233 protein-coding genes and 1 other annotated feature (1 of these 234 cut by a window edge) are annotated in these 230,686 nt (G+C 36.9%); of the genes, 224 read left to right on the plus strand and 9 right to left on the minus strand.

Features of this window, described 5'->3' with window-relative positions; genetic code table 11:
- Positions 1-51 precede the first annotated feature (51 nt).
- The 7 genes from JOC83_RS02625 (at position 52) to JOC83_RS02655 (ending at position 6,345) form a co-directional block, all read left to right on the plus strand.
- Positions 52-510 (plus strand): YpbF family protein, encoded by a 459-nt coding sequence (locus tag JOC83_RS02625; protein WP_205183337.1) that lies wholly within the window; start codon positions 52-54, stop codon positions 508-510.
- A gap of 83 nt (positions 511-593) precedes the next feature.
- Entirely contained in the window at positions 594-989 is a 396-nt protein-coding gene (locus JOC83_RS02630; protein ID WP_205184881.1) for a hypothetical protein, read from the plus strand.
- Positions 990-997: 8 nt separating this feature from the next.
- On the plus strand, positions 998-1,768 hold the full coding sequence (locus JOC83_RS02635; protein WP_239583270.1) for a metallophosphoesterase: 771 nt from the start codon (positions 998-1,000) through the stop codon (positions 1,766-1,768).
- A 100-nt stretch (positions 1,769-1,868) separates the two neighbouring features.
- The gene (locus JOC83_RS02640) at positions 1,869-2,786 is read left to right on the plus strand and encodes a MerR family transcriptional regulator (protein ID WP_205183339.1); all 918 of its coding nucleotides are present in this window, start codon (positions 1,869-1,871) and stop codon (positions 2,784-2,786) included.
- A gap of 125 nt (positions 2,787-2,911) precedes the next feature.
- Complete coding sequence (locus JOC83_RS02645) at positions 2,912-3,517, plus strand: genetic competence negative regulator (RefSeq protein ID WP_205183341.1); 606 nt, start codon at positions 2,912-2,914, stop codon at positions 3,515-3,517.
- A 320-nt stretch (positions 3,518-3,837) separates the two neighbouring features.
- A complete protein-coding gene (locus JOC83_RS02650; protein ID WP_205183344.1) occupies positions 3,838-5,118 on the plus strand; it encodes a Glu/Leu/Phe/Val family dehydrogenase in 1,281 nt (426 codons plus the stop codon).
- Positions 5,119-5,373: 255 nt separating this feature from the next.
- A complete protein-coding gene (locus JOC83_RS02655; protein ID WP_205184774.1) occupies positions 5,374-6,345 on the plus strand; it encodes a YpdA family putative bacillithiol disulfide reductase in 972 nt (323 codons plus the stop codon).
- 100 nt (positions 6,346-6,445) lie between these two features.
- Here JOC83_RS02655 and JOC83_RS02660 read toward each other — a convergent pair whose 3' ends face one another.
- Positions 6,446-7,414 (minus strand): asparaginase, encoded by a 969-nt coding sequence (locus JOC83_RS02660; RefSeq protein ID WP_205183347.1) that lies wholly within the window; start codon positions 7,412-7,414, stop codon positions 6,446-6,448.
- A 153-nt stretch (positions 7,415-7,567) separates the two neighbouring features.
- Between JOC83_RS02660 and prsW the strand changes: the two genes are divergently transcribed.
- The 8 genes from prsW (at position 7,568) to fni (ending at position 15,084) form a co-directional block, all read left to right on the plus strand.
- Entirely contained in the window at positions 7,568-8,218 is a 651-nt protein-coding gene (gene prsW / locus JOC83_RS02665; RefSeq protein WP_205183349.1) for a glutamic-type intramembrane protease PrsW, read from the plus strand.
- Positions 8,219-8,394: 176 nt separating this feature from the next.
- Positions 8,395-9,399 carry a spore cortex-lytic enzyme gene (sleB, locus tag JOC83_RS02670; RefSeq protein ID WP_239583271.1) on the plus strand — a complete coding sequence of 335 codons (1,005 nt, stop codon included), beginning with the start codon at positions 8,395-8,397 and terminating at the stop codon, positions 9,397-9,399.
- Between the two features lie 16 nt (positions 9,400-9,415).
- Positions 9,416-10,765 (plus strand): germination protein YpeB, encoded by a 1,350-nt coding sequence (gene ypeB / locus JOC83_RS02675; protein ID WP_205183352.1) that lies wholly within the window; start codon positions 9,416-9,418, stop codon positions 10,763-10,765.
- A gap of 205 nt (positions 10,766-10,970) precedes the next feature.
- A complete protein-coding gene (locus tag JOC83_RS02680) occupies positions 10,971-11,147 on the plus strand; it encodes a YpfB family protein (protein WP_205183356.1) in 177 nt (58 codons plus the stop codon).
- 242 nt (positions 11,148-11,389) lie between these two features.
- A complete protein-coding gene (gene cmk / locus JOC83_RS02685) occupies positions 11,390-12,061 on the plus strand; it encodes a (d)CMP kinase (RefSeq protein WP_205183359.1) in 672 nt (223 codons plus the stop codon).
- A 4-nt stretch (positions 12,062-12,065) separates the two neighbouring features.
- The gene (locus tag JOC83_RS02690; protein ID WP_205183362.1) at positions 12,066-12,647 is read left to right on the plus strand and encodes a lysophospholipid acyltransferase family protein; all 582 of its coding nucleotides are present in this window, start codon (positions 12,066-12,068) and stop codon (positions 12,645-12,647) included.
- 238 nt (positions 12,648-12,885) lie between these two features.
- A complete protein-coding gene (gene rpsA / locus JOC83_RS02695; RefSeq protein WP_205183364.1) occupies positions 12,886-14,022 on the plus strand; it encodes a 30S ribosomal protein S1 in 1,137 nt (378 codons plus the stop codon).
- Between the two features lie 12 nt (positions 14,023-14,034).
- Positions 14,035-15,084: a type 2 isopentenyl-diphosphate Delta-isomerase gene (gene fni, locus JOC83_RS02700; RefSeq protein WP_205183367.1), complete on the plus strand. Its 1,050-nt coding sequence runs from the start codon at positions 14,035-14,037 to the stop codon at positions 15,082-15,084.
- A gap of 78 nt (positions 15,085-15,162) precedes the next feature.
- On the opposite strand, the gene JOC83_RS02705 is transcribed toward fni, so the two are convergent.
- Entirely contained in the window at positions 15,163-15,294 is a 132-nt protein-coding gene (locus tag JOC83_RS02705; RefSeq protein ID WP_205183370.1) for a YpzI family protein, read from the minus strand.
- 122 nt (positions 15,295-15,416) lie between these two features.
- Between JOC83_RS02705 and JOC83_RS02710 the strand changes: the two genes are divergently transcribed.
- The 38 genes from JOC83_RS02710 to JOC83_RS02895 all read left to right on the plus strand — a co-directional run bounded on the left by JOC83_RS02710 (position 15,417) and on the right by JOC83_RS02895 (position 48,886).
- The gene (locus JOC83_RS02710; protein WP_205183372.1) at positions 15,417-16,025 is read left to right on the plus strand and encodes a YphA family membrane protein; all 609 of its coding nucleotides are present in this window, start codon (positions 15,417-15,419) and stop codon (positions 16,023-16,025) included.
- Positions 16,026-16,458: 433 nt separating this feature from the next.
- On the plus strand, positions 16,459-17,769 hold the full coding sequence (gene der, locus JOC83_RS02715; protein WP_205183374.1) for a ribosome biogenesis GTPase Der: 1,311 nt from the start codon (positions 16,459-16,461) through the stop codon (positions 17,767-17,769).
- Between the two features lie 18 nt (positions 17,770-17,787).
- A complete protein-coding gene (locus JOC83_RS02720) occupies positions 17,788-18,828 on the plus strand; it encodes an NAD(P)H-dependent glycerol-3-phosphate dehydrogenase (protein ID WP_205183376.1) in 1,041 nt (346 codons plus the stop codon).
- Between the two features lie 249 nt (positions 18,829-19,077).
- Complete coding sequence (locus tag JOC83_RS02725; protein ID WP_205183378.1) at positions 19,078-19,281, plus strand: DUF2768 domain-containing protein; 204 nt, start codon at positions 19,078-19,080, stop codon at positions 19,279-19,281.
- Positions 19,282-19,314: 33 nt separating this feature from the next.
- Positions 19,315-20,040: a hypothetical protein gene (locus JOC83_RS02730; RefSeq protein WP_205183380.1), complete on the plus strand. Its 726-nt coding sequence runs from the start codon at positions 19,315-19,317 to the stop codon at positions 20,038-20,040.
- Between the two features lie 239 nt (positions 20,041-20,279).
- Positions 20,280-21,758, plus strand: a complete 1,479-nt coding sequence (gene spoIVA, locus JOC83_RS02735) for a stage IV sporulation protein A (protein WP_205183383.1) — start codon at positions 20,280-20,282, stop codon at positions 21,756-21,758.
- A 339-nt stretch (positions 21,759-22,097) separates the two neighbouring features.
- Positions 22,098-22,370: an HU family DNA-binding protein gene (locus JOC83_RS02740; protein ID WP_205183386.1), complete on the plus strand. Its 273-nt coding sequence runs from the start codon at positions 22,098-22,100 to the stop codon at positions 22,368-22,370.
- Positions 22,371-22,507: 137 nt separating this feature from the next.
- Positions 22,508-23,074 (plus strand): GTP cyclohydrolase I FolE, encoded by a 567-nt coding sequence (gene folE / locus JOC83_RS02745; protein WP_205183388.1) that lies wholly within the window; start codon positions 22,508-22,510, stop codon positions 23,072-23,074.
- A 27-nt stretch (positions 23,075-23,101) separates the two neighbouring features.
- Complete coding sequence (gene mtrB / locus JOC83_RS02750; RefSeq protein ID WP_110112976.1) at positions 23,102-23,332, plus strand: trp RNA-binding attenuation protein MtrB; 231 nt, start codon at positions 23,102-23,104, stop codon at positions 23,330-23,332.
- Between the two features lie 261 nt (positions 23,333-23,593).
- Positions 23,594-24,373: a heptaprenyl diphosphate synthase component 1 gene (locus JOC83_RS02755; protein ID WP_239583272.1), complete on the plus strand. Its 780-nt coding sequence runs from the start codon at positions 23,594-23,596 to the stop codon at positions 24,371-24,373.
- A gap of 5 nt (positions 24,374-24,378) precedes the next feature.
- The gene (menG, locus tag JOC83_RS02760; protein WP_205183394.1) at positions 24,379-25,083 is read left to right on the plus strand and encodes a demethylmenaquinone methyltransferase; all 705 of its coding nucleotides are present in this window, start codon (positions 24,379-24,381) and stop codon (positions 25,081-25,083) included.
- A 108-nt stretch (positions 25,084-25,191) separates the two neighbouring features.
- The gene (gene hepT, locus JOC83_RS02765) at positions 25,192-26,157 is read left to right on the plus strand and encodes a heptaprenyl diphosphate synthase component II (RefSeq protein WP_205183397.1); all 966 of its coding nucleotides are present in this window, start codon (positions 25,192-25,194) and stop codon (positions 26,155-26,157) included.
- Between the two features lie 103 nt (positions 26,158-26,260).
- Positions 26,261-26,707, plus strand: a complete 447-nt coding sequence (ndk, locus tag JOC83_RS02770) for a nucleoside-diphosphate kinase (protein WP_205183400.1) — start codon at positions 26,261-26,263, stop codon at positions 26,705-26,707.
- 393 nt (positions 26,708-27,100) lie between these two features.
- Positions 27,101-27,874: a CheR family methyltransferase gene (locus JOC83_RS02775; RefSeq protein ID WP_205183403.1), complete on the plus strand. Its 774-nt coding sequence runs from the start codon at positions 27,101-27,103 to the stop codon at positions 27,872-27,874.
- Between the two features lie 171 nt (positions 27,875-28,045).
- Positions 28,046-29,218, plus strand: a complete 1,173-nt coding sequence (gene aroC / locus JOC83_RS02780; protein WP_205183418.1) for a chorismate synthase — start codon at positions 28,046-28,048, stop codon at positions 29,216-29,218.
- Positions 29,218-30,291, plus strand: coding sequence for a 3-dehydroquinate synthase (gene aroB / locus JOC83_RS02785; RefSeq protein WP_205183420.1), 1,074 nt, complete (start codon positions 29,218-29,220; stop codon positions 30,289-30,291). Before aroC ends, aroB begins: the two co-directional genes overlap by 1 nt.
- Positions 30,292-30,303: 12 nt before the next feature.
- On the plus strand, positions 30,304-30,675 hold the full coding sequence (gene aroH, locus JOC83_RS02790) for a chorismate mutase (RefSeq protein WP_205183422.1): 372 nt from the start codon (positions 30,304-30,306) through the stop codon (positions 30,673-30,675).
- Between the two features lie 292 nt (positions 30,676-30,967).
- Positions 30,968-32,485 carry an anthranilate synthase component I gene (gene trpE, locus JOC83_RS02795; protein WP_205183424.1) on the plus strand — a complete coding sequence of 506 codons (1,518 nt, stop codon included), beginning with the start codon at positions 30,968-30,970 and terminating at the stop codon, positions 32,483-32,485.
- Complete coding sequence (gene trpD / locus JOC83_RS02800; protein WP_205183426.1) at positions 32,478-33,500, plus strand: anthranilate phosphoribosyltransferase; 1,023 nt, start codon at positions 32,478-32,480, stop codon at positions 33,498-33,500. The genes trpE and trpD overlap by 8 nt, the downstream gene beginning before the upstream one ends.
- Positions 33,493-34,260, plus strand: coding sequence for an indole-3-glycerol phosphate synthase TrpC (gene trpC / locus JOC83_RS02805; protein WP_205183428.1), 768 nt, complete (start codon positions 33,493-33,495; stop codon positions 34,258-34,260). Before trpD ends, trpC begins: the two co-directional genes overlap by 8 nt.
- Positions 34,250-34,894 (plus strand): phosphoribosylanthranilate isomerase, encoded by a 645-nt coding sequence (locus JOC83_RS02810; RefSeq protein WP_205183430.1) that lies wholly within the window; start codon positions 34,250-34,252, stop codon positions 34,892-34,894. The genes trpC and JOC83_RS02810 overlap by 11 nt, the downstream gene beginning before the upstream one ends.
- Entirely contained in the window at positions 34,875-36,110 is a 1,236-nt protein-coding gene (gene trpB / locus JOC83_RS02815; protein ID WP_205183433.1) for a tryptophan synthase subunit beta, read from the plus strand. The genes JOC83_RS02810 and trpB overlap by 20 nt, the downstream gene beginning before the upstream one ends.
- The gene (trpA, locus tag JOC83_RS02820) at positions 36,073-36,891 is read left to right on the plus strand and encodes a tryptophan synthase subunit alpha (protein WP_205183436.1); all 819 of its coding nucleotides are present in this window, start codon (positions 36,073-36,075) and stop codon (positions 36,889-36,891) included. The genes trpB and trpA overlap by 38 nt, the downstream gene beginning before the upstream one ends.
- A gap of 4 nt (positions 36,892-36,895) precedes the next feature.
- Complete coding sequence (gene hisC / locus JOC83_RS02825) at positions 36,896-37,999, plus strand: histidinol-phosphate transaminase (RefSeq protein ID WP_205183438.1); 1,104 nt, start codon at positions 36,896-36,898, stop codon at positions 37,997-37,999.
- Between the two features lie 169 nt (positions 38,000-38,168).
- Positions 38,169-39,287 (plus strand): prephenate dehydrogenase, encoded by a 1,119-nt coding sequence (locus JOC83_RS02830; protein ID WP_338038870.1) that lies wholly within the window; start codon positions 38,169-38,171, stop codon positions 39,285-39,287.
- Between the two features lie 64 nt (positions 39,288-39,351).
- Positions 39,352-40,641, plus strand: coding sequence for a 3-phosphoshikimate 1-carboxyvinyltransferase (aroA, locus tag JOC83_RS02835; protein ID WP_205183442.1), 1,290 nt, complete (start codon positions 39,352-39,354; stop codon positions 40,639-40,641).
- Positions 40,642-40,875: 234 nt separating this feature from the next.
- Positions 40,876-42,132 (plus strand): tetratricopeptide repeat protein, encoded by a 1,257-nt coding sequence (locus tag JOC83_RS02840; RefSeq protein ID WP_205183444.1) that lies wholly within the window; start codon positions 40,876-40,878, stop codon positions 42,130-42,132.
- 92 nt (positions 42,133-42,224) lie between these two features.
- The gene (locus JOC83_RS02845) at positions 42,225-42,764 is read left to right on the plus strand and encodes a ReoY family proteolytic degradation factor (RefSeq protein WP_205183447.1); all 540 of its coding nucleotides are present in this window, start codon (positions 42,225-42,227) and stop codon (positions 42,762-42,764) included.
- 182 nt (positions 42,765-42,946) lie between these two features.
- Positions 42,947-43,411, plus strand: a complete 465-nt coding sequence (locus JOC83_RS02850; protein WP_205183450.1) for a DUF2487 family protein — start codon at positions 42,947-42,949, stop codon at positions 43,409-43,411.
- A 274-nt stretch (positions 43,412-43,685) separates the two neighbouring features.
- A complete protein-coding gene (locus JOC83_RS02855) occupies positions 43,686-44,195 on the plus strand; it encodes a Rieske (2Fe-2S) protein (RefSeq protein WP_205183452.1) in 510 nt (169 codons plus the stop codon).
- Positions 44,196-44,198: 3 nt separating this feature from the next.
- The gene (gene qcrB, locus JOC83_RS02860; protein WP_205183454.1) at positions 44,199-44,873 is read left to right on the plus strand and encodes a menaquinol-cytochrome c reductase cytochrome b subunit; all 675 of its coding nucleotides are present in this window, start codon (positions 44,199-44,201) and stop codon (positions 44,871-44,873) included.
- A 60-nt stretch (positions 44,874-44,933) separates the two neighbouring features.
- On the plus strand, positions 44,934-45,701 hold the full coding sequence (locus tag JOC83_RS02865) for a menaquinol-cytochrome c reductase cytochrome b/c subunit (protein ID WP_205183456.1): 768 nt from the start codon (positions 44,934-44,936) through the stop codon (positions 45,699-45,701).
- Positions 45,702-45,819: 118 nt separating this feature from the next.
- Positions 45,820-46,404 (plus strand): lipoprotein heptaprenylglyceryl N-acetyltransferase LhaT, encoded by a 585-nt coding sequence (lhaT, locus tag JOC83_RS02870; RefSeq protein WP_239583273.1) that lies wholly within the window; start codon positions 45,820-45,822, stop codon positions 46,402-46,404.
- 76 nt (positions 46,405-46,480) lie between these two features.
- Positions 46,481-46,897: a YlbD family protein gene (gene ylbD, locus JOC83_RS02875; protein WP_205183460.1), complete on the plus strand. Its 417-nt coding sequence runs from the start codon at positions 46,481-46,483 to the stop codon at positions 46,895-46,897.
- A 10-nt stretch (positions 46,898-46,907) separates the two neighbouring features.
- Complete coding sequence (locus tag JOC83_RS02880) at positions 46,908-47,144, plus strand: YlbE-like family protein (RefSeq protein WP_205183462.1); 237 nt, start codon at positions 46,908-46,910, stop codon at positions 47,142-47,144.
- Positions 47,145-47,267: 123 nt separating this feature from the next.
- Positions 47,268-47,684, plus strand: a complete 417-nt coding sequence (locus JOC83_RS02885; RefSeq protein WP_205183465.1) for a hypothetical protein — start codon at positions 47,268-47,270, stop codon at positions 47,682-47,684.
- Positions 47,685-47,748: 64 nt separating this feature from the next.
- The gene (locus JOC83_RS02890; RefSeq protein WP_205183467.1) at positions 47,749-48,195 is read left to right on the plus strand and encodes a YlbF/YmcA family competence regulator; all 447 of its coding nucleotides are present in this window, start codon (positions 47,749-47,751) and stop codon (positions 48,193-48,195) included.
- A 415-nt stretch (positions 48,196-48,610) separates the two neighbouring features.
- Positions 48,611-48,886, plus strand: coding sequence for a YlbG family protein (locus JOC83_RS02895; RefSeq protein ID WP_205183470.1), 276 nt, complete (start codon positions 48,611-48,613; stop codon positions 48,884-48,886).
- Positions 48,887-48,916: 30 nt separating this feature from the next.
- Here the strand turns inward: JOC83_RS02895 and JOC83_RS02900 are convergent, their stop codons facing one another.
- Positions 48,917-49,306, minus strand: coding sequence for a DUF7147 family protein (locus JOC83_RS02900; RefSeq protein WP_205183473.1), 390 nt, complete (start codon positions 49,304-49,306; stop codon positions 48,917-48,919).
- A gap of 391 nt (positions 49,307-49,697) precedes the next feature.
- Between JOC83_RS02900 and rsmD the strand changes: the two genes are divergently transcribed.
- Both rsmD and coaD read left to right on the plus strand, forming a co-directional pair.
- Positions 49,698-50,261: a 16S rRNA (guanine(966)-N(2))-methyltransferase RsmD gene (gene rsmD / locus JOC83_RS02905; RefSeq protein ID WP_205183476.1), complete on the plus strand. Its 564-nt coding sequence runs from the start codon at positions 49,698-49,700 to the stop codon at positions 50,259-50,261.
- A gap of 66 nt (positions 50,262-50,327) precedes the next feature.
- Positions 50,328-50,816, plus strand: coding sequence for a pantetheine-phosphate adenylyltransferase (coaD, locus tag JOC83_RS02910; RefSeq protein ID WP_205183479.1), 489 nt, complete (start codon positions 50,328-50,330; stop codon positions 50,814-50,816).
- A 174-nt stretch (positions 50,817-50,990) separates the two neighbouring features.
- On the opposite strand, the gene ylbJ is transcribed toward coaD, so the two are convergent.
- On the minus strand, positions 50,991-52,211 hold the full coding sequence (gene ylbJ, locus JOC83_RS02915) for a sporulation integral membrane protein YlbJ (protein WP_205183481.1): 1,221 nt from the start codon (positions 52,209-52,211) through the stop codon (positions 50,991-50,993).
- 182 nt (positions 52,212-52,393) lie between these two features.
- On the opposite strand from ylbJ, the gene JOC83_RS02920 reads away from it, so the two are divergent.
- Entirely contained in the window at positions 52,394-53,188 is a 795-nt protein-coding gene (locus JOC83_RS02920) for a patatin-like phospholipase family protein (RefSeq protein ID WP_205183483.1), read from the plus strand.
- Positions 53,178-54,197 (plus strand): SepM family pheromone-processing serine protease, encoded by a 1,020-nt coding sequence (locus JOC83_RS02925; RefSeq protein ID WP_275580391.1) that lies wholly within the window; start codon positions 53,178-53,180, stop codon positions 54,195-54,197. Before JOC83_RS02920 ends, JOC83_RS02925 begins: the two co-directional genes overlap by 11 nt.
- A 119-nt stretch (positions 54,198-54,316) precedes the next feature.
- Here JOC83_RS02925 and JOC83_RS02930 read toward each other — a convergent pair whose 3' ends face one another.
- A complete protein-coding gene (locus tag JOC83_RS02930; protein WP_205183488.1) occupies positions 54,317-55,537 on the minus strand; it encodes a nucleotidyltransferase in 1,221 nt (406 codons plus the stop codon).
- Positions 55,538-55,698: 161 nt separating this feature from the next.
- Here JOC83_RS02930 and JOC83_RS02935 point away from each other — a divergent pair, with 161 nt between their 5' ends.
- The 4 genes from JOC83_RS02935 (at position 55,699) to JOC83_RS02950 (ending at position 58,109) form a co-directional block, all read left to right on the plus strand.
- Positions 55,699-56,217, plus strand: a complete 519-nt coding sequence (locus JOC83_RS02935) for a YceD family protein (protein ID WP_205183490.1) — start codon at positions 55,699-55,701, stop codon at positions 56,215-56,217.
- A gap of 68 nt (positions 56,218-56,285) precedes the next feature.
- The gene (gene rpmF, locus JOC83_RS02940) at positions 56,286-56,459 is read left to right on the plus strand and encodes a 50S ribosomal protein L32 (protein WP_110112938.1); all 174 of its coding nucleotides are present in this window, start codon (positions 56,286-56,288) and stop codon (positions 56,457-56,459) included.
- Positions 56,460-56,573: 114 nt separating this feature from the next.
- Entirely contained in the window at positions 56,574-57,341 is a 768-nt protein-coding gene (locus JOC83_RS02945) for an enoyl-CoA hydratase/isomerase family protein (RefSeq protein ID WP_205183492.1), read from the plus strand.
- Between the two features lie 165 nt (positions 57,342-57,506).
- Positions 57,507-58,109, plus strand: coding sequence for an RsfA family transcriptional regulator (locus JOC83_RS02950; protein WP_205183495.1), 603 nt, complete (start codon positions 57,507-57,509; stop codon positions 58,107-58,109).
- A gap of 206 nt (positions 58,110-58,315) precedes the next feature.
- Here the strand turns inward: JOC83_RS02950 and JOC83_RS02955 are convergent, their stop codons facing one another.
- Entirely contained in the window at positions 58,316-58,801 is a 486-nt protein-coding gene (locus JOC83_RS02955) for an N-acetyltransferase (protein ID WP_205183498.1), read from the minus strand.
- A 183-nt stretch (positions 58,802-58,984) separates the two neighbouring features.
- Between JOC83_RS02955 and JOC83_RS02960 the strand changes: the two genes are divergently transcribed.
- The 23 genes from JOC83_RS02960 to sigE all read left to right on the plus strand — a co-directional run bounded on the left by JOC83_RS02960 (position 58,985) and on the right by sigE (position 85,567).
- Positions 58,985-60,325: an acetyl-CoA carboxylase biotin carboxylase subunit gene (locus JOC83_RS02960; RefSeq protein ID WP_205183501.1), complete on the plus strand. Its 1,341-nt coding sequence runs from the start codon at positions 58,985-58,987 to the stop codon at positions 60,323-60,325.
- Between the two features lie 19 nt (positions 60,326-60,344).
- On the plus strand, positions 60,345-60,557 hold the full coding sequence (locus JOC83_RS02965) for a biotin/lipoyl-containing protein (protein ID WP_205183503.1): 213 nt from the start codon (positions 60,345-60,347) through the stop codon (positions 60,555-60,557).
- A gap of 21 nt (positions 60,558-60,578) precedes the next feature.
- Positions 60,579-62,120 carry an acyl-CoA carboxylase subunit beta gene (locus JOC83_RS02970; RefSeq protein ID WP_205183506.1) on the plus strand — a complete coding sequence of 514 codons (1,542 nt, stop codon included), beginning with the start codon at positions 60,579-60,581 and terminating at the stop codon, positions 62,118-62,120.
- 106 nt (positions 62,121-62,226) lie between these two features.
- Positions 62,227-63,126: a 2-dehydropantoate 2-reductase gene (locus JOC83_RS02975; RefSeq protein ID WP_205183509.1), complete on the plus strand. Its 900-nt coding sequence runs from the start codon at positions 62,227-62,229 to the stop codon at positions 63,124-63,126.
- Positions 63,127-63,132: 6 nt separating this feature from the next.
- Positions 63,133-63,519 carry a DUF3397 domain-containing protein gene (locus JOC83_RS02980; RefSeq protein WP_239583275.1) on the plus strand — a complete coding sequence of 129 codons (387 nt, stop codon included), beginning with the start codon at positions 63,133-63,135 and terminating at the stop codon, positions 63,517-63,519.
- 91 nt (positions 63,520-63,610) lie between these two features.
- Positions 63,611-65,236 carry a bacillithiol biosynthesis cysteine-adding enzyme BshC gene (gene bshC / locus JOC83_RS02985; RefSeq protein WP_205183511.1) on the plus strand — a complete coding sequence of 542 codons (1,626 nt, stop codon included), beginning with the start codon at positions 63,611-63,613 and terminating at the stop codon, positions 65,234-65,236.
- A 414-nt stretch (positions 65,237-65,650) separates the two neighbouring features.
- Positions 65,651-66,583 carry a 16S rRNA (cytosine(1402)-N(4))-methyltransferase RsmH gene (gene rsmH / locus JOC83_RS02990; protein WP_205183513.1) on the plus strand — a complete coding sequence of 311 codons (933 nt, stop codon included), beginning with the start codon at positions 65,651-65,653 and terminating at the stop codon, positions 66,581-66,583.
- A 63-nt stretch (positions 66,584-66,646) separates the two neighbouring features.
- Positions 66,647-67,012, plus strand: a complete 366-nt coding sequence (ftsL, locus tag JOC83_RS02995; protein ID WP_205183515.1) for a cell division protein FtsL — start codon at positions 66,647-66,649, stop codon at positions 67,010-67,012.
- On the plus strand, positions 67,012-69,255 hold the full coding sequence (locus tag JOC83_RS03000; RefSeq protein WP_205183517.1) for a penicillin-binding protein: 2,244 nt from the start codon (positions 67,012-67,014) through the stop codon (positions 69,253-69,255). Before ftsL ends, JOC83_RS03000 begins: the two co-directional genes overlap by 1 nt.
- Before the next feature lie 69 nt (positions 69,256-69,324).
- Positions 69,325-71,244, plus strand: a complete 1,920-nt coding sequence (locus JOC83_RS03005) for a stage V sporulation protein D (RefSeq protein ID WP_205183520.1) — start codon at positions 69,325-69,327, stop codon at positions 71,242-71,244.
- 326 nt (positions 71,245-71,570) lie between these two features.
- Positions 71,571-73,037 (plus strand): UDP-N-acetylmuramoyl-L-alanyl-D-glutamate--2,6-diaminopimelate ligase, encoded by a 1,467-nt coding sequence (locus JOC83_RS03010; RefSeq protein ID WP_205183522.1) that lies wholly within the window; start codon positions 71,571-71,573, stop codon positions 73,035-73,037.
- Between the two features lie 61 nt (positions 73,038-73,098).
- Entirely contained in the window at positions 73,099-74,073 is a 975-nt protein-coding gene (gene mraY / locus JOC83_RS03015) for a phospho-N-acetylmuramoyl-pentapeptide-transferase (protein WP_205183524.1), read from the plus strand.
- Positions 74,074-75,423: a UDP-N-acetylmuramoyl-L-alanine--D-glutamate ligase gene (murD, locus tag JOC83_RS03020; RefSeq protein ID WP_205183527.1), complete on the plus strand. Its 1,350-nt coding sequence runs from the start codon at positions 74,074-74,076 to the stop codon at positions 75,421-75,423.
- A gap of 75 nt (positions 75,424-75,498) precedes the next feature.
- Entirely contained in the window at positions 75,499-76,599 is a 1,101-nt protein-coding gene (gene spoVE, locus JOC83_RS03025) for a stage V sporulation protein E (protein WP_205183529.1), read from the plus strand.
- Between the two features lie 690 nt (positions 76,600-77,289).
- Positions 77,290-78,192, plus strand: coding sequence for a UDP-N-acetylmuramate dehydrogenase (murB, locus tag JOC83_RS03030; RefSeq protein ID WP_205183532.1), 903 nt, complete (start codon positions 77,290-77,292; stop codon positions 78,190-78,192).
- 167 nt (positions 78,193-78,359) lie between these two features.
- A complete protein-coding gene (locus JOC83_RS03035; RefSeq protein WP_205183535.1) occupies positions 78,360-79,142 on the plus strand; it encodes a cell division protein FtsQ/DivIB in 783 nt (260 codons plus the stop codon).
- A complete protein-coding gene (locus JOC83_RS03040; protein WP_205183537.1) occupies positions 79,117-79,827 on the plus strand; it encodes a DUF881 domain-containing protein in 711 nt (236 codons plus the stop codon). The genes JOC83_RS03035 and JOC83_RS03040 overlap by 26 nt, the downstream gene beginning before the upstream one ends.
- 75 nt (positions 79,828-79,902) lie before the next feature.
- Positions 79,903-80,604 (plus strand): DUF881 domain-containing protein, encoded by a 702-nt coding sequence (locus JOC83_RS03045; protein WP_239583276.1) that lies wholly within the window; start codon positions 79,903-79,905, stop codon positions 80,602-80,604.
- Between the two features lie 16 nt (positions 80,605-80,620).
- Positions 80,621-80,983: a small basic family protein gene (locus JOC83_RS03050; RefSeq protein WP_205183539.1), complete on the plus strand. Its 363-nt coding sequence runs from the start codon at positions 80,621-80,623 to the stop codon at positions 80,981-80,983.
- Positions 80,984-81,101: 118 nt separating this feature from the next.
- Complete coding sequence (ftsA, locus tag JOC83_RS03055; RefSeq protein ID WP_205183541.1) at positions 81,102-82,397, plus strand: cell division protein FtsA; 1,296 nt, start codon at positions 81,102-81,104, stop codon at positions 82,395-82,397.
- Between the two features lie 42 nt (positions 82,398-82,439).
- Positions 82,440-83,582, plus strand: coding sequence for a cell division protein FtsZ (gene ftsZ, locus JOC83_RS03060; RefSeq protein ID WP_205183543.1), 1,143 nt, complete (start codon positions 82,440-82,442; stop codon positions 83,580-83,582).
- Positions 83,583-83,828: 246 nt separating this feature from the next.
- Positions 83,829-84,767 (plus strand): sigma-E processing peptidase SpoIIGA, encoded by a 939-nt coding sequence (gene spoIIGA, locus JOC83_RS03065; RefSeq protein WP_239583277.1) that lies wholly within the window; start codon positions 83,829-83,831, stop codon positions 84,765-84,767.
- Between the two features lie 80 nt (positions 84,768-84,847).
- Complete coding sequence (gene sigE / locus JOC83_RS03070) at positions 84,848-85,567, plus strand: RNA polymerase sporulation sigma factor SigE (RefSeq protein ID WP_205183545.1); 720 nt, start codon at positions 84,848-84,850, stop codon at positions 85,565-85,567.
- Positions 85,568-85,605: 38 nt separating this feature from the next.
- Here sigE and sigG read toward each other — a convergent pair whose 3' ends face one another.
- On the minus strand, positions 85,606-86,475 hold the full coding sequence (gene sigG, locus JOC83_RS03075) for an RNA polymerase sporulation sigma factor SigG (protein ID WP_239583278.1): 870 nt from the start codon (positions 86,473-86,475) through the stop codon (positions 85,606-85,608).
- A gap of 219 nt (positions 86,476-86,694) precedes the next feature.
- Between sigG and JOC83_RS03080 the strand changes: the two genes are divergently transcribed.
- From JOC83_RS03080 to pyrE, 21 genes are all read left to right on the plus strand, one after another.
- Positions 86,695-86,949 (plus strand): YlmC/YmxH family sporulation protein, encoded by a 255-nt coding sequence (locus JOC83_RS03080; RefSeq protein ID WP_205183547.1) that lies wholly within the window; start codon positions 86,695-86,697, stop codon positions 86,947-86,949.
- Positions 86,950-87,030: 81 nt separating this feature from the next.
- Positions 87,031-87,864, plus strand: coding sequence for a peptidoglycan editing factor PgeF (gene pgeF, locus JOC83_RS03085; protein WP_205183550.1), 834 nt, complete (start codon positions 87,031-87,033; stop codon positions 87,862-87,864).
- A 4-nt stretch (positions 87,865-87,868) separates the two neighbouring features.
- Complete coding sequence (locus tag JOC83_RS03090) at positions 87,869-88,552, plus strand: YggS family pyridoxal phosphate-dependent enzyme (protein WP_205184790.1); 684 nt, start codon at positions 87,869-87,871, stop codon at positions 88,550-88,552.
- A 14-nt stretch (positions 88,553-88,566) separates the two neighbouring features.
- Positions 88,567-89,019 carry a cell division protein SepF gene (locus JOC83_RS03095; protein WP_205183553.1) on the plus strand — a complete coding sequence of 151 codons (453 nt, stop codon included), beginning with the start codon at positions 88,567-88,569 and terminating at the stop codon, positions 89,017-89,019.
- Positions 89,020-89,025: 6 nt separating this feature from the next.
- On the plus strand, positions 89,026-89,295 hold the full coding sequence (locus JOC83_RS03100; RefSeq protein WP_205183556.1) for a YggT family protein: 270 nt from the start codon (positions 89,026-89,028) through the stop codon (positions 89,293-89,295).
- Between the two features lie 82 nt (positions 89,296-89,377).
- Positions 89,378-90,151, plus strand: coding sequence for a YlmH family RNA-binding protein (locus JOC83_RS03105; RefSeq protein WP_205183559.1), 774 nt, complete (start codon positions 89,378-89,380; stop codon positions 90,149-90,151).
- Positions 90,152-90,232: 81 nt separating this feature from the next.
- Complete coding sequence (locus JOC83_RS03110) at positions 90,233-90,727, plus strand: DivIVA domain-containing protein (RefSeq protein ID WP_205183562.1); 495 nt, start codon at positions 90,233-90,235, stop codon at positions 90,725-90,727.
- A 68-nt stretch (positions 90,728-90,795) separates the two neighbouring features.
- Positions 90,796-91,039, plus strand: a binding site (T-box leader).
- A gap of 87 nt (positions 91,040-91,126) precedes the next feature.
- Positions 91,127-93,895, plus strand: a complete 2,769-nt coding sequence (ileS, locus tag JOC83_RS03115) for an isoleucine--tRNA ligase (protein ID WP_205183565.1) — start codon at positions 91,127-91,129, stop codon at positions 93,893-93,895.
- 205 nt (positions 93,896-94,100) lie between these two features.
- Positions 94,101-94,391 (plus strand): conjugal transfer protein TraR, encoded by a 291-nt coding sequence (locus JOC83_RS03120; RefSeq protein ID WP_205183568.1) that lies wholly within the window; start codon positions 94,101-94,103, stop codon positions 94,389-94,391.
- 86 nt (positions 94,392-94,477) lie between these two features.
- A complete protein-coding gene (gene lspA / locus JOC83_RS03125) occupies positions 94,478-94,942 on the plus strand; it encodes a signal peptidase II (protein WP_205183571.1) in 465 nt (154 codons plus the stop codon).
- Positions 94,942-95,856, plus strand: a complete 915-nt coding sequence (locus JOC83_RS03130; protein ID WP_205183574.1) for an RluA family pseudouridine synthase — start codon at positions 94,942-94,944, stop codon at positions 95,854-95,856. The genes lspA and JOC83_RS03130 overlap by 1 nt, the downstream gene beginning before the upstream one ends.
- A 208-nt stretch (positions 95,857-96,064) precedes the next feature.
- Positions 96,065-96,607, plus strand: a complete 543-nt coding sequence (gene pyrR, locus JOC83_RS03135) for a bifunctional pyr operon transcriptional regulator/uracil phosphoribosyltransferase PyrR (protein ID WP_205183577.1) — start codon at positions 96,065-96,067, stop codon at positions 96,605-96,607.
- Positions 96,608-96,769: 162 nt separating this feature from the next.
- Positions 96,770-98,083 carry a solute carrier family 23 protein gene (locus JOC83_RS03140; protein WP_205183580.1) on the plus strand — a complete coding sequence of 438 codons (1,314 nt, stop codon included), beginning with the start codon at positions 96,770-96,772 and terminating at the stop codon, positions 98,081-98,083.
- A 130-nt stretch (positions 98,084-98,213) separates the two neighbouring features.
- On the plus strand, positions 98,214-99,152 hold the full coding sequence (locus JOC83_RS03145) for an aspartate carbamoyltransferase catalytic subunit (protein WP_205183583.1): 939 nt from the start codon (positions 98,214-98,216) through the stop codon (positions 99,150-99,152).
- Positions 99,115-100,398, plus strand: a complete 1,284-nt coding sequence (locus JOC83_RS03150; RefSeq protein ID WP_205183586.1) for a dihydroorotase — start codon at positions 99,115-99,117, stop codon at positions 100,396-100,398. Before JOC83_RS03145 ends, JOC83_RS03150 begins: the two co-directional genes overlap by 38 nt.
- A complete protein-coding gene (locus JOC83_RS03155) occupies positions 100,395-101,480 on the plus strand; it encodes a carbamoyl phosphate synthase small subunit (RefSeq protein ID WP_205183606.1) in 1,086 nt (361 codons plus the stop codon). Before JOC83_RS03150 ends, JOC83_RS03155 begins: the two co-directional genes overlap by 4 nt.
- Positions 101,480-104,692 (plus strand): carbamoyl-phosphate synthase large subunit, encoded by a 3,213-nt coding sequence (gene carB, locus JOC83_RS03160; protein ID WP_205183615.1) that lies wholly within the window; start codon positions 101,480-101,482, stop codon positions 104,690-104,692. Before JOC83_RS03155 ends, carB begins: the two co-directional genes overlap by 1 nt.
- Complete coding sequence (locus JOC83_RS03165; RefSeq protein ID WP_205183617.1) at positions 104,689-105,462, plus strand: dihydroorotate dehydrogenase electron transfer subunit; 774 nt, start codon at positions 104,689-104,691, stop codon at positions 105,460-105,462. The genes carB and JOC83_RS03165 overlap by 4 nt, the downstream gene beginning before the upstream one ends.
- Positions 105,459-106,400, plus strand: coding sequence for a dihydroorotate dehydrogenase (locus tag JOC83_RS03170; protein WP_205183628.1), 942 nt, complete (start codon positions 105,459-105,461; stop codon positions 106,398-106,400). Before JOC83_RS03165 ends, JOC83_RS03170 begins: the two co-directional genes overlap by 4 nt.
- A complete protein-coding gene (gene pyrF, locus JOC83_RS03175) occupies positions 106,372-107,094 on the plus strand; it encodes an orotidine-5'-phosphate decarboxylase (protein ID WP_205183631.1) in 723 nt (240 codons plus the stop codon). The genes JOC83_RS03170 and pyrF overlap by 29 nt, the downstream gene beginning before the upstream one ends.
- 2 nt (positions 107,095-107,096) lie before the next feature.
- Positions 107,097-107,735 carry an orotate phosphoribosyltransferase gene (gene pyrE / locus JOC83_RS03180; protein WP_205184793.1) on the plus strand — a complete coding sequence of 213 codons (639 nt, stop codon included), beginning with the start codon at positions 107,097-107,099 and terminating at the stop codon, positions 107,733-107,735.
- A 110-nt stretch (positions 107,736-107,845) separates the two neighbouring features.
- On the opposite strand, the gene JOC83_RS03185 is transcribed toward pyrE, so the two are convergent.
- On the minus strand, positions 107,846-109,555 hold the full coding sequence (locus JOC83_RS03185; RefSeq protein ID WP_205183633.1) for an Rqc2 family fibronectin-binding protein: 1,710 nt from the start codon (positions 109,553-109,555) through the stop codon (positions 107,846-107,848).
- A 162-nt stretch (positions 109,556-109,717) separates the two neighbouring features.
- Here JOC83_RS03185 and JOC83_RS03190 point away from each other — a divergent pair, with 162 nt between their 5' ends.
- From JOC83_RS03190 to spoVM, 17 genes are all read left to right on the plus strand, one after another.
- Entirely contained in the window at positions 109,718-112,396 is a 2,679-nt protein-coding gene (locus JOC83_RS03190; RefSeq protein WP_205183635.1) for a calcium-translocating P-type ATPase, SERCA-type, read from the plus strand.
- A 270-nt stretch (positions 112,397-112,666) separates the two neighbouring features.
- Positions 112,667-113,542: a YicC/YloC family endoribonuclease gene (locus JOC83_RS03195; RefSeq protein WP_205183637.1), complete on the plus strand. Its 876-nt coding sequence runs from the start codon at positions 112,667-112,669 to the stop codon at positions 113,540-113,542.
- A gap of 68 nt (positions 113,543-113,610) precedes the next feature.
- Positions 113,611-113,871: a DUF370 domain-containing protein gene (locus JOC83_RS03200; RefSeq protein WP_205183639.1), complete on the plus strand. Its 261-nt coding sequence runs from the start codon at positions 113,611-113,613 to the stop codon at positions 113,869-113,871.
- 12 nt (positions 113,872-113,883) lie between these two features.
- On the plus strand, positions 113,884-114,498 hold the full coding sequence (gene gmk, locus JOC83_RS03205) for a guanylate kinase (protein WP_205183641.1): 615 nt from the start codon (positions 113,884-113,886) through the stop codon (positions 114,496-114,498).
- Positions 114,499-114,500: 2 nt separating this feature from the next.
- Positions 114,501-114,731, plus strand: coding sequence for a DNA-directed RNA polymerase subunit omega (gene rpoZ, locus JOC83_RS03210; protein ID WP_205183644.1), 231 nt, complete (start codon positions 114,501-114,503; stop codon positions 114,729-114,731).
- Between the two features lie 171 nt (positions 114,732-114,902).
- Positions 114,903-116,117: a bifunctional phosphopantothenoylcysteine decarboxylase/phosphopantothenate--cysteine ligase CoaBC gene (gene coaBC / locus JOC83_RS03215; RefSeq protein ID WP_205183647.1), complete on the plus strand. Its 1,215-nt coding sequence runs from the start codon at positions 114,903-114,905 to the stop codon at positions 116,115-116,117.
- On the plus strand, positions 116,114-118,528 hold the full coding sequence (gene priA, locus JOC83_RS03220) for a primosomal protein N' (RefSeq protein WP_205183650.1): 2,415 nt from the start codon (positions 116,114-116,116) through the stop codon (positions 118,526-118,528). The genes coaBC and priA overlap by 4 nt, the downstream gene beginning before the upstream one ends.
- A 61-nt stretch (positions 118,529-118,589) precedes the next feature.
- Entirely contained in the window at positions 118,590-119,069 is a 480-nt protein-coding gene (gene def / locus JOC83_RS03225) for a peptide deformylase (RefSeq protein WP_205183652.1), read from the plus strand.
- Positions 119,070-120,026, plus strand: coding sequence for a methionyl-tRNA formyltransferase (fmt, locus tag JOC83_RS03230; protein ID WP_205183655.1), 957 nt, complete (start codon positions 119,070-119,072; stop codon positions 120,024-120,026).
- On the plus strand, positions 120,013-121,356 hold the full coding sequence (gene rsmB, locus JOC83_RS03235; protein WP_205183658.1) for a 16S rRNA (cytosine(967)-C(5))-methyltransferase RsmB: 1,344 nt from the start codon (positions 120,013-120,015) through the stop codon (positions 121,354-121,356). The genes fmt and rsmB overlap by 14 nt, the downstream gene beginning before the upstream one ends.
- Before the next feature lie 2 nt (positions 121,357-121,358).
- A complete protein-coding gene (rlmN, locus tag JOC83_RS03240; RefSeq protein WP_205183661.1) occupies positions 121,359-122,450 on the plus strand; it encodes a dual-specificity RNA methyltransferase RlmN in 1,092 nt (363 codons plus the stop codon).
- Between the two features lie 4 nt (positions 122,451-122,454).
- A complete protein-coding gene (locus tag JOC83_RS03245; protein ID WP_205183664.1) occupies positions 122,455-123,198 on the plus strand; it encodes a Stp1/IreP family PP2C-type Ser/Thr phosphatase in 744 nt (247 codons plus the stop codon).
- A 5-nt stretch (positions 123,199-123,203) separates the two neighbouring features.
- A complete protein-coding gene (pknB, locus tag JOC83_RS03250; protein ID WP_205184796.1) occupies positions 123,204-125,174 on the plus strand; it encodes a Stk1 family PASTA domain-containing Ser/Thr kinase in 1,971 nt (656 codons plus the stop codon).
- A 17-nt stretch (positions 125,175-125,191) separates the two neighbouring features.
- Entirely contained in the window at positions 125,192-126,073 is an 882-nt protein-coding gene (rsgA, locus tag JOC83_RS03255) for a ribosome small subunit-dependent GTPase A (RefSeq protein ID WP_205183667.1), read from the plus strand.
- A 2-nt stretch (positions 126,074-126,075) separates the two neighbouring features.
- A complete protein-coding gene (rpe, locus tag JOC83_RS03260) occupies positions 126,076-126,729 on the plus strand; it encodes a ribulose-phosphate 3-epimerase (protein WP_205183670.1) in 654 nt (217 codons plus the stop codon).
- Between the two features lie 185 nt (positions 126,730-126,914).
- Entirely contained in the window at positions 126,915-127,550 is a 636-nt protein-coding gene (locus JOC83_RS03265) for a thiamine diphosphokinase (RefSeq protein WP_205183673.1), read from the plus strand.
- A 142-nt stretch (positions 127,551-127,692) separates the two neighbouring features.
- Positions 127,693-127,773, plus strand: a complete 81-nt coding sequence (spoVM, locus tag JOC83_RS03270) for a stage V sporulation protein SpoVM (protein ID WP_034328571.1) — start codon at positions 127,693-127,695, stop codon at positions 127,771-127,773.
- Between the two features lie 253 nt (positions 127,774-128,026).
- On the opposite strand, the gene rpmB is transcribed toward spoVM, so the two are convergent.
- On the minus strand, positions 128,027-128,215 hold the full coding sequence (gene rpmB, locus JOC83_RS03275; RefSeq protein ID WP_205183676.1) for a 50S ribosomal protein L28: 189 nt from the start codon (positions 128,213-128,215) through the stop codon (positions 128,027-128,029).
- A gap of 251 nt (positions 128,216-128,466) precedes the next feature.
- Here rpmB and JOC83_RS03280 point away from each other — a divergent pair, with 251 nt between their 5' ends.
- From JOC83_RS03280 to JOC83_RS03785, 102 genes are all read left to right on the plus strand, one after another.
- Positions 128,467-128,829 (plus strand): Asp23/Gls24 family envelope stress response protein, encoded by a 363-nt coding sequence (locus JOC83_RS03280; RefSeq protein ID WP_205183680.1) that lies wholly within the window; start codon positions 128,467-128,469, stop codon positions 128,827-128,829.
- A 15-nt stretch (positions 128,830-128,844) separates the two neighbouring features.
- On the plus strand, positions 128,845-130,521 hold the full coding sequence (locus JOC83_RS03285) for a DAK2 domain-containing protein (RefSeq protein ID WP_205183683.1): 1,677 nt from the start codon (positions 128,845-128,847) through the stop codon (positions 130,519-130,521).
- 282 nt (positions 130,522-130,803) lie between these two features.
- A complete protein-coding gene (locus tag JOC83_RS03290; RefSeq protein WP_205183687.1) occupies positions 130,804-131,835 on the plus strand; it encodes a PTS sugar transporter subunit IIC in 1,032 nt (343 codons plus the stop codon).
- Between the two features lie 281 nt (positions 131,836-132,116).
- Positions 132,117-132,779, plus strand: a complete 663-nt coding sequence (gene sdaAB, locus JOC83_RS03295; RefSeq protein WP_205183690.1) for an L-serine ammonia-lyase, iron-sulfur-dependent subunit beta — start codon at positions 132,117-132,119, stop codon at positions 132,777-132,779.
- Positions 132,780-132,805: 26 nt separating this feature from the next.
- Positions 132,806-133,687, plus strand: coding sequence for an L-serine ammonia-lyase, iron-sulfur-dependent, subunit alpha (gene sdaAA / locus JOC83_RS03300; protein ID WP_205183693.1), 882 nt, complete (start codon positions 132,806-132,808; stop codon positions 133,685-133,687).
- Positions 133,688-135,736: an ATP-dependent DNA helicase RecG gene (gene recG / locus JOC83_RS03305; RefSeq protein ID WP_205183696.1), complete on the plus strand. Its 2,049-nt coding sequence runs from the start codon at positions 133,688-133,690 to the stop codon at positions 135,734-135,736.
- Between the two features lie 158 nt (positions 135,737-135,894).
- Complete coding sequence (gene fapR / locus JOC83_RS03310; protein ID WP_205183701.1) at positions 135,895-136,452, plus strand: transcription factor FapR; 558 nt, start codon at positions 135,895-135,897, stop codon at positions 136,450-136,452.
- Between the two features lie 85 nt (positions 136,453-136,537).
- Complete coding sequence (gene plsX, locus JOC83_RS03315) at positions 136,538-137,536, plus strand: phosphate acyltransferase PlsX (protein ID WP_205183704.1); 999 nt, start codon at positions 136,538-136,540, stop codon at positions 137,534-137,536.
- A gap of 43 nt (positions 137,537-137,579) precedes the next feature.
- On the plus strand, positions 137,580-138,518 hold the full coding sequence (fabD, locus tag JOC83_RS03320; RefSeq protein WP_205183708.1) for an ACP S-malonyltransferase: 939 nt from the start codon (positions 137,580-137,582) through the stop codon (positions 138,516-138,518).
- A gap of 4 nt (positions 138,519-138,522) precedes the next feature.
- Complete coding sequence (gene fabG, locus JOC83_RS03325; protein ID WP_205183711.1) at positions 138,523-139,266, plus strand: 3-oxoacyl-[acyl-carrier-protein] reductase; 744 nt, start codon at positions 138,523-138,525, stop codon at positions 139,264-139,266.
- Positions 139,267-139,334: 68 nt separating this feature from the next.
- Entirely contained in the window at positions 139,335-139,568 is a 234-nt protein-coding gene (acpP, locus tag JOC83_RS03330) for an acyl carrier protein (protein ID WP_205183714.1), read from the plus strand.
- A gap of 193 nt (positions 139,569-139,761) precedes the next feature.
- The gene (gene rnc, locus JOC83_RS03335) at positions 139,762-140,505 is read left to right on the plus strand and encodes a ribonuclease III (protein WP_205183717.1); all 744 of its coding nucleotides are present in this window, start codon (positions 139,762-139,764) and stop codon (positions 140,503-140,505) included.
- 99 nt (positions 140,506-140,604) lie between these two features.
- A complete protein-coding gene (gene smc, locus JOC83_RS03340) occupies positions 140,605-144,165 on the plus strand; it encodes a chromosome segregation protein SMC (protein ID WP_205183720.1) in 3,561 nt (1,186 codons plus the stop codon).
- Between the two features lie 28 nt (positions 144,166-144,193).
- Positions 144,194-145,183: a signal recognition particle-docking protein FtsY gene (ftsY, locus tag JOC83_RS03345; protein ID WP_205183722.1), complete on the plus strand. Its 990-nt coding sequence runs from the start codon at positions 144,194-144,196 to the stop codon at positions 145,181-145,183.
- Between the two features lie 250 nt (positions 145,184-145,433).
- Positions 145,434-145,766: a putative DNA-binding protein gene (locus JOC83_RS03350; RefSeq protein ID WP_205183724.1), complete on the plus strand. Its 333-nt coding sequence runs from the start codon at positions 145,434-145,436 to the stop codon at positions 145,764-145,766.
- A gap of 12 nt (positions 145,767-145,778) precedes the next feature.
- Positions 145,779-147,122 carry a signal recognition particle protein gene (gene ffh / locus JOC83_RS03355; RefSeq protein ID WP_205183726.1) on the plus strand — a complete coding sequence of 448 codons (1,344 nt, stop codon included), beginning with the start codon at positions 145,779-145,781 and terminating at the stop codon, positions 147,120-147,122.
- 100 nt (positions 147,123-147,222) lie between these two features.
- Positions 147,223-147,495 (plus strand): 30S ribosomal protein S16, encoded by a 273-nt coding sequence (rpsP, locus tag JOC83_RS03360; RefSeq protein ID WP_110112858.1) that lies wholly within the window; start codon positions 147,223-147,225, stop codon positions 147,493-147,495.
- An 11-nt stretch (positions 147,496-147,506) separates the two neighbouring features.
- The gene (locus tag JOC83_RS03365) at positions 147,507-147,737 is read left to right on the plus strand and encodes a KH domain-containing protein (RefSeq protein ID WP_205183728.1); all 231 of its coding nucleotides are present in this window, start codon (positions 147,507-147,509) and stop codon (positions 147,735-147,737) included.
- A gap of 68 nt (positions 147,738-147,805) precedes the next feature.
- Positions 147,806-148,189 (plus strand): YlqD family protein, encoded by a 384-nt coding sequence (locus tag JOC83_RS03370; RefSeq protein WP_205183730.1) that lies wholly within the window; start codon positions 147,806-147,808, stop codon positions 148,187-148,189.
- A 14-nt stretch (positions 148,190-148,203) separates the two neighbouring features.
- Positions 148,204-148,722 carry a ribosome maturation factor RimM gene (rimM, locus tag JOC83_RS03375; protein WP_205183732.1) on the plus strand — a complete coding sequence of 173 codons (519 nt, stop codon included), beginning with the start codon at positions 148,204-148,206 and terminating at the stop codon, positions 148,720-148,722.
- The gene (gene trmD, locus JOC83_RS03380; RefSeq protein WP_205183734.1) at positions 148,722-149,456 is read left to right on the plus strand and encodes a tRNA (guanosine(37)-N1)-methyltransferase TrmD; all 735 of its coding nucleotides are present in this window, start codon (positions 148,722-148,724) and stop codon (positions 149,454-149,456) included. The genes rimM and trmD overlap by 1 nt, the downstream gene beginning before the upstream one ends.
- A 182-nt stretch (positions 149,457-149,638) precedes the next feature.
- Positions 149,639-149,983 (plus strand): 50S ribosomal protein L19, encoded by a 345-nt coding sequence (gene rplS / locus JOC83_RS03385; RefSeq protein WP_205183737.1) that lies wholly within the window; start codon positions 149,639-149,641, stop codon positions 149,981-149,983.
- 124 nt (positions 149,984-150,107) lie between these two features.
- A complete protein-coding gene (gene lepB, locus JOC83_RS03390) occupies positions 150,108-150,662 on the plus strand; it encodes a signal peptidase I (RefSeq protein WP_205183740.1) in 555 nt (184 codons plus the stop codon).
- Positions 150,663-150,690: 28 nt separating this feature from the next.
- Positions 150,691-151,563, plus strand: coding sequence for a ribosome biogenesis GTPase YlqF (gene ylqF, locus JOC83_RS03395; protein ID WP_205183744.1), 873 nt, complete (start codon positions 150,691-150,693; stop codon positions 151,561-151,563).
- 174 nt (positions 151,564-151,737) lie between these two features.
- The gene (locus tag JOC83_RS03400) at positions 151,738-152,511 is read left to right on the plus strand and encodes a ribonuclease HII (RefSeq protein ID WP_205183747.1); all 774 of its coding nucleotides are present in this window, start codon (positions 151,738-151,740) and stop codon (positions 152,509-152,511) included.
- A gap of 14 nt (positions 152,512-152,525) precedes the next feature.
- On the plus strand, positions 152,526-154,202 hold the full coding sequence (locus JOC83_RS03405) for a hypothetical protein (RefSeq protein WP_205183750.1): 1,677 nt from the start codon (positions 152,526-152,528) through the stop codon (positions 154,200-154,202).
- Complete coding sequence (locus tag JOC83_RS03410; RefSeq protein ID WP_205183753.1) at positions 154,199-154,471, plus strand: EscU/YscU/HrcU family type III secretion system export apparatus switch protein; 273 nt, start codon at positions 154,199-154,201, stop codon at positions 154,469-154,471. The genes JOC83_RS03405 and JOC83_RS03410 overlap by 4 nt, the downstream gene beginning before the upstream one ends.
- 23 nt (positions 154,472-154,494) lie before the next feature.
- Complete coding sequence (locus JOC83_RS03415; RefSeq protein WP_205183756.1) at positions 154,495-155,199, plus strand: DUF554 domain-containing protein; 705 nt, start codon at positions 154,495-154,497, stop codon at positions 155,197-155,199.
- A gap of 166 nt (positions 155,200-155,365) precedes the next feature.
- Complete coding sequence (gene sucC / locus JOC83_RS03420) at positions 155,366-156,526, plus strand: ADP-forming succinate--CoA ligase subunit beta (RefSeq protein ID WP_205183759.1); 1,161 nt, start codon at positions 155,366-155,368, stop codon at positions 156,524-156,526.
- 18 nt (positions 156,527-156,544) lie between these two features.
- Entirely contained in the window at positions 156,545-157,447 is a 903-nt protein-coding gene (gene sucD, locus JOC83_RS03425; protein ID WP_205183762.1) for a succinate--CoA ligase subunit alpha, read from the plus strand.
- A gap of 155 nt (positions 157,448-157,602) precedes the next feature.
- Complete coding sequence (gene dprA, locus JOC83_RS03430) at positions 157,603-158,475, plus strand: DNA-processing protein DprA (protein ID WP_205183773.1); 873 nt, start codon at positions 157,603-157,605, stop codon at positions 158,473-158,475.
- Positions 158,476-158,593: 118 nt separating this feature from the next.
- Positions 158,594-160,669, plus strand: coding sequence for a type I DNA topoisomerase (gene topA, locus JOC83_RS03435; RefSeq protein WP_205183776.1), 2,076 nt, complete (start codon positions 158,594-158,596; stop codon positions 160,667-160,669).
- 78 nt (positions 160,670-160,747) lie between these two features.
- The gene (gene trmFO / locus JOC83_RS03440; RefSeq protein WP_205183778.1) at positions 160,748-162,052 is read left to right on the plus strand and encodes an FADH(2)-oxidizing methylenetetrahydrofolate--tRNA-(uracil(54)-C(5))-methyltransferase TrmFO; all 1,305 of its coding nucleotides are present in this window, start codon (positions 160,748-160,750) and stop codon (positions 162,050-162,052) included.
- An 83-nt stretch (positions 162,053-162,135) separates the two neighbouring features.
- On the plus strand, positions 162,136-163,020 hold the full coding sequence (xerC, locus tag JOC83_RS03445) for a tyrosine recombinase XerC (RefSeq protein WP_205184799.1): 885 nt from the start codon (positions 162,136-162,138) through the stop codon (positions 163,018-163,020).
- 15 nt (positions 163,021-163,035) lie between these two features.
- Positions 163,036-163,578, plus strand: a complete 543-nt coding sequence (hslV, locus tag JOC83_RS03450; protein WP_205183781.1) for an ATP-dependent protease subunit HslV — start codon at positions 163,036-163,038, stop codon at positions 163,576-163,578.
- Positions 163,579-163,593: 15 nt separating this feature from the next.
- A complete protein-coding gene (gene hslU, locus JOC83_RS03455; protein WP_205183784.1) occupies positions 163,594-164,994 on the plus strand; it encodes an HslU--HslV peptidase ATPase subunit in 1,401 nt (466 codons plus the stop codon).
- A 27-nt stretch (positions 164,995-165,021) separates the two neighbouring features.
- Entirely contained in the window at positions 165,022-165,801 is a 780-nt protein-coding gene (codY, locus tag JOC83_RS03460; RefSeq protein WP_205183787.1) for a GTP-sensing pleiotropic transcriptional regulator CodY, read from the plus strand.
- Between the two features lie 481 nt (positions 165,802-166,282).
- Positions 166,283-166,678 (plus strand): flagellar basal body rod protein FlgB, encoded by a 396-nt coding sequence (flgB, locus tag JOC83_RS03465; protein WP_205183790.1) that lies wholly within the window; start codon positions 166,283-166,285, stop codon positions 166,676-166,678.
- Between the two features lie 2 nt (positions 166,679-166,680).
- Positions 166,681-167,124, plus strand: coding sequence for a flagellar basal body rod protein FlgC (gene flgC, locus JOC83_RS03470; protein WP_205183793.1), 444 nt, complete (start codon positions 166,681-166,683; stop codon positions 167,122-167,124).
- 35 nt (positions 167,125-167,159) lie between these two features.
- A complete protein-coding gene (gene fliE / locus JOC83_RS03475; RefSeq protein WP_239583356.1) occupies positions 167,160-167,438 on the plus strand; it encodes a flagellar hook-basal body complex protein FliE in 279 nt (92 codons plus the stop codon).
- Positions 167,439-167,511: 73 nt separating this feature from the next.
- On the plus strand, positions 167,512-169,107 hold the full coding sequence (gene fliF / locus JOC83_RS03480) for a flagellar basal-body MS-ring/collar protein FliF (RefSeq protein ID WP_205183797.1): 1,596 nt from the start codon (positions 167,512-167,514) through the stop codon (positions 169,105-169,107).
- Positions 169,108-169,120: 13 nt separating this feature from the next.
- Entirely contained in the window at positions 169,121-170,140 is a 1,020-nt protein-coding gene (gene fliG, locus JOC83_RS03485) for a flagellar motor switch protein FliG (RefSeq protein WP_205183800.1), read from the plus strand.
- Positions 170,133-170,921 (plus strand): flagellar assembly protein FliH, encoded by a 789-nt coding sequence (gene fliH / locus JOC83_RS03490; protein ID WP_205183802.1) that lies wholly within the window; start codon positions 170,133-170,135, stop codon positions 170,919-170,921. The genes fliG and fliH overlap by 8 nt, the downstream gene beginning before the upstream one ends.
- Entirely contained in the window at positions 170,899-172,224 is a 1,326-nt protein-coding gene (fliI, locus tag JOC83_RS03495; protein WP_205183804.1) for a flagellar protein export ATPase FliI, read from the plus strand. The genes fliH and fliI overlap by 23 nt, the downstream gene beginning before the upstream one ends.
- Positions 172,225-172,226: 2 nt before the next feature.
- Positions 172,227-172,670 carry a flagellar export protein FliJ gene (fliJ, locus tag JOC83_RS03500; RefSeq protein WP_205183806.1) on the plus strand — a complete coding sequence of 148 codons (444 nt, stop codon included), beginning with the start codon at positions 172,227-172,229 and terminating at the stop codon, positions 172,668-172,670.
- Between the two features lie 7 nt (positions 172,671-172,677).
- Positions 172,678-173,277 carry a MotE family protein gene (locus JOC83_RS03505; protein WP_205183808.1) on the plus strand — a complete coding sequence of 200 codons (600 nt, stop codon included), beginning with the start codon at positions 172,678-172,680 and terminating at the stop codon, positions 173,275-173,277.
- 14 nt (positions 173,278-173,291) lie between these two features.
- Positions 173,292-174,497: a flagellar hook-length control protein FliK gene (locus tag JOC83_RS20250; RefSeq protein ID WP_205183810.1), complete on the plus strand. Its 1,206-nt coding sequence runs from the start codon at positions 173,292-173,294 to the stop codon at positions 174,495-174,497.
- A gap of 10 nt (positions 174,498-174,507) precedes the next feature.
- Positions 174,508-175,146, plus strand: a complete 639-nt coding sequence (flgD, locus tag JOC83_RS03515; protein WP_205183814.1) for a flagellar hook assembly protein FlgD — start codon at positions 174,508-174,510, stop codon at positions 175,144-175,146.
- 28 nt (positions 175,147-175,174) lie between these two features.
- The gene (flgG, locus tag JOC83_RS03520; RefSeq protein ID WP_205183818.1) at positions 175,175-176,032 is read left to right on the plus strand and encodes a flagellar basal body rod protein FlgG; all 858 of its coding nucleotides are present in this window, start codon (positions 175,175-175,177) and stop codon (positions 176,030-176,032) included.
- 58 nt (positions 176,033-176,090) lie between these two features.
- Entirely contained in the window at positions 176,091-176,300 is a 210-nt protein-coding gene (locus JOC83_RS03525) for a flagellar FlbD family protein (RefSeq protein ID WP_205183820.1), read from the plus strand.
- 4 nt (positions 176,301-176,304) lie between these two features.
- Positions 176,305-176,733, plus strand: a complete 429-nt coding sequence (gene fliL, locus JOC83_RS03530) for a flagellar basal body-associated protein FliL (protein WP_205183823.1) — start codon at positions 176,305-176,307, stop codon at positions 176,731-176,733.
- A 32-nt stretch (positions 176,734-176,765) separates the two neighbouring features.
- Complete coding sequence (gene fliM / locus JOC83_RS03535) at positions 176,766-177,767, plus strand: flagellar motor switch protein FliM (RefSeq protein ID WP_205183825.1); 1,002 nt, start codon at positions 176,766-176,768, stop codon at positions 177,765-177,767.
- Positions 177,757-178,953, plus strand: coding sequence for a flagellar motor switch phosphatase FliY (fliY, locus tag JOC83_RS03540; RefSeq protein ID WP_239583282.1), 1,197 nt, complete (start codon positions 177,757-177,759; stop codon positions 178,951-178,953). The genes fliM and fliY overlap by 11 nt, the downstream gene beginning before the upstream one ends.
- A gap of 23 nt (positions 178,954-178,976) precedes the next feature.
- A complete protein-coding gene (locus tag JOC83_RS03545; RefSeq protein WP_205183829.1) occupies positions 178,977-179,339 on the plus strand; it encodes a response regulator in 363 nt (120 codons plus the stop codon).
- Between the two features lie 38 nt (positions 179,340-179,377).
- Positions 179,378-180,022 (plus strand): flagellar biosynthetic protein FliO, encoded by a 645-nt coding sequence (locus JOC83_RS03550; RefSeq protein WP_205183831.1) that lies wholly within the window; start codon positions 179,378-179,380, stop codon positions 180,020-180,022.
- On the plus strand, positions 180,015-180,680 hold the full coding sequence (fliP, locus tag JOC83_RS03555; protein WP_205183834.1) for a flagellar type III secretion system pore protein FliP: 666 nt from the start codon (positions 180,015-180,017) through the stop codon (positions 180,678-180,680). Before JOC83_RS03550 ends, fliP begins: the two co-directional genes overlap by 8 nt.
- Before the next feature lie 13 nt (positions 180,681-180,693).
- On the plus strand, positions 180,694-180,963 hold the full coding sequence (gene fliQ / locus JOC83_RS03560) for a flagellar biosynthesis protein FliQ (RefSeq protein ID WP_205183836.1): 270 nt from the start codon (positions 180,694-180,696) through the stop codon (positions 180,961-180,963).
- A gap of 3 nt (positions 180,964-180,966) precedes the next feature.
- Entirely contained in the window at positions 180,967-181,743 is a 777-nt protein-coding gene (fliR, locus tag JOC83_RS03565) for a flagellar biosynthetic protein FliR (RefSeq protein ID WP_205183838.1), read from the plus strand.
- 2 nt (positions 181,744-181,745) lie between these two features.
- Complete coding sequence (gene flhB, locus JOC83_RS03570; protein ID WP_205183840.1) at positions 181,746-182,828, plus strand: flagellar biosynthesis protein FlhB; 1,083 nt, start codon at positions 181,746-181,748, stop codon at positions 182,826-182,828.
- 39 nt (positions 182,829-182,867) lie between these two features.
- A complete protein-coding gene (flhA, locus tag JOC83_RS03575; protein WP_205183843.1) occupies positions 182,868-184,907 on the plus strand; it encodes a flagellar biosynthesis protein FlhA in 2,040 nt (679 codons plus the stop codon).
- Entirely contained in the window at positions 184,907-186,022 is a 1,116-nt protein-coding gene (gene flhF, locus JOC83_RS03580; RefSeq protein WP_205183847.1) for a flagellar biosynthesis GTPase FlhF, read from the plus strand. The genes flhA and flhF overlap by 1 nt, the downstream gene beginning before the upstream one ends.
- Position 186,023: 1 nt before the next feature.
- The gene (locus JOC83_RS03585) at positions 186,024-186,890 is read left to right on the plus strand and encodes a MinD/ParA family protein (protein ID WP_205183850.1); all 867 of its coding nucleotides are present in this window, start codon (positions 186,024-186,026) and stop codon (positions 186,888-186,890) included.
- A 7-nt stretch (positions 186,891-186,897) separates the two neighbouring features.
- Positions 186,898-187,998: a protein-glutamate methylesterase/protein-glutamine glutaminase gene (locus JOC83_RS03590; RefSeq protein WP_205183852.1), complete on the plus strand. Its 1,101-nt coding sequence runs from the start codon at positions 186,898-186,900 to the stop codon at positions 187,996-187,998.
- A 17-nt stretch (positions 187,999-188,015) separates the two neighbouring features.
- Positions 188,016-190,034: a chemotaxis protein CheA gene (locus JOC83_RS03595; protein ID WP_205183855.1), complete on the plus strand. Its 2,019-nt coding sequence runs from the start codon at positions 188,016-188,018 to the stop codon at positions 190,032-190,034.
- A 42-nt stretch (positions 190,035-190,076) separates the two neighbouring features.
- Positions 190,077-190,520 carry a chemotaxis protein CheW gene (locus tag JOC83_RS03600; RefSeq protein WP_205183857.1) on the plus strand — a complete coding sequence of 148 codons (444 nt, stop codon included), beginning with the start codon at positions 190,077-190,079 and terminating at the stop codon, positions 190,518-190,520.
- Positions 190,517-191,161 carry a chemotaxis protein CheC gene (locus JOC83_RS03605; protein ID WP_338038862.1) on the plus strand — a complete coding sequence of 215 codons (645 nt, stop codon included), beginning with the start codon at positions 190,517-190,519 and terminating at the stop codon, positions 191,159-191,161. The genes JOC83_RS03600 and JOC83_RS03605 overlap by 4 nt, the downstream gene beginning before the upstream one ends.
- The gene (locus tag JOC83_RS03610; RefSeq protein ID WP_205183859.1) at positions 191,151-191,648 is read left to right on the plus strand and encodes a chemotaxis protein CheD; all 498 of its coding nucleotides are present in this window, start codon (positions 191,151-191,153) and stop codon (positions 191,646-191,648) included. The genes JOC83_RS03605 and JOC83_RS03610 overlap by 11 nt, the downstream gene beginning before the upstream one ends.
- Positions 191,649-191,772: 124 nt before the next feature.
- Positions 191,773-192,534, plus strand: a complete 762-nt coding sequence (locus tag JOC83_RS03615; RefSeq protein WP_205183861.1) for a FliA/WhiG family RNA polymerase sigma factor — start codon at positions 191,773-191,775, stop codon at positions 192,532-192,534.
- Positions 192,535-192,556: 22 nt separating this feature from the next.
- Positions 192,557-193,087, plus strand: coding sequence for a hypothetical protein (locus tag JOC83_RS03620; RefSeq protein WP_205183863.1), 531 nt, complete (start codon positions 192,557-192,559; stop codon positions 193,085-193,087).
- Positions 193,088-193,241: 154 nt separating this feature from the next.
- Positions 193,242-193,958, plus strand: coding sequence for a 30S ribosomal protein S2 (gene rpsB, locus JOC83_RS03625; protein ID WP_110112807.1), 717 nt, complete (start codon positions 193,242-193,244; stop codon positions 193,956-193,958).
- Between the two features lie 100 nt (positions 193,959-194,058).
- Positions 194,059-194,940: a translation elongation factor Ts gene (gene tsf / locus JOC83_RS03630; RefSeq protein WP_205183865.1), complete on the plus strand. Its 882-nt coding sequence runs from the start codon at positions 194,059-194,061 to the stop codon at positions 194,938-194,940.
- An 80-nt stretch (positions 194,941-195,020) separates the two neighbouring features.
- Positions 195,021-195,743 carry a UMP kinase gene (gene pyrH, locus JOC83_RS03635; protein WP_205183867.1) on the plus strand — a complete coding sequence of 241 codons (723 nt, stop codon included), beginning with the start codon at positions 195,021-195,023 and terminating at the stop codon, positions 195,741-195,743.
- A gap of 2 nt (positions 195,744-195,745) precedes the next feature.
- Positions 195,746-196,303 carry a ribosome recycling factor gene (gene frr / locus JOC83_RS03640; protein ID WP_205183869.1) on the plus strand — a complete coding sequence of 186 codons (558 nt, stop codon included), beginning with the start codon at positions 195,746-195,748 and terminating at the stop codon, positions 196,301-196,303.
- Between the two features lie 134 nt (positions 196,304-196,437).
- On the plus strand, positions 196,438-197,220 hold the full coding sequence (locus JOC83_RS03645) for an isoprenyl transferase (RefSeq protein WP_205183872.1): 783 nt from the start codon (positions 196,438-196,440) through the stop codon (positions 197,218-197,220).
- Positions 197,221-197,238: 18 nt separating this feature from the next.
- Positions 197,239-198,027 carry a phosphatidate cytidylyltransferase gene (locus tag JOC83_RS03650; RefSeq protein ID WP_205183874.1) on the plus strand — a complete coding sequence of 263 codons (789 nt, stop codon included), beginning with the start codon at positions 197,239-197,241 and terminating at the stop codon, positions 198,025-198,027.
- 37 nt (positions 198,028-198,064) lie between these two features.
- Positions 198,065-199,219, plus strand: a complete 1,155-nt coding sequence (dxr, locus tag JOC83_RS03655; RefSeq protein ID WP_205183876.1) for a 1-deoxy-D-xylulose-5-phosphate reductoisomerase — start codon at positions 198,065-198,067, stop codon at positions 199,217-199,219.
- Between the two features lie 6 nt (positions 199,220-199,225).
- Positions 199,226-200,485, plus strand: coding sequence for an RIP metalloprotease RseP (gene rseP / locus JOC83_RS03660; protein ID WP_205183878.1), 1,260 nt, complete (start codon positions 199,226-199,228; stop codon positions 200,483-200,485).
- Positions 200,486-200,651: 166 nt separating this feature from the next.
- A complete protein-coding gene (locus JOC83_RS03665; RefSeq protein ID WP_205183880.1) occupies positions 200,652-202,355 on the plus strand; it encodes a proline--tRNA ligase in 1,704 nt (567 codons plus the stop codon).
- A gap of 136 nt (positions 202,356-202,491) precedes the next feature.
- Positions 202,492-206,802, plus strand: a complete 4,311-nt coding sequence (locus JOC83_RS03670) for a PolC-type DNA polymerase III (protein WP_205183882.1) — start codon at positions 202,492-202,494, stop codon at positions 206,800-206,802.
- Between the two features lie 357 nt (positions 206,803-207,159).
- Positions 207,160-207,627: a ribosome maturation factor RimP gene (rimP, locus tag JOC83_RS03675; protein WP_205183884.1), complete on the plus strand. Its 468-nt coding sequence runs from the start codon at positions 207,160-207,162 to the stop codon at positions 207,625-207,627.
- A gap of 36 nt (positions 207,628-207,663) precedes the next feature.
- Positions 207,664-208,779: a transcription termination factor NusA gene (gene nusA, locus JOC83_RS03680; RefSeq protein ID WP_205183886.1), complete on the plus strand. Its 1,116-nt coding sequence runs from the start codon at positions 207,664-207,666 to the stop codon at positions 208,777-208,779.
- A 13-nt stretch (positions 208,780-208,792) separates the two neighbouring features.
- Positions 208,793-209,074 carry an RNase P modulator RnpM gene (rnpM, locus tag JOC83_RS03685; protein WP_205183889.1) on the plus strand — a complete coding sequence of 94 codons (282 nt, stop codon included), beginning with the start codon at positions 208,793-208,795 and terminating at the stop codon, positions 209,072-209,074.
- Positions 209,074-209,376: a YlxQ family RNA-binding protein gene (locus JOC83_RS03690; RefSeq protein WP_205183892.1), complete on the plus strand. Its 303-nt coding sequence runs from the start codon at positions 209,074-209,076 to the stop codon at positions 209,374-209,376. Before rnpM ends, JOC83_RS03690 begins: the two co-directional genes overlap by 1 nt.
- Positions 209,377-209,395: 19 nt before the next feature.
- Positions 209,396-211,534, plus strand: coding sequence for a translation initiation factor IF-2 (gene infB / locus JOC83_RS03695; RefSeq protein WP_205183895.1), 2,139 nt, complete (start codon positions 209,396-209,398; stop codon positions 211,532-211,534).
- On the plus strand, positions 211,531-211,809 hold the full coding sequence (locus tag JOC83_RS03700; RefSeq protein ID WP_205183898.1) for a DUF503 domain-containing protein: 279 nt from the start codon (positions 211,531-211,533) through the stop codon (positions 211,807-211,809). Before infB ends, JOC83_RS03700 begins: the two co-directional genes overlap by 4 nt.
- A gap of 18 nt (positions 211,810-211,827) precedes the next feature.
- Complete coding sequence (gene rbfA / locus JOC83_RS03705) at positions 211,828-212,181, plus strand: 30S ribosome-binding factor RbfA (RefSeq protein WP_205183901.1); 354 nt, start codon at positions 211,828-211,830, stop codon at positions 212,179-212,181.
- Positions 212,182-212,327: 146 nt separating this feature from the next.
- The gene (truB, locus tag JOC83_RS03710; protein WP_205183904.1) at positions 212,328-213,239 is read left to right on the plus strand and encodes a tRNA pseudouridine(55) synthase TruB; all 912 of its coding nucleotides are present in this window, start codon (positions 212,328-212,330) and stop codon (positions 213,237-213,239) included.
- Between the two features lie 33 nt (positions 213,240-213,272).
- Positions 213,273-214,241: a bifunctional riboflavin kinase/FAD synthetase gene (gene ribF, locus JOC83_RS03715; RefSeq protein ID WP_205183907.1), complete on the plus strand. Its 969-nt coding sequence runs from the start codon at positions 213,273-213,275 to the stop codon at positions 214,239-214,241.
- A 306-nt stretch (positions 214,242-214,547) separates the two neighbouring features.
- Entirely contained in the window at positions 214,548-214,817 is a 270-nt protein-coding gene (gene rpsO / locus JOC83_RS03720) for a 30S ribosomal protein S15 (RefSeq protein WP_205183919.1), read from the plus strand.
- Positions 214,818-214,986: 169 nt separating this feature from the next.
- The gene (gene pnp / locus JOC83_RS03725) at positions 214,987-217,113 is read left to right on the plus strand and encodes a polyribonucleotide nucleotidyltransferase (protein WP_205183921.1); all 2,127 of its coding nucleotides are present in this window, start codon (positions 214,987-214,989) and stop codon (positions 217,111-217,113) included.
- A 144-nt stretch (positions 217,114-217,257) separates the two neighbouring features.
- Positions 217,258-218,217, plus strand: a complete 960-nt coding sequence (locus JOC83_RS03730) for a polysaccharide deacetylase family protein (RefSeq protein WP_205183923.1) — start codon at positions 217,258-217,260, stop codon at positions 218,215-218,217.
- Positions 218,218-218,319: 102 nt separating this feature from the next.
- On the plus strand, positions 218,320-219,558 hold the full coding sequence (locus tag JOC83_RS03735; protein WP_205183926.1) for a M16 family metallopeptidase: 1,239 nt from the start codon (positions 218,320-218,322) through the stop codon (positions 219,556-219,558).
- 129 nt (positions 219,559-219,687) lie between these two features.
- Positions 219,688-219,954 carry a YlmC/YmxH family sporulation protein gene (locus JOC83_RS03740; protein WP_205183929.1) on the plus strand — a complete coding sequence of 89 codons (267 nt, stop codon included), beginning with the start codon at positions 219,688-219,690 and terminating at the stop codon, positions 219,952-219,954.
- Positions 219,955-220,231: 277 nt separating this feature from the next.
- Positions 220,232-221,131: a dipicolinic acid synthetase subunit A gene (gene dpaA, locus JOC83_RS03745; RefSeq protein ID WP_205183931.1), complete on the plus strand. Its 900-nt coding sequence runs from the start codon at positions 220,232-220,234 to the stop codon at positions 221,129-221,131.
- Entirely contained in the window at positions 221,131-221,733 is a 603-nt protein-coding gene (locus JOC83_RS03750; RefSeq protein ID WP_205183933.1) for a dipicolinate synthase subunit B, read from the plus strand. Before dpaA ends, JOC83_RS03750 begins: the two co-directional genes overlap by 1 nt.
- Positions 221,734-221,965: 232 nt before the next feature.
- Positions 221,966-223,009: an aspartate-semialdehyde dehydrogenase gene (gene asd / locus JOC83_RS03755; RefSeq protein WP_205183936.1), complete on the plus strand. Its 1,044-nt coding sequence runs from the start codon at positions 221,966-221,968 to the stop codon at positions 223,007-223,009.
- A 40-nt stretch (positions 223,010-223,049) separates the two neighbouring features.
- Positions 223,050-224,279 carry an aspartate kinase gene (dapG, locus tag JOC83_RS03760; RefSeq protein ID WP_205183938.1) on the plus strand — a complete coding sequence of 410 codons (1,230 nt, stop codon included), beginning with the start codon at positions 223,050-223,052 and terminating at the stop codon, positions 224,277-224,279.
- A 30-nt stretch (positions 224,280-224,309) separates the two neighbouring features.
- Positions 224,310-225,182, plus strand: a complete 873-nt coding sequence (gene dapA, locus JOC83_RS03765) for a 4-hydroxy-tetrahydrodipicolinate synthase (RefSeq protein WP_205183940.1) — start codon at positions 224,310-224,312, stop codon at positions 225,180-225,182.
- Between the two features lie 252 nt (positions 225,183-225,434).
- Positions 225,435-227,102, plus strand: coding sequence for a ribonuclease J (locus JOC83_RS03770; RefSeq protein WP_378912581.1), 1,668 nt, complete (start codon positions 225,435-225,437; stop codon positions 227,100-227,102).
- Positions 227,103-227,255: 153 nt separating this feature from the next.
- Entirely contained in the window at positions 227,256-228,014 is a 759-nt protein-coding gene (locus tag JOC83_RS03775) for a ClpP family protease (protein ID WP_205183944.1), read from the plus strand.
- Between the two features lie 14 nt (positions 228,015-228,028).
- Positions 228,029-228,220, plus strand: coding sequence for a YlzJ-like family protein (locus JOC83_RS03780; protein ID WP_275580405.1), 192 nt, complete (start codon positions 228,029-228,031; stop codon positions 228,218-228,220).
- Between the two features lie 195 nt (positions 228,221-228,415).
- Positions 228,416-230,686, plus strand: partial view of a DNA translocase FtsK gene (locus JOC83_RS03785; protein ID WP_205183949.1) — the 5' portion only. 93 nt of this gene lie beyond the right edge of the window; 2,271 of the gene's 2,364 nt are visible here — the first part of the coding sequence; the start codon lies at positions 228,416-228,418; its stop codon lies beyond the right edge, outside the window.

Raw genomic sequence — 230,686 nt, forward strand, 5'->3', positions numbered from 1 at the left:
AAACAGTAAGACAACCTCATATTGTGTAATAAACGGTGAGGGGGTGTCAAAGTGGAGATAAAGGTTCAAATGTTACATCATTCAACTGATGAACCAACTAAATATATGCTTCAAACCGTAATTGATAGGAAGAGAAAATTTGAGCGGTTAAAAGAAAAAGAAAAAAAGCTAACATTAGCTTTCATCGCTGCATTACTATTGGTCGGTCTTTATTTATTTTTCTCATTTTCTAAAATATCAATATTTAGCTTCAGTGCTGCTATTAGCTTTTTAGTAGGAGAAACCTATCATCTGTTTTTCATTTTAGCAGTGATGTCTTCGTATCTCTATCTTTTACAAATTCATAAGAAGAGTGAAAAGGCGGAAAAAGAGTTTCATGATTTAAGGTGTGAAATTATCCAAAAAAGTAAAGAGTTGTGGCCTACGAATGAAAAGTGGGAATCTCGACAACATGTGTTTCAATTAATGAAAAGAGAATATGACATTAACTTGTATCATGAAAATAAGTAAGTAGAAAGGCATGATGCAAAGTTGAAACTTCTAACATAAACCCCCCTCCTTTTACATAAAACAAAAAAGGAGGGGGGTTTTGTATGATGAAAAAGCTTATGTTTCTTCTAGTAGCGCTGCTATGTAATTATTTTGTTATTCGTTGGGTCCCAATAAAACCTTCGTTTCGTCTCACTGATCTTTTCCTTCAAATGCTCATGAACCCATTTAAATATTTTATTATGATGATTACTTTTTGCATTTCCTTCTTATGCTATTCTGTGTTAATTCGTATTGTCATTGAGCAAGTCTATTCAATGTTCAAACACCTTTCGTGGGTGTGGAGTGAAGTGTTGTTGTCTATATGTACAATTGCTAGCTTATTGTTTTTACTGAATGTGGGATTTTGGCAAACGCTCTTCATATTATGTTTCGCTATTATTTATGGTATGATTTCTATAGATTTACGAAAGCAAGCTGTGACGAATACGCAGCTTTAGGAGGAAGTATGGTATTATTCATTTCTTGTATAAGCTTATTACTAGTCCTTTTAGTCGTCTATATGAGTATAGAAGCAAAAAGAACTATTGTTATCGACCATCAAGTCACTTTTGCAAATTTTCCAGAAACTTTTGGCTCGCTTCGTGTTTTTTTTATTTCTGATATTCATCAGCGCACGATCACGGATCGTTTATTACATAAAGTGAAAGAACCTGTTGATTTTGTCGTAATTGGGGGAGACTTAACAGAAAAAGGAGTACCGTTATCAAGAGTTCTTCATAATATTAAGCAACTAAAAAAGTTAGGACCTGTGTACTTTGTTTGGGGGAATAATGATTATGAAGTCGATTATCATGAGTTAGATGCCCTACTGTTAAGTGAAAATGTCGTTATCCTTGATAACACAGCTGTGAAGCTTGAATCAGACCAAGGAGAGCATATTCATCTTCTTGGAGTAGATGATACATCAAAAAAGAGGGCAGATCTTTCTCTTGCATTGCAAGACTGTGACGAGGATGGGTTTAAAATGTTAATTAGTCACAATCCATCAATCATTCACAAGGTAAAAGAAGAGGATCAAATTGATTTTATTTTAAGTGGACATACACACGGAGGACAAATTCGTTTCTTTGGGCTGGGACCTTACGAGTTGGGAGGCTTTAAAGAAATGAAAGGAACAAAACTGTTTGTAAGCAACGGATACGGAACGACAGCTTTACCACTTCGTCTTGGAGCGCGTGCAGAAACCCATTATCTTGTCATTAGTCGTACAAAATAACCTTCCGCTTACAAAAAACATATACAAAATTTACATAGCAAATATCTTGAACTATAATGCAAGTATCTTATACAGTTCACGAAGTAGTTGGAGGTTATGTATGGCTGCTCAAGAAGGAAAATATAACATTAAAGCCATTTCAAATATGGTTGATATTCAACCAGGTACACTTAGAGCGTGGGAACGGCGTTATCAGATTTTGAACCCTGTTCGCAATGATTCAGGACATCGTTTATATACAGAAGAAGATTTTAAAAAGTTAAAATGGTTAACAGAGAAAGTGAATAGTGGTTTTACAATTAGTCAAGCAGTTTCGTTATTAGAAACAGAAAGCACTTCTGTTAGTCATGAAGATGATGATAAACAAGCGGACTCACCTCAGCGTATAAAAGAAGAGCTACTGCAGGCTTTATTATCGTTTGAAGAAAGCAAAGCACAAGATTTAATTAGTCATGCTTTCAGTTTATATTCAGTTGAAAAAGTAGTGATGGATGTTCTAGGATCCTGCCTTGTTAAGATTGGAGATATGTGGGAAAAGGGGAGCATTACCAGTGCACATGAGCATTATGCGTCTCAACTCTTAAAAGCAAGAATTAGTATGATTTTTTATTCGCTACCTTCAAATGGATTACTACCTAAAACCATTGCTGTATGTGGACCAGGTGAAACGCATGAAGTAGGACTATTAATCTTTACGTTCTTTTTAAGAAGAAAAGGATTTGAAGTGATTTATTTAGGGAGTAGCATTGAAGAAAAAGATCTTCCTTTAATTGTAAAGGAAGTCAATCCAACGTTTCTTTTCATGTCATGCACCATGGCTGATAATGCTGTGAGAACTTTAGAAATAGCTTCTGATATGAAAGAGCAGTTTCCAGATATGAAAGTTGGGTTAGGTGGTTACGCATTTGATATGTTAGATAAAGAGAGACGGGAAAAAGCAAAACCGTTTGTGTTAGGACATACAAAAGATTCATGGAACCAATGGTTAAATGAAAAATTAGCGGAGTTAGAGGGCTAACAGGCTTGTCTTTATGTAAAGAAAGATGTAAACTCATGATTATAGCGCGAACCGTTTTCCAAAAATTACATATGCTACATTAAGTATAATCATGTAGATGTGAGCGCGAGCGGGGAGGGGCATACATGAGGCTTGAGCGATTAAATTATGGCAAAATTAAAGTGTTTTTAACGTATGATGATTTATCAGAAAGAGGATTAACAAAAGAAGATTTATGGCGAGACTCTTTCAAGGTTCAACAGCTCTTTAGGGAAATGATTGAACAAGCATGTGATGAATTAGGGTTTCAACCGACGAGTTCTCTTTCTGTAGAAGTGTTCTCGCTACAAGCCCAGGGAATGGTCATCATTGTAACGACTAAAGATACAGAACACATTGAAGAAGAAGAAGAAGAAGATGATTATGTAGACGAATATATCGAGATGCAGGTCACATTGGATGAAAGTACAGATGTGTTTTTTGAATTTTGTACATTTGAAGATGTTATCCAGCTTGCTAATCGCCTTACTCCTGTTTATCAAGTGGGAGGAACATTATATTCATATGAAAACCGCTTTTACTTACTAATTGAGCATGATCAATTAGTAGGGGGGCAAATGTCTGATTTGGTTGCGCTGCTTGCGGAGTATGGTCATCCTTCTACAATTACCAAGTATCGAGTTCATGAATATGGAAAGCTTCTTGTTGAACAAGAGGCGATCATTTATATTGCTAATACATTTAAACCGTAAAGATTGACAAAAAGATCATTTATTTGACAAGAGGCAATACTCCTCCAAATAAATGGTCTTTTATTTAAAGGAAATAGTAAAACCCATCATTTTTTTCGTCATTTTAGGTGGAAAATGGAGAAGATAAGATGTATGATGAAGAGGATAAGATTCATTATTTTAGCATTGTTTTTATATGTTTGAAAGCGTTTTCTATCAAGTGTATAAAAAAATATGAAAAGTTAATTTTTTTCTTTGCATAATTTATGGAAACGTGTATACTATGTCATGAAAGTAGCACCAATGAATTGATAATTTGATTCACTTTAGGAGGTTCACAGATGGTAGCCGACAAGACAAAGGAACAAGTAAACAAGCAAGAAGAGAAGCATGATGTACTAAAATCAACACAAACTGTGATACATAAAGCTTTAGAGAAGCTAGGCTATCCTGAGGAAGTATTTGAATTGTTAAAAGAACCAATTCGCATGATGACAGTCAAAATTCCTGTTCGTATGGATGATGGCTCTGTAAAAATATTTACTGGTTATCGTGCTCAACATAATGATGCAGTTGGTCCAACAAAGGGTGGTATTCGTTTCCATCCCAACGTTACCGAAAAAGAAGTTAAAGCGCTTTCAATTTGGATGAGTTTAAAGTGTGGTATCGTTGATTTACCCTATGGTGGAGGGAAAGGTGGAATTGTTTGTGATCCACGAAACATGTCTTTTGGAGAACTAGAGCGTTTAAGCCGTGGCTATGTACGTGCAATTAGTCAAATTGTTGGTCCAACGAAAGATATTCCTGCACCAGATGTATTTACAAACTCTCAAATCATGGCGTGGATGATGGATGAATATAGCCGTATTGATGAGTTTAATTCGCCTGGCTTCATTACAGGAAAGCCTCTTGTTTTAGGTGGATCACATGGTCGTGAAACAGCGACTGCAAAAGGTGTAACAATTTGTATTCGAGAAGCAGCAAAAAGACGAGGAATCGAGTTAAAAGGTGCTCGTGTTGTTGTTCAAGGATTTGGAAATGCGGGAAGCTTCTTAGCAAAGTTTATGCATGATGCTGGTGCAAAAATTATTGGTATTTCAGACGCGTATGGAGCTCTTCATGATCCAAATGGATTGGACGTTGATTATTTATTAGATCGTCGCGATAGCTTTGGTACAGTTACAAAGTTGTTTAATAATACAATCAGCAATAAAGAGCTATTAGAACTTGATTGTGACATATTAGTACCAGCAGCAATTGAGAATCAGATTACAGAGGAGAATGCGCATAACATTCGTGCGAGCATTGTTGTAGAAGCCGCTAATGGCCCAACAACATTAGAAGCAACGCAAATTTTAACTGAGCGTGGTATCCTACTTGTTCCAGACGTATTAGCAAGCGCTGGTGGTGTAACGGTATCTTACTTTGAATGGGTACAAAATAATCAAGGTTATTATTGGACGGAAGAAGAAGTAGAAGAGAAATTAGAATTAGTAATGGTTAAATCATTTAATAATATTTATGAAACTTCAACGGTACGTAAGGTAGATATGCGTCTAGCTGCTTATATGGTTGGAGTTCGTAAAATGGCAGAGGCATCTAGATTTAGAGGCTGGATTTAAAAACAGAACAATTGCAAGCAAATAAAAAATCTCCTATCATTAGATAGGAGATTTTTTATTTGACAAAAGCCTAGAAGTTTTATCGTTAAGAAAACGATTTTATTCTAAGGCAATGAGAATGAAACAAAAAGGGCTTAATGCATAATAGAAGCAAAAGACCTCTTTATGGTAATGTAAACGCAAATTTTGAACAGTTGGTACAAGAACTAATTAAGAGATTAAACCGTGTCATTGATAGATGAAGGAGTGAACGAAGTGAAAAGTGAAGAAGTCATCATAGTAGGTGGAGGCCCTTGTGGTCTTTCTGCCGCTATTGAATTACAAAAGGTGGGCATTACTCCCCTTGTTATCGAAAAAGGTAATATTGTAAATGCAATTTATCATTATCCTACTCATCAAACGTTTTTCAGCTCTAGCGAGAAGTTAGAAATTGGAGACGTCCCTTTTATTACAGAGAATCGTAAGCCTGTTCGAAATCAAGCCCTTGCTTATTATCGAGAAGTGGTAAAGCGAAAACAAGTGCGTGTAAATGCATTCGAACGAGTCAATGCTGTTAAAAAGCAAGCCGATGAATCCTTTATTGTTGAAACATCGAAAGAAACGTATCAAGCAAACTATGTCATTATCGCAACTGGTTATTACGATAACCCTAATTATATGGGAGTTGCAGGAGAGGACTTACCGAAAGTTTATCATTACTTTAAGGAAGCTCATCCTTATTTTGATAAAGATGTGGTAGTGATTGGTGGAAAGAATTCAAGTGTAGATGCAGCTCTAGAGTTAGTAAAATCAGACGCTCGAGTGACGGTTTTATATAGAGGATTAGAATATTCAAAAAGTGTAAAGCCTTGGATTCTTCCTGAATTTGATGCATTGGTTCGCAATGAAGTAATCAATATGAAATTTGGAGCTGAATTGAAAGAGATTACAGAAGATGCAGTTACCTATATGCAAGGTGAAAAGGAGTATACCATTCCAAATGACTTTGTATTTGCGATGACAGGTTATCATCCAGATCACTCTTTTTTAACAAAGATGGGCGTAGACATCGATTCAATTACAGGGCGACCATTTTATAATGAACAGACAATGGAAACAAACATGCAAGGGATTTTTATTGCAGGTGTAATTGCAGCTGGAAATAATGCAAATGAAATTTTTATTGAAAACGGGCGATTTCATGGTGGACAAATTGCAGCATATCTTAAAAAGAAGATGACTATGTAAGATATCTCAAATGGAGTAGTGCTTGCTCCATTTGAGATCCTTTGTTTCTAGAGGATTGTTGTTCTTTAAAGAGTGATAATAGCAAATGAACGAGTTGTTTCTATTTTAAAAACATGGTTTGTAATGTGGAGCGATCTGATGTCTGTTCTAAGGCGGTTAACAGCTTGATTCTAGCTTTTTGGCCGCTTAATCCATTTGAAAAGATTAGACCTAAATCTTTAAGTTGTTTGCCCCCGCCTTCATATCCATACACATCTTGCGCAATCCCATTAAAACATCTAGAGACGAGTACAATTGGAATGTGCTTGTCTAACAAACCACGAATACCTTCAAGTGTGCGAGGAGGTAAATTACCTTGTCCTAATGCTTCAATTACTAAGCCGTCAACATTCATATCACATATTGCATTGAATATTTGTTCATCCATTCCAGCATAAGCTTTTAATAAGAGCACTTGCTTATTTACTTTATGTACTGTATAAAGGTCTCGTGCAGTAGGCATATGGTGAAATAAGACATGCTGCTTTGTTACAATACCGATTGGTCCATACTGTGGGCTTTGGAATGTTGCTACATTGCTCGTGTGAGTTTTTGTTACGTTTTTTGCAGTATGAATTTCATCATTCATCACCACAAGAACTCCTTTTCCTTTTGCTTCATCGCTAATTGCCACCCGTAAAGAAGAAATAAAATTATGTGGCCCATCTGATCCAATTTCATTACTAGACCGCATTGCTCCAGTCAAGACAATTGGAATATCAGCGTGCACTGTCAAATCTAAAAAATAGGCCGTTTCTTCTAACGTGTCTGTTCCATGAGTAATAACGACAGCATCAATTTGTTGTTTCGCTTTTTCTTCTATTTTTTTTGACAATAGAAGCATTTCATTTGGCGTAATGTGAGGGGAAGGTAAATGAAACGCTTCTTCTACAATCACATTGGCTAAAGCCGTAATCGAAGGTGTGGTATACACTAGAGGGTTTTGTGAATCGGGTGCAACAGCCCCTGTTTGTTTATCTTCTTTCATTGAAATAGTACCGCCAGTATGGATAATGTAAACGGTTTTCATTTCTTTACATCTCCTTTTCACTTATGAAATTGTTCAAATCTTACATGCTCATCAACTTTATGAAATGAAATCCAATGGATCTCTAGGAAATAATTTTCTTTCTTACAATAACATGTTAACATTAAAAAAAATAGAGGAAATGAGGCGCTTTGTATGTTAGGGATTATCTCCGCCGGTATTGCGCCAGGATTAGCACTGTTAAGCTTTTTTTATCTAAAGGATGAATACGAGAGCGAACCTGTTTCTGTGGTGTTTAAAACGTTTATTTTGGGAGCTGTACTCGTACTTCCAATCATGTTTATCCAATATGTATTAGAAGAAGAGCAAGTGTTACAAGGGTTATTTATAAAAGCCTTTTTTACAGTTGGCTTGTTAGAAGAGTTTTTTAAGTGGTTTATCTTATACTTCACCATTTATCAGCATGTGGAATTTGATGAGCATTACGATGGTATTGTATATGGAGCAGCTGTATCACTTGGATTTGCAAGCGTCGAAAATGTTCTATTTTTATTTGCTAATGGTTTAGAAACGGCTATAGGAAGAGCCATGCTTCCCGTTTCAAGTCATGGCTTGTTCGGTGTTATTATGGGGTATTATTTAGGGAGAGCAAAGTTCTCGCAAGGAAAGGAATGTGTACAATGGATTTTGTACTCTTTGTTTGTTCCTATTTCTTTGCATGGCCTATATGATTTTATCTTGATTTCTATTGATCAATGGATTGTTTTAATTATTCCTTTTATGATTGGTTTATGGTGGTTCGGATTACGGAAAGTAAAAAAAGCAAAACAGTTTTCATTGCATTAAGCTCAGTTGATGACTCTTTTAGGGACTTCGGCGGAGCTTTTTTGTTTTGAATGGTGCTCATATTAACGAAGAGACGAGAGATATTTTGTACAAATTCTTCCGATGTTGTATAAAAAAGCATCCATTACAAAAAATACTCCTATCATAACTTTGGTGTGATGTAGGAGGGTTATTTGATGTTATTGTTTCGACATAGTCTAAAAGCGTTATTGATAGGATGTGCGTTAACGTTAGTGATAGGTTTTACAATTCCTAAACAAGCTTCAGCATTCTCTAATCAAGTTATTCAACATGGAGCTGTAGGAAATGACGTAATTGAGTTACAATCACGTTTACAATACCTTGGTTTTTATAACGGTCAAATTGACGGCGTGTTTGGATGGAGCACTTATTGGGCCTTGCGTAATTTTCAATACGAGTTTGGGATGAAGATTGATGGATTGGCAGGTCACGAGACAAAGAACAAATTAGCAAAGGCTACAAAGTATCATGAGCAATTTGTAAAAAAACAAATGAATACGGGAAAAAAGTTTACTCACTATGGTGGTGTACCACTAGATCAACAGAAGACAGATACTCCTAGGCGTGGTGGTGGTCAACAGGGAGGGCAAGGCAGTAAACAGCAACAGAAGGGCTCTTCCGAACAAGGCGGTGGTCAGCAAGGAGAGACAGGTGGTAAACAGAAAGGTTCTGCCCAGCAAGGTGGCGCTCAGCAAGGAGCAACGGGTGGTAATCAACCGAGTCAAGCTCAACAACCACCTTCAAACGAAGAAGAAAATGAATCTGCTTCTCAAGAGGTTAAGGCTGCAAACGTTCCGAATGGTTTCTCTCAAAATGATATTCAGCTTATGGCAAATGCGGTTCATGGAGAAGCACGTGGAGAGCCTTATATTGGGCAAGTAGCTGTAGCGGCAGTCATTTTAAACCGAGTGAATAGTCCAACATTCCCGAATACGGTAGCAGGTGTTATTTTTGAACCGAGAGCGTTTACAGCAGTAGCGGATGGACAAATATGGCTAGAGCCAAATGAAACATCTAAAAAGGCTGTTTTAGATGCGATAAATGGCTGGGATCCAACAGGAAATGCGCAATACTATTTTAACCCGAACACAGCAACAAGCGCATGGATTTGGTCAAGACCACAAATTAAACAAATCGGAAAGCATATATTCTGTGAATAAAGAGAGGTGAATAATAATGATTAGAAGTATCTTAATTGCAATTTTAGCAATTGGTGTTGTTGGAGTTGGATATTGGGGTTATACAGAGCATCAGGAAAAAGATGCTGTATTAATTCAAGCTGAAAATAGCTATCAGCGTGCCTTTCATGACTTAACATATGAGCTAGACTTATTAAATGATAAAATTGGATCGACACTAGCCATGAATTCTCGCGATCAGCTTTCGCCTGCTTTGGCGGAAGTATGGCGAGTTACATCAGAAGCACATAGTAATTTAGGACAGTTACCTTTAGCGTTATTACCATTTAACAAAACAGAAGAGTTTTTATCCAATATCGGTGATTTTAGCTACAAAGTGGCCATTCGAGATTTAAGTGCTTCTCCGTTAACAGATGAGGAGTATGGTACACTTCAATCTTTATATAAAACATCTTCTGATATTCAAAATGAAATGCGTAAAGTTCAGCATCTTGTTATTGAAAATAATTTACGTTGGATGGATGTAGAACTAGCTTTAGCAACAAAGGATAAACAAGCAGATAACACCATTGTTGATGGATTAAAGACAGTTGAAAAAAGCATGGATTCTTATGAAGAAAGTAGTTTTGGTCCAAGTTTTATTACAAATCAAAATAAACACCGAGAATTTTCACAACTAAAAGGAAGAGAAATTAATGAGAGCGTTGCTAAAGAAGTAGCTCGATCATTTCTAGCTCTTGAAGGAAATGAAAAGATAAATGTTGTAGAAAGTGGAAAGGGAGCAGATCATAGCTTTTACAGCTTAACAATTACTGATCCCCAAACAAAGCAAGAAACATATATGGATATTACGAAAAAAGGTGGGTATCCAATTTGGGTACTTCAAAATACTGAAGTAAAAGAGCAAAAAATTAGTTTAAATGAAGCAATGGAAAAGGCACATACATTCTTAAAAGAACATGATTTTGAAAGTGTAGTGATGTCTGAGAGTGCACAATATGAAAATACAGGAGTGTTTACATTCGTAGAAGAAACAGAAGCAGGTGTGAGAATTTACCCTAACGCTGTTAGAATGAAGGTTTCGTTGCAGGATGGGAAAATTGTTGGGTTTTCTGCAAAAGATTTTCTTTTATCACATCGATTGCAAGACATACCTAAACCGACTATTTCTCAGGATGAAGCAAGAAGTAAAATCAACAGAAATGTAAAAATTATGGAAGAGCGATTGGCGGTTATTAGAAATGATGTGAATGAAGAGGTACTTTGCTACGAGTTTCTAGGAACAATCAATGATGATACGTACCGCATATTTATCAATGCAAAAGATGGATATGAAGAGCAAGTAGACAAACTTCAAAATGCAGAGCCGCTTTATAATCAAGTTTAAGAAACATAAAGCTGTATCAATGGAGGATACTTCCATTGATACAGCTTATCGCATTTTTGCTACCTTAAATCTTGTAAAGTCAATAGACAAAAACTAAGCTTTATGTTTGTTCTTATGTGGGAAGTGATTATCAGAAGTAGAATACCTATCATTATGTATAGAGGTTCCTACTCATATCCATAATGATAAAAAGGATGTGAAGGGTATGCGGAGGATTGAACGTATTTTAGTTAAATTAGTCATTATTCAATTTGCTTTTCTAATCATTGCACAAGCTATTCTGTTAACGAGTAATCATAGTACATATTTTTCAAAAGTCATTCAGTATGAAGGAGTAGCTAAAAATAATTTTAATAAAATTATTGAAACATTCGACCAGTAAACAGTCGTATGATAAAATAATAGATGATAACTTACGGATGAACAGTGGAGTGCAGGGGGAATACCTGCTCTTTTTTTCGTCATTTGTCTTTATAAAGACTGACTTTAGTAGTGATTTTTGAACGAACATCCGAACTGTTAACCTTTTCTTATTCAACTTTTATCGTTAAATGAAAAGCATTTGCGAAAAGGATATGAATAATAGAAGTTGCTTTTATTTTTGTGTGAATTTAAGGAGGAAGTATGGAAAAACGTATTTCAATTGCAATTGATGGTCCAGCAGCTGCCGGTAAGAGTACAGTTGCTAAAATTATTGCCGAGAAATTATCATATATTTATGTAGACACAGGCGCTATGTATCGCGCAATTACTTATAAAGCACAACAGCATGACCTTGATTTACAAAATGAAGAAGCTCTTTTACAGTTGTTACAACACACAACAATTGATTTACAGCCTGCTGAAGAAGGTCAAGTTGTGTTGTTAGATAAAAATGATGTAACAACTGAGGTGCGATCATCAGAAGTGACAAATTCGGTGTCCATTGTTGCAAAGCATCGTGCGATAAGGGAGGAAATGGTTTCTCGTCAACAACAACTAGCACAAAGTGGTGGTGTTGTGATGGATGGTCGAGATATCGGAACGCATGTACTGCCGAATGCAGAGGTGAAAATCTTTTTATTAGCTTCCGTTGATGAGCGTGCAAAGAGAAGGCATGAAGAAAATAGTTCAAAAGGCTTTCCGTCTAATCTTCAACAGCTAAAAGATGAAATTGCTAAACGTGATAAATTAGACTCAGAGCGTGAAGTAGCACCATTAAAAAAAGCAGTAGATGCTATTGAAATTGATACAACGTCACTAACAATTTATGATGTCGTAGATCGTATACTTGCAATTGTAAACGAAAGGATATGAGAAAATGAGCTTGTACACATTTGCAAGGTCAGTGGTAAAAGGAGTTCTGAAGCCTGTTTATCGAATTGAAGCTATTGGAACGGAGAATATCCCAAAAGAAGGTGGAGTTATCCTTTGCTCTAATCATATTGATAATCTAGATCCACCTGCAGTTGGAATTACGTGCCCTAGACCTATTTCTTTTATGGCGAAGGAAGAGTTGTTTCATGCGCCCATCTTAAAAAATATTCTTCCCGGCTTACAAGCTTTTCCTGTTAAAAGGGGAATGGGCGACAGAGAAGCTTTAAGAAGAGGCATCGCTCTTTTAAAGCAGGGAAATGTACTTGGACTATTTCCAGAGGGAACGAGAAGTAAAGATGGTAAGCTTGGGAAAGGCTTAGCGGGTGTGGGCTTCTTTGCTTTGCGTTCAGAGGCTGCTGTTATTCCATGTGCCATTATTGGACCGTACAAAATGTTTCAGAAGGTCAAAGTTGTCTATGGCTTACCAATGAATATGGAAGATTTTCGTGAGCGTAGAGCATCGGCTGATGAGGTAACCGAAGCCATCATGCGTGAAATTGCAGAATTGCTTGAAAAATATCAATAATTCACCCCTTTTTACTTGACAAAAGATTCTATTTATTAGAAGTTAGTAAAAAGAAGGTTTTTTCTACACGTAGTTATATACACTACTGATTGGTAAAGGAAGCTAATTTTTCGAGAAGTATATCTCAGAAAGCGGAAGAATATTCTTACGTGTATACTATGGTTTTTACTTCTTATGTAAGATTGGCTCCTTTCATGTTAATACATACTGTAGGTTAGTAACTAAGGAGGATGAGACGATGGTAGAAGATATGAATCAAGTAGAATTTAACGTACTAGAAGTAGGCAAACGAGTAACGGGTATTGTGACAAAAGTTGAAGAGAAACAAGTTCTTGTGGAAGTGCAAGGTAGTAAGCTAGATGGAATTATTCCAATTAGTGAATTATCTAGCTTGCATATTGAAAAAGCAACTGATGCGATTGAAGAGGGATCAGAAGTAGAAGCACAAGTCATTAAGATAGAAGATGAATTACTTGTTTTATCAAAACGTGCTGTAGATGCTGAGAAAGCATGGGAAGACCTTGAACAAAAGCTTGAAACTGGAGAAATCTTTGAAGCAGAAGTGAAAGAGATTGTTAAAGGTGGATTAGTCGTTGATATTGGTGTAAGAGGATTCATTCCCGCTTCTCTTGTTGAAACATACTTTGTAGAAAACTTTGAAGAATATAAAGGAAAAACATTAACAGTAAAAGTAAAAGAGTTAGATAAAGAAAAAAATCGGGTGATTTTATCTCACCGTGATGTCATAGAAGAGCAGTTACTAAATGAAAAGGAAACAGCTATTAACTCTCTTGAAGCTGGGCAAGTATTAGAAGGAAAAGTACAAAGGTTAACTGACTTTGGTGCATTTGTTGATGTTGGTGGTGTAGATGGTTTAGTTCATATTTCTCAGCTAGCACATACGCGCGTTGAAAAGCCATCAGATGTAGTAGCAGAAGGTCAACAAGTCAAAGTGAAAGTATTATCAGTTGACAAAGAAAATGGTCGTGTATCATTATCGATTAAAGATACATTAGATGGTCCATGGACAAACATCTCATCAGAGTTTCAAAGAGGAGATGTATTAGATGGAACAGTAAAACGCCTTGTATCATTCGGTGCATTCGTTGAAGTTGCTCCGGGTGTGGAAGGGTTAGTTCATATTTCGCATATCGCTAACAAGCATATTTCTACACCTCATGAGGTATTAAAAGAGGGAGAAAAGGTCAAAGTAAAAGTATTAGATGTAAATGAAAGTGAAAAAAGAATGTCTTTAAGTATTCGAGATCTCGAAGAAAAACAAGAAGAAGATTACAGCAATTATGAGCCAATTGAAGAAGTAAAAGGATTTCAGTTAGGTGACATGATTGGAGATCAATTAAAAAAATTAAAATAATGGTGATGCTTTATGAGTAGAGCGCAACGTAAGATTGACCATATTCATCATGCGTTGAAAACTGGTCAACATCGTTTGCACGGATTAGATGATATTTCTTTCGTTCATAATAGCTTACCTAATCTAAGTGTTGATAAAGTTAATTTGAATACGACCATTGGCGAACTTTCTTTAAGTTCGCCAATTTTTATCAATGCGATGACTGGTGGCGGCGGAGAAGAAACAGAGAAAATTAATAGGTGTCTTGCTCAAGTAGCACAAGAAAGTGGAGTGGCAATGGCGGTTGGATCACAAATGGCAGCCATTAAAGACCGTGTTGAAAAACAAACCTATTCAGTAGTTCGACAAGAGAACCCTCATGGGGTTGTATTTGCAAACTTAGGAAGTGAAGCCACTGTCGAACAAGCAAAAGAAGCGGTAGATATGCTAGAAGCAAATGGACTGCAAATTCACTTAAATGTTATTCAAGAGCTTGTTATGCCTGAAGGAGACCGTGATTTTACAGGTGCACTACATCGAATTGAAAAAATTGCTAAAAATCTTTCAGTTCCTGTTATTGTAAAAGAGGTTGGATTCGGAATGAGCTATGAGGTAACGAAAAAATTGAAAGAAGTAGGCGTCACCATCATAGATGTTGGTGGTTATGGCGGTACAAATTTCTCAAGAATTGAGAATGAAAGAAGAACAAAACATTTTTCGTTTTTTAATGAATGGGGAATGCCTACTGCTGTCTCTATTGCTGAAGCTTGTCAATTCCAAAGAGGGACGTCTGTTATTGCTTCGGGTGGAGTTCAAACGACAATGGATATTGCCAAAAGTATTGCATTAGGTGCTTCAGCTGTGGGAATGGCAGGGAGATTTTTATCGATCTTACTAAATGATGGTGTCGACGAAGTTATTAAAGAGATCAATGATGTACATGAGGAGCTAAGGTTTATCATGACAGCGTTAGGAGCACCTTCCATTTCTTCATTACAACAAGTGCCTATTGTAATCAGTGGTTCAACTCATCATTGGTTAACAGAAAGAGGCGTTTCAACATCTAATTACGCACAAAGATAGCGATAAAGGTTGTTCTTTAAAAAGGTGAAGAGCTGTGTCGGAAGAAACGTGTTGTGTTTCTTTTGACACAGCTCTTTCTTATCTATTAATATCTCGCGCTTCTTCGGGACTTTGAAGATTCGTAGCCCCTGGATAGTGTAGTCCTTGGTCGCGATCAGCTTCTACGCGTTTTTCTTGCTTTAATTTTTTCTCTTGGCGGTCTTTACCCATTTGTTGTTCCTCCTTCTTAGAATAATCTCTTATATATTCACCAATATGCTTTCATTTATACGATTTATCAAGATTAAGTTTAGTTGAAATGATACATAATGGATATAAAAGGAGGTCAAAGGGTGGAAGGAATTTATTTTTATTGGTTTGCTTGGATGGGTTGGATCTTCACAACTTTTCTAATGAAAAAAACAAAGCAACGACTTTTGTACACAGCTATTATTCTATGCAGTATTATGTTATCTGTCATCAATGTACAGCTACTTGATATGGAAGTAAATAGTGCGTTTTTGTTTTTACTTATTATTAGTTATATGAGTTTTTCTATTGTAAAGGCGAAAAAGCAAGTATATTATTTTATTGCTTCATTTATTGGAGCCCTTGCTTATGCAAGCTTTTGTCTATTTGAATTGTATGATCCGGTATGGATTTTGATTGATAAGCGCGTAATGGTTAGTGCTCTTATTCTTTACGTTATCTTTATGTTAGTAAAGACATATAGAATGAGGATAATTTGTTCTGTTATTTCTATTTGTCAAGGTGATTTGTTTTTTTCCTTCGTACTTAGGACGCTGTCTTTTCCTTATGAAATTGGCGCTCCATCGCTATTAGATATTGTAGCAGTGACAGTACTGTGTATCAGTGTGTGGGAAGGAGTTTTAAAGGCAACGGCTTATTTCGATGTATATTTATTAAAATGGAATAAACAAAAGCAAACGACTTATAAGTAAAAAGAAAAGGGAATGTTAATTAAAAGCTTAATATCCTTAAGTTTTAATGACCGTTCGGTTAGTGAAGAAAGATTATATTGTTGTTTACAATGTTTTTTGATAAAATTATTAGATTGAAAAGACAATCTCTATTATTAGAAAGTGGAGGTTGTTAATAGGTTCTATCTTCTTCATTAACAAACAGTCGAATTACTGTGTTAAAAGAAACAACAAATGCTTTTTTGCCACAGTCTGCAACATCCCTTGTCGCCGAAATCCATTCACATTAATGGATAGAATGGGCAAGGGATGTTGCATGAAGCCATTCTTTTTCTCATGTTAATGATGAATGGGATAGCCTTTTAATGAATTGATAAAGCAACCCTTATATGTAACATGCTATGTTTTCGTTCAGAACATTTACATATTGATATAAAAGAAAAGGAGTAATTATATGCCAAAACCAATTATTGCAATCGTTGGTAGACCAAATGTTGGAAAGTCAACGATTTTTAACCGTATTGTAGGAGAAAGAGTGTCCATTGTAGAAGATATTCCTGGAGTAACGCGTGATCGTATTTATAGCTCAGGTGAGTGGTTAAATACAGATTTTAATATTATTGATACGGGTGGAATTGATATCGGTGATGAGCCGTTTATTGAACAAATTAAACATCAAGCAGAAATTGCGATTGATGAAGCAGATGTTATTATCTTCCTAACAAATGGTCGAGATGGTATCACAGGTGCTGATGAAGAAGTAGCAAAAATCCTATATAAATCTAAAAAGCCAGTTGTTTTAGCTGTTAACAAAATTGATAATCCAGATATGAGAGAGCTTGTATACGACTTTTATGCCCTTGGATTTGGCGAACCGTTTCCAATCTCAGGCACGCATGGACTTGGATTAGGGGATTTACTAGATGAAGCAGCAAAATATTTCCCGAAAGAAGGGGAAGAGCAATATTCCGACGAGACAATTAAGTTTTCACTAATTGGTCGTCCGAATGTAGGGAAATCCTCACTTGTAAATGCTTTATTAGGAGAAGAGCGTGTTATTGTAAGTAACATTGCAGGAACAACACGTGATGCGATTGATACAAAATTTACAAAAGAAGACAAAGAGTACGTTGTTATTGATACTGCAGGGATGAGAAAAAAAGGGAAAGTATACGAAAGTACAGAAAAGTATAGTGTACTTCGTGCGTTAAAGGCTATTGAGCGCTCTGATGTCGTCTTAGTTGTTCTGAATGCTGAGGAAGGTATCATCGAACAAGATAAACGTATTGCAGGATATGCTCATGAAGCAGGTAAAGCGGTGGTAATCGTTGTTAACAAATGGGATACAGTAGAAAAAGATGAGAAAACGATGAAACAATTTGAACAGAAAATTCGAGATCATTTCTTGTTCTTAGATTATGCACCAATTGTTTTCTTGTCAGCGAAAACGAAAAAACGCACACACACACTTCTTCCAATGATTAATCTAGCTAGTGAAAATCACTCGTTACGTGCAGAAACAAGTGTAATCAACGACGTTATTATGGATGCTGTAGCAATGAATCCAACACCAACTCACAATGGAAATCGCTTAAAGATTTACTACACGACGCAAGTAGCTGTGAAGCCGCCGACATTTGTTGTATTTGTAAACGATCCAGAGCTTATGCACTTTTCATATGAACGTTTCTTAGAGAATAAGCTTCGCGAAGCGTTTGGTTTTGAAGGCACACCAATTAGGATTATCGCTAGAGCACGAAAATAATAGTAGGATGTGATATAGGTGGAGAAGATTGCGGTATTAGGAGCAGGAAGTTGGGGCACAGCTTTAGCTTTTGTGCTTGCTGATAATGGACATGATGTACGCATATGGGGACATCGTGAGCAAATTATTCGTGAGATTAATGAAAGTTATACAAATGAAAAATATTTGCCAAATGTTCAACTACCTCAAACCTTAACAGGATTTACATCTTTAGCTGAAGCTATTTGTGAAGTTCAAACGATTGTCTTAGCCGTTCCTACAAAAGCAATGCGTGAAGTAATGGCGCAGCTAAAAGAAGTGGCAACTGAGCCATTAACCATTGTTCATGTAAGTAAAGGAATTGAACCTGATACACTGATGCGAATTTCTGAAATGATTGAGCAAGAAATGCCGACTGAGCTTTTAGCAGATGTCGTTGTCTTATCAGGCCCAAGTCATGCTGAAGAGGTGAGTCGTAGACAACCGACTACTGTGACCGTCTCTTCTCATAACATGAGAGCGGCTGAAAAAATTCAAGATTTGTTTATTAATCAACAATATTTTCGTGTGTATACAAATCCAGATATTATCGGTGTTGAAATCGGAGGAGCGTTAAAAAATATTATTGCTCTTGCTGCTGGTATTACAGATGGACTTGAATATGGAGATAATGCGAAAGCAGCTTTAATTACAAGAGGATTAGCTGAAATTGCTCGCTTAGGGAGTGTGTTAGGAGCAAATCCACTTACCTTCTTAGGTTTAACAGGCATCGGAGATTTGGTTGTAACGTGTACAAGTGTTCATTCTAGAAACTGGAGAGCTGGTAATTTGTTAGGGAAGGGCTATAACCTAGACGAAGTATTAGCGAATATGGGGATGGTTGTTGAGGGTGTAAGAACAACAAAAGCAGCCTATCAACTTGCTCAAAAATATAACGTAAAGATGCCAATTACAGCTGCATTATATGATGTGTTATTTAATAATGTAAAAGCAAAAGACGCTGTAGATTCATTAATGGCTCGCACAAAAACACATGAAATGGAAGACCTTGCTAACATTTTGGGAGAGCGAATGAGTTAGTTGGTATTAATGACAAAAGTACAAAATAAATGACGAAAAAACAGCGGTAAGAAATTAAATAATTGATGATGCCTAAACGTCTGTTTATGCATAAGATACAATGTAAAAACTATGAGTAGACTATTTGGGTGTAGGATGTTTAGTTAATGCTGAAGCGAGGAGGCCCCCTTCGTTTCAGCTTTTTTATTTTTCAAACTATATGTTTAATTCGTGTGATATAATGGTTGTCGGAAAAGGAGTTGATGAATCATGTCCCCAGCTTTAATGAAAATGTGGATTTCACTCGGTTCAATGGGATTTATGTTTATTTCAGTTTTTTCGATTTATCTTAGTCGTTATGTCATTAAAAATCGAATAGTAAAAACGATACTAGCTATTATTGCGTATGCTTTAATGGTTGTAGCTGGCATTATTATTTTCTTTGTTGTGTTTAGTGGCCCAACACCTGAATAGATAAACTTTATACATAAGGTAGGAAGGTACAATATGAAAAGGCTTACATTTTTAGTGCTAATCGTTTGTTTTACTTTGGTGTTATCGGGATGTTTGTATCCAGAGGATAAGTTACAAAAAAATCAAATTCCATATAAGGATCAAATTGCAGCCGTTCAAACAGTTGTAGATCAATATCAACAAGATAGTGGCGGTCTACTTCCAATTAAGGATAGAGATATGAGCACGCCTATTTATCAAAAATACCCGATTGACTTTAATAAATTAATACCACGTTATATGCAAGAAGCACCAGGGATATCTTTTGAAAGTGGAGGGGTATTCTCATATGTTTTAACAGATGTAGAAGAGAATCCGACGGTAAAACTAATTGATTTAAGAACAGCAGAAAAGATTAGAGAGGTAAAGGTTCATATCAATATATATCGTCAAAAGAACAAGGGATATGCCCCGTTTAAAGACGTCATAGCAAAAGGTGTATTTTCAATTGATTACGATAAATTAAACTTTAAAGAGCCTGCTTACGTAGTAAGTCCATTCTCTGGAAATAATTTACCGCTAGTTATGAATCATGAAGGAGAAGTGTTTATTGATTATTCAGCGGATTTATACAATGCACTCTCGACAGAGAAACATACATTTAAACAAGGTGATGATATCCGAGACATATTACTCGACACGTCTGACTTTGTACCGGCATATTCATTGGCTTATACAATTGATGAAAAAACGAAAGAACCAATATTTTTAGAAAAATAAGTCATGAACCCTTTCTCTTTGAATAAAATTCAATGAGAAAGGGTTTTTTCTTTCTTCTTCACACCTTACTATAACTTAGGATGATTATAATTGTGAAGTTAGTCAACACGGGAAAAAAATCATAAATTTTTGTAGAAGAAGTCATATTTTAATAGGACAACATCATAGATATGTATTGTCCTAATTTATTCTCGCAATGGATATCATATCCCATGAACTCATAGATCGGAGGGGATCTTTTGGAAAAGGTAGATATTTTCAAAGATATCGCTGAGCGAACAGGTGGCGATATTTATTTAGGAGTGGTTGGTGCAGTACGTACGGGTAAGTCTACTTTCATCAAAAAATTTATGGAGTTAGTAGTTTTACCAAATATTCAAAATGAATCGGAGCGTGCTCGAACACAGGATGAATTACCGCAGAGTGCTGCTGGTAAAACAATTATGACAACTGAGCCAAAGTTCGTTCCAAATCAAGCCGTCAATATTCAAGTGGATGACGGGCTTGAAGTTAATATAAGATTAGTTGATTGTGTTGGATACACGGTGCCAGGTGCCAAAGGATATGAGGATGAAAACGGACCTCGAATGATTAATACACCATGGTATGAAGAGCCAATTCCTTTTCACGAAGCGGCTGAAATTGGTACTCGCAAAGTCATTCAAGAGCATTCTACGATTGGCGTTGTGATTACGACAGATGGATCTATTGGTGAAATTCCACGTCATGACTATATTGAAGCTGAAGAGCGAGTAATTAATGAATTAAAAGAGGTTGGAAAACCGTTTATTATGATTATCAATACGGTTCAGCCATATCACCCAGATACAGATAAATTAAGAGCTCAGTTGACAGAAAAATATGACATTCCGGTGTTGGCAATGAGTGTTGAAAGCATGCGTGAAACAGATGTCATGAATGTTTTACGTGAAGCGCTATTTGAATTCCCGGTGTTAGAGGTTAATGTGAATTTACCGAGCTGGGTTATGGTGTTAAAGGATAAACACTGGCTAAGAGAAAGCTACCAAGAAGCAGTAAAGGAGATTGTAAAAGATATCAAACGTTTAAGAGACGTTGACAGAGTAGTAGATCAGTTTAGTGAATTTGAATTCATTGAACAAGCAAGATTAGCTGGTATTGAGATGGGGCAAGGGATAGCTGAAATTGATTTATATGCTCCGGATGACTTATATGATCAGATTTTGAAAGAAGTTGTAGGTGTAGAAATAAGAGGGCGAGATCACTTATTAGAACTAATGCAGGACTTTGTACATGCGAAAGTGGAATATGATCAAGTATCTGATGCGCTAAGAATGGTAAAGCAAACTGGATATGGAATTGCAGCACCATCGCTTGCCGACATGAGTTTAGATGAGCCAGAGATTATTCGACAAGGCGCTCGTTTTGGTGTCAGATTAAAAGCGGTTGCTCCTTCTATTCATATGATCAAGGTGGATGTAGAGTCAGAATTTGCGCCAATTATCGGCACTGAAAAGCAGAGTGAAGAGCTTGTGCGTTATTTAATGCAAGATTTTGAAGACGATCCACTGTCAATCTGGAATTCTGATATCTTTGGGCGTTCACTTAGTTCAATTGTAAGGGAAGGAATACAAGCAAAACTATCTCTAATGCCAGAGAATGCACGCTACAAGTTAAAAGAGACACTAGAGCGCATTATTAACGAAGGGTCTGGCGGCTTAATTGCAATTATTTTATAAGGGAAGGCTCCTTTAAAGGGGCCTCTTTTGTATTTGTCATAAAACAGACGAAAATCCCTTGAATTTTCTAAATTGATGTAGCTATTTAACTTGCTATGGAGTTGCTCATATGTTAATCTTTTATCAGAAATTGATTGCTAGTTATAGTTTTTCGTATAGAGTATGCTTAAAAGCATTGAATTATAAAGGTTTATCGTTTATTATTAGCATGTTAATACATAATCAATATGTATAAGAATGTATCATTTTGTAAAGAAATGATACATAAAGGTTTGCTAGATTCTATCAGATAGGTTTCTAGTTATTCATATGATTCGATTTTGGGAGGAGGTGAATGGCATGAACAAGACAGAATTAATTAACGCTGTTGCAGAAGCAAGTGAGCTTTCAAAGAAAGACGCTACAAAAGCAGTTGATGCTGTTTTTGAGTCAATTTTAGAAACGCTAAAAACTGGCGATAAAGTACAATTAATCGGTTTTGGTAACTTTGAGGTACGTGAGCGTGCTGCTCGTAAAGGTCGCAACCCACAAACAGGTGACGAAATCGAAATTCCAGCGAGCAAAGTTCCTGCATTCAAACCAGGTAAAGCTCTTAAAGATGCTGTGAAATAATATCTACATAAACAAGGCTGATTTCAAGCCGTTCATAAAGAGCTTAGAAAGGTCGCACATAAAGCGGCCTTTCTTTTTTGCCTTTACATAGCCCTTATGCTAGAATTTTCTTAAACTTATACTTGGAGGATGTCAAAATGTCATCTGTCAATAAACCGCAAATTGAGCAAGCAATTAGACTGCTTTTAGAAGCTATTGGTGAAGACCCAAATCGTGAGGGTTTACTCGATACACCAAAGCGAGTAGCAAAAATGTATGAAGAAGTTTTTTCAGGCTTAAATGAAGATCCAAAAGAGCACTTCAAAACGGTTTTTGGGGAAGATCATGAAGAGCTTGTACTTGTAAAAGATATTCCTTTTTATTCAATGTGTGAACATCACCTTGTTCCTTTCTATGGAAGGGCTCATGTAGCTTACATACCAAAAGGTGGTAAAGTAACAGGGCTTAGTAAGTTAGCCCGTGCTGTAGAAGCAGTCGCTAAGCGTCCGCAGCTACAAGAACGAATTACGTCTACAGTAGCAGACTCTATTGTAGAATCACTAGACCCTCATGGCGTGATGGTTGTAGTAGAAGCAGAGCATATGTGTATGACAATGCGCGGAGTGAAAAAGCCGGGTGCGATGACGATTACATCAGCTGTAAGAGGTATTTTGCAAAGTGATGCGGCTGCAAGAGCAGAAGTTTTATCTCTTATGAAAGCGTAATAAGATGATTACAGGAGGAGAATTGTTATGAAAGCAAATGGAAGCACAGAATATATTGTAATTAAAGCAATTGAAGATGGAGTGAATGTTATTGGTTTAACAAGAGGAGCCGATACACGCTTTCATCACTCAGAAAAGCTAGATAAAGGTGAAGTATTGATCGCTCAATTCACAGAGCATACATCGGCTGTTAAAGTTCGTGGTAAAGCTCTTATCCAAACATCACATGGAGAAATCGAATCAGAACCAAAAAAATAAGCAGGAATTTCCTGCTTCTATTTATATAGTCAATCTTTCAAGAAATTTCTACTGTAGATGGTTCTAATTCCTAACGTGATGACGTAGAAATGATGTGATTGATTCGTGTTTCAAAGAACAAGCATGTATAACAAGTGGAAACAACCGGTAAGAATAGAGAAAAAACGTTTTTTTAGGGTCTACTTATGATATAATTGACACTGTCTATTTAAATGTCAAGAAGTAAGAAGAAATATAGCGTGTGAAAGGGAGACAAGGGTGATGATTGTGCAAAACATCTATGACACAGTTGCAAACATGAAGGAGCAGCTGCAAGTTGAATTAAATCATCCATATGTAAAACAATTCATTCATCATCCAATAATCGATGAAAATAAGTTGTTGTGCATATGTTCATTTCTAAATGGTATATCAATTGAAGAGCGTGAAATGCCTCAATATACCTTGCCAATCATGCTTGTTCAAATTGCACTTGATACCCACGACCTCGTCTCTATTCAACCAGTTGGAAATAATGAGTCTATCCTTAAAGAAAGACAGCTAACGGTTTTAGCTGGTGATTATTATAGTGGGCTTTATTATTATTATTTCTCTAAAAGTGGACAGCTTGAATTAATTAAAGAGGTTGCTTCTGCTATTAAAGATATCAATGTTTCAAAGATAAAATTATATCAAAGTCATACAACAGACGTTGATGATATGATGTTGAATTTTCGTACGGTTGAAACAGCACTCGTGCAGTGCTTGTGCAATTACTTCAAACAAGAAGAATGGAAAGAGCTTTTACAACAGGTTCTATTTATTAGCAGCCTTTTAAACGAACTTAGGCGTCATGAAGAAGGAAAACCTTCATTTCTTATAGAAGCTTTGCAAAACAAAGGGAATGTACATGACATCGTTATGTCTCAAGTGAAAGAATCTACAATTGTTATTGAACGTTATTTGCAAAGTCAGCTTGTCTTAAATGATCAGTTGACGGACTATCTTTATAAACTTTTAAACAAACATAAACATTGTAAAAATGTTGTAGGAGAAGGATAAAAGTTATGCAACAATCAAAAGAACAACGTGTCCATAATGTCTTTGAAAAGATTTATAAAAATTACGATCAAATGAACTCAGTCATTAGTTTTCAGCGCCATAAGGCTTGGAGAAAAGATACAATGAAACGAATGAATGTTCAAAAGGGCGCAAAGGCACTTGATGTTTGCTGTGGTACGGCTGATTGGACGTTAAGCCTAGCAGAAGCAGTCGGTGAAACAGGCGAAGTGGTTGGTTTAGATTTTAGTCAAAATATGCTTCAAATCGGTCAGGAAAAAGTAAAAGAATCTCCTTTTTCAAATGTTCAACTTGTTCATGGGAATGCAATGGAGCTTCCTTTTGAAGATAATACGTTTGATTACGTAACGATTGGATTTGGATTACGCAATGTTCCTGACTATTTAAAAGCTTTACAAGAAATGTTTCGTGTTGTCAAACCAGGTGGAAAAGTTGTATGTCTTGAAACATCTCAGCCAACATTAATTGGTTACCGCCAACTTTATTACATGTACTTTCAATATGTCATGCCGTTACTTGGAAAGATGGTTGCTAAAAGCTATAAGGAATATTCTTGGCTGCAAGAATCAGCGCGTGATTTTCCAGGAAGAAACGAATTAGCCGATATGTTTAGACAAGCAGGCTTTGTTGATGTGGAAGTGAAGTCTTACACGGGTGGCGTAGCAGCTATGCATTTAGGGTGTAAGCGTTAAATAGGTAAATTTTATTTGTGTTATGAAAGGCTATCCTACTGATGTGAGGCCTTTCATCTTTTTATGCTTATCTAGGTACGAAGTAATTTAAAATGCAAGGTGAATCCTATGAAATTAAAAATGATGTACGCTTTTTTAAATACGGATATTGCTTTAATTGAAAAAGAATTAGAGCAATCAGTACAGACAAATGAACCACTAATTACGGAAGCATCTCTTCATTTATTGCAAGCGGGGGGAAAACGCATTCGCCCAGTTTTTGTGTTATTAGCAGGGAAATTTGGAGAGTACAATATTGAACGTGTTAAATACGTAGCGGTCGCTCTTGAACTTATTCATATGGCGTCTCTTGTTCATGATGATGTCATTGATGATGCTGATAAACGAAGAGGAAAACCAACAATAAAAGCAAAATGGGATAATCGCATTGCAATGTATACAGGCGATTATATTTTTGCTCGCTCCTTAGAGATGATGGCCAACATAAAAAACGTAGAAGCTCATCAAATCTTGTCAAATACAATGGTTCAGTTATCTTTAGGAGAAATTGAGCAAATAAAAGATAAATATAATTTAGATCAAAATTTACGTACGTACTTGCGACGAATTCGCAGAAAAACTGCGTTGCTAATAGCAGTAAGCTGTCAACTAGGTGCTATTGCCACAGATGCGTCAAAATCAGTACATAAAGAATTGTATCGATTTGGTTATTATGTAGGAATGGCTTTTCAAATTACCGATGATATTTTAGATTTTACATCATCAGCCGAGCAACTGGGAAAGCCAGTAGGAAGTGACTTATTACAAGGAAACATCACATTACCTGTTTTATTTGCAATGGAAAATCCAGCGTTTCGTGACAAAGTTGAATTGTTGTTTACTGCTGAACATAAAGAAGCACTAATAGAAGACATTATTACGTACATAAAATCATCAGGTGCAATTGAACGCTCTCTTAACGTTAGTGATCAATACTTACAAAAGGCAATAGATGTATTAGACCATTTGCCGGATAATAAAGCAAAAAAGGCGTTGTATCAGATTGCAAAATTTGTCGGAAAGCGTAAATTTTGAATAAATTCCATCCTTGAAGTTGTAAAAATATGAAAAGAATGGTACTATTTCTTTGGGCGTGATTGCGCTTTCAATATACATACTTCAGGGGTGGAGATTTAAAATGGAAAAAACATTTATTATGGTTAAACCAGATGGGGTACAACGAAACATTATCGGAGACATCGTGTCACGCTTTGAAAGAAAGGGCTTTCAATTAGCTGGGGCGAAACTTATGAATATTTCAACTGAGTTAGCAGAGAATCATTACGGTGAGCACAAAGAGAAGCCATTTTTTGGTGATTTAGTAGAATTTATTACATCAGGTCCTGTTTTTGCAATGGTATGGCAAGGTGAAAATGTAATTGCATCATCAAGACAAATGATGGGAAAAACAAATCCAAAAGAAGCATTACCAGGGACAATCCGTGGAGATTATGGCTTAATCGTTGATAAAAATGTCATTCATGGATCAGATTCTCCAGAGAGTGCTGAACGTGAAATTGGCTTATTCTTTAAAGAAGAAGAGCTAGTATCTTATGATAAAACAATGAATACTTGGGTTTATTAATTACGGTTATTCTTCTCAGTAGATTGTATGAAACGGAGAATCGATGCTCCGTTTTATATAATCTTGCAAATGCCCTACCTCTTACATCTAGTTAAAACAGGTGAATAGAGTGTAGGGCTATTTTGTGAAACAGATACGCAACTACTCATCACTAAATAGACAGCTCTTTTTCTATCGAAGCTTAATCAATTCAATCATATTCCTTCTTAACTTAAGAGACCGCTTCGCAAGCGGTTATCTAACCCTCCTTCATGTCTACCTCAAGAATGTAGAAAAGGTAATATAGCAGTCTTTCTGTTATGCGCTATTTTCTAGATAAATTTATCTAAACTTTTTTTGTTTTTTTCCGATATACTTATAAGTAAATAGCTCGAAAGTAAGGGGATACATGGTATGTCACAAGATTATAATCAGTTTGTCTTAAATGTGAAACGATTAACAGGGATTGATTTATCTTTCTATAAAGAAGCGCAAATGAAAAGGCGTTTAACATCTCTATACGAAAAAAAAGGATTTGATGATTTTCATTCTTTTTTTAAGCAATTAGAAAAAAATCCAGAGATGTTAGCAGAATTTTTAGATCGTATGACTATTAATGTATCTGAATTCTATCGAAATGCAAAAAGATGGGAAGTATTAGAAAAGAGAATTCTGCCTGATTTAACTCATAACAAGAAGCGTTTGAAAGTTTGGAGTGCAGCCTGTTCTACAGGTGAAGAGCCCTATACATTAGCGATGATATTGTCTTCTTTCTATCCCCTTTCTCAAATTGAAATTCTAGCAACCGATCTCGATGAAAACGTCATTGAAAAAGCAAAGATAGGTTTGTATGTAGAGCGAGCTCTTCAAGAAGTTCCTGCATCTATTAAAGAAAAATATTTTACAAAGCAAGGAATGTTTTATAAAGTAAATGATCAAATCCAGAAGACGGTTACCTTTAAAAAACATAATTTATTAGCTAATCCATTTGAACAAAACTTTGATTTGATTGTTTGTCGAAATGTTTTAATTTATTTTACAGAAGAAGCAAAAAATCTACTTTATCAAAAATTTAGCGATTCTCTTCAACCAGGAGGGGTATTCTTCGTAGGAAGCACTGAGCAAATTTTTAACCCTCAATTATATGGATTTGAAAATGCAGATACATTTTTTTATCGAAAGAAATAGGTGAAGATAGAGGTACAGGGCCATCTTAAAAAGGAAGTGAAAGAAATCTTCCTTTTTGAGGTGGCCTTCAAGTTTTTATACACGATGTTTTTGTCATATGATATAGTCATATTTAAATTCGAAAATACTTAACTAATAGTTTCTATTAGTCATAATGAGAAGGGGGATTATATGAGGTATTTAACGGCGGGTGAATCACATGGCCCACAATTGACGACGATTTTAGAGGGAATTCCTGCAGGCTTATCTTTAACAGCAGATGTTATTAATAATGAGCTTAGCAGAAGGCAGAAAGGATATGGACGTGGGCGTCGTATGCAAATTGAGACTGATCAAGTACATATTTCAGCAGGTGTTCGACATGGTTACACATTAGGTTCCCCAATTGCGTTAACGGTAGAGAACAAAGATTGGACGCATTGGACAAAAGTTATGGGAATTGAACCGATTTCAGAAGATGAGCAAGATGAAGTGAAGCGTAGAATCTCTAGACCAAGGCCTGGTCATGCTGATTTAAATGGAGCTATTAAATATGGACATCGTGACATGAGAAACGTTCTAGAACGATCCTCTGCTCGTGAAACAACTGTACGTGTTGCAGCAGGCGCAGTTGCTAAACAACTTTTAGCTCAACTTGGGATAAAAGTAGCTGGTCATGTGCTTGAGATTGGTGGTGTTAAGGCGAAAAATCTACAATACAACACGCTAGATGAATTAATAAGTGTGACAGAAGAGTCAGCTGTTCGCTGTTTTGATACGTCTGTAGAAAAACAGATGATGGAAGCGATTGATCAAGCTAAAGAAGCTGGTGATTCAATAGGTGGGCTTGTTGAAGTGATTATTGAAGGCGTACCATCAGGAATAGGGAGTTACGTTCATTATGATCGTAAATTAGATGCTAAAATTGCATCAGCGATGGTAAGTATTAATGCCTTTAAAGGTGTAGAGTTTGGAATTGGATTTGATGCTGCCCATTTACCAGGTAGTCAAGTACATGATGAAATTCTATGGGACAAAGAGAAAGGCTATACTCGAAAAACAAATCATTTAGGTGGATTTGAAGGTGGAATGACAACTGGAATGCCTATAGTTGTTCGTGGTGTGATGAAGCCTATTCCTACGCTTTACAAGCCGTTAAAAAGTGTAGATATTGAAACGAAGGAAGTTTTTGAAGCGAGCATTGAGCGCTCAGATAGTTGTGCTGTACCTGCGGCAAGTGTAGTAGCAGAGGCTGTTGTAGCGTGGGAACTGGCATCTGCGATTGTTGAGCAATTTGGGCAAGATCGGATGGATTTAATTGCAGAAAATATAGAAAAAATGCGTGTATATGCGAGGGACTTCTAATGAAACAATATCAAATTGAAACAGCATCTAAAGTGTATCCGTTATATGTAGGTGAAAACATCTTACCTAAGCTGCCAGAAGTGATAAAAGAGGTAAAGCCTAATGTATCTAGTGTATTAATTATAACAGATGAGGCAGTTGACGGTTGTTATGGAAAGAGTATCTTGTCGCTATTGAAGTCATTTTTCCAAGTAGATAAATATGTTGTACCAAGTGGTGAGCAAGCAAAGTCTTTCCAGCATTATTACGATTGCCAAACGTATGCACTCAGCAAGCAATTAGATCGAAACGCCTTAATTCTTGCAGTCGGAGGTGGCGTTGTTGGTGATTTAGCTGGGTTTGTTGCCGCAACATATATGCGAGGTATTTCATTTATTCAAGTACCAACCACCTTATTAGCGCACGATAGTGCTGTTGGTGGAAAAGTAGCTATTAACCATGAGTCAGGTAAAAACATGATTGGGGCTTTTCACCAACCCGAAGCTGTATTCTATGATATTACCTTACTAACCACTTTGCCAAAAAGAGAATGGCGATCTGGATTTGCTGAAGTAATCAAACATGCGTTTATTCATGATGAACAGTTCTATCAGTGGCTTCAAGATAATATATATTCGTTGAATGACTTAAAAGGTGAAAAGCTCATTTATGCAATCAATAAAGGAATTGCAGTAAAAGCTGCCATCGTCAGAGATGATGAGAAAGAATCGGGTGTAAGAGCTCATCTGAACTTTGGACACACGCTTGGTCACGCAATTGAAGCGGAATCTGGATATGGCCATATTAGTCATGGTGAGGGAGTGGCCATTGGTATGTTGTTTGCTATGAGAGTGAGTAATGCGTTAGGACATTCAAACTTCGATATAACCACTTTTGAATCGTGGCTTCAGCGGTTTGGATATGAAACAAAGGTTCCCTCAAACTTAGATTCTAATCGTCTGCTTGCTAAGATGAAAGCAGACAAAAAGGCAAAAGCAAGTGCTGTATACATGGTTCTATTAAAAGCAATTGGACAACCTTTTGTAGAAAAGGTTGAAGACGAATTAATTCTCTCGCTATTAGATAATCGATAAAGGGGGAAAGGTATGTCCGTTCGTGGTATAAGGGGTGCGACTACTGTAGAAAAGAATATGGCAGATAACATTATAAAAGAAACAAAGAGATTAATGGATAAAATCATCTCACAAAATAACCTGCACCCAAATCAGGTAGCGCAGATTCTTGTTTCGCTTACAGATGATTTAAATGCTGACTTTCCTGCAAAAGCCATTCGAACGATGGATGGATGGTCATTTGTACCAGTGATGTGTATGAAAGAGATTGCTGTTCCACATGCATTGCCAAAGTGTATTCGAATTATGGTAACGGCTAATACAGATATACCACAGGAGCACATTCAACACGTATATTTGAACAAAGCAATGGTGCTTCGGCCAGATTTAGAAGAAAGAAAATAGGAAAAGATTTACCATCTTTTTGTTGACAAATAAGAAGGAAACATAATAGAATAGCAACTAATAGTTAGTATTGAGCAAAGAGTTATAATAGTTGAGATTAGTTAGGGTAGACGAGAATGAGAGAGTTGAGCAGAGGTTTCATAGCGTTTTGAGTAGAAAGCGTTATGTTTATTTAGTATACCATCGTTTACCCAAAGGCATAGTAGGTGTCTTTGGGTTTTTATTTTTCTATCTGTTTTTATAACCTCACCTTTTCTCATTCTCCATTTACTGAAATGGAGGATTAGATATCATGCAAGAAATGTATACCTCGTTTTTAAAAGATTCTACAAATTTTTTAACCATTCCCATTATCAAAAAGTTGTTTGTAGACACTGTTACACCAGTGGATTTATTTCAAACTGTAAAAGATGAAGCTGTTTATTTATTAGAAAGCAATGATGAATCATCACCTTGGTCTAACTATTCCTTTATCGGAATCAATCCATTTTTATACTTAAAGGAGGAGCAGGGAAGTTACATTGTAAAAAATAAACAAAAAGAGCCAATCGGTTCATTTTCTTCGTTTAAAGAAGCGTTTAATCATGTTCAGCACTCTTTAAAAGTAAAAGTGCCAGATAGTGATGTCCCTTTTAAAGGTGGAGCAGTAGGCTTTATGAGTTATGATGCTGTCACACAAATTGAAAAAGTTCAGCCGCATGCTCAAAATGATTTACACATGGCAACATTTGATTTCATGTATTGTGAAACGATGTTAGCGTATCATCATTCAAAAAAAGAGCTTAGTATCATACATTATGTCTGTTTAGATGGTAATGAGACAGAAGTGGAAAAGAAAACGAAATATGAAGCAGCTCGAGTGAAAATTAATCAGCTTGTTGAAAAGATTGCTGAAAGTAAACAATCAAAAATACCATTGATGTTTTCAAGTGAACAGCGTGAAGTATCGTTTGAGAATGTCATCTCGACTTATGAGAAAGCTGATTTTATGAATGATGTAGAAAAAATTAAAGAATACATCAAGAGCGGTGATGTATTTCAAGCTGTGTTGTCACAAAGGTTTCAACTTCCAACAGAAGTAGCGGGATTTGATATTTATCGTGTGTTACGAATGATTAACCCATCGCCTTATTTATTTTATGTAAAAGTAGATGGAGTTGAATTAATTGGAAGCTCTCCTGAAAAATTAATTCAAATTGAAAATGGACATCTAGAAATTCATCCAATTGCAGGAACAAGACGCAGAGGAAAAAATGATGAAGAGGATCAACATTTATATGAAGATCTCATCAATGATGAAAAAGAACGAGCAGAACATTATATGCTTGTTGACTTAGCCCGAAACGATATTGGAAGAGTTGCTCAGTATGGAACGGTTCAAACGCCAGTTTTAATGCAGCAAGTAAAGTTTTCACATGTTATGCATCTAATTTCAAAAGTAACAGGAAGATTAAATCCGAGTGTTCACCCAATCGATGCACTGCTTTCAGCATTTCCTGCTGGCACCGTGTCAGGAGCACCAAAAGTAAGAGCGATGCAAATCTTAAATGAGATTGAGCCTGTAGCGAGAAATGTCTATGCTGGAACGATTGCCTACTTAGGATTTGATGGAAATATTGATTCTTGTATTGCTATTCGAACGATTGTTTTAAAAGATAAGCAAGCTTACGTACAAGCAGGTGCAGGAGTTGTGGCAGATTCAAAGCCAGAGCTTGAATGGAAAGAGACACGAAATAAAGCGAGTGCTCTTATTAAAACTATTCAACTTGCACAACAAATTCATGAGAAAAAGGAGAATGTTTATGTTTAAAAACCTTCTTATGAAATGCTTGAACGGTCAAACGTTAACAGAGCATGAAGCGGAGCTAGTCATGGATGAGATGATGCAAGGGAATGTTCCTTCAGCACAAATTGCCAGCTTTTTGACGGTGTTAACATATCGTGGTGAAACCGTTGATGAAATTACCGGACTTGTAAGAGGGATGAGAAAACATATGAATGTTATTGATTTACCTCATTCCGATATTGTGGATACATGTGGTACAGGAGGAGACGGTGCTTCTACTTTTAATATCTCAACTGCAAGTGCAATTGCGGCTTCATCGGTAGGAGTTAAGATTGCAAAGCATGGAAATCGAGCGGTTTCTTCTAAAAGTGGGAGTGCAGATGTATTAGAACATTTAGGCATTAACATTCAAGCGAATGATAAGGAAGCAACAAAAGCTATTAGTGAAGTTGGAATGTCGTTCTTGTTTGCACCTATGTATCATCCAGCGATGAAGCATGCAGCAGTGCCTCGTAAAGAACTTGGGTTTCGAACCGTTTTTAATGCACTAGGTCCTTTGGCAAATCCAACAAACTGCAAGAAGCAAGTCATCGGTGTTTATTCAATTGACTTAGCCGAGAAGTTGGCAGAGGCATTAAAGAGATTGAGTTCTCATCATGTTTTGTTTGTAGCAGGTCGCGATGGCTTAGATGAAATTAGTATAGCTACAGAGACAGATATTGTAGAGCTGAAAGATGGAGAAATTTACAAGTATACAATTAAACCTGAAGACTTTGGGTTAAATAGAGGAGAATTGAATGAACTTGTTGTATCAGATGCAAAAGAGAGTGCAGCATTAATTGAATCCATTTTTCAAAATGAAGGAAATGAAAGTGCAAGAAATGCTGTGATTTTAAATGCTGCTGCCGCTATTTATGTGGCACAAAAAACAGACACATTATTACAAGGTGTAGAATTAGCTAAGCAAATTATGCAGGAAAAAACAGCGTATCAACAACTACAACGTTTAAAGTCTCGAGAGGTGGTTCAACATGCTTAAACAAATTCTTCAAACGAAGCAAGAAGAGATTAGTCAGCTAGTAGTTCCAGAACAACAAATAACTGAACATTATTCACTCTATGAAGCTTTATCAAAACCAAATCGAACACTTGGTTTAATCGCTGAGGTGAAGCGAGCGTCACCTTCAAAAGGGATGATTAAGGAGAATTTCAACCATTTGGAAATTGCTCAATCTTATGAACAGGGGGGAGCAGATGCGTTGTCTGTTCTGACAGATGAACAGTATTTCAAAGGTCATCGAAATTTCCTTATTGATATTAAGAAGCAAATTCAGTTACCTGTTCTACGAAAAGATTTTATTATTGATCCTATTCAAGTAACAGAAAGTGCAAGGATAGGGGCTGACGCCATTTTGTTAATTGGAGAAGCAATGGAGCCATCTAAATTGTATGAGCTGTATAAGCAAGCATATGAAGAAGGGCTAGAGTGTTTGGTGGAAGTGCATGCTAAAGAAACACTAGAGTCCATTTTAAACGTATTCACTCCAGCTATTATCGGTGTTAATAATCGCGATTTACACACGTTTACAACAAGCATTGAACAAACGAAAGAGATTGCTCAATTTGTTCCGAAAGATAGTTTGTTAGTTAGTGAGAGTGGAATTGGAAGTTATGAGGATATTCACTATGTAAAGCAATCGGGTGCACATGGCGTGTTAGTAGGAGAGTCGTTAATGCGTCAAGACAGTCAGAAAGCAGCCATTCAAAAGCTATTTGGAGAATCTGCTCATGCTCGTTAAGTATTGTGGAATTAAAAATGAAGAAGAATTTAATATGGTGTTACAAAGTCAAGCTCATTATATAGGATTTATCTTTTTCAAGGGAAGTAAACGATATGTGTCTCCTGCATCTGTAATGAGCTGGCTAGAGACGCACTCTTTCATTGATAAACAGTTAGTAGGAGTATTTGTAAACGAAGAAATAAGAACTATACATGAAATTGCGAAGCAAGCGTCACTAGACGTTATTCAGTGTCACGGGCAAGAAACAGTCGAGCAACTGCAACTGTTAAAAGATTTAGGGTATGAGGTATGGAAAGCTCTTCCTCATCAACAAGATACATTAGAAAAAATGAAAAAATATCGAGATGTTGTAGATGGCTATGTAATTGATAGTAAGGTAAAAGATCAATTTGGTGGAACCGGGATAACATTTGATTGGACCGATGTTCCAGCTTATACAAAACAAGCAGTTTACGATAAAAAGAAATGTTTAATTGCTGGAGGAATTACAAGTCATAACGTAACAGAACTGTTAACGCATCATCCGATAGGCCTTGATTTATCAAGCGGTATTGAAACAGACGGACTAAAAGATTCAGAAAAAATAACAGTCATCGAAAGGAATGTTTTTTATGACATACAGCAAGCCTGATCAGTTTGGTAGATTTGGAGAATTTGGTGGAAAATATGTTCCAGAAACATTAATGAATCCACTTGAAGAAGTAGAAAAAGCATTAGCGGATGCAATGAATGATCCAGCTTTTAAAGAAGAATACATGACATTATTAAAAGAATATTCAGGTAGACCAACGGCACTTACTTATGCAGAGAATGTGACGAATCGATTCGGAGGGGCAAAGATTTACCTAAAGCGTGAAGATTTAAATCACACTGGAGCTCATAAGATTAATAATGCGATAGGGCAAGCGCTTCTTGCAAAACGAATGGGTAAAACAAAACTGATTGCCGAGACGGGTGCTGGACAGCATGGAGTAGCTACAGCAACGGTTGCGGCGAAGTTTGGCATGGAATGTAAAGTATTTATGGGTGAGGAAGATATTGAAAGACAAGCACTGAATGTCTTTCGTATGAAATTACTAGGAGCAGAGGTCATTCCTGCAACTTCTGGAACAAAAACATTAAAAGATGCAACAAATGAAGCCATTCGTTACTGGGTTCAACACTGTGAAGACCACTTCTATCTAATTGGTTCAGCAATTGGTCCTCATCCATATCCGAAAATGGTTCGAGATTTCCAAAAAATTATCGGTGAAGAAGCAAAGCAGCAATTTTTAAAAGTAGAGAGTAAGCTCCCAACCTCTGTTGTAGCATGTGTAGGTGGAGGAAGTAACGCTATCGGGATGTTTTATGACTTTATTAAAGAAGACAACGTTCAGCTAGTAGGGGTGGAAGCTGGAGGAAAAGGCCTAGAGACGAACTTGCACGCTGCAAAGATGGCAAAGGGGACAAAAGGTGTCATCCACGGAACGTTAACGTATTTAATGCAAGATGAAAATGGACAAATTACAGAGCCATATTCCATTTCTGCAGGTCTTGATTATCCTGGTATTGGCCCTGAACATTCCCATTTAGCAACAATTGGTCGAGTAACATATAAAAGTGTCACAGATTATGAAGCAATTGATGCGTTGCAAATCCTGGCTCAAGAAGAGGGAATTATACCTGCAATTGAATCGGCTCATGCACTAGCAGAAGCTTATAAGATGGCAGCTAGAATGACAAAAGAGGAAACAATCTTAGTGTGTTTGTCAGGTCGAGGAGACAAAGACGTTCAATCACTGATTACTTTATTAGAGGGGGAAAATGACAATGAGCAATACGTTTCAGAAACGCTTACCACATCATGATAAATTATTTATTCCGTTTATCACGGCGGGAGATCCATCAGCAGATGCCACAGTTGAACTAGCATTATCATTGCAAAAATCAGGAGCTTCTGTGCTAGAATTAGGAGTACCTTATTCCGATCCGCTTGCTGACGGACCTATTATTCAAGAAGCATCAAAACGTGCGTTAGATGGTGGTATGTCCATTCGTAAAGCTATGAGTCTTGTGCCGGAAATGAGAAAAAAAGGATTAAAAATTCCTGTTATTCTCTTTACCTATTTTAATCCTGTGTTACAATTAGGTTTAGAATCCTTTTTCGCTTTAGTGAGTGAAAATGAATTGGATGGTGTACTTATTCCTGATTTACCTTATGAAGAAAGTGAACAAATTCGAACGTTAGCATCAACGCATGGTGTTGCTTATATCTCAATGGTTGCTCCTACTTCTAAAGAGCGTATACGCAAAATTGCGAAAGATGCCACCGGTTTTCTGTATTGTGTGTCATCGTTAGGAGTAACAGGGGTGAGAACAACGTTACCGACAGATATTAATGAATTTCTAGAGGAAGTGAAAGCACACACAAGCATTCCTGTGGCAGTTGGATTTGGTATTTCCACGAAAGAACAAGTCAATTTGTTGAAAGATTATACGGATGGAATTGTTATTGGAAGCGCAATTGTGAATAAGGTAGGTTCGTTGCAGGACTTGTTACTTAATGAGCAAACAAGAGACCAAGCAATAAGAGAGTTCGAGGAATATGTTACATCCATTGTTTTACCGATACAAAAATGTGAGGTGTAGCAACATGAAAGTAAAGGAACAGCTATTAAAGTTGAGTCCATACAAACCAGGAAAGCCAATTGAAGAAGTAAAGCGAGAATATAAGTTAGAGTCTGTTATTAAATTAGCATCAAATGAAAATCCATACGGTTGCTCGCCGCTGGCAAAGCAGGCCATTGCAGCAGAATTAGATAACCTTGCACTTTATCCAGATGGTTATTCGGCTCAATTACGCGAGGAGTTGGCTAATCATGTTGGGGTAGAAAAGGATCAACTCATTTTTGGAAATGGATCTGATGAGATTGTTCAAATTATTTGTCGTGCACTGCTATCTTCTGATACAAATACAGTCATGGCTACACCAACCTTCCCACAATACCGTCATAATGCGGTAATTGAAGGTGCGGAAATTCGTGAAGTACCTCTTATAAATGGAAATCATGATCTAACAGAAATGTTGAATGTAATAGATAACAAAACAACTGTTGTATGGGTTTGTAGTCCAAATAATCCAACAGGAACGTACGTAGAAAAAGAAGAGCTCTTAACATTCTTACGTGCTGTACCCAAACATGTATTGATTGTATTAGATGAAGCTTATTATGAATATGTAACGGCAGAGGATTTTCCAGAAACGGTCCCACTTTTAAAAGAGTTTGAGAACTTAATCATTTTACGAACGTTTTCAAAGGCATATGGACTTGCAGCGTTACGTATCGGCTACGGTATTGCTTCGGAGGCTCTTTTACAGAAGATTGAGCCAGCTCGTGAGCCGTTTAATACAAGTCGATTAGCTCAAGTGGCTGCCCTAGCTTCTTTACAAGATGAAGCATTCATTAAGGAGTGTAAAGAGCAAAATCAAGAAGGCTTAAAGCAATATTATACGTTTTGTTCAGAAAACGATTTGCATTGTTACCCATCAGAAGCAAACTTTGTTCTTATTGACTTTAAACGTCAAGGTGATGAAGTGTTTCAGTATTTGTTAGAAAGAGGAATTATTGTTCGTTCAGGAAATGCGTTAGGATTTCCAACTTCTGTGCGCATCACAGTTGGCTCTAAAGAGCAAAACGAACAAATTATTCAGCATCTACAACAATATGTAAATGAGGTAAAAACAAACTCATTATAATGACGTAACAAAAGAGGTTGATCCAGTAAAAAAGAGTGTGTGTATCTAATAACGTGTGATTTGTTATGACGATAGACAACCTCTTATACGGACAACCTCTTCCTATATACTAAACAATGCAACTTGATGTAAGTAATTAATGAGTTGACAGAAGCTGCATAGTAAGAAAATAGAGGTGGATCTCGTGGAGAAACGTGTATTGATTATTGGTCTTGGATTAATTGGTGGGTCACTGGCTTTAAATATTAAAAATACATATACAGAGGCAACGCTTGTTGGTTACGATATTAATAACCAACAGCTTCAATTAGCTAATACGCTAACAGTCATTGATGAAATAGCTCCTTCTTTACAGGAGGGTGCAGAGCAAGCCGACTTTATTTTTATTGCTGTACCTGTTGCACAAGCAGAGCAAATTATTGAACAGCTAGCGACATACTCTTTAAAGTCAGATGTCATCATTACAGATGTTGGTAGTACGAAAGAGCAAATTATCAAAAAAGCAGAACTTTTAACGAATAAAGGATGGCAGTTTATCGGTGGTCATCCGATGGCAGGCTCTCATAAAAGTGGTGTCACAGCAGCGCGGGGACATCTATTTGAGAATGCGATGTATGTGTTAACACCGACAGAAACGGTTACAGATGAAGCGTTAAAACAATTAAAACTTTTGTTAGAAGGAACAAAAGCTAACCTTATTGTCTTATCACCTAAAGAGCATGATAAATTAGTTGGTGTTATTAGTCATTTTCCTCACATTATTGCAGCAAGCCTTGTACATCAGGCAGAGCATTATCAAGAAGAAAATGAACTAGTAAAGCAACTAGCTGCAGGTGGCTTCCGTGATATCACTCGAATTGCCTCAAGTAGTCCTACAATGTGGCGAGACATTTTGCTTCATAATCACGATTCTTTATTACATATGTTTGAGCATTGGTTTAAAGAGATGGAGCATGTTCGAGAAATGATAAAGCAGAAAGATGCAAGTAAGATTTATGATTATTTTGTAAAAGCGAAGCAATTCCGCGATCAACTTCCTGTTCGAGCAAAAGGAGCGATTCCTTCTTTTTACGACTTGTATGTAGATGTTCCTGACTACCCTGGTATCATATCCGAAGTAACAGGATATTTAGCTGAAGAAGAAATTAGCATTACAAACATCCGTATCTTAGAAACACGTGAAGATATTTATGGTGTCTTGCGATTAAGCCTTCAAACAGAAGAAGATCGAAAAAAAGCAAAGGATTGTTTAGAAAACCATTCATATGCAACATTTATTGCCGATTAATTCTTGTTTTGTAGTTTCTTTTCTAAAAGGTAGATGATAGAAAAGCAAGGAAGGAGAATAAAACTTGAGTCAGAAAGAGTTATATACACGTATTAGCAGTTTAAACGGAGAAGTATGTGTGCCAGGTGATAAGTCGATTTCTCATCGAGCAGTGATGTTTGGCTCGATTGCACAAGGTAAAACGAAAGTTCATCATTTTTTACCTGGAGAAGATTGTTTGAGCACTATTTCTTGCTTTAAACAAATGGGAGTCTCAATTAAACGTCAGGATGATTATGTAGAAATCGAAGGTAATGGATTTAGTGGTTTAATAGAACCTACTGAAGTTCTTGATGTGGGGAATTCTGGCACGACAACACGATTGATGCTTGGTATTTTGGCTGGTGTTCCATTTCATACGTCATTAATTGGAGATGAATCGATTGCGAAAAGGCCAATGGGAAGAGTAACGGTACCCCTTCAATCAATGGGTGCAAAAATTGATGGAAGAGAGTCTGGGCAGTTTACACCGTTGTCAATTAGAGGGGGTGCTTTACGTTCTATTCGTTACGAATCCCCTGTGGCTAGTGCACAAGTGAAGTCATCCATTTTATTAGCAGGCCTAAATGCTGAAGGAACAACGAGCGTCACAGAGCCTCATAAGTCAAGAGATCATACAGAGAGAATGTTAGGAGCATTTGGTGTACAAGTACACGTTGAAGATAAGACCGTTTCAATTGCAGGTGGCCAATCTTTAAAAGGAACAGAGATTTATGTACCAGGTGACATTTCCTCAGCAGCCTTTTTCTTAGTCGCAGGTGCAATTGTTCCAGATAGTTGTATTACGTTACGCAATGTAGGATTAAACCCTACACGTACAGGTATTATTGATGTGCTTCGTCAAATGAATGCAACCGTTGAAATTAAAAATGAGCGAGTGGTAAATGGTGAGCCAGTGGGTGATCTCATTGTGCAAACATCAGATTTAAAAGGAATTGAAATAGGAGGAGACCTAATTCCCCGATTAATTGATGAGATTCCTATTATTGCTTTGCTCGCTACACAAGCCAATGGAAAGACAGTTATTAAAGATGCAGAAGAATTAAAGGTAAAAGAAACGAATCGAATTGATACTGTAGCATCCGAACTAAAAAAGCTTGGAGCAAACATTATTACAACGGACGACGGAATGATTATTGAAGGAAAAGTAACACTTACCGGTGCAACAGTTGATAGTCACGGTGATCATCGAATTGGGATGATGTTAGCAATTGCTGCTTGTATTGCAACAAGTCGTACGCTTCTTGAAAGAGCGGATGCAATTAACGTGTCGTATCCTACATTTTTCACTGATTTAGAAAGTCTGTTAAACTAAAAAATGACTCGTTACAGCAAATCTCAACAAGGAGCATATGCTGTAACGAGTCTATTCTTTTAGATGTAACGTTGTGTAAACCGTTTTGTTGAACTCAAGCAAAATCTCCTTTATGATAGGTGTATCTTATCTTTAACGATATGTATAAATGAAATAATGATGAACGTATAGGATAACGAGAGTATACAGACGTATAAAATAGGTTTGAATGGATATAAAGGAGAACATGCTAAGATGAAAGAATTGGAACAAGCGATACGCCATGTTGAAAACGATGAAGTAGAAAAAGGACTTGCGCTGTTAAAACAAGCACTTCAAAAAGCTTCTCATGACGAAAAGTTTTTAATTGCCGAGCAACTTTTCACATGGGGTTTATTAGAAGATGCGATGGACATTATTGATGAATTATTGTTTCTTTATCCCGATGAAGGGCAGCTTTATATGTTAAAAGCAGAAATTCTTATTGATCTCGAGCGAGAAGAAGAAGCCATTGAAATGTTAGATGAAGTTAATCAAAATGACCCAATTTATGTACAGTCGCTATTACTTATTGCTGATTTATATCAAATGCAAGGGTTAAGCGAAGTAAGTGAAAGTAAATTATTAGAGGCGAAGAAGCTGTTGCCTGATGAATTAGTCATTGACTTTGGGTTAGCTGAGTTTTATAACAGCCAAGGGACATTTCATAAAGCAATTCCTTACTATGAGTTATTATTAAAAAAAGAAAAAGACATGAACGGTATTGACTTAAGACAACGCTTAGCTGAGTGCTTGAGTGGCGTAGGGAAATTTGAAGAAGCATTACCCTATTTTGATCAAGCATTAAAAGATAAATTAGAAATTAATACATTGTTTGAATATGCAATCGCAGCTTATCAAGCAAGTCATTATCAAACGGCGATTGATACGTTCAAACAGCTAAAAGAACTTGACCCTCAATATCATTCTTTATATTTATATTTAGCAAAAGCGTATGAACATGAAGAGATGCTTGCTGAAGCGTATGAAGCGATAAAAGAAGGGATTGCTCAAGATGAATTTCAAAAAGAGCTTTATTTCTACAAAGGGAAACTAGCATTAAAACAAGGGAACGAGGAAGAAGCAGAAGAAGGATTTAAAGAAGCTATTGCTCTAGATCCAGGGTATGTAGAAGCTATTTTGACGCTTTCAAAATTGTATATGAGTCAAGAGCGCTATGAAGATGTAATCGAAAATATTACACTAGCAACACAATACAATGAGTATGACCCTCATTTTGAATGGGATTTGGCAAAAGCTTATCAAGAGACAGAGCAGTATAAAGAGGCATTAAAACACTATGAGACAGCATATACTGTTTTTAAAGAAGAATATGCATTTTTGGAAGAGTACGGTTATTTCTTATTAGAGGAGGGAGAGCGACAAAAAGCAAAAGAAATCTTTACAAAGTTGCTAAGTCTAGATCCAACCTCAATTGAAATACAAGACATATTATTTCAATTAGAGGAATAATAATCGTTCAAAGGATTTTTGAAAGTCAATGTTGAATATGTATGTCAAAAGGGTGCTTGAAAAAAGTTTAATCACAGAGGAGGGAAGAGAGTATGGCGACCCCTGTTTCTGTCAACGAGAAAAAAGAGTTTGTCCGCTGGTTTTTAACGAATTATCAATTAAAAAGACGTGAATGTGTTTGGATTTTAAATTATTTAATGAGTCATGATCAATTAATGAAAAAAGTCCATTTTGTTGAGCAAGCTCAATTTTGTCCAAGAGGCATGGTTATGTCGACTCATTGTGTTGAGGAACCGCCTTTCCGTTTTTATAAAGAAAACATTATGACGACGGATGCAGAAAAATCTTTTCATGATATTCGTTTAAATCGAGATGAAGATATCTATATTCAGCTTAATTTCCGATCGTCATATTCATCGCCTCAATATGTTGTTGTGCTAGAAGAAAATCCACATATGCCTAAAAATATGCACACGAATGAAAAAGACAGATTAGTAGCAGAACGAATTCTAGAGGAATCTGTTCAATCTTTTCAGCGTTCAAAATTATTGAGTCTTATTGATGAAGCTTTAGATAATCACAATGAAGAAGAATTTAAAAGATTAACGGATTATTTGAATAATTTAACATGATTTTATTCAAAAAAGAAGTGTCAGGTTCTACTTTGTACAGCACTTAGCGTAAAGTTAAGTGCTGTACAATGTGAATCTGACACTTTGTATTTTTATAATATATAGGTAGAGCGTTTTCTTTTTTGTATAATGAAGTAGAAGGTCAAAAGAAAGCAAGTAAAAACGAGATGAGGGATAAAGCAGTGAAATGGTTAACAAGAGATGTTGACATGTACTTACAAGCAAAAGATTATGTAGACTCCATACTAATACCGATTATGCCGCTTGACTTTGGTAGTGTAATTAAAACGACGGCATCAATGGGAGAATACATGACGCTACTTACATCGGAAATAGAGCGACAATTTAAAGGTCGGTTGTTTTTAACTCCTCCATTTACATATCTGAAAGAAGAAGACATAGAAAATCAAAAGAATCGCTTGTTATGTTGGAAAAATAATTTGGAGCAAAATGGATTCAAGCATATCTTTATTCTTTCAACTGATAGTGTCTGGAAGCAGTATGATTCAGAATTGGGAGAAACATTTCTTTGGCTTCCTTCGTTACCACTAGAAAATCTAGATGATCAATATAAAATGAAAGTCATTCAAGATCAAGTTCAACAGATGATGACTTTATTTTTGGAAGAATGGAAAAAAGGGAAATAAATTTTTAAAATAGAATATTTTGTAAGAGGATGAAGGTCGATAAAAATTGATTTTCATCTTTTTTTTGGTTTTTTGTAAGCGTAACCATCATTGTAGTAATGGTAGTTTGCGAAAACAAGAAAAAAATAGAAATTGACACATGATTGCCATGTTTAGAAGTCATCCTCATATTGACCTTGGATAAATATTGATATATCATGAGTATGTCCTAGTTTTATATATTTGTTCATATACTGTCCGGATGGACTGAACTTTTGATAGAGGGGGGAAAAACATGAGCGAGAAAAAACATCGGGTATCAAGAAGACAATTTTTGAACTATACCCTAACAGGTGTCGGTGGATTTATGGCAGCTGGTATGTTAATGCCAATGGTACGTTTTGCAGTTGATCCAGTATTACGTAAAGGTGTGGATCAAGAAATGGTAGCGGTTGCTCAAGTGGATGAAATCACTGAAGAACCAACACGCGTTAACTTTAAGATTCAACAGGTAGATGCTTGGTATGAATCTGAAGAACCAAAGACAGCATGGGTATACAAAAATGAAAAGGGTGACATTGTGGCTTTATCACCAGTTTGTAAGCACTTAGGCTGTACTGTAAACTGGGCTGGAGACAAAAACAATCCTACTAGATTCTATTGTCCTTGTCATGATGGTCTTTATGAAAAAGATGGAACAAACGTGCCAGGTACACCACCAATGGCACCATTAGATGGCTACGTACAAGAAGTTAAAGATGGTACTTTGTATTTAGGAAAAGCAAAACCACGAGGAGGGGCGTAATAAATGTTAAATAAAATCTATGACTGGGTTGATGAACGTCTAGATATTACGCCTTTGTGGCGCGATATTGCTGATCATGAAGTACCAGAACATGTTAACCCAGCTCATCACTTTTCAGCATTTGTTTATTGTTTTGGTGGATTAACATTCTTTGTAACAGTTATTCAAATTTTATCAGGTATGTTTTTAACAATGTATTATGTTCCAGATATTAAAAATGCTTGGGAATCTGTGTACTATTTACAAAATGAAGTTGCTTTTGGACAAATTGTTCGCGGTATGCATCACTGGGGAGCTAGTTTAGTAATCGTTATGATGTTTTTACATACGCTTCGAGTATTCTTCCAAGGAGCATACAAAAAGCCACGTGAATTAAACTGGGTTGTTGGTGTTCTTATTTTCTTCGTTATGTTAGGTTTAGGTTTCACAGGTTATTTATTACCGTGGGATATGAAAGCGCTATTTGCGACAAAAGTAGGCTTACAGATTGCAGAATCTACACCAATTATTGGTCAGCAAGTAAAAACTCTATTAGCGGGTCACCCTGAAATTGTTGGTGCTCAAACGTTAACTCGTTTCTTTGCGATTCATGTATTCTTCTTGCCTGGTGCGTTACTTGGATTAATGGGCGCTCACTTCTTAATGATTCGTAAACAAGGTATTTCAGGTCCACTATAAGATTCTTTATCTACTAACATTTGATCTTAAAACCTTATAAACAAAGGAGGGGGAAATAGCATGCATCGTGGTAAAGGTATGAAGTTCGTGGGTGATTCTCGTGTTCCGGCTGAAAGAAAGCCAAATATCCCAAAGGACTATTCTGAATTTCCCGGTAAAACGGAAGCTTTTTGGCCAAACTTCTTATTAAAAGAATGGATGGTAGGGGCTGTATTTTTAATTGGGTATCTTTGTTTAACAGTAGCGCATCCGTCTCCGTTAGAGCGTGTTGCGGATCCAACTGACACAGGGTATCTTCCGTTACCAGACTGGTACTTCTTATTCTTATATCAATTACTAAAGTATACGTACGCATCTGGCCCTTACAATGTCATTGGAGCATTTATCATTCCAGGCATTGCGTTCGGAGCTCTATTATTAGCTCCATTCATTGATAACGGTCCTGAGCGTCGTCCTTCAAAGCGCCCTTTTGCAACAGGCTTTATGCTACTAGCGATTGCAGCAACTTTCTATTTAACATGGGAATCGGTTGTTGCAGTGGATTGGGAAGCAAAAGAAGCACAAGGTGAAATTCGTGACGAAGTAGAAATTGATACAGAAGCTGAAGGATACAAAATTCTTGAAGCTCAAACATGTTTAACTTGTCATGGTGATAATTTACAAGGTGGCCCAGCTGCTCCTGCTTTAACAGGACTGGAACTGTCACCAGAAGAAATCGCTGACATCGCTAAAAATGGACAAGGAAGCATGCCAGCAGGTGTATTTAAAGGAACAGATGAAGAGTTAAAAACTCTATCTGAGTACATTGCTAATATTGGCAAAGAATAATAAGAAAGCTGACTATTAAGTCAGCTTTTTTTGTACGACTACGCCTTGATGTTTGATAAAAAATTTGTCTGACTACTAACGAAATGATACATACTAATAATGATTAATCAAAAGGAGAATGATAGTGAACTGGCTTTTATATGTATTAAAAGATAGAAGGTTTTTATGGTTATTGCTTATAGTTAACGTTTTAGGAACAATATATGGTTATATTTGGTACGGAAACCAGCTAGCTCAAACTCCTGGGAAATTTTTATTGTTTGTTCCCGACAGTCCAACAGCTAGTTTATTTTTCGTAATTGTTCTAATTGGCTTTTTATTAAAGCGTAATTTTTCTTTATTTGAAGCATTAGCGACTGTGACACTGTTTAAATATGGTGTTTGGGCTGTTGTCATGAATCTATTAGTATATAAAGTAACTGGCGTAATGGACCCTGTTATGCTTATGTTAGTTGCGTCGCATGCTGCCATGGCTATACAAGGAATTCTCTATGCTCCTTTTTACACGATTAAAATGTGGCACCTTGTGGTCGCAGCTATTTGGACGTTACATAACGATATCATTGATTATGTGTTTTTTATGATGCCTCGCTATCGAGCATTAGATGAGTTCATACCGCAGATAGGATATTTCACGTTTTGGCTTAGCATTCTTTCCATTGCGATTACATACTTCTTTTGTAAATGGAGACAGAAGAAATAAAATTTTAAAATTGGGCGAACATATCTGGGTTGTTCACTCTACAATATAGTAGGCTAATGTGTATGAGGTGAGTGAAATGACTGAAACAAAACGTGATCTTCATCCATCTGTTGAGGAATTTAAAGAGTTTGTGAAACAGCGTCCAAAATTAATAGAAGAAGTACGCGCTCAAAAAAAGACGTGGAAAGAGTTATATGAAGACTGGTATTTATTTGGCGCGAATGATGAGATGTGGGCCCCTTATCAAACAGAACAAGTCGAGACTGCTGAAGCGGAAGCAACAGAGGCTGATGGAGAAAAGAAAGACTTTTTAGCAACCGTGTTAACCTCTTTAAAAAACATTGATTTAAATCAAATGCAGGATCATATTACAAACGTAAATTCAGCCATTACGAATATTCAGCAAGTATTGCAACAGTTTCAATCTAGTAAACCAAGTGGTGGTGGCGGTTCCTCAGGACCAAGTCATCCTTTTGGCTTTCGGAAAGATTAAGGGATAATATATGCGTAAAGATGTATATGAATATATTATCTCAAAGCCAAAGTTAAATGATTTTATAAGACAACAGCCTACTTGGTACCGCAAATTAACACGTGACCCAAATGAATTGGAGAAATTTGAGTTAGCATCTTTGCAGTATTATAAACAAACGATTCCTGATCGAGTAGAGCAGTTTTCAAACTCCATCCAAATGGCAAATATGATGCTCCATATGTTTCAAGCCATGAAAAATCAATAGTGATGTATAACATCCCTTGTCGCTGACATCCGCTTTATGGATAGATAAGGGATGTTATTTGTTTATAAGAAGAGTAAAAAAATTTTTGGTGCAAACACTACATAAAAAAGGAGTGATAGTGTTTTGCGAATCATGATGTTCTTTGTGGCGCTCTTTTTATTAGTTAGCTGTCAAAATGATAAGCCGAAGCCTGAGACTAAAGTAGTTGTGGCACCATCGGAGCAATCATTACTGACAGAGCCTGTTAGCGCACAAGTAGAAAGGTCAATGACTATTCACCAGCATGTTAAAGGAAGAAATGTCTATATTGAATGTGTAGTAAGTCATTTTTCTTTTACAAATCGATTTCAAGAACAGACAGAAGGAAAAGGTTTTATAAAAGTATCATTAGATAATAAGCCGATTGCACAAGTATCACAGGCAGCTTTCACCTTAAAAGACCTTCCTTTAGGACGACACACAGTAAAGCTAGAAGTGATGAAAAGTGAAGGAGTTAGTTACGGCTTAACAAAAGAATTTGTGGTTCATATTCGACCTTAACAAACTTTATATTTCTCAATTGCAAATAAAACATGATAAGATAGAGAGGGAGGTGTAGCCTTACATGCTCACAACATTAAGAACTGTCGAGCTTATCGATGAAGCAGAGCAGCTTTCAGCATTCATTACACAGTCTGAAGTAGCGAAGCATTATCGACAAAGTTATTATAGATTAAAACAAGATCAAAAGGCACAGGCACTCATACAGGAGTTTGTAAAAATGAAAGAACAGTATGAGGATGTGCAGCGCTTCGGTAAGTATCATCCTGACTATTCAACTATCACCAAAAAAATTAGAGTGTTAAAGCGTGAAGTTGATTTACATGAAAACATTGCAGCGTTTAAGCAAGCGGAGAAAGAGGTACAAAAATTGCTTGATGAGATTAGCGTCATTCTTGGTCAGGCTGTCTCAGAGTATATTAAAGTACCTACAGGAAATCCGTTCTTTGATACAATGTCAAGCTGTAGTGGGGGTTGTGGTTCGGGAGGAAGCTGTGGGTGTAGCGCATAATTAGCGCCGTAACCGAACACAGTCTTCACAAAGATTACCGCAACAAAACATCTTGTGTTGTGGCACAAAAAAGCGGTGTCGATAGACAAATAGGCTTTGTTCTTGACGCACAAAAGATGTAGTCCACGTTACTTTTGTAGAAGTGGTAGCTAAAATAGATGAAGCATAGATGGCTTCATCTATTTTTTTGTGAGTAGAATGCATAGAGGTAATATAGAGAAAAGGGACGTTCGTTACAAGTTTTTTTTCGACTTTTTCGATAGACTTATAAGTGTACAGTTGATGAAGAAAATTCATCCAAATATCATCAAGGTTCAATGTTATCACCTACCGCTAAGTTGTGTTTGCTATTGCAAGGTTATAATTTTCTGTGCTAGACTGTTATAAAATGTACATAATAAGAGGGGAACCATTTATGTTTGTTGAACGTCAAGGGATTGTGGTGTATATTCATTCCATTAAGCAGGCAAAAGCGTTAAGAAGGTTTGGGAATGTTCAATATGTATCAAAAGAGTTGAAGTATGTTGTATTATACTGCAACATGGATCAAATAGATGTGACGATGGAAAAAATTAAGTCCTTATCGTTTGTGAAAAGAGTTGTTCCTTCCTATAAACCATTCTTAAAAACAGAGTTTGAAAATTCTAAGCCTGACAAAGCGAAAGAGTATGATTATAAAATAGGAATATAAGTAAAAAGGTGGAAAATATCCACCTTTTTTTTATTGCATTGGAGGGATGTAACGATTCATTCGTAAAATCCCTATTAAATGTTGATAAAACAATTCATTTTCTGGAAAAGTTGTAGATGGTTTAACATCAAGTGTAATGATTTCTTTGTTTAGTGACTGTGCAACGTTTTTAAATAACTGGATACGTTTACTATCTTTCCCTTCTAAAAGGGTAATTCCTTCTCTACAAATGTATAAAGGTTGAAAATCTCCTTCAAGAGTTGGATGGAGGATAACGACAAAGGAAGCGACGGCTTTTTCATTTTTAATTGTTTGAAGCATAACTAAATGAGAAAGTCGATGAGCGTTATTTTGGGCAATTTCGAAAAGCTCGTAAATGTCGGAGTATCCTTCTCCTAACTCAATAAAGCGTTGGATCATATAAAAGCCTCCTGCAGTATGTATTCAATCCTACTGTATCATTGAATATTAGAAGAGTAAACATAAAAAAACCCTGCAATCTTTCGATGCAGGGCCCTTCCACCTTTGATTTTATTCAATCTTCATTAAATAAAATCAAATTAAGAAGGCAAAGGGAGAGGAGAAACCGGAGGAAGAACTTATGGGGAAACGTAAGTCTTCTCCGCGGTTGGCAACAACATCTATTCGATGATGTTGTTACTATCCATTATGTCCTTTGCAAATGTTTCTATACATAGGATTAAAAAAAAGATTGCTGTACACGATAAATAATGAAAATTTATAGTCTTAGTAAATTGTTTTATGTTAGGATAATGAAGAACTAGTAGTAAAAGGTAAGGTAGTGATAGTGATGAGAGTAGTATCAGGTAGCGTAAAAGGGAGAATGCTTAAAGCGGTTCCAGGTGTTACAACGCGCCCCACAACGGATAAAGTAAAAGAAGCTATTTTTAATATGATAGGACCTTATTTTGATGAAGGTCTAGCATTAGATTTATTTGCAGGTAGCGGAGGATTAGGTATTGAGGCACTAAGCAGAGGGATGCAAAAAGCCATTTTTGTAGATAGAGATGGAAAAGCAATTCAAACGATTAAGAGTAATTTAGAGTCGTGTGGATTCGAAAATCAAGCTGAAGTATATCGTAATGATGCAGATCGAGCATTAAAAGCCATTATCAAGCGTGATATGCAGTTAGATTTAATTTTATTAGATCCACCATATAAAGCACAAAAACTGAAAGCGCTTATCGAACTGATTAGTGAGCACCATCTTTTGTCTAAAACAGGAGTAATTGTTGCAGAACATTCACACGACGTTGTTTTACCTGAGCAAATTGGCTTGTTTGAAAAAGTAAAAGGGGAAACATACGGAATTATTGCAGTGTGCATTTATAAGTATAAGGATGACTCTTTGTAAGAGGACAGTAAGGTGTTTTATACATAAAAAGAAAAGTTGATATTTAGTGAGTAGAGGGGGATAAAGATGGGAAGTATTGCAGTTTGTCCAGGAAGCTTTGATCCAGTTACAAAAGGTCACCTAGACATTATTAAAAGGGGAGCAAATGTATTTGATACTGTTTATGTGGTAGTACTAAACAATTCATCCAAAAATCCACTATTTACGGTAGAAGAAAGAGTAGAGTTACTACAAAAAGTGACCAGTTCACTGCCAAATATTGTTGTGGAATCTCATAGTGGCTTATTGATGGAATATGCTAAACAAAAAAAGGCTAGTACCATCTTGCGTGGGTTACGTGCAGTTTCAGACTTCGAATATGAAATGCAAATTACATCGGTTAACCGAGTGATTGAAAAAGATATTGAAACGCTGTTTATGATGACGAACAATCAATACTCATTTTTAAGCTCTAGCATTGTGAAGGAAGTAGCAAAATATGGTGGAGATGTTTCTGAGCTTGTTCCACCTCTTGTGAAGGAAGCACTTGCTCAAAAATTTCAGCAACATACATAAAACAGTTAGTGAATGTCCTTAAGTTAAAAAGTGAATGGTGCTTATATTTTATGTAAGCGCGGCTGTCAAAATCCTAAAGTCAATATTAGTATTGTGTTTAAATGACGGTTCAGTTTACGTGAGGGTATCTTAAAAGGAATGGTTTGCCCTTTTGAGATACCCTCATATTTTTTATCAAAGAGCATGCCATCTTGAATGACGAATATAGATGTAAATACATATAGAAACGATGGTTACAATAGGACCATAACGGAAACAGAAGAAGAGATAGTCATTTACCCATTCATAAGAAGTGTATGAAGAGAAGACAGGTGCTACTTCGCTGTTATAATGAGATGTCTTTAAATAATGGCTCAACGGATTCCATATTAACAATGCGATAATAACAGAAAAGAATCCATGGAGTATTCGAGCAATAAAAAATGGGTAGAAGCGAATATCTGTTTCAGCTAGTATGCTAGCCACTTGAGCTTGTACGGAAAAGCCACTAAAAGCAAGAATAAAACTAACAATTAACACTTGATGAAGTAATGAGGCCTCATTCGTTTGGCTTGTTAACTGACTGCCAAGCGTAATCTCAAAAAGTCCTGAAATAAACGGCAAACTTAATTCCTTCGTTACTTGTACAAGAGCGAACAAATAAGACACAAAATGACTAAAAATTAAGCTTATATTCATTAAATAAAGCAGCTTGTTTAAGACGGAAAATAAAATAATAAAGCCACCAATCATTAATAGCGTTTGAATCGAAGAGGTAACAGCATCACCTAACAACTTTCCAATGGGTCTGTTATCTTTTAGTCGTGTATGATGCATTTCTTGAAAGGCATATCGTAAAGATGCTTTCTGTACGGTTTGTTCTTCAGTTGATTCTGAAGAAGCTGAGCCGTGAAATCTCATCACTAAACCAACACAAATGTTTCCTAAGTAATGAGCAAGTGCTAAAATGATACCAATTTGAGGCATGTTAAAAAAACCAACAGCAATTGCACCAAAAATAAAAATAGGGTTTGAGGAGTTGGTAAAAGAAACAAGACGCTCTGCCTCGATTCGTTTTAAGTGCTTTTTGACTCTTAAGTCAGCTGTTAACTTAGCTCCAGCGGGAAAACCAGAAGCCATTCCCATAGCAAGTACAAAAGCACCTGAACCTGGAACTCGGAATAATGGTCTCATTAATGGCTCTAATAATACGCCGATAAAACGAACAATCCCAAAACCAATTAACATTTCTGAAATGATAAAGAATGGTAATAAAGAGGGAAATACCACGGTCCACCACATGCTTAGTCCACGGGTGGATGCTTCAAGTGCCTCTTTAGGGTAAATCATTAAAGTAAGGGCTAAAGCAGTTGCAGCTAATGCTAATATAAACGTCTTGACAACCGACTTACTCAAATTCTCATCTCCTTATGCGAGTATTTCACCTTATGTATAAATGCGTAGCGATTTGAAAAATGATAAAATTACTAAAGAATCCATCATAAATGAGGTTGTACATACCCTATATATCAATATACGAGTCTAGGTTATTGGTTTAGACCATTTAATTGAGTTTCTTAACAGAGGAGGCTAGTCAATTGACGGATCCTAGAGTAGGGATAGCACTTGGTTCAGGAGGAGCACGGGGATTTGCCCATTTAGGTGTGATGAAAGTATTACAAGAAGAGAACATTCCAATTGACTATATTGCAGGCAGTAGCATGGGAGCACTTGTTGCTGCTTTCTATGCAACAGGACTTGAATTGGAGCTTTTGTATAAAATTGCGCATGCATTTAAGCGTAAATATTATTTAGATTTTACGGTTCCAAAAATGGGCTTTATCGTAGGGAATCGGATTAAGGAGCTTGTTCGTACATTTACACGAGGAAAAAATATTGAAGAATTAGATATTCCAATTGCCATTGTAACAACAGATTTGAAAACAGGTGAAAAAATTGTTTTTAAATCTGGACCTGTAGCCGAAGCGGTAAGAGCGAGTATTTCAATTCCTGGCATTTTTGTCCCTGAGCAATGGAATGGGAGGTTACTAGTAGACGGAGGAGTGGTAGATCGTATCCCAGTCTCCGTTGTAAAAGATATGGGTGCTGACATTGTTGTTGGAGTCGATGTATCACGTGTAAAAGTTGATGCTGAAGTGGGATCCATTTTCGATGTTATTCTACAGAGCTTAGATATTTTACAAGATGAGCTTGTGAAAAACCGTGAAATCGCATCAGATGTCATGATTAGACCGCATGTTGAAATGTTTAGTTCAAGAGCATTCACCAATATAAAAGAAATGATTTCAATAGGGGAAGAAGAAGCTTACAAACAAGTGCCTAAAATTAAAGAGGCGATTGAGAAGTGGAAGGAGAACAATGATGAAGTCTAAATCATATATACTTGTATTTTTATGTGGCGTGCTGCTAGCAGGAGGGGTAACATTTTTTCCGCTTCCATATTACATTACAAAACCGGGGATGGCTCAAGAGCTAGCCCCTATCGTTCAAGTAGACGGTGGATATAAAGAAGAGGGCTCGTTCATGCTAACGACCGTTCGAATGGGAAAAGCTACTCCTCTTTCTTATGTGTTAGCGCAGGTTCAAGACTTTCAACATATTTATCCAGAAAAAGAGATTTTGCAAGAGGGAGAGACGGATAAAGAGTATACATACAGACAGCTACATATGATGGAAACATCAAAAGAATCAGCTATTTCTGTAGCATACAAAAAGGCGGGGAAAAAAATATCTTTTGTGAACCATGGAGTGTACGTCATGGGTGTAGTGAAAAATATGCCTGCTGAAAATAAACTAGAAGTAGGGGATCGAATTGTCAAAGTGGATGATTATGAAATAAAAGAAGATCAAGATCTCATTTCTTACGTTTCAAAGAAAAAAGAAGGAGATTCTGTGACGATTACATTTGATAGAGAAGGCAAAAAACAAATAGAGACACTCGGTGTTGAAGCTTTTCCTGGACAAGAGAAGAGAGTAGGTCTAGGTATTTCATTAATCACGGATCGGGAATTAATGGTGAAACCTGATATTCAAATGGAGACCGATAAAATTGGAGGTCCTTCGGCTGGGTTAATGTTTTCGTTAGAAATTTATAACCAGCTTGTTAAACAAGATATGACAGGTGGGTATGAAATTGCAGGAACAGGAACATTAGATGATCAGGGGAAAGTAGGTAGAATTGGTGGCATTCAACAAAAAGTAGTAGCGGCAGATCAGTCAGGTGCAGACATATTTTTCGCTCCAAATGAAGAAGGAGATGAAAATTCTAATTACAACGAGGCAGTGAAAGCTGGTAAGGAAATTAAAACAAAAATGAAGATTGTACCTGTTGATACGTTTGATGACGCTGTCAGTTATTTAGAAACATTAACTAAAAAATAAAAGTGGACCGTCAATGAAAATTCAGCCATATGAAGAATTTTCATTGACGGTCTTCTTTCTATAAAAACAAATACAGTCAATCTTTCAACGTTTATAACAAAACCTCTAAATGAGAATTATTAAGAATATAAGATAGGTGGTGTGTTATATTCTTTTAACATTAGTTCTGTTCGATGAGGTTCTTGTAAAATCATGCTATAGCTATTTGTTGCTTTTATATCAAGAGCAATTGAAGGAATATTGCTCTTTGAAACGGTAGAAACGATAGGAATATCAACTTTCTTTTTTACATTTTTTAAATAAGTGCGTCCTAGTTGAGACATTCCTAATACTCGAATGTAAGGTGCAACACTATCATGCGTAAATGCCATTTGTTCTTTTGTGGTATGTGTGAGAATATGAGTACAAATACGCTGTAGACGTGACCATGTATAACGCTTTGTTTTTACTTTTTCAATAAAACTATAAAAAGAAGGCGCTTCTTTTATGTAATCCAAAAGTCTGTATTCAATGCCTTCTTCTACCTCGTACACCTCTTGTAGTTGATTGGGAGTCATTGTTAATAACTTATATTTGAGAAAAGAAAAATAGTTTTCCCAATCATGAAAACAACCATATGTTTGAACGTATTCTTGTAGAAGAGACAAAGTAAAGTGTGGAACGTGGTTTGCGATGTCTGTGATACATTTAGAGCCAGAAAATAAGGCTTTTCGAATACTTGTAGCGCTAGCAATGGATGTGTCTGAAAGTTCAGTATCGTGATACTGAGATTGAATTCGAGTAATCGTATGTGGTTTAATAGATGCATGCAAGTTGTTTATTGCTTTTACATAACTAAGCCCAAGAATATTATTTGGCTGAGATAAATTAAGGGATACTTCTTTTTCTTGCAAAATGGTTTGTAGGGCTAGAGAAGAAGCTTTAGGATAACTAAATCCTTGTTGCATCGCTTTTTTAATAAGAAGTGACAATTCTGATTTATGCTGTTGTGAAAAAGATGCAGTTTGAATAAATTCATCAATATGACCATTTTCACTACCAAAGCACAGAGCTTCGACATGTAGCGCTTGTAAAATGGATACAGCCCCTTTTGCAAATGTATCAGCTTGCTGAGTAGAAAAAGCATAGGGTAACTCGATAACGAGATCTGCGCCCCCTTTTAAGGCCATAGCTGTTCGAGTCCATTTCGATATAAGAGCTGGTTCGCCTCTTTGTAGAAAATGACCACTCATGACAGCAACAATGCAGTCAGAATGGGTTTGTTTTTTTGCTTCATTCATGTGATAATAGTGACCATTATGAAATGGGTTATATTCAACAATAATACCTGCAGCTTGCATAATAACTCCTTTTATAGCGAACTTGTATTTTGTACATTGTTTTAAAACTTTATGAGATGGATAAATGAGTAATAATAAGTCCATTATAGTGTAAAGAAAAAATATTGACAAATAATCTTGTGAAAGCTATAATTACTTTTGTTGCCTTGAGGTGATAGACAATGAAATGGACAGTACATCAGTTGTATCAGTTACAGCATAAAGGATTAAAGTTAGATGAACAAATAAGCGGCGAAGAATTTAAGGATGTAGATCCGCAAATTCGCAAGATGTCACCTGTGCATGTGCAAGGTAGAGCTGATATTAGTTCCTCTAAAGTAACGTTTCATTTAAAAGTTAGTGGTGAGATGACATTACCATGTTCTCGAACACTAGTTGATGTTCGTTATCCGTTTAATGTAGAAGTAACTGAAACATTTCTGTTAAAAGCAACGACTGATTATGAAGAAAATGAAGATGTACAATTTGTAGAAGGCGAAATAATTGACTTAATGCCAATTATTAAAGAATTAATCCTTCTCGAAATTCCTCTACAAGTGTTCGCTGATGAAGGCGATCAACAAGAGGGTGCACCGCAATCAGGTAAAGATTGGGAAGTTGTATCAGAAGAAGATCAACAGAACAAAATTGATCCACGATTAGCGGGGCTTCAAGAGTTCTTTAAAAACAAAGAAAAATAAACATTGCGAAGATCCGGCGTTATCCGGCCTTCATATGATTATTAATACCTTTTAAGGAGGTGGGAATAATGGCTGTACCTTTTAGAAGAACATCTAAAACTAGAAAAAGATTGCGTCGTACGCACTTCAAATTACAAGTTCCTGGTATGGTAGAATGCCCAAATTGTGGTGACATGAAGCTATCACACCGCGTATGTAAGTCTTGCGGAACTTATAAAGGAAAAGAAGTAGTAAGCAAATAATGACCATAACAAAAAGCCTTCCAAATGGAAGGCTTTTTGTTATGGTCATTATTCGTCACGTGTAGAAGGATTTCTTTCTGATTTGCAGAAAAAAGTATATAAGGAGGGGTTCTGATGAAAAAGACATTGTTCGATGTTTCAGAAAGTGGAATTGCGACATTTACTATTGACAGACCGAATAGAAGAAATGCTATTGATTATGATGTGATGGATAGGTTAAAAGAAGCAATACAAGTTTGTAAAGATAACTCACTAATAAAGGCGCTCATTATTACAGGAAGCGGTGACAAAGCTTTTTGTAGTGGTGGAGACCTTGATGTATTTCATTCAATTAAAACAGAACAAGAAGCAGCGATTATGCTTATGAAAATGGGGAGAATTTTGTATGAACTATTAACGTTAGAAAAGCCAACTGTTGCTGTAATGAATGGAGTTGCGGTAGGAGGAGGTTGTGAGATTGCTGCAGCTTGTGATATTCGCATTGGAAGTGAACATAGTCGGATGGGGTTTATTCAAGGCAATCTAGGAATTACAACTGGATGGGGCGGAGGCTCTATTTTGTTTGAAAAACTTCCTTATAACCAAGCACTGTCAATGTTGCAAACCGCCAAGTTATATTCAGCGCAAGAAGCGAAGGAGTTAGGCTTTCTTCAATACATAGCGTTACATGAAGAACGGATGGAAAAGGCATATGAAGTGTTAGAAGAAGCTGTACAGAAGCCTTTACAAGTTCTTTCTTCTTATAAACAAATAGTTAAAAGAAAATGGGAACAAAGTAATCTTTGGGACCGCATAAACGTGGAGATATTAACATGTGCAAAATTATGGGATTCAGAGCCACATCATCAAGCGGTGGAAAAATTTATGACAAAAAGTAAATGAATCTACTTAGCCATTGCAAAATGTCTAAGAGAAAACATTCACTTTTAATTTGTGCAAGTAGCATTTCTCGTAACGGGTTTAGCTCTCAAAACGTCAGTCAAGAATAGTCTATCTTTTCTAGTAGTTGCATACTATGTAACAAAACATGTTAGGAGGGATAGCTAGATGACTTCTCGACAAGACGCATGGACTCAGGATGAAGATTTGTTATTAGCCGAAATTGTGTTACGACATATACGCGAAGGTGGTACACAGCTTGCAGCATTTGAAGAAGTAGGACAAAAGCTATCAAGAACATCAGCTGCTTGTGGGTTCAGGTGGAATTCATATGTGCGAAAAAAATATAAAACAGGAATTGAACTAGCAAAGAAGCAACGAAAAGCTCTAAAGTCAACCATACTCATGAAAGAGCAGCATGAGCAAAAAGAGATGGTTCGTTACGATAAATCAGAGAAGGATTTAAGTATAGCAGAGGTAATACGTTTTCTTGAAAGAATTGAAAAAGGACAGCAAGATTCTGTGCAACTTGTGCAAGAGAACGAAGGGTTGCAAAGGAAATTAGAACATTTGCAAGAACAAGTGATGCAATTAGAGAAAGAAAAAAGAATGCTACAAAACAATCTATTGATTGTAGAAGATGATTATAAATCATTGATAGAAATTATGGAACGTGCTAGAAAAATGGTGGTATTAAAAGAGGATGATAAAAGTAAAAAGGTTAAATTTCAAATGGATAAAAACGGTAACTTAGAGAGATTAGAGAAATAAAGAAGGGCCGTCACGAAAACTCAGCTTTACCAAGAGTTTTCATGACGGCCCTTTTGCAAAAAGGAGAATCTCTTTTTAAACGTTTAGGAGAGCTCCTTTTAATTCTACGAGAATCGTCGTTGCTTTTTTAAACTGACTGAGCTTATGAGTCAAGAAATTCATTCTTCTTGTAATCCCCTTATGGACACAACTCGCTAGCTTAATTGTTAGTCCTCTTCAGTTTGTTTTTGTTCTTTTACTCCTTCAGGAAGCCATATAAGTGGATTTTCACCTAAATCACGGTCCATGTCATATGTAACCGGTGAGAAGCCCATGCGTGCCCAAAACTCACTAGATTTTACCCGAGGACTGGTTTTAATAGGTAAGTTAAAGGATTTAGCAAATTCCACTAATGTAGCACCCAATCCTTTTCGTTGATAGTTACTTAACACTTCTAATTTCCATACTTCGAGATAATCTTGCTGTGGCTCAAAATATTGATCAAATCGTTTGTTTCTTTTATATAAGCTCATTCTTGCAGCTAAGCTATCCCCGAAGTAAATCCCGTAAAAAGGCGAATTGATTTCATTTTCTGAGATTTTAGCATTCAAATCTTCTAGCATCGATAGCTCTTGGATACCATACTCTTTAAACTTTTTAAATTCATCTAATGTTTTGTAATTAATTTGTAAACGTTTCACTTCGTATGTCATAAAACATCCCCCTTGTGTTCTTTTCAGACAATCTGATGATGCTTATAAAGTCATTATATAATAAAAATAAAAAAAATTCTGCATATAAATCAGAAAGCGTTTGCAAAAAAAGAAAGGATTTTAGAAAAAAATGTAGAAATATAAATTTTGTAAGCGGATTTTCTGCAGAAAGGGGATGGAATGGTGAAAAAGATTTTAATTGTTAATCGTGGGGAAATTGCAGCCCGTATTATGAAGACTTGTCAGTCAATGGGAATTGAAACAGTGGTGATTTATTCCGATGCCGACGCACAATTACCTTATGTAGGTAAGGCAACGAAAGCTTATCGTGTTGGGGAGTCTCCTGTTCAAAAATCGTATTTAAATGTAGATGAAATTATCAAAATTGCAAAAGAAGAAAAGGTCGATGGGATTCATCCAGGATATGGATTCCTATCAGAGAATACAGCTTTTGCAAATAAGATTGAAAGTGAAGGAATCACTTTTATTGGACCTTCATCTGATGTAATTGCCATGATGGGAGATAAAGTAGCTGCAAGAGAAGCAATGAAACAAGCGAATGTTCCAGTTGTACCAGGAAGTGAGCATACATTATCGACTGTAGAAGAAGCAGTTGAATTTGCTCGTTCAATTGGCTACCCAGTCATGCTAAAGGCAAGTGGCGGTGGCGGTGGAATAGGAATGGTTCGTTGTAATAATGATGAGGAATTACAGAAAGCGTATATGTCAACAAAAGCAAGAGCCAAAGCGTATTTTGGTAATGATGAATTGTTTGTTGAAAAGTTGATTACCAATGCTAGACATATTGAAGTTCAAGTGTTTGGTGATAAGAAAGGAAACGTTGTTCATCTTTTTGAGCGAGATTGCTCTGTTCAGCGACGTAACCAAAAAGTAATTGAGGAAACACCATCACCATTCCTATCAGAAGACGTAACTGCACAAATTTGTGAGACTGCTGTACAAGCAGCGAAATCAGTTGGTTATTATAATGCAGGAACCGTTGAGTTTATCGTAGATGAAAAAGAAAATTTTTATTTTCTTGAAATGAATACACGTCTTCAAGTAGAGCATCCAATTACAGAGCAAGTAACAGGTATTGACTTAGTGAAGTGGCAAATTCTTGTCGCTAGAAATGAAGCGTTACCACTTAAACAAGAAGAAATTCTGCGTAAAAATCATTCAATGGAGTTTAGATTGTATGCAGAGGATCCTGTGACGTTTCTTCCAGCACCTGGGGCCATTACAGCCTTTGACTTACCAGAAGGTGACGGTGTTAGGGTAGATAGTGGATATGGAAATCAAAATACCGTTACCCCATTTTATGATCCAATGATTGCAAAAGTCATTATCACTGCCTCAACTCGTTTAGAAGTTATTGAAAAAGCAGGACATTATTTTAATACGGCGAGTGTAGAGGGTTTAAAAACAAATATTCCTTTATTCAAAGAGATTTTAAGAGACGAGAGATTCATCGCTGGTCAATACGATACATCGTTTTTATCAACTTCATTAGTAAAGCGCTAAAATAGGGAGGAAGTTTATCATGAAAGAAATTACAGCAAATATGGCAGGAATGGTTTTGAATGTATTAGTAGCAGAAGGTAGTGAAGTAGCTCCAGGAGAAGTTGTATTACTTTTAGAATCAATGAAGATGGAGATTCCTGTAGAAAGTCCGTCTGCTGGTAAAGTAGTAGCATTGAATGTAAATGTTGGTGATTTCGTGAACGAAGGCGATGTTTTAGTAACTGTAGAATAATCAGGCGAAGGGGATGGCATGATGATACATACGAAAAACTTGCAAGAACGATATGAAGCAAAGCGCCAGGAAATCGAAGCAGGTGGACATGAAAAATATCACCAAAAACTAAAAGAGCAAAATAAATTGTTTGTTCGAGATCGCTTAGCTTTATTATTTGATAATGGCCAGTACGTAGAAGATGGAATGTTTGCAAACAACATGGCAGGGGATTTACCGGCTGATGGAGTTGTAACAGCTATTGGAGAAGTAAACGGGGAAACGGTTTGTGTAATGGCGAATGACTCTACAATTAAAGCAGGCTCTTGGGGAGCAAGAACAGTTGAAAAGATTATTCGTATTCAAGAAACAGCTGAAAAGTTAAAAGTTCCTTTGCTTTATTTAGTCGATTCTGCTGGCGCACGTATTACGGATCAGTTAGATATGTTCCCAAATCGAAGAGGAGCAGGGAAGATTTTCTATAATCAAGTCAAGTTCTCTGGGATGATTCCGCAAATTTGTTTATTATTTGGTCCTTCAGCAGCAGGCGGAGCGTATATCCCGGCTTTTTGTGATATTGTCATTATGGTAGAGGGAAATGCATCGATGTATTTAGGTTCACCGCGTATGGCTGAAAAAGTCATTGGTGAAAAAGTGACTCTTGAAGAAATGGGCGGCGCAAGAATGCATTGTACAGTAAGTGGTTGTGGTGATGTACTTGCAGCTTCTGAGGAAGAAGCCATTGCTCATGCTCGAAGTTACTTAAAATATTTCCCTAAAAATTTTCAAGAACGAACAAAAGAATGTGAACCAGTGGCTCCAAAACAAGGTAGACCATTAGTAGATATTATTCCTGAAAATCAAAACGTCCCATTTGATATGTATGAAGCAATTGATTCTCTCATTGATGAGGGAAGCTTCTTTGAAATCAAAAAATTGTTTGCACCAGAACTAGTAACAGGGTTAGCGAGAATAGATGGAAAAGTAGTGGGGATTATTGCTAACCAACCTAAAGTCAAGGGTGGCGTATTATTTGTTGACTCTGCGGATAAAGGAGCGAAGTTTATTCAGCTTTGTGATGCTTTCCATATTCCGTTATTGTTCTTAGCTGACGTACCAGGGTTTATGATTGGGACAAAAGTTGAGAGAGCTGGGATTATTCGCCACGGTGCGAAGTTGATTGCTGCAATGAGCTCAGCTACTGTACCGAAAATTTCCGTTGTAGTAAGAAAAGCATATGGAGCAGGATTATATGCAATGTCAGGTCCAGCATTCGAGCCAGATTGTTGTATAGCTTTACCGACTGCTCAAATTGCAGTAATGGGTCCTGAAGCTGCAGTGAATGCGGTCTATTCAAACAAGATTAATCAAATCGAAGATCCAAAAGAACGCATTGCATATGTACAGCAAAAACAGCAAGAATATAAAGAGCATATCGATATTTACAAACTTGCATCAGAAATGATTATTGATGATATTGTACCTGCGAATGATTTACGAGATGAATTGATTAAACGTTTTGCTTACTATTCATCAAAAGAAATGCCATTTGGTGTTCGCAAGCACCCTGTTTATCCAGTATAATGAAAGCCCGGTGACGATTGTCATCGGGCTTTTTCTTCAATGAAAATGAAGGAATAGGAAAATAGTAAAGAGAAATAAAAATGAAAGCAGTAAAAGAGGGATTAAGATGAAGCAAATCGCAATTATTGGTGGAGGAGCCGTTGGTTTATTATATAGTGCATACTTAGGCAAGCATTTTAATGTGACATTATACACTAGAACAGCTGAACAAGCTGAACAAATTAAAGAAAAAGGGATTACTTTAATTAAAGGTGAATATAAACAACAGGTAGCTATATATGCACAGAAACTTGAAAAAAAGATAAAAGCTGTCGATATTATTATTGTTGCTGTTAAACAATATCATCTATCGCACATTTTACCTTACCTTAAAGAAGTGCCTCAACATACACCTATTCTATTCATTCAAAATGGAATGAAACATCTTTCAATCATTGAATCACTAATAAATGAGACCCTATTATTAGGCGTAGTCGAACATGGTGCTCTGAAAGTGGACGCAAGCACGGTCGAGCATACAGGTGTTGGGTTAACTCGTATAGGATTATATAAAGGTAGCTTTTCGCAGGCTGAGTTCGTTTTACATATGGATGAAAATTCATCTTTCTTGTTTAAGAAAGAGTTAGATTGGAAGGAGATTTTAGTCAGGAAATTAGTCATTAATGCCATTATTAATCCACTTACAGCTATTTATAGAGTGAAAAATGGTGAATTAACGACCAATCCTGCTTTTCTCAACAATATGAATCAACTTTTTAGTGAGATTAGCGCTGTTTTACACTTGAATGAAGAGAAAGTTTATTGGGAAGCTGTTGTGGATGTTTGTAATAAAACAGCCAACAATTACTCCTCAATGTTAAAAGATGTGCTAAACGGAAAGAGCACTGAAATTGATGCCATATTAGGGTACATTTTAGAAGAAGCAACAAGAAGACAAGTGAATGTACCTCTTACTTATTTTTTGTATCATTCTATAAAAGGATTAGAAAATAAAGAAAGAGAGTGAAAAAGGATGATGGGGAATATAATAGCTAGTATCTTTGCTACATTTGTAACGGTACCTCTTCTAGCATTTCTTTTTAGTTACATGGTTTTACGAAAAGTAACGAAAAATAAAAAGAAATCGTTTCATGTGGCTACGTATATAATGACATTCTTTTTAATTTTATCTGCTCATTACTTGCTAAATGTGATAGCTGGTGCATCTTATGGCTGGGTAATTGCACTTATTTTATTAGCAATGGGGATGCTTACAACGTTTCTTCATTGGAAGGTAAAAAAAGACATTCACCTTCCAAAAGTATTAAAAGGATTTTGGCGTGCAAACTTATTATTGTTTTCTTTCGTGTACATGGGGCTGATGATTTGTGGAATTGTTTTAAGGATTTCCTCGTTATAAGTCTCGTTACTAGACGAACATATACACAATGTGCATAATAAGTTTATGTGTGTATGTTTTAGGAATTAGAGTGAAGAAAGGAAGTTCTTTCATGGAGATTACAGATGTCTCGTTTACATCGACTAATCAATTAACAAATGACTACATAAATGGATTAGACAAATCACTGGCTTTTTTTCACTACAATATACATGAAAAAAGTGTATATCAGAAAAGGGCTCAGTATTTAAAAGCTCAGTCATATCCACGTGAAGAATTGATAGAGTATTTAGGTGAATTTAATAAGAAGCATGAAGCGTCAAGTGAAACGCTAGCGAATATTGAAAGGCTACAAGATCCCAATAGTGTAGTAGTTATTGGGGGACAACAAGCAGGATTGTTAACAGGCCCTCTCTATACAATTCATAAGATTATCTCGATCGTTTTGTTTGCTCGTCAACAGGAGCAAGCTTTAGGGATTCCGGTGTTACCAGTGTTTTGGATTGCTGGGGAGGATCATGACTTTGCTGAAATAAATCATGTCTATGCAGTGGAAAAAGGAAAAGTACACAAGAAGGCAGTAAAAAATAAACAGTTAACAAGAGAAATGGTTTCAACCATGCAAATTGATCATACGGTCTGTGAAAAGTGGATAGAAGATATTTTTCAATCTTTTAATGAAACAGAGCATTCTAATTCAGTCAGAAATTTAGTGATGAATACTTTAGCGGATGCCGACACATATGTTGATTTTTTTGCGAGGTTGACGACGAAACTCTTTACTCATACAGGTTTAATTTTAATGGATGCTGCTTCACCTGAAGTTCGAAGAATTGAGTCTTCTTTTTTTGTGAACTTGATTGAACAAAATGCTAAGCTTTCAGCAGCTGTTGTTAGTCAGCAAGAAGTAATTAAAAAGTCCTATAACCCACTCATCGAGGTAACTGAACAAACCGCCCATCTATTTTATTCCCAAGATGGAGAACGCGTATTACTCGAACGTGACGTTAAAACGAATACATTTACTAGTAAGCAAGGGGACACAATCTTAACGCAAGAAGAACTTTTATCCATTGCCCGAAATCATCCTGAACGTTTAAGCAACAATGTTGTAACGAGGCCAATTATGCAGGAATATTTATTTCCAACTCTTTCATTTATCGCGGGTCCAGGAGAGATTGCTTATTGGGCTGAATTAAAATCTGCATTTGAACTCTTTAACTTTAAAATGCCACCTGTTGTACCACGTTTATCTTATGTGTTAGTTGAACGTACAATTGAAAGTTATATGAGAGAGTTGAACGTGTCGATAGAAGAAGCAGTAAATGGTGAAGTTGGATTGAAAAAAGAGGAATGGTTAACAAACGAGGTTCGTAATCCTTATGAAGAATATTTTAACCAAGCAAAAGAAGAATTTGAACAAGTTCATCAAAAACTTAGAAAAAACGTTCTACAAGAAGATCCATATTTTGAAGAATTATTACTGAAAAATCGAGGGATTATTCAAAAGCAATTTGAAATCGCTCAAAAAATTGTCGAATCAAAACAGTTAGTAAAAAATGAAGCTATTCTTAAAAAATATAATGCAATTGAATTAGCTATAAGGCCTGCGGAGGCTCCGCAAGAACGAATTTGGAATATATGCTACTACCTTAATCAATTTGGAGTGCAGTTTGTGTCAGATTTATTAAGGGCGGAAGTCGAATTTAATCATAAATTAAAGGTGGTTTCCCTTTAATAAAGTCCTGCGTAAAAGCAGGATTTTATTTTTATAACGAGAATAAAGAAAAAAGAAAGTTATTCTATGAAGATAATAAATTTTCGTAGAAAGGAAAACATGAATAAAGAAGGTAACATGTTTTTTCTTATCTCAAGTTATTTGCAGACAAAGGTGAAGAATCGAATAAATAGGGACAGTAACGAGAGATTCTTTATGTTTTATTTCTTTCTAAAAGAGGGAGTTAATAAAAAGACAATTTTTTTCAAAAGAAAGACAAAATTCTACTCAATCTTTTGTAGAAATAGCTGAAAATATGTTGAATTTTGATATATAATAGAAAAAGCGCATGTTACATTATAAACACTCATTAAATGAGCATGCGTGTAAAAAGAATGTTACATGAGTAGCTAATGAAAAGAAGTAGGTGTCAGCATGTTTAATCACACAACGGTTTTGTTGGAGGAAGCAGCAGGCGGCTTAAATATTAAGCCGAATGGTACGTATGTGGATTGTACCTTAGGTGGAGCAGGACATAGTGAATATATTGTTAAACAACTAGGTGAAGGCGGTAAGTTAATTGCCTTTGACCAAGATGATATAGCTATTGAAAATGCGAAGCAAAAGTTGCAGCCTTATATGGATAAAGTATTAATTATTAAGAGTAACTTTCGCTATTTAAAAGAAAAACTTGAAGAATATGGAGTTTCATCAGTTGATGGTGTGTTATTTGATTTAGGAGTATCATCACCTCAATTAGATACCCCAGAACGAGGATTTAGTTATCATCATGACGCACCATTAGATATGCGAATGGATCAGGATTCACCTGTTTCTGCTTATCACGTTGTAAATGAATGGCCATATGAAAAGCTAGTGAAAATCTTTTTCCAGTATGGTGAAGAGAAATTCTCAAAGCAAATTGCAAGAAAAATTGAGGCATATCGTGAACAAAAAGCAATTGAAACGACACTCGAGCTTGTTGACATTATTAAAGACGCCATTCCAGCACCAGCTAGAAGAACAGGTGGACATCCAGCCAAACGAGTTTTTCAAGCAATTAGGATTGCTGTAAATGATGAGCTACAAGTATTTGAAGATGCGATTGAACAAGCAATCGATGTAGTAAATCCAGGTGGTCGTGTTAGTGTAATTACTTTCCATTCACTTGAAGATCGAATTTGCAAAGTGACATTTAAAAAAGCAAGTACAACACCGCCTTTACCACCAGGTTTACCGATTATACCTGATGAGTTTAAGCCGAAGTTAAAATTGATCACACGAAAACCTATTTTACCAACAGAGCATGAGCTAGTCGAAAATAAACGTGCACGTTCAGCAAAGTTACGAATCGCAGAAAAGCTATAGGTTACATACGAGTCTTAACAGAGCCCACAAAAAGATAGTTAAAGAAAAGAGGAGGGGAATGTATTGGAGAATGTCGCTTATCAGGTTAAAGAAAATCAACATCAACATCAGCATCAAGAGCAGAAGCAATCAAAGCGAATTCTAAAGAAGCAAAGACGACGTATTTCGATTGGTGAAAAATTTATCTATGTAGGTTTCTTTGCAATGTTATTGTTTGGTGCGGTTCAAATTGTATCGAATCAAGCAGCATTATATGGTGTGAATGCAAATATTCAAGAGTTAGAAGGTCAGATTGATCAACAAGAGCGTGTAAACAATGAGCTAAAGCTAGAAGTGGTAGAACTAAGCACGTATGAGCGTATTTGGACAGAGGCAAAAAAGCTTGGGTTGGATTTGAATGAGAACAACGTAAAGGTTGTTAAAGACTAATGAATTCAGTTCAAAAAAATAAAAATATTACAAGAGGAGCAGCAATATTAATTTTAATATTTGCCTTGCTCTTTTTTATATTAGCAAGCCGTTTTTTCTACATCCAAGCTACAGGTAAAGCAGAAGGAGAAGCTTTAGCACAAATCGCTCAAAAAAAATATACAAGACAAAGCACAATTGAAGGTCATCGAGGAACGATTTATGATCGTCGAGGGGAACCTATTGCACACGATACCGGAGCGTACACAGTTGTTGCAATCTTAGATGAAAATCAAACAAAAAATCCAAAAGATCCTAAGCACGTAACTGATTCTAAAAAAACGGCTAAGCAGCTTGCTCCATTATTAAAAATGGAAGAGGATCAATTAGAAAATTTACTAGAAAAGGATTCTTTTCAAGTGGAGTTAGGTCCTGGTGGAAGAGATATCAATCACGAATTAAAACGTAAAATTGAGAAGCTAGAGCTCCCGGGGATTACCTTTATACGTGATGCAAAACGTCTTTATCCAAATGGTGTGTTTGCATCTCATATCTTAGGGTATGCTCAAAAAGATGATACCGGAAAAATCGTTGGGAAAATGGGGATTGAACAAGTATTTAACAAGCAACTAACTGAAACTGATGGCTATATGAAATATCAAAGTGCTCGAAATGGAATTAAGCTTCCTGATCCCAAAGAATCGATTGTTCCTCCTGAAAATGGTGATAATGTTTATTTAACAATCGATGAAAAAATTCAGACGTTTATTGAAGAAGCCTTAAGTCGAGCTGAAAAAGAATATGATCCTGAACAAATGATGGCTGTAGTTGTGAATGCCAAAACGGGTGAAATTCTTGGAATGTCGAGTCGACCAAGCTTTAATCCCAATATTCGAGATATTACAAGTTATGGAAACCCTATCGTAGAAGGACGATACGAACTAGGTTCTACAATGAAGATTTTTACACTTGCAGCTGCTATTGAAGAAGGAGCTTATAATGGCAATGAGCTATATAAATCAGGTTCTTATAAAATTCCAGAAGATCCAAGACCGATTCGAGATCATAACGGTGGAGCTGGTTGGGGAACTATTACATTTGACGAAGGCTTTCGTCGTTCGTCAAACGTAGCCATTGCTATGCTTGTGAATGAAAGACTTGGAACGGAAGCGTATCTTCAGTATTTAGAGAGATTTGGATTTACGAAAAAGACGGAAATTGATCTTCCAAATGAAGCGTCAAGTCGTATCGTTTCTAAATATACACGCGACCGTATTGCAACAGCTTTCGGTCAAGCTTCCGCATTTTCACCTATTCAGCAAATCCAAGCTGCAACAGCCATTGCAAATGAAGGTAAAATGATGAAGCCTTATGTTATTCAAAAAGTAGTAGATGGAACAACGGGAGAAGTAAAGAGAGAAGCAGAGCCAAAGATGGTTGGTGAGCCAATTTCTAAAGAAACGTCTCAAAAAGTGTTAGATATATTAGAGTCAGTGGTCACGGCAGATGATGGTACAGGTAAGCCATACAACATTGAAGGGTATTCAGTAGCAGGTAAAACGGGTACTGCCCAAATTACAGATAAGAATGGACGGTATCAAAGCGGTCATGGAAAGAACTTATTCTCTTTCCTAGGGTTTGGACCTGCAGATGACCCTTCGTTAATTGTTTATGTAGCCGTTAAAAAGCCGAAGCTTCCAGTACAAGAAACAGGATCAGCTCCAACATCAATGGTATTCAATTCTGTTATGAAGAATAGCTTGCAATACTTAAAAATTGAGCCGGAAGAACAAAAAGAGGAAACGAATAAGTCGCCTAAAAAAGTGAATCAAGGGGCTAAAATAAATTCCTATGAAGATGAATCGATAACTGAAGCTGCTTCTATATTAAAGAAACAGGGATTTGAACCTGTTATTATAGGAAAAGGATCGAAAGTAGTTGATCAATCACCTCAAGCAGATGAATTTATTTTAAAAGGTGAAAAAGTACTTTTAAAATCAGAAGGAAAGCTTAATGTTCCAGATTTAAATGGATGGTCATACCGCGATGTTATTCGTCTTAGCGAGTTCTTAGACTTACAGCCAAGTGCAGTTGGTAATGGGTTTGTTATGGAACAAAACATTCCACCTAATGGAACAATTAAAAAAGGCGACTATTTAATCGTAAAGCTACAATCGCCAGAAGAGGTCTTAAAAAAGCAAAAGGAAGAGAGTAATAAGAAAGAAGAAGACAAAGTAGATGATGAGAAACAGCCCTTAGATTAGAAACGCAGTTCTAGTACCCATTGTACAAGCATATATTGAAACGAGCCTATTTAGAGGAGGTTCTACTATATGCGTGTATCAGGGGTTACAGTACGAAAAAGGCTTGTAGCTGTTTTGTTAGTAGGTATATGTATTTTCTTTGTCATTGATGTAAGGCTTGGTTATGTTCAATTTGTGTTAGGTGACATATTAACGGAGCGAGCAAAAGGCTTATGGAGTCGTAATATCCCATTTGAGCCGGAACGTGGAAAGATTCTAGATCAAAATGGTGTGCCCTTAGCTACAAATAAAAGTGCACCAACAGTTCTTGTTATGCCACGGCAAATCGAGGACCCTGCTCAAACAGCTGAGAAACTTGCAGCCGCTTTAAATATGTCGAAAGAAAAAGCATACAAGCAAATTACTAAAAAAGCATCGAGCGTTTACTTACAACCAGAAGGACGGAAAATTTCGCATGAAAAAGCTAATGAGATTCGAGCGTTAGATTTAAAAGGTGTCTACATTGCAGAAGATTCAATACGTCACTATCCTTTTGGAAGTTATTTATCTCATGTTTTAGGTTTTGCGGGGATTGATAACCAAGGGCTAACAGGCTTAGAGCTTTATTATGATAAAGAACTAAGTGGTGAAAAAGGATATGTAAAGTTATATTCAGATGCAAAGGGCAAAAGAATGCCTGATATTGCAGATGATTATACGTCACCTGTTGATGGACTAGATCTAAAATTAACCATTGATTCTCGTGTTCAAACCATTATTGAACGAGAATTAGATATTGCTCAATCAACGTATAATCCAGATGGAATCATCGCGATTGCTATGAATCCTAAAAATGGTGAAATTTTAGGAATGTCGAGTCGACCAACCTTTGACCCTGCTAACTTTCGCAATGTCCCTTCTGAGACGTACAATCGCAACTTGCCAATTTGGAGTGCGTATGAGCCTGGATCTACATTTAAAATCATTACATTAGCAGCCTCATTAGAAGAAAAAAAGGTTGATTTATTACGTGATCAATTTTATGATGATGGAGCGGCTGAAGTTGGTGGAGCTAGACTTCGCTGTTGGAAAAAGGGAGGACATGGACAACAGACCTTTTTAGAAGTTGTTCAAAACTCTTGTAACCCTGGTTTTGTTGAGTTAGGTGACCGCTTAGGAAAAGAAACATTGTTTAAATATATTCGTGATTTTGGATTTGGTAATAAAACAGGTATTGATCTTCAAGGAGAAGGAAGAGGTATTTTATTTCCACTTGAGCGAGTAGGTCCTGTTGAGCAAGCTACAACCGCATTTGGACAAGGGGTCTCAGTGACGCCGATTCAACAAGTTGCAGCAGTGTCAGCAGCTGTAAATGGTGGAATATTGTATCAACCATATATCGCCAAAGAATGGATTGATCCTGCTACTGGTAAAGTTGTTAGCCAAAATAAACCAGTTGCAAAGAGAAGGGTTATTTCTGAAGAAACATCAAAACAAGTCCGCTTTGCACTTGAAAGTGTTGTTGCAAAAGGAACGGGACGGCCAGCATTTGTAGAAGGTTACCGTTTAGGTGGAAAGACTGGTACAGCTCAAAAAGCACAAGATGGTAAGTATTTAGAGAACAATCACATTGTGTCATTTATTGGCTTTGCACCGGCAGATGATCCTCAGCTTGTTATTTACTTAGCTGTGGATAACCCAAAAGGGACGATACAGTTTGGTGGAGTAGTTGCTGCACCAATTGTTGGTAAAATGATGGAAGATAGTCTTCGTACAATGGGAGTAAAGCCGCGAAAAGATCAAATTGAAAAAGAGTTGATGTGGCCAGATACACCTCTTATAGAGGTACCAGACTTTGTTGGATTATCGTCCAAAGAATTAAAACAGCAGTTACTGTCTTTGAAGGTGGACGTGACTGGAGATGGTGACAAAGTCATAAAGCAATCTCCAGAACCTGGTACGAAAGTCAAAGAAGGTGCAACTGTTAGGATTTATATGGGAGAATCATGAGTAGATAAGAATAAGCCTTGGGGGAAATTCCCCCGTGGCTTCTTTTTCTGTAATGTAAGTACGTTAAATGAACCAAGTAGATATTAGACCAGCTTACATGGTAAGGTTAGTTTTGTAACACGGTTAGGTAAAGACAGGGAAATATAACATCTAAGTTGAATAGAACAAAGATGGGAAAAATGCCACTGTTCATTTATAGTGCGTTAGTTAGTATTAATAGGTACATTTTGATTTATGTTATGTTTATAACTAGCGCAATCTGAAAAAGGTTGCTTTGCAAGAAATAAAAGTAGTTGAATTTAATTAGAAGAGAGGAACTGGTCATAATGGATTTACATACGCTGTTATCGCATTTGCACGGCTTTAAGAATATTCCATCGGAAAATGTAGAGATTACCTCTATTGAAATGGACTCAAGAGAGGTAAAAGAGGGCTCTTTATTTATTTGTGTCAAAGGTTACACGGTTGATGGTCATGATTATGCTCATATGGCTGTTGAAAAGGGAGCTCGGGCAATTATTGCGGAGAAACCTCTAAATGTAAATGTGCCTGTTGTTATCGTTAAAGATACAAAGCGCGCGATGGCGGTGCTAGCTGATAGCTTTTATAAACAGCCTACGCAAAAGCTACATTTAATTGGTGTTACCGGAACAAATGGTAAAACAACAACGACGCATTTAATGGAGCATATTTTTAAAGCAAATAAGAAAAAAACGGGATTAATTGGAACAATTGAGATTCGAATTGGTGATGATGCATATGATGTAAAGAACACAACACCAGAATCTGTAACTTTGCAACAAACGTTTCATCAAATGGTAGAAGAACAAGTAGATGTAGCCATGATGGAAGTTTCATCTCATGCTCTTGATTTAGGTAGGGTTCACGGATGTGACTTTGATGTTGCTGTGTTTACCAATTTAACACAAGATCATCTAGATTATCATAAAACGATGGATGATTATCGCCGAGCAAAAGGGCTATTGTTTGCACAATTAGGTAATGCTTATAATCATAGTAAGCCTAAATTTGCAATCTTAAATGTTGATGACGAAGCAACAAGTGAGTACATACGAAGTACAGCTGCGACAGTTATTACATATGGAATTGATAAAGAGTGTGATATTCGAGCAACAAATATTCAAATGACAAGCGCGGGCACCACCTTTACTTTAGTAACGCCTACTGAGACTGCTGAAGTAAAAATGAAGCTAATTGGAAAATTTAGTGTGTATAATGTGTTAGCTGCAACGGCTGCTTGTCTTGTGTCTGGAGTGTCTCTATCCCTTATTGTAGAACAGCTTGCAAATATTGAAGGTGTGTCAGGAAGATTTGAAGTGGTAGATGAAGGTCAACCTTTTACGGTTGTTGTAGATTATGCACATACACCAGATAGTTTAGAGAATGTACTAAGAACGGTTAAACAATTCGCAAAAGGTAGTATATATGCTATTGTAGGTTGTGGAGGAGATCGTGATCGTACAAAGCGCCCTCTTATGGCTAATATTGCAGCTGAAAATAGTACAGAAGCAGTTTTAACATCTGATAACCCAAGAAGTGAGGACCCGCAACAGATCTTAGAAGACATGATCAAGGGGATTTCAACCTCTAATTATGTAACAATCATCGATCGCAAAGAAGCTATTCAATATGCTATTAATAAAGCAGAACGAGATGATGTCATTATCATTGCTGGAAAAGGACATGAGACGTATCAAATTATTGGTAGTGAAGTGTTTGATTTTGATGATCGTGAAGTGGCCCGCCAATTAATTAGGGAGAAAAAGTCATAATGACAGCAGATATCGGTAAACATGAGCAGAATCAATTGATGCAGCAAGAGGAGGAAAAGTTGTGCTTGAGCAAGTAATTTTATTTACCATCGCGCTAGGATTTCTAATTTCGGTTATCCTCTCGCCTATTTTTATTCCTTTTTTAAGGAGATTAAAATTTGGGCAAAGCATACGCGATGAAGGACCAAAATCACATCAGAAAAAATCAGGAACGCCAACTATGGGAGGCGTGATGATTTTACTTTCAATTATTGTTACTACCTTAATCATGACCAATCAATATTTAGAACCAACAGTTGAGACGTATTTGTTATTACTTGTAACGGTTGGTTTTGGATTATTAGGATTTTTAGATGATTTTATTAAGGTCGTATTAAAGAGGAATCTTGGTTTAACTTCCAAGCAAAAGTTTTTAGGCCAAGTTATTATTGCTATTATCTTTTATTTTATTTCACGTCAAGCAGAATTATCGACTGTTGTGACAATTCCGATGGTTAATTATTCAATCGATTTAGGTTGGTTTTATGTGATCTTTTTAATTATTTGGTTAGTTGGGTTCTCTAATGCTGTTAACTTAACGGATGGATTAGATGGGCTAGTTTCAGGAACAAGTGCTATTGCATTTGGAGCGTTTGCCGTTTTAGCGTGGAATGCATCTCAATTTGAGGTAGCCATTTTCTCAGTAGCGGTAGTAGGTTCTGTTCTTGGATTTTTAGTGTTTAACTCACATCCAGCAAAAGTATTTATGGGGGACACAGGTTCACTAGCACTAGGCGGAGCAATTGCAACAGTTGCTATTCTAATGAAACTAGAATTTTTGCTGATCATTATTGGTGGTGTATTCGTCATTGAGACACTATCTGTCATTATTCAGGTGGCGTCGTTTAAAACAACAGGAAAACGAGTATTTAAAATGAGTCCTCTTCACCATCATTATGAACTAAGTGGTTGGTCAGAATGGCGAGTGGTTGTAACATTTTGGGCAGTAGGTTTACTGTTTGCGATGCTTGGAATATATGTCGAGGTGTGGATTTAATTGAAAACAATTGATACTTATTCAAATAAACGTGTATTAATTTTAGGATTAGCTAAAAGTGGAACAGCAGCTGCAAAGCTTGTTCACGAATTAGGAGCAATCGTTACCGTAAACGATCAAAAACCTTATGAAGAAAATGAAGCAGCACAGCAATTAGAGAAATTAGGGATTCAAGTCGTTTGTGGTCATCATCCATTAGAACTTTTAAATAATACGGATGTCATTGTGAAGAACCCTGGTATTCCTTATACGAATCCACTTCTTCAAGAAGCAATGAAAAGAAATATCCCAATTATTACAGAGGTAGAACTTGCGTTTGAAATAAGTGAAGCTCCCTTTATTGGGATTACAGGAAGCAATGGCAAAACGACGACAACAACGTTGATTTATCAAATGCTAGAGCATGGAAACAAGAGTCCGCTCATTGCTGGAAATATTGGAACGGTTGCTTGTGAAGTGGCACAGCAAGCGACAACAGAAAATGTCATTGTAACGGAATTATCATCTTTTCAGTTAATGGGAATTAATACGTTTCAGCCTCGTATTTCGTTGTTGTTAAATATTTTTGATGCACACCTTGATTATCATGGAACAAAAGAAGAGTACATTGAAGCGAAAGCTGCCATCTTTAAAAATCAAACATCCAATGATTATGCAGTCGTTAATGCAGATGATGATAGTGTGATAAATGCATCAAAAGGTAGTAAAGCAACAATTGTTCCATTTTCAACAACTAAGCAGCTTGAGACAGGTGCTTATTTGAAAAATGATATGGTTTATTTTAATGATGAGGCGATTATTACATTAGATGAAATCGTTTTACCAGGTAAGCATAACCTTGAGAATATTTTAGCAGCCGTTGCAGTTGTCAAGCTATATGGATGCGATAATGAAGCGATTTGCAAAGTATTAACGACGTTTGCAGGTGTAAAACATCGTGTCCAATATGTGTCAACAGTGAAAGGTCGAAAATTCTATAACGATTCAAAAGCAACAAATATGTTAGCGACTAAAGTGGCTCTTTCTGCATTTAGTCAGCCGACCATTTGGCTAGCTGGCGGGTTAGACCGAGGCAATGAGTTTGACGAGCTAAAAGAGTCTCTTAAAAATGTTAAAGCTGTTTTTACATTTGGAGAAACAGCAAAGAAAATAGAGAGAGTAGCGAAGGAAGTCGGAATACAACTTGTAAAATGTGTCGATAATGTTGAACAAGCAGTAAATGATGCATACAACTGTTCAGATGAAGGTGATGTTGTTCTATTATCACCAGCTTGCGCAAGCTGGGATCAATTTAAAACTTTTGAAGAACGTGGTGACATCTTTATCGAAAGTGTGCATAAACTGAAATAAGGGCTTGTCTCTCAACTCTTACTAGAATGACGTAAGCATAACGCGCCCTAATATATAGCTTAGAGGTGTATAGCATTGTCGACGAAGAGGTCTACTCCTGATTTCTTTCTTATTATCGTTACACTTTCGTTGCTCACAATAGGGTTGATTATGGTATATAGTGCAAGTGCAGTGTGGGCAACGTATAAATTTGATGACTCTTTCTTTTTTGCAAAAAGGCAAATGTTATTTGCGGGTCTAGGTGTTGTAGCCATGTTTATTATTATGAACATTGATTATTGGACATGGCGAACGTGGGCGAAAGTTATTATTATCGTGTGCTTTGTCATGTTAATCATGGTATTAATACCAGGCGTTGGGCTTGTTCGAAACGGCTCTCAGAGTTGGATTGGAGTAGGTGCGTTTTCCATTCAGCCATCAGAATTTATGAAGTTTGCAATGATTGCATTTTTAGCTAAATTTCTATCTGAGAATCAGAAAAAAATTACTTCCTTTAAAAAGGGACTAATGCCTTCGCTAGGAATTGTGTTTTTAGCCTTTGGAATTATTATGCTACAGCCAGATTTAGGAACAGGAACGGTACTAGTAGGGACATGTGTCGTGATGATCTTTGTAGCTGGCGCAAAAATCAGCCACTTCGTTGGCCTAGGTCTAATTGGTGTTGCAGGATTTGTAGGACTAGTATTATCTGCTCCATATCGCATTAAACGAATTACTTCTTTTCTTGACCCATGGGAAGATCCGTTAGGAAGTGGGTTTCAGATTATTCAATCCCTTTATGCAATTGGACCTGGAGGTTTGTTAGGTTTAGGGTTAGGACAAAGTCGTCAGAAGTTCTTTTACTTACCAGAGCCTCAAACAGATTTTATTTTTGCTATTCTTGCAGAAGAACTTGGGTTTATAGGTGGCTCTCTTATTCTTCTTTTGTTTAGTTTGCTATTATGGAGAGGAATACGTATAGCTTTAGGTGCACCAGACCTATATGGTAGTTTTTTAGCACTAGGCATTATCTCAATGGTTGCAATTCAAGTCATGATTAATATCGGTGTAGTAACCGGTCTTATGCCGGTAACAGGTATTACTCTACCATTTTTAAGTTATGGAGGATCTTCATTAACTCTTATGCTAGCAGCTGTAGGTGTGCTATTGAATGTCAGTCGCTATTCGAGGTATTAGTAAGCTCTTCTATATAACACAAATGTTTGTAACGAAAATCCCCTGCCTAGTTATTCAGTTATGTTGCTGAATAAAAGAGGTAGGGGATTTTGGTTGCTCTTAAAATCAACGTTCCTTTAGTTCCTCACGTAATGAGCTTTTTGTCTTAAAATGTTTTTAAATTGTAATCTCTTCATAATCAAATCTCTATTTATCTATGGTATGATGTGTAAAGTGAGCTGTTTTGTCAAAAATCACATAGGTTTCATACAGTTTATTTTTATAAGAAGTGATAAATAGGTTTTATTCTTAATAAAAAAGTGGTATGAATGAAAGGGCAGCAATTAAGCATGCTCCATTTGCGATGCTCTTTATATAATTAATACATTGTTTAATGTAGGAATGAGACAGAAAATTAGCGATATGTTCGAAGGGTGTAGAGAACACTTTCTAACGAGGAACAGGTAAAGTCTTCAACAAGCCTACATAAAAGAGCGTAGCTTTTAAATTGTATATCTCACTTATTAGAGGAAATGATAGTGTAACTAGCAGAATGTTCATTTGTAATCGTATTATCATGGAAAATGAACATTGAAATAATCTGTTTAGCAGGGATTACGTACATTCTATAGGTGAATATCATATAATAGGTAAAATAAACATTTGAACATGACATCACGAATGAACAAACAAGGTTTTTAGGAGGTCCTTATGGAAGTGTTAGAAAAAGAATTATTACAAATGAATATTGGAAAAGTTCTGAAACATGAACCACTTTCAAATCATACAACAATCAAAATAGGTGGTCCCGCTGACTTACTTATCGAACCAGATACAATTGAACATTTGCAACAGGCAATGAGTGTAATTAAAAAGCATGGTGTGAAATGGCGCGCAATCGGTCGTGGTTCTAACTTGCTCGTTTCTGATGCAGGAATTAGAGGAGTCGTTGTGAAACTTGGAAATGGCTTAGATCATTTAGAAGTTGAAAATGAGGCTGTTCGAGTAGGTGGAGGGTATTCTCTTATCAAATTAACCACAATTCTAACAAAACAAGGGTTATCTGGATTAGAATTTGCAGGAGGAATCCCAGGATCAGTAGGAGGGGCTGTTTATATGAATGCAGGTGCTCATGGTGCTGATATGTCTCATATTGTAAGAAAAGCTCATATTCTATTTGAAGATGGGACAATGGAATGGCTCACGAAAGAGGAGCTTGATTTCTCGTATCGTCATTCGATTTTACAAACAGAGCGACCAGGGGTTTGTATTGAAGCTATTTTAGATTTAAAGCAAGGAAAACGTGAGGAAATTGTAGCCGTATTACAGAAGAATAAAGACTACCGTAGAGAAACTCAACCTTGGAATTACCCATGTGCAGGAAGTATATTCCGCAACCCACTCCCACAGTATGCAGGACAATTAATTCAAGAAGCAGGTCTCAAAGGATATTCAATTGGTGGAGCGAAGATTAGTGAGCAGCATGCTAACTTTATTGTAAATGCAGGAGGCGCAACTGCTTCAGATGTTCTACAACTTATTGAATATGTAAAGAAAACCATTAAAGAACAGTTCGGTGTAGACATGCATACCGAAATTGAAATCATTGATTAAATCGTTGTCACGCTTTTAGTGAATGAGTTGTGAAATAAATGGAAAAACATAGAGAAGAAGCTCTTTGTTATGTGCTATAATGTGAATAATCTCATTATAGACAGTAGAGGATAAATACGTTGAACATTTAGCTGTTTATCTTCTCAAACTGATAAGGGTGAAACGAAATGGAAAAAGGAAAATTAATAGTTCTAGAAGACCGTGTTCCTAAGTTGAAAGAACAAAGAAAAAGCAAAGCAAACAAAAGACTTGTATTTTATCTTTCACTGTTCTTCATCCTTATTTTGCTAATTGTATACTCTCAATCATCTCTCAGTAGTATATCTAAGATTGCTGTTGCTGGTAATAAATATGTAAATGATAAAGAGATTGTGTCTATGAGTGAGCTATCTACTAAAACAAGCTATTGGAAAGTAGATAAAAAAGAAGTAGAAGAAATGCTTGAACGTCATCCAGAAATTAAGAAAGTATCAATTGATAAAGCGTTTCCTAATAAAGTAACAATTAATGTAACGGAATATAAGAGAGTTGCCTATGTTGTTGAAAAAGGCAAGTATTTCCCGATAAATGAAGCAGGAAAGGTTCTTGATGCTGTAAAAGGAGAGCCGATATCGTCTGATGCACCATTACTTATAAATTGGAAAGATGCCGAAGCTATCCAAGAGCTCGTTCAAGAACTTTCTAAAGTTCCAAAAAGTATTACAAATGCTATCTCTGAAATGTATCATACACCAACAGATTTTGAACCAATGCATATTAGGCTCTTTATGAATGATGGGAGAGAGGTCAGTGCAAAAATTAGTAATTTCTCGGATAAGATAGTTCTCTATCCATCAGTTGTAAAAGAGCTATCCCCCGACCAAAGAGGAGTTATTGATTTAGAAGAAAGACCTACTTTTATTCCATATGAAAAAGAAAAGGGTGATGAAAAAAGTGAAGGTGAGGGGTAAGTACGTTTTTTTATCTCTAGTGTTCTTAGTCCTTGGCTTCATGCTTTCATATTCTTATCAATTTGCAAAAGTGGAAAATGAGCAAAGATTGAAGGAGCAACAGTGGACGCGAGAATATCAATATAAACAAATGCTTATTGATCAAGAGCAAGCGAACATTAAACTCCAAAAAGAATTAGCAACTAAGCAGGCAAATGTTCGAAAAGTGGAAGAAAAGCTCGCAAAGCAAGAGCAAGTGCTTTTTAACCTAGTAGAAGATGTAGAAAAGCTTAGGATGTATACAGGTAAAATTAAGGTGAAAGGGAAAGGGATAGAAGTAACCTTGTCCGATTCCTCTTATATTCCAACAGAAGAAAATGTGAATAATTATATCGTACATGAAAACCATGTATTTAATGTAGTAAACGAACTACTCATTGCAGGAGCTTCTGCTGTATCTATTAATGGGCAACGCCTTACAAAAGAATCATACGTTGCTTGCAATGGTCCTGTTATTACAATAGACGGTAACCAATTCCCTGCTCCATTTGTCATCAGTGCAATTGGAGATCCGGATGTACTGTACCCTGCATTGAACATTGCTGGGGGAGTTAAAGATCAACTAGTTGAAGACCATGTAGTTGTTAAAATATCCAAGCAGGATGCAATAGAAATGTCCCCTGTTATAGGTTCTGAAGCAAGATAAGCAACATGTTGCGTTAAAAAGATGGAATGTGGTTTGTTGCCAACCTTTATCTAGGGAAAAGAGGAGAGTTTAAACTTGAACAGCAAGCAAAAGTTTCAATTCACTATCATTACATTCGTTATTGGTTTGATGATTGCTGTTCAGTTTCAAACGACAAAACAACCTATTGTTCGCGATACACGAGATGCTTGGGAACTTCGAGAAGATTTGAAAAAAGAACAAGAATTACAAGCGAAAATTTTAAGAGAAATCCGAACATATGATGAACAATTAAAAAGTTATGAAGCTGAGCAGAACAATCAGCAAGTTCTAAAAGATGCTTTAAACGATTTAAAGAAAGAAGCAGGTCTTACAGAAGTAACTGGTCGTGGACTCGTTTTAAAAGTAGAGCCTCTTTTTGATGAGTCGCTAATCGGAGAGAAATTAGAGGCAGTTTCTCCAGACTTATTGAAAAGACTTGTTAATGAATTAAATTCATATGATGCAAATGAAATCTCTATTGCCAATCAACGCGTAATTGCTACCACGGTTATCCGGGATATCAATGGTCGAACAAAAATTAATGATTATTGGTTGACAAGATTTCCATTTGAAATTAAAGTAATCGCCAAGGATGTTGATCGACTGTACAATCGAATGCAAGTATCAAATGCAATGGATGATTTTGCTGCTGATAATTTAAGGTTGATCATTTCAGAACCATTACCAGAAGTGACGATACCAGCATACGATCAAGTAGTCCGAGTGAAAAATATGTCGCCTGTTGGACAAGAGTAGGAAGGAGAAGCAGAAAATGTGGCTACCTTTTTTAGGCTTAATCGTAGGTGTTGTACTTGGACTACTTTCTGAAATTCGTATACCAGATGAATATGTCAATTATTTGTCAATTGCAGTTTTAGCAGCATTAGATACACTTTTTGGTGGAATCCGAGCTCATTTGCAAAATATATATGATGAAAAAGTATTTGTATCTGGCTTCTTTTTCAATATTATTCTTGCAGCAAGTTTAGCTTTTCTCGGTGTACATATTGGTGTAGACTTATACCTAGCAGCTGTTTTTGCATTTGGGGTACGGTTGTTTCAAAATATAGCTGTTATTCGTAGAATTCTTTTAGCGAAATGGACAAGTACAAGAGAAAAAGTCGAAAAAAATTGATTTTCCAAAAGGGAAATAGATATACATGTGGAATATTTCCATATAATAAAAATTTTATAATTGTTGTTCTTCTATTAAGAAGTTGATATGTTTAGGAGGCCAAAGGAGGTGCCAAAGAATGAACAGCAATGAAGTATTTGTTAGTCTAGACATCGGTACATCCAGTGTGAAGGTAATCATCGGAGAGATGGGGAACGATTCACTGAATATCATTGGTGTAGGGAATGTTAAATCAAAAGGGTTAAAAAAAGGCTCAATCGTTGATATAGATGAAACTGTTCAATCAATTAGGAAAGCAGTAGAACAGGCAGAGCGCATGGTAGGAATCTCTATAAAAAGAGTAGTCGTGGGAGTAAGTGGCAACCATGTACAATTACAAAATTGTCATGGCGTTGTAGCCGTATCAAGTGAAAATCGTGAAATTACAAATGAAGATGTACAGCGAGTCATTGATGCAGCACAAGTAATGTCCATTCCACCAGACCGTGAAATTATTGATGTTATTCCAACACAATTTATTGTTGATGGGCTAGCAGATATAAACGATCCAAGAGGGATGATAGGTGTACGTTTAGAAATGGAAGGTACACTTATTACAGGTTCGAGAACGATCTTACATAACTTACTTCGATGTGTAGAAAGAGCTGGGCTAGAGATTAGCGATATTTGTTTACAACCTCTTGCCGCGGGATCGATTGCACTATCGAGAGATGAAAAGAATTTAGGCGTAGCTTTAGTTGATATTGGTGGAGGCTCAACGACAATTTCAGTATTTAGTCAAGGTAACTTGCAAACTGCGACTGTCGTTCCCTTAGGTGGGGAGCACATTACAAAAGATATATCGATTGGGTTACGAACATCTACTGAAGATGCGGAGAGTATTAAAATTAAGCATGGACATGCTTTTTATGACTATGCATCTGAAGAGGAAGTGTTCAGTGTACCAATTATCGGTAGTGATCAACACCAACAGTTTAATCAACTAGAAATCTCTGAAATTGTTGAAGCGAGATTAGAAGAAATTCTAGAACTGATTTCTCATGAGCTACAACGATTAGGGTATACTGATTTACCTGGAGGTTATGTACTAACAGGTGGAGTTGTTGCTATGCCTGGTGTGGCTGAATTAGCTCAAGAAATCTTACATCATAATGTGCGAATTGCGGTTCCAGATTACATTGGTGTACGTGAACCACATTATACAACAGGTGTTGGCTTGATTAAGTTTGCATATAAGAATGCAAAGATTCAAGGTCGTAACATTGGAGCGCCTGTTGTGGAAGATGTAGCTATTGAGAAAGAAGTAGTAAATCATACGCAAACACAGCAACCACAGCAAAAACCAAAGCAAAAACCGAAAAAGAAAAATGACCAAACCATCATGAAGAAGTTTTTTGGATACTTCTTTGATTAGTGTTTCGATACTAGCAATTTCGATGAATTAGGAGGAACTATCATGTTGGAGTTTGATACAAGTGTAGATCAATTAGCAACGATAAAAGTAATTGGTGTAGGAGGCGGCGGTAATAACGCGGTAAATCGCATGATTGAACACGGTGTTCAAGGTGTTGAATTTATTGCAGTTAATACAGATGCTCAAGCTTTAAATCTATCAAAAGCAGAAACAAAGATGCAAATTGGTGCAAAGCTAACAAGAGGTTTAGGAGCGGGTGCTAATCCTGAAGTTGGTAAAAAAGCAGCTGAAGAAAGTAAAGAGCAGATTCAAGAAGCATTAAAAGGCGCAGACATGGTGTTTGTTACGGCTGGTATGGGAGGCGGTACAGGTACTGGTGCAGCACCTGTTATCGCTCAAATTGCTCGTGAATTAGGTGCTTTAACAGTTGGTGTTGTTACTCGTCCATTTACATTTGAAGGACGTAAGCGTGCAACACAAGCAGCTGGTGGTATTGCTTCAATGAAAGAAGCAGTAGATACGTTAATTGTGATTCCAAACGATCGTCTACTTGAGATTGTGGACAAAAATACACCAATGTTAGAAGCGTTCCGTGAAGCTGATAATGTGTTACGTCAAGGTGTTCAAGGTATTTCAGATTTAATTGCTGTTCCTGGTTTAATTAACCTAGACTTTGCAGACGTAAAAACAATTATGTCAAACAAAGGATCAGCATTAATGGGAATAGGGATTGCAACTGGCGAAAATCGTGCAGCAGAAGCTGCTAAAAAAGCAATTTCGAGTCCGTTACTAGAAACATCTATTGATGGTGCACAAGGTGTTCTTATGAACATTACTGGTGGTACAAATTTAAGTTTATACGAAGTGCAAGAAGCTGCTGATATCGTAGCATCAGCATCGGATCAAGAAGTAAACATGATTTTTGGATCAGTTATCAATGAAAACTTAAAAGATGAAATCGTTGTGACAGTGATTGCAACTGGTTTTAGTGAGCAAGATTTATCGCAAGTTAAATCAATGGGACGCCCATCTGCTCATAATAAAGCACAGCCTCAACAACCAAAGCGCGAAGTAAAGCGCGAAGAACAGCCTGTACAGCAAGATTTTAGTCGTACATCACAACAGCAACCTGAAGAAACGTTAGATATCCCTACGTTCTTGCGTAATCGCAATCGTAGACGATAAGATAAAAGAGAATGATTAAAAAGCGCTATGCCGAATCTTTTGGCATAGCGCTTTTTAGTAGTTTTATAGAACGTCTCTTTTAAATTTTATGTATTCCACTTATTTATTTCCACTGATTAAATAGCCTTAATTTGACAAAAATCGGATTGTTTCTTCAAAACTTCTTTTTGTTTATCAGCATGAACTGACAGACATCTTCATAGGATGTACTATATACTAACTTTTAACAGGAAAAATTAAGGAGGAATGGAGAGTATAACTTTGCCCGTTTACCTTGATGTTATATGGCTACTGAATTTTGGTTTAGATGCAATTTTACTTATGCTATGCGGAACGATTTTGAAGCGGTCGTTCAAGTGGTGGCGATTAGGTTTAGGTGCTTTTATTGGTTCGTTAATTGTGTTGTTAATGTTTACTCCTTTTTCATCTATCATGTTGCATCCCTTTGTGAAAATTCTGTTCTCTATCTTAATGGTTCTTACCACATTTGGCTACAAGCGCTTACGTTTCTTTTTAGAAAATGCTTTAACTTTTTATTTTGCTACGTTCGTTGTAGGCGGTGGATTAATGGGAATGCACTTCTTATTTGAAGATCAGTTCCTGTCATTTGAGGGCGTTGTTACAAGTACGACAGCAAGTTTCGGTGATCCAGTTAGTTGGCTCTTTGTTGTTATAGGTTTTCCAATTCTTGCTTACTTTTCAAAGTACCGTATTGATGACTTACGTATGAAAAATATTACATTTGACCAACTCGTGAAAGTAGAAATTACTTTAAACAAAGAAGTGATTTCATTAATCGGTTTAATCGACAGTGGCAATCAATTGGTAGACCCCCTAACAAAAACCCCAGTGATGATTATGACAGCGGATTCTGTTAAAGATATTTTACCAGCATCAATATTAGAAATGAGCAAAAATGTTCAATCGTTTTCTCATAATCAAGAAATTGATAATGAATGGTATTCGAAGATTCGTTTTGTACCTTATCGGAGTGTAGGACACGCTAACCAACTATTATTAGCCATTAAGCCTGATAAGGTAAAAGTTGAACGCCAAACTGACAGTATTCACATTCAAAAGGTCCTCATTGGAATTAGCCACACTCAGCTATCAGCAGAAAATCAGTATCAATGTATTGTTCATCCGAAGGTAATGGTGACAGGTGAGGTATACTCAGCTTCATAAAAGTAAGAAGGTTGAAACTTAGAGTATAGGTGTGTATGCACTTTTACTCATAACAGTATATTTTAGAAGGAGGAGTATATATGTCTACATATCGAATTCGATTGCAACTGCTTTGGTATAAAATTTTAATGAAGCTCGGCTTCAAATCTGATGAAGTGTATTACATTGGTGGCAGCGAAGCACTGCCTCCTCCTTTAACGAAAGAAGAAGAAGAAGTTTTATTAAAAAAACTTCCAACTGGTGATGAAGCTGCTCGGTCCTTATTAATTGAACGTAATCTTCGGCTTGTTGTGTATATTGCAAGAAAGTTCGAGAATACAGGGATTAATATTGAAGACTTAATAAGCATCGGGACAATTGGTTTGATTAAAGCTGTTAATACATTTAATCCAGAAAAGAAAATAAAGCTTGCTACGTACGCGTCTCGGTGTATCGAAAATGAAATCTTAATGTATTTGCGCCGCAATAATAAGATACGCTCTGAAGTATCATTTGATGAACCATTAAATATTGATTGGGATGGAAATGAATTACTATTATCGGATGTACTTGGAACAGAAGAAGATATTATAACAAAAGACTTAGAAGCAAATGTTGATCGGAAATTGTTACTCAAGGCATTACATCAATTGAATGATCGAGAAAAGCAAATCATGGAACTTAGATTTGGTTTAAGTGGTGGAGAAGAAAAAACGCAAAAAGATGTAGCGGACATGCTAGGTATTTCACAGTCTTATATCTCTAGGTTAGAAAAAAGAATCATTAAAAGGTTAAGAAAAGAATTTAATAAAATGGTTTAATAAATAAAACATGGGATTGTAATCCCATGTTTTATTTATTAGCTTTGAATATTTTTATTCATTTGTTTAATAGCTGCTTTTTCAAGACGTGATACTTGGGCTTGTGAAATCCCAATTTCTTCAGCCACTTCCATTTGTGTTTTACCTTGAAAAAACCTTTTGCGTAAAATGAGCTTTTCCCGCTCATTTAATCTCCGCATACCTTCTTTTAACGCCAATTCTTCAACCCATTGTGAATCCCTATTACGTTCATCACTAAGTTGATCCATTACATAAATTGGATCGCCACCATCATTGTAAATGGGTTCAAATAGAGACACTGGGTCTTGGATGGCGTCAAGTGCAAAAACAATTTCTTCATGTGGAACGTCTAACACTTTTGAAATTTCTTCGGCTGATGGTTCTTTTGACGTTTCACTCATTAATCGTTCTCTTACTTGCAAGGCTTTATAAGCAATATCACGCAAGGAACGTGATACGCGGATGGGATTATTATCCCGTAAGTATCTTCTAATTTCACCAATAATCATTGGTACGGCATACGTAGAGAATTTTACATTTTGACTCAAATCGAAATTATCGATTGACTTCATAAGGCCAATGCAACCTACTTGAAATAAGTCATCTACAAACTCTCCGCGATTGTTAAAACGTTGAATCACACTTAAAACTAAGCGTAGATTTCCATTTACAAGCTTCTCTCTAGCTGATACATCTCCAGCTTGCATTTGCGTAAAAAGCTTACGCATTTCATCATTTTTTAATACAGGAAGTTTTGAAGTATCTACTCCACAAATCTCTACTTTGTTTCTTGTCAATTCTTTCCCTCCTAACAGGAGATGATGTTCAGAGTTCAGTATCTCCTTCGGAGGAAAAAATATGCATATGTAAAAAAGACGGGAAACCATATCATTTCCATTTTCGCGTTAAAACGTTTGTTAATAACAGGCGAAACCTTACAGAATGAGGGGAGTTTGTCTTGCGTTTTAAGACTCTTTTCTTTTTTAAAAGCTCTAAAAAAAATAGTTAAGGTGGCAGTTCTAAAAAATTGTCTTGATAATCTCTTCATGAATAACGAAGGTGATAAATATACATAAAGTAGAGGGGAAAAGATGGAGGGACAGCAAATGATTAAGATCTCAGATTTTCAAACGAAAGATGTAGTAAATGTAGCAGATGGAAAGAAGCTTGGTAATATAGGCGATATTGACATCAATTTAAATACAGGAAAAATTGAAGCAGTCATTATTAATAGCTCAAGAATGCTTGGGTTCTTTGGAAAAGATGAAGATGTTGTCATTCCTTGGCAAAACATCGTAAAGATTGGGGCGGATGTGATATTAGTTCGTTATAAGGAAACGTATGAATATGAACAGAAATAATACAATTTTGTCAACAGGTTTTGTGTAAGTGTGGTACAATATTTGCAGAACAACTGATAGAACAAGGATGTGCATACGTACATGAATCCTGATATTTTTCAACTAAATGAACATGAATCAACAATGACACTCCAAAAGTGGACGGAAGAAAGTAAAGATTTGATTGTAGGTTTTACTACAAAAAATGGAGGAGTGAGCCATCATCCTTTTGCATCACTAAATTTAGGTCTCCATGTGAATGACGAAAAAGAAAAGGTCATTCAAAATAGGCAAATCGTGTCGGATAATTTGAACATGTCTCTTTCTCAATGGATTTGTGCCGAACAAGTTCATGAGAATAAGATTGTAAAAGTAACGACCCGAGATGTGGAAAAGGGAGTATACGAATACAAAGATGGTGTTCAAGCAACAGATGGCATTTATACAAACGAACCTAATCTGCTATTATCCTTATGCTTTGCAGATTGTGTCCCTCTTTATTTCTTTGTACCTAACCAATCATTAATTGGATTAGCGCATGCAGGCTGGAAGGGAACGGTAAAGGATATTGCAGGGAATATGATTCGCAAGTGGGTACATGAAGAAAACGTGCTTGCTAAAGAAATTTTTGTAGCGATTGGTCCCTCTATTGGAGATTGCTGTTATGTTGTAGATGATCGAGTCATAGAAGAAGTTCGCCACGTTCTTGGGTACGAAGATAGTGCAGTTTCGTATCAAATTGTGAGCGAGGGACAATATGCGTTAGACTTAAAAGAAGTAAATAAACTTTTAATTCAAAAAGCAGGTGTCCCAACAGAAAACATCATCACTTCTTCTTACTGTACAAGCTGTCATGAAGAATTATTCTTCTCACATCGAAGAGATAAAGGTCAAACAGGTCGTATGTTAAGTTATATTGGCTTTAGGGAGGATTGAGTACATAGTGGCAACAGTATTACACAATTTAAAGCATATTCAGCATGAAATGAATGAAGCATGTAACCTAGTAGAGCGCAATCCTGATGAAGTCCGTATTATTGCTGTTACGAAATATGTTTCTACTACTAGGGCTCAAGAAGCAGTAGATGCAGGAATTATACACCTGGGTGAAAACCGTGATGAGGGAATAGTTGAGAAACAATCTGCAATTAATGGAGAAGTAGCGTGGCATTTTATTGGAACGCTTCAGTCTAGAAAAGTTAAAAACATTATTGAAAAGGTTGATTACATTCATTCATTAGACCGACTTTCTTTAGCGAAAGAAATTGATAAGCGTGCAACAAAAAAAGTAAAATGTTTCATTCAAGTGAATGTATCGAAAGAGGACTCTAAGCATGGAATGAGTGAAGAAGAGGTTATTCCATTTGTTGAAAGTCTTCAATCATTTACAAATATCGAGGTGGTAGGACTCATGACTATGGCCCCGCATGTTGATGATGAGCATACATTACGTCAGTGTTTTAAGACGTTACGTAACTTAAAACAGCGTGTACAAGCTTTGTCTCTACCAAATTGCCCGTGCTCGGAACTATCAATGGGAATGTCAAATGATTATAGAATTGCAATTGAAGAAGGTGCAACATTTGTTCGTTTAGGAACCATTCTTGTAGGAAATGAAGAGTAAGGAGGTGGCGATTTATGACATTCAAAAATCGTTTCAGAAGCTTTTTTGCTTTAGATGACGAGCAAGAATACGTAGAGGAACAAGAAGAAGCTATTGAAGAAGAGGAAGTGTCTACTGTAAAACAGTCAAAACAACCACAGACGAAGCAACAAAATATCATTAGTTTACAAAGTGTTCAGAAATCAACAAAGATGGTTGTATATGAACCAAGAGAATATGCAGAAGCGCAAGAGATTACAGATCATCTAAAAAACCGCAAAGCTGTTGTTGTCAATTTGCAAAGCATTTCTCGAGATCAAGGAGTTCGAATTGTTGATTTCTTAAGTGGAACTGTTTATGCACTAGGCGGAGATATTCAAAAAATTGGTGTGGATATCTTTTTATGCACACCAGATAATGTGGATGTAACAGGTAAAATATCAAGTATGATGACTGATGAAGAATCAATAAATATAAAGAGGTGGTAATTGTTCATGACATTTGTGTTGTTTTTACTTTTGAGGCTTATTGAAATTTATTCATGGGCGCTCATTATCTATATTTTATTATCATGGGTACCAAATTTGCGGGAATCAAAATTTGGTGTTATGTTAGGGAAGATATGTGAGCCTTATTTGGAGCAATTTAGAAAAATTATTCCACCACTTGGAATGATTGATATTTCACCAATTGTGGCAATCTTTGTTTTACGATTTGCTCAGACAGGCCTTGTTTCTTTATTCCGAATGTTAGGTCTTGTGTAAGAGGGTGTTTCAAAAGGGGGAAATCGCCTCTGTTGGGACAGCCCCTTTTTACATATTTATTTATAAGTAATGGAGAATGATTATGTCAATTTATCAACATTTCCGCCCAGAAGAACATACATTTATCGATCACGTTCTTGAGTGGAAAGAGGAGGTAACACATCAATATAGTCCTAAGCTGACTGATTTTTTAGATCCACGTGAACAGCAAATTGCTTCTGCAATTATTGGGACAGATCATGATGTGAAAATTGCATTTTATGGTGGCTTACCCTCTTCTGAACGAAAAAGAGCGCTTATTTTTCCAGACTATTATGTACATGAGGAAAAAGACTTTCAAATTGCGCTATTTGAGGTTGACTATCCTAAGAAGTTCGTCACCATTGAGCATCCTCAAATATTAGGTTCACTTATGTCTCTTGGCTTGATTCGTTCGAAATTTGGCGATATTATTGTCGAAAATGAACAAGTTCAAATCATTGTAGCGAGTGAGACAGCTTCGTATGTTCAAGCTAACTTGCAATCCATTGGAAAAGCAAAAGTACAGCTTAAGAGCATTATGAAAGAGCAGCTCATTGAAGTGCATGAAGAAATGATAGAACAAGCATATACTGTGTCATCAATGCGTTTGGATGTTATTTTGTCTAATGTGTATAATGTTTCACGTCAGAAAATACAAGCGATGATCGAACATAATTTAGTGAAGGTGAATTGGAAAACCATTGAGCAACCTTCTTTTGAATGTAAAGTAGATGATATGCTCTCACTAAGAGGACATGGAAGAAGTAAGATTGTATCGATTGATGGTAAAACAAAAAAAGATAAATGGCGAATTGTTGTAGGGAAACAAAAATAATTTTGTTTTTAGAAGGATTTTATAAAAAAATGTCGAATCTATCATTACTATTGAGATTGAGACAACGTGGAGGTGGCTATTATGCCTTTAACCCCTTTAGATATTCATAATAAGGAATTTAATCGCGGGTTCCGAGGATATGACGAAGATGAAGTAAATGAATTTTTAGATCAAGTTATTAAAGATTATGAGCTAGTCATTCGTGAAAAGAAAGAACTTGAAACAAGAGTACATGAACTAACAGAACGATTAAGTCACTTTGCTAATATTGAAGATACGTTAAATAAGTCTATCTTAATCGCTCAAGAAGCTGCAGAAGAAGTGAAGCGCAATGCAGGTAAAGAAGCGAAACTTATTGTAAAAGAAGCAGAAAAAAATGCTGATCGTATCATTAATGAATCGCTATCAAAATCACGTAAAATTGCCATTGATATTGAAGAACTTAAGAAGCAGTCAAAAGTATTCCGTACGCGCTTTAGAATGCTAGTTGAAGCACAACTTGAAATGCTCAATGCTGATGATTGGGATCATCTAATGGAATATGAAATGAAGTTAGAGGAGCAAAAAGTAGAGTAGTTTTGACATCGTCTTGACTTCTTTGTAACGATTAGCATATAATTTGATAACAGATTATATTTTATACGTTAATTACGAGGAAAGGGACAGTAGTTTCTTTGATTTTTTATCTAAGCGAATCGAGGACGGTGAGAGCTCGATATAAAAAAAGAAGCGAAAATCACCCTGGAGTACCGTGTCGAATTAATAGTAGACATTGGCGATTTATTCACGTTACGAATATGCAAGAGGACTTTTCCTTTCCTCTCCTATTTATAGAGAGCATAAAAAGTCTACAAGGGTGGTACCGCGGGAGACCTTCTCGTCCCTTTTTGGGATGAGAAGGTCTTTTTTTATTGCCTTGAAACAGCTTTTCCTTGTAAAAAATCTTTCGTTTAACGTTTTATGGAGGTTGAAGAAATGGAGTATAAAGATACGTTATTAATGCCAAAAACAGAGTTTCCGATGCGTGGAAACCTTCCAAATCGTGAGCCACAAATGCAACAAAAGTGGGCAGATATGAATATTTATGAAAAAGTACAAGAGCATACAAAGGATCGTCCTTTATTTGTTTTACATGATGGCCCACCTTATGCAAATGGCGATATTCATATGGGGCATGCACTTAACAAAGTGTTAAAAGACTTTATTGTTCGTTATAAATCAATGACGGGATACTGTGCACCATATGTTCCAGGATGGGATACACATGGATTACCGATTGAAACAGCGTTAACAAAAAATAAAAAAGTAAACCGTAAAGAAATGAGTGTAGCAGAGTTCCGTAAACTTTGTGAGCAGTATGCATGGGAACAAATTGAAAATCAACGTGAGCAATTTAAGCGACTAGGTGTTCGTGGTGATTGGGAAAACCCATACGTGACTTTAAAGCCAGAATACGAAGCTCAGCAAATTAAAGTATTTGGTGAAATGGCAAAGCAAGGATACATCTATAAAGGATTAAAGCCAGTATATTGGTCTCCTTCAAGTGAGTCTGCTTTAGCAGAAGCTGAAATTGAATATTATGATAAGCGTTCAGCTTCTATTTACGTAGCGTTCCCAGTGAAAGATGGAAAAGGTGTATTAAATCAAGATGAAAAAATTATTATCTGGACAACAACTCCTTGGACCATCCCTGCGAACTTAGGGATTGCTGTACATGCAGATTTACAGTATAGCGTAGTAGCAGCGAACGGCGAAAAGTTTGTTGTAGCTTCTGAGCTTGTTGAGACAGTTGCTAAAGCAATTGAATGGGATGAGTATGAAGTTATTCGTACACATAAAGGTTCAGAACTAGAACATGTGATGGCACAACATCCAATCTATGGCCGTGATTCACTTGTTATGTTAGGAGACCACGTAACAACAGATGCTGGAACTGGTTGTGTACACACGGCTCCAGGTCATGGTGAAGACGATTTTATCATTGGTCAAAAATATGGTTTAGATGTTTTATGTCCTGTTGATGCAAAAGGTTATATGACAGAAGAAGCAGAAGGGTTTGCTGGCTTGTTCTATGATGAAGCCAATAAGCCAATTACTGAAAAGCTCCAGGAAAATGGTGCATTATTAAAGCTTAACTTCATTACACATTCATACCCACATGATTGGCGTACGAAAAAACCGACGATCTTCCGTGCAACGGCGCAATGGTTTGCATCTATTAAAGACTTCCGTAAGGAGTTATTACAAGCGGTTGAAGAAACAAAGTGGGTACCAGCTTGGGGAGAGACTCGTCTTTATAACATGGTTCGTGACCGTGGTGACTGGTGTATTTCTCGTCAACGTGCATGGGGAGTACCGATTCCAGTATTCTATGCAGAAAATGATGAGCCAATTATTACAGATGAAACGATTGAACATGTTTCCAACTTATTCAGAGAGCACGGTTCAAACATCTGGTTCGAGCGTGAAGCGAAGGATCTACTTCCTGAAGGCTTTACACACGAAGGTAGCCCAAATGGCCATTTTACAAAAGAAACAGATATTATGGATGTGTGGTTTGATTCAGGTTCTTCACATCAAGCCGTGTTAGAAGAGCGTGAAGATTTACAGCGTCCGGCTGATTTATATCTAGAAGGGTCTGACCAATATCGTGGTTGGTTCAATTCTTCATTATCGACAAGTGTTGCCGTAACAGGTAAAGCTCCGTATAAAGGTGTGTTAAGTCACGGATTCGCATTAGATGGTGAAGGTCGTAAAATGAGTAAATCACTTGGAAATGTTGTCTTACCATCTAAAGTAATGAACCAACTAGGAGCAGATATTTTACGTCTATGGGTAGCGTCTGTTGACTATCAAGCAGATGTACGTGTATCTGATAACATTTTAAAACAAGTAGCAGAAGTGTATCGTAAAATCCGTAATACGTTCCGTTTCTTATTAGGAAACCTAGCTGACTATAATCATCAGACAGATGCGGTTTCAATGAGTGAGTTACGTGAAGTAGACCGTTACATGCTAGTGAAATTAAACAAGTTAGTATCAAAAGTAAGAAATTCTTATGAAACATATGAATTTGCAGCTATTTATCATGCAATCCACAACTTCTGTACAATCGATATGAGTTCCTTCTATCTTGATTTTGCAAAAGATGTGTTATATATCGAATCAGCAAATAACGTAGAGCGTCGTAGCATTCAAACCGTCCTTTATGAGACATTATTAGCACTAACAAAATTAGTATCCCCAATCTTATCACATACAGCTGATGAAGTATGGGCTCATATTTCAGGTGTAACAGAAGAGAGTGTTCAACTTGTTGATATGCCAGAAGCTCAACAAATTGAAGGTGCTGATGAATTAGAGAAGAAGTGGGATGCATTTATGGAGCTACGTGATGATGTGTTAAAAGCTCTTGAAGCGGCACGTAATGAAAAAGTCATTGGAAAATCGTTAGAAGCTAAAATTACAATGTATCCAAATGCGGAAACAAAAGCATTACTTGATAGCATTCAAGAAAATGTCAAGCAATTGTTTATTGTATCTGACTTCGAGGTAGCAGGTGATTTATCAACCGCTCCTGCGCAAGCACAAGCATTTGAAAAAGTAGCAATTGTTGTATCGGTGGCTGAAGGTGATAAATGTGAACGTTGTTGGACAGTATCACCAACAGTAGGTAGTGATTCAGACCATGCGACGTTATGTACACGTTGTGCACAGGTAGTAAAAGAAAACTATGTAGGTTAATTGAATACCTTGAAAAAGAAAAGGGTGGCTTAAACGTCATGGTACGTTTAAGTCGCCTTTTTTCTTTTGCACGAAATTGGCAACTTGTGTAGAGCAACGTTTAGAGAGGAAGGAAAAAGTTGTGTTGTGACTTCAGTAGCGTACAGGTAACAATATAACCAATATAAAATATCCTAAATGTTACTGCACAAGGAGGTATTTATCTATGTATGATTATTATCTTCCCATCGAGCAAGAGCTAGTAATTGTGAAAGAAGAATTAGAAAATCGATTGATGAGGTACAATCCAGATTCACTAATGATTCAAACCGACAAAGAGCGATATTTAATGGAAACGATTAAAGCAGACTTACGAGATGTTGAGCGTGCATTAACAAAGCTAGAATTTGGTGTTTTTGGTATTGATGAATTAACAGGTGAACGAATGCCAATTGAAAAGCTAAAGGTTATTCCCACTGCTCGCACAGAAGAAGATTTGTTTGTTTTGCGGTACTAATTGAGAACGAGCTTAAAAAAAGACATAATATGTGCTAAAATGCTTTAGAATAGAGTGTTTTCATTTTATGTCGGGAGGAAACGATTTTGCTTTATTATATCATTGCGTTATTTGTCATTTTATTGGATCAAGTGACAAAGTGGGTTGTTGTCAAGCAAATGGAATTGGGAGATAGTATTCCTGTTATTGAGAACTTTCTTTATATTACATCACACCGTAATCGAGGAGCGGCTTGGGGAATTCTTCAAGGACAAATGTGGTTCTTTTATATTATTACAGTGGTAGTTGTAATTGGTCTTATCGTTTATATTCAAAAGCTAAAGGTAGAAGAAAAGTGGTTTGGGATTGCGTTAGGATTAATGCTTGGTGGGGCGATTGGGAATTTTATTGATCGTGTATTTCGCAAAGAAGTCGTTGACTTTGTTAATACATATATTTTCTCTTACGACTTTCCAATCTTTAATGTAGCTGATTCGGCTCTTGTAATTGGAGTTGCATTGATGTTTATCTTAACGTTATTTGAAGGAAAAACACAAAAGGAGAACGGTTAATGGAAGTTATGCAGTTAGTAGTAAATGAGGAACATAAAAATGAGCGTATTGATAAATTTTTATCTACTATCAATGAGGAGTGGTCTCGCTCACAAGTGCAACAATGGATCAAAGATAGTCATGTGAAAGTAAATGACAAGGTGGTAAAAGGAAACTATAAATGTAAGGTAGAAGATACCATTACTGTAGAAATTCCAGCACCAGAAGAGCTTGATGTGATAGCAGAAGACATGAATTTAGAGATCTATTATGAAGACAGTGATGTATTAGTTGTTAATAAGCCAAAAGGAATGGTTGTTCATCCTGCTCCAGGGCATTATAGCGGAACGCTTGTTAATGGATTAATGGCTCATTGTAAAGACCTATCGGGAATTAACGGTGTGCTTCGTCCTGGTATTGTTCATCGAATTGATAAAGATACCTCTGGCTTATTAATGGTTGCAAAAAATGATATGGCTCACGAATCATTGGTTAGTCAACTTGTTGAAAAAACCGTCACAAGAAGGTATAAAGCAATCGTACATGGTGTTATTAGCCATGATCATGGAACAATCGATGCACCAATTGGCCGTGATAAAAGCGATCGTCAAAGCATGACGGTTACAGACGAAAATGGACGTGACGCAGTAACTCACTTTAATGTGCTAAAACGATTTAAAGATTTTACATGGGTGGAGTGCCAGCTTGAAACAGGGCGTACACATCAAATCCGTGTTCATATGAAATACATCGGTTATCCATTAGCTGGTGATCCGAAATATGGACCAAAGAAGACGTTACCCATTGAAGGACAAGCATTACATGCAGGAGTATTAGGATTTGTTCACCCTCGCTCAGGAGAATACATGGAATTTGAAGCACCAATTCCACAAGAGCTTGAAGACATGTTAGATTTATTAGAGAAAAGAAGTTGACAAATGAATCATATAATGGCATACTCTAAATAGCTTAATAAGGAACCTTTAAAAACAGTCCCGTGAGGCTGAGAAGGAAACGGTATATAGTCAGAATAAGGCGATTTCTATCCTTATCTAACTAGTTATTTGTGTATGCAAAATCCTCTCATCTTTCATGGTGCAGAGGATTTTTTACTGTCATTAAACGACACAAGAGGTGATACAGATGGAAGTCAAAGCAACGGTCCTAGACGAACAAGCGATTCGTCGAGCGTTAACGCGAATTGCTCATGAAATCATTGAAAAGAATAAAGGAATTGAAAATTGTGTACTAGTCGGTATTAAAACAAGGGGTATTTATATAGCAAGCAGATTAGCAGCACGAATCGAACAGATTGAAGGAAAAACCCTTCCTGTAGGAGAAATTGATATTACCCTTTATCGAGATGATTTAACAAAAGTGACCAACAATGAAGAACCATTGGTCAAGGGCTCAGATCTACCTTGTGACATTACAAATCAAAAGGTCATTCTTGTGGATGATGTTTTGTACACAGGTCGCACGGTTCGAGCAGGATTAGATGCTTTAATAGATTTAGGTAGACCTGCAAGCATTCAATTAGCTGTGTTAGTGGACCGTGGTCATCGGGAATTACCAATACGAGCAGATTACGTTGGGAAAAATATTCCGACTGCTAAAACAGAGAAAATTGTTGTCCAACTAAACGAAGTAGATGAGAAAGATCAAGTGGCTATTTTTGAAAATTAAATAGAAATTCCCTTTTAATTCGCAGTCCCGTGAGGCTGCAAAAGGGGGTAACGATACCGTAAATACTACTCGTCTGTAGGTGTAGTGTGTTTACTGTATGCGAAAACCTCTTTATTCCTCACGGTGTAAAGAGGTTTTTTAGTTTGTAGAGGAGGAAAAAAGATGAATCAAAAAAAGATGGTGTTAGATATACATGATGTACCAAATCCAGTAAGTTGGTTAACGCTAAGCATCCAACATTTGTTTGCTATGTTTGGTGCAACAATATTAGTTCCGTTTCTAGTAGGGTTAAGTCCTGCGATTGCTCTTGTATCCAGTGGAGTTGGAACACTTGCATTTCTTCTCATCACAAAAGGGCAAGTACCTGCTTACTTAGGTTCTTCATTTGCTTTCATTGCTCCAATTATTGCGGCAAAAGCAGCGGCAGGACCTGAAGGGGCGATGCTCGGATGCTTTTTAGCAGGATTGGTATACGGTGTAGTCGCACTTGTGATTAGAAAAACAGGAATCAAGTGGGTAATGAAACTACTACCACCGATTGTTGTGGGTCCAGTTATTATCGTCATCGGACTAAGCTTGGCAAACGTCGCAGTTAATATGGCCATGAATGATGCTGATGGGCATCATAGCACAACGCATTTACTTGTTGCGCTTGTGACATTAGGAATTACCATTATGTGCTCGATCTTCTTTAAAGGATTTATTGGATTGATTCCAGTGTTAATAGGGATTGTTGGAGGATATGGATTTGCTTATACACAAGGATTGGTTGATTTAACACCAGTAAAAGAAGCAGCGTGGTTTCAGATGCCAGAGTTTTATGTACCATTTGTTACGTACACACCATCTTTCTCATGGGGAATCGTGTTAATCATGGTACCGGTCGCGATTGTCACTCTTTCAGAACACATTGGTCACTTATTTGTTCTAAATAAAGTAGTAGATAGAGATTTTATTGAAAAGCCAGGCCTTCACCGTACCGTCATGGGGGATGGAGTTGCAACCATGTTAGCAGCACTAATTGGTGGACCACCTAATACAACATATGGAGAAAACATAGGTGTTCTAGCCATTACGAGAGTGTTCAGTGTGTTTGTAATCGGAGGAGCAGCAGTAATTGCCATTATGTTTGGGTTTGTCGGAAAGATTACAGCATTAATTTCAACGGTACCTTCACCAGTGATGGGCGGAGTATCCATCTTATTGTTTGGGATTATCGCATCATCCGGTTTAAGAATGATGATTGAATCACAAGTTGATTTAGGAGAGAAACGAAACTTAGTTATCGCATCGATCATCTTAGTTCTCGGAGTTGGCGGAGCGGTTGTTGAGTTATCGGAACAAATTGAGCTTGATGGTATGGCGTTAGCTGCGATTGTAGGAGTTATCTTGAATCTTGTGCTTCCAAAAGAGCAGCAAGAAGAGCAAATCGTTCATGAAAGCAATGAAAAAACAACTCACCAAAAAATTTCATAATCACACCTTTTAAACGAAGTCCAGAGAGGCATCAAAAGGTGTATGAAACGGCTATTTTAGGAATAGCTTACTTTCTTACACCCTTTCCGCCACATGGATAGGGTGTTTTTTAATAAATGGAGGGATTCATGTGAAGCATCTATTAACAGTTTCTGATTTAGATCAGCGTGAGCTTTTGCAAATTTTAGATGATGCAACAATGTATGAAAAGGGGCAAATGATTTGGAAGCCGTCAAACAGTATGTTTGTATCAAACTTGTTTTTTGAAGCAAGCACACGAACGAGATGTAGCTTTGAGATGGCACAACATAAGCTAGGGTTACAGATCATCCCTTTTGAAGTGATGACGTCAAGTGTACAAAAGGGTGAAACCTTATATGACACTATTGAGACGCTTGCAGCAATTGGGGTTCAATCAGTTGTTATTCGTCATCCAGAAGATGAGTACTATAAAAAACTTCAGCATGAAGTATCCATTCCAATTATCAATGCAGGAGATGGCTGTGGACAGCACCCTACACAATGTTTATTAGATTTAATGACCATTCGCCAAGAGTTTGGCAGCTTTAATGGACTTAACGTTGCAATCATTGGAGATTTACGACATAGCCGTGTAGCAAAATCAAATGCAGAAATGTTAACAAAGTTAGGAGCAAATGTTTATCTATCTGGCCCAAAAGAATGGCAAGATCATTCAAACATCTGTGGTCACTATGTAGAAATGGATGAGGCTATTGAGATAGCGGATGTTGTGATGTTGCTGCGCATTCAATTAGAAAGGCACAATGAAGCGCCTCACTCTTTAAACAATACGTATCATGAAAAATATGGGCTAACAATTGAACGCGAGAAGCGGATGAAAAAAGGCAGTATTATTATGCATCCAGCTCCAGTGAATAGAGGAGTAGAGATTGCAGATGAGCTCGTAGAATGCAACCGCTCAAGAATATTTAAACAAATGAAAAATGGTGTATTTGTTCGCATGGCCGTATTAGCACGCTCATTACAATCAGTAGAAAGGGGTATGACACATGACAACTATCATCAAAAATGGCACATGGCTAAATGAAGGAAAAATTGAAAAGGTCGAGATCAAAATTGAAGAGGGCATCATTACGAAAATAAGCGAAAGTATTGAAGTAAATGGTGAAGAAGTGATTGATGTAAAAGGAAAGTTTATTTCTCCTGGATTGGTTGACTTGCATGTGCACCTTCGAGAGCCGGGTGGGGAAAAGAAAGAAACGATTGAAACTGGAACACTCGCTGCAGCAAAAGGAGGATTTACGACGATTGCTGCCATGCCAAACACAAGGCCGGTTCCTGATTCAAAAGAACAGCTACAATGGCTAAACGAAAAGATTAACGAAACCGCACATGTTCGAGTGTTACCATACGCATCCATTACAACACGTCAGCTAGGCAAGGAACTAACAAACTTTGAAGAGTTAAAACAAGAAGGAGCGTTTGCTTATACGGATGATGGAGTAGGTGTTCAGTCAACTAGCATGATGTATGAAGCGATGAAAAAAGCTGCTTCATTGAATATGACCATTGTTGCTCATTGCGAAGATAACGAACTCATCAACAAAGGATGTGTACATGAAGGGGAGTTTTCAAAAAGAAACAATTTAAATGGCATTCCCTCCATTTGTGAAGCAGTTCAAATTGCACGAGATGTATTGTTAGCAGAAGCAGCAAACTGCCACTACCATGTATGCCACGTTAGTACAAAAGAATCTGTTCGAGTCATTCGAGATGCAAAAAAAGCGGGTATTCATGTCACGGCAGAAGTAACACCTCATCATTTATTACTTTGTGAAGATGACATTCCGGCTGTCGATGCTAATTATAAAATGAATCCACCTTTAAGAAGTTATGAAGATAAACAAGCATTAATTGAAGCTCTGTTAGACGGAACAATTGATTTTATCGCAACTGATCATGCGCCGCATACAGCGGAGGAAAAAGCAGAAGGAATGGAACTTGCACCATTTGGAATTGTAGGGCTGGAAACAGCATTTCCATTATTATATACACACTTCGTTCAAAAGGAGTTAATGACGCTAGAACAACTTGTTCACTTTATGACAACCAAACCGTCTACTACGTTTAGCTTGCCATATGGAACCATTGAAGTTGGGAAAGCAGCAGATTTAACAATCATTGATCTTAACGAAGAAGCAACAATTAATCCAGCAACATTCGCTTCAAAAGGAAAAAATACACCGTTTGGTGGATGGCTGTGTAAAGGGTGGCCAGTTATGACATTTGTTGAAGGAAAATGCGTATGGGAAAAGGAGAGAGTGGAAGCATGAAGAGTCAACTAATTTTAGAAGATGGTACAACATTTATTGGGCAACGCTTTGGTAGTGAAAAAGAAATGATTGGTGAAGTTGTATTTAATACGGGAATGACTGGTTACCAAGAGATTTTATCAGATCCATCATACTGTGGCCAAATTGTGACACTTACATATCCACTTATCGGAAACTATGGAATTAACCGAGATGACTTTGAATCAATTGAACCTTCTGTTCATGGTTTGATCGTGAAAGAAGTATGTGACATGCCATCTAACTTTAGAAGTGATTTAACAGTCGATGAGTTTTTAAAACAAAAAAATATTCCAGGTTTATCAGGAATTGATACACGAATGTTGACGAGAAAAATCCGCCAATATGGAACGTTACGAGGAAAGATTTGTGGAATGGATGTAGATGTAGAAGAAGTAGTCCGCTCTTTAAAGCAACATGAATTACCAACAGATTCTGTTCAAAAAGTATCAACTGTTCGCCCATATCCAAGTCCAGGAAGAGGTCAAAAAGTAGTGCTTGTTGATTTTGGTATGAAGCATGGGATTTTGCGTGAATTAACAAAGCGTAACTGCGATGTAATGGTTGTTCCATATAACATTACGGCAGACGAAATTCTCCAAATGAATCCAGATGGCATCATGCTGAGCAACGGACCTGGAGATCCAAAAGACGTACCTGAAGCAATTACAATGATTCAAAACATCGTTGGGAAAATACCGCTTTTCGGCATCTGCTTAGGACATCAATTATTTGCACTAGCATGTGGTGCTGACACAGAGAAAATGAAGTTTGGTCATCGAGGTTCAAATCACCCAGTAAAAGATCTTCAAACAAATAAAGTAGCGCTTACCTCTCAAAATCATGGTTATACCGTTTGTGGACCATCATTAGAAGGAACAAAGCTACAAGTTACGCACATTGCATTAAATGACGAGACGATTGAAGGGTTAAAACATACGGAGTATCCGGCTTTTACTGTTCAATATCACCCTGAAGCATCACCTGGACCAGAAGATGCAAATGGTCTTTTCGATCAGTTTATTGAGCTTATGAAACAACAACAGAAAGTGGGGAATTTCTAATGTCAAAACGTACAGATATCGAAACGATTTTAGTGATTGGTTCAGGTCCAATCGTCATTGGGCAAGCAGCAGAATTTGATTATGCAGGTACTCAAGCGTGCCTAGCTTTAAAAGAAGAAGGGTACAAAGTTATCCTTGTAAACTCAAATCCTGCCACAATTATGACAGATTCAGAGATTGCAGACAAAGTATACATTGAGCCGTTAACAGTTGAATTTGTAAGTTCAATCATTCGAAAAGAGCGCCCTGATGCACTCCTTCCAACTCTAGGTGGTCAAACAGGTCTTAACTTAGCAGTTGAGCTTGCAAAAGAAGGGATTCTAGACGAGGTTGGGGTTGAAATTTTAGGAACAAAATTATCAGCAATTGAACAAGCTGAAGATCGTGAGCTATTCCGTTCCTTAATGCATGAGTTAGGAGAGCCTGTACCGGCAAGTGAAATCATCCATAACTTAGAAGAAGCTCTTTCGTTTGTAAAGGTAGTTGGTTATCCAGTTATCGTGCGTCCAGCGTACACGCTTGGTGGAACAGGTGGTGGAATTTGCGACAATGAAAAAGAACTAGTAGAGATTGTAATGAGTGGATTAAAACAGAGTCCTGTTACACAATGTCTTCTTGAAAAAAGTATTGCAGGGTTTAAAGAAATTGAGTATGAAGTGATGCGTGATCGTAACGATAATGCCATCGTTGTATGTAACATGGAAAATTTCGATCCAGTAGGTATTCATACAGGAGATTCTATTGTAGTAGCTCCTAGTCAAACGTTAAGCGACAGAGAATATCAGCTTCTTCGTAACGCATCATTGAAAATCATTCGTGCATTACAAATTGAAGGAGGATGTAACGTTCAATTAGCGCTTGATCCAGAAAGTTTTCAGTACTATATCATTGAAGTAAATCCACGTGTAAGTCGCTCATCAGCACTTGCATCAAAAGCAACGGGTTATCCAATTGCTAAATTAGCAGCGAAGATAGCAGTCGGTTTAACATTAGATGAGATGATGAACCCTGTCACAGGAAAAACTTATGCTTGCTTTGAACCAGCGCTTGATTATATCGTAACAAAAATCCCACGCTGGCCATTTGACAAGTTTGAATCTGCAAATCGTAAATTAGGTACACAAATGAAGGCAACAGGTGAAGTAATGGCCATTGGTCGTACCTTTGAAGAGTCATTGCTAAAAGCTGTTCGTTCACTAGAGTCGAATATTTATCACCTAGAATTAAAAGATGGATCATCATTTGATCGTGCACTCATTGAAAAGCGAATCCGTAAAGCTGGAGATGAGCGACTATTTTATATCGCAGAAGCATTGCGCCGAGGAGTAACGATTGAAGATATTCATGAGTGGAGTAAAATCGACTTGTTCTTCTTAGTGAAGCTAGAAAAAATCATTGCCTTTGAGCAACGTATCAAAGAAAGTAAGTGGAACATAGAAGTACTAAAAGAAGCAAAAGAGTTAGGATTTGCTGATAGTGCTATCGCCAAGCTTTGGAACGAAACAGAGTTAGCGGTTTACAACTTTAGAAAAGACAATCAGCTCATGCCTGTATATAAAACGGTAGACACGTGTGCAGCAGAATTTGAATCGACAACTCCGTATTTCTATGGAACGTTTGAAACAGAGAACGAATCGATTGTAACAGAAAAACAAAGTGTACTTGTATTAGGTTCAGGACCAATTCGTATCGGGCAAGGTGTAGAGTTTGATTATGCAACGGTTCATTCTGTGTGGGCTATTAAAGAAGCAGGATATGAAGCTATTATTATTAACAACAATCCAGAAACGGTATCAACGGATTTTAGTATCTCTGACAAATTGTATTTTGAACCATTGACAATTGAAGATGTGATGCACGTGGTCGACTTAGAGAAGCCAATTGGTGTTGTTGTGCAGTTTGGTGGTCAAACGGCTATTAACCTAGCAGAGGAATTAGAAGCACGTGGTGTAAAAATTTTAGGAACATCGCTTGAAAGTTTGGATGCAGCAGAAGATCGTAAAAAATTTGAAGCAACCTTATCTCGATTACAAATACCACAACCGTTAGGTAAAACTGTTACAACGGTACAAGGTGCGATTGAAGTAGCAGAGGAAATCGGTTATCCAGTACTTGTTCGCCCATCTTATGTACTTGGTGGACGCGCAATGGAAATTGTCTATAAGCAAGAAGAGCTTCTTCATTACATGGAACACGCAGTAAAGGTACATGCAGATCATCCTGTTTTAATTGATCGCTATTTAACAGGAAAAGAAATTGAAGTGGATGCCATTTCAGATGGAGAAACGGTCTTAATTCCTGGAATTATGGAGCATGTAGAGAGAGCAGGCGTTCACTCAGGTGACTCAATTGCTGTGTATCCACCACAAACATTATCACAAGAAGTAAAGGATCAAATTGTTGATTACACAATTCGAATTGCAAAAGGCTTGAAAATTGTTGGCTTACTAAACATTCAATTCGTTCTATGTAAAGGTGAAGTATATGTGCTTGAAGTCAATCCACGTTCAAGTCGTACGGTTCCATTCTTAAGTAAAATTACACGTATTCCAATGGCAAATTTAGCAACGAAAGTGATCTTAGGAACAAGTCTAAAAGAACTTGACTACGAAACGGGTATTCATCCAGAAGAAGAAGGTGTGTATGTAAAGGTTCCTGTCTTCTCATTTGCTAAGTTAAGAAGAGTAGACATTACCTTAGGACCAGAAATGAAATCAACAGGTGAAGTAATGGGGCAAGATACAACCTATGAAAAAGCGTTATATAAAGGGCTAATTGCTTCGGGAATGTCGATTAAACCATATGGATCTGTGTTAATGACAGTGGCAAATAAAGATAAAGAAGAAGCCATTTCAATTGCGAAACGCTTTGCAGCAATTGGGTATCAAATTTTAGCCACAGAAGGAACGGCAGCAACATTTGAGCAAGAAGGTATTGCTGTAAAAGTAGTGAACAAAATCGATAGCGATGATAAAAACTTGCTAGATGTAATTCGAAAAGGTGAAGCACAGCTTGTCATTAACACCCTCACAAAAGGAAAGCAACCAGCAAGAGATGGATTCCGAATCCGTCGTGAAGCGGTAGAAAATGGTGTACCTTGTTTAACATCTTTAGATACAGCCATTGCCATCTTACGTGTGTTAGAAACAATTGGATTTCATACATCTCCAATGAGAAAAGCAATTTCAACGCGCGAGGTGGCGTATGTATGAGAAAAAATGAAATGATGGAAGTTGTTGAACAAAAACAATTAACTCATAACGTGTACGAATTAACACTAAAAGGGGAGCGCGTACGTGAGATGAACGAACCTGGTCAGTTTGTTCATCTCCGTATAAGCGATGATTATCTTCCAACATTACGAAGACCGATTAGTATCGCTTCGATTAATCCAGAAGAATATCAGTTTACGATGATTTATCGAGCAGAAGGAATGGGAACGAAACGATTAGCGGAAAAAACACCTGGTGAGTTTGTAGACGTATTAGGTCCACTTGGAAATGGATTTTCTGTTGATGAGCTAAAAGAAGGAGAAACAGCTCTACTTGTAGGCGGAGGCATTGGTGTGCCTCCTCTCTATGAACTATCTAAAAGGTTAAAAGAAAAAGGAATAAATGTCGTTCACGTACTAGGTTTTCAATCAGTAAAAGACGTATTTTATGAAGAAAAATTTAAAACTCTTGGTGAAACATTTATTGCAACAGTGGATGGAACATATGGAACAAAAGGCTTTGTCACAACGGTCATTGATCAATTCAGCCTTGAATATGACGCGCTGTTTTCATGTGGACCTACACCGATGTTAAAGGCACTTCAAGACACGTATACAGAAAAGCCTTTATTTATCTCTTTAGAAGAGAGAATGGGGTGTGGGATTGGTGCATGTTTTGCTTGTGTATGTCGAGTAGACGAAGTATCCAATGCATATAAAAAAGTTTGTACGGATGGTCCAGTGTTTGCAGCAGGGGAGGTTTTACTATGAGTCTACTAGAAGTTCAGTTGCCGGGACTTTCATTAAAAAATCCAATTATGCCAGCATCCGGGTGCTTTGGGTTTGGTAGAGAATATGCCAATTTGTATTCATTAGATGAATTAGGTGCAATTATGATTAAAGCAACAACGGCAGATTCTAGGTTTGGAAACCCAACTCCACGTGTAGCAGAAACATCTTCAGGAATGTTAAATGCAATAGGACTTCAAAATCCAGGGTTAAATAAAGTAATTGATGAAGAGTTAGCTTGGCTTCAGCAATATGATGTGCCAATTATTGCAAACGTAGCAGGAGCTTCCGTTGAAGAATATGTTCATGTTGCAGAGCAGATTTCACGTGTAGGTAATGTGAAAGCACTAGAGTTGAACATTTCATGTCCAAATGTCAAAGAAGGTGGAATTGCATTTGGTGTAGATCCAAGCATTGCAGCAAACTTAACGAGAAAAGTAAAAGAGGTATCAAGTGTTCCTGTCTATGTGAAATTATCACCTAATGTATCAAACATAGTCACGATGGCACAGGCCATTGAGCAAGCGGGTGCGGATGGATTGACCATGATAAACACGTTACTTGGCATGAGACTAGATCTTCGGACAGCTCAACCGATTTTAGCAAACGGTACAGGTGGCTTGTCGGGTCCAGCGATTAAGCCAGTTGCGATTCGTATGGTGTATGAGGTGAGTCAAAAAGTGAATATTCCAATCATTGGCATGGGCGGAGTGACTAATGCGGAAGACGTACTTGAATTTCTATATGCAGGAGCAAGCGCAGTTGCAGTAGGAACAGCTAACTTTGTTGATCCATATGTATGTCCAACAATTATTGAAGAGTTACCGTCATTATTACAATCCCATGGATTTGAGCATGTATCAGACTGTGTAGGAAGGAGCTGGAAGAGTCGTGAACAAGCCGCTTATCATTGCTCTTGACTTTTCAACGAAGCAAGAGGTTCAAACGTTTCTAAGTAAATTTGAACGTGAACGTTTATTTGTAAAGGTAGGAATGGAGTTGTTTTATAAAGAGGGGCCTTCTATCTTATCGTTCTTAAAAGAACACGAGCATCAAATTTTTTTAGATTTAAAGCTTCATGATATCCCAAATACAGTAAAGCAAGGAATGAAGTCACTTGCATCGTATGGTGTTGATCTTGTAAATGTTCATGCCCTAGGTGGCACACAAATGATGGAAGCTGCGATTGAAGGGTTAGATGCTGGAACACAAAGTGGAATGAAGCGTCCACATTGTATTGCGGTTACGCAGCTCACAAGTACATCAGATACGATGCTACATGAGGAGCAACTTGTGCTTCAACCGATGGAGAACGTTGTTACTCACTACGCATCTCTTGCCAAGAAAAGTGGGTTAGATGGGGTTGTATGTTCAACACATGAAGTTCCTCGTATTCGCAAAAAAATAGGCGATTCCTTCTTAACCGTCACACCAGGCATTCGATTAGAAACAGATAGTATGGATGATCAAATACGTGTAGCAACTCCAAAGGTTGCAAAAGAAAAGGGTTCAAGTGCAATTGTGGTTGGTCGATCCATCACGCGATCAGCGGAGCCATTAAAAGTATATAAAGACATGTTATTACAATGGAATGAGGAGGGTGTTACATCATGAATATAAAAAAAGAGATTGCAAAGCAGTTAATTGATATTAAGGCAGTTACCTTACAACCAAATGAGCCCTTCACATGGGCTTCAGGTATTAAGTCTCCTATTTATTGTGATAATCGATTAACACTTTCTTATCCGGAAGTACGTAAGGAAATTGCAAAAGGATTACAGCATTTAATTCGCACGTATTTTAATGAAGTGAACGTTATTGCAGGAACAGCAACGGCGGGTATTCCACATGCGGCATGGGTAAGCGAAGGCCTTGAACTGCCAATGTGTTATGTACGCAGTAAAGCAAAAGAACACGGCAGAGGGAATCAAATTGAAGGAAAAGTAGAAAAGGGCCAAAAGGTTGTCGTTGTTGAAGACTTAATTTCAACAGGTGGAAGTGTGATGACAGCTGTTGAAGCCCTTCAAGATGCAGGATGTGAGGTAGCTGGTGTTGTATCCATCTTTACATACGAACTAGAGGCAGCAACTGAATTATTTAAAAGAGAAAACGTTAAAGTGTTTTCGCTAAGTGACTATTCTACATTAATTGAGGTAGCGGTTGAAGAGAATGCTATTGAACAAAAAGAAATTGAAAAACTGTTGAAATGGCGAGCAAACCCTCGCTCTGAACAATGGATGAAAGAAGAAGTATAAAAAAAGCTAAATGAAATGGTGAAAACACTCCATTTCATTTAGCTCACTAAGACTCCTGCCTGTAAAGTCTAATCAAATAATCAGATCGTATGGCAGGGGAGCTTAGATGTTTATCTTCTTAATTGAAGCGTAAGCTCTTCGCTTGGTGTAACATAGACGGTTTGTTGGTTATCGTAGGTGACAAAGCCAGGTTTTGAACCAGTAGGCTTTTTGACGTGACGAATTTTAGTAAAATCGACCGGTACAGAGCTAGAATTTTGTGCTTTGCTGAAGTAGGCGGCAAGATTTGCTGCTTCAAGAATCGTTTCTTCAGACGGATTACTATCGCGAATAACGACGTGTGAACCTGGGATGTCTTTTGTATGAAGCCAAATGTCATCTCTTGCAGCAAGTCGATTTGTTAAATATTCATTTTGCTTATTATTTTTGCCCACTAATATCGCTGTCCCATCACTTGCTGTATATTGTTCTACGGTTGGTGTTTGCTTCTTTTGTTTCTTCGTTTGTTTTCCTTGCTTATTCTTCAAATAACCTTCTTCCATTAACTCTTCGCGAATTTCTGCAATATCTTTATGAGAAGCAGTTTCCATTTGTTGAATGAGCGTTTCGAAATAACGAATTTCTTCTTTTGCTTTCTCAATCTGATCAAGCACAAATGAAACCGAGTTTTTTGCTTTTTGATATTTGTTAAAATAGCTTTGTGCATTTAAAGAAGGTGTTTTTTGTGGATCTAACGGAATTGTTACTTTTCCACCTTCTTCATCATAATAATTAATGACTTCGATTTCAGCATCACCTTTTTGAATCATGTGCATATGTGCTGTTAATAATTCACCGTATAGTTGATACTTCGAAGCGTTCTCAGCATCGGTTAATGTTTTTTCAAGCTTTGTGATTTTCTTTTCATTCTTCTTTCTTTCGTTGCTCATGAATTGAAGAAGATCATTGGCCTGTTGTTTTACTCTGTCTCGTTCTGCTTTTCCATAATAGTAGCGATCTAGCAGTAGGCTAATACTAGGAAAGCTTTTTGTCTCACCGTCTAAGTGAGTGAGTGGGAGTATATAGAAGTACTCTTTAGTGCCAACAGTTGTAATAGAAGGCTGAAATTGATGATGTTGAATCTCCTTCATTACGTTTACAAATGCTGTTGGTAATGTCGAGCGATTAGCCAGTCCTGCTTGATGAACAATTTCTCTTGTTAAAAGCGGAGATAGTCCTTCAAACGATTGAACAAGTTGATCTGCTAGCTTTCCACCGTAGAAATCCATCTTTCGTAGTACCGTTTCTTCATCTGCTGTAAATGGATTTTCCTTTTCTTGACTTGGAGGCAATACATATGGATGACCAGGTAACAATGTACGGTGACGATTTAACGACATCGGGATGTGCTTAATACTATCAATAATCATATTTTTATCTTTATCAACTAAAATCACGTTACTATGGCGACCCATGATTTCAATGATGAGTTGTTTGGATGTGACATCTCCAATTTCATTACGCCCAATTGTTTCAATGACAATTACACGATCTAATCCAAGTTGATATACACTCTCAATAATATTTCCCTCTAAATGCTTGCGCAGTAGCATACAAAACATTGGTGGTTCAGCAGGGTTTTCATAGGATTCTGTTGTAAAGTGAGCACGTGCGTAGCTAGGGTGAGCCGAAATGAATAATTTGCGATTTTCTCCTTTAGTACGTACTTGTAACATTAACTCATTTGAAAACGGCTGATGAATCTTTGAAATACGTGCGCTTTCTAAACCTTCTTTTAATTCTTGTAATATGGCATATGTAAAAATTCCATCAAATGACATTTTGTTCACATCCTCAACTAAATAAATGGACCTTCATTGTTTAACATTTCAATCCTTCGTAAAAGTATAGCATTTTTTAGGACGAGTCTGAATAAGCATACGATATAAGCATCAATAAATTTAGAAACATTGAACTCATGTAAAAGGGTGTGAAGGGATGAAATGAAATGGTATGAATTAAGTGAGCGAGCAACGTTAGAAATGACAAAAACAGAAAAAGACACGGGGCTTACTGAACAAGATGTAGCAGCTCGACAAAAAGAGCACGGACTAAATGAGTTAGACGAAGGAGAAAAACAGTCTGCTCTTCTTTTATTTTTAGAACAATTTAAAGATTTTATGGTACTGGTCCTTTTAGCTGCTACATTAATTTCAGGTTTGCTCGGTGAATATATTGACGCAATTGCGATTATCGCCATTGTGATTATAAATGGTTGCTTAGGGTTTTATCAAGAAAGGCGCGCTGAAAAGTCACTACATGCATTAAAAGAATTATCTGCACCACAAGTGATGGCTATGCGAGGTGGAGAGTGGACAAAAGTTACATCGAAAGAGTTGGTGTTAGGAGATATTGTAAAGTTTACAAGTGGAGATCGCATTGGAGCAGATCTACGGATCATTGAGGCGAAAAGCTTAGAGATTGAAGAGTCTGCTTTAACAGGTGAGTCACTTCCTGTTGCCAAAACAACGATAGCTCTTAAAGGAGATGACATTCCACTCGGAGACCAAGAGAACATGGCGTTCATGGGAACCTTGGTAACAAGAGGAAGCGGAATTGGAGTTGTTGTCGGAACGGGTATGAACACGGCGATGGGACAGATTGCAAACTTACTTCAGAGTGCTGAGACGATGATTACACCTTTACAACGCAAGCTAGAGCAACTTGGGAAGATTCTTATTGTTGTTGCATTACTATTAACGTTGTTAGTCGTTGTTGTGGGTGTGATTCAAGGTCATGATCTCTACACGATGTTTTTAGCTGGAGTCTCGTTAGCTGTAGCGGCCATACCTGAAGGTTTGCCGGCAATTGTAACAGTTGCGCTTTCACTAGGTGTACAGCGCATGATTAAGCAAAGATCGATTGTTCGGAAGCTTCCGGCTGTTGAAACGCTAGGATGCGCATCGGTCATTTGTTCAGATAAAACAGGAACGATGACTCAAAATAAAATGACTGTTACACACCTTTGGGCAGGTGGCACAACATGGACTGTTTCAGGAACAGGCTATGAACCAAAAGGTGAGTTTTATATGGAGGATAAAAAGGTTCAGCCGGCCAACATTAAGCCACTTCAACAATTACTTCTATTTGGATTGCTTTGTAACCAAACGCAGCTTATTCGTAAAGAGGATGAGTATGTGATTGATGGAGATCCAACAGAAGCTGCGCTGTTAGTAGCAGCAATGAAGTCAGGATTAGATGATACAAGTGCGAAGACTCAATTTAAGCTTGTACAAGAATTTCCATTTGATTCAACTCGAAAGATGATGAGTGTTGTTGTAGAAGATTCATATAATAGAAGATACATCATTACAAAAGGAGCTCCGGATGTTCTTTTACTTAACAGCAAAGAAATTTTATGGGGCAATAAAAAGCAAGCCTTAACTGGAACTGCTACAACAGAAGTGAAAAGTGCAATTGATGGATTAGCGAGTCAAGCATTGCGGACAATTGCGATTGCATTTCGTGAACTTGCACCAAATGAACAGGTAAGAAACGAACAGGATGCAGAACGTAATCTTACTCTTCTAGGATTACAAGGCATGATTGATCCACCAAGACCAGAAGTAAAGCAAGCCGTAAAAGAATGTAACCAAGCTGGTATTAAAACAGTTATGATTACAGGTGATCATGTTATTACAGCAAAAGCCATCGCTTCTCAGCTAGGAATCTTAAAGCCAGGTGGTAAAGTACTAGATGGTTCGTCCTTATCAAAGATGACAACAGAAGAGTTAGAAGAAGTGGTAGATGACGTCTATGTTTATGCTCGTGTATCCCCAGAACATAAGCTTAAGATTGTAAAAGCACTTCAAGCAAGAGGACATATTGTAGCCATGACAGGAGATGGAGTGAATGATGCACCTGCCATCAAAGCAGCAGACATTGGGATTGCAATGGGGATTACAGGTACGGATGTTGCAAAAGAAGCTTCTTCCCTTGTTTTATTAGATGATAATTTTGCGACCATTAAATCTGCAATAAAAGAAGGACGCAATATCTATGAAAACATTCGCAAATTTATCCGTTACTTACTAGCGTCGAACGTAGGTGAAATTCTTGTTATGTTATTTGCAATGTTGTTGGCTTTACCTTTACCGTTAGTGCCTATTCAAATTCTATGGGTCAACCTAGTGACGGATGGACTGCCAGCCATGGCCCTTGGGTTAGATCAGCCAGAAGAGAACGTAATGAAGCGTAAGCCTCGACACCCTAAAGAAGGTGTATTTGCCAGAGGGTTAGGTTGGAAAGTAATTAGTAGAGGATTTTTAATTGGAGTTGTCACATTGGCTGCGTTTATGATTGTCTATGATGATACGCCAGCAAACTTAGAATATGCACAAACCATTGCATTTGCTACGCTAGTAATGGCGCAGCTTATCCATGTGTTTGATTGTCGAAGTGAAAAGTCAATTTTTGATCGCAATCCTTTTGAAAATTTATACTTAGTAGGGGCGGTTATTTCGTCTATTCTACTTATGCTTGTGGTCATTTATTATCCACCTTTACAGCCAATTTTCCATACGATGTCGATTGCACCAAGAGAATGGCTCATTATTTTAGGTTTAGCGAGTGTGCCAACGTTTTTGTTAGCCGGCTCGTTATTAACAAGAAAAAAATCCTAATTAAAAAGCTGAAAAAAGGATTGTAAGTTGTATAAATTTAGACCATATCAGTAAGTAGTGTAGCGGATTGCTTCATACCAAATCTCTTGTAGATGTTTGAAAACCATTATTCCTTTGTTTTATATAAACTGGACCGTTAATCAAACCCTTAGGTGTTCTTGATTTCTTATAGCGGTCCAGTTTGTTGTATGTATAATTATAGATTTTTTGATCTAACACTTTCTTTTAGATTGCTTTTTATGTAAGATGTACATAGTGGATGTGATAACGATGATAAATAGTATGACAGGTTTTGGCAGAGGAAAAGCAGAAAATCATCAATACACTGTAACAGTCGAAATGAAGTCTGTTAATCATCGCTTTTGTGAAGTGATGATCCGTATGCCAAGACAATTAATAGAAATAGAAGATAAAGTAAAAAAGCTCATACAAACATACATAAAAAGAGGCCGAATAGAAGTATTTGTCACGGTTTCTGGTGAAGGAATAGCTCAGAAGAAGCTTCAAACTGACTTTAACCTTCTTGATCAATACATTCAAGTCTTGCAAGAAGCGAAAGAAAAGTATAAGATTTCTGATGGTATAAAGTTGCAAGATATTCTTCATATGCCGGATGTTTTAACGACGAGTGAAGAAGAGACAGATCAAACCTCTACTTATGACCTCGTTCTTCAGGCTACTAAAAGGGCTGCTGAACAACTTGTTCAAATGAGACAATTAGAAGGTAACGACCTTTATGAAGATTTGATTTCTCATGTAAACAATATTAGTCGTTTGCGTGATCAGGTTGCTCTATTAGCACCTACTGTGGCAGAGCAATATGGTGAAAGAATTCAACGTAAACTTCAAGAGTATGTAAATGATGCGTTTGACGAGCAAAGAGTGTTAACAGAGGTTGCTATTTTTGCAGATAAAGCAGATATTAATGAAGAGTTAACTCGAATTCAAAGTCACCTCTCACAATTTAGAAAAGCTATGCATGAAGGAACACTTGTTGGTCGAAAGTTAGATTTTCTTGTACAAGAATTGAATCGGGAAATGAATACGATTGGCGCAAAAGCAAATAACAGTGAGATTGCTCAATGTGTAATTGAGATGAAAAGTGAACTTGAGCGAATTAAAGAACAGGTTCAAAACGTTGAATAACGAATCTAGTTCAACTCTATTAATGATTTATTATACATTAGAGGGTACAATAGGAGGCATATTGATTAATGAGCGGTAAATTAATTAATATAGGTTTTGGTAACTTTATTTCTTCTAACCGCATGATTTCTGTTGTTCATCCAGAATCTGCACCCATTAAGCGCATTGTGCAGGATGCTAAAGATAGAGGAACGTTGATTGATGCGACACTAGGGCGAAAAACACGATCTGTTATTATTATGGATAGTGACCATGTGGTGTTAGCACCTGTTCAACCAGAGACAGTGTCACAACGACTAACAAATAAAGAAGAATTATTAGAAGGGTAGGCAAATCAACTGATGAAAGAAAGAGGTTTACTAATTGTTCTGTCTGGGCCATCTGGCGTTGGAAAAGGAACGGTAAGAAAAGCGTTGTTTTCACAAGAAGATATCGAGTTGCATTATTCAATTTCGGCTACAACGAGAAGCCCACGTGAGGGCGAAGTGAATGGCGTAGATTATTTCTTCAAGAGTCATGAAGAATTTGAACATATGATTGAGCATAAAAAACTATTAGAGTGGGCGGAGTACGTAGGCAACTATTATGGTACACCAATTGATTATGTTGAACAGTCATTGTCAGAAGGAAGAGATGTCTTTTTAGAAATTGAAGTGCAAGGTGCTCTTCAGGTAAAAGAAGCGTTTCCAGAAGGATTGTTTATTTTCTTGGCTCCACCGAGTTTGACAGAATTAAAAAGTCGAATCATTGGTCGCGGGACGGAATCAGAAGATTTAATTAATAATCGTATGAAAGTAGCAAAAGAAGAAATTGAAATGATGGACGCTTATGACTACGTAGTAGAAAATGATCAAGTCGATCGTGCGTGTGATCGTATTAAGGCTATTGTTACGGCAGAACATTGTCGACGTGATCGTGTAGCAAGACGTTATAAAAGAATGCTGGAGGTAGAATAATTATGCTTTATCCATCTATTGATTCATTAATGCAAAAATTAGACTCGAAATATACACTTGTAACAGTGGCAGCTAAACGTGCTCGTCAATTACAAGTAAATGATAATTGTGAAATTACCAAGCCTGTTTCATATAAATTTGTAGGCAAAGCATTGGAAGAAATCAATGCAGAAGTGTTACACTATACAACATCTACAAAAGACAGCAATGATTCAGAAGAATTAGGCGAGTAAGGTACGAGAAAAATAACAACCTATCTAATAGGTTGTTATTTTTTTGAATTCATAAACATTTTACTTGACCATCATTTCAAGCTCATTCAAACTTTAAAGTAAAACTTGTGTAAATCAGATGCAACAAGGAATGGATGATGATTTCATACATACAGGATAGGGGATAGAAACATGAAGGGTAAACGTATTTTATTATGTGTAAGTGGAGGCATTGCCGTATATAAAGCGGCTGCATTAACAAGTAAACTAGTCCAAGCTGGAGCAGAAGTAAAAGTCATCATGACACAGTCTGCATGTGAGTTTGTTACACCATTAACATTTCAAGCGCTCTCTCGCAATCCTGTGTACACCGATACATTTGATGAAAAAAACCCAGCAGTCATTGCTCATATTGACTTAGCTGATTGGCCGGATCTTATTTTAGTAGCGCCGGCGACTGCAAATATGATTGGGAAGTTATCGAACGGTATTGCTGATGACATGATTTCAACAACGTTGCTTGCTGCTACTGCACCTGTGTGGATTGCTCCTGCGATGAATGTTCATATGTACGATCATCCTGCTGTAAAGAAAAATATGAGCACATTAGCTTCGTTTGGCTATCAATTTTTAGAACCAGGTGAAGGTTATTTAGCTTGTGGATATGTTGGGAAAGGCAGACTCGAAGAACCTGAAACGATAGTGAGTGTGTTAACTCACTATTTTACAAGTGAACGAGAGGCTAAACAGCTTTTAAAAGGTGTTAACATGCTAGTGACGGCTGGTCCAACGAAAGAGAAGATTGACCCTGTGAGATTTATGACAAATCGTTCAACTGGAAAAATGGGCTATTCAATTGCAGAAGAAGCAGCAAAGCAAGGGGCAAATGTAACGTTAGTAACAGGGCCGACGACCATTCCATATCCTTCAGGGGTAGAGATTGTTCAAGTTGATAGTGCACAAGAAATGTACGAAGCAGTCATGGCGAGATATAATACAACGGATGTTGTGGTGAAATCAGCTGCTGTTGCTGATTATCGACCTAAATATGTTCATGATCAAAAAATGAAAAAGAAGCCTGGTGAAGCGGTTATAGAGTTAGAGAGAACGCAAGATATTTTAAAAACATTGGGTGAACGAAAAGAACATCAATTACTCATTGGCTTTGCCGCAGAAACAGAGAAGGTAGATGAATATGCACAACGAAAGCTTCAAAAGAAAAATTTAGATATGATTGTTGCGAACAATGTAACAGAAGAAGGTGCTGGGTTTGGGGTGGATACAAACGTTGTTACCTTTTATAAACGAAATGGTGAGCAAAAGAAGTTACCACTTTTAACAAAGCATGAAGTAGCCAAGAATATATTACATGAAGTGAAAATGATGATGGAAGGGTTACGTGAATGAAAATAGCAAGTGTCATTGTGGACGTGGCGACGAAGCAAACAGACCGTTCGTTTGATTATGCTGTTCCTGATAAATGGCAAGGCATTATTCAACCAGGGATGAGAGTCATTGTACCTTTTGGTCCTCGAAAAGTACAAGGGTTTGTTATTGGATTAAAACAAGAAACGGATGTAAAACGACTTCGAGCAATAGACGAAATGTTAGATTTAACACCTGTTTTAACAAGTGAATTATTAGAGCTTGGTGAATGGCTTACAGAACGAACGCTATGTTTTGCTATTTCCGCTTTTCAAGCGATGTTACCAGCAGCAATGAAAGCGAAATATGATAAAGAAATTACGTTAGTAAACGACCAAGCTGTTGAAGCATTACATGAGAGTGTGCGTCCGTTTTTTGTGGGAAAGAACTGTGTGCGCTGGAGTGAAGTGGAGAAAACAAATGCAGCTTCGTTCTTTTATCGAGATATTCAAAAAGGATTGCTAGAAGTTGTCTATCTCGTGAAAAATCGTGGAAACAAAAAGGTAATGAAAGCTATTAAGCCAATTGCCTCAACAGAAGAATTAAAAAGTCAAATGGACGAGCTTTCTAAGCAAGCTGAAAAGCAAAAGAGGGTGTTATCTTTTTTTGTTCAACACCCAAGAGAAATTAGCTTAAAAGAACTAATGGATCAGCTTCAAATAACTCAAGCGCCCATTAAATCGTTAGTAGAGAAAAAACTTTTGAAAGAAACAGAGATTGAGGTCTATCGAAATCCCTATGATGATGCGTCTTTTGCACAATCAAAGCCGTTTACCTTAACCGATGAACAATCAAAAGCTATTTCCCCCATCTTAAATCATATTGAAGAAGATAAGCATAATGTGTTTCTCATGTATGGAGTAACAGGTAGTGGGAAGACCGAAGTATACTTGCAATCAATTGATAAGGTGTTACAAGCTGGTAAAGAAGCCATTATGCTTGTTCCTGAAATTTCATTAACACCACAGATGGTGAAGCGATTCAAAGGACGTTTTGGATCGAAAGTAGCGGTTCTTCATAGTGGCCTTTCGACAGGTGAAAAGTATGATGAGTGGCGTAAAATTCAAAGAAAAGAAGTATCAGTTGTAGTAGGTGCACGATCTGCGGTATTTGCTCCTTTTAAAAATCTAGGCATTATCATTATTGATGAAGAGCATGAAACAAGTTATAAACAAGAAGAAAACCCGCGCTATCATACTCGTGATGTAGCTATTTATCGAGGTGAGCATCATCAATGCCCGGTCATTCTTGGGAGTGCAACGCCAACGTTAGAATCCTTTGCCAGAGCGCAAAAGGGTGTGTATCAATTATTAACACTTTCAAAGCGGATGAACGATGCCGCATTACCCTCAGTTGATATTATTGATATGCGTGAGGAGTTGCGAAGTGGTAATCGATCCATGTTTTCGACTTTGCTTTTTGAAAAGATGCAAGATCGTCTACAAAAAGGAGAACAAATCGTCTTATTTCTTAATAAACGAGGGCACTCTTCTTTTGTGATGTGCCGAGACTGTGGCTTTGTTCACTCTTGTCCACACTGTGAAATCTCATTAACTTATCATCGCTATCAAAATATGTTAAAGTGTCACTACTGTGGCTTTGAGCAGTCGGTTCACACGGTTTGTCCAGAATGCAACAGCGATCATATTCGTTACTTTGGTACAGGTACTCAAAAAGTAGAAGAAGAGCTGACGAAAATGTTGCCAGAAGCGTCTGTTGTTCGTATGGATGTGGATACAACAAGTCGAAAAGGGGCACATGAGAGGTTGTTAAATAAGTTTGGCAATGGTGAGGCACAAATTTTATTAGGTACGCAAATGATTGCCAAAGGCCTCGATTTTCCCAATGTAACATTAGTGGGCGTATTATCGGCCGATACAATGCTTCATTTACCAGACTTTCGAGCAGCTGAAAAGACCTTTCAGTTGTTAACGCAAGTGAGCGGTCGAGCAGGACGGCATAAGCTCCCTGGAGAGGTTGTCATTCAAACCTATACTCCTGAACATTATAGTATTCAATTAGCTAGTCAGCATGATTATGATACGTTCTATGAGCAAGAGATGGTAACACGCAAGCTTCATCGTTATCCACCTTTTTATTACTTAGCGTTGCTGACGGTTTCACATGAAAATATTGCAAAAGTAGTATCGGTAACAGATAAAATTGGTCAGTATTTAAAACAACATTTATCAAATCAAACAATTGTATTGGGTCCGGTTACATCGCCAATCGCAAAGATAAAAGATAGATATCGCTATCAATGCATGATAAAATACAAGCTGGAACCGAGATTGATTCCTCTTTTAAAGTATATTTTGGAGCGGTATCAAGAGGAAGTTCAGCAGAATAACTTAACCATTACGATTGATTTACACCCTTATTCTATGATGTAAGTGTTAATAGATAATCGATTTGGAAAGAAATAAAAGAGAGAGTCTTGTAGGAGGTTACACATTGGCAAAATTAAATCTAGTTTATTATCCTGATAAGGTTCTTGAAACAGAATGCGAACCTGTCAAACAGTTTGATAATAAGCTAATTAAATTGTTAAATGGTATGTATGACGTAATGCTTGAAGCAGATGGAGTAGGATTAGCTGCTCCTCAAGTAGGCATTTCGCAACAAATTGCGGTTGTTGATGTTGGCGATCGTCACGGAAAGATTGAGCTAATCAATCCCGTTATTATTGAGGAGTACGGTGAGCAAAAAGGTCCTGAAGGCTGCCTTAGTTTTCCGGGCCTTTTTGGTGATGTGACTCGTGCTAATCACATTAAAGTAAAAGCGCTCAACCGTCGTGGTAAACCATTTACTTTAGAAGCAAGAGGGTTTTTAGCACGTGCTATTCAACATGAAATTGATCATTTGCATGGTGTATTATTTACAGCAAAAGTGACGCGATATTATGAAGAAGATGAGCTTGGAGGAGAGAATTAAATGACGAATATCGTATTTATGGGAACACCAGATTTTTCTGTTCCAGTTCTACAGACGTTAATTCAAGATGGTTATCATATCTCTGCAGTTGTAACACAGCCAGATCGTCCAAAGGGGCGCAAAAAAGTGTTAACACCACCACCTGTAAAAGTAGAAGCAGAAAAGCATGGAATTCCAGTGCTTCAGCCTGAAAAAATTCGGTTGGAAGAAGAATATCAAAAAGTATTAGCTTACAAGCCGGATTTAATTGTAACAGCCGCATTTGGTCAAATTTTACCAAAAGTGATTTTAGATGCACCGAAACATGGTTGTATCAATGTTCATGCTTCTCTTTTACCTGAGTTACGTGGTGGAGCACCTATTCATTACTCTATTTTAGAAGGAAAAGAAAAAACAGGTGTAACCATTATGTATATGGTTGAAAAGCTAGATGCAGGGGATATCTTAACAACGATCGAAGTACCAATCGAGGAACAAGATCATGTCGGAACGTTGCATGATAAGCTATCAGAAGCTGGCTCAAAATTATTATCTGAGACCGTACCGCCTTTATTAGAAGGTAAGCTTACACCAATTCCTCAAGATAATGAAAAAGCAACATTTGCTTTTAATATTAAGAGAGAGCAAGAGAAAATTGAGTGGAGTCGAACAGGTGAAGAGATTTACAATCATATCCGAGGATTGCACCCTTGGCCAGTTGCTTACACTTCATTAGAGGGACAAGTATTGAAAGTATGGTGGGGAGAAAAAGTGAAATCACCTACTGTAGATGCAGAGCCTGGTGTTGTCATTGCTATTGATAAAGATGGGCTCATCGTTGCAACGGGAAATGAAACGGCTATTAAGTTAACAGATATACAGCCATCAGGTAAGAAGAGAATGAGTGCCGAGCAATTTTTACGTGGTACGAACCTTGAAAAAGGAACAAAGCTAGGAGACTATTATGAGTCGTTATAATGTGCGAAGTATTGCATTAGATATTTTGCTATCAATTGAAAAAAATCAAGCATTCAGTAATTTACTATTAAATAAAAGTATTGAAAAGCATGAAGTAAGAGGAAAAGACGCAGGGTTGTTAACTGAGATTGTGTACGGAAGTATTCAAAGAAGGGACACACTAGATTATTACTTAGCGCCCTTTATTAAAAATCCAAAAAAGTTACAATCCTGGGTACGTGTTTTATTGCGTTTATCAGTTTATCAAATGATCTATCTTGATCGTGTACCGGACCGAGCGATTATTCATGAAGCAGTCGAAATTGCGAAGCAAAAAGGTCATAGAGGTATTTCTTCAATGGTAAATGGCGTATTGCGAAGCATTCAACGTGAAGGGGTAAGATCATTTGAAGAAATTCAAGATCCATTAGAGCGAGTAGCGATTGAAACAAGTCATCCTCTATGGCTTGTGAAACGTTGGGCAGAACAATATGGAATGGATCGCACAAGAGAAATTTGTATGGCGAATTTAACGGCTCCAAAACAAACCATTCGTGTGAATACCGCACGCTTTACAGTTGATGAAGTAAAAGCTCAATTGCAAGAAGAAGGTATTGCTGTAGAGAAAGGTGAGTTTGCCCCCGAGGCGTTAGAGGTTCAAAAAGGGAATGCCGCCTATACAGAAGCCTTTAAAAAAGGAATGTTTACTATCCAAGATGAAAGCTCAATGCTTGTGGCTCATGCTTTGAATGTAGAAGAAAACGAAACAGTTCTAGACAGTTGCGCAGCGCCTGGTGGAAAATCGACTCACATTGCTGAATTGTTAAAAGGCACAGGGAAGGTTATTTCGTTAGACATTCATGATCATAAAGTAAAGCTAATTGCTGAACAAGCAACGCGTTTACAACTTACGAACATTGAGCCAACCGTTTTGGATAGCCGAAAAGCTGGCGATTCGTTTGGGAAAGAGAGCTTTGATCGAATTTTAGTTGATGCTCCTTGCTCAGGCTTTGGTGTAATGAGAAGAAAGCCAGATTTAAAATATGTAAAAACACAAAAAGATGTTGAACAACTGTCACATATACAACTTCAAATATTAGAAGCAGTTGCGCCTCTTTTGAAAAGTAATGGTATATTAGTGTATAGTACATGTACGATTGATCAAGAAGAAAACAGTGATGTAGTGCATGCTTTTTTACAAAAAAATGATCAATTCAAAGAAGATAATACGTTCGTAGATAGAGTGCCGGAGCAACTTAAACAAAACGTTAAACATGGTCAAATCCAACTTCTTCCGGATCAACAACACAGTGATGGATTTTATATCGCATGTTTACGAAAGCAGGTGTAAAAATGGAAAAAGCAATACAAAAGAAACAAGAAGAAGCAAAAGACAATCGCAAGCCATCCATTTACTCATTACAACTACATGAGTTAGAGAATTGGTTAGTAGAACGAGGCGAAAAAAAGTTTCGTGGAAAACAGGTGTACGATTGGTTATACCACAAACGTGTAACAGCATTTGATGATATGACAAACTTATCAAAAGGGTTACGTGATTTGTTAAAAGATAACTTTTCGTTAACGACATTAAATACGGCTGTACAGCAAACATCAGCAGACGGAACAATGAAGTTTTTATTTGAATTACATGATGGCTATACAATCGAGACGGTGTTAATGCGCCATGAGTACGGTAATTCGATTTGTGTGACGACGCAGGTGGGCTGTCGAATTGGCTGTACATTTTGTGCATCAACTCTAGGTGGCTTAAAACGAAACTTGGAAGCTGGAGAAATTGTAGCTCAAGTTGTAAAAGTGCAAAAAGCGCTTGATGAACAAGGAGAACGAGTAAGTCATGTCGTAATTATGGGGATAGGAGAGCCATTTGATAACTATGATGAAATGTTAAGCTTCTTGAAGATTATCAATAGTGATGAAGGCTTAAATATTGGAGCGAGACACATTACCGTTTCTACAAGTGGTATTATTCCAAAGATTTATAAATTTGCAGATGAAAGTTTACAAATTAATTTTGCGATTTCTTTACACGCACCAAATAATGAAATCCGCTCGCGTTTAATGCCGATTAACCGTGCCTATAAGTTGCCAGAGTTAATGGAATCAATTAAATATTATACAGAGAAAACAGGGCGACGAATTAGCTTTGAGTATGGCTTATTTGGTGGAGTTAACGATCAAGCAGAGCACGCGGAAGAGTTAGCTACATTAATCAAAGATTTAAAATGTCACGTGAATTTAATTCCAGTGAACTATGTTCCAGAACGTGATTATGTTCGTACACCACGTGAACAAATCTTTGAGTTTGAACGCATATTGAAAAAGCGTGGAATTAATGTAACGATTCGTCGGGAGCAAGGTCATGACATTGATGCGGCGTGTGGACAGCTGCGTGCGAAGGAGCGTAAAGAAGAGACGAGGTGATCGTATGGGAGCTGTCTTTATGACGGACCGCGGGAAAATACGGCAACACAATGAGGATTCTGGAGGGGTATTTGTTAACCCCCATGGTCATAGGCTAGCGATCGTAGCAGATGGAATGGGAGGTCATCGTGCTGGTGATGTTGCCAGTGCGATGGCTATTAAAAAATTGCAAGGTTATTGGGAAAATGGAGATGAACTCACTTCGCCAGATGCAGCCTCTGTATGGTTAACAGAACATGTTAGTAAAGTGAATGATGAGTTATTTGTGTATTCAAATGAGCATGAAGAGTGTAAAGGTATGGGTACAACCCTTGTAGCAGCTATCTGCACAAGTACATTTTGTACAATTGGTCATATCGGCGATAGTCGCTGTTATCTATTAAATGAGTATGGCTTTAATCAAATTACAGAAGATCACTCTTTAGTCAATGAGCTTGTTAAAAATGGTCAAATTTCTAGAGAAGATGCAGAACATCATCCAAGAAAAAATATATTAGTGAGAGCGTTAGGCACAGAAAAGCAAGTAACGCTCGATGTAAAATCAATGGAAATTGAGCAAGAAGATGTCCTTTTATTATGCTCAGATGGCTTATCAAATAAAGTGTCGGAGGAACAATTAAAACAAATTCTTTTGACCGATCTAACTTTAGAACAGAAAGGTTCTCATCTAATTGATTTAGCTAATGAACTAGGCGGAGAAGATAATATTACGCTTGCCCTTGTTGATTTTATAAGTGAAAGTAGGTGAGAGCGGTGCTAATTGGTAAGCGGCTAAATGATCGTTATAAGATTTTACAAGTCATCGGCGGAGGCGGAATGGCTAACGTTTATTTAGCTAGAGATATGATTCTTGAGCGAGATGTAGCAATTAAAGTGCTTCGTTTAGATTTTGCAAATGACGAGTCATTTATAAAGCGTTTCCATCGTGAAGCACAATCAGCTACGAGCATCGCCCACCCTAATATTGTGAGTATATACGATGTTGGGGAAGAAGAGGATATTTACTATATTGTGATGGAATATGTAGCGGGGCATACGCTCAAGCAGTATATTCAACAACAACCTCCTCTACCTATTGAGAAAGCAATAAATATTATGATACAAATTACATCCGCGATTGCGCATGCTCATCAATATGGGATTGTACATAGAGATCTGAAGCCACAGAATATTTTAATTGATGAAAATGATATAGCCAAAGTAACCGATTTTGGAATTGCCATTGCATTAAGCTCAACGACTATTACTCACACAAACTCTGTTTTAGGATCGGTTCATTATTTATCTCCCGAACAAGCTAGGGGAGGATTAGCCAATAAAAAATCAGATATTTATTCACTAGGCATTGTATTATTTGAATTATTGACAGGGCGTGTTCCATTCTCGGGTGAATCTGCTGTCTCAATCGCACTCAAACACTTACAAACAGAAACGCCTTCACCGAAAAGATGGAACCCTTCAATTCCTCAAAGTATTGAAAATGTTGTATTAAAAGCAACTGCTAAAGATCCGTTTTATCGCTATGAATCTGTAGAAGAAATGGAAGAAGATTTAAGAACTGCGCTAGAACCTGAGCGATTGAGCGAAGCGAAATTTTCAATCCCAGACGATGATGAAGTAACAAAAGCAATTCCTGTTATTACGGATGAGTATTTAGATACTGAAATAGACGATACCATTGTCAGACCTTCAGTAAACGAAGAGAAACCTGAAGTAAAAGAAAAACCACAAGTGGAAGCGAAGGAGAGTAAGAAGAAGAAACGTAAAATTCTTCCAACACTCTTACTTATCCTTCTTTTTCTAGCAGTAGGAAGTGTTGCTGCTGTTACGTTTATTCCATCGCTTTTATTGCCAAAAGATATGACTGTTCCTGATTTGCAAAATGAAGAATATGAACGCGCGGTTACTCAGCTATTATCAATGGGATTTAAAGTTCAAGACACGCAAGTGATCCCTGATAATAGCATTGAAGAAGGTAAGGTAATTCGAACGGATCCAGAGGCAGGAGAAGTGGTGAAAGAGGGTGCTTTCATTACTATTTATCGCAGTGCTGGGAAAGAAAAAGTAACATTTGATCGTTATATTGGTCGAAACGTAGAGGAAATAAAAGCGCTGCTAGAGGATCGGAATTTTAAAGAAATTCGAACCGTCGATATAGAGAGCAATGAGACGCCAGGTACAATTGTAGATCAAGTGCCAAAAGAAACAGAGCAAGTCATTCCAGAAGAAACAACTGTTACATTTTGGGTTAGTACGGGCCCTCCTGACATTGCGTTAAAAGACTTTGTAGGATGGACGGAAAAAAGCGTACAAGACTATTTATCAGAGTATGGACTTGAAGTTGTCAGCAATAGGGAATATTCTGATACAGTAAGTGAGGGGCTAGTCGTTTCACAAAGTCCAATGCCGAATGAAAATGTTCAAAAAGGAGATACTGTTACGATTACTGTTTCTGACGGACAAGAAGAAAAGCCGCCTAAGACGATTACGAGAACGATTACCATTCCATATGAACCTACGATAGAGGGTCAGCCTCAACAAGTGCAGATATATGTAGAGGACTTACAATATGATATGACCGTTCCTTATAAAGAATTGGCGATTACAGAAACAGTAACTGAAAATATTCAGTTAATGATTCCTTATGGAGATCAAGCAGGGTACAAAGTGATTCGTGATGGCAATGTGATAGAAGATACAGTCATTGATTATGAAGAATCATAAAAATAAGGAGTGAGCTTATGCCAGAAGGAAGAATTATTAAATCCTTGAGTGGATTTTACTACGTTCTTCATGATGGACAAATTACACAATGTCGCGGCAGAGGGGTGTTCCGAAAGCAAAAGATTACCCCTCTAGTTGGAGACGATGTGGTTTTTCAGGCTGAAAACGAGCTTGAAGGGTACATTTTGGAAGTCAAAGAAAGAAAGAACGAATTAGTTCGACCACCAATTTCAAATGTAAATCAGTCCTTATTGGTCTTTTCAGCCATTGAGCCAGGGTTTAGTTCATTATTATTAGATCGTTTTCTAGTATTAGTTGAGTCTAATGGGATTGAACCAATTATCTGTATATCAAAAATGGACTTAGTTCCTGAGGATAAAAAGCCAGATATCGAAAAATATGCACAAGATTATCGAGATATAGGCTATGAAGTTATCTTAACTTCAACGGTTGAACAAGATAGTATATCTGTTCTTTACCCTGTGTTTGAAGGACAGGTAACGGTTATTGCTGGTCAGTCCGGAGTAGGGAAATCATCGCTTCTAAACGTCTTAAAACCAGAGTTAGAACTGAAAACCAATGATATTTCTGCTTCATTAGGTAGAGGAAAGCATACGACTAGACATGTAGAACTCCTACCGATTGGTGGAGGTTTGGTAGCTGATACGCCAGGGTTTAGTTCTCTTGATTTTACAGATATTGAAGTTGAAGATTTATCAAGTTGTTTTCCGGAAATGGAGAGAGTAAGTCATTCTTGTAAGTTTCGTGGTTGTGTACATTTAAAAGAGCCAAAATGTGCAGTGAAAGAAGCGGTAGAAGATGGAACCATTCCATCTTATCGATATGAGCATTACGTTCAGTTTATCGACGAAATCAAGCAAAGAAAGCCGAGGTATTAACAATGATAAAGATTGCACCTTCCATTTTATCTGCTAACTTCGCACAGCTTGCCCAAGAAATTAAAGATGTAGAAGCTGGTGGAGCAGATTACATACACGTAGATGTGATGGATGGTCATTTTGTACCAAACATTACAATTGGTCCTCTTATTGTAGAGGCGATTAGGCCTGTTACTACATTGCCTTTAGATGTTCATTTAATGATTGAGAATCCAGATTTATATATCCCAACATTCGCAAAAGCAGGTGCAGATATTTTAACTGTTCATGCTGAAGCATGCCCACATTTACACCGAACGGTTCAGCTTATTAAAGAACATGGAATGAAAGCAGGTGTAGCACTTAATCCAGCAACACCTATTGATATGGTCAAACATGTTCTTAATGATTTGGATCTTGTGTTACTTATGACTGTGAATCCTGGATTTGGTGGACAAACATTCATACCAAGTGTTTTACCAAAGATTGAACAAATTTCACAGCTAATAGAAATTCGTGGATTATCAATTGAGGTAGAAGTTGATGGTGGCGTTAACGAAGCAACCGCTAAACAATGTATAGATGCTGGAGCCAATGTATTAGTAGCTGGGTCTGCAATTTATAATGTGGATAACAGACAATCAGCAATAGAGTCTCTTCGACCAGCTAAATGGTGAAAAAGTGTTAGTATACTCGTAAAGAAGCGAATAATGGTTCGCTTCTTTTTTATAGGTTCTGTTCTAAAGGAAGACTTTGTAAGGAGTAGTTATTGCGTGTATAGAGTGTTAGGTGATAGGGGAAGGCATAAGAGTGAAGGTAACATCTCATATTTAAGAGAGTTCAGACATAAAGGGGAGACATGATGATTATTCATATTTTAGCTGGAGGACCAGAGGAAAACGTTCCTTCGTTGCATAGGTGGAAAGATGCTGTTTGGATCGGGGTTGATCGAGGCGTATTTTCACTACTGAACAAAGGAATTGTACCCCAAAAAGCAGTTGGTGACTTCGATTCAATTACAAGCGAAGAACTACAATATGTGAGAGAGAAAATGCAAGACATCGAACTGTATCCTTCTGAAAAGGATGAAACGGATTTAGAGATTGCATTAAATTGGGCAGTGGATCAGCGTCCTACTATCATTCGAGTATTTGGAGCAACAGGTGGCCGTCTAGATCATATGTTTGGAGGCATTCAGCTTCTTTACAAAGGGTTAGAAAAAGGAATAAGGATTCAAATGATTGATCAAAAAAACATCATTGAACTATGTAAAAGTGGGGAATTTGAATCAATAAAAGATGAAAGTTATCCTTATGTTTCGTTTGTTCCATTTTCCCCTATTATTGAGAATTTGACATTAAAAGGCTTCAAATATCCTTTAACTAATTATAATCTTGAATGGGGTTCAACTTTATGTATTAGTAACGAACTTCTTGAACAAAGAGGTACTTTTTCATTTACAAAAGGCATATTAATGATGATAAGAAGTAGTGATTAAAAAGAGAAAAAAGAAAGCCTGTTTAACAGCTAAGAAGTGAAAAACCGAAGGTACTTATTTTTTACTTTATGAATAGGATAAAGATTGAGATGACTCGACGATATAGCGAGATGGAATGTGAACGATAGTTAGGAGGGACAGTATGAAATTTTATACAATCAAACTTCCAAAGTTTTTAGGTGGCATCGTAAGAGCAATGTTAAACTCATTTAAAAAAGAATAACATCTGTCTATTAACAAGGGGCTACTTCTCATGAAAATAAGGAACATAGACAGCAAATCCAATAAGTTATACCAACAACAAATAAAAAAGAGCTCTTTGACACATCTTATCCATCGAGTTATTAGAGGGAAGGGATGTAACGGGCTGAGTGAGAGTAGACGGTTTTTACTCATATGGACTTAGTCCATATAAGAAAAGTGATTATAATAAAAGAAGCACCATATGAATATGGTGCTTTTTTTATTATCCAATATTATACGCGTTCTACTTTACCAGACTTTAGAGCTCGAGCTGATACATATACACGTTTTGGTTTACCGTCAATTAGGATACGTACTTTTTGAACGTTAGCACCCCATTTACGCTTAGTAGCGTTCATAGCGTGAGAACGTGCGTTACCCGAACGAGCTTTTTTACCAGTGATTACACATTTACGTGCCATGCTTTTCCCTCCTAACACAAACAAAACTACTCAATTCTACCTTGAGAAATACTATATTAATTTATCACAGGGGAATAGAGATTGCAATACTTCTTATGAAAAGCTTTCAAGAAATTTTCCTTGACATATATTTTATAGATATGTTGTATAATAATAAGCAGTAAAATAGGACAAAAAGGGAATGTTCTTTTAAAAATGGTTTATTTATAGTAAAATGGCTATAACCTATGAAAATAGAAAGGGGAAAAAGTATGTCCATCGAAATGAAAACAAAGTACGGTCAAATTGATATTTCTACTGATGTAATTGCAACGATTGCTGGAGGAGCTGCTATTGATTGCTACGGAATTGTAGGAATGGCTTCTAAAAACCAAATTAAAGATGGCCTTACTGAAATTCTTCGTAAAGAAAATTTTACACGTGGCATCATTGTTAGACAAGAGAATGACGAAGTACATATTGACATGTATATAATTGTAAGCTATGGGACAAAGATTTCTGAAATCGCTCATAATGTCCAAACAAAAGTAAAATATACACTTGAACAAACAGTCGGATTGACAGTCGATTCTGTAAATATTTATGTGCAAGGTGTTCGTGTCGCGAACGTGTAGTGAGGAGGAAAATTAGTGTCGATTACAGCTTTAGATGGAAAACGTTTTGCAGAGATGGTGATCCAAGGTGCTCAACATTTATCAAATAATGTGAAGATGGTGGATGCACTAAACGTATTTCCTGTGCCAGATGGTGATACAGGAACAAATATGAATTTATCTATCACCTCTGGTGCTAAAGAAGTAAAAAATAATGTATCAGATCATATTGGTAAAGTAGGGCAAGCTTTAGCAAAAGGTTTATTAATGGGGGCTCGCGGAAATTCAGGTGTTATTTTATCACAGTTATTCCGTGGGTTTGCTAAATCAATTGAGCAAAAAGAAACAATTAATAGCGTAGAGTTTGCTCAAGCTCTTGAAGCTGGTGTGGAAACAGCTTATAAAGCCGTGATGAAACCAGTTGAAGGAACAATCCTAACCGTTGCAAAAGATGCAGCAAAAAAAGCAACGACGATTGCAAAGAGACAACCAGATATCGTGTTGTTCATGGATGAAGTTTTAACGGAAGCAAAAGCTTCTTTAAATCGTACACCAGAGCTTCTACCAGTATTAAAAGAAGTAGGAGTAGTAGATAGTGGTGGACAAGGTTTAGTGATGATTTATGAAGGCTTTGTAGCTGAATTAAAAGGTGAGAAACTTCCTGGTGTTCCAGCGGGTGCCCCTTCATTAAATGAGTTAGTGAATGCTGAACATCATAAATATGCTCAAACGCATATGAGTACTGAAGACATTGAATTTGGATACTGTACGGAGTTCATGGTTCGTTTTGAAGAAGAGAAAGTAAAAGCAAATCCTTTCTCAGAAGAAACATTCCGTCAAGATTTAAGTCAATGGGGTGATTCTTTACTAGTTGTATCTGATGAAGATATTGTGAAAGTACATATTCATGCAGAGCATCCTGGTGAAGTGTTAAATTACGGACAAAAATATGGTAATTTAATCAATATGAAAATTGAGAATATGCGTGAGCAGCATAGTAATATTCTTTTTGAAGAAAGCCAAACAGCTCAAGTAGCTGCAACTTCTGCTCAACAAGAAGAATATGGTGTTGTGACTGTTTCAATGGGTAAAGGAATTGCAGAATTGTTCAAGAGTATTGGAGCAAAAGTGGTCATTGAAGGTGGCCAAACAATGAATCCAAGTACGGAAGACATCGTAAAAGCGATTGAACAAGTAAATGCTAAAAAAGTAATCATTTTACCTAATAACGGAAATATTGTAATGGCAGCTCGCCAAGCAGCTCAAGTTGTGGATCAAGATGTAATCGTGGTTCCGTCTAAAACTGTTCCTCAAGGGATGACGGCGTTATTAGCGTTTAATCCTCAAGGTACTCTAGAAGAGAACGAACAAACAATGACTGAGGCACTTTCTCATGTCAAAACAGGACAAGTTACGTACGCTGTTCGTGACACGAGCATTGATGGACTGGAAATTGAAAAAAATGATTTTATGGGAATTGTAGATGGTAAAATTTCTGTAAAAGATAAAGATAAGTTAGAAGCTGCTAAAAAACTTCTTGCTTATATGATTGATGAAGATGCTGAAATTTTAACAATCTTGCAAGGTGAAGATGTAGCAGATGAGCATATTGATGAATTAGTATCATATGTTGAATCTGAATTTGATCATGTCGAGGTAGAAACTCATAAAGGTGATCAGCCATTATATTCATACATTTTTGCTGTTGAATAATTGGGTAAAACGTTCCTATACTTAAGTATAGGAACGTTTTTTATTTGGGAAAATATAAAAATAACGTAGAATCCTGAAATTTTTCTAATTACTGTATATATTTATGGGTAAAAAACAATATACACGAACATTATTTATTATTTTAGATTTAATATTCGTGTGTTTAACAAAAACTTATTGAAAAAATAATTATATTGTGATAACTTTTTGATGGATACAAATAATTGAGAAAGGATAAAATGACGTCACAGCGATGAATACTACATAGGGGGAGAAATGAAAATGGAAATTATCCAAGGTACATTGTTACTGTTGCTTGTTTTATTTTTCTTTTGGTTATTTAGTTACAAAGCGCCGTACGGCATGAAAGCGATGGGTGCTTTAGCTAGTGCTGCAGTAGCAGCATTTTTAGTAGAAGCCTTTCAATTATATGTAGGTGGAGATTTACTAGGAATAAAATTTTTAGGTGAAGTTGGCTCTGCAGCTGGTGGAATGGGTGGAGTAGCTGCGGCTGCGTTAGTTGCACTTGCACTGGGGGTATCTCCCGTTTATGCGTTAATGATGGGAGTTGTCTGTTCGGGGCTTGGCTTGTTACCAGGTTTTTTTGCTGGATATGTAATGGCTTTTGTTGTGAAATTTATTGAGAAGAAAGCACCAGCTGGTTTAGATTTAATTGGAAACATTCTTATTGCGGCACCTTTAACACGCTTAATCGCTGTTGGGGTAACACCACTCGTAGATGCAACATTATTGAACATTGGTGGAATCATTACAGAAACAACTAATGCTAGCCCAATTTTGATGGGGATTATCCTTGGTGGGGTTATCACAGTAGTAGCTACTGCTCCGTTAAGTTCAATGGCATTAACCGCAATGTTAGGGTTAACAGGTTTACCAATGGCAATTGGTGCTCTAGCGGTAATGGGATCTTCTTTTATGAACTATGTCTTATTTGATCGTTTAAAATTTGGAGATCGTCGTACAACTATCTCTGTAGCGGTTGAACCATTAACACAAGCAGATATTATTTCGGCTAATCCAATTCCTGTTTACGTAACCAACTTTGTTGGTGGGGCAGCTGCTGGTGTTATTATTTCAATGTTTGGTCTGATTAATAATGCGACGGGTACTGCAACTCCAATTGCTGGACTTGCAGTTATGTATGGCTTCAATGATCCTGTGAAAGTGACCATCTGTGCTCTATTATGTGCCTTAGTTGGTGCAATCGTTGGCTTCTTGGGCTCAGTTGTATTTAAGAATTTTAAAATTAAAACTGTTGAAGAAGTTCGTGGTGTAGAGAAAAAAATAGCTTAATTTACAACCGAATGACTTGTATAGAAGTGAGAGAGCTAACTTTAGAAAATAAAGTTAGCTCTCTTGCGTGTAGTGACCTATTTTGAAAGCGTTTTATTAAGTGGAGTGTAGCACTAATATAAATATGAAGTATAAGTAGTTTTCAGAAAATAAAATCTTAACTAGTAGAGAGTGAATTTTGTGATGAAAGTGTTTCAAAAATGAATGTGTTAAAGTAACATATAGAGGGATAACATCTTGAATGTAGGATCTCTTTTTTGGGAGAAGGGAGAGTAAGATTAATGAAGTATAAATCAGTTTTTGATATTATTGGGCCGATTATGATTGGTCCTTCGAGTTCACATACAGCCGGAGCTGCTAGAATTGGACGAGTGGCGCGAACTTTGTTTGGGAAACAACCGAAAAAAGTAGTAGTATCACTTTATGGTTCATTTGCACAAACCTATAAGGGCCATGGAACAGATGTGGCTATTATTGGAGGAGTACTCGATTTTGATACCTTTGATCCGCGACTGCCTGAGTCATTAACTATCGCTAAACAAGCGGGTATGGACGTGACGTTTATTGAAGAAGTAGCTGTAACAGAGCATCCTAATACTGCTCGTTTAATGATTAGTGACGAACAAAATGAAATTGAAGTGGTTGGAATCTCAATTGGTGGCGGGAAAATTCAAATTATAGAGCTAAATGGATTTCAATTAAACTTGTCTGGGACAAACCCTGCCATTCTTGTTGTGCATAATGATCGTTTTGGTGCGATTGCAGCTGTTACAAATATCTTAACAAAACACTCTATTAACATTGGACATATGGAAGTATCACGAAAAGAAAAAGGGAAAGTAGCATTAATGGCGATTGAATTAGATCAAAACATTGAAGACATGATCATTGATGAACTACAAGCACTTCCAAATATTATACAAGTTACACGTATGGTTGAGTAACGTAAAAAGAAGACGGGAGGATTATTATGTTTCGAAATGTTGCTGAGCTTGTAGAACTGGCAGAAAGTAGACAAGTGAAAATTGCAGAAATTATGATTGAGCAAGAAGTTGAGGTAACAGGTTTATCTCGTGAAGAAGTTATTAGCAAGATGGATCGTAACTTACAGGTGATGGAAGAAGCTGTTGAAAGAGGATTAAAAGGTGTTCAATCTGTTACAGGGTTAACGGGTGGAGATGCTGTGTTAATTCAAAATTATATTAATAGTGGCAAGGGCTTGTCGGGGGACCTCATTTTAGATGCGGTGAGTAAAGCAGTTGCAACAAATGAAGTGAATGCGGCGATGGGAACGATTTGTGCCACACCGACAGCTGGATCAGCAGGTGTTGTTCCAGGGACCTTGTTTGCAGTGAAAAATAAATTAAACCCTACTCGTGAACAAATGGTTGAGTTTTTATTTACATCAGGAGCTTTTGGGTTTGTCGTTGCTAATAATGCTTCTATTTCAGGTGCAGCAGGTGGTTGTCAAGCAGAGGTTGGCTCAGCTTCTGGAATGGCTGCAGCTGCGATTGTAGAGCTAGCAGGTGGGACGCCTAGTCAAGCGGCTGAAGCGATGGCTATTACATTGAAAAATATGTTAGGTCTTGTGTGTGATCCAGTAGCAGGTCTTGTTGAAGTGCCTTGCGTAAAGCGTAACGCAATGGGAGCAGCAAATGCGATGATTGCTGCTGATATGGCGTTAGCAGGAGTGACAAGTCGTATCCCATGTGATGAAGTCATTGATGCGATGTTTAAGATTGGACAAACAATGCCTGTGGCGTTAAGAGAAACTGCTCAAGGAGGATTAGCGGCAACACCAACGGGTCGCGAGCTAGAAGCGAAAATCTTTGGTATTCCGTTAAATAACTAAGTGGACAAATTATCAGATCTTTCTGTCGCATCAATTAAAGGAATTGGCGAAGAAACTGAGCAGGCATTGCAAGACATGGGTATTACAACTATACATGACCTCATTGAACACTTTCCATATCGGTATGAAGACTACCAACTAAAGGATTTGGCAGAAGTGAAGCATGAAGAAAGAGTAACGGTGGAAGGGAAGATTCATAGTGTTCCGACTCTTACGTATTTTGGGAAGAAGAAGTCCCGTCTTACGTTTCGCCTTTTAGTAGGCAGGTATTTAATTACAGTCGTATGCTTTAATCGACCTTACTATAAATCGAAATTATCTCTTGATGAGACAATAACTGTAACAGGAAAATGGGATCAACACCGTCAAACCATTACGTTGCAAGAAATACAGTTCTCACCATTTCAGCGTCAGCAAACGATTGAGCCTGTTTACGCGACAAAAGGAGATCTAACCGTTAAAGCGTTTCGTCGATTTATATCATTAGCTTTGAATCAATATGGAGAGCAAGTAGAAGATATGATTCCACCTTCACTACGTGATCGTTATAAGCTACTATCAAGAAAAGATGCGTTGAAAATGATTCACTTGCCTCGGGATCATAGTGATTTGAAGCAAGCGAGACGTCGTTTTGTTTATGAAGAATTTCTGTTGTTTCAGCTTAAAATGCAAGCTTTAAGAAAGTTAGAAAGAGAGCAATCACCTGGGATCTCTCAAACATTTGATTCTTCATCGTTAGTCGATTTTACAAACTTGTTACCGTTTCCTCTAACAGGTGCACAAAAGCGTGTTGTGAATGAAATTACGATAGATATGAAGTCTCCATATCGAATGAATCGATTATTACAAGGTGATGTAGGGTCAGGTAAAACCGTTGTTGCTGCAATTGCGCTGTATGCAACAGTGTTATCTGGACGTCAAGGAGCCTTAATGGTACCCACTGAAATCCTTGCAGAACAACACCTTGAATCTTTACAAAATATGCTTGAAAAGGTCGATGTTAAAGTTGGATTGTTAACGGGTTCTGTTAAAGGGAAAACGAGAAAAGAAGTGTTGCGTCAAGTACAAGCGGGGGAAATCCACGTGCTTGTAGGCACACATGCCCTCATTCAAGATGAGGTACAGTTTCATAACCTTGGTTTAGTTATTACAGATGAACAACATCGTTTCGGTGTGGGACAGCGTCGAGTTCTTCGTGAAAAAGGAGGAAATCCAGACGTTTTATTTATGACAGCAACTCCTATCCCTAGAACCCTAGCCATCACTGTTTTTGGAGAGATGGATGTGTCAATTATTGATGAGATGCCGGCTGGACGTAAAATGATTGAAACGTATTGGGTAAAGCACGATATGCTTGAGCGCATTTTGCAATTTGTTGATAAAGAGCTCTCCCTGGGTAGACAAGCATACGTCATTTGCCCATTGATTGAAGAGTCTGATAAGCTAGATGTTCAAAATGCCATTGATGTTCATAGTACATTAACACACTATTTTCACGGAAAGTGGAAAGTAGGTTTAATGCACGGTCGATTAACGCCTGATGAGAAAGAACAAGTAATGAAAGAATTTAGTGCAAATGATGTTCAAGTATTGGTATCAACGACCGTTGTAGAGGTAGGGGTGAATGTACCAAACGCTACTGTTATGGTGATTTATGATGCAGAACGTTTTGGACTTTCGCAATTACATCAGTTACGTGGACGTGTTGGACGTGGTAGTGAACAATCTTATTGTGTGTTAATGGCAGACCCTAAATCTGAAGTAGGAAAAGAACGTATGACCATCATGACGGAAACAAACGATGGGTTTGTTCTATCGGAACGAGACTTAGAGTTAAGAGGACCAGGTGACTTCTTTGGGAAAAAGCAAAGCGGTGTTCCAGAATTTAAGGTAGCAGATATGGTTCATGACTACCGTGCGTTAGAAGTAGCGCGAGATGATGCAACAAAGCTAGTCAATTCAACGATATTTTGGGAAGATGAAGAATATTCACAACTACGTTTACACTTAGAAAAAACAGGTGTACTTAGTGGTGAGAAATTAGATTAAATGAGAAATCGACAAGTTGAATCTGTATGCTTGTCGATTTTTGCTCGACTATATGTAATCAGTTATACTTGATTTTTAACGATAAAAACAGTTGCAATAACAAGGTATTAATTATATACTGCTGTTAGTACCTAGTATTAAAAGTTCGGATGGTGTATATGAAGCGGAATAAAAAAGAGCGACAACAGCTTTTACGGTCAACAATTGAAGAAAATCCATTTATTACAGATGAAGAATTAGCAGATCATTTCTCGGTAAGTGTTCAAACCATTCGTCTAGATCGTCTTGAACTCTCTATTCCTGAATTGCGAGAGCGAATCAAGAATGTGGCATCAAAACAATTTGAAGATGAGGTTCGTTCATTACCGATTGAAGAAGTAATTGGTGAGATTATTGACATTGAGCTTGATCAATCAGCTTTATCAATCTTTGATGTGAAAGAAGATCACGTATTTAAGCGAAATCAAATTGCTAGGGGACACCATGTGTTTGCTCAAGCTAACTCTTTGGCAGTTGCTGTTATTAATGATGAGTTAGCATTAACCGCAGATGCTACAATCCGTTATCATCGCCCTGTGAAGTTGGACGAGCGAGTAGTAGCAAAGGCGAAAGTAACAGGTTTCGATGAAGGCAGAACGATTGTAGAAGTAAATAGTTATGTAGGTCAAGAACAAGTTTTTTCTGGCATATTTAAAATGTATCGTTCAAATAAGTAAAAGTTAGACTAGAAAGATTTTAGATAAGTATAAGATGACAACCTTACTTTTAATGTTATAGATATAGAAAAGGATGAGACACAACATGAAAATTGCAATTGATGCAATGGGTGGAGATCATGCTCCAAAGGAGACGGTGCTTGGAGCACAAAAAGCGATTGAGCACTTTAAGAATTTACATATTACGTTAATCGGCAATGAACATGAAATTAAGAAATATATAACAAATTCTGAACGAATTGATATTATTCATACGGAAGAAATGATTGAAGCAACAGATGAACCTGTACGAGCGGTGAAGCGTAAAAAAAATGCATCAATGGTTTTAACGGCGAAAGAAGTTTCAGAAGGAAGAGCGGACGCTTGTATTTCTGCTGGAAATACAGGTGCTCTAATGGCAGCGGGATTATTTATTGTAGGGCGAATTGAAGGGATTGAGCGTCCGGCATTAGCGCCAACTTTACCGACAATTGATGGTAAAGGGTTTTTAATGTTAGATGTTGGAGCAAACGTAGATGCGAAATCATCTCATTTACTTCAATATGCCATTATGGGGTCCATTTATGCTGAAAAAGTTCGAAACATCCCATCACCAAGAGTAGGATTATTAAATGTTGGCACAGAAGAGAAAAAAGGAAATGATTTAGCTAAGCAAACGTTTCAGTTGTTATCAGAAGCGAATATCAACTTTGTTGGTAATGTAGAAGCTAGAGACCTGTTAGACGGCGTTGCCGATGTGGTTGTGACAGATGGCTTTACCGGTAATATTGCATTAAAGACAATTGAGGGTACGGCACTTTCACTCTTTTCTATGTTAAAGTCAGAGTTAACGAGCAATTTTAAAAGTAAGCTAGCTGCCTCTGTTTTAAAGCCTCAATTAAAAGGGTTAAAAACGAAAATGGATTACTCTGAATATGGTGGTGCAGGGTTGTTTGGACTAAAAGCGCCTGTGATTAAAGCGCATGGTTCATCTGATGCAACAGCGATGTTTAGTGCGATTAAGCAAGCAGTAAACATGATTGAAAACGATGTATCAAAAACGATTAAGACAGCGATTGAAGAAGTATACACGGAATCACTCTAAACATAAATTAAGCTTTTATAATGGTTAAAAGGAGAGATGAAGGATGGGGAAAGTTGCATTTGTATTTCCAGGTCAAGGCTCTCAATCAGTAGGAATGGGAAAAGACTTTTATGAACTGTCAGAAGAAGTAAAGACAACATTCCAAACGGCTGATCAGGTACTAGATTTTTCATTGTCAACAATTATATTTGAAGGCCCGCAAGAGGACTTAACCCTAACATACCATGCCCAACCAGCGTTGTTAACAACAAGCATAGGCATGTTAAGAGAGTTTGGCAAGCATCATATAAAGCCTGACTTTGTAGCAGGGCATAGTTTAGGAGAATATAGCGCACTTGTTGCGGCTAATGTATTATCGTTTGAAGATGCTGTAATGGCTGTTTATAAACGAGGAAGATACATGGATGAAGCCGTTCCCGCTGGACAAGGAACAATGGCAGCTGTACTAGGAATGACGGCAGAGGAATTAAAAAAAGTGACAGATGAAATATCTGCTCAAGGGGATGAAGTTCAGCTTGCGAACATTAACTGTCCTGGACAAATTGTCATCTCTGGTACTGTAACGGGTGTAGAGAAAGCTTCAGCTCTTGCGAAAGAAAAAGGAGCTAAGCGTGCTATTCCATTAGTCGTAAGTGGACCGTTCCATTCTATGCTCATGAAGCCAGCCGCCAAGCAGCTTGATGATACATTGAGTACAATGACATTCCGTGATGCAGATGTACCTATTGTTGCTAATGTAACTGCACAACCGGTTACAAATAAAGATGAAATCAAAGAAAAATTAGTTGAGCAACTTTATTCACCGGTTCGTTGGCAAGAGTCAGTTGAATTGTTGGTGGAACAAGGTGTCGATACATTTATTGAAATTGGTCCAGGTAAAGTATTATCCGGTTTAGTTAAAAAAGTAAATCGACGTGCAACCGTACATTCAGTCTATGATGTGGCTTCATTAGAAGCAACAATTCAAGCACTTAAGGGGTGAAAGTATGACATTAGAAGGTAAAGTAGCTCTTATAACGGGTGGTTCTCGTGGAATCGGTCGAGCAGTAGCGTTAGAGCTTGGAAAACTTGGAGCAAAAGTAGTTGTAAACTATGCAGGTAGCGAAGCCAAAGCGTTAGAGGTAGTAGATGAAATTAAAGCATCTGGCAGCGATGCGATGGCTATTCAAGCAGATGTAGCAAATGGCGAGTCTGTACAAAACATGGTGAAAGAAGCAATTTCTACATTTGGTTCACTGGATATTTTAGTGAACAATGCAGGAATTACACGTGATAATCTATTAATGCGAATGAAAGAGGATGAGTGGGATGATGTTATTTCCACAAATCTAAAGGGTGTGTTTCTTTGTACGAAGGCTGTAACTCGTCAAATGATGAAACAGAGAAGCGGTCGCATCATTAATATTTCTTCCATTGTAGGTGTTAGTGGAAATGCAGGGCAAGCTAATTACGTAGCGGCTAAATCTGGTGTCATTGGTTTAACGAAGACAACGGCCAAAGAACTAGCTAGTCGAAATATTACCGTTAATGCAGTAGCACCAGGCTTTATCTCTACAGATATGACAGACAAGTTATCGGAAGAAGTAAAGCAAGAAATGCTAAAGCAAATTCCACTAGCTCGTTTTGGAGAGCCAAGCGACATTGCGAAAGTAGTTGCGTTTCTAGCATCAGAGGATAGCCGTTATGTAACAGGACAAACGATTCATGTAGACGGCGGAATGGTGATGTAAGAAAACAATTGAACGATAGTATTTTTAGTTTGAATCAACTATAATAACTTGAGGGGAGGTGAAGAGCAATGGCAGAAGTATTAGAGCGTGTAACGAAAATTATCGTTGATCGTCTTGGTGTTGATGAGAGCGAAGTGAAACTTGAGTCTTCATTTAAAGATGATTTAGGTGCTGATTCTCTTGACGTAGTTGAGCTTGTAATGGAACTTGAAGACGAGTTCGACATGGAAATTTCTGATGAAGAAGCAGAAAAAATTGCTTCAGTTGGAGATGCTGTTAATTACATACAGAGCAAGCAATAAGCTGTAAAGCATAAATCATTTGCTTTTTCAAAGTCCCGTTTAATAAGCGGGGCTTTCTCTGCTTTTTAAGAGCATTGTGAAAAATTATAAATTTTTTATAAAAGAGAGTGTATCTTTTGTTATTTCTCGTTTTATAATGAGGTATATTACAAAAAAATTATGCAGCAATTGCGGTAGTTAGGTGGAGATAGTTATGCCTAGACATTATTCGAGTCGTGAAAGGCGGATTGGTGGAAGAGCCAAGCAAAATTTTAAGAATTTCCAAGAGCGAATAGGAATTTTCTTTCAAAATGAACCATTATTAATTCAAGCATTTACACATTCATCCTATGTGAATGAGCATCGCAAAAGACCGTATGAAGACAATGAGCGTTTAGAATTTTTGGGAGATGCCGTCCTAGAACTTACCGTTTCACAGTTTTTGTTCAAAAAGTATCCAACTATGAGCGAAGGTGAATTAACCAAGCTTCGAGCTGCAGTTGTGTGCGAGCCATCGCTTGTCACATTTGCTCATGCCCTTGGCTTTGGACAATTAGTTCTACTAGGCAAAGGAGAAGAGATGACTGGAGGGCGAGAGCGTCCAGCGTTATTAGCAGATGTATTTGAAGCATTTATTGGTGCTTTATACTTGGATCAAGGAATTGAAACGGTCAATGATTTCTTAACGAAAGTTGTCTTCCCTAAAATAAATGAAGGTGCTTTTTCTCATGTGATGGATTTTAAGAGTCAGTTGCAAGAAATTGTTCAAAGAGATGGTGCAGGACATTTGGAATACAAAGTACTTCAAGAAAAAGGCCCTGCTCACAACAGAGAATTTATGTCGCGTGTTTCTTTAAATGGAGAAGTATTAGGAACAGGGATTGGAAGATCTAAAAAGGAAGCGGAACAAAAAGCTGCTCAAGTAGCCATTGAAAAGTTAAAATCGTCTCAAATGTAAAATAGAGAAGTTTGAGAAATGACGTAAGCGCATCTTTCCATTGATAGCGATTAATAGGAAGTAAAATAAATATTAGAAGAATTGTGAGGGGGAATCTTAATGTTCCTCAAACGGTTAGATGTAGTAGGTTTTAAATCGTTTGCAGAAAAAGTATCAATTGACTTTGTGACGGGTGTAACAGCAGTAGTAGGACCGAATGGAAGCGGAAAAAGTAACATTACAGATGCTATTCGTTGGGTCTTAGGGGAGCAGTCCGCTAAATCACTTCGAGGTGCAAAAATGGAAGATATTATTTTTGCAGGAAGTGATACACGTAAAGCATTAAATATAGCAGAAGTAACGTTAACATTAGAAAATAATGATCATTTTTTACCTTTAGATTTCCACGAAGTTAGCATTACAAGAAGAGTCTATCGTTCTGGTGATAGTGAATTTCTTATCAATAATCAAGCATGTCGTTTAAAAGATATCATCGATTTATTTATGGATTCTGGTTTAGGTCGAGAAGCTTTTTCTATTATTAGTCAAGGGAAAGTTGAGGAGATCTTAAGTAGTAAACCAGAAGAGCGAAGAAAAATCTTTGAAGAAGCAGCGGGTGTTTTGAAATATAAAACCAGAAAGAGAAAAGCAGAGTTAAAGTTACTTGAAACACAAGAAAACTTGAATCGAGTTGTTGATATTTTGCATGAGATTGAAGGGCAATTAGAGCCTTTAAAAATTCAATCCTCCATTGCGAAAGATTATTTAGAGAAAAAAGAAGAACTAAAGAAGATGGATGTAGCTGTTATTGTATATGAAATTGAAGATCTGCATGCACAATGGGAAGCTCTCAAGGAGCAGTTTTCTGAGCATCAAAAGCTAGAAGCCCATCTATCTGAACAAACTACTAATCGTGAGACAAATATTCATCATCAGCGAACAAACATTCAAAAGATCGATGAATCATTAGAAATCCTTCATAAACACTTGCTTGTTACAAGCGAAGAATTAGAAAAGTTAGAAGGAAGAAAAGAAGTTTTAAAAGAGCGTAAGAAAAATGCCTCTCAAAATAAACAGCAGCTAGAAAGACTAGTGGAAGAGTACAAACAAAAAATAACAGAGTTAACGGGTTTGCGTGTAAAAGAAGAAAACCGTTTGCAAAAATTGGAACAAACAGTAAAAGAGATGAAGGTTGCCCTAGAAGAAAAGCAACGTTTGTTCATTCAATATAGTGAAAATCTTAGTGAAAAACTTGAGCAATTAAAAAGTGAGTATTTTGAGTTGTTAAATGAACAAACGTCATCTCGAAATGAAATGGTCTTTCTAGAGCAACAACATCAACAGACGGTGGAGAAACAAAATCGACTAACACAAACGAATGAACAATACATTAGTGAACGTGAAGACATTAAGCAAAGGAAAGAAGCACTAACAGCAAAGCTTTCACAGCTTCGTGAACAATTAAATGAGGCCGTTGCAGCGGGACAAAAGAGAAAAGGAACGTTAGAGTCGTTAAAGCAAAGCTATCAAAAGAAAGAATCGAATCTCTATCAAGCTTATCAATTTGTTCAACAAACAAAGTCCCGCAAAGAAATGCTTGAAGACATGCAAGATGATTATGCTGGATATTTTCAAGGTGTAAAAGAAGTATTAAAAGCAAGAGGATCAAAGTTAGTCGGTATTGAAGGGGCCATTGCTGAACTTATTCACGTTCCAAAACAATATGAAACAGCACTTGAAATTGCACTTGGAGGAGCGACTCAACATATCGTTGTAGAAGATGATAAGAGCGCCCGTAGTGCAATTGCTTTTTTAAAGCAAAGTGGAAACGGAAGAGCCACATTTTTACCGTTAACATCGGTAACAGAAAGGCAGCTTCCTGGTCATGTACATCATACTTTGAAGCAACATTTATCATTTATTGGCGTAGCAAGTGATTTAATTGAGCACGATAAAAGGTATAGTCGGGTAATTAGTAACTTGCTAGGTACCGTTATTATTGTGCAAGACTTAAAAGGTGCTAATGAGCTTGCTAGACAAACAGGTCAGCGATATCGTTTTGTCACGCTTGAAGGAGACGTTGTAAATCCAGGTGGATCAATGACAGGGGGATCTATTAAGCAAAAAACGAATTCCCTCTTAGGACGTCAAAGAGAGTTAGAAACGATAACTGTAAAGCTACAAGAGATGGAAGAGAAGACTGAAAATCTTGAACAAGAAGTAAAAGAGATGAAGCAAGCGATTCATTCACTTGAAAGTGACTTAGCGCAAGGATCTGAAGAGGTTGCTCAGTTAAAAGAAACTGGACAACAAATCAATCATGACATTCGTGAATTAGATATCGAAGAAAAAGCAGTCAACGATCGATTAACGATGTATGATCATGATATTGCTAGTTTTGTTGCAGATCAAAATCGCATTGCAGATCGTATAGCAATGCTTAAACAAATCGTTACCACTAGTACAAGTACTCTTGAAAAGCTTGAGAAGGAAATTGAAGCTGTGACAGCTCAAAAAAATTCACAACAACTTTCAAAAGAAACAGTTCAATCGGAATTAACAGAGATCAAAATAGAGTTGGCGGGACGAGAGCAATCTTTGACGAACCAGCGGGAGAAATTTAATCGTATTACCTTTGAATTGGAACAAACGAAAGTACGTTTAGCAGAAGTTCAAGAGGATTTATCTTTCTTAACAAATGAAATGGGATCGAATGATTCTGGCGAGCTTCAACTAGAGGAAGCTGCTCAACGAAAGTTAAAAGAGAAAAATGATGCCCTTCAACAAACAGATGAACAAAGAGCAGAACGATTGAAGCGTCAAAATAAGCTCGAAGAAGAAGAGAGAGAGTTAAAAGAATTACAACGACAACACAAGCAGGTTTCCGATGCATTAAAAGATGAAGAAGTGAAAATTAATCGTCTTGAAGTCGCGCTTGACAATCGACTTCAACAGCTAAGTGAAGAGTATTCACTCAGCTTTGAAGCTGCTAAAGAAGCGCATTCTTTAATAATGCCAATAGATGAAACACGCAAAAAAATAAAGCTTGTGAAAATGGCTATTGAAGAGTTAGGCACTGTCAATCTAGGTGCAATTGACGAGTATAGTCGAATTTCAGAACGCTATGATTTCTTAAGCTCTCAGCAAAGTGACTTATCAGAAGCGAAAAATACACTGTATCAAGTGATTGAGGAAATGGATGAAGAAATGAAGAAACGTTTCTCTCAAACTTTTTATCGTATTCGCGAAGAATTTGATGAAGTGTTTAAGTCGCTATTTGGTGGCGGGAAAGCAGACCTTCAATTAACAAATCCAAAAGATTTATTAAATACAGGTGTAGATATCGTGGCGCAGCCACCAGGGAAAAAGCTTCAAAATCTTGGTTTGCTTTCTGGTGGAGAACGTTCATTGACTGCGATTGCATTGTTATTTTCTATTTTAAAAGTACGTCCAGTTCCATTTTGTGTTTTAGATGAAGTAGAAGCAGCATTAGACGAAGCAAATGTACAACGCTTTTCTACATACTTAAAGAAATTTAGTCATGAAACGCAATTTATTGTGATTACACATCGTAAAGGGACAATGGAAGAAGCAGACGTGTTATATGGTGTGACAATGCAAGAATCAGGTGTATCTAAGCTTGTATCAGTGAGGCTTGAAGATTCAAAACAATACGCTTAATGAAGGAAGAGAAAGTAGGTATAAACGAATGAGTTTTTTCAAACGGTTAAAAGAAAAGTTGACTGAACAAACAGACTCAGCTACAAAAAAATTTAAAGATGGTATGACGAAAACGCGTGAATCTTTTTCAGGAAAAGTAAATGACCTTGTAGCTCGTTATCGAAAAGTAGACGAAGACTTTTTTGAAGAGCTAGAAGAAATTCTCATTAGTGCGGATGTTGGTGTATCAACTGTCATGGAACTGATTGATGAATTAAAAATGGAAGTAAAGCGCCGCAATATCCAAGATCCAAAAGAAGTGCAAGATGTTATTTCAGAGAAATTAATTGAGATTTATGAAAGTGGTCAAGAGCATTTATCTGAAGTGAACATTCAAAAGGATGGACTAACGGTCATTCTATTTGTTGGTGTGAATGGAGTAGGTAAAACGACAACTATCGGTAAGTTGGCACATAAATATAAACAAGAAGGAAAATCGGTTGTAATGGCAGCGGGAGATACGTTCCGTGCGGGTGCGATTGAGCAGCTAGAAGTTTGGGGAGATCGTGTTGGTGTTAGTGTTATTAAACAATCAGCAGGGTCAGATCCAGCAGCTGTGATGTACGATGCTGTTCAAGCGGCGAAAGCTCGAAAGGCTGATGTTCTATTATGTGATACAGCTGGTCGCCTTCAAAATAAAGTAAACCTTATGAAAGAGCTGGAAAAGGTAAAGCGTGTTATTGAACGTGAAGTACCTGGCGCTCCTCATGAAGTGTTACTTGTACTCGATGCTACAACAGGTCAAAACGCTTTAAGTCAAGCAAAAACGTTCTCCGAAACGACAGATGTTACTGGAATTGTCTTAACGAAGCTAGATGGAACAGCAAAAGGTGGAATTGTAATCGCAATCCGCAATGAGTTGAATTTACCTGTTAAATTTGTAGGTCTTGGAGAGAAAATGGACGACTTGCAACAGTTCCAGACAGAGCAGTATGTTTATGGCTTATTTGCTAATCAAGTGGAAGAGGAAGTAGAATAATAGGTAAACGGAGTTAAATAGAAAACATCCTATTTGACTTAGCGTGCCAGCACACCCTTGTCTCTATAATCTAGCCGTATCAATGGATAGAGGGGCAAGGGTTGTTCTGTTTATGTATCATTTTTTAGTGGCAGTGACTTTTAAAATTAATGCATTTTTTATGGTGTTAAGAAAAAAACTTGACATTCATTTGGCTTCTCTGTAGACTGTTATGTTGTAAAGGCTTTTCACTTAACAAGGGGGTAGTCTTATGCTTGAAAAAACGACAAGAATGAACTATTTATATGACTTCTACCAAGCTTTATTAACACCAAAGCAAAGAAGTTACATGTCACTTTACTATTTAGATGACTATTCTCTAGGTGAAATAGCAGAAGAATTTGATGTGAGTCGTCAAGCAGTTTATGATAATATTAAACGTACAGAGCAAATGCTTGAACAATATGAGGAAAAGCTGTTGTTATTAGAACGATTTCAAGAGCGACAATCAATTGTTCAACAATTGAAAGCTGAGCTTGAACCCGATCTCAAACATAATGACAAGCTTTCTACTCTTCTAAATTCGCTTGAGAAATTAGATTAGGGGGCGGCATACATGGCATTTGAAGGGTTAGCCGACCGTTTACAAAGTACAATGCAAAAGCTAAAAGGTAAAGGGAAAGTAACAGAAGCTGACGTAAAAGAAATGATGCGTGAAGTGCGACTTGCCCTACTTGAGGCGGATGTAAACTTTAAAGTTGTAAAGGACTTTGTAAAGCGCGTAAGTGAACGTGCAGTAGGACAAGAAGTGTTAAAAAGCTTAACACCTGGTCAGCAAGTTGTTAAGGTGGTACAAGAAGAGTTAACAGCGCTGATGGGTGGAGAGCAAAGTAAAATTGCGGTATCAAACCGACCGCCGACCGTCATTATGATGGTAGGTTTACAAGGTGCGGGTAAAACAACGACAACTGGTAAATTAGCCAATTTATTGCGCAAAAAGTACAATCGTAATCCATTGCTTGTAGCAGGGGATATTTATCGTCCGGCCGCTATTAAACAGTTGGAAACGCTTGGAAAACAGTTGAGCATGCCTGTCTTTTCACTAGGTGACCAAGTTAGTCCTGTTGAGATTGCCAAGCAAGCCATTGCGCATGCAAAAGCAGAGCATCATGACTATGTGTTAATTGATACAGCGGGTCGCTTGCATATTGATGAAAATTTAATGGATGAGCTACAACAAATAAAAGAGTTGTCAAATCCAGATGAAATTTTCCTTGTTGTTGATGCAATGACAGGACAAGATGCAGTAAATGTGGCTGACAGCTTTAATAAACAGCTTGGTTTAACAGGTGTTGTTTTAACGAAACTTGATGGTGATACTCGTGGTGGTGCGGCACTTTCTATTCGTTCTGTCACAAACACACCAATTAAATTTGTTGGTCTTGGAGAAAAGCTGGATGCATTAGAAGCGTTCCATCCTGAACGTATGGCATCTCGTATTCTAGGAATGGGTGATGTATTGTCACTTATTGAAAAAGCTCAAGCAAATGTTGATGAAGAAAAGGCAAAAGAGCTAGAAGCAAAGCTCCGTACGCTTTCTTTTACATTTGATGATTTCCTAGAACAGCTTGGACAAGTACGTAAAATGGGTCCACTTGATGAATTAATTGGCATGCTTCCAGGTGCTAATAAAGTTAAAGGCCTAAAAAATTTACAAGTAGATGAAAAACAAATCAGTCATGTGGAAGCGATTATTCAGTCCATGACAAAAGAAGAAAAAGATCATCCAGATATCATAAATGCTAGCCGTAAAAAGCGTATTGCAAAAGGTAGCGGTCGATCTGTTCAAGAGGTTAATCGCCTCTTAAAACAGTTTGAAGATATGAAGAAAATGATGAAGCAAATGACAAGCATGTCAAAAGGTAAGAAAAAGGGAATGAAGTTTCCGTTTTTATCTTAACGAAAATAATTTTCCACTGTTAAGAAAAAAACCTTTACAACCAATTAATCTTTTTGTTATTATATTATCTTGTTGAAACATATTCGGAGGTGCTTTAAAAATGGCAGTAAAAATTCGTTTAAAACGCATGGGAGCAAAAAAATCTCCTTTTTATCGTATTGTAGTAGCAGATTCTCGTTCACCACGTGATGGACGTTTCATTGAAACAGTTGGAACTTACAATCCAGTAGCTCAACCAGCTGAAGTGAAAATCAATGAAGAATTAGCTCTTAAATGGTTACAAGACGGTGCAAAACCATCTGATACAGTTCGTAACCTTTTCTCTAAAGAAGGCATCATGGAGAAATTCCATAACGCTAAATTAGGTAAATAATCTAGCCTGAGATGACATCTTTAATCGAAACGATTGTAAAAGCGCTTGTTGATTATCCAGAAGATGTGATGATTCAAGAGAATTCTGAGGAAACAAAATTGACATATGTCATAAAAGTTCATCCAGAAGACGTTGGAAAAATCATTGGAAAACAAGGTCGCGTTGCAAAAGCAATTCGAACTGTTGTCTATACAGCAGCATCTCAGTATGATAAGAAAGTGTATGTAGAAATACACGAATAAAAAAGGGAGAGGGCTAACCTCCCCTTTTTTTGTGTTATTTTATATACTAAACAATAGGAGGGATGCTGGTGTATATTTTACAGCGAGTCGTCGTCAAGCAAGTGTTAACGGAAACGAGTAAGCAAGATTTGTATGAGCGCTTTCGAGAACGTAAGTTACAACTTCAAAAAGAAATTGATCAGTTAACGTTTCAATTTAAACAAACAGAAAGAATAAAGAAATCTTCCTCTTTACTCCTTTCTCAATTTAATAAAGAAAAAGAAAACCGTTTAGAAAAGATTCAAGTTCTTGATTTTCAAATTGAACAATTAGATAAACTAACAATAGGTAGTGAGTTGGTTGAAAAGGAAGTAGAGGGTCTTATTGAAGTTCATGTTGGTGATGAATGGAATAAGGTTCAGCAAACGAAAACAATCGTTCTTAAAGATGGAATTGTAATAGATATTAGATAGAGGTGAATGGGTTTATGGAAAAGTGGTTTAATGTTGGGAAGATTGTAAATACACATGGTGTTAAAGGAGAGGTGCGTGTCGTATCTCGTACAGACTTTATTGATGAGCGATATAAGGTTGGAAATACGCTATACATATTTAAAGAAAATAGTGACGAAGGCATCGAAGTGAAGGTGGCTAGTCACCGTCAGCATAAGTCATTTGACCTTCTTACGTTTGAAGGTTATGACAATGTTAATGATGTGGAACAATTTAAAAATAGCTTACTAAAAGTGCAAGAAGACCAACTTGGTGAGCTAAATGAAGGAGAGTTTTACTTTCATGAAATTATTGGCTGCCAAGTAGTGACAGAAGATGGAGAAGAAATTGGTAAAATCAAAGAAATTTTAACACCTGGTGCGAATGATGTTTGGGTAATTCAGCGAAAAGGAAAGAAAGAAGTGCTTATTCCTTATATTGATGAGATTGTTCAATCAGTAGATATTGCCAATCAGGTTGTGAAAATCCGTGTAATGGAAGGGTTATTAGACTAATGAAGATTGATGTGCTGTCATTATTTCCTCCGATGTTTGAAGGGGTATTCGGTGAATCGATTTTAAAGAAAGCGCAAGAGAAAGAAGCCGTTCAATTCAACGTCATCAATTTCCGTCAGTATTCAGATAATAAACATCAAACCGTGGATGACTACCCTTATGGTGGTGGTGCTGGTATGGTTTTAAAGCCACAGCCTATTTTTGATGCTGTAGCTGATTTAACAAAAGAGTCGAAGCAAGCTCGTGTAATTTTATTATGTCCGCAAGGAGAAAAGTACACACAACCCAAAGCAGAAGAGTTAGCAAAAGAAGAACACCTTATTTTTATTTGTGGTCATTATGAAGGATATGATGAGCGAATTCGAGAGCATGTTGTCACAGACGAAATTTCCATTGGTGACTTCGTTCTTACCGGTGGAGAATTAGGTGCGATGGTTGTCATTGATAGTGTCGTTCGATTGCTTCCTGGAGTCCTTGGTAATGATGTATCAGCAGTGAAAGATTCGCATAGCACAGGTTTACTCGAACACCCTCACTATACGAGACCAGCAGACTTTAGAGGGATGAAGGTACCTGATGTGTTGATGTCTGGTGATCATCAAAAAATTGAACGATGGCGTGAACGTGAAACGCTCAAAAGAACGCTCACTCGACGACCGGATATGCTCGAAAAAATAGAGCTGACAACCGAGCAACAAAGATTATTAGCAGAGGTTAAAAACGAGGAAAAGTAAATAGAATTCTATTTTTCTCACAATAAAAAATATTTATCTTATCTTGCATATACCTTTAGATTGTGCTAAGATATTCCTTGTGGCTAAGGCAGGATATGCCCATGCCTGTTAAAACGATGTTCCGCTGCAATGATTTAAATAGCATTGATAAGAGCATCTGTTGGAAGGAGTTGAAACACGCGATGCAAAAATTAATCGAAGAAATCACAAAAGAACAATTAAAAACAGACCTTCCTGAGTTCCGCCCAGGTGATACTGTACGTGTACATGTAAACATCGTTGAGGGTAACCGTGAACGTATTCAGGTATTCGAAGGTGTTGTTATTAAGCGTCGTGGTGGTGGTATTAGCGAAACATTCACAGTTCGTAAGGTATCTTACGGTGTTGGTGTTGAGCGTACATTCCCACTTCACACGCCAAAAATTGCAAAAATCGAAGTTATGCGTCGTGGTAAAGTACGCCGTGCGAAACTTTACTACCTACGTGCTCTTCGCGGTAAAGCTGCGCGTATTAAAGAGATTCGATAATGATGAGGGAGCTTGTTTAACAAGCTCCTTTTTTCAAATTCAAAATGATTTTCATTATGAAAATAGTGCCTAATCATTTAAAATAAAGTATGTTAGGCAGTATATAAAGGTTGGGGGACTGAGAATGGCCCGTGAAAAAAGTGAGCTATGGGAATGGTTAAAAGCTATTGTAATTGCTGTTTTATTAGCTGCTGTCATTCGCTATTTTTTATTTGCGCCGATTGTTGTAGATGGACTATCAATGATGCCTACCCTACATGATCAAAACCGTATGATTGTCAATAAACTTTCCTATAAAATTGGAGAGCCCGAGCGCTTTGATATCGTTGTGTTTCATGCAACAGAAGACAAAGATTACATAAAGCGTATTATTGGTTTACCAGGAGATCATATTGAATACAAAGATGATGTGTTATATATAAACGGTAAGCCGTATGATGAACCGTACTTAGAACAGTATAAAAGTGAAATCATTGACGGTAGCTTAACGCAAGACTTTAAGCTAGAAGACATTACAGGCGGACAAGCGGTTGTTCCTGAGAATCATATATTTGTGATGGGAGATAATCGTCGCTATAGTAAAGATAGCCGTCAAATAGGCTTTATTGAAATGGATCGCGTATTAGGAGAAACAAACACCGTATACTGGCCTATTAAAGAGGCTCGTATTGCGGATTGATTAGAGAGAATTAAGTAGGTGAAAGACCATGACCATTCAATGGTTTCCGGGACATATGGCTAAAGCCAGAAGACAAGTCACGGAAAAATTAAAATTAATTGATATTGTATATGAGTTAGTAGATGCACGTATACCACAATCATCAAGAAACCCCATGATTGATGAAATTATTTCGAATAAGCCACGTCTTGTTCTGTTGAACAAAGTAGATAAAGCAGATCCTCGTGTAACTGAACAATGGCTATCTTATTATCGTGAGAAGGGTATACGAGCAATTGCAATTGATGCACAAGCTGGTAAAGGAATGAAACAAATTGTATCAGCTTCAAACGAATTGTTAAAAGAAAAATTTGATCGTATGAAAGCAAAAGGAATTGTTAAACCACGTGCAATTCGAGCAATGATTGTAGGTATTCCTAATGTTGGAAAATCGACATTGATTAATCGCTTGGCAAGCAAAAAAATTGCTAAAACAGGAGATCGCCCAGGTATAACGCAAGCACAACAATGGATTAAAGTTGGGAAAGAGCTTGAATTACTAGATACTCCAGGGATTTTATGGCCAAAATTTGAAGATCCGATTGTTGGTTATAAACTAGCAACAACAGGCGCAATCAAAGATACCATTATTAACTTACAAGATATTGCAGTCTATGCATTAAGGTTTTTAACAGAGCATTATCCAGAAGCATTAAAAGCACGCTATGGGCTAGAAAATATCCCTGAAGAGATTGTTGACCTATTTGATGCAATTGGCACAAAGAGAGGTTGTTTAATGCCAGGAGGGCTTATTGATTACGATAAGACCGCAGAACTTATTTTACGAGAGTTACGTACCGATAAAATTGGAACCTTTACGTTTGACTTTCCACAAGAGTTTAATGAGAAAGTTAGTGAATGAACGTGATTAAATTAAATGGACCGTCACATAAATCCAGAACAATCAAGGATTTTAGTTGGCGGTCCATTTTGCGTGAAATATATTTTTGGTTCTACTTCAAAAAAATTATTTTGATTGAGATAACAAAGGAAGAAAAGCCGACGATATAAAATTTAGATAAAGGTGAGAAGCAGTATGAAACGAACAATAAAAGAAATTAAGCAAATGTTACATGACGTAAACTCTACAGAAGATGCCTTTTTTAAAGAGTGCGAGCAAGATGAACGAAAAGGAGTACAACAGCTGCTAAAGCAAAAACTCAAACAATTTGAAACAGAAGAGACATTACATGCTCAATTTCACGAAATGCTTCGTTATGAAAACGAATTATACACAAAAGGAATTGAATGGATTGCTGGCGTAGATGAAGTAGGTCGAGGACCATTAGCAGGACCTGTAGTAGCTGCCGCTGTTATTTTACCAAAAGACTTTTATTTGCCAGGCTTAACAGATTCTAAAAAGGTGTCTGAACAAAAAAGAGAAGCGTACTATGAGACAATTATGAATAAAGCAATGGCTGTTGGAATCGGCATTATTGAAGCTTCTATTATTGATGAAATTAATATTTATGAGGCAACAAAAAAAGCGATGCAACAAGCTGTTGAAACATTATCTTTTTCTCCTCAATATTTATTGATTGATGCCATGAAGTTACCAAATGTGAACATCCCTCAAGTATCAATTATTAAAGGAGATGCAACAAGTATTTCCATTGCTGCAAGCTCTATTATTGCGAAAGTAACGAGAGATCGTATGATGAAAGAGCTAGGAGAAAAGTATCCTGCGTACGGATTTGAAAAGCACATGGGCTATGGAACAAGTCAACATCTAGAAGCAATCGATACGCACGGTGTATTAGAACAGCATCGTAAGTCATTTGCCCCTATTAAAGATCGATTTATAAAGTAAAGGAGAGAAGTGTAATGATTGTTTCATCTTTTCAGCATTTTTTTCAGGAAGAAGTGATGAAGCAAAGTAAAAATGTTCACTTAACAAAGGGCGATTTCGTGCAAGGGAAAATCGTCAAACTATTCTCGAATCATACGGCTCTAGTACATATCAATGACATGTCTCTAGTTGCTAAGTTAGAAACGGCGTTATCTGTTCAACAGCAATATTGGTTTGAGGTAAAGGGAACAACATTGAGTGGTCCTCACTTAAAAGTACTTTCACATGTAGGTCCCTCTCCTAATGGGAACGAACTAGATAAGCAACAAGTAGAGTTATTAAGAGAATTACAACTACCGGCTACTAGAGGGAATAAGGAGTTGGTTTCTTTCCTAACCGAAAAAGGGTTACCTCTTTCAAAGCAAAAGGTAGTAGATCTAAGTAACCTTTTTATAGATAAAAAACTGTCAGCACAAGACAAACAAGTTGTAGAAAAGCTAATTGAAATGAAACTACCCATTACGAATGAAACGTTTCAAGCCGTTTCAGCTATTCAAAAGGGTTCTCATTTATCAGCTGACCTTGTAAAGCTTCAACAGCTCTTAGTGCAAAATAATGTACAAGAAGCAATTCCTTTACAAAAAATGATTGCGACCTTAACACAGCCTTTTTCCGTTCGTGAAGGCGAGGATAGACTTGCGTCTTTAGTTAAAACATGGTTATCGACTACTCATACTAATAATCAGCAGGAAAACCAGGCTTTTTCTATGATGAGGCAGTCACATGTTATTCCAAAAGAGATGTCCGAACAAAGAGCCTTAGCGCATCTAATGCGTTATTTTAACATTGAGGGTTCTAGTAATAACCAGAATTTATATGACGTGTTATTTAGCCAAAAAAATGCTATTCAAGGGCAAGGGGGCTATTCACTTTCAGCAGCATTGAAAGAAATGGTAGCGTCTTTTTATGTAAAAGATGGAGCGATAGAAGAAATTGACATTGAAAGTAAATTGGAACAGCTAGGAAAAACCATTTTTACGAATGAGCAACAATCTCTTTTACTTACTCAATCCGAAAAGCGAAGCGCACATTCAATGTTTTATAAAGCAATTATGCAAGTAATTGAATCGTTAGGATTGCAGCATGAAGTGAATGTGGTCGCTTCTTTAAAAGATCATCAAGAACACACACAATCGTTAAAAAGCTTATTATTACAAGCTCAACAGACCTTACCACCTTCGCCAACGTTGGAAGTAGTTGAACAGCTTGTTCATAAGTTAACAGGAATTCAATTGTTAAATCAAGACCAAGGACCTCTCACAACAATTTATATGCAAATGCCTCTTCATATTGGACAAGGCTTAAAAGACGTGACCATACAATGGAATGGACGAAAGAAAGAGAACGGCCAAATTGATTCAAACTATTGTCATATTTTATTTTATCTCTGTTTAGATGAAATGAAAGAAACTGTTATTGATGTGACTGTACAAAATCGAATTGTTACTGTTCATATCATCAATGAAGCAGTTGACAAAGTATCGCCTTTAGCAGAGGCGATGAAAGCCACATTACAAAGCGGACTTAATGAGCTTCAATATAAATTATCAGAAGTGAAAGTGTTAGGAACAATGAAAAAGCAGGTTAAACATCATCAGTCAGCTATAAAAACATCGCATTCTTATGAAGGAGGGTTAGACATCCGTATATGACAAGAGAGATTAAACGTAAAGAGGCTGTTGCGCTATCGTATGAGCCATTGAAAGATGGAGCACCTCAAGTTGTGGCAAAAGGAAAAGGATTTGTAGCAGATAACATCATTAGTGAAGCAAAAGAGCATGGTGTACCCCTTCAAGAAGACGCCACATTAGTAGAATTACTCGGTCAACTTACCATTAACGAAAAGATTCCAGAAGAACTTTATCAAGCAGTGGCGGAGATTTTTGCATTTGTGTATAAGATTGATCAACGAATGAAATAAAGGTTTTAGATAGGGAGGACAGTATGGCTTTACTAGGTGCAATTGTTAATGGTCTATGTATTATCGGTGGTACACTTATTGGGAGGTTTCTAAGTCGTATTCCAGATAGAATAAAAGAAACAGTAATGATGGGAATCGGTTTATCTGTTACTATATTAGGAATTCAAATGGGCCTAAAAAGTGAACAGTTTTTAATTGTCATTTTTAGCTTGGTTATTGGGGCCGTTATTGGTGAATGGTTGGACATTGATAAAGCTTTAAACAAAGTGGGGAATTGGTTAGAAGAAAAAGTTGGTACATCAGAAGGAGGAGGGGTTGCAAAAGGTTTTGTGACGGCTACGTTAATCTTTGTTATAGGTGCGATGGCTATTATAGGAGCCTTAGATAGCGGAATTCGAGGCAATCACAGTGTACTCTATACAAAGTCCATCATTGATGGGTTTACAAGTCTTATATTAGCTACGACATTAGGAATTGGTGTGTTATTTTCGTTTATTCCTGTTGTTTTATACGAAGGATCTATCGCTCTTTTTGCCACGCAAATTGAAAAGTGGATTCCTGCTCAGTTAATGGATTCATTTATTTTAGAAATGACAGCAACAGGAGGATTAATGATTGTTGCTATCGGCTTGAATCTTCTAGGAATAACAGCTATTAGAGTAGCGAATTTACTTCCAGCTATCTTAGTTGTTGCTATTCTTACTGCTCTTTTGTACAGATTCTTATAAAATAGTTAGGAGATTTGTGTAATTTTCACAAAAAAGACGTATCGTTATAAGTATTTTCTCAGAATCTTTATATTTTTTTGTAGAATAGTAGACAATTAGACAATTGTTCTTATACAATGAAAGCGCAGTCTATTTTATCTGTTTACATATGATAGGAGGATGGGAAATGAATATCCATGAGTATCAAGGGAAAGAGGTCCTCAGAAAATATGGGGTTGCTGTTCCAAACGGTCGTGTAGCATTTACAGTTGAAGAAGCAGTTGAAGCAGCAAAAGAGTTAGGTTCTACAGTGACGGTAGTTAAAGCGCAAATTCACGCAGGGGGTCGCGGTAAAGCAGGTGGCGTGAAAGTAGCGAAAAGCATAGAAGAAGTACGTACATATGCAGAAGAGATTTTAGGTAAAACGCTTATTACACACCAAACAGGTCCTGAAGGAAAAGAAGTAAAACGCTTACTTGTTGAAGAAGGTTGCGATATTAAAAAAGAGTATTACATTGGATTAGTATTGGATCGTGCCACTTCTCAAGTTGTATTAATGGGCTCAGAAGAAGGTGGAACAGAAATTGAAGAGGTAGCTGAAAAAACACCTGAAAAGATCTTTAAAGAGTATGTAGATCCAGCTATCGGTTTACAAGGTTTTCAAGCTCGTCGTTTAGCATTTAATATTAATATCCCAAGAGAGCTTGTTGGAAAAGCAGTTAAATTCATGATGGGCTTATACACAGCGTTTGTGGAAAAGGATTGTTCAATTGCTGAAATTAACCCGCTTGTTGTAACAGGTGACGGAAATGTAATGGCGCTTGATGCAAAATTAAACTTTGATTCAAATGCTTTATATCGTCAAAAGGACGTTTTAGAATATCGCGATTTAGAAGAAGAAGATGCAAAAGAGATTGAAGCGTCTAAATATGACTTAAGCTATATTTCATTAGATGGAAATATTGGTTGCATGGTTAATGGTGCAGGTCTTGCGATGGCTACGATGGATATTATTAAGCACTACGGCGGCGAACCGGCAAACTTCCTAGATGTAGGAGGCGGTGCAACAGCAGAGAAAGTAACAGAAGCCTTTAAAATCATTTTATCTGACCAAAGCGTAAAAGGTATTTTCGTTAATATTTTTGGTGGTATTATGAAGTGTGATGTTATTGCTTCAGGTGTAGTAGAAGCAACGAAACAAGTAGGCTTAAACTTACCACTAGTTGTACGTTTAGAAGGAACAAACGTTGATCTTGGTAAGAAAATTTTAGAAGAATCTGGCCTTAATATTACAGCTGCAGAGTCTATGGCAGACGGTGCACAAAAAATTGTTTCACTAGTGAAGTAGAAAGGCAGGGGGATAGGAATGAGCGTATTTATTAATAAAGACACAAAGGTCATTGTACAAGGAATTACAGGTGGAGTAGGTTTATTTCATACAACACAAATGCTTGAGTACGGTACAAAAATCGTAGGTGGTGTAACTCCTGGTAAAGGTGGAACAGAGGTAGAAGGTGTACCTGTATTTGATACAGTAACAGATGCAAAAGCTCAAACAGGTGCGAATGCGTCTGTTGTTTACGTGCCACCTGCATTTGCGGCAGATGCAATTATGGAAGCGGTAGATGCTGATTTAGATCTTGTTATTTGTATCACAGAAGGTATTCCTGTTTTAGATATGGTAAAAGTAAAGCGTTACATGGAAGGAAAACGTACACGCTTAGTAGGTCCAAACTGCCCGGGTGTTATCACACCAGAAGAATGTAAAATTGGTATCATGCCTGGTTATATTCATAAGAAGGGTCATGTTGGCGTTGTATCACGTTCTGGTACATTAACGTATGAAGCTGTTCATCAATTATCAGAAGCTGGTATTGGTCAATCTACAGCTGTTGGTATTGGTGGAGACCCAGTAAACGGGACTAACTTTATTGATGTATTAAAAGCATTCAATGAAGATGAAGACACATATGCTGTTATCATGATCGGTGAGATTGGTGGAACGGCAGAAGAAGAAGCAGCTGAGTGGGTAAAAGCCAATATGACAAAGCCTGTTGTAGGATTCATTGGTGGTCAAACAGCACCTCCAGGAAAACGCATGGGTCATGCTGGAGCAATTATTTCAGGTGGTAAAGGCACAGCAGCAGAAAAGATTAAAACGATGAATGAGTGTGGAATTAAAGTAGCAGAAACACCATCTGTTATGGGACAAACGCTTATTTCCGTTTTAAAAGAAAAAGACCTTTATGAAAAGTGTAAAACACACTAAAAAGTTGAACAAAATAGTCTCCATTACTGGGGGCTATTTTGTGCTGTCTTTAAGTTTATGTAAAATCCCTAGCTAATTAACCTTCACCTAGTAAGAAAAAAGTCTCGGTTGAAAAGATAGAAATACAAGGCTTTAAATTTGATAGGAGGTTTATAATGGATCTTGAAATAAAAACAAAACTTATTCATTTAACACATTGCCCTTATATGACATGGAAAGCCATTTATACGCTATTTCAATACGATCCTTCATTAGAAAATTTGTATCAATATTCCTCTAAAGACTTCCAAAATCTTTTCTCCTTCTCTCAAGAACGAGCAAATCGCTTAAAAAAAGATTTGCAAACTATTCCAATACAAGCTATTCTAGATAATTATGAAGCGGAACAAATTCACTGCATAACAATTTTTGATAACTGTTATCCGGAGCTTCTGCGAAATATTTACGATCCGCCTTGGGTTTTATATGCCAAAGGAGATCAATCTCTATTAAAATATAAGAAAGTAATCAGTGTAGTAGGAACTCGTCATCCGACTTCATATGGTCATGATGCGTTAAAAGCTGTTATAGATCCTCTTTTGAAAAAAGATTGGCTGATTGTTAGCGGTTTAGCAGAAGGTATTGATACAATTGCTCATGAGTTAGCTATTGGGGCAAAAAGCAGGACAATTGCCGTTTTGGGTAGTGGAATTTATAATATTTATCCAAGTAAGAATAAATCCTTAGCCAAGCTAATAGCTGATCAACACTTATTGCTGTCAGAATACCCACCCACATTTAAACCGCAAAAGTGGTATTTTCCAATGCGTAATCGAATTATAAGTGGTCTAACATTAGGAACAGTGGTAGTCCAAGCAAAAGAGCGTAGCGGTTCCTTTATTACAGCTGATCAAGCCCTACAACAAGGACGTGAAGTATTCGCTATACCTGGGTCTATATTTGACGAAACATCACGAGGAACAAATAGGCTCATTCAATTAGGAGCCAAACTTATTTTAACGGCTGAAGATATACGTGAAGAGTTATAAATGAATAAAAGTAAATAAAATAGTCAATAACAATTTATTAATTCGAGTTTGACAAATTGTATGAGAATATTTAATAATAATGAAGATTTTATTTTACCTCTTGAGGAGGAACAAATAGATGTCTGACTACCTAGTTATTGTAGAGTCGCCAGCAAAGGCAAAGACAATTGAACGTTATTTAGGAAAAAAGTATAAAGTAAAAGCATCAATGGGCCATGTTCGAGATTTACCAAAAAGCCAAATGGGCATTGACATTGAACATGAATTTGAACCTAAGTACATTACGATTAGAGGAAAAGGCCCAGTATTAAAAGAGTTAAAGACAGCTGCTAAGAAAGCAAAGAAAATCTATTTAGCAGCCGATCCAGACCGTGAAGGGGAAGCAATCGCCTGGCATTTAGCACATAGTCTAGATATAGATGTTACATCTGATTGCAGAGTGGTATTTAATGAGATTACAAAAGATGCCATTAAAGAGTCATTTAAACATCCACGTGCAATTAATATGGACTTAGTAGATGCTCAGCAAGCTCGTCGTATACTTGACCGTCTTGTTGGTTATAACATGAGTCCATTGTTATGGAAAAAGGTAAAAAAAGGTCTAAGTGCTGGTCGAGTACAAACTGTAGCTGTTCGTTTAATTATTGAGCGTGAACAAGAAATAGCGAGCTTTGAACCCCAAGAGTATTGGACTGTGAACGCTTCTTTCCAAAAAGATAATGATCAATTTGAAGGAAGTTTAATTGAGTATAAAGGAAAGAAAGTAGACCTTTCGAATGAAGAAGATGTTCAACGTATTCTTAAAAACGTCGAAGGTAATGAATTTTCGATTACGAAAGTAACGAAAAAAGAGCGTAAACGTAACCCAGCTCCTCCTTTTACAACATCATCGTTGCAACAAGAAGCTGCCAGAAAGCTTAACTTTAGAGCGAAAAAGACGATGATGATTGCACAGCAATTATATGAAGGAATTGACCTTGGTAAAGAAGGTACAGTTGGTTTGATTACGTATATGCGTACAGACTCTACTCGAATTTCAGAGACAGCGCAATTAGAAGCAAATGAATACATTGTAAATGCGTTTGGTAAAGAGTATGGCATGAACGAGAAGAGAAAAGAAAAAAAGAGTGCAAAATCTCAAGATGCTCATGAGGCCATTCGCCCAACAGGTACAATGCGTAAGCCGAATGAAATTAAAGAATATTTATCAAGAGATCAATATCGTTTGTATAAGCTAGTTTGGGAACGTTTTGTGGCAAGTCAAATGGCTCCAGCCATTATGGATACAATGTCAGTAGACTTAAATAATTCTGATGTTGTTTTCCGTGCAAATGGATCCAAAGTGAAATTTCCAGGGTTTATGAAAGTGTATGTGGAAGGTAGCGATGATCAGGTAGAGGAAAAAGAAAACATGTTACCGAACCTAGAAGAAGGCGAAACCGCTTACTCTAAAGACATTGAACCGAAACAACATTTTACTCAACCACCTCCACGATACACGGAGGCTAGACTTGTTAAAACATTGGAAGAGCTTGGTATTGGCAGGCCGTCTACATATGCTCCTACTCTTGACACAGTTCAAAAAAGAGGGTATGTTGCTTTAGACAACAAACGTTTTGTTCCTACAGAGCTTGGTGAGATTGTATTAGAGCTAATTCTGGAATTCTTTCCAGAAATTATCGATGTAGAATTCACTGCAAAAATGGAAACAAGTCTTGATGATATCGAGGATGGTCAAGTAGAATGGATAAAGGTTATTGATGATTTCTACAAAGACTTCGAAACCCGTCTTGAAAAAGCAGAAAAAGAGATGAAAGAAGTAGAAATTAAAGATGAACCTGCAGGAGAAGATTGTGAAGAGTGTGGATCACCCATGGTCTTTAAAATGGGACGTTACGGAAAATTTATGGCATGTTCAAATTTTCCAGACTGTCGCAATACAAAACCAATTGTAAAAGAGATTGGTGTAAAATGTCCTAAATGTGAAGAAGGTAACATCGTAGAGCGGAAGTCGAAAAAGAAGCGAATGTTTTATGGATGTGACCGTTTTCCAAGTTGTGACTTTGTTTCTTGGGATAAGCCGATTGCAAGGAAATGTCCGAAGTGTGAAAGCTTGTTAGTAGAAAAGAAACAAAAGAAAGGTACCCAAGTTACTTGTACAGGTTGCGACTATAAAGAAGAACCACAAGGATAAAATGGTGAGCATATCGTTTGCTCACCTCTTTATATGTCTTGATAAGATAGACAAGCATTAAAAACTGGAGGCTATATAATGAAAGAACAGGTAGTAAATGTCATTGGAGCAGGACTTGCTGGAAGTGAAGCGGCGTGGCAAATTGCTAAGCGTGGTGTAAAGGTTCGCTTATATGAAATGCGACCAGTGAAACAAACGCCTGCACATCATACAGATAAGTTTGCAGAACTAGTATGCAGTAACTCATTACGAGCAAATACACTAACGAATGCTGTTGGTGTGTTAAAAGAAGAAATGAGACACTTAGACTCTGTTATCATTAAGGCTGCTGATGCATGTTCAGTTCCAGCTGGTGGGGCGCTAGCAGTAGATCGTCATGAATTTGCGGCACATGTAACAGAAAGTGTGAAAAACCATCCAAACGTAACAGTTATTAATGAAGAAATCACGGAAATTCCAGAAGGGCCAACGGTTATTGCGACAGGACCGTTAACGTCACAAGCACTTTCAGAGCAACTTCGCTCATTAACGGGTGAAGATTACCTTTACTTCTATGATGCTGCTGCTCCAATTCTGGAAAAAGATAGCATTGATATGGATAAAGTATATTTAAAATCTCGCTATGATAAAGGTGAAGCTGCGTATTTAAACTGTCCAATGACAGAAGAAGAGTTTAATACATTTTATGAAGCGTTAATCTCTGCTGAAACTGTACCATTAAAAGAATTTGAAAAGGAAATTTATTTTGAGGGTTGTATGCCAATTGAGGTTATGGCTCAGCGTGGTAAGAAAACGATGTTATTCGGTCCATTAAAGCCAGTTGGATTAGAAGACCCAAAGACAGGAAAAAGACCATATGCCGTTGTTCAACTTCGTCAAGATGATGCAGCGGGTACATTATATAATATTGTAGGGTTCCAAACACATTTAAAATGGGGAGCACAAAAAGAGGTACTCCGCTTAATTCCAGGTTTAGAAAATGCGGAAGTCGTCCGCTATGGTGTTATGCATCGTAACACATTTATTAACTCTCCTAAATTGTTAAAACCAACTTATCAATACTGCGATCGCGATGATTTATTCTTTGCAGGACAAATGACAGGAGTAGAAGGATATGTGGAGTCAGCGGCGAGTGGTTTAATGGCAGGAATGAACGCTGCTCGTTTAGTATTAGGAGAAGAGTTAGCGGTATTACCACAAGAAACGGCAATTGGTAGCATGGCTCACTATATTACACATACAAACGCAAAAAATTTCCAACCAATGAATGCCAATTTTGGTTTATTTAAAGACTTAGAAGTAAAGATTAAGAGTAAGCAAGAGCGAAATGAAGCTCATGCAAAAAGAGCATTAGAAACAATTCAGAATTTTATAAAAAAATAAATGAAATTGTTTGCAAGGGCTACTAAATTGTGATAATATTTAGTAGCCCTTGTGAGGTGATAAGAGTGGGATTTGTAACAAACATGTTAAATTCCTTTCTAGAATATTTACAAATTGAAAAAAACTATTCACAATATACAGTTGTTTGCTATGAAAAAGATATTCAAATTTTTATTGACTTTTTAACTGCAGAAAACATCCAAAGTTTGAATGAAGTTACATATGCAGATGCAAGAAACTTTTTAACGACATTGCATAAAAAACAGTATGCAAAACGCTCAATTGCGAGGAAAATATCTACGTTACGTAGCTTTTATCGCTACTTACATCGTGAAGAGTTCGTTAGTGAAAATCCATTTGCACTAGTATCGTTACCTAAAAAAGAACACAAAAATCCTCGCTTTTTATATCAAGAGGAAATGGAGGCATTGTTTCAAGTATGTGATGTCTCAACGCCAATGGGTCAACGAAATCAAGCGATTGTTGAGTTAATGTATGCAACTGGTATTCGAGTAAGCGAGTGTGTTGCGATTAAGCTTGCTGATATTGACTTTTCTGCGCAAACAATTTTAGTAACAGGAAAGAGAAATAAACAGCGATATGTACCTTTTGGAAGTTATGCAAAAATAGCATTGCAAACTTACATAAATGAAGGACGTATACACTTGCTACAAAAATCACAGTCACATACAAATGCATTGTTTTTAAATCATCGAGGAACAGCGTTAACAGCAAGAGGTATTCGTCTTATTCTTGATAAGCTTGTTAAACAAACAGCAGAGAACATACATATTACTCCACACATGTTCCGACATACGTTTGCAACACACTTACTAAATGAAGGGGCAGATCTTCGAACAGTACAAGAGCTACTAGGACATGAGCATTTATCGACAACTCAGATTTATACTCATGTAACGAAAGATCGTCTTAAAGCTGTTTATATGAATCACCATCCTCGTGCGTAAAAAGGAGAGATTACATTGTCGAACTTTCATGCTACTACTATTTTTGCAGTGCATCATAATGGAGAATGTGCAATGGCAGGAGACGGCCAAGTAACGTTTGGGAATGCTGTCGTGATGAAGCATACAGCAAGAAAAGTAAGACGTTTATTTCAAGGCCAAGTATTAGCTGGATTTGCTGGTTCAGTAGCCGATGCTTTTACACTATTTGAAATGTTTGAAAGTAAACTTGAAGAGTATAACGGGAATTTACAACGTGCAGCAGTTGAGTTAGCAAAAGAATGGCGAAGCGATAAAGTATTACGTCGCTTAGAAGCAATGCTTATTATTATGAATAAAGAGCATTTGCTACTGGTTTCAGGTACTGGTGAAGTCATTGAGCCTGATGATGGCATTTTAGCGATCGGCTCTGGAGGTAATTATGCTCTGTCAGCAGGTCGTGCATTAAAGCAACATGCAGGTGCTCATTTAACAGCAAAAGAAATTGCAAAAGCAGCATTAACAGTTGCAAGTGAAATTTGCGTATATACGAATGAACAGATTATTGTGGAAGAATTGTAGAAAGGGGATTTATTGATGAATTCTCATTTAACGCCTCGACAAATTGTTGAAAAGCTTGATCAATATATCATTGGCCAAACCCAAGCTAAGAAAGCTGTTGCGGTAGCGCTTCGAAATCGTTATCGACGTAGTAAGCTTACGGAGCAACTGCGTGATGAAGTTGTGCCTAAAAACATTTTAATGATTGGTCCAACAGGTGTTGGAAAAACAGAAATCGCAAGAAGATTAGCAAAGCTTGTAGGTGCACCTTTCATTAAAGTAGAGGCAACAAAATTCACCGAAGTTGGTTATGTTGGACGTGATGTAGAATCAATGGTTCGCGATCTTGTTGAAACATCGGTTCGCCTAGTAAAAGAAGAGAAGATTCATGAAGTGCAAGACAAAGCAAAAGAAAATGCAAACATCCGTCTTGTTGAACTTCTTGTGCCAGGTAATAAAAAACAGCAATCATTTAAAAATCCGTTTGAAATGCTATTCTCAAATAATGCTCAAGGTGAGCATACGCAAACAGAGCAGACGGAAGATCAAACGATGGAAGCTAAAAGAAAGCAAATGGCACATAAACTAGCTTTAGGGGAACTAGAAGATCATTATGTAACGATTGAAGTAGAAGAGCAGCAACCTTCTATGTTTGATATGTTACAAGGGTCGGGTATGGAACAAATGGGAATGAATATGCAAGATGCCCTTGGCAGTCTTATGCCGAAAAAGAAAAAGAAACGTAAACTAACGGTGCGTGATGCACGTAAAGTACTAACAAATGAAGAAGCACAAAAGCTAATTGATATGGATGAGGTAACGACAGAGGCAGTAAATCGTGCGGAGCAATATGGAATAATCTTTATTGATGAGATTGATAAAATTGCGCGTAAAAATTCTGGTGGTTCTTCAGCTGATGTATCAAGAGAAGGTGTGCAGCGCGATATTCTCCCAATTGTTGAAGGATCAACAGTTGTCACAAAGCATGGAGCTGTTAAAACAGATCATGTGTTATTTGTTGCAGCGGGAGCGTTCCATCTTTCAAAGCCATCTGATTTAATTCCGGAGTTGCAAGGCCGCTTTCCAATCCGCGTAGAGTTAACAAAGCTAACTGTAGAAGACTTTGTGAGAATTCTAACAGAACCTGATAATGCACTTTTAAAGCAATATAAAGCGCTATTGGAAACTGAAGGTATACAAATTGAATTTTCAGACGATGCTATACGTAAGATTGCAGAAGTTGCTTTTCATGTGAACCAAGATACGGATAACATTGGTGCTCGAAGACTTCATACCATTTTAGAGAGATTACTTGAAGATCTATCTTTTGAAGCGCCGGATATTACATTAGAGAAAATTGTGATTACTCCTCAGTATGTAGAAGAAAAGCTAGGGAAAATTGCAAATAACAAAGATTTAAGTCAATTCATTTTATAGAAAACAGAAGTATCAGGAGGAACAGTAATGGAGTTATTGAATAAAACAAGAAAGATTAATGCAATGTTACAAAGAGCAGCTGGTAAACCAGTAAACTTTAAAGAGATGGCAGAAACGTTGTGCGAAGTAATTGAAGCAAACACATTCGTTGTAAGCCGTCGAGGTAAGCTATTAGGAATTGCAATTAAACAACAAATCGAAAATGAACGTATGAAGAGCATGCTTGAAGCACGCCAGTTCCCGGAAGAATATACAAAAAACTTATTTAACATTAACGAAACATCTTCAAACTTAGATGTAGATAGTGAGTATACTGCATTTCCAGTAGAAAACAAAGAATTATTTAAAGCTGGTTTAACAACTATTGTTCCGATCATTGGTGGTGGCGAACGATTAGGGACATTAATTCTAGCACGTTTAGATCGTCAATTTGAAGATGATGACCTTATTCTAGCTGAATACGGTGCAACGGTTGTAGGAATGGAAATTTTACGTGAAAAAGCCGAAGAGATTGAAGAAGAGGCTCGTAGTAAAGCAGTTGTACAAATGGCTATTAGCTCTTTATCATACAGTGAGTTAGAAGCAATTGAGCATATTTTTGAAGAATTAAATGGTAACGAAGGTTTATTAGTAGCAAGTAAAATTGCAGACCGTGTTGGTATTACTCGTTCTGTTATTGTAAATGCATTACGTAAGCTTGAAAGTGCTGGTGTCATTGAATCTCGTTCTTTAGGAATGAAAGGAACATATATTAAAGTTTTAAATGATAAGTTTTTAGTTGAGCTTGCAAAGCTAAAATCTAACTAAAAAAAATCCTAGAAGATACAATCTTCTAGGATTTTTTTTTATTTTATCTATTTCAAAAAAATTTTTTATAGTTGAATAGTCAATAAGATATAAGTCAAAATAACCATTTTTGAATTTGTAAAATTATTTTATTAAAGTAAATAATAGTAAATGTCAATAAAAAACCTAAAAATGTAAATTGTTATAAATTGGGATATTTACAATATCTTTGATATGAATTATGTTAAATGTATATGACATTTATTACAGAGAAGAAGTTTTTTAGTTGTATATAATCGAAAATGGAACTATACATCAAATGTTTAGAATAATGAATAATGTAAATTAACTGATAAGATTTAGATATATTAGTGAAAAATGGTTAAAATACATAGACATTTCCATCTGTTTTCCTTACAATATGATTTATTGAACAATAAAGTCGAAATTTGTCAGAAAATTTACGAAATCTTTTCAATTATTTAAAAAATGAGGGATACAAGTGGAATTATTTTCAAAAACAATTCGATCTCTTGAAATGGGTTTGAACTATGCTAACGAGAAGCAAAAGGTTATCTCGCAAAATATAGCTAATGTGGATACAAATGGTTATAAGGCTAAAGATGTATCATTCAAGTCTGTATTGAATGATGCAGTAAGTGAATCAATTGAAGCGAATCGAACAGATTATAGACATTATAAATTTACTAGTTCATCACATAATGGAGTAAGTATACATGTGAGAAAAGACATGTCTTACCACCCAAATGGTAATGGTGTGGATATGGATAAAGAAATGTCAGAGATGGCCAAAAACCAAATTTACTATGAAGCGTTAGTTGAGCGATTAAATGGGAAATTTAATTCCCTTAGAACGGTTTTACAGGGAGGTAAGTAAAGTTGACTATTTTCCATAGTATGAATACAACTGCTTCAGGACTTACTGCTCAAAGACTTCGCATGGATGTTATCGCTGCAAATATGGCAAATGTGGATACAACAAGAGCGAAGAATATAGATGGAGAATGGGAGCCTTATCGTCGTCAAATGGTTACGATGAGTCCTAAAGGTGAATCTTTTTCATCTATGTTTCAAGGAGCATTAAACTCGGTAGGAAGTGGTGTAAAAGTAACAAGCATAAAGGAAGATAAAACACCCTTTAAACTTGTTTATAACCCACAGCATCCAGATGCTGATGAACAAGGGTATGTTCAAATGCCGAATGTTGACCCATTAAAAGAAATGTCAGATTTAATTAGTGCTACACGTTCATATGAAGCTAACATAACGGTTTTTAACTCAACAAAAAATATGCTTACGAAAACACTTGAAATAGGAAAGTAAGGTGAACAAGGTTGATTAATTCAATTACAAATCAGATGCCTGTAACTAGTTCTCAAGTACATAAAACACAAACTGTTTCGGCAGGTAATGTAAATAAACAATTCTCAAATTTTTTAAGTGATTCAATTCATAAACTTAATGAATCACAGAATACGTCGGATGCGGCAACTGAAAAGTTAGTTAGAGGAGAATCAATTGATCTACATGAAGTAATGATTGCCTCACAGAAAGCCAGTATTCAGCTTCAAACGACAATAGAAATTCGCAATAAAGCTGTGGAAGCGTATCAAGAGATAATGAGAATGCCAATTTAATAAGTAAACAATGATACAGCTCTAAAGCGGTTATGTTTATAGACAGAAAAGTAGCAATAACCGGAGGAAGATAATGAACGAACGATTAGCAATATTTAAAGAAAAAACAAAAGCATTTTGGACTGAACGATCTAAATTCCAAAAGTTCTCAATGGTGGGAGGAATTCTTGCTGTCTTTTTGATCATTGGACTCGTTTCATTTTTTGCTAGTACAGAAAAGTTAGTTCCACTTTATAGTAATTTATCACCTCAAGAAACTGGCCAAATTAAAGCCGAGTTAGATGTAAGAGGAATTAAATCGGAAATTTCACAAAGTGGTACGACAATTTCTGTACCTGAACAGTCAGTCGATTCTCTTAAAGTAGATTTAGCAGCTCAAGGTATTCCAAATAGCGGAAGTATTGATTATTCTTTTTTTAGTAACAATGCTGGTTTTGGAATGACTGATAATGAATTTAATGTGCTAAAGCTTGATGCTATGCAAACCGAGCTTGCTAATTTAATTAAAAATATAGAAGGTGTAAATGATGCAAATGTCATGATTACACTTCCTCAAGAAAGCGTTTGGGTAAAAGATCAAGCTGAACAAGCTTCTGCATCTATTGTCCTGAACACAAAGCCTGGGTATCAATTTGATCAAAGTCAAATTAAATCACTCTATCACTTAGCTTCAAAAAGTGTACCCAACCTACCTACTGAGAATATCGTCATTATGAATCAGAATTTTGAGTATTTCGACTTAAACAATAATGAAATTATAAACGATTCTGGTTCTTTTGTCATGCAACATGGCATGAAAAAAGAAATAGAGCGTGATATTCAAAGGCAAGTACAAAAAATGCTGGGTACAATGATGGGACACGATAAGGTCGTGGTATCTGTGACAGCTGATGTAGATTTCACCAAAGAAAACCGAGAAGAGAATTTAGTAGTGCCAGTTGATGAAGAAAACATGGAAGGTATCGCTGTAAGTGTTGAACGTATTACTGAAACGTTCTCAGGTAATGGTTCACAAGTAGGTGGATCCGTAGGAACAGGAGAAGAAGATACACCTAATTACGCTGAAGCAGGCGTAGGAGAAAATGGTGATTATGAGAAGGTAGAAGAGCGAATTAATAATGATGTGAATCGCATTCGAAAAGAAATTGTGGAAAGTCCGTATAAGGTAAGAGACTTAGGAATCCAAGTAATGGTAGAACCTCCTACTCCAGATAATCCAAATACATTACCAGAGGAACGGGTGGAAGATATTCAGCAATTACTAGGCACGATTGTTCGAACAACCATTCAACAAGACGGCACAGAGCCAGAGTTAACAGAACAAGAAATTGAGGATAAAGTCATGGTATCTGTTCAGCCGTTCTATGGAAAAACAGTTATTCCTCAAAGTGAACAAGCAGGTATTCCTCTTTGGGCTTATATAGCGGCTGGTGCATTACTCCTAGTTATCGTTATTTTAATTATTTTATTAGTTAGAAAGTCCAGGAATCAAAGCGATGGTATAGATGAAGAGTTTGATGAATATGTAGAAGAGTTAGAGATTAATAAGTTGGAAACTAAAAAGCCGTTAACAGATGAACAAAAAAGACGCCAAAGACTTGAACTTATGGCTAAAGAACAGCCAGAGGAATTTGCAAAGTTAATGCGTACGTGGATCTCCGAGGATTGAGGGGGGAAAGTAAGTGGCAAAATCATTTCAAAAAGGTGAATTAACAGGAAAGCAAAAGGCAGCCGTTCTTTTAATTTCACTTGGACCAGATGTATCCGCCTCTGTTTATAAATATTTAAGTGAAGAGGAAATTGAGAGACTTACACTTGAAATTTCAACAATGAGAAAAATAGAGCCAGAGCTAAAAGCAGATGTATTAGAAGAGTTTGAACAAATTGTGATGGCTCAGAATTATATCGAGCAAGGTGGCATTGGATATGCAAAAGAAGTATTAGAGAAAGCACTAGGTGTTGAGCAGGCGATGCTTATTATTAATCGCTTAACATCATCGTTGCAAGTACGTCCGTTTGACTTTGCACGCAAAGCAGACCCAATGCAACTCTTTAATTTTATTCAGCATGAACATCCACAAACGATTGCACTTATTTTATCTTATTTAGATTCTGCACAAGCTGGACAAATTTTATCTTCATTGCCTCAAGAGCAGCAAGCTGATATAGCGCGACGCATTGCAATGATGGATAGTACATCTCCTGATGTAATTAATGAAGTCGAGCAAATTTTAGAACGAAAGCTTTCTACAACTGTAACCCAAGATTACACACAAACAGGTGGCATTGAGACAGTGGTGGAAGTCCTAAATGGAGTAGATCGTTCGACCGAGAAGATTATATTAGATACGCTTGAAATTCAGAATCCTGAATTAGCGGAAGAAATTAAGAAGAGAATGTTTGTGTTTGAAGATATCGTAGTGCTTGATAACCGTTCTATTCAGCGTGTAATTCGTGATGTGGAAAATGAAGATTTATTACTAAGTCTAAAAGTTGCAAGTGAAGAAGTAAAAGAAATCATCTTCCGTAATATGTCGAAGAGAATGTCTGAAACATTTAAAGAGGAAATGGAATTTACCGGTCCTGTTCGCTTAAAAGATGTTGAAGAAGCACAATCTCGAATCGTAGGAGTTATTAGAAGGTTAGAAGACGCTGGAGAGATTGTCATCGCACGTGGTGGAGGAGATGATATTATTGTCTAACGTCATCAAATCCTTATATACAGAGCGTGAAACACAATCTGAAAAGCAAATTCAAATTAAACCTTTTTACTTAGAGAACACTTCAGAACTAAATAAAGATGTGACATTTCAAGAAGAGACTGCTGAACAAATTATTCAAGATGCGAAGGTAAAAGCCAAGGCACTTCAAGAACAAGCAGAGGGTCTTGTAATCGAGGCAAGAAGACAAATAGAGATAGAGCGACAGCAGTGGAATGAAGAAAGGTTCATATTAGAGCAAGAAGCTAAAAAGCAAGGGTACGAAGATGGGATGGAGCAAGGTAAGCAGGAAGGGTATTCGCACTATGACACAATGCTTAGAGAGGCGAATGAGATTGTAAATCAATCAAAAGATGCTTATTACCAATACCTTCAACAATCAGAGGAAGTGATTTTTCAGTTAGGTTTCACACTTGCTGAAAAAATTATTGGTCAACAACTTGAGTCAGATCAATCAACCTTCCTTTCTATTATAAAAAAAGCAATTAAAGAGGTTCGAGACGAAAAAGAAATACAAATTTTTGTTTCACCTTCTCATTATAAAATGGTACACGAGCAAAAAGAGCAATTGCTTTCATTATTAAATGGAGAGGCAACACTATTTATTTATGTTGATGAAGAACTTCACACCCACAGTTGCATGATTGAATCTGCTTTTGGACGAATTGACGTATCGATTGACAGTCAATTAAGTGAACTAAAAGAAAAATTAGCAGAACTTTTAATGGGGGAAATGAATAGTGAGGGTGGAACAATTAATTAGTGAAATTCAACATATCTCATCGTTTAAAAGATATGGAAAAGTGAATCGTGTTGTTGGCTTAATGATCGAGTCAAAAGGCCCGCGTGCATCAATTGGTGATGTTTGTTATATACATGTGGCTCATCATCGCCATACTGATACAAAGAAGATTCAGGCAGAAGTAGTTGGTTTTAGAGACGAACATGTTATTTTGATGCCTTATACATCAATTCGAGATATAGCACCAGGTTGTATTGTAGAGGCAACAGGGAAACCTTTAGAGATTAAAGTTGGATATGGACTATTAGGAAAAGTGCTAGATTCATTAGGAAATCCTTTGGATGATACAAAGTTACCGGCTGGTTTAGCCTCTGTAGGTACGGATCAAAATCCTCCTAACCCGTTAAGTAGGCCACCAATTGCTGAGCCTATCGAAGTAGGAGTGCGAGCTATAGATAGTTTATTGACTGTTGGAAAAGGTCAGCGTGTAGGTATATTTGCAGGGAGTGGTGTTGGTAAAAGTACGCTGCTTGGTATGATTGCACGCAACACAAATGCTGACTTAAATGTCATTGCTTTAATTGGGGAACGTGGTCGTGAAGTGCGGGAATTTATCGAACGAGATTTAGGTGAAGAAGGATTGAAAAAGTCTGTTGTAGTCGTTGCGACATCTGATCAACCAGCTCTCTTTCGCATAAAAGCAGCATACACAGCGACAGCTATTGCTGAATATTTCAGAGATCAAGGGTTAAATGTCATGTTTATGATGGATTCTGTAACGCGTATTGCAATGGCTCAACGTGAAGTTGGTCTAGCAGTGGGTGAACCACCTACAACCAAAGGATATACACCCTCTGTCTTTGCTATATTACCTCGTCTATTAGAGCGGACAGGAACAAATCATCTAGGTTCAATCACGGCTTTTTATACTGTGTTAGTGGACGGGGATGACATGAATGAGCCGATTGCCGATACAGTACGAGGAATCATTGATGGACATATTGTATTAGATCGAGCCATCGCTAATAAAGGACAATATCCTGCGATTAATATCCTAAGAAGTGTTAGTCGTGTCATGAATCATATTGTATCACCTTCTCATAAAACAGCTGCTGAAAAGTTAAGGGAATTACTAGCTACGTATATTGACTCGGAAGATTTAATTAATATTGGAGCATATAAAAAAGGCTCGTCTATCGAAATTGATCAATCGATTGAACAGTATCCTTCTATTCTTTCATTTTTAAAGCAAAGCACTAGTGAAAAAGCACCTCTTATACACAGTATTGACAAGTTAGAGCAGTTAGTTGGGAAAGGTGAGTAAAGATGGCATACCAATTTAAATTTGCCAAAGTTATGGCTGTTAGAGAGAACGAACAAGATCGAATACGTGCTGAGTATCATGAGTCAATGAAAGAATTTGAACGGATTGGTCAACAGCTTTATGACAAATTAAAGCAAAAAGAACAGCTCATAGAACAGCAAGCAAGCAAAATGATTAGTGGTTTACCAATCACGGAAGTGAAAAATTTTCAGCTGTTTTTAGAAAATATCGAAAAAGCAATTTTGAATTTACAGAGAGAAGTTATGATTGCAAGACAAAATATGTATGTAAAAGAAGCGAAATTACGTGAGAAAAACCTAGAAGTAAAGAAATTTGAAAAAATTAAAGGTAAAGATTATCACCGATATGTACAGATGCAAAATGAGCTAGAAATGAAACACATGGATGAAGTTTCAATTCAGCAATATATGCTGAAAGGAAATTAGGTGAAGTATGAGTAAAGAGACAAATAAAGTAGAAGAAAAAGAATATAGTAAAATCCAAATCTTTTTTTTGCTTGTTTTTATTCCGATTTTGTTTACAATCGCAATCTTGTTTGCTGTGTTAACCGTAGCTGGAGTAGATGTAACTACTAAAGTAATGGAAATAGTAAAATCTGAAGCTTTTACTGAAGAGACGGAAGAAAACCAAAAAAGAAGTGTGAAAGAACAGCAGCAGCAAGTTCAGTCTCTACAATCTGAGTTAAAGGATAAAGAGGAAGCTATCCAATCTTACGAAGAGCAAGTAGCGATGATGGGGCGTAAAAATGATGAACTTCAAATTGAAATCCGTGACTTACAAGAAGAACTTGATGATATGCAAGAGCAACGAGCAAATAAAGAAGTAGAAATGACAGATCTTATCTCTACATATGAAGAGATGACACCGAAACGAGCAGCATTAATTGTAGCAGAGTTAGACGAAGAACAAGCCATGCTTCTACTTAGTCATTTAAAGAGTAAAACAAGGTCATCTATATTAGAAAAAATGCCGCCAGAAATAGCTGCTAAGTACACTAACTTATTAGTACAAAGCTCAGAAGACTCGCAATAATGGAGGAAGTTGTGGTGAATGTAAGTATATTACCAACCAATCAAAGGATACAGGAAACTTCTGATACGAGTAAGTCAGGTGAATCAAATACATCTTTTGGTGATTTGTTTCAGTTGCTATCGTCCTTAAACAAAACGGACATGGAGATGCTTAATGTCTTCAATCCAAAGCAAAAGCATCCTGAAGTGAATGAACTAATAGAATTGATTGAAAATCATCTGAACTTTAATAGCAATCTATCAATAGAAGAAACAAGCTTCCTTACAGAGGCTTCAGCAGAATTTAATTTAATAGAATTTGAAGAAAATGAGCGTGAATTACTACAAGCTTTAGAGGTCATGGAAATGATTATCACTACAATTCCTCTCTTAGAAAAGAATATACAGCCTGTAAACGATCAAATAACCAAATTACAAAGTTTAGTACAAGGCTTACATGCAAATCGAGTAGTGTTAAGTAGTGAATTATCCAAAAGTGACATATCTTCTTTATTAGAAGCTGCTAAAAACATTTTAACGATATTTCAAAAAGAAGTAGCAAGCAAAGAAGGACAAAAAGAAATGATGAATGTCCCTTTATTATTTGGAGATAAAAAACAAGTTGAACCAAGCTTAGGAAACCCTTTATTTACGAGAAGTGAAATACCAAAAGGGCAACAGGTAGCTTTACACCTACATTCTTTTTCAAATCGACAAGAGATCGAAGCACCTTCGTTTGTAAATGGTGAGATGGCAAAAACACAACAATTAGTCTTACATTTAAATCAAACCTCAAACGAGACAGAGCTAGATTCAGCTCAACTAATGAAACAAATGCAACGACTGTTATCGAAAGCTTCTTTCATACAAAATGATCAACAATCACGATTGTTAATTAAGTTATTTCCAGAGCACTTAGGTTCATTGCAAATAGAATTAATTAAACAAGGCAATCAATTCACTGCTCGTATGGTTGCTTCAACAGCTCAAGCAAAAGAGCTATTAGATGGGCAAATTCAAGCATTAAAGCAAGCGTTTGTTAATCAGCAAATTCAAATTGATAAAATTGACATTCAACAACAACCTCATCTGTTTGAACGAGCCATGATAAATGATGGAAAAGGACAAAGAGAGAATGAAAAGCAACCTTCTCACCAGCAGGAACCTGAAGAGGCAGAAGTGAAAGAAGAAGCTGAATTTAAGGATGCATTGGCGGATGTGCTAATAAATTACAACATTTAGGTGGGAGCATATGTCAAATACTATTGATTCTAATCTGTTTTTGAAAAACTACCAACAACCTGCTCGAAAGACTGGTACGGATGTGCTTGGTAAGGATGACTTTTTGAAGATTTTAATGACGCAATTGCAAAATCAAGATCCAATGAATCCGCTAGAAGATAAAGATTTCATTGCTCAGATGGCACAATTTTCAACACTTGAGCAAATGACAAATATGAGCCAGAATTTTGAAAAGATGGCCAATCAACAAAGTCAGTCAGCGCTTATTCAATATCAACAGTTCGTTGGAAAAGCTGTTACATGGCATAAAGTAATTGAGGAAGAAGATGGCACTGTAAACGTACAAGAGGGTAAAGGAACGGTTACGTCTATTCACTACAAAGGAGATAATGTATCATTCAAGCTTATGGATGGAACAGAGCTTGAGCCTGCTAATATTTCTAATGTATATGACTCATTTAGTGATCAGTATATGATTCAAGCAAGTGGTCTTATTAATAAAAAAGTAACATGGATTGATCATGAAGGTATTGAGCAAACAGCAGTTGTCAGCTCGGTCTTATTTAAAGATGGAGCAGCTACATTTAAGTTGAAAGATGAAAAGCAATCAACCATCACTTTGCAGCAAATCACTAAAATTAGTGAATAATAAAACCTTGATATGAGGAGGAGCAATTATGTTACGTTCAATGTACTCAGGAATTAGTGGAATGAAAAATTTTCAAACGAAGCTTGATGTAATCGGTAATAATATCTCAAACGTAAACACCTACGGCTTTAAAAAAGGAAGAACCATTTTCAAGGATTTAGTGAGTCAGCAAATCGCAGGAGCAAGTGCTCCAGGAGCTAACATTGGAGGAACAAACCCAAAACAAATAGGCTTAGGCTCACAGCTTGCTGCGGTCGATACGATTCATACGACAGGAAGCTTACAAACAACGGCAAGACCTCTTGATTTAGCCATTTCAGGAGATGGATTGTTTGTAGTCGGAACAGGTACAGGTACTCCAGCAACGGTAGAAGGGTACACGCGAGCAGGTAACTTCTATCTAGATCAACAAGGATATATGGTCAATGCAGATGGTTATTATGTACTAGGTGCAACCGGAACTGGAACACCAAGTGGCACTATAACTGATACTGCGAATTCAACCAATGTAAGTCGAATTCAAATCCCAACTAATGCAAAAAGCTTTAGTATAGGGGCAGATGGAAAAGTTACCTTTATTAATAATACAGGAACGTTGCAAACAGCAGGAACGATTGCGATTGCGAAGTTTGCGAACAATGATGGACTTAGTAAAAGTGGTAACAATTTGTTCAAAAACACAACTAACTCAGGAAATCCAGTGATGAATGCACCGAGCACTGGGGGAACAGGTACGATTGTTGCAGGAACGCTAGAGATGTCAAACGTTGATCTTTCAGAAGAGTTTACGGAAATGATTGTTGCTCAGCGTGGTTTTCAAGCAAATACGCGAATCATTACTACGTCTGATGAGATTTTACAGGAGTTAGTTAATCTAAAACGATAACTTAACAGATTAGGAGGGAGGAGATTCAGAGAGCTACTCTTTGAATCTCTGCTAACCTATGGTAATTTTAACAAGATTAAATGGAAAAACGTTTACCTTAAATGCACTATACATAGAGCAAGTTGAAGCTTTTCCTGATACTACAATTACACTAACGAATGGTAAGAAGCTCGTTGTAAAAGAAACGATTAGTGAGGTTGAGAAACACGTTGTAGCCTTTTACCGTAAAATTAATGTGTTAGGTTTACAGCAAGATATGGAGGTATAGCACATTGTTTAAAAATAAGCTAGTAAATATGATGTTTATTATCTTGCTAGTATTAACGTTAGTTGGTGCAGTTGCAGTCGTTGTTATTATGAAATCGAAAGATGAGCCAGTTCAGACAGAACCATCCATTGATGAAGTACTTGAATCATCAGTCGATATTAATGATGTCACAACAAATTTAGTTAGTAATCATTTTGTGCGAATTTCGTTTAAAATTCAAACCAATAACAAAAAGGCTGCAGAAGAGTTACAAAAGCGTGAATTTCAAGCTAAAGATATTATTATCAAAGAGCTTTCTGATATGAAGGCAGAAGATTTTGAAGGAAAAGAAGGGCTAAAAAAGTTAGAAACAAACTTAAAAGCTCAACTTAATCAATTAATGCAAGAAGGAAAGGTTATTAAAATTTATACAACATCTAAAGTACTTCAGTAAAGCAAATGTGCTGGTTGTAGGAGGTGAAACATTTGGCTGATGATGTTTTGTCACAGAATGAAATAGATGCGTTGCTATCAGCATTATCTACCGGAGAAATGGATGCAGAGGAACTGAAGATTGAAGAAAATAAGAAACGTGTAAAAACGTATGATTTCAAGCGAGCGTTACGATTTTCAAAAGATCAAATTCGAAGCTTGACAAGGTTACATGAAAACTATGCACGCTTATTAACAACTTTATTCTCGGCAAAACTTCGCACGGTAGTTCAATTAAATGTTGCTTCTGTGGATCAAATTCCATATGAAGAATTTATTCGGTCTGTGCCTAAAATGACTTTGTTGAATGTCATCGAAGTTCCTCCACTTGAAGGAAGAGTGATCATGGAGGTAAATCCTAATGTTGCGTATGCAATGCTAGATCGATTACTTGGTGGTAAGGGTGAAGGAATTAATAAGATTGAAAACTTAACAGAGATTGAAACGAAGCTGTTGCAAAATATTTTTTATTATACGTTAGAAAGTATGCAAGAGGCCTGGAGTAGCCTTACGCAAATTGATCCTATACTCGCTGATTTTGAAGTGAATACACAGTTCTTACAAATGATTGCTCCAAATGAAACAGTGGTTGTTATTTCTTTAAATACACAAATTGGTGAAGCAACAGGAATGATCAATATTTGTATACCACATGTTACGCTTGAACCAATTTTACCTAAGCTATCTGTTCATTATTGGATGCAGTCAACAAAAAAAGCACCAAATGAAAATGAGATAAAACAGTTAAAAAAACGAATTCATGTTGCGGAAGTTCCAGTAATAGCTGAACTTGGTACGACGAATATTTCTATTCAAGATTTCTTAGCGCTAGATATTGGAGATGTTATTCGATTAGATCAAGAGATTAATGAACCTCTTATTGTAAAAGTAGGGGAGTTACCAAAGTTCTTGGCTCAGCCAGGAAAATCTAAAAAGAAACTAGCCGTGCAAATACTTGATGAATTCAAAAGGGGGGAACAGGACGATGAATGGTGATATGTTGTCTCAAGAAGAGATTGATGCCCTATTAAAAGGGGCAAGTCTAGATGATGACCTTGATAATCAGCAGCAAACAAAAAAGCTAGTCATTGATGATTATTTTTCAGAAATGGAAAAAGATACAATTGGTGAAATTGGGAACATTTCATTTGGAAGCTCAGCTACAGCACTTTCTTTGTTATTAAATCAAAAAGTCGATATTACAACACCAGATATTTCTGTTGTACAAAAAAGTGAATTAGAAGCAGAGTTTCCAAATCCATATGTTGCAGTAGAAGTGCAATATACAGTCGGTATCTCCGGTACAAACTTACTTGTTATTAAACAAAGTGATGCTGCTATTATTGCTGACTTAATGCTTGGAGGTAATGGAATTAATCCTCCTGAGATGATGAATGAAATTCAATTAAGTGCTGTTCAAGAAGCAATGAATCAAATGATGGGGTCGGCAGCTACTTCAATGTCAACAATCTTTAATAAAAAAGTAGATATCTCACCACCGAATCTAGATATCTTAGACATTATTCAATATGAAGGAACTGATTTACTACCGGATGACGATATACTCATCAAAGTGTCGTTTAAGTTAAAAGTTGGTGATTTAATCGACTCAAATATTATGCAATTACTATCACTACCATTTGCTCGTAGTTTAGTAAGTGAATTATTACCGAGTGATTCAAGTAATGGAGCGGATATATCTGAGCCAACTTACACATCACCACCTGTAAAAGAAGAAAGCATAGCTCAGTCTGAAATGCCAAAGGCTAACGAATCTGTTTCAATGGCCAAGTATGAAGAACCATCATATGCGCAATCAAAACCTCAGCAACCGGCTGCAAAGGCACCGAAACCTCAACCTGTTAATGTACAGCCTGCAGCCTTTTCGAGTTTTGACTCTGCAAACGTACCAGAGCCTGAAACACGTAATCTAGACATGTTACTTGATATACCATTACAAGTAACTGTTGAACTCGGTCGTACAAGACGAACAGTGAAAGATATTTTAGAGTTATCTTCTGGTTCTATTGTTGAATTAGATAAATTAGCGGGTGAACCTGTAGATATTTTAATTAACAATAAGCTTATTGCAAAAGGTGAAGTAGTGGTAATCGAAGAAAACTTTGGTGTGCGTGTAACAGATATTGTGAGTCAACGCGACCGAATAAATAAATTAAGCTAAGGAATTATAGGGGGAAATTAATTATGTCAAAAAGAATTTTAATCGTAGATGATGCAGCATTTATGCGTATGATGATCAAAGATATTTTATCTAAAAATGGATATGAAGTAGTAGCTGAAGCAGCCGATGGAGCGCAGGCTATTGAATTATACAAAGAACATAAGCCAGATTTAGTTACAATGGATATTACAATGCCAGAAATGGATGGAATTACAGCATTAAAAGAAATCAAAAAGATTAATGGTGATGCAAAAGTTATTATGTGTTCAGCAATGGGACAACAAGCAATGGTTATCGACGCAATCCAAGCTGGAGCAAAAGATTTTATTGTTAAACCATTTCAAGCTGATCGCGTGCTAGAAGCAATTTCAAAATCAATCGGTTAATCATGACTGAAGGAATAGAATAAGAGGGTGAGACTGCTTTGTTACAAAAAAGTCTATATGTTGTTCTTCTCATTTTTATGATTCTTGCTCCGTCTTTTTCCGTTTACGCGGAGCAAGGTCAGCCCTCTGTAACAGAGTGTATGGAGAATCCAACGAAATGCAAAGATACCAATGTTCCAAATGAAAATGGAGAGTCAGTAAAAAATGAGTCCACAACAATCTCAAGTTGGGATTTCTTAAAGATGATTTTTGCTTTTTTATTTGTCATAGCCTTGCTGTTTGTGCTGTTAAAGTTTTTAAATAAGCGGACTCACTTGCTACAGTCAAATAAAATTGTCCAAAATCTTGGTGGTGCAAATTTAGGTAGTAATAAATCTGTACAAGTTGTTAAAGTAGGAGATCAAGTATTCGTATTAGGTGTAGGGGAAAATGTTCAACTCTTGTCACAGCTTTCAGGTGATGAAAAAGAAACGATTATGCAAAAATATGAGCAATCACAATCCAATCAAACTGAAATTCAAATGGCTCTTCCTCATATGATTGAAAAATGGAAAAGAAGAAAGCAGCCAATAAATGATAATACGAATTTTCAACAACTTTTTAAAAAGGAAATGAATGAAATGGCTGTGGCACGTAAAAAAGCGCTACATGAGTTAGAAAGGGATAAGCAGCAACATGAATGAAATGATTGAGATTTTTAATACGAGTAATCCTGAAAATGTGTCCACCTCTATTAAATTATTACTCTTATTAACGGTTTTATCGCTTGCTCCCGGTATTTTGATTTTGATGACGTGCTTTACAAGAATTGTCATTGTATTATCATTTGTTCGCACATCATTAGGGACACAGCAAATGCCACCTAATCAAGTCATCATTGGACTTGCATTGTTTTTAACGTTTTTTATTATGGCACCAACCTTTTCTGAAATAAATGAACAAGCGCTTCAACCATTATTTAATGAAGAAATTAGTTTAGAAGAAGCATACGGACAAGCTGCTTTGCCAATTAAAGAGTTTATGAGTAACCATACTCGCCAAAAAGATTTATCACTATTTCTAGGTTACGCACAAATAGACAAGCCAAGCTCAATAGAGGATATTCCTTTAACAGCTCTTGTTCCTGCTTTTGCAATAAGTGAAATTAAAACAGCATTTCAAATCGGTTTTATGATTTTTATTCCATTCTTAGTCATTGACATGATTGTGGCCAGTGTACTGATGTCGATGGGGATGATGATGCTCCCACCAGTCATGATTTCATTGCCTTTTAAGATATTATTGTTTGTATTAGTAGATGGATGGAATCTAGTCATTAAGTCGTTACTACTAAGTTTTTAATAGGTGAGGGATTATGGATTCACAATTTATTATTTCGTTAGCGGAAAAAGGGATTTATACAGTATTAATTGTTTGTGGGCCATTACTCTTATTGGCGCTTGTTGTGGGATTAGCTGTTAGTATTTTTCAAGCTACAACACAAATTCAAGAGCAAACGCTCGCTTTTATTCCTAAAATTGTAGCAGTACTAGTAGGGATTGTTTTCTTTGGACCATGGATGTTATCAAGAATGATGGCTTTTACGTATGAAATTTTTGCAAACTTGCACAACTATGTGGGGTAGATGATGGAACAATTGTTACTCGCTTATCCAACTTTTTTGCTAACGTTTGTTCGAATGACATCCTTTGTTTTAACCGTCCCTCTTTTTTCTTATCGCACAATACCTGCAACACATAAAATCGGTTTAGCTGCTGCGTTATCAATTTTAGCGGTGTCAACGTTTGAAACGCCTAACCTTGTTTTAGATGGATCATTCGTATTGTTAGTACTAAAAGAATGTATGGTTGGACTTATGATTGGACTAACTGCGTACATGATTATTATGGCTATTCAGGTAGCAGGTGGATTAATTGACTTTCAAATGGGATTTGCAATAGCAAATGTTATTGATCCTCAAACAGGAGCGCAAAGTCCATTGCTAGGACAGTATTTATATGTGATTGCACTTTTGGTTTTATTAGCAACGAACGGTCATCATCTGTTAATAGAAGGAATCTATTATAGTTATCAAGTAGTGGCCATTAATGAATTGTTTTTTCCTGTTGGAAGTGAAGCGTTTGTTAAGCAGGCAATCAAAACGTTTGCAACCATGTTTTTAATTGCCGTACAAATGTCATTGCCTATTGTTGGCTCTTTATTACTTGTAGATGTAGCGTTAGGAATTGTAGCAAGAACGGTGCCTCAGTTAAATATTTTTGTTGTAGGTTTTCCGCTTAAGATTTTAGTGACATTTGCACTGTTAATTGTTGTAATGGCAAGCTTCATTTATGTGATGCAAGGAATTTTCGAGGAAATGTTAGAAGCAATGCGCAATATCATTGCAATTTTAGGAGGAATGTAGTGATGTTGCTTGTTCGCTTAGATTTGCAATATTTTGCAGGTGAAAAAACAGAAAAGGCCACACCTAAAAAGCGTCAAGATTCTCGAAAAAAAGGACAAGTAGCTAAAAGTCAAGATGTCAGTACAGCGATTGTACTGTTAATTGTTTTCTTATATTTATGGTTTGGAGGAAGCTTTGCGTTAAAGCAAATTACTTTAATGATGAAGCACACCTTTCAGTCCTATTTACTAGTAGATGTAACAGAAAACAATGTATTTATGGTTTTGTTCGAACTGTTACCAAAGATGGTAACTGCAATTGGACCTATTATGTTAGTTGCGCTAATAGGTGCAATTGCAGCTAACTATATGCAAATCGGATTTTTGTTTTCAACAGAAGCCATTCAGCCGAAGTTAGAGAAAATTAATCCAATATCAGGAGCAAAACGTATCTTTTCTATTCGCGCAATTGTTGAGTTATTAAAATCTAGTTTAAAAATTATATGCATTGGTGTCGTAACGTTTGCAATTCTTTGGCTAAATCTTGATGAAGTCTTATTGCTATCTCAAACAAGTTTAGGAGAAGGATTATCTTTGTTAGCGAAGCTGATTTTTCAGATGGGTCTTGCCGGAGCTCTTGTTCTCCTATTTTTGTCTACGCTTGATTATATGTACCAAAAATACGATTTCGAAAAGAATATCCGTATGTCAAAGCAAGATATAAAAGATGAACATAAAAACATTGAAGGAGATCCGCTGATTAAATCTAAAATTAAGCAAAAACAAAGAGAAATGGCTATGTCGAGAATGATGCAAGAGGTTCCGAAAGCAGATGTCGTTATTACTAACCCAACTCATTATGCCATTGCTTTAAAATATGATGAGAGCAAAATGGACGCACCATATGTAGTAGCTAGTGGGGTAGACTATATTGCCCAGAAAATAAAGGCAGTTGCCTCTAATCACGATGTTACCATGATTGAAAATCGCCCATTAGCTAGAGCACTTTATAATCAAACAAAAGTCGGAGATGCTGTCCCCGAAGAATTCTTTAAAGCAATTGCTGAAATTTTAGCTTACGTATATAAATTGAAAAACAAACGATAGATGTTATCTTAACGGGTTTTTATAAGGAGAGAATGATTCATGTCTGCAAGAGATCTACCAGTCATTGTTGGGGTTGTACTTATTATTGTGATGCTTGTTATACCACTGCCTTCATGGCTTTTAAGTTTGTTGATTATGCTGAATATTTCTCTTGCTCTTCTAGTTTTACTTGTGTCTATGAACATGAAAGAACCATTAGAGTTATCAGTATTTCCATCATTATTGTTAATTTTAACCTTGTATCGTCTAGGATTAAATGTTTCCACCACTCGCTCCATCTTAGGTGAGGCAGAAGCGGGGACAGTTGTTGAGACATTTGGAAGCTTTGTAATCGGTGGAAACCCTCTCGTTGGTTTTGTTGTGTTTGTTATTTTAGTCATCATTCAATTTCTTGTCATTACGAAAGGTGCAGAGCGTGTATCAGAAGTAGCGGCACGATTTACATTAGATGCGATGCCAGGAAAGCAAATGAGTATCGATGCGGACCTGAACGCAGGTATGATTTCAGAGCATCAAGCTATTGAGCGTCGTGAGAAGATTCAACGTGAAGCGGATTTTTACGGGGCAATGGATGGAGCAAGTAAATTTGTTAAAGGTGATGCCATTGCTGGTATTGTGATCACATTAATTAACGTTTTATTTGGAATCATTATCGGGATGATGCAGATGGGAATGAGCATTAGTGAAGCCTCTCAAACATTTACCTTGTTAACGGTTGGGGATGGACTTGTTAGCCAAATTCCTGCATTAATGATTTCGACTGCGACAGGTATTATTGTCACTAGAGCTGCTTCGACAGGTAATTTGAGTCAAGATATTACAAAGCAATTATTTGCTTTTCCAGCTATGCTGTATGTTACAGCTATAACGGTTGCGATGTTAGGCTTAATGACACCAATGAATGACATCATTACGATGCCAATTGCTATTATATTAGCTTTTGGAGGTTATTACTTATCAAAAGCTCAGCATGACAATGTTCAGAAAGAAATGGCTGTTTCAGAAGAAGAAGTTCAAGTAGATGAGATGAAAAGTCCAGAAAGTGTAGTTAATCTATTAAGTGTTGATCCAATTGAATTTGAATTCGGATATGGATTAATTCCTCTAGCAGATACAAATCAAGGCGGAGACTTATTAGATCGTATTGTAATGATTAGAAGACAATTAGCATTAGAGTTAGGACTTGTTATTCCTGTCGTTCGAATAAGAGATAACATTCAGCTTCAGCCAAATGAGTATCGACTAAAAGTAAAGGGAAATGAAATGGCAAGAGGCGAAATTTTATTAGATCATTATTTAGCGATCAGCCCTGGGGTAGAAGATGATTCTATTGAAGGGATTGATACAATGGAGCCAGCATTTGGCATGCCTGCTAAATGGATTACCGATACGATGAAAGAACAAGCTGAGATGTTTGGATATACGGTTGTCGATCCACCATCTGTTGTTTCCACTCATATTACTGAAATTATAAAAAGTCATGCTCACGAATTATTAGGACGTCAAGAGACAAAGCAATTAATTGATCATTTAAAAGAGTCTTATCCAATCTTAGTAGAAGAAGTTACGCCTAGTCCTCTTCAAGTTGGAGAGGTACAAAGAGTGTTATCTAAACTACTAAAAGAACAAGTGTCAATTCGTAATTTACCTGTCATCTTTGAAGTGTTGGCAGACTATGGGAAGATGACATCTGATACAGATTTACTTGCTGAGTACGTAAGACAAGGATTGGCAAGACAAATCACAAATCAATATGCAACTGAAGGAGACTCATTGAAGGTTATCACCTTATCTGGAAGGGTAGAGAAGGTATTAGCAGAGGGCGTTCAACAGACGGAACATGGTAACTATATGTCGCTTGATCCGATGATTTCACAAACAATTGTAGAAAACATTGCTCAACAAATTGAACAATCATCTATGCAAGAGCAGTCTCCTGTTCTGTTATGTTCACCAGCAGTAAGGATGTATGTGCGACAACTAATTGAAAGGTACTTACCTCAAGTCCCAGTTTTGTCATACAATGAATTAGAATCAAATGTTGAAGTTCAAAGTGTAGGGTTGGTGAATATTGACTAATGAAAGTAAAAAAATATGTGGCGCATACGATGCCAGAAGCGATGAAAATGATTCGTGCTGAATTAGGCGACAATGCTGTGATATTGAATTCAAAAGCAATACAAACCGGTGGATTTTTAGGGTTATTCACAAAAAAAAAAATTGAAGTGATTGCAGCAATTGATGTAGTTGAGAAACCCAAACCTAAAAAGCAAAAGATAAAAATAGAAGAGCCGATAGTTGAAGGAGAGAAGTCAGGAGTTCGACATGAAGAATTAGATAAGCAAATCAAAGAACTAAAAGCGTTAGTCACTGATTTAACATCTACAGAGCTAAGAAGCGTAGAGCACTATCCACAGGAGGTCAAATCTGTATTAGCGCAACTAACTAGGCAAGAAGTCGATAATGGGTTACTTGAAGAACTTACTCCTGAATTACTTAAATATTATTATACAAAGGAACATGAATCTGATTTTGCGTTAAAGGCTTGGGTAAAGCAGTGGTTGGTAAGGAAGCTAGAAGATTATCAAGCTGAAGGGATTATATTTGAAAAAAAATATATAAATGTAGTAGGTCCAACTGGTGTAGGTAAAACAACAACCTTAGCAAAGCTAGCTGCGAAATGCGTCATTGAACATAAAAAAAGTGTTGCTTTTATTACAACAGATACGTATCGAATCGCAGCAATTGATCAATTAAAAACATATGCCAATATTTTAAATGCTCCAATTGAAGTTTGTTATAACAGCGAGGACGTTCAACGAGCAATGCAATCTTTTGCTAGCTACGATACGGTCTTTATTGATACAGCAGGTCGTAATTTCCGTGAAAGGAAATACGTAAAAGATTTACAAGAAATGATTTCATTTGACGATCAGATACAAACTTTTTTAGTTCTAGCAATGACGGCAAAGTTGACCGATATGCAAGCGATTTATAAACAGTTTTCTATGATTCCAATTGATTCATTTATCTTTACAAAAGTAGATGAAACAGAAACGTATGGAAATGCAATTAACATGATGTTGGCCTGCCAAAAGGGTGTTAGTTATATTACATATGGTCAAAACGTACCGGATGATTTAGCTAAAGCAGATATAAACAAGATAACAAATGATGTAATCGGAGAGAATTAGCATGAAAGATCAAGCTGAACTTCTACGTAAGCAAGTAAAAGAGATACAAAGCAAAAAAAAGGCAAGGGCCATCGCCGTACTGAGTGGAAAAGGGGGAGTGGGAAAATCGAACTTTTCGTTAAATTTCTCACTCTCGTTAGTTGAAAAAGGATACAATGTGCTACTATTTGATATGGATATAGGTATGGGTAATATTGACATTTTAATGGGGACATCTTCGAGAAGGACCATTGTGGATTTATTTGAAGGTGAACAATCCATTGAAGATATTATATGTACAGGATCAGAGAATTTATCCTATATTGCTGGAGGAACTGGAATAGGCTCAGTCTTTGACTTTTCATTAGAAAAAATCGAGTTTTTAATTGATCAACTAAGTAACATTGCAGATAACTATGATTATCTGATTTTTGATATGGGAGCTGGAATGACAGAAGGAGCCTTGAATTTCTTGCAATCAGTGGATGATATTGTTGTAATTTCTACGCCTGAACCAACATCTATTACAGATGCCTACGCAGCGATAAAATTTATGACATTACACGGCATTGAATCTTCTTTTTATATAACTGTGAACAGAGCATACACTGAAAAGGAAGGACTGTCTGTTTATACTCGATTAAATTCAGCTGTTACGAACTTTTTACAAAGAGAGACAATTTTATTTGGTATAATTCCAGATGACCGTGCTATTCAGAGGGCAGTTACAAAGCAAGTTCCCTTTCTGTTAGATAACCCAAAATCAGATGCGAGTAAATCTCTTACACTCATTGTACAGCGTTATCTTGTAAACAGTAGCGGTAACGTAAATCAAACAGATAAAGTTAGTTTTATAGCAAAGTTGAAAAAGTTCTTTCTTGAAGGGTAGGATTTATTTGGGCAAAGTAAAGGTGTTAGTTGTAGACGATTCAGCTTTTATGCGGAAGTTAATTAGTGATTTTTTAGAATCCGACGGTCGGTTTGAAGTCGTTAGTACAGCACGTAATGGTGAAGACGCACTTGAAAAAATGAAAATGTTTCATCCAGATGTTATTACGCTGGACGTTGAAATGCCTAGGATGAATGGATTAGAAATGCTACGACAACTTATGAAAGAAAAACCGACTCCTGTTGTAATGCTTTCAAGTACGACGTCTGAAGGGGCACAAAATACAGTATTAGCTATGGAGTATGGAGCTATTGACTTTTTAGCAAAACCATCAGGTGCTATTTCATTAGATTTATATAAAGTAAAAGAGACATTAATCGAAAAAGTATTACTTGCTAGTAAAGCAAACATGAAAGTTTTTAACGGAAAATATGTATCCTATGACTCAGACCTTAAGAAGGCTGTTTTTTCATACCGAAATAATAGTACAATAGAACTAAAAAATACGATTCAATCAGAGAAAGTAAAAACAAAGAAAAAAATTGTTTGCATTGGTACATCAACAGGTGGCCCTCGAGCTTTACAAGAAGTACTAACGGGATTGCCAGGAGAATTTGAGTCCCCGATTGTCATTGTTCAACATATGCCACCTGGGTTTACGAAGTCATTAGCTACTAGGCTTAATACACTATGTTCAATCCATGTAAAGGAAGCAGAACATGGTGAATTACTCATACCCGGTACAGCCTATATTGCACCCGGTGGACTTCATTTAACCGTAAAGAAAATAGGCTCGTCTGTAGCTGTAAATCTCGATGAACAAGCCGCTATTAAAGGTCATCGACCATCTGTTGATCGCATGTTTGAATCAGTAGGCTTACTCAAAGACTATGAAAAGATAGCCGTTATTTTAACTGGAATGGGATCAGATGGTACAGAAGGGTTAAAAAAATTAAAAAACTCAGGGAAAACAAAAGCAATAGCAGAATCTGAAGAGACATCTGTTGTATATGGCATGCCTAAATCAGCAGTCGCAACGAATTTAGTAGATTGTGTAGAGCCACTATACCAAATCTCAAGTGTAATCACAGAATACGTAAAGAAATAATAAGGGGTGTAATTGTTATGGAAATGGCTCAATATTTAGAGGTTTTTATTGAGGAAAGTAAAGAACACTTACAGAACATTAATGATCAATTGTTAGTTCTTGAAAAAGAGTCTAGTAATCTAGCTATTGTGAATGAAATCTTTCGTTCAGCACATACGCTAAAAGGCATGTCAGCTACAATGGGCTTTGATGATTTAGCCAATTTGACTCATATGATGGAAAATGTATTAGATGCAATACGTAATCAGAAAATTATCGTTACAACATCAGTATTAGATGTAGTATTCGATTCTATTGATGACTTAGAGGCAATGGTTCAATCAATTGCTAATGGTGGAGATGGCAAGCGTGATGTTACTGAAATTGTGGCTAGGTTAGAAAAAATTGAACATGGTGAAAGTGATAAAGAGCTGCCTAATGAAGAAGAAAAAGTAGAGCAACATTCACTAACTCTACAATATGATGATTTTGAACAAACCGTTATTGCACAATCGAAGGAACAGGGCTTTCATGTGTTCGAAGTGACCGTTCAGTTACAATCAAGTTGCTTGTTAAAAGCAGCTCGCGTTTATATGGTGTTTGAAGTGGTAGAACAGATTGGAGAAGTAATTAAATCTGTACCTGATGTTCAGCAACTTGAAGAAGAAAAATTTGACTACGAGTTTCGTATTACATTATTAACCAAAGTGGAACAAGAAGAAGTGAAACAACGTATTTTAAAAGTTTCAGAGGTTGCCGATGTTGAAATTCAAGAAGTTTCTCATGCGTTAAGCTCAGAGGTAGAAGAAACGCAAATAGAAGTCGTTGCAGAACCAACACTACCAACCGAGGTGAATAACAAGCAAGAAACTCAATCAACTCAACCAGTTCAACAAAAATCTCAAGCGGCTCAAAAAACAATACGTGTAAATATTGATCGTCTTGATAGCTTAATGAATTTGTTTGAAGAGCTTGTAATCGATAGAGGTCGTTTAGAGCAAATTTCAAAAGATCTAAATAATTCGGAGCTTCATGAAACAGTAGAAAGAATGTCACGAATCTCTAGTGATCTTCAAAATATTATTCTAAATATGCGCATGGTTCCAGTTGAAACTGTGTTTAATCGCTTTCCTCGTATGGTGCGTCAGCTTGCAAAAGATTTAGGGAAGAAAATCAATTTAGAAATCATCGGCGCGGAAACAGAACTTGATCGGACGGTTATTGATGAAATTGGTGACCCACTTGTTCATCTTCTTCGCAATTCAATCGATCATGGAGTAGAGATGCCAGAGATTCGAGAGCAAAACGGTAAGAAAGCAGAAGGAACGGTTCGATTAAAAGCCTATCATAGTGGAAATTATGTTTTCATTGACATTGAAGATGATGGTGCGGGTATTAATCGAGACAAAGTATTAAAGAAAGCTATTTCAAAAGGAATAATTACTGAACAGGCAGCTGCGAACTTAACAGATAAACAAGCAAGCGAATTAATTTTTGCATCTGGATTCTCAACTGCGGATAAAATTTCTGACGTTTCTGGTCGCGGAGTTGGACTAGATGTTGTAAAGAATACAATTGAATCATTAGGTGGAACGGTTTCAGTTGACTCCAAAGAAGGATACGGTTCAATTTTCTCTATTCAGCTTCCACTAACGCTATCGATTATTTCTGTATTACTAGTTGAAATGGCTAATGAAAAATATGCTTTACCTTTATCTTCTATTATTGAAACGGCCATTGTAAAGAAACAAGATATTTTACATGCTCATAGTCAAAAAGTAATTGATTTTCGTGGGAAAGTTGTTCCTCTTGTAAATTTAAAAGATGTATTTGAAGTACCTGGTGAGTCTACAGAAGAAGAGTTATACTCAGTTGTTATTGTTCGAAAAGGGGATAAAATGGCTGGATTAATTGTTGACTCTTTCATAGGTCAGCAAGAAGTAGTGTTAAAGTCTCTCGGTACATATTTAACAAATGTATTTGCTATATCAGGAGCAACCATTTTAGGTGATGGTCAAGTAGCCTTAATTATTGATTGCAACGCTCTGATTAAATAACACTTTTGTTATCGTTAAATAGAAAAGAAAGGGAGCAATAAAATGGAAACGAAAATTATTATCTTTCAATTACAAGATGAAGAGTATGGGATTCCTGTTAATCAAGTAAAGTCAATTGAAAAGTTACAGCATATTACTAGGGTTCCACGAACATTACCTTTTATAAAAGGAGTAATCAACTTAAGAGGAGTTGTTACCCCTATCGTTGATCTACGTAGTCGCTTTGGAATTCCGGTTGTGGAATATACGGACAATACAAGAATTATTATTGTTTCTTCAAATGATTTAGAGGTTGGTTTAATTGTTGATGCTGCTAATGATGTAATTGATATTAAGGAAAGTGAGATCGAGCCTCCTCCAGAAGTGGTAGATGGCGTTAGTGTTGATTACTTAAACGGCGTCATTAAAATTGATAAGAGATTACTCATTCTACTAAACTTACAAAAAGTATTGAGTATTCATCAACAAACTGAGACACAACAATGATGAGAAAAGATGAATCATTAAAATCCTCACATCGTGACGTCCTTAAGGAAATTGGTAACATTGGGGCAGCTCATTCTGCAACAGCTTTATCTAGCTTGCTAAAGATGCCTATTAATATGAATGTACCAGATGTAAAGGTTGCAACAATTAGTGAAGCGATTGATTTAATTGGCGGACCTGATCATGTGGTTGCAAGTGTGTTTTTACGAGTGGAAGGAGATGTTCCAAGCAGCTTGTTTTTCTTTTTACCTCTTGAAGAAGCGTATGATTTTTTACAAGCAATGGTGGCGAAAGATATTCAATCGATTGCACAGCTAAGATCATCAGAGTTAGCGTTGTCCGCTTTGAAAGAATTAGGGAATATTTTATCAGGCTCTTATATCTCGTCTTTGTCTGACTTTACCGGTTTGTCTTTGTATCCGTCTGTACCTAGCTTATGTGTTGATATGGTAGGCGCGGTACTTAGTAATGGGTTATTAGAAGTGTCTCAACAAAGTGATTCAGTTATTGTTATTGATACGGTTTTGACACGTACAGAACTACAAAAATCACTAGTAAAGGGCCATTTTCTATTGGTTCCTAATCATGAATCGTTAGCATCAATTTTTAAGGCACTTGGAGTGACTGATTATGATTCATGAAGTGAACGTGGTTAAAGTGGGTATAGCTGATTTAAATATAGTCAAAGCTCCAGACCTTATTCGAACAGCTGGATTAGGCTCATGTGTTGGTGTTATCATCTATGATTTGCAACACGGTATTGCAGGTTTAGCTCATATCATGCTACCGGATTCTTCATTAGCAAAGAATGGAGCATTCAATCAAGCAAAGTACGCAGACACAGCAGTTGACTTATTAATAAAAAAGCTCATGATGAACGGCGCTAACAAGTTTCAAATGAAGGCGAAACTTGCAGGCGGTGCTCAAATGTTTCAGTTTCATTCAACTAATGATCTAATGCGGATTGGGCCACGTAATGTAGAAGCAGTTGAATTACAGTTGAAGAAACAAAAAATTCCTATTGTTTCTCGAGATATAGGTGGGCAAAATGGAAGAACGATAGAGTTTAATCCTAAAACGGGAATGCTTACAATTCGGACAGTGAATCAAGGGACTTCACAAATCTAACAAATCAATATCATAAGCAATCAATCATAAAACAGATAAGTAATAACAAGCAGGCTCGTTTCTTTTGTTATAATAAAGCTATGACCTACCAACCATTATTAATGTTCAAAAGGGAGGGAATTTCGTGGGGCTCTCAACAAGTGAAGAACAACAGTATTGGGAACAGTGGATTCAATCACGAGATTCTCATGCTGGAAATATGTTAGTGAAAAAATATCTTCCTCTCGTTAACTATCATGTACAACGCATAGCAGTAAGCTTACCAAAAACAATAAACAAAGACGAGCTTAAAAGTTTAGGGCTTATGGGGTTATATGATGCTTTGGAGAAGTTTGATTATGAACGAGAATTAAAGTTTGATACATATGCCTCATTTAGAGTAAGAGGGGCTATTTTAGATGGTCTTCGTAAAGAAGATTGGCTTTCGCGTAGTGCTAGAGAAAAGTCAAAGAAGATTGATGCTGCCATTGAGCAACTTGAGCAGCGTTATTTACGAAATGTTACACCGAGTGAAATCGCAAAAGAAATAGGATTAACTGAAGAGGATGTTCTTCAGTCTATTAATGAAGGCTTTTTTGCGAATGTTTTATCAATTGAAGATCAGCCGCGAGAAACGGATGATTCTGATCATCAAACATATGCGATTAAAGATGAAAAAGCACTGTCTCCTGAAGAGCAAGTGGTAAAAAAAGAGACATTTAAAGAGTTAGTTGAAGTGATTCAAGGCTTAAGTGAAAAAGAGCAGCTTGTTTTGTCGTTGTTTTACAAAGAAGAACTAACATTCACAGAAATTGGGCATGTTTTAAGCTTATCGACTTCAAGGATTTCGCAAATTCATTCAAAAGCTATCTTCAAACTTCGCACGACGCTAAATAAAGTAATTTAATATAAAATCTAGAGGAAATCATATGACGACATTTTTAATAATCTTCAGCTTTCTTATACACGGTTTGTCTTTGCTTTGTATTGTACTGTTGTATATGCAGCTGTCTCGTGTTAAAGAGTTGGAGAAGAAGCAGCAACAAACCGTTTATGAAATGGAACAGATTATATTAGCATACGTAACAGAAATGAAAGAGCAGAACGAGGAATTCTTTCATCAATTGGGGCAGTCTCAAACGAAAGTCAATCAGCCGTCTCGTTCCTTCTATAAGAAATCAGAAGAACCAGCTACTGAATCACGCTTCGATGCGAAAAGTGAACCAACGGAAAGTTTATCGGAGTTACTTGATGAGACAGAACGGGAAGAAAAGCCCTATTTATCCTCATTAAACAAACAAGAAGAAGATGAAAGTGTGGATGAATTATCTCCAGAAGAGATAAAAAAAAGAGCGATTTTTTTAGAAAAAAAAGGTTTAACAATAGAAGAAATAGCTAAGAATCTACGTAGAGGTAAGACTGAAATTGAGTTAATATTACAATTTCGACAAGAAAATTGAAATTGTGCTTGCTAGTCACAAATGAGTATGCTATATTTGTTTTTGGTGTTAATACACACGCTTACTGGATTTAGTCGATGGTGCTACAATAAGTAGTCTTGACTAAAGATGAAATAAGCGGAGGAGAAAAAAACCATTTTAGGAGGAAACACAAATGTCAGTAATTTCAATGAAACAATTACTTGAAGCTGGTGTACATTTCGGTCACCAAACTCGCCGTTGGAACCCAAAAATGAAGAAATATATCTTCACTGAGCGTAACGGCATCTACATCATCGATCTTCAAAAAACAGTTAAAAAAGTAGAAGAAGCTTACAGCTTCGTAAAAGAGCTTGCTGCTGAAGGCGGTACAATGTTATTCGTAGGTACGAAGAAACAAGCTCAAGATTCTGTTAAAGAAGAAGCAGCTCGTGCTGGTATGTACTTCGTTAACCAACGTTGGTTAGGTGGTACTTTAACTAACTTCTCTACAATCCAAAAACGTATTAAGCGTTTAAAAGATATCGAGAAAATGCAAGAAGATGGTACATTTGATGTACTACCTAAAAAAGAAGTTGTTCAACTTAACAAAGAATTAGAGCGTCTTGAGAAGTTCTTAGGCGGTATTAAAGACATGAAGAAACTTCCTGATGCATTATTCATCATCGATCCTCGTAAAGAGCGCATTGCAGTAGCTGAAGCTAAAAAATTAAATATTCCAATCGTTGGTATCGTTGATACAAACTGTGATCCAGACGAAATTGATTATGTAATTCCTGCAAATGATGATGCAATTCGCGCTGTGAAACTTTTAACTTCTAAAATTGCTGATGCAATTCTTGAAGCTAAACAAGGTGAAGAAACAGTAGCAACTGAAACTACAACTGCTTAATTGAGCAAAAGGTGATAAGAGGGAATAAGCCTTTTATCACCTTTTTTTAACAAAGATTCAATATTTAATATACATACTTCATTTTAGGAGGATTATGAATATGGCAATTACAGCTCAAATGGTTAAACAATTACGTGAAAAAACTGGTGCTGGTATGATGGATTGTAAAAAAGCACTAACTGAAACAGATGGTGATATGGACAAAGCAATCGACTACCTTCGTGAAAAAGGTATCGCGAAAGCTGCTAAAAAAGCAGATCGTATCGCTGCAGAAGGTTTAACTTTCATCGAAGTAAATGGAAATGATGCAGTAATCTTAGAGGTAAACTCTGAAACTGACTTCGTTGCAAAGAACGAAGGTTTCCAAAGATTAACGAAAGAATTAGCTGCTCATCTTTTAGCTAATAAACCAGCTTCAGCTGAAGAAGCTTTAGAACAAAAAATGGAGAACGGAACAACTGTTCAAGAGCACATCAACTCTGCGATTGCAACAATCGGAGAAAAATTATCTCTACGTCGCTTTGAACTTGTAAGCAAGACAGATGCTGATGCGTTTGGTGCATACTTACACATGGGCGGACGTATTGGAGTATTAACTCTATTAGCTGGCACAACTGATGAAGAAGCAGCTAAAGATGTAGCAATGCACATCGCTGCAATCAACCCTAAATATGTATCACGTGACCAAGTTTCTGCTGAAGAAGCTGAGCATGAGCGTGAAGTATTAACTCAACAAGCATTAAACGAAGGTAAGCCTGAAAACATTGTTGCGAAAATGGTAGAAGGACGCTTAAGCAAATACTTCCAAGATATCTGCTTAGTTGATCAAGCATTCGTTAAAAATCCAGATGTAAAAGTTGGTCAATTCGTTGAGAGCAAAGGCGGTACTGTACAAAGCTTCGTACGTTTCGAAGTTGGTGAAGGTATCGAGAAACGTCAAGATAACTTTGCAGAAGAAGTAATGAGCCAAGTTAAAAAGTAAGAATGCTATTAAGTAGGGAGCACATTGTGTTCCCTATTTTTGAAAAAAGTGAGTCATACTTTTTAAAATGGAGGTTTAATATGAGTGTTTCAAAATATAATCGTATCGTTCTGAAATTAAGTGGTGAGGCGTTAGCCGGAGATGAAGGCTTCGGTATTAACCCTTCTGTTATTAAGTCAATTGCAGAACAAGTAAAAGAAGTATATGAATTAGGCGTTGAAGTAGCTGTTGTTGTAGGTGGAGGTAACATTTGGCGTGGGAAAATTGGTAGTGAAATGGGCATGGACCGTGCAGCTGCTGATTACATGGGAATGTTAGCGACGGTAATGAACTCGTTAGCGCTTCAAGATAGTCTTGAAAACTTAGGCGTTCAAACACGTGTTCAAACATCAATTGAAATGCGCCAAGTAGCAGAGCCGTACATAAGAAGAAAGGCTGTACGTCATCTAGAGAAAAAGCGTGTTGTCATTTTTGCAGCAGGTACAGGAAATCCTTATTTCTCAACAGATACGACAGCTGCATTACGTGCTGCTGAAATCGAAGCAGATGTTATTTTAATGGCAAAAAATAATGTGGACGGCGTTTACAATGCAGATCCACAAAAAGTTCCAGATGCGGTTAAATATGAAACGCTATCATACATTGATGTATTAAAAGATGGACTGGCTGTTATGGATTCAACAGCATCATCACTATGTATGGATAATGATATCCCATTAATTGTCTTCTCAATTATGGAAGAAGGTAATATTAAACGTGCCGTTTTAGGTGAAAATATCGGAACAGTAGTTAGGGGGAAATAATGATGGCAAAACAAGTGTTAGATTCAACAAAAGAAAGAATGGAAAAAGCAATCCAAGCATACTCTCGTGAATTAGCTTCAATTCGCGCTGGTCGTGCTAGTGCTTCTTTACTTGATAAAATCACAGTAGAATATTACGGTGTCCCTACTCCAGTTAACCAATTAGCTCAAGTTAGCGTACCAGAAGCTCGTATGCTAGTTATTCAACCTTATGATAAATCACAAATCGGTGAGGTTGAAAAAGCAATTATGAAATCTGACCTAGGCTTGACGCCAACAAGTGATGGATCTATTATCCGTTTGTCTATCCCTGCTTTAACAGAAGAGCGTCGTCGTGACCTTGTGAAGCTTGTGAAAAAATCTTCAGAGGAAGCGAAAGTAGCTGTTCGTAATATCCGCCGTGACAGCAACGATGACTTGAAAAAGTTAGAGAAAAACGGTGAAATTACTGAAGATGATTTACGTGGTTACAGTGATGATATTCAAAAGTTAACAGATGGTTATATCACAAAAATTGATGCAGTTACAAAAGATAAAGAACAAGAAATCATGGAAGTCTAATTGATTTCAAGGTAAAATATATTGTAAAAGACCCTCTATTGTTTACAGGGGGTTTTTTTGTTAATAATGTGTAATAGGAGATTGTTATGCTGAGCAGTAGTGAAGTATAGCGGTACACAACGGGGGACATTTGCATGTTCAAAAAACTTCAACTTTTTAAAAAAGAGCAACAAAACTCGTCAGAATCACTTTCTTTCAGAAAGCTAGAGGTCAAAAAACATTCAATTCCTGAACATATTGCGATTATTATGGATGGGAATGGTCGATGGGCTCAAAAGAGGGCACTTCCTCGAATTATGGGACATAATGAAGGAATGAAAGTGGTTCGTCAAATGACAAAGTCTGCAAACGAATTAGGAGTAAAAGTATTAACGCTCTATGCATTTTCTACAGAAAATTGGAAGCGTCCTAAAACGGAAGTGGAATTTCTCATGAAGTTACCAGAAGAATTCCTTGGCACATTTTTACCTGAACTAATTGAAGAAAATGTTCAAGTGAGAGTAATGGGTAATAAAAACGAGTTACCTACTCATACGTTAAATGCTGTTAATAAGGCGATTCGTGACACAAAGAACAATACGGGACTTATTTTAAATTTTGCACTCAATTATGGAAGTCGTAATGAAATGGTAAAAGCTCTTCAGGCAATTGTGCAAGATAGCAAAATGGGTCTTATCGATGAATCAAACCTCACAGAAGAGGTGGTTTCATCCTATTTAATGAGCAGAGAGTTACCAGATCCAGATTTGTTAATTCGAACAAGCGGTGAACTAAGGTTAAGTAACTTTATGTTATGGCAGTTGGCTTATACAGAATTTTGGTTTACAGATGTATTATGGCCAGATTTCAAAGAAGAACATTTAATTCAAGCTATTGAAGAATTCCAAAATCGAGGACGCCGTTTTGGTGGTGTATAAAAAGGTGTTGAACAGACAATGAAACAACGCATTATTACTGCTGTTATTGCAATAGCAGTATTTGCCCCAATCGTGTTTGCTGGTGGATTGCCTTTTACGTTAATGATTTATCTGCTTGCAACGATTGGTGTATTAGAATTACTAAGAATGAAAAAAATTAGTGCTATATCTTTTCCGAGTATTATTAGTATTTTATTATTGTGGGTGTTCTTGCTACCAAGAAGTGCAGACACAACGTTTCAATTACTTAGCGAACATAAAGTAGAAGTTGCACTTTTAGCAGTGCTAACTTTACTGAGTTACACAGTTCTTATAAAAAATCAATTTACATTTGATGATGTAGCTTTTATTCTACTATCTACAATCTATGTAGGAATGGGCTTTTATTACTTTATTGAGATTAGACAAGAAGCATTAGTATATGTATTCTTTGTTTTGTTTATTATTTGGGCAACTGACTCAGGTGCTTATTTTATAGGACGAGCAATCGGAAAACGAAAGTTATGGCCGGAGATTAGTCCAAATAAAACAATTGAAGGATTTGTAGGTGGCATTGTATGTGCCATAGTTGTGGTTGTTCTATTTAGCCTTATGGCACCTTTAGAGCAATCGTTAAGCAAGCTTCTACTGATTGGTGTCATGGTATCGGTATTTGGACAAATTGGTGATTTAGTAGAATCAGCCTTAAAGCGTCATTATGAAGTGAAGGATTCAGGAAATATTTTACCAGGTCACGGTGGGATTTTAGATCGCTTTGATAGCCTCCTATTTGTCTTGCCAATTTTATATTTCTTATTAATGTTGTAAAATAGCATGTCTTTGTTGTAGGGAGAGTGAATATACTTTGAAGAAAATTGCTTTGCTAGGAGCAACGGGTTCTATCGGACAACAAACAGTAGATGTTGTCAATATGCATCAAAACGAGTTTCAGTTAGTTTCTATCTCTGTAGGGCGCAATATTAATGAAGCAAGAAAGATTATTAAAGCATGCTCTCCACGGTTTGTCTCTGTTTTACATAAAGAAGACAGAGACATGTTACAGCTTGAATTTCCACATGTTACATTTGCATACGGACATGAAGGATTAATAGAAGCCGCTATTTATGAAGAAGCAGACATTGTTGTTAATGCTGTATTAGGAAGTGTAGGGTTAGAGCCCACATTAGAAGCAATTAAAAGAGGAAAGCCAATTGCCTTGGCTAATAAAGAAACGTTAGTAACGGCAGGGCATCTTGTTATGGAAGCAGCAAGAAAGTATAATGTACCCATCCTACCTGTAGATAGTGAGCACTCTGCCATTTATCAATGTCTACAAGGACAGGATGAAAAAGCGATTGAGCGTCTTATTTTAACTGCATCCGGTGGAAGCTTCCGTGATAAAACAAGAAAGCAACTAGAGGGTGTTACGGTAAAGGAAGCGTTGAATCACCCCAATTGGTCCATGGGGGCTAAAATTACAATTGATTCAGCTACAATGATGAATAAAGGGTTAGAAGTCATTGAAGCTTATTGGTTGTTTGGACTACCATACGATAAAATTGAAGTCGTGTTACATAAAGAAAGCATCATTCATTCAATGGTTGAATTTCAGGATACAAGTGTAATTGCACAATTAGGTACTCCTGATATGCGTGCTCCTATTCAATATGCATTAACTTATCCAAATCGTCTTGAATTACCGAATGCCAAAAGGCTTCAGTTATGGGAAGTAGGAAAGCTGCATTTTTCACAAATGGATTATAGTCGTTTCCGCTGTCTTGCTTTTGCTTTTGAAGCAGGAAAACAAGGAGGAACAATGCCCACTGTTTTAAATGCAGCCAATGAAGAGGCGGTAACAGCCTTTTTAGATGGACATATTTCATTCTTGCAAATTGAAAATATGATCGAAACAGCAATGAATCGTCACGATGTAATGCAAAATCCTTGTCTATCAACCATTAAAGAAGTAGATTTAGAAGCAAGGCAGTTTGTGAGATCTTTAATTACTAAAAGGGGGTAATACCCATTGAACACAGTCATTGCGTTTATTGTTATCTTTGGAGCTTTAGTTTTCTTTCATGAGCTAGGACATCTTGTATTTGCAAAACGAGCAGGTATTTTATGTCGTGAATTTGCAATTGGATTTGGTCCTAAAATCTTTTCGTTTAAAAAAGATGAAACAGTGTACACCATTCGCTTATTACCATTAGGTGGATTTGTCCGTATGGCTGGGGAAGATCCAGAAATGATTGATGTAAAACCTGGTCAGATTATCGGATTAAAGTTTGATGAGCAAGGAAAAGTAAATAAAGTTGTAATTAATAATAAAGAGCAACATCCGGATGCTAAAGTAATTGAAGTAGAGCAAGCAGATTTAGAACATAAGCTATTCATTTCAGGATATGAAGCGCATGAAGAAGAGCGCCTGCAACGATTTGAAGTAAGTGAAACTTCTTACTTCATTGCAGATGGTGAAGAGGTTCAGATTGCTCCTTACAATCGCCAGTTCGCTTCTAAAACGTTAAGGCAGCGTACAATGGCCATTTTTGCAGGCCCTTTGATGAACTTTGTACTAGCATTCTTCGTTTTTGTTTTCATTGGAATTGCTCAAGGCTATGCTGTTGATAAACCTGTCATGGGTGAATTAACAAAAGATGGTGCAGCAATCGAAGCGGGTCTCAAAGAAGGCGATGAAATCCAAGCCATTGACGGAGAGAGCGTTAAGACATGGAATGATGTTGTGACAATCATTCGCGATCATCCAAATGAAGAATTAAGGTTTACTATTAATCGTAACAATGAAACGACTGAAATTAATGTAACACCAGGTAGTCAAAAAATTGGCGACGAAACGATTGGACTAATAGGAGTGTATGCTCCAGTTGAAAAATCATTTACTGGTGCTATCAAAAATGGTGTAACAGAGACAGTTATGTGGACAAAAGAAATTGTTGTTGGTTTAGGTAAGTTAATTACAGGGCAATTCTCCATTGATATGTTATCAGGGCCAGTTGGAATTTATGTATCCACTGATCAAGTGGCTCAGTCAGGGATTTATTATCTAATGAAGTGGGCTGCTGTATTAAGCATTAACTTAGGTATTGTTAACTTATTACCTATCCCAGCACTTGATGGAGGCCGCTTAATGTTCTTTGCACTTGAAGCGGTACGAGGAAAGCCAATTGATCGACAAAAAGAAGGATTGGTTCATTTTGTTGGATTTGCATTGCTTATGCTACTTATGCTAGTTGTAACATGGAATGATATTCAACGCTTCTTTCTATAAAATGTAAAGAAAAAGTTAGACATGAAGAGTTTTTCTTCATGTCTAACTTTTCTAGAAGCACTATTCCCTTTATACTGTAAGAAGAGGAATGGGACATATGCAGTACATCCCTAAACTATAAATTTTTATGAAATGATTCATTTCGTTATTGAAGAGGTGCGAGGTTATGAGACAAAGTTCTACGTTAATTCCAACATTAAGAGAAGTTCCAGCTGATGCTGAAGTAAAGAGTCATCAACTATTACTACGCGCAGGTTACATGCGTCAAAATTCAAGTGGTATTTATAGCTTCTTACCATTAGGGAAGCGAGTTCTACAAAAAGTAGAACAAATTGTTCGAGAAGAGATGGATCGTGCAGGTTCAGTTGAATTATTAATGCCAGCTTTACAACAATCTGAGTTATGGCAAGAATCAGGTCGTTGGTATTCGTATGGTCCTGAATTAATGCGTATGAAAGACCGTCATCAGCGTGAATTTGCACTAGGGGCAACTCACGAAGAGGTTATTACAAGCTTACTTCGTGATGAAGTAAAGTCATATAAACGTTTACCTCTTAACTTATATCAAATTCAAACAAAATTCCGTGATGAAAAGCGCCCACGCTTTGGTCTACTACGTGGACGTGAATTTATCATGAAAGATGCGTATTCGTTTCATGCCTCTCAAGAAAGCTTGGATGAAGTATATGACAAAATGTATGATGCGTACAGTCGTATCTTTGCAAGATGTGGCTTGAATTTCCGTGCAGTTATTGCAGATTCAGGTGCAATGGGTGGTAAGGATACGCATGAGTTCATGGTATTATCGGAAATTGGTGAAGATACAATTGCTTATTCTGATACTTCTTCTTATGCAGCTAATATTGAAATGGCACCTGTAGTGGCAACATATGAAAAAGAAAATGCTACGGCTCATTCATTAGAAAAAGTTGAAACACCAAATCAAAGAACCATTGAAGAGGTAGCAGGCTTCTTTAATGTTAACGAAGCAAAATGTATTAAATCTCTATTATTCAAAGTGGATGATCGCTATGTACTCGTGTTAGTTCGTGGAGATCATGAAGTAAATGATATTAAAGTGAAAAATTATCTTGAAGCATCTGTTGTAGAGCTAGCTTCACCAGAAGAAACAAAAGAGGTAATGAATTGTACAGTTGGTTCTCTAGGTCCAATTGACTTAGCAGAAAACATTGAAGTCATTGCAGATCATGGTGTAGAAGCTGTGGTAAATGGTATTTGTGGTGCCAATGAGGAAGGTTATCATTATAAAGGTGTTAACCCAGAGCGTGATTTTAAAGCTCAATATGTTGACTTGCGTTTTGTTAAAGAAGGAGACCCTTCTCCAGATGGACAAGGTGTCATCAAGTTTGCTAAAGGCATTGAAGTTGGACATGTGTTCAAACTTGGTACACGTTATAGTGAAGCGATGAATGCAACGTATTTAGATGAGAACGGACGCACTCAACCAATGACGATGGGTTGCTATGGAATTGGAGTATCTCGTACACTTGCAGCAATTGCTGAGCAGTATAATGACGAAAACGGTCTTGTTTGGCCAACAGCAGTAGCTCCTTACCATGTTCATTTAATTCCAGTGAATATGAAAAATGAAGAGCAAAAAGAGGTTGCTGAACAATTATATAATGAGTTATTAGACAGTCGTTATGAAGTTTTACTTGATGACCGTCAAGAGCGTCCAGGTGTTAAGTTTGCTGATTCTGACCTTATCGGTGTGCCAGTACGTGTAACAATTGGTAAACGCGCTTCAGAAGGGATTGTGGAAGTGAAAGTTCGTGCAACTGGTGAACAATTAGAGGTAGCTGTATCTGACTTACCACAAACAATCAATCAATTATTAACAACAAAATAATTGTCATTCATAGAGGAGGCTGATTCATAAAGGTGGTTCGTTACCCTTTCTGAATCAGCCTTATCTTCTCTTCTTTTTTGAAGTAGCTTTATGTTAAAATAACAAACAGTGAAACGAACGAATAAGGGGGAGCGAAATGAGCCCACAGTCAGCAGAACAAAAAGAGAGATTCGCTTTGTTATTGCAACAATTAGAATTAACAAGTGATCAAGTAGTTCCTTACTTTGAACAAGGAGCTATTGAAAAAGTAGTGGTTCATAAAGAACAGAAAAAATGGCACTTTCATCTTTTTATAAAAAAAGTACTGCCTTTTCAACTATATGAGATGCTTTTATCGCAAATGAAAGCAAAATTTGCACATATTGCAAACGTTTCGTTTTCGGTTCGAACCGATGATAAAGAATGCACACAAGAAAATGTACAAGCTTACTGGCAACATTGCGTAAGTGAATTACAAGGTATTTCGCCTTTATTCTTATCTTTATTAAAAGATCAAGTGCCAACTTCTAGTGGAATTAAATTACAGTTAAGCGTTCGGAATGATGCAGAAGGAATTGCTTTAAAGAAAAAGTACGGCCAGCTTATTAGTGATCAATATGCAGCCTATGGTTTTCCTACTTTACAAGTTGTTACAGAGGTTGTTCATTCCCAAGAAGAGTATAGTAAGTTCGTCGAGCAAAAAGAACAAGAAGACAAAGAGCGAGTATTGCAAGCTATTACTGATATGCAAAATAAAGAAAAAGAACAGCAAGGTGATAGCGAGAGTCCGAAAGGTCCAGTGACCATTGGATATACCATTAAGGATGAAATTAAGACGATTCAATCTATTAATGATGAAGAAAAAGCAATTTCTGTTCAAGGTTATGTGTTTGATGCTGAAACAAAAGAGCTACGCAGTGGAAGAACACTTCTTGTATTTAAGATAACAGATTACACGGATTCCATTATGGTTAAGATGTTCTCGCGTGATAAAGAGGATATTCCATTGCTACAGTCTATTAAAAAAGGTATGTGGTTGAAGGTAAAAGGCAGTGTGCAAAATGATACATTTGTACGCGACCTTGTGATGATTGGGAAAGACATCAATGAGATTCAACCACAAGAGCGTAAAGACACAGCTCCTGAAGCAGAAAAACGTGTGGAATTACACCTTCATACACCAATGAGTCAAATGGATGCTGTCACATCTGTTAGTAAATTAGTGTCACAAGCGAAAAAGTGGGGCCACCCTGCCATTGCCATCACTGATCATGGAGTTGCACAGTCGTTTCCTGAGGCTTATTCTGCTGGGAAGAAAAATGGTATTAAGATTCTCTATGGTGTTGAAGCGAACCTTGTTGATGACGGTGTACCGATTGCTTATAATGCACAGCCCATCGATTTGACAGAAGCAACGTACGTTGTATTTGACGTTGAAACAACGGGTCTTTCAGCTGTTTATGATACGATTATTGAATTAGCTGCCGTGAAAATGAAAGAGGGAGAAATCATTGATCGATTTGAATCGTTTGCTAACCCTCATCACCCATTATCAGCGACAACAATTGATTTAACAGGAATCACGGATGACATGGTTCAAGATGCTCCTGAGGTAGAGGACGTATTAAGAAAGTTCCTTGATTGGATGGGAGACAGCATTTTAGTTGCCCATAATGCAAGTTTTGATATGGGGTTCCTCAACGTAGGGTTAAAGAAAATGGGACGAGAGAAAGCACCTAATGCTGTTATCGATACGTTAGAATTAGCTCGTTTTCTATATCCTGATATGAAAAATCACCGCTTAAATACGTTGGCTAAGAAATTTGATGTTGAATTAACACAGCATCACCGCGCTATTTATGATGCAGAAGCAACAGGATACTTGCTTGCGAAAATGTTAAAAGATGCATTCGAGCGAGAGATTACGGTTCATAGTCAATTAAATGACTACATGGGACAAGGAAATGCTTACCAACGAGCCAGACCTTATCATGTCACTATTTTAGCTCAAAATAATGAAGGATTAAAAAATCTCTTTAAGTTAGTCTCTATTGCTCATCTTGATTATTTTTATCGTGTTCCGCGTATCCCTAGGTCTCAGCTTGAAAAGTTCCGTGAAGGACTTTTGATTGGAACGGCTTGTGATAAAGGTGAAGTATTTGAAGGAATGATGCAGAAATCTCCAGAGGAAGTTGAACAAACAGCAGAATTTTATGATTACATTGAAGTTCAGCCACCTTCTAACTACGAGCATTTAATTGAATTAGATCTTGTGCACAATCATCAAGCGTTAAAAGAAATCATTGAAAATATTGTTAAGCTTGGTGAGAAATTAAACAAGCCTGTGGTTGCAACAGGAAATGTACACTATCTCAATCCGGAGGATAAGATTTACCGAAAGATTTTAGTTAGCTCACAAGGTGGAGCAAATCCTCTTAATCGTCATCAATTGCCAAATGTTCATTTTAGAACAACAGATGAAATGTTAGAGTGCTTTTCGTTTTTAGGAGCAGAAAAAGCAAAAGAAATTGTTGTCACAAATACGCAAAAAGTAGCCGAGATGATTGAGGATGTTAAGCCTATTAAAGATGATTTATACACGCCGAAAATCGAAGGCGCCGATGAAGAAATGCGTGAAATGAGTTATACCATGGCAAGAAGCATCTATGGAGATGAGCTTCCAGAGATTGTAGAAGCACGACTTGAAAAAGAGCTTAAAAGTATCATTGGACATGGCTTTGCCGTTATTTATTTAATCTCTCATAAACTTGTAAAAAAATCATTAGATGATGGCTACCTCGTAGGTTCACGTGGATCGGTAGGTTCCTCTTTTGTTGCAACCATGACAGAGATTACAGAGGTGAATCCACTACCTCCACATTATGTGTGCCCAGAATGTAAGCACTCAGAATTTTTTAATGATGGGTCAGTGGGATCAGGATTTGACTTGCCAGATAAAGATTGTCCAAATTGCGGCAGTGTGTATAAAAAAGATGGACATGATATTCCATTCGAAACGTTCCTTGGATTTAAAGGAGATAAAGTTCCTGATATCGATCTTAACTTCTCTGGTGAATATCAGCCTCGTGCTCACCATTATACAAAAGTATTGTTTGGAGAAGACAATGTATACAGAGCGGGTACAATTGGTACGGTTGCAGAGAAGACAGCATATGGATATGTAAAAGGGTATGCTGGGGATCATGACCTGCATTTGCGAGGAGCCGAAGTAGACAGACTAGTATCAGGATGTACAGGCGTAAAAAGAACAACTGGTCAGCATCCAGGGGGAATTATCGTTATTCCAGATTACATGGATGTGTTTGATTTTACACCGATTCAATACCCAGCCGATGCAAAAGGTGCGGAGTGGAGAACAACACACTTTGATTTCCACTCGATTCATGATAATGTGTTAAAACTAGATATACTTGGGCATGATGATCCAACGGTTATTCGTATGCTTCAAGACTTGAGTGGAATTGATCCTAAAACGATTCCGACAGACGATCCGGAAGTAATGAAAATTTTCAGTGGTACGGATTCTCTAGGTGTTACTCAAGAGCAAATTATGTGTAAAACAGGAACGTTAGGTATCCCTGAGTTTGGTACACGATTTGTTCGTCAAATGCTTGAAGATACAAAGCCAACTACCTTTTCTGAGCTTGTTCAAATTTCGGGGCTATCTCATGGAACAGATGTATGGCTAGGAAATGCTCAAGAGCTGATTCATAATGGAACGTGTACGCTTAGTGACGTAATTGGCTGTCGTGATGACATCATGGTGTATTTAATTTATCAAGGGCTAGAGCCTTCTTTAGCGTTTAAGATTATGGAGTCTGTCCGTAAAGGAAAAGGGCTATCACCGGAATTTGAAGAGGAAATGATTAAGAATAATGTACCGCCTTGGTATATCGATTCTTGTAAAAAAATTAAATACATGTTCCCAAAAGCCCATGCGGCTGCATATGTATTAATGGCTGTTCGAATTGCTTATTTTAAGGTTCATCATGCATTACTGTACTATGCTGCTTACTTTACAGTACGTGCTGATGATTTTGATATAGACACAATGGTAAAAGGGTCTACGGCTATTCGTGCCAAAATCGAAGAGATTAACGCAAAAGGTCTAGACGCTTCACCAAAGGAAAAGAACTTATTGACGGTGTTAGAGCTGTCGCTTGAAATGTGTGAGCGAGGATATTCGTTTGGAAAAGTTGATTTATATCGTTCAAGTGCAAGCGAATTTATCATTGATGGAGACAAGCTTATTCCACCGTTTAACTCAATTCCAGGGCTCGGTACAAACGCAGCCATTAACATTGTAAAATCAAGAGAAGATGGAGAGTTTCTATCAAAAGAAGATTTACAACAGCGTGGAAAAGTTTCTAAGACGATCTTAGAGTATTTAGATAATCATGGTTGCTTAGGTTCTCTTCCAGATCAAAACCAGCTCTCTCTCTTCTAACATTTGCATAAAAAGGTTGATTATGATATAGTAATACTGGAAATGCTAAGAATACGGACGACGAAGGAGTGGGGAAACCCACTCTTTCTTATTGGTACGGATTGACTTAGTAAGGTAGGACACAAGAAGTGGAATCATTCCATCATGCTCTTCTTGTACCGTAGACTTGATTGCTCATTTGTGCGTATGCTCAATGAACTAGATCTTAAACAGAGCAAGCTTAGGATACCCTGCTATTTTAGCAGGGAATTTTTATCAATGAACAATCACTCTTTTTCATAAGAGATATAAAAAACGTATAACATAAGCTCAAGGAAAAGCCTTGTGAAGAGAAGGGTTCTCGAAAGGAGGAATAGAATGAGTAAAATAACAGAAGTAGTAGAAGAATTAGTTACACCTATTCTCCAAGAAATGAGTTTAGAACTTGTTGATATTGAATATGTAAAAGAAGGTCCAAACTGGTTTTTACGTGTATTTATCGACTCTGAAACAGGGGTAGATATTGAAGAATGTGGTACTGTGAGTGAACGATTAGGTGAAAAAATGGATGAGCTTGATCCAATTCAACACAACTATTTTCTTGAAGTATCCTCTCCAGGTGCTGAGCGACCTTTAAAAAAGTTATCAGACTTTGAACGTTCAGTTGGTAAGCATGTATACATAAAAACATATGAGCCAATTGATGGTGAAAAGGAATTTGAAGGTAAACTAGAAGCATTTGATGGACAAACTGTTACGTTAATTGTGAAAATTAAAACACGTACAAAGACAGTAGTCCTTCCATATGACAAAGTTGCTTTTGCTAGACTAGCAATTGTTTTTTAACGTTGAATTGTAATCATTAAAGGGGGATTAACGACAATGAGCAGTGAGTTATTAGATGCCCTAATTTTACTCGAAAAAGAGAAGGGTATTAGTAAAGATGTCATTATTGAAGCAATTGAAGCAGCATTAATTTCTGCTTACAAGCGCAACTTCAATCAAGCCCACAACGTAAGAGTGGATATGAATTTAGATAAAGGAACAATGCGCGTATTTGCTCGTAAAGACGTAGTAGCTGACGTATATGATCCTCGTCTAGAGATTTCGGTTGAGGAAGCACAAACAATTAATCCTAACTATCAGTTAGACGATGTAGTTGAAATTGAAGTAACACCTAAAGACTTTGGTCGTATTGCAGCACAAACGGCTAAGCAAGTTGTTACTCAACGCGTACGTGAAGCAGAGCGAGGAGTTATTTACTCTGAGTTTAGCGATCGTGAAGAAGATATCATGACGGGGATTGTACAAAGGCAAGATGCACGATTCATCTATGTAAGCCTTGGTAAAATTGAAGCATTGCTTCCGCAAACGGAACAAATGCCAAATGAACAATACAAGCCTCATGATCGAATTAAAGTGTACATTACAAAAGTGGAGAGAACAACAAAAGGTCCTCAAATCTATGTATCTCGTACACATCCAGGTCTTTTAAAGCGTTTGTTTGAAAAAGAAGTGCCTGAAATTTATGATGGTACAGTGGAGCTAAAGTCTGTTGCACGTGAAGCAGGAGACCGCTCGAAAATTTCTGTTCATTCAGAGTATGATGAAGTTGATCCGGTTGGTTCATGTGTAGGTCCTAAAGGACAACGTGTTCAAGCGGTCGTGAACGAGTTAAAAGGTGAAAAAATCGATATTGTTCGCTGGTCAAGTGATCCTGTTGAGTTTGTTGCAAATGCATTAAGTCCTTCGAAAGTTCTTGAAGTAATGGTAGATGAAGAAGGAAAAGCAACAACTGTTATTGTACCTGATTATCAATTATCACTAGCAATTGGTAAACGAGGACAAAATGCTCGATTAGCAGCAAAATTAACAGGTTGGAAAATTGATATTAAGAGTCAATCAGAAGCTGAACAAGAAGGCATTTATGTTCAACGTCATGAAGATATGCTAGTAAGTCGCGATGCATTTGATGTTGAAGATGATGACATGGAATAAGAGGTGAAACCAGGTGAACAATCGTAAAAAAGTCCCGATGCGAAAATGTGTCGCAACACAAGAAATGAAGCCTAAAAAAGAGCTTGTACGCATTGTGCGGTCAAAAGAAGGCGACGTGTCGATTGATTTAACTGGTAAAAAGTCCGGGCGTGGCGCTTATTTAAGTAAAGATCAAACAGCCATTATGTTAGCTAAACAAAAGAATATTTTAGCTAATCATTTAAATGTAGCGATACCTGAAGAGCTTTACAATGAGCTGTTAGCGCTTGTAGAAAAGGAGAAACAGTCAAAGTGATGAATGATGAACGATGGCGCTCTTTTTTAGGACTTGCAAATCGGGCTCGTAAAATTATTTCTGGTGAGGAACTTGTCGTAAAAGAAGTTCGAAGACAAAATGCAAAATTAGTCATCTTAGCAAAAGATGCATCAGCTAATACGTTAAAGAAAGTAACAGACAAATGTACATATTACAATGTACAAGTAAAGTTTGTAGAAGATCGTTATGTACTAGGGCAAGCGATAGGGAAAGAAGCTCGTGTAGTCGTAGCGGTATTAGATGATGGCTTTGCCAGCAAGCTAGTTGCGATGCTCGATTAATTCTTTTGGGGGTGAAAGTATGAGTAAAGTACGTGTATATGAATATGCAAAACAACTTAATATTTCAAGTAAAGATGTTATTTCTAAACTAAGTGAAATGGGCATTGAGGTATCGAATCATATGGGTACACTTGAAGCAGATGCAATAGGAAAGTTAGATTCAATTTATAAAAAAGGGAATGTAAATTCTACTTCTGCAACAAATCAAAAATACAAAGAGGAATTCTCAGAAAGCGCAGAGAAACCTAATAAAAAGCCTCAAGCTAATAACCGTGATGGTAAGAAACCGAATAATTCGTCTCAAAAACCTGCTGTAAATAAAGGTAAAAGAGGCAATAATCGAAATCAAAAAGGTGGAAATCGTCCACAGTCACCATCAAGACCACAGCCAAAAGTGAAAGAACTACCAGAAAAAGTAACATTTGTTGGTAGTATGACGGTTTCTGAATTAGCAAAAGCTTTAGGGAAAGAACCATCAGAAATCATCAAAAAGTTATTTATGCTTGGTGTAATGGCAACAATTAACCAAGAACTTGATAAAGATTCAATTGAACTAATTGCAGGTGAGTACGGCGTACCTGTAGAAGAAGAGATTGTAATTGATGAAGCTGATTTCGAGACAATGGACATTGTAGATGATGAAAAAGCTTTACAAGAGCGTCCGCCAGTTGTCACAATCATGGGGCACGTTGACCATGGTAAAACAACGCTTCTTGACTCGATTCGTAATACAAAAGTAACCGCTGGAGAAGCAGGTGGTATTACACAGCATATCGGTGCTTACCAAGTCGTTGTTAATGACAAGAAGATTTCATTCCTTGATACACCAGGACATGCTGCGTTTACAACAATGCGTGCACGTGGAGCACAAGTAACAGATATTACAATTTTAGTAGTAGCAGCTGATGATGGAGTAATGCCTCAAACAGTTGAAGCAATTAACCATGCAAAAGCTGCAGAAGTACCAATTATTGTAGCTGTGAATAAAATGGATAAAGAATCAGCAAACCCAGAGCGTGTGATGCAAGAGCTAATGGAACACGGCCTTGTAGCAGAGGAATGGGGTGGAGATACAATCTTCTGTAAATTATCTGCATTATCAGGAGAAGGTATTGATCAATTGCTTGAAATGATTCTGTTAGTAAGTGAAGTAGAAGAATTAAAAGCAAATCCAAATCGTCGTGCCCTAGGTACGGTTGTAGAAGCACAACTTGATAAAGGTCGCGGTTCTGTTGCAACGTTGCTTGTTCAAAATGGAACACTTCGTGTTGGAGATCCAATCGTAGTTGGAAATACATTTGGACGTGTACGTGCAATGGTGAATGACCTTGGTCGCCGTGTGAAAGAGGCAGGCCCATCTACACCGGTTGAGATTACAGGTCTTAACGAAGTACCATTAGCAGGGGACCGTTTCATGGTATTTGAAGATGAGAAAAAAGCTCGTCAAATCGGTGAAGCTCGTGCGCAAAAACAATTAGAGCAACAACGTGGTGAAAAATCACGTGTAAGCCTTGATGATCTATTTGAGAAAATCAAACAAGGTGAAATGAAAGACTTAAATCTAATTGTAAAAGCTGACGTACAAGGTTCTGTTGAAGCGTTAGCGGCAGCTCTTCAAAAGATTGACGTTGAAGGTGTAAATGTACGTATTATTCATACAGGTGTAGGTGCAATTACTGAGTCTGACATTATCTTAGCAAGTGCATCAAATGCGATTGTAATTGGATTTAACGTACGTCCAGACGGTGGAGCAAAACGTACTGCTGAAGCAGAAAAAGTAGATATTCGTTTACACCGTATTATCTATAAAGTAATTGAAGAAATTGAAGCAGCGATGAAAGGGATGCTTGATCCAGAGTTTGAAGAAAAAGTAATCGGTCAAGTTGAAGTTCGTCAAACATTTAAAGTATCTAAGATTGGTACAATTGCGGGAAGTTATGTAACAGAAGGTAAAATTACTCGTCATAGTAGTATTCGTCTAATTCGTGATGGTATCGTAATCTTTGAAGGTGAAATCGATGCATTGAAGCGTTATAAAGATGATGCGAAAGAAGTAGCACAAGGATACGAGTGTGGTATTACAATTAAAAACTTTAACGATGTTAAAGAAGGCGATGTAATCGAAGCGTATGTGATGGAGGAAATCGAACGTAAATGATTGGTGTTGTAGAGTGCGAGTGTATCATTTATGATGCGGCTACTTTAAAGGAAAAAAGAGCAGTTTTACAACGTATCTTAATGCGCTTAAAACAAAAATACAACATCTCAGTATCAGAAATTGATTTTCAAGACGTATGGCAACGAACAAAGATTGGCATCGTCGCCATCTCATCAAATCGAATAGCAACAGAAAAAGAGTTGCAAAAAGCATTAAGCTTAATTGATTCTTTTCCTGAAATCGAGCGAACAGTAACAACGTTTGAGTGGTTATAGAGAGAAGGGGTGAGAAAGATGAAATTAAGATCAAATAGAGTCGGCGAACAAATGAAAAAAGAGCTTAGTGAGATTATTGGTCGTAAAATAAAAGACCCTCGCATTGGTTTTGTGACTGTAACAGATGTGCAAGTATCAGGTGATCTGCAGCAAGCAAAAGTGTTTATCTCTGTTTTAGGAGATGCTGAGCAGCGTGAAAACACATTAAAAGGTCTTGCAAAAGCAAAAGGATTTATTCGCTCTGAAATTGGTCAGCGTATTCGCTTACGCAAAACACCAGAAATTATCTTTGAATTTGATGAATCAATTGATTATGGTAATCGTATTGATACATTATTACATGAGATTAAAAAAGAGAGCGACAATCAATAATTGAATCATCAGGCCATGAAAACGAGATGATATCTCATTTTTCTAAGAGGTTGTCCTAAAAGTATGGTTTATGCTTCTAGGGCAACCTTTTTTTAAAGATACATACTAGGAACAATATGATTAAGACAGAAAGGAGTTGTTCTAGTTTGGATGGTGTGCTAGTTTTACATAAGCCAAAAGGAATGACATCTCATGATTGTGTGTTTAAGATTCGAAAGCTATTACGTACAAAAAAGGTAGGTCATACAGGAACTCTAGATCCTGATGTAACGGGTGTTCTTCCTATTTGTATTGGACGAGCAACAAAGATTGTGGAATATTTAACGGGAGCCACTAAAACGTATGAAGGTGAAGTAACAATTGGATTTTCAACAACAACAGAAGATCAGTCAGGGGAAGTCGTTGATCAAAAAGAAGTAACCCAAATCTATACTCGAGAAGACATTTTAGAGGTATTGCAATCACTGACTGGAGAAATTGAACAAACTCCACCGATGTATTCAGCAGTAAAAATCAATGGAGTAAGGTTATATGAATATGCACGAAAAGGTATTGAAATTGAACGACCTTCAAGAAAGGTTACAATCTATCAATGCGAATTGCTAGACGACCGAACAGAATTTCAAGGAGAGACCATTTCTTTTCGCTTCCGAGTAACGTGTAGTAAAGGTACGTATATTCGAACATTAGCCGTTATGATTGGAGAGAAAATGGGATATCCAGCTCATATGTCTTACTTGCAAAGAACGGGGTCAGGTCAGTTTACGTTAGATGATTGTTTAACGTTCGAAGAGATTGAAAAAGCGGTAGAAGAAGGGGAGATACAATCCCACCTGTACCCAGTTGAACAGGCTCTTTTTCATTTGCCGAAATTAACAATAAATGATACATTAGCAATGAAAGTGAAAAATGGAGCGTTATTACCATGTCCATCAGATGTTGATGTATCAAAAGGCCCTATTCTCATGATGGATGAGAATGGTCAATGCTTAGCCATTTATGCACAACATCCTAGTAAACAACATTTAATTAAACCGACAAAAGTACTCGCTATATAGGGAAGTCGGTTAAAAGAAAAGGTGAGTTCTACTTTGGAAACCATTAAAATTCGACATCCACATCATTTTCAGCGAAATGAAGTACAGCCTTCAGTTATGGCTCTTGGCTATTTTGATGGCATTCATTTGGGTCACCAAGAAGTAATTAAAACAGCTAAAAAAATAGCGGATGAAAAAGGAATAGCAAGTGCTGTTATGACATTTGACCCTCATCCATCTGTTGTGCTTGGACGGAATGTTCAGCATGTAGACATGATCACACCGTTAAAAGAAAAGCAAAAAACAATGGAGAAATTAGGAATTGATTTCCTTTATATCGTTCACTTTGATAAAGAATTTGCAAATTTGTTGCCACAACAATTTGTTGATGAGTATATTATTGGCTTAAATGTTCAGCATGTGGTTGCAGGATTTGATTATTCATATGGCAAACTAGGAAAAGGAACAATGGAAACATTGCCATTCCATTCACGAGATCAGTTTACCCAAACCGTCGTGAATAAGTTAACAGAGGATAAAGAAAAAATTAGCTCTACTCTTATCCGTCGATGCATAGTTGAAGGGGATGTAGAGAGAATTCCTCGTTTATTAGGAAGGCATTATACAGTAGCAGGTTACGTAGTTCATGGAGATAAAAGAGGAAGGCAAATTGGTTTTCCTACGGCTAATGTTGGGCTGTTAGATGCATATTTAACTCCACGTGTTGGTGTATATGCTGTTGAAATGCAAGTAGAAGACGTTTGGTACAAAGGTGTCTGTAATATAGGTTATAAACCAACTTTTCATAAAGAACAGCTTGATAAACCAACAATTGAAGTTCATTTGTTTTCATTTAATGAGCAAATTTATGATAAGCCTGTTACGATTAAGTGGCATAAAAAGATACGAGCAGAAAAAAAATTCTCAAGCATTGATGACCTTGTCGCACAAATTACTCAGGATAAAGAAGAAGCTCAAACATACTTTCTATCTTCTTATCACGTAAAAGAGTCAATTAATTAGGCTTTTCTATAAAAGACGATGGTTTTATGTGGAATTTTTAAAAAGGAACGATTCAGAGCTAGTTGAAGTAGCAATTAACGATAAGTGCCTACTTATTCAATAGCAATAAATCTCACAAAAATAGCTAGTTATAAAAAATGAATAGATGAAGCATATTTATTTTTGTTAAAACATGCATAGAAGCTTGCAATTACATGGCAGAAGTAGTATGATAACAAATGTATGAAAAACAACCATTGCTTGGCGTAACGATTCACCAACGTTGTGCTAGGGAATTGGGGTTTAATTAATGAGGAGGTGAATAGGATGGCTATCACACAAGAGCGCAAGAATGAACTTATCAGTGAGTACAAAACTCATGCAAATGACACTGGATCTCCAGAGGTTCAAATTGCTGTCCTAACTGAGCAAATTAACAACTTAAACGGACATTTACGTACACACAAGAAAGATCATCACTCACGTCGTGGTCTTCTAAAAATGGTAGGTAGACGCCGTAATTTATTAAACTACCTTCGTAACAAAGATGTTACTCGTTATCGTGAGTTAATCAACAAGCTTGGTTTACGTCGATAATCAGAAAAAAAAGCGGGAGCATTCCCGCTTTTTTAGTATGTAGTTTTAAAATCATGAAAGATGTTACATAATGTGAAAAAAACTTTTGTTTTTTCTTATTTCGTTTATACTAACACTATCACATTTGTTTACATACATATCTTAAAAGCAGAGAGGGGTACACCTTTATATGGAACAAGAAAAGCGAGTGTTCTCCATGGATTTAGCTGGCCGTAAGTTAGAAGTTGAAGTTGGACAACTAGCAAAGCAAGCAAACGGTGCTGCATTAATTCGTTACGGAGATACAGTAGTATTAAGTACAGCAACAGCTTCAAAAGAACCGAAAAATTTAGATTTCTTTCCATTAACAACAAATTATGAAGAGCGTTTATATGCAGTAGGAAAAATTCCAGGTGGATTTATTAAACGTGAAGGAAGACCAAGTGAAAAAGCGATTTTAGCTAGTCGTTTAATTGATCGTCCTATTCGTCCGTTATTTGCCGATGGATTCCGTAATGAAGTACAAGTGATTAGCATCGTAATGAGTGTGGATCAAAACTGCTCTTCTGAAATGGCAGCTATGTTTGGATCATCTTTAGCTCTTTCAGTATCAAACATACCATTTCAAGGACCAATCGCAGGTGTGATTGTTGGACGTATTAACGATGAGTTTGTGATTAATCCATCTGTTGAACAACTTGAAAAAAGTGACATTCATTTAACAGTAGCGGGTACAAAAGATGCAATTAACATGGTTGAAGCTGGTGCAGATGAAGTACCAGAAGAGGTTATGTTAGAAGCGATTATGTTTGGACATGAAGAGATTAAGAAGCTTATCGCATTCCAAGAAGAAATCGTAGCTCAAATGGGCGTTGAAAAGATGGAAGTGAAACTTTATCAAGTAGATGCTGAACTTGAGAAGCAAGTGCGTGAAATAGCTGAAACGGATATGAATCGTGCTGTTCAAGTGCAAGAGAAGCATGCACGTGAAGAAGCAATTAAAGAAGTAAAAGACGCTGTTGTAGCGAAGTTTGAAGAACAAGAAGTTGAAGAAGATGTGCTTAAGCAAGTAAAAGAAATTTTATCAAAGCTTGTAAAAAGTGAAGTGCGTCGACTAATCACAGAAGAAAAAGTACGTCCGGATGGTCGTCGTATTGATGAAATTCGTCCTCTTGCTTCTGAGACTGGATTACTTCCACGTACACATGGTTCTGGTATGTTTACACGTGGTCAAACACAAGCGTTAAGTATTTGTACATTAGGCGCACTTGGAGATGTTCAAATTTTAGATGGATTAGGCATTGAAGAGTCAAAACGCTTCATGCATCATTATAACTTCCCGCAATTTAGTGTGGGAGAAACTGGACCAATGCGTGGACCAGGTCGTCGTGAAATTGGACATGGTGCATTAGGTGAACGTGCTCTTGAGCCGGTCATCCCTTCTGAAAAAGACTTCCCATATACAGTTCGTCTAGTATCTGAAGTGTTAGAGTCGAATGGTTCTACATCTCAAGCAAGTATTTGTGCAAGTACACTAGCTATGATGGATGCAGGTGTGCCAATTAAAGCACCAGTAGCAGGGATTGCAATGGGACTTATTAAATCCGGAGAACACTATTCAATTTTAACAGATATTCAAGGTATGGAAGATCATCTGGGAGATATGGACTTTAAAGTAGCTGGTACGTCAAAAGGTGTAACAGCACTTCAAATGGACATTAAAATTGAAGGGTTATCTCGTGAAATTTTAGAAGAAGCGCTTCAGCAAGCAAAAGCAGGCCGTATGCACATTTTAGAGCATATGATGTCAGTCATTGCTGAACCTCGTACTCAATTATCAGAATATGCTCCAAAAATTCTAATGATGGGTATTAATCCAGATAAGATTCGTGACGTAATCGGCCCAAGTGGTAAGCAAATTAATAAGATTATCGAAGAAACGGGCGTTAAGATTGACATCGAGCAAGATGGAACAGTCTTTATCTCATCGACTAATCAAGAAATGAATGAAAAAGCGAAAAAGATTATTGAAGATATTGTTCGCGAAGTTGAAGTAGGACAAATGTACTTAGGAAAAGTAAAACGAATTGAAAAATTCGGTGCGTTTGTAGAGCTATTCAGCGGAAAAGATGGACTTGTTCATATTTCTGAACTTGCAGAAGAACGAATTGGAAAAGTAGAAGACGTTGTAGCAATTGGCGACGAAATTCTAGTGAAAGTAATGGAAATTGACAAGCAAGGTCGCGTCAATTTATCACGTAAAGCGATTTTAAAAGAACAAAAAGAACAGCAAGAACAACAAGAAGTACAAAAATAATCAATATCTTTTGCTTTCACAAAAGGCATTATAAGAGGTGACTCAAAAGGGATAGTTCTCATTCTTTTGAGTCACCTTCTTTTTTCAATTGTTCTACCTTGTCCTTTTCATACATATTTTTGATGATAAGGGGGGAAGGATAAATTGAAAAGAATACTTGTAAAAGTAGTACCTTTTGTCTTTTTATTAACCATTACATATCAATTTCTACACAACCCATTTACGACTTCTTTTGTAGAAGATTTGAAAGTAGATACATTAACAGTGAGTAAGCAAAAAGACTCGTTATATGTGGAGATTCAACAAAAGTCAAAGCAATATGAAATAGAACCAAAAGATGCTAGGGTAGATAAGGTATGGAAGCTTGTTCCTGGGTATAATGGTTTAAAAGTAGATGTAGAAGCATCATATAAGAGCATGAAAAAATTCGGTGCATTTGATGAAAGTAAACTAATTTATAAGCAAGTCAAGCCTAACGTACATCTATCTGACCTTCCAGCACAGCCTATTTATCGAGGTCATGAAGAAAAGCCAATGGTGTCTTTTATTATTAACGTAGCTTGGGGAAACGAATATATTCCACAGATGCTTGATACCTTAAAAAAACACCATGTAAAGGCGACATTCTTCTTAGAAGGAAGGTGGGTTAAAAACAACCCTGATATGACTAAGGTAATTCTTGATGCAGGTCATGAAGTAGGAAATCATTCTTATTCTCATCCTAACATGGCTACTTTAACAAATGCCCGATCAAGAGAAGAGCTAGTCAAAACAAATGATGTGATGAAATCAATTACAGGTGAAGATAATAAATGGTTTGCTCCACCGAGTGGAAGTTATCGTCAAGAAACAGTAGATGTTGCAGCTGAGCTAAAAATGGGTACAATTATGTGGAGTGTTGACACAATTGATTGGCAAAAGCCTCAGCCAGATGTGTTAATTCAACGGGTCATGAGTAAGATTCATCCCGGTGCAATTATTTTAATGCATCCAACTGAATCGACGGCAACATCGTTAGATACATTGATTCAAAAGATAAAAAGCAAACAATTAGAAATAAGTAATGTTTCAACCTTACTTGACGAACAAAGAATTATTAAATAAAAGACTGATATGCTTTGCAATATTGGCCTGTATTGATATACTGTCTGTGGAAATGCGCTAATAATTGTTAAAATGCATGGATGAAGAAAGGGTGGCACTAGTTTGATCAAACGATATACTTGTCAAAACGGTGTAAGAATTGTATTAGAAAATATTCCAACAGTTCGATCAGTTGCAATTGGAGTTTGGATTGGTACAGGTTCACGAAATGAATCGTTCGAAAGAAATGGGATTTCTCATTTTCTTGAGCACATGTTTTTTAAAGGAACAAAAACAAGATCAGCAAGGGAAATCGCTGAAAGCTTTGATCGTATAGGCGGTCAAGTTAATGCTTTCACATCAAAAGAATACACATGTTACTATGCAAAAGTATTAGATGAACATTCGAATCAAGCATTAGATGTATTAGCGGATATGTTTTTTAATTCACAGTTTGATGAGGTTGAATTAAAGCGCGAGAAGAATGTAGTGTATGAAGAAATAAAAATGTATGAAGATACGCCAGATGACATCGTTCATGATTTATTAGGAAAAGCAGTATATGGAGATCACGCATTAGGTTACCCAATTCTAGGGACAGAAGAAACGTTAAAAACATTCAATGGTGACTCTTTGAGAGCGTATATGGATGAAACATATATTCCAGAAAATGTTGTCATTTCTGTAGCTGGAAATATTGACGAGTCATTTGTGAAAGAAGTTGAAAACTACTTTGGTACATACACATCGACTCATTCTACTCAACAATATAAGCAGCCAACGTTCCATACGAATCATTTAGCTCGTAAAAAAGATACAGAACAAGCTCATTTATGCTTAGGATTTAAAGGATTAGAAATTGGTAATAAAGACGTGTATAGCCTTATTGTTTTAAACAATATATTAGGTGGTAGTATGAGCAGTCGTTTATTCCAAGATGTTCGTGAGCAAAGAGGATTGGCATACTCCATCTTTTCATATCATTCTTCTTATCGAGACAGTGGCCTTGTAACCATTTATGGCGGTACAGGTAGCAATCAATTAGATGTCCTTTTTGATACCATTCAAGAGACATTGTTTCAGTTAAAAGATAAAGGAATTACAGAAAAAGAGCTTGAAAATAGTAAAGAGCAATTAAAAGGAAATCTAATGCTTAGCTTAGAAAGTACAAATAGCCGTATGAGTCGAAACGGTAAGAATGAACTAATGCTTGGTCAACATCGAACATTAGATGAGATTATTGACTTAGTTAACAATGTTACAAAAAATAGTGTAGATACATTAGCGAGAGATATCTTTACGGATGATTTTGCACTTTCGCTCATCAGTCCGTCTGGTGATTTCCCTGAAAAATTACAATAATATAGAGATTTAACTTTATAAAAAAACACGAAGAAAAAGGTTCTTCGTGTTTTTTTGTTGATCATGTCATTTTTTATAGGACACGACTTATACAATAGAATAAATACGAATATAAAGGAGTGTGGGGGAATGAGGCTAAGCGAGTTAAGTGGTAAAGAAATTGTGGATATAAAGCGAGCAGAGCGTCTAGGTGTTCTGGGGCAAACGGACCTTGAAATTAATGAGCAGACAGGACAGATTAATGCATTAATTATTCCATCGATAAAATGGTTTGGTCTTAAAAGGCAAGGACAAGATATTCGAGTGCCATGGCAACATATAAAAAAGATTGGTACAGATATGATTATTATTGACATCGCAAATTATGAGGCAGATAAAGAACTAAGAGAAAATTAATACAAATATTCATTCAGACACCTCAATTAATTAGAGGAATAACAATTAAAATGATCAATTTGAATTCTAATAAATTGGATGGAGTGGCGCAGCTGCCTAGATTACAAATAATCCTTTGTAATCTAGGCAGCTTTTCTCATTCACCGATTGTATCTTCACAACATAGTATGTTGAAGACAAAAGTAATTGGGCATTAAAGAGAATGACAGAATGCCTCTGAATATCCCTTACAAAATGAAATATATCCATACAACATTAAAGAAGGTGAAGGAGCAACATGTTGACTGATTTGCACATCGCTGTAATTGGTGGTGATGCCAGACAGCTTGAGGTGATACGTAAACTCATTGAACTCGATGCTAAAATTTCATTAATAGGATTTGATCAACTTGACCATGGATTTGCAGGTGCGACTAAATATCAAATTAATGAACTTAGTTTTGAGGATATAGATGCGATCATCCTTCCGGTTGCTGGTACCAATCATGAAGGGCAAGTGGACACTATTTTTTCGAATGAAAAAGTGTACTTAAAAGAAGAAGTAATAAAACAAACACCTGATCACTGTATCATTTATTCCGGCATTAGTAATGATTACCTCAATCAGTTAGTTAAAACAACAAACCGGAAATTAGTTCGTCTTTTTGAGCGAGATGACATTGCTATTTATAATTCAATTCCTACAGTTGAAGGAACCATAATGTTGGTCATTCAACATACTGATTTCACCATACATGGCTCTAAAATCGCTGTGTTAGGGTTAGGAAGAGTAGGAATGAGTGTTGCGAGGTCATTTGCTGCTCTAGGTGCAAAAGTAAAAGTAGGTGCAAGAAAATCTGAGCACCTTGCTCGTATTTCTGAAATGGGTCTTCAGCCATTTCATTTATCCAATCTAATGAAAGAAGTAGCTGACGTTGACATTTGTATCAATACCATCCCTTATCCTATTCTATCAGCTGATGTTCTTTCTAAAGTACCCTCTCATTCTTTAATTATTGATTTAGCTTCAAAACCTGGTGGTACAGATTTTCGTTATGCAGAAAAGCGAGGGATTAAAGCAATCTTAGCTCCTGGATTACCGGGAATCGTTGCCCCAAAAACAGCAGGTCAAATTGTAGCTAACGTATTAGCTCAATTATTATCCGAAGATCTCGCTGAACGAAAGGAGAAAAAGTAATGTCACTGAAAGGAAAACGTATTGGCTTTGGATTAACAGGTTCTCATTGTACGTATGATGCTGTTATGCCTGAAATTGAAAAGCTTGTTAATTTAGGAGCAGAAGTTCTTCCGGTTGTTTCTTACACTGTACAATCAACAGATACTCGTTTTGGCGATGGAGCAGATTGGATTAAAAGGATTGAAGAGATAACAGGTAATGCTGTAATTAATACGATTGTAAAGGCAGAGCCATTAGGCCCTAAAATCCCGCTAGATTGTATGGTAATTGCACCTTGTACGGGAAATTCAATGAGTAAATTAGCCAATGCTTTAACGGAATCCCCAATTTTAATGGCAGCAAAAGCAACTTTACGTAATCATAAGCCTGTTGTATTAGGTATTTCTACAAATGATGCCTTAGGACTAAATGGTGTCAATTTAATGACATTAATGGCAACAAAGAACTTTTATTTTATTCCATATGGTCAAGATGACCCAGTGAAGAAGCCAAATTCGATGGTTGCTAGAATGAGTTTACTAACAGACACAGTATATGCTGCACTCGAGGGAAGACAGCTACAGCCAGTTATTATTGAAAAATTCCGAGATAGCGAAAATTAACGGTTCTTGATAGAATAAGAGAAGAGAAGATTTTATAAAATCTTCTCTTCTTTAACGCAATGATATGTTAAAATAGAATCTATTCATAATCTGCTAAGATAGATTGTACATGTAGTAAATGTTCTATATGATGACTGAGATCTTATTGAACCAGACTTTCATTTATTTTTTTAAAACGTATATGAAATTAAAAACATGACAATAGTTGAAACTTGTTGGAGGGGATTTTAAAATGGCAAATGGATTACATGTAGCAGTAGTAGGAGCAACGGGTGCAGTAGGTCAACAAATGTTAAAAACGTTAGAAGAGCGTCAATTTCCTGTAGGTCAATTAACATTATTATCATCAGCTCGTTCAGCAGGAAAAACACTTCAATTCAACGGAAAAGAAGTAGTCATTCAAGAAGCAACTCCGGACAGCTTTAAAGGAGTAGATATTGCTTTATTTAGTGCAGGTGGCAGTATTTCTAAAGCTTTGGCTCCTGAAGCAGTGAAGCGCGGTGCAATTGTTGTTGATAATACAAGTGCATTTCGTATGGACGAAAATGTACCACTCGTAGTGCCAGAAGTAAACGAAGAAGATTTGAAGGCACACAACGGTATTATTGCAAATCCAAATTGCTCGACAATTCAAATGGTAGCAGCTCTTGAACCACTTCGTCAGTCATATGGACTTAAGAAAGTTCTTGTGTCAACTTATCAAGCAGTATCAGGTGCAGGGGCGGCAGCTATTAATGAGCTAAAAGAACAATCTCAAGCCATTTTAGATGAGAAGGAATTCACGCCTGAAATTCTACCAGTAGGTAGCGATAAAAAGCATTATCAAATTGCATTTAACGCCATTCCGCAAATCGATAAATTCCAAGACAATGGATTTACCTTTGAAGAAATGAAGATGATTAATGAAACGAAAAAAATTATGCATATGCCTGAACTACAAGTAGCGGCAACTTGTGTTCGTTTGCCAGTTGTAACAGGACACTCGGAGTCTGTATATATTGAACTAGAGCAAAGTGGTGTAACTGTACAAGAGGTAAAGCAGCTGTTAGCGCAAGCACCTGGAATTGTGTTGCAAGATGACCCTGAAAATCAAGTATATCCAATGCCAGCAGATTGTGTTGGGAAAAGAGATGTATTTGTAGGGCGTATCCGTAAAGATTTGGATAATGATAAAGGCTTCCATATGTGGATTGTTTCTGATAACTTATTAAAGGGTGCTGCTTGGAACTCAGTTCAAATTGCAGAATCACTAATCAAGCTAGGAATTGTGAAATAATTACAACAAGATTGCTTCAATGAAGTAATGAGGTGTGTTTATGAGGAAAATTATTGTTCAAAAATTTGGTGGTACATCAGTACGTGATGAGGTAGGAAGAGAGCGTGCGGTTCATCATATTAATCATGCATTAAATCAAGGCTACAAAGTTGTTGTCGTAGTCTCTGCGATGGGACGTAAGGGAGAACCTTATGCAACCGATACGTTGTTATCATTAGTAAATGGTAATCAGGCAATGTTAAATAAACGTGAATTAGACATGTTAATGTCTTGTGGAGAGCTCATTTCTTCTGTTGTTTTTACGAACTTATTAAATTCAAATGATATAAAAGCAACAGCTTTAACAGGAGCACAAGCTGGATTTTTAACAAATAGTGATTTTACGAATGCGAAAATTATTGAAATGAAATGCGAGCGTATTTATGAAGAGCTTGAAAAACACGATGTAGTGGTGGTAGCTGGTTTTCAAGGCGCTTCACCACAAGGAGATACAACGACCTTAGGTAGAGGTGGTAGTGACACATCTGCCTCTGCGTTAGGTGCGGCACTAAATGCAGAGTTTGTCGATATCTTTACAGATGTCGAAGGGGTTATGACAGCTGATCCTCGAATTGTAGAGGATGCGAGACCTTTATCAGTTGTCACATACAATGAAATTTGTAACATGGCTTACCAAGGTGCAAAAGTGATTCATCCACGTGCAGTTGAGATTGCAATGCAAGCGAAGGTGCCAATCCGTGTTCGATCCACTTATTCCGATTCAGAGGGTACTCTTGTAACCTCTCATGGATATGCTCAACAAAGAGGTAGTGATGTTCAAGAGCGTCTAGTCACAGGTATTGCTCATGTATCAAATGTGACGCAAATTAAAGTGTTTAGTAAAGAAGGAAATTATGATATTCAATCTGAAGTATTCAAAGCGATGGCTAATGCACAGATTAGCGTCGACTTTATTAACATCTCGCCTAAAGGTGTTGTATACACGGTGACTGATGAGTCAACGGATCGAGCAATTGAAATATTGCAAAGCATGGGATATGAACCATTTGTTACTCGTCATTGTGCAAAAGTTTCAACAGTAGGAGCTGGAATTGCTGGTGTTCCAGGTGTAGCTGCCAAAATTGTAACGGCACTGTCAATGGACGGCATTCAGATTTTACAATCTGCTGATAGTCATACAACCATTTGGGTATTAGTAAAAGAGGAAGATTTAAAAAGAGCTGTCAATGCGCTTCATCAAACTTTTGAGCTATCAAAAGTTGAAAGATAGAATGTTGATTGAATAGCAAGGAGTGAAAATATGATTGATTTTGGAAAAGTATCAACGGCCATGGTTACACCTTTTGATCACAAGGGAAACATTGATTTTCAAAAAACAACACAATTAATTAACTATTTGATTGATAATGGGTCGGATTCATTAGTAGTGGCAGGAACAACAGGTGAATCGCCAACTTTATCAACAGAAGAGAAATTAGCTTTATTTCGTCATACAGTAAAAGTTGTAGATGGAAGAGTTCCAGTTATTGCAGGTACAGGAAGTAACAACACATATGCATCTGTTGAATTTACAAAAAAAGTAGAAGAAATTGGTGTAGACGCAGTTATGATTGTTGCTCCATACTATAACAAGCCAAGTCAAGAAGGTTTATACCAACATTTTAAAGTCATTGCAGAAAGCACAAAGTTACCTGTTATGCTATATAACATTCCAGGGCGTTCGGTTGTCAACATGTCTGTTGATTTAATCGTAGAATTATCTAAAATTCCGAATGTAGTAGCAGTAAAAGATGCAAGTGGAGATTTAGATAGCATGACAAAAATTATTGCGAATACATCTGATGATTTCGTACTTTATAGTGGGGATGACGGTATTACACTACCTGTTCTAGCGATAGGAGGTAAAGGTGTCGTATCAGTAGCATCTCACGTATTAGGAAATGAAATGCAACAAATGATTCAAGCTTTTGAAGCGGGCCAATTGAAAGAAGCAGCTGTTTCACATCAAAAGCTATTACCAATTATGAATGCACTATTCTCAGCACCTAGTCCTACACCTGTAAAAACAGCTTTACAACTCAAAGGGTTAGATGTAGGATCTGTACGTTTACCATTAGTTCCATTATCACAAGAACAACGTACAGAGTTAGTAGCCATTTTAAAAAATAGTTAAATCAAAATCGTCTTTTCATCTGAAAAGGCGATTTTTTTATATTGATTTTCAAAAACATGCAGTTTTTCTATTTATTGATGAAAAAGTAGAAAGTAATGATTTTGTTACGTAGGAATAGCATTTATCAAACCAATTTCTATACTGTGAGAGAAATGAGAGCGCTATGAAATTTCTTGTATTCCATTTCTTGCATACGTTATAATAAATACAAGTGACTTTGAGCGGTTGTCAGTTCATGTAGGAGGAAAACAAATAGCTATGAAAAAGACAGAAAATATTAAAATTTTTGCATTAGGCGGAGTTGGAGAAGTTGGAAAAAACATGTATGTTGTCGAAATAAACGACGACATCTATGTACTAGATGCGGGACTCATGTTTCCAGAAGGTGAAATGCTGGGAATTGATATGGTGATTCCAGATATCGCTTATTTAGTGGAAAATAAAGCAAGAGTAAAAGCGATTTTACTTACACATGGTCATGAAGAGCAAATTGGCGCACTGCCATTTATTTTAAGAAAGCTAGATGTTCCAGTGTACGGCACGAAGTTAACAATAGCTCTTGCAAGAGAAAAAATGAAAGAATATGGATGCTCTAAATACAAACTTTTACATATAGTTGATTCTGAAACTGTACTTGAGTTCGATACGACAAAGGTTACTTTTTTTAGAACGATGCACAGTATCCCCGATTCAGTAGGGATATGTTTACAAACCTCGCAGGGTGCAGTCGTTCACACAGGAGATTTTAAGTTTGATCAATCGTACAGTGGGCCTCATAAATCAGAAATTAGTAAGATGGCAGCAATTGGAGAGCAAGGAGTACTATGTTTATTGTCGGATAGTACAAATGCAGAAAGACCTGGCTATACAGTTTCTGAATCTGTTATTAGTCAAGAAATTTCAGATGCTTTTTATGATGCAAAAGGAAGGATTATTGTTGCAACATATGGCTCAAATATTACACGTATTCAGCAAGTCATTAACGCGGCGTTTGAACACGAACGCAAACTAGCCGTTGTCGGACGAATGATGATGAAAGTAATTGAGCTAGGAGTTGAGTTAGGTTACCTAAATGTACCTGAAGATACATTGATTTCTGTTCAAGAAATTAATAATCAAAAAGATTCTGAATTAGCCATTTTAACAACAGGTCATCAAGGTGAACCGATGGCAGCTTTAGCTAGAATGGCAAGGCAAGCACATAAGTTAATTAATATTAAAAGTGATGATACCGTTTTAATTGCAGCTACACCAATAGCAGGGCATGAAACGACCTTTTCGAAAACAATTGATTTAGTGTTTCGTGTTGGTGCAACGGTTATATATGGACAAAAGCAAATTCATACATCTGGACATGGTAGTCAAGAAGAATTGAAATTTATGATAAATTTAATGAAACCTACATATGTTTTGCCAGTTCATGGTGAATATCGTATGCAAAAAGCGCACGCGAAGTTAGCGGAAAAAGTTGGTATACCAAAAGATTGCATTTTCCTTATTGAGAAAGGAGATGTAATTGAATTTAAAGATGGTTATGCTCAACGTGGAGGGCGTGTACAATCAGGTAACACATTAATTGATGGACTAGGTGTCGGAGATGTTGGAAACATTGTTCTTCGAGATCGTCGTCTACTATCTCAAGATGGGATTTTAATTGTTGTTGTCACAATTAATAAAGCCAATCGAGTAATTTCTGCAGGACCAGAAATTATTTCACGCGGATTTGTTTACGTTCGAGAATCAGAAAAGCTTCTTGAAGAAGCAACAACACTCGTTGAGCAAATCTTACAAAAATGTATGGAAGAGCGAACGATTGAATGGTCCACAATGAAATTAAATATGCGAGAAAGCTTAAATCAATTTTTATTTGAAAGAACAAGACGTAGACCAATGATTCTGCCAATCATTATGGAAGTGTAAGTAAAACGCTCAAAGTCAAAAGAACTGACTCTCTCAAACGATTAGGTTATGCCTAGCGTTTGATGAGTCAGTTCTTTTTTATGGGAAACTTAGAGCATGAAATGGTTAATGAAGCTCATAATAACTATATTAAGGTTTGAAAGGAGTTACATGATGGTTAGAGAAAATGAGCTTCAGTCTTCAGAAACTGCACCACAGCAACCTGATAAAAAAGAAGAGGGGAAATCTAGTTTAGTTGATAAAATTCAGCAACTAGGTCAAACAAACGTGCCACAACTAACAAACGACTCAAAGATTCATTGTTTAACAATCGTTGGTCAAGTTGAAGGCCATGTTCAATTGCCTCCACAAAATAAAACAACAAAATACGAACATGTTATTCCTCAAATTGTTGCTATTGAACAAAATCCTCAAATTGAAGGGTTATTAATTATTTTAAATACAGTAGGGGGAGATGTAGAGGCAGGTCTTGCGATCGCTGAGATGATTGCTTCTTTATCAAAGCCATCTGTTTCAATTGTGCTTGGAGGAGGACATTCAATTGGTGTGCCTATTGCTGTGTCGACAACACATTCGTTTATTGCAGAGACAGCGACAATGACGATTCATCCTGTTCGTTTAACAGGGTTGGTAATTGGTGTTCCTCAAACGTTTGAATACTTGGATAAAATGCAAGAGCGTGTAATTAATTTTGTAACAAAACATTCGAATGTATCAGAGGAAAAATTCAAAGAACTGATGTTTTCAAAAGGTAATTTAACACGAGATATTGGTACAAATGTAGTAGGTGCCGATGCAGTAGAGTATGGGCTTATTGATGAAGTAGGTGGAGTGGGACAAGCGATTAAAAAATTAAATGAATTGATTGAAAATAAAGGAAATACGAAGGAGGATAGCCAATTATTACAATGATACTTTATACATCAATGCCTCAAGAGCACATTTTTCCTATGGAATCGACAGCTTATGAAAATCAGCAAACAATTGAGTATAATGGTATTTCATTTGTTGTAATGGAAAATGCTCAAAAGCAGTATCAGATTGTGCGTATGCTTAGTACAAATCCACAAGACTATTTAAACAGCGAGTATATTCCTGGTCAAATCTTATCTTTGTGATTTCAGTATAGAACTACAATATGTTTATGATATAATAAATGTAGCAATATGGACATGCAGCCTTTTTTTGGCTGCTTTTTTGTTCGAAGGGTATTCATACTTTTACATAGGGAAGATGTGGAGAAAAATGACCTTTAAAATGAAGGGTGCTATATGTTAAATGAACGAGCTTAAAAAGCTGATTGGAGTGAAACGATGGCGAAGAAAAAGAAAAGAAGTCAAGTGAAGATCGATGAATGGAAAAGAATTATAAGGTTTGAGTTAATCGGTCTTTTCATTCTAGCGCTTTCGTTAATTGCGATGGCAGAGTTAGGAGCAGTAGGACGTTCAATTGTATTAGTCGTGAGACTCTTTGCAGGTGAATGGTACATGTTAGGCTTGATTGGGTTACTAATTTTATCCGTTTATATTATTTGGAAGCGAACATGGCCTCCGTTTATTACGAGACAGTTAATAGGTACATATATTATTGTATTAGCCATTTTATTGTTCAGTCATGTGACGTTGTTTCAAAATTTATCAAGAGATGGAAATTTTGCTCATCCGTCAGTTATTTTGAATACATGGGACTTATTTATACTAGAAGCGAAAGGACAATCTACAAGTGACTTAGGTGGTGGTATGATTGGGTCCATCATGTTTGCTATCTGTTATTTCTTATTCGATCGACTTGGAACGGAGTTAATTGCTTCTCTTCTCATCATGGTGGGCATTATCTTAATTACGGGACGCTCTTTACAAGAAACGTTAATGAAGATTATCCGACCAGTCTTCTCTTTCTTTATGACTGAATTAAAGGATGGAATAGAAGATATAAAAGAATGGATTCAAAAAAGAAAAAATACGCCACAAACAAGAAGATCAAGATCGAGACAAACTGAATCCACCGTTGATTTTGAAGAAGCTGCTAGTGTCGATGTTCAAGAAGAGCAAGGAGAACAAGAAGAAAGTGCTACACCGCCTATTATTGAACATTTTAATTACAATACTGTCGAAGAACAAGAGAGTATAAAACAAGAGACGCCACAAACTCAAGCTAAACCTGTTCAACAAGTGAAAAAACAGGAAGAAAAAGCCGAAGAACCATCGTCTCCACCTACACCAATTATTTCGTTTGCGGAAGCAGAAAACAAGTCATACGAGCTACCACCTATTCGCTTGTTAGCAGCACCGAAAAAACATAATCAATTAAAAGAACATAAAAACATTCATGCGAATGCAAAGAAATTAGAAAAAACGTTTCAAAGTTTTGGTGTAAAAGCTAAGGTTGCCAAAGTTCATTTAGGTCCTGCTGTTACTAAATATGAAGTGTATCCAGACGTAGGGGTAAAGGTCAGTAAAATTGTTAATCTAAGTGACGATTTAGCGTTAGCATTAGCAGCCAAAGATATAAGAATAGAAGCGCCAATTCCAGGTAAATCAGCCGTTGGAATTGAAGTACCGAATGAAGAGGTAGCGATGGTATCTTTACGAGAGGTACTTGAAGGAAAAGAAAATAATCGTCCAGATGCAAAGCTTCTAATTGGTTTAGGGCGTGATATTTCAGGAGAGGCCGTATTAGCTGAGCTCAATAAAATGCCACATTTACTCGTGGCTGGAGCAACGGGTAGCGGAAAAAGTGTGTGTGTAAATGGCATTATTATTAGCTTACTAATGAGAGCGAAGCCGCATGAAGTCAAGCTCATGATGATTGACCCTAAAATGGTAGAGTTAAATATGTATAACGGTATTCCTCATTTACTTGCTCCTGTGGTAACAGATCCTAAAAAGGCATCACAAGCATTAAAGAAGGTAGTAAGTGAGATGGAACGTCGATACGAATTATTTTCTCATACTGGAACGCGTAATATCGAAGGGTATAATGAATATATCAAGCGGGAAAACGAACATGGCGAAGCGAAACAGCCAACATTGCCTTACATTGTTGTCATTGTAGATGAACTTGCTGATTTAATGATGGTTGCCTCATCCGATGTTGAGGATTCAATTACACGACTAGCACAAATGGCTCGAGCTGCTGGTATTCATCTAATTATTGCGACACAAAGGCCTTCTGTAGATGTTATTACTGGTGTTATTAAAGCGAATATTCCATCTCGTATTGCTTTTAGTGTATCCTCTCAAACCGATTCACGAACAATTCTTGATATGGGAGGAGCAGAAAAGTTATTAGGTCGTGGTGATATGCTCTTTATGCCTGTTGGTGCTTCAAAGCCTGTTCGCGTTCAAGGAGCATTTTTATCTGATGAAGAGGTAGAAGAAATTGTTGATTTTGTTATTTCACAGCAAAAAGCACAATATCAAGAAGAGATGATTCCGCAAGATGCACCTGAAAAAGAAAGTGATTTTCAAGATGAATTATATGATGAGGCAGTACAGTTAGTCGCTGAAATGCAAACTGCATCGGTTTCGATGTTACAAAGAAGATTTCGAATTGGATATAACCGAGCGGCACGCTTAATTGAT

It is taken from the genome of Priestia iocasae (assembly GCF_016909075.1).
Classification (GTDB): domain Bacteria; phylum Bacillota; class Bacilli; order Bacillales; family Bacillaceae_H; genus Priestia; species Priestia iocasae.

Bases quoted from the DNA above. Each gene is read 5' to 3' on its own strand.
- trpE (WP_205183424.1), top strand. From the start codon at position 30,968: ATGCAAGAAATGTATACCTCGTTTTTAAAAGATTCTACAAATTTTTTA.
- trpA (WP_205183436.1), top strand. From the start codon at position 36,073: ATGAGCAATACGTTTCAGAAACGCTTACCACATCATGATAAATTATTT.
- JOC83_RS03080 (WP_205183547.1), top strand. From the start codon at position 86,695: ATGATTAAGATCTCAGATTTTCAAACGAAAGATGTAGTAAATGTAGCA.
- flhF (WP_205183847.1), top strand. From the start codon at position 184,907: ATGAAAGTAAAAAAATATGTGGCGCATACGATGCCAGAAGCGATGAAA.
- rpmF (WP_110112938.1), top strand. From the start codon at position 56,286: ATGGCTGTACCTTTTAGAAGAACATCTAAAACTAGAAAAAGATTGCGT.
- JOC83_RS03620 (WP_205183863.1), top strand. From the start codon at position 192,557: ATGACGACATTTTTAATAATCTTCAGCTTTCTTATACACGGTTTGTCT.
- pgeF (WP_205183550.1), top strand. From the start codon at position 87,031: ATGAATCCTGATATTTTTCAACTAAATGAACATGAATCAACAATGACA.
- JOC83_RS03165 (WP_205183617.1), top strand. From the start codon at position 104,689: ATGAGAAAAAATGAAATGATGGAAGTTGTTGAACAAAAACAATTAACT.
- JOC83_RS03405 (WP_205183750.1), top strand. From the start codon at position 152,526: ATGATTGTTTCATCTTTTCAGCATTTTTTTCAGGAAGAAGTGATGAAG.
- sleB (WP_239583271.1), top strand. From the start codon at position 8,395: ATGTTATTGTTTCGACATAGTCTAAAAGCGTTATTGATAGGATGTGCG.
- JOC83_RS03040 (WP_205183537.1), top strand. From the start codon at position 79,117: ATGAAAAAAGTGAAGGTGAGGGGTAAGTACGTTTTTTTATCTCTAGTG.
- murB (WP_205183532.1), top strand. From the start codon at position 77,290: ATGGAAGTGTTAGAAAAAGAATTATTACAAATGAATATTGGAAAAGTT.
- fliJ (WP_205183806.1), top strand. From the start codon at position 172,227: ATGGCATACCAATTTAAATTTGCCAAAGTTATGGCTGTTAGAGAGAAC.
- ileS (WP_205183565.1), top strand. From the start codon at position 91,127: ATGGAGTATAAAGATACGTTATTAATGCCAAAAACAGAGTTTCCGATG.
- JOC83_RS02740 (WP_205183386.1), top strand. From the start codon at position 22,098: ATGAACAAGACAGAATTAATTAACGCTGTTGCAGAAGCAAGTGAGCTT.
- JOC83_RS02865 (WP_205183456.1), top strand. From the start codon at position 44,934: ATGCATCGTGGTAAAGGTATGAAGTTCGTGGGTGATTCTCGTGTTCCG.
- JOC83_RS03775 (WP_205183944.1), top strand. From the start codon at position 227,256: ATGGTTAGAGAAAATGAGCTTCAGTCTTCAGAAACTGCACCACAGCAA.
- cmk (WP_205183359.1), top strand. From the start codon at position 11,390: ATGGAAAAACGTATTTCAATTGCAATTGATGGTCCAGCAGCTGCCGGT.
- JOC83_RS03105 (WP_205183559.1), top strand. From the start codon at position 89,378: ATGTCAATTTATCAACATTTCCGCCCAGAAGAACATACATTTATCGAT.
- JOC83_RS03595 (WP_205183855.1), top strand. From the start codon at position 188,016: ATGGAAATGGCTCAATATTTAGAGGTTTTTATTGAGGAAAGTAAAGAA.
- trmD (WP_205183734.1), top strand. From the start codon at position 148,722: ATGAAGATTGATGTGCTGTCATTATTTCCTCCGATGTTTGAAGGGGTA.
- JOC83_RS03415 (WP_205183756.1), top strand. From the start codon at position 154,495: ATGGCTTTACTAGGTGCAATTGTTAATGGTCTATGTATTATCGGTGGT.
- JOC83_RS02650 (WP_205183344.1), top strand. From the start codon at position 3,838: ATGGTAGCCGACAAGACAAAGGAACAAGTAAACAAGCAAGAAGAGAAG.
- topA (WP_205183776.1), top strand. From the start codon at position 158,594: ATGTCTGACTACCTAGTTATTGTAGAGTCGCCAGCAAAGGCAAAGACA.
- JOC83_RS02640 (WP_205183339.1), top strand. From the start codon at position 1,869: ATGGCTGCTCAAGAAGGAAAATATAACATTAAAGCCATTTCAAATATG.
- JOC83_RS03650 (WP_205183874.1), top strand. From the start codon at position 197,239: ATGAAACAACGCATTATTACTGCTGTTATTGCAATAGCAGTATTTGCC.
- trmFO (WP_205183778.1), top strand. From the start codon at position 160,748: ATGAAAGAACAGGTAGTAAATGTCATTGGAGCAGGACTTGCTGGAAGT.
- plsX (WP_205183704.1), top strand. From the start codon at position 136,538: ATGAAAATTGCAATTGATGCAATGGGTGGAGATCATGCTCCAAAGGAG.
- JOC83_RS03740 (WP_205183929.1), top strand. From the start codon at position 219,688: ATGAGGCTAAGCGAGTTAAGTGGTAAAGAAATTGTGGATATAAAGCGA.
- fapR (WP_205183701.1), top strand. From the start codon at position 135,895: ATGAAGCGGAATAAAAAAGAGCGACAACAGCTTTTACGGTCAACAATT.
- JOC83_RS03050 (WP_205183539.1), top strand. From the start codon at position 80,621: ATGTGGCTACCTTTTTTAGGCTTAATCGTAGGTGTTGTACTTGGACTA.
- trpB (WP_205183433.1), top strand. From the start codon at position 34,875: ATGACATACAGCAAGCCTGATCAGTTTGGTAGATTTGGAGAATTTGGT.
- JOC83_RS03110 (WP_205183562.1), top strand. From the start codon at position 90,233: ATGCCTTTAACCCCTTTAGATATTCATAATAAGGAATTTAATCGCGGG.
- JOC83_RS03545 (WP_205183829.1), top strand. From the start codon at position 178,977: ATGTCAAAAAGAATTTTAATCGTAGATGATGCAGCATTTATGCGTATG.
- JOC83_RS03585 (WP_205183850.1), top strand. From the start codon at position 186,024: ATGAAAGATCAAGCTGAACTTCTACGTAAGCAAGTAAAAGAGATACAA.
- rbfA (WP_205183901.1), top strand. From the start codon at position 211,828: ATGAAATTAAGATCAAATAGAGTCGGCGAACAAATGAAAAAAGAGCTT.
- JOC83_RS02895 (WP_205183470.1), top strand. From the start codon at position 48,611: ATGTTTGTTGAACGTCAAGGGATTGTGGTGTATATTCATTCCATTAAG.
- prsW (WP_205183349.1), top strand. From the start codon at position 7,568: ATGTTAGGGATTATCTCCGCCGGTATTGCGCCAGGATTAGCACTGTTA.
- pnp (WP_205183921.1), top strand. From the start codon at position 214,987: ATGGAACAAGAAAAGCGAGTGTTCTCCATGGATTTAGCTGGCCGTAAG.
- JOC83_RS02635 (WP_239583270.1), top strand. From the start codon at position 998: ATGGTATTATTCATTTCTTGTATAAGCTTATTACTAGTCCTTTTAGTC.
- priA (WP_205183650.1), top strand. From the start codon at position 116,114: ATGAAAATAGCAAGTGTCATTGTGGACGTGGCGACGAAGCAAACAGAC.
- lepB (WP_205183740.1), top strand. From the start codon at position 150,108: ATGGCCCGTGAAAAAAGTGAGCTATGGGAATGGTTAAAAGCTATTGTA.
- ndk (WP_205183400.1), top strand. From the start codon at position 26,261: ATGGAAAAAACATTTATTATGGTTAAACCAGATGGGGTACAACGAAAC.
- mtrB (WP_110112976.1), top strand. From the start codon at position 23,102: ATGAAAGCAAATGGAAGCACAGAATATATTGTAATTAAAGCAATTGAA.
- codY (WP_205183787.1), top strand. From the start codon at position 165,022: ATGGAGTTATTGAATAAAACAAGAAAGATTAATGCAATGTTACAAAGA.
- ylbD (WP_205183460.1), top strand. From the start codon at position 46,481: ATGACTGAAACAAAACGTGATCTTCATCCATCTGTTGAGGAATTTAAA.
- JOC83_RS02730 (WP_205183380.1), top strand. From the start codon at position 19,315: ATGAAAAGGCTTACATTTTTAGTGCTAATCGTTTGTTTTACTTTGGTG.
- gmk (WP_205183641.1), top strand. From the start codon at position 113,884: ATGAAAGAAAGAGGTTTACTAATTGTTCTGTCTGGGCCATCTGGCGTT.
- JOC83_RS02970 (WP_205183506.1), top strand. From the start codon at position 60,579: ATGATACATACGAAAAACTTGCAAGAACGATATGAAGCAAAGCGCCAG.
- aroH (WP_205183422.1), top strand. From the start codon at position 30,304: ATGTCCGTTCGTGGTATAAGGGGTGCGACTACTGTAGAAAAGAATATG.
- JOC83_RS02840 (WP_205183444.1), top strand. From the start codon at position 40,876: ATGAAAGAATTGGAACAAGCGATACGCCATGTTGAAAACGATGAAGTA.
- tsf (WP_205183865.1), top strand. From the start codon at position 194,059: ATGGCAATTACAGCTCAAATGGTTAAACAATTACGTGAAAAAACTGGT.
- ypeB (WP_205183352.1), top strand. From the start codon at position 9,416: ATGATTAGAAGTATCTTAATTGCAATTTTAGCAATTGGTGTTGTTGGA.
- JOC83_RS02890 (WP_205183467.1), top strand. From the start codon at position 47,749: ATGCTCACAACATTAAGAACTGTCGAGCTTATCGATGAAGCAGAGCAG.
- bshC (WP_205183511.1), top strand. From the start codon at position 63,611: ATGGAGATTACAGATGTCTCGTTTACATCGACTAATCAATTAACAAAT.
- JOC83_RS02630 (WP_205184881.1), top strand. From the start codon at position 594: ATGATGAAAAAGCTTATGTTTCTTCTAGTAGCGCTGCTATGTAATTAT.
- rnc (WP_205183717.1), top strand. From the start codon at position 139,762: ATGCCTAGACATTATTCGAGTCGTGAAAGGCGGATTGGTGGAAGAGCC.
- JOC83_RS03095 (WP_205183553.1), top strand. From the start codon at position 88,567: ATGACATTCAAAAATCGTTTCAGAAGCTTTTTTGCTTTAGATGACGAG.
- JOC83_RS03665 (WP_205183880.1), top strand. From the start codon at position 200,652: ATGAGACAAAGTTCTACGTTAATTCCAACATTAAGAGAAGTTCCAGCT.
- fliQ (WP_205183836.1), top strand. From the start codon at position 180,694: ATGGATTCACAATTTATTATTTCGTTAGCGGAAAAAGGGATTTATACA.
- frr (WP_205183869.1), top strand. From the start codon at position 195,746: ATGGCAAAACAAGTGTTAGATTCAACAAAAGAAAGAATGGAAAAAGCA.
- JOC83_RS03155 (WP_205183606.1), top strand. From the start codon at position 100,395: ATGAAGAGTCAACTAATTTTAGAAGATGGTACAACATTTATTGGGCAA.
- rpmB (WP_205183676.1), bottom strand. From the start codon at position 128,215: ATGGCACGTAAATGTGTAATCACTGGTAAAAAAGCTCGTTCGGGTAAC.
- JOC83_RS03100 (WP_205183556.1), top strand. From the start codon at position 89,026: ATGACATTTGTGTTGTTTTTACTTTTGAGGCTTATTGAAATTTATTCA.
- JOC83_RS03750 (WP_205183933.1), top strand. From the start codon at position 221,131: ATGTCACTGAAAGGAAAACGTATTGGCTTTGGATTAACAGGTTCTCAT.
- JOC83_RS02755 (WP_239583272.1), top strand. From the start codon at position 23,594: ATGATTGTGCAAAACATCTATGACACAGTTGCAAACATGAAGGAGCAG.
- JOC83_RS03140 (WP_205183580.1), top strand. From the start codon at position 96,770: ATGAATCAAAAAAAGATGGTGTTAGATATACATGATGTACCAAATCCA.
- flhB (WP_205183840.1), top strand. From the start codon at position 181,746: ATGTTGCTTGTTCGCTTAGATTTGCAATATTTTGCAGGTGAAAAAACA.
- fliY (WP_239583282.1), top strand. From the start codon at position 177,757: ATGAATGGTGATATGTTGTCTCAAGAAGAGATTGATGCCCTATTAAAA.
- trpD (WP_205183426.1), top strand. From the start codon at position 32,478: ATGTTTAAAAACCTTCTTATGAAATGCTTGAACGGTCAAACGTTAACA.
- JOC83_RS02845 (WP_205183447.1), top strand. From the start codon at position 42,225: ATGGCGACCCCTGTTTCTGTCAACGAGAAAAAAGAGTTTGTCCGCTGG.
- dapA (WP_205183940.1), top strand. From the start codon at position 224,310: ATGATTGATTTTGGAAAAGTATCAACGGCCATGGTTACACCTTTTGAT.
- der (WP_205183374.1), top strand. From the start codon at position 16,459: ATGCCAAAACCAATTATTGCAATCGTTGGTAGACCAAATGTTGGAAAG.
- ffh (WP_205183726.1), top strand. From the start codon at position 145,779: ATGGCATTTGAAGGGTTAGCCGACCGTTTACAAAGTACAATGCAAAAG.
- JOC83_RS03265 (WP_205183673.1), top strand. From the start codon at position 126,915: ATGATTATTCATATTTTAGCTGGAGGACCAGAGGAAAACGTTCCTTCG.
- hslU (WP_205183784.1), top strand. From the start codon at position 163,594: ATGAATTCTCATTTAACGCCTCGACAAATTGTTGAAAAGCTTGATCAA.
- sigE (WP_205183545.1), top strand. From the start codon at position 84,848: ATGTCTACATATCGAATTCGATTGCAACTGCTTTGGTATAAAATTTTA.
- qcrB (WP_205183454.1), top strand. From the start codon at position 44,199: ATGTTAAATAAAATCTATGACTGGGTTGATGAACGTCTAGATATTACG.
- JOC83_RS02980 (WP_239583275.1), top strand. From the start codon at position 63,133: ATGATGGGGAATATAATAGCTAGTATCTTTGCTACATTTGTAACGGTA.
- flgG (WP_205183818.1), top strand. From the start codon at position 175,175: ATGTTACGTTCAATGTACTCAGGAATTAGTGGAATGAAAAATTTTCAA.
- JOC83_RS03410 (WP_205183753.1), top strand. From the start codon at position 154,199: ATGACAAGAGAGATTAAACGTAAAGAGGCTGTTGCGCTATCGTATGAG.
- JOC83_RS03645 (WP_205183872.1), top strand. From the start codon at position 196,438: ATGTTCAAAAAACTTCAACTTTTTAAAAAAGAGCAACAAAACTCGTCA.
- dprA (WP_205183773.1), top strand. From the start codon at position 157,603: ATGGATCTTGAAATAAAAACAAAACTTATTCATTTAACACATTGCCCT.
- sdaAB (WP_205183690.1), top strand. From the start codon at position 132,117: ATGAAGTATAAATCAGTTTTTGATATTATTGGGCCGATTATGATTGGT.
- JOC83_RS03195 (WP_205183637.1), top strand. From the start codon at position 112,667: ATGATAAATAGTATGACAGGTTTTGGCAGAGGAAAAGCAGAAAATCAT.
- JOC83_RS02645 (WP_205183341.1), top strand. From the start codon at position 2,912: ATGAGGCTTGAGCGATTAAATTATGGCAAAATTAAAGTGTTTTTAACG.
- rplS (WP_205183737.1), top strand. From the start codon at position 149,639: ATGCAAAAATTAATCGAAGAAATCACAAAAGAACAATTAAAAACAGAC.
- JOC83_RS02855 (WP_205183452.1), top strand. From the start codon at position 43,686: ATGAGCGAGAAAAAACATCGGGTATCAAGAAGACAATTTTTGAACTAT.
- JOC83_RS03350 (WP_205183724.1), top strand. From the start codon at position 145,434: ATGCTTGAAAAAACGACAAGAATGAACTATTTATATGACTTCTACCAA.
- JOC83_RS02690 (WP_205183362.1), top strand. From the start codon at position 12,066: ATGAGCTTGTACACATTTGCAAGGTCAGTGGTAAAAGGAGTTCTGAAG.
- rimM (WP_205183732.1), top strand. From the start codon at position 148,204: ATGGAAAAGTGGTTTAATGTTGGGAAGATTGTAAATACACATGGTGTT.
- smc (WP_205183720.1), top strand. From the start codon at position 140,605: ATGTTCCTCAAACGGTTAGATGTAGTAGGTTTTAAATCGTTTGCAGAA.
- JOC83_RS03010 (WP_205183522.1), top strand. From the start codon at position 71,571: ATGGATTTACATACGCTGTTATCGCATTTGCACGGCTTTAAGAATATT.
- flgD (WP_205183814.1), top strand. From the start codon at position 174,508: ATGTCAAATACTATTGATTCTAATCTGTTTTTGAAAAACTACCAACAA.
- rpsO (WP_205183919.1), top strand. From the start codon at position 214,548: ATGGCTATCACACAAGAGCGCAAGAATGAACTTATCAGTGAGTACAAA.
- sdaAA (WP_205183693.1), top strand. From the start codon at position 132,806: ATGTTTCGAAATGTTGCTGAGCTTGTAGAACTGGCAGAAAGTAGACAA.
- JOC83_RS03190 (WP_205183635.1), top strand. From the start codon at position 109,718: ATGAAATGGTATGAATTAAGTGAGCGAGCAACGTTAGAAATGACAAAA.
- aroC (WP_205183418.1), top strand. From the start codon at position 28,046: ATGAGGTATTTAACGGCGGGTGAATCACATGGCCCACAATTGACGACG.
- JOC83_RS03690 (WP_205183892.1), top strand. From the start codon at position 209,074: ATGAATGATGAACGATGGCGCTCTTTTTTAGGACTTGCAAATCGGGCT.
- JOC83_RS03700 (WP_205183898.1), top strand. From the start codon at position 211,531: ATGATTGGTGTTGTAGAGTGCGAGTGTATCATTTATGATGCGGCTACT.
- fliP (WP_205183834.1), top strand. From the start codon at position 180,015: ATGAATGAAATGATTGAGATTTTTAATACGAGTAATCCTGAAAATGTG.
- JOC83_RS03505 (WP_205183808.1), top strand. From the start codon at position 172,678: ATGAGTAAAGAGACAAATAAAGTAGAAGAAAAAGAATATAGTAAAATC.
- JOC83_RS02965 (WP_205183503.1), top strand. From the start codon at position 60,345: ATGAAAGAAATTACAGCAAATATGGCAGGAATGGTTTTGAATGTATTA.
- JOC83_RS03290 (WP_205183687.1), top strand. From the start codon at position 130,804: ATGGAAATTATCCAAGGTACATTGTTACTGTTGCTTGTTTTATTTTTC.
- JOC83_RS03245 (WP_205183664.1), top strand. From the start codon at position 122,455: ATGGGAGCTGTCTTTATGACGGACCGCGGGAAAATACGGCAACACAAT.
- fmt (WP_205183655.1), top strand. From the start codon at position 119,070: ATGACGAATATCGTATTTATGGGAACACCAGATTTTTCTGTTCCAGTT.
- JOC83_RS03605 (WP_338038862.1), top strand. From the start codon at position 190,517: ATGATGAGAAAAGATGAATCATTAAAATCCTCACATCGTGACGTCCTT.
- coaBC (WP_205183647.1), top strand. From the start codon at position 114,903: ATGAAGGGTAAACGTATTTTATTATGTGTAAGTGGAGGCATTGCCGTA.
- lhaT (WP_239583273.1), top strand. From the start codon at position 45,820: ATGATAGTGAACTGGCTTTTATATGTATTAAAAGATAGAAGGTTTTTA.
- JOC83_RS03280 (WP_205183680.1), top strand. From the start codon at position 128,467: ATGTCCATCGAAATGAAAACAAAGTACGGTCAAATTGATATTTCTACT.
- JOC83_RS02945 (WP_205183492.1), top strand. From the start codon at position 56,574: ATGAAAAAGACATTGTTCGATGTTTCAGAAAGTGGAATTGCGACATTT.
- JOC83_RS02935 (WP_205183490.1), top strand. From the start codon at position 55,699: ATGAAATGGACAGTACATCAGTTGTATCAGTTACAGCATAAAGGATTA.
- fabD (WP_205183708.1), top strand. From the start codon at position 137,580: ATGGGGAAAGTTGCATTTGTATTTCCAGGTCAAGGCTCTCAATCAGTA.
- JOC83_RS02680 (WP_205183356.1), top strand. From the start codon at position 10,971: ATGCGGAGGATTGAACGTATTTTAGTTAAATTAGTCATTATTCAATTT.
- ftsA (WP_205183541.1), top strand. From the start codon at position 81,102: ATGAACAGCAATGAAGTATTTGTTAGTCTAGACATCGGTACATCCAGT.
- fni (WP_205183367.1), top strand. From the start codon at position 14,035: ATGAGTAGAGCGCAACGTAAGATTGACCATATTCATCATGCGTTGAAA.
- JOC83_RS03120 (WP_205183568.1), top strand. From the start codon at position 94,101: ATGTATGATTATTATCTTCCCATCGAGCAAGAGCTAGTAATTGTGAAA.
- JOC83_RS03200 (WP_205183639.1), top strand. From the start codon at position 113,611: ATGAGCGGTAAATTAATTAATATAGGTTTTGGTAACTTTATTTCTTCT.
- nusA (WP_205183886.1), top strand. From the start codon at position 207,664: ATGAGCAGTGAGTTATTAGATGCCCTAATTTTACTCGAAAAAGAGAAG.
- JOC83_RS03670 (WP_205183882.1), top strand. From the start codon at position 202,492: ATGAGCCCACAGTCAGCAGAACAAAAAGAGAGATTCGCTTTGTTATTG.
- ftsZ (WP_205183543.1), top strand. From the start codon at position 82,440: ATGTTGGAGTTTGATACAAGTGTAGATCAATTAGCAACGATAAAAGTA.
- xerC (WP_205184799.1), top strand. From the start codon at position 162,136: ATGTTAAATTCCTTTCTAGAATATTTACAAATTGAAAAAAACTATTCA.
- pyrR (WP_205183577.1), top strand. From the start codon at position 96,065: ATGGAAGTCAAAGCAACGGTCCTAGACGAACAAGCGATTCGTCGAGCG.
- fliE (WP_239583356.1), top strand. From the start codon at position 167,160: ATGCCTGTAACTAGTTCTCAAGTACATAAAACACAAACTGTTTCGGCA.
- JOC83_RS02950 (WP_205183495.1), top strand. From the start codon at position 57,507: ATGACTTCTCGACAAGACGCATGGACTCAGGATGAAGATTTGTTATTA.
- rpsA (WP_205183364.1), top strand. From the start codon at position 12,886: ATGGTAGAAGATATGAATCAAGTAGAATTTAACGTACTAGAAGTAGGC.
- coaD (WP_205183479.1), top strand. From the start codon at position 50,328: ATGGGAAGTATTGCAGTTTGTCCAGGAAGCTTTGATCCAGTTACAAAA.
- JOC83_RS02955 (WP_205183498.1), bottom strand. From the start codon at position 58,801: ATGACATACGAAGTGAAACGTTTACAAATTAATTACAAAACATTAGAT.
- rsmD (WP_205183476.1), top strand. From the start codon at position 49,698: ATGAGAGTAGTATCAGGTAGCGTAAAAGGGAGAATGCTTAAAGCGGTT.
- acpP (WP_205183714.1), top strand. From the start codon at position 139,335: ATGGCAGAAGTATTAGAGCGTGTAACGAAAATTATCGTTGATCGTCTT.
- JOC83_RS02810 (WP_205183430.1), top strand. From the start codon at position 34,250: ATGCTCGTTAAGTATTGTGGAATTAAAAATGAAGAAGAATTTAATATG.
- infB (WP_205183895.1), top strand. From the start codon at position 209,396: ATGAGTAAAGTACGTGTATATGAATATGCAAAACAACTTAATATTTCA.
- dpaA (WP_205183931.1), top strand. From the start codon at position 220,232: ATGTTGACTGATTTGCACATCGCTGTAATTGGTGGTGATGCCAGACAG.
- rpsP (WP_110112858.1), top strand. From the start codon at position 147,223: ATGGCAGTAAAAATTCGTTTAAAACGCATGGGAGCAAAAAAATCTCCT.
- ftsY (WP_205183722.1), top strand. From the start codon at position 144,194: ATGAGTTTTTTCAAACGGTTAAAAGAAAAGTTGACTGAACAAACAGAC.
- spoVM (WP_034328571.1), top strand. From the start codon at position 127,693: ATGAAATTTTATACAATCAAACTTCCAAAGTTTTTAGGTGGCATCGTA.
- rsgA (WP_205183667.1), top strand. From the start codon at position 125,192: ATGCCAGAAGGAAGAATTATTAAATCCTTGAGTGGATTTTACTACGTT.
- JOC83_RS03610 (WP_205183859.1), top strand. From the start codon at position 191,151: ATGATTCATGAAGTGAACGTGGTTAAAGTGGGTATAGCTGATTTAAAT.
- trpC (WP_205183428.1), top strand. From the start codon at position 33,493: ATGCTTAAACAAATTCTTCAAACGAAGCAAGAAGAGATTAGTCAGCTA.
- rlmN (WP_205183661.1), top strand. From the start codon at position 121,359: ATGGAAAAAGCAATACAAAAGAAACAAGAAGAAGCAAAAGACAATCGC.
- JOC83_RS03000 (WP_205183517.1), top strand. From the start codon at position 67,012: ATGAATTCAGTTCAAAAAAATAAAAATATTACAAGAGGAGCAGCAATA.
- flhA (WP_205183843.1), top strand. From the start codon at position 182,868: ATGTCTGCAAGAGATCTACCAGTCATTGTTGGGGTTGTACTTATTATT.
- ylqF (WP_205183744.1), top strand. From the start codon at position 150,691: ATGACCATTCAATGGTTTCCGGGACATATGGCTAAAGCCAGAAGACAA.
- pyrH (WP_205183867.1), top strand. From the start codon at position 195,021: ATGAGTGTTTCAAAATATAATCGTATCGTTCTGAAATTAAGTGGTGAG.
- fliR (WP_205183838.1), top strand. From the start codon at position 180,967: ATGGAACAATTGTTACTCGCTTATCCAACTTTTTTGCTAACGTTTGTT.
- JOC83_RS02725 (WP_205183378.1), top strand. From the start codon at position 19,078: ATGTCCCCAGCTTTAATGAAAATGTGGATTTCACTCGGTTCAATGGGA.
- JOC83_RS02660 (WP_205183347.1), bottom strand. From the start codon at position 7,414: ATGAAAACCGTTTACATTATCCATACTGGCGGTACTATTTCAATGAAA.
- hisC (WP_205183438.1), top strand. From the start codon at position 36,896: ATGAAAGTAAAGGAACAGCTATTAAAGTTGAGTCCATACAAACCAGGA.
- hepT (WP_205183397.1), top strand. From the start codon at position 25,192: ATGAAATTAAAAATGATGTACGCTTTTTTAAATACGGATATTGCTTTA.
- folE (WP_205183388.1), top strand. From the start codon at position 22,508: ATGTCATCTGTCAATAAACCGCAAATTGAGCAAGCAATTAGACTGCTT.
- JOC83_RS02705 (WP_205183370.1), bottom strand. From the start codon at position 15,294: ATGGGTAAAGACCGCCAAGAGAAAAAATTAAAGCAAGAAAAACGCGTA.
- rimP (WP_205183884.1), top strand. From the start codon at position 207,160: ATGAGTAAAATAACAGAAGTAGTAGAAGAATTAGTTACACCTATTCTC.
- JOC83_RS03365 (WP_205183728.1), top strand. From the start codon at position 147,507: ATGACATCTTTAATCGAAACGATTGTAAAAGCGCTTGTTGATTATCCA.
- menG (WP_205183394.1), top strand. From the start codon at position 24,379: ATGCAACAATCAAAAGAACAACGTGTCCATAATGTCTTTGAAAAGATT.
- JOC83_RS02880 (WP_205183462.1), top strand. From the start codon at position 46,908: ATGCGTAAAGATGTATATGAATATATTATCTCAAAGCCAAAGTTAAAT.
- JOC83_RS02930 (WP_205183488.1), bottom strand. From the start codon at position 55,537: ATGCAAGCTGCAGGTATTATTGTTGAATATAACCCATTTCATAATGGT.
- JOC83_RS02925 (WP_275580391.1), top strand. From the start codon at position 53,178: ATGAAGTCTAAATCATATATACTTGTATTTTTATGTGGCGTGCTGCTA.
- JOC83_RS03130 (WP_205183574.1), top strand. From the start codon at position 94,942: ATGGAAGTTATGCAGTTAGTAGTAAATGAGGAACATAAAAATGAGCGT.
- JOC83_RS02900 (WP_205183473.1), bottom strand. From the start codon at position 49,306: ATGATCCAACGCTTTATTGAGTTAGGAGAAGGATACTCCGACATTTAC.
- JOC83_RS03170 (WP_205183628.1), top strand. From the start codon at position 105,459: ATGAGTCTACTAGAAGTTCAGTTGCCGGGACTTTCATTAAAAAATCCA.
- JOC83_RS02975 (WP_205183509.1), top strand. From the start codon at position 62,227: ATGAAGCAAATCGCAATTATTGGTGGAGGAGCCGTTGGTTTATTATAT.
- spoIIGA (WP_239583277.1), top strand. From the start codon at position 83,829: ATGGAGAGTATAACTTTGCCCGTTTACCTTGATGTTATATGGCTACTG.
- JOC83_RS03525 (WP_205183820.1), top strand. From the start codon at position 176,091: ATGGTAATTTTAACAAGATTAAATGGAAAAACGTTTACCTTAAATGCA.
- JOC83_RS02775 (WP_205183403.1), top strand. From the start codon at position 27,101: ATGTCACAAGATTATAATCAGTTTGTCTTAAATGTGAAACGATTAACA.
- aroB (WP_205183420.1), top strand. From the start codon at position 29,218: ATGAAACAATATCAAATTGAAACAGCATCTAAAGTGTATCCGTTATAT.
- sucC (WP_205183759.1), top strand. From the start codon at position 155,366: ATGAATATCCATGAGTATCAAGGGAAAGAGGTCCTCAGAAAATATGGG.
- rsmB (WP_205183658.1), top strand. From the start codon at position 120,013: ATGAGTCGTTATAATGTGCGAAGTATTGCATTAGATATTTTGCTATCA.
- JOC83_RS03150 (WP_205183586.1), top strand. From the start codon at position 99,115: ATGACAACTATCATCAAAAATGGCACATGGCTAAATGAAGGAAAAATT.
- JOC83_RS03600 (WP_205183857.1), top strand. From the start codon at position 190,077: ATGGAAACGAAAATTATTATCTTTCAATTACAAGATGAAGAGTATGGG.
- sigG (WP_239583278.1), bottom strand. From the start codon at position 86,475: ATGGTTTCCCGTCTTTTTTACATATGCATATTTTTTCCTCCGAAGGAG.
- JOC83_RS03185 (WP_205183633.1), bottom strand. From the start codon at position 109,555: ATGTCATTTGATGGAATTTTTACATATGCCATATTACAAGAATTAAAA.
- JOC83_RS03400 (WP_205183747.1), top strand. From the start codon at position 151,738: ATGAAACGAACAATAAAAGAAATTAAGCAAATGTTACATGACGTAAAC.
- rpe (WP_205183670.1), top strand. From the start codon at position 126,076: ATGATAAAGATTGCACCTTCCATTTTATCTGCTAACTTCGCACAGCTT.
- JOC83_RS03035 (WP_205183535.1), top strand. From the start codon at position 78,360: ATGGAAAAAGGAAAATTAATAGTTCTAGAAGACCGTGTTCCTAAGTTG.
- JOC83_RS03005 (WP_205183520.1), top strand. From the start codon at position 69,325: ATGCGTGTATCAGGGGTTACAGTACGAAAAAGGCTTGTAGCTGTTTTG.
- fliF (WP_205183797.1), top strand. From the start codon at position 167,512: ATGAACGAACGATTAGCAATATTTAAAGAAAAAACAAAAGCATTTTGG.
- fabG (WP_205183711.1), top strand. From the start codon at position 138,523: ATGACATTAGAAGGTAAAGTAGCTCTTATAACGGGTGGTTCTCGTGGA.
- sucD (WP_205183762.1), top strand. From the start codon at position 156,545: ATGAGCGTATTTATTAATAAAGACACAAAGGTCATTGTACAAGGAATT.
- dapG (WP_205183938.1), top strand. From the start codon at position 223,050: ATGAGGAAAATTATTGTTCAAAAATTTGGTGGTACATCAGTACGTGAT.
- rsmH (WP_205183513.1), top strand. From the start codon at position 65,651: ATGTTTAATCACACAACGGTTTTGTTGGAGGAAGCAGCAGGCGGCTTA.
- asd (WP_205183936.1), top strand. From the start codon at position 221,966: ATGGCAAATGGATTACATGTAGCAGTAGTAGGAGCAACGGGTGCAGTA.
- rpoZ (WP_205183644.1), top strand. From the start codon at position 114,501: ATGCTTTATCCATCTATTGATTCATTAATGCAAAAATTAGACTCGAAA.
- rpsB (WP_110112807.1), top strand. From the start codon at position 193,242: ATGTCAGTAATTTCAATGAAACAATTACTTGAAGCTGGTGTACATTTC.
- JOC83_RS03780 (WP_275580405.1), top strand. From the start codon at position 228,029: ATGCCTCAAGAGCACATTTTTCCTATGGAATCGACAGCTTATGAAAAT.
- carB (WP_205183615.1), top strand. From the start codon at position 101,480: ATGTCAAAACGTACAGATATCGAAACGATTTTAGTGATTGGTTCAGGT.